The sequence below is a fragment of the Micropepsis pineolensis genome (genome assembly GCF_055392125.1).
Genome location: NZ_AP042408.1, coordinates 2,704,402 through 2,935,087 on the forward strand (window position 1 = coordinate 2,704,402; position 230,686 = coordinate 2,935,087).

The 230,686-nt window shown below is 57.1% G+C and carries 221 protein-coding genes, 3 tRNA genes and 1 riboswitch (2 of these 225 running past the window's edge); of the genes, 107 read left to right on the plus strand and 117 right to left on the minus strand.

Going from position 1 to position 230,686, the window contains the following annotated elements; translation table 11 throughout:
* Positions 1-61 carry the end of a DMT family transporter gene (locus ACZ5RI_RS12010; RefSeq protein ID WP_464513452.1) on the plus strand. It extends 839 nt beyond the left edge of the window, so only the last 61 of its 900 coding nucleotides appear in the window; its start codon lies beyond the left edge, outside the window; its stop codon occupies positions 59-61.
* Here ACZ5RI_RS12010 and rpiA read toward each other — a convergent pair.
* The 8 genes from rpiA to ACZ5RI_RS12050 all read right to left on the minus strand — a co-directional run bounded on the left by rpiA (position 58) and on the right by ACZ5RI_RS12050 (position 8,855).
* Positions 58-765, minus strand: coding sequence for a ribose-5-phosphate isomerase RpiA (gene rpiA / locus ACZ5RI_RS12015; protein WP_464513453.1), 708 nt, complete (start codon positions 763-765; stop codon positions 58-60). The two genes, ACZ5RI_RS12010 and rpiA, sit on opposite strands and share 4 nt — an antisense overlap.
* A gap of 97 nt (positions 766-862) precedes the next feature.
* Complete coding sequence (locus tag ACZ5RI_RS12020; protein ID WP_464513454.1) at positions 863-1,795, minus strand: sugar kinase; 933 nt, start codon at positions 1,793-1,795, stop codon at positions 863-865.
* A 138-nt stretch (positions 1,796-1,933) separates the two neighbouring features.
* Positions 1,934-2,800, minus strand: coding sequence for a heme o synthase (cyoE, locus tag ACZ5RI_RS12025; RefSeq protein WP_464513455.1), 867 nt, complete (start codon positions 2,798-2,800; stop codon positions 1,934-1,936).
* On the minus strand, positions 2,797-3,174 hold the full coding sequence (gene cyoD, locus ACZ5RI_RS12030; protein ID WP_464513456.1) for a cytochrome o ubiquinol oxidase subunit IV: 378 nt from the start codon (positions 3,172-3,174) through the stop codon (positions 2,797-2,799). Before cyoD ends, cyoE begins: the two co-directional genes overlap by 4 nt.
* Positions 3,174-3,794 carry a cytochrome o ubiquinol oxidase subunit III gene (cyoC, locus tag ACZ5RI_RS12035; protein ID WP_464513457.1) on the minus strand — a complete coding sequence of 207 codons (621 nt, stop codon included), beginning with the start codon at positions 3,792-3,794 and terminating at the stop codon, positions 3,174-3,176. The genes cyoD and cyoC overlap by 1 nt, the downstream gene beginning before the upstream one ends.
* 4 nt (positions 3,795-3,798) lie before the next feature.
* Positions 3,799-5,769 (minus strand): cytochrome o ubiquinol oxidase subunit I, encoded by a 1,971-nt coding sequence (gene cyoB / locus ACZ5RI_RS12040; RefSeq protein ID WP_464513458.1) that lies wholly within the window; start codon positions 5,767-5,769, stop codon positions 3,799-3,801.
* A gap of 8 nt (positions 5,770-5,777) precedes the next feature.
* Entirely contained in the window at positions 5,778-6,695 is a 918-nt protein-coding gene (cyoA, locus tag ACZ5RI_RS12045; protein ID WP_464513459.1) for a ubiquinol oxidase subunit II, read from the minus strand.
* A gap of 183 nt (positions 6,696-6,878) precedes the next feature.
* Positions 6,879-8,855 (minus strand): sialate O-acetylesterase, encoded by a 1,977-nt coding sequence (locus ACZ5RI_RS12050; protein ID WP_464513460.1) that lies wholly within the window; start codon positions 8,853-8,855, stop codon positions 6,879-6,881.
* A gap of 301 nt (positions 8,856-9,156) precedes the next feature.
* Here ACZ5RI_RS12050 and ACZ5RI_RS12055 point away from each other — a divergent pair, with 301 nt between their 5' ends.
* The 3 genes from ACZ5RI_RS12055 (at position 9,157) to ACZ5RI_RS12065 (ending at position 12,300) form a co-directional block, all read left to right on the plus strand.
* Positions 9,157-9,906, plus strand: a complete 750-nt coding sequence (locus ACZ5RI_RS12055; RefSeq protein ID WP_464513461.1) for a hypothetical protein — start codon at positions 9,157-9,159, stop codon at positions 9,904-9,906.
* A gap of 44 nt (positions 9,907-9,950) precedes the next feature.
* Positions 9,951-11,660, plus strand: a complete 1,710-nt coding sequence (locus ACZ5RI_RS12060) for an AAA family ATPase (protein WP_464513462.1) — start codon at positions 9,951-9,953, stop codon at positions 11,658-11,660.
* 67 nt (positions 11,661-11,727) lie between these two features.
* The gene (locus tag ACZ5RI_RS12065; RefSeq protein ID WP_464513463.1) at positions 11,728-12,300 is read left to right on the plus strand and encodes a TetR/AcrR family transcriptional regulator; all 573 of its coding nucleotides are present in this window, start codon (positions 11,728-11,730) and stop codon (positions 12,298-12,300) included.
* Positions 12,301-12,433: 133 nt separating this feature from the next.
* Here ACZ5RI_RS12065 and ACZ5RI_RS12070 read toward each other — a convergent pair whose 3' ends face one another.
* Positions 12,434-14,914, minus strand: a complete 2,481-nt coding sequence (locus ACZ5RI_RS12070; RefSeq protein ID WP_464513464.1) for an FAD-dependent oxidoreductase — start codon at positions 14,912-14,914, stop codon at positions 12,434-12,436.
* A 111-nt stretch (positions 14,915-15,025) separates the two neighbouring features.
* Here ACZ5RI_RS12070 and ACZ5RI_RS12075 point away from each other — a divergent pair, with 111 nt between their 5' ends.
* Positions 15,026-15,325 (plus strand): ArsR/SmtB family transcription factor, encoded by a 300-nt coding sequence (locus ACZ5RI_RS12075; RefSeq protein WP_464513465.1) that lies wholly within the window; start codon positions 15,026-15,028, stop codon positions 15,323-15,325.
* 160 nt (positions 15,326-15,485) lie between these two features.
* Here the strand turns inward: ACZ5RI_RS12075 and larC are convergent, their stop codons facing one another.
* The 5 genes from larC to ACZ5RI_RS12100 form a co-directional block, all read right to left on the minus strand.
* Entirely contained in the window at positions 15,486-16,217 is a 732-nt protein-coding gene (gene larC / locus ACZ5RI_RS12080) for a nickel pincer cofactor biosynthesis protein LarC (RefSeq protein ID WP_464513466.1), read from the minus strand.
* A complete protein-coding gene (gene larB, locus ACZ5RI_RS12085; RefSeq protein WP_464513467.1) occupies positions 16,214-16,888 on the minus strand; it encodes a nickel pincer cofactor biosynthesis protein LarB in 675 nt (224 codons plus the stop codon). Before larB ends, larC begins: the two co-directional genes overlap by 4 nt.
* On the minus strand, positions 16,872-18,263 hold the full coding sequence (gene larE, locus ACZ5RI_RS12090; RefSeq protein WP_464513468.1) for an ATP-dependent sacrificial sulfur transferase LarE: 1,392 nt from the start codon (positions 18,261-18,263) through the stop codon (positions 16,872-16,874). Before larE ends, larB begins: the two co-directional genes overlap by 17 nt.
* A gap of 1 nt (position 18,264) precedes the next feature.
* On the minus strand, positions 18,265-18,948 hold the full coding sequence (locus tag ACZ5RI_RS12095; protein ID WP_464513469.1) for a hypothetical protein: 684 nt from the start codon (positions 18,946-18,948) through the stop codon (positions 18,265-18,267).
* A 100-nt stretch (positions 18,949-19,048) separates the two neighbouring features.
* Positions 19,049-20,065: a DUF362 domain-containing protein gene (locus ACZ5RI_RS12100; protein WP_464513470.1), complete on the minus strand. Its 1,017-nt coding sequence runs from the start codon at positions 20,063-20,065 to the stop codon at positions 19,049-19,051.
* Between the two features lie 591 nt (positions 20,066-20,656).
* Here ACZ5RI_RS12100 and ACZ5RI_RS12105 point away from each other — a divergent pair.
* Genes ACZ5RI_RS12105 through ACZ5RI_RS12115 form a run of 3 tightly spaced genes read left to right on the plus strand, consistent with a single transcriptional unit; the run spans position 20,657 to position 26,421 of the window.
* Positions 20,657-23,854: an efflux RND transporter permease subunit gene (locus ACZ5RI_RS12105; RefSeq protein ID WP_464513471.1), complete on the plus strand. Its 3,198-nt coding sequence runs from the start codon at positions 20,657-20,659 to the stop codon at positions 23,852-23,854.
* 1 nt (position 23,855) lies between these two features.
* Positions 23,856-25,019, plus strand: a complete 1,164-nt coding sequence (locus ACZ5RI_RS12110; RefSeq protein ID WP_464513472.1) for an efflux RND transporter periplasmic adaptor subunit — start codon at positions 23,856-23,858, stop codon at positions 25,017-25,019.
* Entirely contained in the window at positions 25,003-26,421 is a 1,419-nt protein-coding gene (locus tag ACZ5RI_RS12115; RefSeq protein ID WP_464513473.1) for an efflux transporter outer membrane subunit, read from the plus strand. Before ACZ5RI_RS12110 ends, ACZ5RI_RS12115 begins: the two co-directional genes overlap by 17 nt.
* A gap of 108 nt (positions 26,422-26,529) precedes the next feature.
* Here ACZ5RI_RS12115 and ACZ5RI_RS12120 read toward each other — a convergent pair whose 3' ends face one another.
* From ACZ5RI_RS12120 to ACZ5RI_RS12130, 3 genes are all read right to left on the minus strand, one after another.
* Positions 26,530-27,207 (minus strand): type 1 glutamine amidotransferase domain-containing protein, encoded by a 678-nt coding sequence (locus ACZ5RI_RS12120; RefSeq protein WP_464513474.1) that lies wholly within the window; start codon positions 27,205-27,207, stop codon positions 26,530-26,532.
* Positions 27,208-27,279: 72 nt separating this feature from the next.
* Positions 27,280-28,704, minus strand: a complete 1,425-nt coding sequence (locus ACZ5RI_RS12125; protein WP_464513475.1) for a coniferyl aldehyde dehydrogenase — start codon at positions 28,702-28,704, stop codon at positions 27,280-27,282.
* Positions 28,705-28,719: 15 nt separating this feature from the next.
* Positions 28,720-29,142, minus strand: coding sequence for an organic hydroperoxide resistance protein (locus ACZ5RI_RS12130; RefSeq protein WP_464513476.1), 423 nt, complete (start codon positions 29,140-29,142; stop codon positions 28,720-28,722).
* A 113-nt stretch (positions 29,143-29,255) separates the two neighbouring features.
* On the opposite strand from ACZ5RI_RS12130, the gene ACZ5RI_RS12135 reads away from it, so the two are divergent.
* Positions 29,256-30,158: a LysR family transcriptional regulator gene (locus ACZ5RI_RS12135; protein WP_464513477.1), complete on the plus strand. Its 903-nt coding sequence runs from the start codon at positions 29,256-29,258 to the stop codon at positions 30,156-30,158.
* An 89-nt stretch (positions 30,159-30,247) separates the two neighbouring features.
* Here ACZ5RI_RS12135 and ACZ5RI_RS12140 read toward each other — a convergent pair whose 3' ends face one another.
* The 4 genes from ACZ5RI_RS12140 to ACZ5RI_RS12155 form a co-directional block, all read right to left on the minus strand.
* Positions 30,248-31,084, minus strand: a complete 837-nt coding sequence (locus tag ACZ5RI_RS12140) for an SDR family oxidoreductase (RefSeq protein ID WP_464513478.1) — start codon at positions 31,082-31,084, stop codon at positions 30,248-30,250.
* 29 nt (positions 31,085-31,113) lie between these two features.
* Positions 31,114-32,301, minus strand: coding sequence for an iron-containing alcohol dehydrogenase (locus ACZ5RI_RS12145; RefSeq protein ID WP_464513479.1), 1,188 nt, complete (start codon positions 32,299-32,301; stop codon positions 31,114-31,116).
* A 164-nt stretch (positions 32,302-32,465) separates the two neighbouring features.
* Positions 32,466-33,317 (minus strand): aldo/keto reductase, encoded by an 852-nt coding sequence (locus ACZ5RI_RS12150; protein ID WP_464513480.1) that lies wholly within the window; start codon positions 33,315-33,317, stop codon positions 32,466-32,468.
* A 688-nt stretch (positions 33,318-34,005) separates the two neighbouring features.
* A tRNA-Ser gene (locus ACZ5RI_RS12155) sits at positions 34,006-34,094 on the minus strand.
* Positions 34,095-34,295: 201 nt separating this feature from the next.
* Here ACZ5RI_RS12155 and ACZ5RI_RS12160 point away from each other — a divergent pair.
* Positions 34,296-35,003: an outer membrane beta-barrel protein gene (locus tag ACZ5RI_RS12160; RefSeq protein WP_464513481.1), complete on the plus strand. Its 708-nt coding sequence runs from the start codon at positions 34,296-34,298 to the stop codon at positions 35,001-35,003.
* Between the two features lie 62 nt (positions 35,004-35,065).
* Here ACZ5RI_RS12160 and ACZ5RI_RS12165 read toward each other — a convergent pair whose 3' ends face one another.
* Positions 35,066-37,126 carry a protein-disulfide reductase DsbD family protein gene (locus tag ACZ5RI_RS12165; protein ID WP_464513482.1) on the minus strand — a complete coding sequence of 687 codons (2,061 nt, stop codon included), beginning with the start codon at positions 37,124-37,126 and terminating at the stop codon, positions 35,066-35,068.
* Positions 37,127-37,188: 62 nt separating this feature from the next.
* Here ACZ5RI_RS12165 and rsmD point away from each other — a divergent pair, with 62 nt between their 5' ends.
* The 4 genes from rsmD to ACZ5RI_RS12185 all read left to right on the plus strand — a co-directional run bounded on the left by rsmD (position 37,189) and on the right by ACZ5RI_RS12185 (position 42,624).
* The gene (gene rsmD / locus ACZ5RI_RS12170) at positions 37,189-37,758 is read left to right on the plus strand and encodes a 16S rRNA (guanine(966)-N(2))-methyltransferase RsmD (protein ID WP_464513483.1); all 570 of its coding nucleotides are present in this window, start codon (positions 37,189-37,191) and stop codon (positions 37,756-37,758) included.
* A 195-nt stretch (positions 37,759-37,953) separates the two neighbouring features.
* Positions 37,954-38,598: a (d)CMP kinase gene (cmk, locus tag ACZ5RI_RS12175; RefSeq protein WP_464515595.1), complete on the plus strand. Its 645-nt coding sequence runs from the start codon at positions 37,954-37,956 to the stop codon at positions 38,596-38,598.
* A 137-nt stretch (positions 38,599-38,735) separates the two neighbouring features.
* Complete coding sequence (gene rpsA / locus ACZ5RI_RS12180) at positions 38,736-40,466, plus strand: 30S ribosomal protein S1 (protein WP_464513484.1); 1,731 nt, start codon at positions 38,736-38,738, stop codon at positions 40,464-40,466.
* 178 nt (positions 40,467-40,644) lie between these two features.
* Positions 40,645-42,624, plus strand: coding sequence for a methyl-accepting chemotaxis protein (locus tag ACZ5RI_RS12185; RefSeq protein ID WP_464513485.1), 1,980 nt, complete (start codon positions 40,645-40,647; stop codon positions 42,622-42,624).
* 83 nt (positions 42,625-42,707) lie between these two features.
* Here ACZ5RI_RS12185 and ACZ5RI_RS12190 read toward each other — a convergent pair whose 3' ends face one another.
* Positions 42,708-43,175, minus strand: coding sequence for a TM2 domain-containing protein (locus tag ACZ5RI_RS12190; protein ID WP_464513486.1), 468 nt, complete (start codon positions 43,173-43,175; stop codon positions 42,708-42,710).
* Positions 43,176-43,477: 302 nt separating this feature from the next.
* Here ACZ5RI_RS12190 and ACZ5RI_RS12195 point away from each other — a divergent pair, with 302 nt between their 5' ends.
* The 4 genes from ACZ5RI_RS12195 to lpxD all read left to right on the plus strand — a co-directional run bounded on the left by ACZ5RI_RS12195 (position 43,478) and on the right by lpxD (position 50,658).
* Positions 43,478-44,875 carry a pyridoxal-phosphate dependent enzyme gene (locus tag ACZ5RI_RS12195; protein WP_464513487.1) on the plus strand — a complete coding sequence of 466 codons (1,398 nt, stop codon included), beginning with the start codon at positions 43,478-43,480 and terminating at the stop codon, positions 44,873-44,875.
* Complete coding sequence (locus ACZ5RI_RS12200; protein ID WP_464513488.1) at positions 44,872-46,023, plus strand: cystathionine gamma-synthase; 1,152 nt, start codon at positions 44,872-44,874, stop codon at positions 46,021-46,023. The genes ACZ5RI_RS12195 and ACZ5RI_RS12200 overlap by 4 nt, the downstream gene beginning before the upstream one ends.
* Before the next feature lie 367 nt (positions 46,024-46,390).
* On the plus strand, positions 46,391-49,441 hold the full coding sequence (gene putA, locus ACZ5RI_RS12205) for a bifunctional proline dehydrogenase/L-glutamate gamma-semialdehyde dehydrogenase PutA (protein ID WP_464515596.1): 3,051 nt from the start codon (positions 46,391-46,393) through the stop codon (positions 49,439-49,441).
* Positions 49,442-49,617: 176 nt separating this feature from the next.
* Positions 49,618-50,658 (plus strand): UDP-3-O-(3-hydroxymyristoyl)glucosamine N-acyltransferase, encoded by a 1,041-nt coding sequence (lpxD, locus tag ACZ5RI_RS12210; RefSeq protein ID WP_464513489.1) that lies wholly within the window; start codon positions 49,618-49,620, stop codon positions 50,656-50,658.
* On the opposite strand, the gene ACZ5RI_RS12215 is transcribed toward lpxD, so the two are convergent.
* The 4 genes from ACZ5RI_RS12215 to ACZ5RI_RS12230 form a co-directional block, all read right to left on the minus strand.
* The gene (locus tag ACZ5RI_RS12215) at positions 50,659-51,672 is read right to left on the minus strand and encodes an adenosine deaminase (RefSeq protein ID WP_464513490.1); all 1,014 of its coding nucleotides are present in this window, start codon (positions 51,670-51,672) and stop codon (positions 50,659-50,661) included.
* Between the two features lie 61 nt (positions 51,673-51,733).
* Positions 51,734-53,536 carry a chloride channel protein gene (locus tag ACZ5RI_RS12220; RefSeq protein ID WP_464513491.1) on the minus strand — a complete coding sequence of 601 codons (1,803 nt, stop codon included), beginning with the start codon at positions 53,534-53,536 and terminating at the stop codon, positions 51,734-51,736.
* 118 nt (positions 53,537-53,654) lie between these two features.
* Entirely contained in the window at positions 53,655-54,953 is a 1,299-nt protein-coding gene (gene guaD, locus ACZ5RI_RS12225) for a guanine deaminase (RefSeq protein WP_464513492.1), read from the minus strand.
* A 106-nt stretch (positions 54,954-55,059) separates the two neighbouring features.
* Positions 55,060-56,952 (minus strand): ATP-binding protein, encoded by a 1,893-nt coding sequence (locus ACZ5RI_RS12230; protein WP_464513493.1) that lies wholly within the window; start codon positions 56,950-56,952, stop codon positions 55,060-55,062.
* A 354-nt stretch (positions 56,953-57,306) separates the two neighbouring features.
* Between ACZ5RI_RS12230 and ACZ5RI_RS12235 the strand changes: the two genes are divergently transcribed.
* From ACZ5RI_RS12235 to ACZ5RI_RS12265, 7 genes are read left to right on the plus strand one after another with little or no spacing between them, the layout of a single operon-like run.
* Positions 57,307-57,627 (plus strand): STAS domain-containing protein, encoded by a 321-nt coding sequence (locus ACZ5RI_RS12235; protein ID WP_464513494.1) that lies wholly within the window; start codon positions 57,307-57,309, stop codon positions 57,625-57,627.
* A 1-nt stretch (position 57,628) separates the two neighbouring features.
* Positions 57,629-57,994 (plus strand): response regulator, encoded by a 366-nt coding sequence (locus tag ACZ5RI_RS12240; protein ID WP_464513495.1) that lies wholly within the window; start codon positions 57,629-57,631, stop codon positions 57,992-57,994.
* The gene (locus ACZ5RI_RS12245) at positions 57,991-59,991 is read left to right on the plus strand and encodes a chemotaxis protein CheA (RefSeq protein WP_464513496.1); all 2,001 of its coding nucleotides are present in this window, start codon (positions 57,991-57,993) and stop codon (positions 59,989-59,991) included. Before ACZ5RI_RS12240 ends, ACZ5RI_RS12245 begins: the two co-directional genes overlap by 4 nt.
* 4 nt (positions 59,992-59,995) lie before the next feature.
* Complete coding sequence (locus tag ACZ5RI_RS12250) at positions 59,996-60,508, plus strand: chemotaxis protein CheW (protein WP_464513497.1); 513 nt, start codon at positions 59,996-59,998, stop codon at positions 60,506-60,508.
* Positions 60,481-62,265, plus strand: coding sequence for a methyl-accepting chemotaxis protein (locus ACZ5RI_RS12255; protein ID WP_464513498.1), 1,785 nt, complete (start codon positions 60,481-60,483; stop codon positions 62,263-62,265). The genes ACZ5RI_RS12250 and ACZ5RI_RS12255 overlap by 28 nt, the downstream gene beginning before the upstream one ends.
* Before the next feature lie 9 nt (positions 62,266-62,274).
* Complete coding sequence (locus ACZ5RI_RS12260; protein ID WP_464513499.1) at positions 62,275-63,156, plus strand: CheR family methyltransferase; 882 nt, start codon at positions 62,275-62,277, stop codon at positions 63,154-63,156.
* The gene (locus ACZ5RI_RS12265; protein ID WP_464513500.1) at positions 63,153-64,253 is read left to right on the plus strand and encodes a protein-glutamate methylesterase/protein-glutamine glutaminase; all 1,101 of its coding nucleotides are present in this window, start codon (positions 63,153-63,155) and stop codon (positions 64,251-64,253) included. The genes ACZ5RI_RS12260 and ACZ5RI_RS12265 overlap by 4 nt, the downstream gene beginning before the upstream one ends.
* Before the next feature lie 50 nt (positions 64,254-64,303).
* Here the strand turns inward: ACZ5RI_RS12265 and ACZ5RI_RS12270 are convergent, their stop codons facing one another.
* The 5 genes from ACZ5RI_RS12270 to ACZ5RI_RS12290 all read right to left on the minus strand — a co-directional run bounded on the left by ACZ5RI_RS12270 (position 64,304) and on the right by ACZ5RI_RS12290 (position 71,694).
* On the minus strand, positions 64,304-66,133 hold the full coding sequence (locus tag ACZ5RI_RS12270) for a hypothetical protein (RefSeq protein ID WP_464513501.1): 1,830 nt from the start codon (positions 66,131-66,133) through the stop codon (positions 64,304-64,306).
* A 468-nt stretch (positions 66,134-66,601) separates the two neighbouring features.
* On the minus strand, positions 66,602-68,173 hold the full coding sequence (locus tag ACZ5RI_RS12275; RefSeq protein ID WP_464513502.1) for a tetratricopeptide repeat protein: 1,572 nt from the start codon (positions 68,171-68,173) through the stop codon (positions 66,602-66,604).
* Between the two features lie 113 nt (positions 68,174-68,286).
* Complete coding sequence (locus ACZ5RI_RS12280) at positions 68,287-69,726, minus strand: aldehyde dehydrogenase family protein (RefSeq protein WP_464513503.1); 1,440 nt, start codon at positions 69,724-69,726, stop codon at positions 68,287-68,289.
* A 6-nt stretch (positions 69,727-69,732) separates the two neighbouring features.
* Positions 69,733-70,731 (minus strand): 4-hydroxyproline epimerase, encoded by a 999-nt coding sequence (locus tag ACZ5RI_RS12285; RefSeq protein ID WP_464513504.1) that lies wholly within the window; start codon positions 70,729-70,731, stop codon positions 69,733-69,735.
* 36 nt (positions 70,732-70,767) lie between these two features.
* The gene (locus ACZ5RI_RS12290) at positions 70,768-71,694 is read right to left on the minus strand and encodes a dihydrodipicolinate synthase family protein (protein ID WP_464513505.1); all 927 of its coding nucleotides are present in this window, start codon (positions 71,692-71,694) and stop codon (positions 70,768-70,770) included.
* Positions 71,695-71,773: 79 nt separating this feature from the next.
* On the opposite strand from ACZ5RI_RS12290, the gene ACZ5RI_RS12295 reads away from it, so the two are divergent.
* The gene (locus ACZ5RI_RS12295) at positions 71,774-73,009 is read left to right on the plus strand and encodes an NAD(P)/FAD-dependent oxidoreductase (RefSeq protein ID WP_464513506.1); all 1,236 of its coding nucleotides are present in this window, start codon (positions 71,774-71,776) and stop codon (positions 73,007-73,009) included.
* A 24-nt stretch (positions 73,010-73,033) separates the two neighbouring features.
* Here ACZ5RI_RS12295 and ACZ5RI_RS12300 read toward each other — a convergent pair whose 3' ends face one another.
* Positions 73,034-74,479: an amino acid permease gene (locus ACZ5RI_RS12300; RefSeq protein ID WP_464515597.1), complete on the minus strand. Its 1,446-nt coding sequence runs from the start codon at positions 74,477-74,479 to the stop codon at positions 73,034-73,036.
* A 573-nt stretch (positions 74,480-75,052) separates the two neighbouring features.
* On the opposite strand from ACZ5RI_RS12300, the gene ACZ5RI_RS12305 reads away from it, so the two are divergent.
* The 12 genes from ACZ5RI_RS12305 (at position 75,053) to atzF (ending at position 91,678) form a co-directional block, all read left to right on the plus strand.
* Complete coding sequence (locus ACZ5RI_RS12305; protein ID WP_464515598.1) at positions 75,053-76,603, plus strand: S10 family peptidase; 1,551 nt, start codon at positions 75,053-75,055, stop codon at positions 76,601-76,603.
* A gap of 51 nt (positions 76,604-76,654) precedes the next feature.
* A complete protein-coding gene (locus ACZ5RI_RS12310; protein WP_464513507.1) occupies positions 76,655-78,223 on the plus strand; it encodes a S10 family peptidase in 1,569 nt (522 codons plus the stop codon).
* A 541-nt stretch (positions 78,224-78,764) separates the two neighbouring features.
* On the plus strand, positions 78,765-80,417 hold the full coding sequence (locus ACZ5RI_RS12315) for an AIPR family protein (RefSeq protein WP_464513508.1): 1,653 nt from the start codon (positions 78,765-78,767) through the stop codon (positions 80,415-80,417).
* A 246-nt stretch (positions 80,418-80,663) separates the two neighbouring features.
* The gene (locus ACZ5RI_RS12320; RefSeq protein ID WP_464513509.1) at positions 80,664-80,843 is read left to right on the plus strand and encodes a hypothetical protein; all 180 of its coding nucleotides are present in this window, start codon (positions 80,664-80,666) and stop codon (positions 80,841-80,843) included.
* A 522-nt stretch (positions 80,844-81,365) separates the two neighbouring features.
* A complete protein-coding gene (locus ACZ5RI_RS12325; RefSeq protein WP_464515599.1) occupies positions 81,366-82,316 on the plus strand; it encodes an ABC transporter substrate-binding protein in 951 nt (316 codons plus the stop codon).
* Positions 82,317-82,340: 24 nt separating this feature from the next.
* Positions 82,341-83,309, plus strand: a complete 969-nt coding sequence (locus ACZ5RI_RS12330) for an ABC transporter permease (RefSeq protein ID WP_464513510.1) — start codon at positions 82,341-82,343, stop codon at positions 83,307-83,309.
* Positions 83,309-84,217 (plus strand): ABC transporter ATP-binding protein, encoded by a 909-nt coding sequence (locus ACZ5RI_RS12335; RefSeq protein WP_464513511.1) that lies wholly within the window; start codon positions 83,309-83,311, stop codon positions 84,215-84,217. The genes ACZ5RI_RS12330 and ACZ5RI_RS12335 overlap by 1 nt, the downstream gene beginning before the upstream one ends.
* Positions 84,214-84,699, plus strand: coding sequence for a nickel-responsive transcriptional regulator NikR (gene nikR, locus ACZ5RI_RS12340; RefSeq protein WP_464513512.1), 486 nt, complete (start codon positions 84,214-84,216; stop codon positions 84,697-84,699). Before ACZ5RI_RS12335 ends, nikR begins: the two co-directional genes overlap by 4 nt.
* Positions 84,700-84,773: 74 nt before the next feature.
* Positions 84,774-85,595 (plus strand): urea amidolyase associated protein UAAP1, encoded by an 822-nt coding sequence (locus ACZ5RI_RS12345; protein ID WP_464513513.1) that lies wholly within the window; start codon positions 84,774-84,776, stop codon positions 85,593-85,595.
* Between the two features lie 11 nt (positions 85,596-85,606).
* Positions 85,607-86,254, plus strand: coding sequence for an urea amidolyase associated protein UAAP2 (locus tag ACZ5RI_RS12350; RefSeq protein WP_464513514.1), 648 nt, complete (start codon positions 85,607-85,609; stop codon positions 86,252-86,254).
* Positions 86,255-86,332: 78 nt separating this feature from the next.
* Positions 86,333-89,872 (plus strand): urea carboxylase, encoded by a 3,540-nt coding sequence (uca, locus tag ACZ5RI_RS12355; protein WP_464513515.1) that lies wholly within the window; start codon positions 86,333-86,335, stop codon positions 89,870-89,872.
* Positions 89,873-89,875: 3 nt separating this feature from the next.
* Complete coding sequence (gene atzF / locus ACZ5RI_RS12360; RefSeq protein ID WP_464513516.1) at positions 89,876-91,678, plus strand: allophanate hydrolase; 1,803 nt, start codon at positions 89,876-89,878, stop codon at positions 91,676-91,678.
* Between the two features lie 83 nt (positions 91,679-91,761).
* Here the strand turns inward: atzF and ACZ5RI_RS12365 are convergent, their stop codons facing one another.
* From ACZ5RI_RS12365 to ACZ5RI_RS12380, 4 genes are all read right to left on the minus strand, one after another.
* A complete protein-coding gene (locus tag ACZ5RI_RS12365; RefSeq protein WP_464513517.1) occupies positions 91,762-93,009 on the minus strand; it encodes a lipase family protein in 1,248 nt (415 codons plus the stop codon).
* 2 nt (positions 93,010-93,011) lie between these two features.
* On the minus strand, positions 93,012-94,319 hold the full coding sequence (locus ACZ5RI_RS12370; RefSeq protein WP_464513518.1) for a spinster family MFS transporter: 1,308 nt from the start codon (positions 94,317-94,319) through the stop codon (positions 93,012-93,014).
* Between the two features lie 60 nt (positions 94,320-94,379).
* On the minus strand, positions 94,380-96,647 hold the full coding sequence (locus tag ACZ5RI_RS12375; RefSeq protein WP_464513519.1) for a TonB-dependent receptor: 2,268 nt from the start codon (positions 96,645-96,647) through the stop codon (positions 94,380-94,382).
* Between the two features lie 308 nt (positions 96,648-96,955).
* A complete protein-coding gene (locus ACZ5RI_RS12380) occupies positions 96,956-97,597 on the minus strand; it encodes a cysteine hydrolase family protein (RefSeq protein ID WP_464513520.1) in 642 nt (213 codons plus the stop codon).
* A gap of 202 nt (positions 97,598-97,799) precedes the next feature.
* Here ACZ5RI_RS12380 and ACZ5RI_RS12385 point away from each other — a divergent pair, with 202 nt between their 5' ends.
* Positions 97,800-98,753: a LysR family transcriptional regulator gene (locus ACZ5RI_RS12385; protein WP_464513521.1), complete on the plus strand. Its 954-nt coding sequence runs from the start codon at positions 97,800-97,802 to the stop codon at positions 98,751-98,753.
* 225 nt (positions 98,754-98,978) lie between these two features.
* Here ACZ5RI_RS12385 and ACZ5RI_RS12390 read toward each other — a convergent pair.
* Positions 98,979-99,055, minus strand: a tRNA-His gene (locus ACZ5RI_RS12390).
* A gap of 252 nt (positions 99,056-99,307) precedes the next feature.
* Here ACZ5RI_RS12390 and ACZ5RI_RS12395 point away from each other — a divergent pair.
* Positions 99,308-100,408 carry an extracellular solute-binding protein gene (locus ACZ5RI_RS12395; protein ID WP_464513522.1) on the plus strand — a complete coding sequence of 367 codons (1,101 nt, stop codon included), beginning with the start codon at positions 99,308-99,310 and terminating at the stop codon, positions 100,406-100,408.
* 34 nt (positions 100,409-100,442) lie between these two features.
* Here the strand turns inward: ACZ5RI_RS12395 and ACZ5RI_RS12400 are convergent, their stop codons facing one another.
* The 6 genes from ACZ5RI_RS12400 to ACZ5RI_RS12425 all read right to left on the minus strand — a co-directional run bounded on the left by ACZ5RI_RS12400 (position 100,443) and on the right by ACZ5RI_RS12425 (position 108,439).
* The gene (locus ACZ5RI_RS12400) at positions 100,443-100,997 is read right to left on the minus strand and encodes a hypothetical protein (RefSeq protein ID WP_464513523.1); all 555 of its coding nucleotides are present in this window, start codon (positions 100,995-100,997) and stop codon (positions 100,443-100,445) included.
* A gap of 273 nt (positions 100,998-101,270) precedes the next feature.
* Positions 101,271-102,608: a carbohydrate porin gene (locus ACZ5RI_RS12405; protein WP_464513524.1), complete on the minus strand. Its 1,338-nt coding sequence runs from the start codon at positions 102,606-102,608 to the stop codon at positions 101,271-101,273.
* A 197-nt stretch (positions 102,609-102,805) separates the two neighbouring features.
* Complete coding sequence (locus ACZ5RI_RS12410; RefSeq protein WP_464513525.1) at positions 102,806-104,338, minus strand: NosD domain-containing protein; 1,533 nt, start codon at positions 104,336-104,338, stop codon at positions 102,806-102,808.
* 1,127 nt (positions 104,339-105,465) lie between these two features.
* Positions 105,466-106,191: a DUF554 domain-containing protein gene (locus ACZ5RI_RS12415; RefSeq protein ID WP_464513526.1), complete on the minus strand. Its 726-nt coding sequence runs from the start codon at positions 106,189-106,191 to the stop codon at positions 105,466-105,468.
* A 64-nt stretch (positions 106,192-106,255) separates the two neighbouring features.
* A complete protein-coding gene (locus tag ACZ5RI_RS12420; RefSeq protein ID WP_464513527.1) occupies positions 106,256-106,816 on the minus strand; it encodes a UbiX family flavin prenyltransferase in 561 nt (186 codons plus the stop codon).
* A 120-nt stretch (positions 106,817-106,936) separates the two neighbouring features.
* Positions 106,937-108,439 (minus strand): UbiD family decarboxylase, encoded by a 1,503-nt coding sequence (locus ACZ5RI_RS12425; RefSeq protein ID WP_464513528.1) that lies wholly within the window; start codon positions 108,437-108,439, stop codon positions 106,937-106,939.
* Positions 108,440-108,491: 52 nt separating this feature from the next.
* Here ACZ5RI_RS12425 and ACZ5RI_RS12430 point away from each other — a divergent pair, with 52 nt between their 5' ends.
* From ACZ5RI_RS12430 to ACZ5RI_RS12445, 4 genes are all read left to right on the plus strand, one after another.
* Entirely contained in the window at positions 108,492-109,556 is a 1,065-nt protein-coding gene (locus ACZ5RI_RS12430) for a LysR family transcriptional regulator (RefSeq protein WP_464513529.1), read from the plus strand.
* Between the two features lie 406 nt (positions 109,557-109,962).
* Positions 109,963-110,325 carry a type II toxin-antitoxin system RelE/ParE family toxin gene (locus ACZ5RI_RS12435; RefSeq protein WP_464513530.1) on the plus strand — a complete coding sequence of 121 codons (363 nt, stop codon included), beginning with the start codon at positions 109,963-109,965 and terminating at the stop codon, positions 110,323-110,325.
* Positions 110,326-110,330: 5 nt separating this feature from the next.
* Positions 110,331-110,630 (plus strand): helix-turn-helix domain-containing protein, encoded by a 300-nt coding sequence (locus tag ACZ5RI_RS12440; RefSeq protein WP_464513531.1) that lies wholly within the window; start codon positions 110,331-110,333, stop codon positions 110,628-110,630.
* A gap of 277 nt (positions 110,631-110,907) precedes the next feature.
* On the plus strand, positions 110,908-111,747 hold the full coding sequence (locus tag ACZ5RI_RS12445) for a DNA adenine methylase (protein ID WP_464513532.1): 840 nt from the start codon (positions 110,908-110,910) through the stop codon (positions 111,745-111,747).
* A gap of 10 nt (positions 111,748-111,757) precedes the next feature.
* Here ACZ5RI_RS12445 and ACZ5RI_RS12450 read toward each other — a convergent pair whose 3' ends face one another.
* From ACZ5RI_RS12450 to ACZ5RI_RS12460, 3 genes are all read right to left on the minus strand, one after another.
* The gene (locus ACZ5RI_RS12450; RefSeq protein ID WP_464513533.1) at positions 111,758-114,130 is read right to left on the minus strand and encodes a DGQHR domain-containing protein; all 2,373 of its coding nucleotides are present in this window, start codon (positions 114,128-114,130) and stop codon (positions 111,758-111,760) included.
* 467 nt (positions 114,131-114,597) lie between these two features.
* The gene (locus ACZ5RI_RS12455; protein WP_464513534.1) at positions 114,598-115,671 is read right to left on the minus strand and encodes a phage portal protein; all 1,074 of its coding nucleotides are present in this window, start codon (positions 115,669-115,671) and stop codon (positions 114,598-114,600) included.
* Entirely contained in the window at positions 115,671-117,470 is a 1,800-nt protein-coding gene (locus tag ACZ5RI_RS12460) for a terminase large subunit domain-containing protein (protein ID WP_464513535.1), read from the minus strand. Before ACZ5RI_RS12460 ends, ACZ5RI_RS12455 begins: the two co-directional genes overlap by 1 nt.
* 158 nt (positions 117,471-117,628) lie before the next feature.
* Between ACZ5RI_RS12460 and ACZ5RI_RS12465 the strand changes: the two genes are divergently transcribed.
* The 27 genes from ACZ5RI_RS12465 to ACZ5RI_RS12595 all read left to right on the plus strand — a co-directional run bounded on the left by ACZ5RI_RS12465 (position 117,629) and on the right by ACZ5RI_RS12595 (position 137,020).
* A complete protein-coding gene (locus tag ACZ5RI_RS12465; protein ID WP_464513536.1) occupies positions 117,629-118,513 on the plus strand; it encodes a GPO family capsid scaffolding protein in 885 nt (294 codons plus the stop codon).
* 60 nt (positions 118,514-118,573) lie between these two features.
* The gene (locus ACZ5RI_RS12470) at positions 118,574-119,617 is read left to right on the plus strand and encodes a phage major capsid protein, P2 family (RefSeq protein WP_464513537.1); all 1,044 of its coding nucleotides are present in this window, start codon (positions 118,574-118,576) and stop codon (positions 119,615-119,617) included.
* 21 nt (positions 119,618-119,638) lie between these two features.
* The gene (gpM, locus tag ACZ5RI_RS12475) at positions 119,639-120,412 is read left to right on the plus strand and encodes a phage terminase small subunit (protein ID WP_464513538.1); all 774 of its coding nucleotides are present in this window, start codon (positions 119,639-119,641) and stop codon (positions 120,410-120,412) included.
* A 38-nt stretch (positions 120,413-120,450) separates the two neighbouring features.
* The gene (locus ACZ5RI_RS12480) at positions 120,451-121,008 is read left to right on the plus strand and encodes a head completion/stabilization protein (protein WP_464513539.1); all 558 of its coding nucleotides are present in this window, start codon (positions 120,451-120,453) and stop codon (positions 121,006-121,008) included.
* Positions 121,008-121,244, plus strand: coding sequence for a tail protein X (locus tag ACZ5RI_RS12485; protein ID WP_464513540.1), 237 nt, complete (start codon positions 121,008-121,010; stop codon positions 121,242-121,244). Before ACZ5RI_RS12480 ends, ACZ5RI_RS12485 begins: the two co-directional genes overlap by 1 nt.
* Before the next feature lie 37 nt (positions 121,245-121,281).
* On the plus strand, positions 121,282-121,533 hold the full coding sequence (locus ACZ5RI_RS12490; RefSeq protein WP_464513541.1) for a hypothetical protein: 252 nt from the start codon (positions 121,282-121,284) through the stop codon (positions 121,531-121,533).
* The gene (locus tag ACZ5RI_RS12495) at positions 121,533-122,030 is read left to right on the plus strand and encodes a lysozyme (protein ID WP_464513542.1); all 498 of its coding nucleotides are present in this window, start codon (positions 121,533-121,535) and stop codon (positions 122,028-122,030) included. Before ACZ5RI_RS12490 ends, ACZ5RI_RS12495 begins: the two co-directional genes overlap by 1 nt.
* Positions 122,018-122,422 carry a hypothetical protein gene (locus ACZ5RI_RS12500; protein WP_464513543.1) on the plus strand — a complete coding sequence of 135 codons (405 nt, stop codon included), beginning with the start codon at positions 122,018-122,020 and terminating at the stop codon, positions 122,420-122,422. Before ACZ5RI_RS12495 ends, ACZ5RI_RS12500 begins: the two co-directional genes overlap by 13 nt.
* Positions 122,423-122,426: 4 nt before the next feature.
* The gene (locus tag ACZ5RI_RS12505) at positions 122,427-122,597 is read left to right on the plus strand and encodes a hypothetical protein (RefSeq protein ID WP_464513544.1); all 171 of its coding nucleotides are present in this window, start codon (positions 122,427-122,429) and stop codon (positions 122,595-122,597) included.
* On the plus strand, positions 122,584-123,078 hold the full coding sequence (locus ACZ5RI_RS12510; protein ID WP_464513545.1) for a phage tail protein: 495 nt from the start codon (positions 122,584-122,586) through the stop codon (positions 123,076-123,078). The genes ACZ5RI_RS12505 and ACZ5RI_RS12510 overlap by 14 nt, the downstream gene beginning before the upstream one ends.
* Positions 123,075-123,743, plus strand: coding sequence for a phage virion morphogenesis protein (locus ACZ5RI_RS12515; protein ID WP_464513546.1), 669 nt, complete (start codon positions 123,075-123,077; stop codon positions 123,741-123,743). The genes ACZ5RI_RS12510 and ACZ5RI_RS12515 overlap by 4 nt, the downstream gene beginning before the upstream one ends.
* A gap of 133 nt (positions 123,744-123,876) precedes the next feature.
* Entirely contained in the window at positions 123,877-125,028 is a 1,152-nt protein-coding gene (locus tag ACZ5RI_RS12520) for an AlbA family DNA-binding domain-containing protein (RefSeq protein WP_464513547.1), read from the plus strand.
* 141 nt (positions 125,029-125,169) lie between these two features.
* The gene (locus ACZ5RI_RS12525) at positions 125,170-126,165 is read left to right on the plus strand and encodes a baseplate assembly protein (RefSeq protein WP_464513548.1); all 996 of its coding nucleotides are present in this window, start codon (positions 125,170-125,172) and stop codon (positions 126,163-126,165) included.
* A 34-nt stretch (positions 126,166-126,199) separates the two neighbouring features.
* A complete protein-coding gene (locus ACZ5RI_RS12530; protein ID WP_464513549.1) occupies positions 126,200-126,745 on the plus strand; it encodes a phage tail protein I in 546 nt (181 codons plus the stop codon).
* Positions 126,746-126,756: 11 nt separating this feature from the next.
* On the plus strand, positions 126,757-128,751 hold the full coding sequence (pilV, locus tag ACZ5RI_RS12535; protein WP_464513550.1) for a shufflon system plasmid conjugative transfer pilus tip adhesin PilV: 1,995 nt from the start codon (positions 126,757-126,759) through the stop codon (positions 128,749-128,751).
* A gap of 12 nt (positions 128,752-128,763) precedes the next feature.
* Positions 128,764-129,084, plus strand: a complete 321-nt coding sequence (locus ACZ5RI_RS12540) for a hypothetical protein (protein ID WP_464513551.1) — start codon at positions 128,764-128,766, stop codon at positions 129,082-129,084.
* Positions 129,085-129,180: 96 nt separating this feature from the next.
* Complete coding sequence (locus tag ACZ5RI_RS12545) at positions 129,181-129,726, plus strand: phage baseplate assembly protein V (protein WP_464513552.1); 546 nt, start codon at positions 129,181-129,183, stop codon at positions 129,724-129,726.
* The gene (locus tag ACZ5RI_RS12550) at positions 129,723-130,082 is read left to right on the plus strand and encodes a GPW/gp25 family protein (RefSeq protein WP_464513553.1); all 360 of its coding nucleotides are present in this window, start codon (positions 129,723-129,725) and stop codon (positions 130,080-130,082) included. The genes ACZ5RI_RS12545 and ACZ5RI_RS12550 overlap by 4 nt, the downstream gene beginning before the upstream one ends.
* A gap of 16 nt (positions 130,083-130,098) precedes the next feature.
* Positions 130,099-131,310 (plus strand): phage tail sheath subtilisin-like domain-containing protein, encoded by a 1,212-nt coding sequence (locus ACZ5RI_RS12555; RefSeq protein ID WP_464513554.1) that lies wholly within the window; start codon positions 130,099-130,101, stop codon positions 131,308-131,310.
* Positions 131,311-131,340: 30 nt separating this feature from the next.
* A complete protein-coding gene (locus tag ACZ5RI_RS12560; RefSeq protein ID WP_464513555.1) occupies positions 131,341-131,853 on the plus strand; it encodes a phage major tail tube protein in 513 nt (170 codons plus the stop codon).
* Between the two features lie 53 nt (positions 131,854-131,906).
* A complete protein-coding gene (locus tag ACZ5RI_RS12565) occupies positions 131,907-132,239 on the plus strand; it encodes a phage tail assembly protein (RefSeq protein WP_464513556.1) in 333 nt (110 codons plus the stop codon).
* A gap of 59 nt (positions 132,240-132,298) precedes the next feature.
* Positions 132,299-132,367 carry a hypothetical protein gene (locus ACZ5RI_RS12570; protein WP_464515600.1) on the plus strand — a complete coding sequence of 23 codons (69 nt, stop codon included), beginning with the start codon at positions 132,299-132,301 and terminating at the stop codon, positions 132,365-132,367.
* Positions 132,368-132,370: 3 nt separating this feature from the next.
* A complete protein-coding gene (locus ACZ5RI_RS12575; RefSeq protein WP_464513557.1) occupies positions 132,371-134,806 on the plus strand; it encodes a phage tail tape measure protein in 2,436 nt (811 codons plus the stop codon).
* Between the two features lie 2 nt (positions 134,807-134,808).
* Positions 134,809-135,228, plus strand: coding sequence for a phage tail protein (locus tag ACZ5RI_RS12580; protein ID WP_464513558.1), 420 nt, complete (start codon positions 134,809-134,811; stop codon positions 135,226-135,228).
* Positions 135,225-136,232 carry a contractile injection system protein, VgrG/Pvc8 family gene (locus tag ACZ5RI_RS12585; RefSeq protein WP_464513559.1) on the plus strand — a complete coding sequence of 336 codons (1,008 nt, stop codon included), beginning with the start codon at positions 135,225-135,227 and terminating at the stop codon, positions 136,230-136,232. The genes ACZ5RI_RS12580 and ACZ5RI_RS12585 overlap by 4 nt, the downstream gene beginning before the upstream one ends.
* Positions 136,233-136,370: 138 nt before the next feature.
* Positions 136,371-136,658: an ogr/Delta-like zinc finger family protein gene (locus ACZ5RI_RS12590; RefSeq protein WP_464513560.1), complete on the plus strand. Its 288-nt coding sequence runs from the start codon at positions 136,371-136,373 to the stop codon at positions 136,656-136,658.
* Between the two features lie 41 nt (positions 136,659-136,699).
* A complete protein-coding gene (locus ACZ5RI_RS12595) occupies positions 136,700-137,020 on the plus strand; it encodes a hypothetical protein (protein ID WP_464513561.1) in 321 nt (106 codons plus the stop codon).
* A gap of 35 nt (positions 137,021-137,055) precedes the next feature.
* Here ACZ5RI_RS12595 and ACZ5RI_RS12600 read toward each other — a convergent pair whose 3' ends face one another.
* Together ACZ5RI_RS12600 and ACZ5RI_RS12605 are read right to left on the minus strand one after the other, a co-directional pair.
* Entirely contained in the window at positions 137,056-137,244 is a 189-nt protein-coding gene (locus tag ACZ5RI_RS12600) for a hypothetical protein (protein ID WP_464513562.1), read from the minus strand.
* 143 nt (positions 137,245-137,387) lie between these two features.
* The gene (locus ACZ5RI_RS12605) at positions 137,388-138,287 is read right to left on the minus strand and encodes an AraC family transcriptional regulator (protein ID WP_464513563.1); all 900 of its coding nucleotides are present in this window, start codon (positions 138,285-138,287) and stop codon (positions 137,388-137,390) included.
* A gap of 187 nt (positions 138,288-138,474) precedes the next feature.
* Between ACZ5RI_RS12605 and ACZ5RI_RS12610 the strand changes: the two genes are divergently transcribed.
* Both ACZ5RI_RS12610 and ACZ5RI_RS12615 read left to right on the plus strand, forming a co-directional pair.
* Positions 138,475-139,080, plus strand: coding sequence for an NAD(P)H-dependent oxidoreductase (locus ACZ5RI_RS12610; RefSeq protein WP_464515601.1), 606 nt, complete (start codon positions 138,475-138,477; stop codon positions 139,078-139,080).
* A gap of 14 nt (positions 139,081-139,094) precedes the next feature.
* Positions 139,095-139,514 carry an ester cyclase gene (locus ACZ5RI_RS12615; protein WP_464513564.1) on the plus strand — a complete coding sequence of 140 codons (420 nt, stop codon included), beginning with the start codon at positions 139,095-139,097 and terminating at the stop codon, positions 139,512-139,514.
* A 147-nt stretch (positions 139,515-139,661) separates the two neighbouring features.
* Here ACZ5RI_RS12615 and ACZ5RI_RS12620 read toward each other — a convergent pair whose 3' ends face one another.
* The 6 genes from ACZ5RI_RS12620 to ACZ5RI_RS12645 all read right to left on the minus strand — a co-directional run bounded on the left by ACZ5RI_RS12620 (position 139,662) and on the right by ACZ5RI_RS12645 (position 142,969).
* The gene (locus ACZ5RI_RS12620) at positions 139,662-140,324 is read right to left on the minus strand and encodes a DNA-methyltransferase (RefSeq protein WP_464513565.1); all 663 of its coding nucleotides are present in this window, start codon (positions 140,322-140,324) and stop codon (positions 139,662-139,664) included.
* Positions 140,325-140,473: 149 nt separating this feature from the next.
* Positions 140,474-141,634: a hypothetical protein gene (locus ACZ5RI_RS12625; RefSeq protein ID WP_464513566.1), complete on the minus strand. Its 1,161-nt coding sequence runs from the start codon at positions 141,632-141,634 to the stop codon at positions 140,474-140,476.
* A 2-nt stretch (positions 141,635-141,636) separates the two neighbouring features.
* Entirely contained in the window at positions 141,637-141,840 is a 204-nt protein-coding gene (locus ACZ5RI_RS12630; RefSeq protein WP_464513567.1) for a hypothetical protein, read from the minus strand.
* Between the two features lie 6 nt (positions 141,841-141,846).
* The gene (locus ACZ5RI_RS12635) at positions 141,847-142,035 is read right to left on the minus strand and encodes a hypothetical protein (RefSeq protein ID WP_464513568.1); all 189 of its coding nucleotides are present in this window, start codon (positions 142,033-142,035) and stop codon (positions 141,847-141,849) included.
* Entirely contained in the window at positions 142,028-142,495 is a 468-nt protein-coding gene (locus ACZ5RI_RS12640; RefSeq protein WP_464513570.1) for a phage regulatory CII family protein, read from the minus strand. The genes ACZ5RI_RS12635 and ACZ5RI_RS12640 overlap by 8 nt, the downstream gene beginning before the upstream one ends.
* 216 nt (positions 142,496-142,711) lie before the next feature.
* On the minus strand, positions 142,712-142,969 hold the full coding sequence (locus tag ACZ5RI_RS12645) for a carph-isopro domain-containing protein (RefSeq protein WP_464513571.1): 258 nt from the start codon (positions 142,967-142,969) through the stop codon (positions 142,712-142,714).
* A gap of 85 nt (positions 142,970-143,054) precedes the next feature.
* On the opposite strand from ACZ5RI_RS12645, the gene ACZ5RI_RS12650 reads away from it, so the two are divergent.
* The 6 genes from ACZ5RI_RS12650 to ACZ5RI_RS12675 all read left to right on the plus strand — a co-directional run bounded on the left by ACZ5RI_RS12650 (position 143,055) and on the right by ACZ5RI_RS12675 (position 147,060).
* Entirely contained in the window at positions 143,055-143,702 is a 648-nt protein-coding gene (locus ACZ5RI_RS12650; protein WP_464513572.1) for a helix-turn-helix domain-containing protein, read from the plus strand.
* Positions 143,703-143,971: 269 nt separating this feature from the next.
* Complete coding sequence (locus ACZ5RI_RS12655; RefSeq protein WP_464513573.1) at positions 143,972-144,271, plus strand: DUF6874 family protein; 300 nt, start codon at positions 143,972-143,974, stop codon at positions 144,269-144,271.
* 228 nt (positions 144,272-144,499) lie between these two features.
* Positions 144,500-145,027: a hypothetical protein gene (locus ACZ5RI_RS12660; protein ID WP_464513574.1), complete on the plus strand. Its 528-nt coding sequence runs from the start codon at positions 144,500-144,502 to the stop codon at positions 145,025-145,027.
* Entirely contained in the window at positions 145,027-145,230 is a 204-nt protein-coding gene (locus tag ACZ5RI_RS12665; RefSeq protein WP_464513575.1) for a DUF551 domain-containing protein, read from the plus strand. The genes ACZ5RI_RS12660 and ACZ5RI_RS12665 overlap by 1 nt, the downstream gene beginning before the upstream one ends.
* Before the next feature lie 464 nt (positions 145,231-145,694).
* Entirely contained in the window at positions 145,695-145,961 is a 267-nt protein-coding gene (locus ACZ5RI_RS12670; RefSeq protein WP_464513576.1) for a hypothetical protein, read from the plus strand.
* A complete protein-coding gene (locus tag ACZ5RI_RS12675) occupies positions 145,951-147,060 on the plus strand; it encodes a site-specific integrase (RefSeq protein ID WP_464513577.1) in 1,110 nt (369 codons plus the stop codon). Before ACZ5RI_RS12670 ends, ACZ5RI_RS12675 begins: the two co-directional genes overlap by 11 nt.
* Before the next feature lie 2,075 nt (positions 147,061-149,135).
* Here ACZ5RI_RS12675 and ACZ5RI_RS12680 read toward each other — a convergent pair.
* From ACZ5RI_RS12680 to ACZ5RI_RS12820, 29 genes are all read right to left on the minus strand, one after another.
* The gene (locus tag ACZ5RI_RS12680) at positions 149,136-149,384 is read right to left on the minus strand and encodes a hypothetical protein (RefSeq protein ID WP_464513578.1); all 249 of its coding nucleotides are present in this window, start codon (positions 149,382-149,384) and stop codon (positions 149,136-149,138) included.
* 1 nt (position 149,385) lies between these two features.
* Entirely contained in the window at positions 149,386-149,613 is a 228-nt protein-coding gene (locus tag ACZ5RI_RS12685) for a hypothetical protein (RefSeq protein ID WP_464513579.1), read from the minus strand.
* Between the two features lie 11 nt (positions 149,614-149,624).
* Positions 149,625-149,954, minus strand: a complete 330-nt coding sequence (locus tag ACZ5RI_RS12690) for a hypothetical protein (protein WP_464513580.1) — start codon at positions 149,952-149,954, stop codon at positions 149,625-149,627.
* Positions 149,866-150,255 carry a hypothetical protein gene (locus ACZ5RI_RS12695; protein WP_464513581.1) on the minus strand — a complete coding sequence of 130 codons (390 nt, stop codon included), beginning with the start codon at positions 150,253-150,255 and terminating at the stop codon, positions 149,866-149,868. Before ACZ5RI_RS12695 ends, ACZ5RI_RS12690 begins: the two co-directional genes overlap by 89 nt.
* Positions 150,255-150,557, minus strand: a complete 303-nt coding sequence (locus ACZ5RI_RS12700) for a DUF7940 domain-containing protein (RefSeq protein WP_464513582.1) — start codon at positions 150,555-150,557, stop codon at positions 150,255-150,257. The genes ACZ5RI_RS12695 and ACZ5RI_RS12700 overlap by 1 nt, the downstream gene beginning before the upstream one ends.
* A gap of 1 nt (position 150,558) precedes the next feature.
* Entirely contained in the window at positions 150,559-151,044 is a 486-nt protein-coding gene (locus ACZ5RI_RS12705) for a lysozyme (RefSeq protein WP_464513583.1), read from the minus strand.
* A gap of 56 nt (positions 151,045-151,100) precedes the next feature.
* A complete protein-coding gene (locus ACZ5RI_RS12710) occupies positions 151,101-151,460 on the minus strand; it encodes a hypothetical protein (protein ID WP_464513584.1) in 360 nt (119 codons plus the stop codon).
* Between the two features lie 159 nt (positions 151,461-151,619).
* Positions 151,620-153,110, minus strand: coding sequence for a DUF2793 domain-containing protein (locus ACZ5RI_RS12715; protein WP_464513585.1), 1,491 nt, complete (start codon positions 153,108-153,110; stop codon positions 151,620-151,622).
* Between the two features lie 14 nt (positions 153,111-153,124).
* Positions 153,125-153,520, minus strand: coding sequence for a hypothetical protein (locus ACZ5RI_RS12720; protein ID WP_464513586.1), 396 nt, complete (start codon positions 153,518-153,520; stop codon positions 153,125-153,127).
* Positions 153,517-153,759, minus strand: coding sequence for a hypothetical protein (locus ACZ5RI_RS12725; protein ID WP_464513587.1), 243 nt, complete (start codon positions 153,757-153,759; stop codon positions 153,517-153,519). The genes ACZ5RI_RS12720 and ACZ5RI_RS12725 overlap by 4 nt, the downstream gene beginning before the upstream one ends.
* Before the next feature lie 85 nt (positions 153,760-153,844).
* Positions 153,845-157,690, minus strand: a complete 3,846-nt coding sequence (locus ACZ5RI_RS12730) for a phage tail protein (RefSeq protein ID WP_464513588.1) — start codon at positions 157,688-157,690, stop codon at positions 153,845-153,847.
* Positions 157,687-158,145 (minus strand): NlpC/P60 family protein, encoded by a 459-nt coding sequence (locus ACZ5RI_RS12735; RefSeq protein ID WP_464513589.1) that lies wholly within the window; start codon positions 158,143-158,145, stop codon positions 157,687-157,689. The genes ACZ5RI_RS12730 and ACZ5RI_RS12735 overlap by 4 nt, the downstream gene beginning before the upstream one ends.
* 1 nt (position 158,146) lies before the next feature.
* Positions 158,147-158,611, minus strand: a complete 465-nt coding sequence (locus ACZ5RI_RS12740) for a DUF1833 family protein (protein ID WP_464513590.1) — start codon at positions 158,609-158,611, stop codon at positions 158,147-158,149.
* On the minus strand, positions 158,611-158,922 hold the full coding sequence (locus ACZ5RI_RS12745) for a hypothetical protein (RefSeq protein ID WP_464513591.1): 312 nt from the start codon (positions 158,920-158,922) through the stop codon (positions 158,611-158,613). Before ACZ5RI_RS12745 ends, ACZ5RI_RS12740 begins: the two co-directional genes overlap by 1 nt.
* A 56-nt stretch (positions 158,923-158,978) precedes the next feature.
* Complete coding sequence (locus ACZ5RI_RS12750; protein WP_464513592.1) at positions 158,979-162,695, minus strand: phage tail length tape measure family protein; 3,717 nt, start codon at positions 162,693-162,695, stop codon at positions 158,979-158,981.
* Positions 162,692-162,859, minus strand: coding sequence for a DUF7697 family protein (locus ACZ5RI_RS12755; RefSeq protein ID WP_464513593.1), 168 nt, complete (start codon positions 162,857-162,859; stop codon positions 162,692-162,694). The genes ACZ5RI_RS12750 and ACZ5RI_RS12755 overlap by 4 nt, the downstream gene beginning before the upstream one ends.
* A 44-nt stretch (positions 162,860-162,903) precedes the next feature.
* Positions 162,904-163,500 (minus strand): hypothetical protein, encoded by a 597-nt coding sequence (locus ACZ5RI_RS12760; RefSeq protein ID WP_464513594.1) that lies wholly within the window; start codon positions 163,498-163,500, stop codon positions 162,904-162,906.
* Positions 163,500-164,771, minus strand: a complete 1,272-nt coding sequence (locus tag ACZ5RI_RS12765) for a phage tail tube protein (protein ID WP_464513595.1) — start codon at positions 164,769-164,771, stop codon at positions 163,500-163,502. Before ACZ5RI_RS12765 ends, ACZ5RI_RS12760 begins: the two co-directional genes overlap by 1 nt.
* A 12-nt stretch (positions 164,772-164,783) precedes the next feature.
* Positions 164,784-165,428: a DUF6441 family protein gene (locus ACZ5RI_RS12770; protein ID WP_464513596.1), complete on the minus strand. Its 645-nt coding sequence runs from the start codon at positions 165,426-165,428 to the stop codon at positions 164,784-164,786.
* Positions 165,428-165,865: a hypothetical protein gene (locus ACZ5RI_RS12775; RefSeq protein WP_464513597.1), complete on the minus strand. Its 438-nt coding sequence runs from the start codon at positions 165,863-165,865 to the stop codon at positions 165,428-165,430. The genes ACZ5RI_RS12770 and ACZ5RI_RS12775 overlap by 1 nt, the downstream gene beginning before the upstream one ends.
* Positions 165,862-166,179, minus strand: coding sequence for a head-tail joining protein (locus tag ACZ5RI_RS12780; protein WP_464513598.1), 318 nt, complete (start codon positions 166,177-166,179; stop codon positions 165,862-165,864). Before ACZ5RI_RS12780 ends, ACZ5RI_RS12775 begins: the two co-directional genes overlap by 4 nt.
* Before the next feature lie 55 nt (positions 166,180-166,234).
* Positions 166,235-166,579 (minus strand): DUF2190 family protein, encoded by a 345-nt coding sequence (locus ACZ5RI_RS12785; protein WP_464513599.1) that lies wholly within the window; start codon positions 166,577-166,579, stop codon positions 166,235-166,237.
* 41 nt (positions 166,580-166,620) lie between these two features.
* Positions 166,621-168,615: a prohead protease/major capsid protein fusion protein gene (locus ACZ5RI_RS12790; protein WP_464513600.1), complete on the minus strand. Its 1,995-nt coding sequence runs from the start codon at positions 168,613-168,615 to the stop codon at positions 166,621-166,623.
* Between the two features lie 61 nt (positions 168,616-168,676).
* Positions 168,677-170,200, minus strand: a complete 1,524-nt coding sequence (locus ACZ5RI_RS12795) for a phage portal protein (protein ID WP_464513601.1) — start codon at positions 170,198-170,200, stop codon at positions 168,677-168,679.
* Between the two features lie 2 nt (positions 170,201-170,202).
* Positions 170,203-170,394 carry a phage head-tail joining protein gene (locus ACZ5RI_RS12800; RefSeq protein WP_464513602.1) on the minus strand — a complete coding sequence of 64 codons (192 nt, stop codon included), beginning with the start codon at positions 170,392-170,394 and terminating at the stop codon, positions 170,203-170,205.
* 11 nt (positions 170,395-170,405) lie between these two features.
* On the minus strand, positions 170,406-172,490 hold the full coding sequence (locus tag ACZ5RI_RS12805) for a phage terminase large subunit family protein (protein WP_464513603.1): 2,085 nt from the start codon (positions 172,488-172,490) through the stop codon (positions 170,406-170,408).
* Entirely contained in the window at positions 172,456-172,995 is a 540-nt protein-coding gene (locus ACZ5RI_RS12810; protein ID WP_464513604.1) for a hypothetical protein, read from the minus strand. The genes ACZ5RI_RS12805 and ACZ5RI_RS12810 overlap by 35 nt, the downstream gene beginning before the upstream one ends.
* Before the next feature lie 250 nt (positions 172,996-173,245).
* Positions 173,246-173,959 carry a hypothetical protein gene (locus tag ACZ5RI_RS12815; RefSeq protein WP_464513605.1) on the minus strand — a complete coding sequence of 238 codons (714 nt, stop codon included), beginning with the start codon at positions 173,957-173,959 and terminating at the stop codon, positions 173,246-173,248.
* Positions 173,959-174,714, minus strand: a complete 756-nt coding sequence (locus tag ACZ5RI_RS12820; RefSeq protein WP_464513606.1) for a hypothetical protein — start codon at positions 174,712-174,714, stop codon at positions 173,959-173,961. The genes ACZ5RI_RS12815 and ACZ5RI_RS12820 overlap by 1 nt, the downstream gene beginning before the upstream one ends.
* A 67-nt stretch (positions 174,715-174,781) precedes the next feature.
* Here ACZ5RI_RS12820 and ACZ5RI_RS12825 point away from each other — a divergent pair, with 67 nt between their 5' ends.
* Both ACZ5RI_RS12825 and ACZ5RI_RS12830 read left to right on the plus strand, forming a co-directional pair.
* On the plus strand, positions 174,782-175,054 hold the full coding sequence (locus ACZ5RI_RS12825; RefSeq protein ID WP_464513607.1) for a BrnT family toxin: 273 nt from the start codon (positions 174,782-174,784) through the stop codon (positions 175,052-175,054).
* Entirely contained in the window at positions 175,041-175,340 is a 300-nt protein-coding gene (locus ACZ5RI_RS12830) for a BrnA antitoxin family protein (protein WP_464513608.1), read from the plus strand. Before ACZ5RI_RS12825 ends, ACZ5RI_RS12830 begins: the two co-directional genes overlap by 14 nt.
* Before the next feature lie 7 nt (positions 175,341-175,347).
* On the opposite strand, the gene ACZ5RI_RS12835 is transcribed toward ACZ5RI_RS12830, so the two are convergent.
* From ACZ5RI_RS12835 to ACZ5RI_RS12870, 8 genes are all read right to left on the minus strand, one after another.
* The gene (locus tag ACZ5RI_RS12835; RefSeq protein ID WP_464513609.1) at positions 175,348-175,599 is read right to left on the minus strand and encodes a hypothetical protein; all 252 of its coding nucleotides are present in this window, start codon (positions 175,597-175,599) and stop codon (positions 175,348-175,350) included.
* The gene (locus tag ACZ5RI_RS12840) at positions 175,590-175,913 is read right to left on the minus strand and encodes a DUF2312 domain-containing protein (RefSeq protein ID WP_464513610.1); all 324 of its coding nucleotides are present in this window, start codon (positions 175,911-175,913) and stop codon (positions 175,590-175,592) included. Before ACZ5RI_RS12840 ends, ACZ5RI_RS12835 begins: the two co-directional genes overlap by 10 nt.
* Complete coding sequence (locus ACZ5RI_RS12845; RefSeq protein ID WP_464513611.1) at positions 175,913-176,182, minus strand: hypothetical protein; 270 nt, start codon at positions 176,180-176,182, stop codon at positions 175,913-175,915. Before ACZ5RI_RS12845 ends, ACZ5RI_RS12840 begins: the two co-directional genes overlap by 1 nt.
* Before the next feature lie 22 nt (positions 176,183-176,204).
* Positions 176,205-176,543, minus strand: coding sequence for a hypothetical protein (locus ACZ5RI_RS12850; protein WP_464513612.1), 339 nt, complete (start codon positions 176,541-176,543; stop codon positions 176,205-176,207).
* Positions 176,543-176,770: a hypothetical protein gene (locus tag ACZ5RI_RS12855; RefSeq protein ID WP_464513613.1), complete on the minus strand. Its 228-nt coding sequence runs from the start codon at positions 176,768-176,770 to the stop codon at positions 176,543-176,545. The genes ACZ5RI_RS12850 and ACZ5RI_RS12855 overlap by 1 nt, the downstream gene beginning before the upstream one ends.
* 418 nt (positions 176,771-177,188) lie before the next feature.
* Entirely contained in the window at positions 177,189-177,674 is a 486-nt protein-coding gene (locus tag ACZ5RI_RS12860) for a hypothetical protein (protein ID WP_464513614.1), read from the minus strand.
* Complete coding sequence (locus tag ACZ5RI_RS12865) at positions 177,671-178,090, minus strand: hypothetical protein (protein ID WP_464513615.1); 420 nt, start codon at positions 178,088-178,090, stop codon at positions 177,671-177,673. Before ACZ5RI_RS12865 ends, ACZ5RI_RS12860 begins: the two co-directional genes overlap by 4 nt.
* A gap of 90 nt (positions 178,091-178,180) precedes the next feature.
* Positions 178,181-178,723 carry a hypothetical protein gene (locus ACZ5RI_RS12870; protein WP_464513616.1) on the minus strand — a complete coding sequence of 181 codons (543 nt, stop codon included), beginning with the start codon at positions 178,721-178,723 and terminating at the stop codon, positions 178,181-178,183.
* Positions 178,724-179,065: 342 nt separating this feature from the next.
* On the opposite strand from ACZ5RI_RS12870, the gene ACZ5RI_RS12875 reads away from it, so the two are divergent.
* Positions 179,066-179,722: a S24 family peptidase gene (locus ACZ5RI_RS12875; protein WP_464513617.1), complete on the plus strand. Its 657-nt coding sequence runs from the start codon at positions 179,066-179,068 to the stop codon at positions 179,720-179,722.
* On the opposite strand, the gene ACZ5RI_RS12880 is transcribed toward ACZ5RI_RS12875, so the two are convergent.
* Together ACZ5RI_RS12880 and ACZ5RI_RS12885 are read right to left on the minus strand one after the other, a co-directional pair.
* A complete protein-coding gene (locus ACZ5RI_RS12880) occupies positions 179,723-180,277 on the minus strand; it encodes a hypothetical protein (protein WP_464513618.1) in 555 nt (184 codons plus the stop codon). It lies immediately after the preceding gene.
* Positions 180,278-180,498: 221 nt separating this feature from the next.
* On the minus strand, positions 180,499-180,780 hold the full coding sequence (locus ACZ5RI_RS12885; RefSeq protein WP_464513619.1) for a hypothetical protein: 282 nt from the start codon (positions 180,778-180,780) through the stop codon (positions 180,499-180,501).
* 222 nt (positions 180,781-181,002) lie between these two features.
* Here ACZ5RI_RS12885 and ACZ5RI_RS12890 point away from each other — a divergent pair, with 222 nt between their 5' ends.
* From ACZ5RI_RS12890 to ACZ5RI_RS12925, 8 genes are all read left to right on the plus strand, one after another.
* Positions 181,003-181,191 carry a hypothetical protein gene (locus ACZ5RI_RS12890; RefSeq protein WP_464513620.1) on the plus strand — a complete coding sequence of 63 codons (189 nt, stop codon included), beginning with the start codon at positions 181,003-181,005 and terminating at the stop codon, positions 181,189-181,191.
* A 54-nt stretch (positions 181,192-181,245) separates the two neighbouring features.
* Positions 181,246-181,455 carry a hypothetical protein gene (locus ACZ5RI_RS12895; protein ID WP_464513621.1) on the plus strand — a complete coding sequence of 70 codons (210 nt, stop codon included), beginning with the start codon at positions 181,246-181,248 and terminating at the stop codon, positions 181,453-181,455.
* 382 nt (positions 181,456-181,837) lie between these two features.
* A complete protein-coding gene (locus ACZ5RI_RS12900; protein ID WP_464513622.1) occupies positions 181,838-181,972 on the plus strand; it encodes a hypothetical protein in 135 nt (44 codons plus the stop codon).
* 1 nt (position 181,973) lies between these two features.
* A complete protein-coding gene (locus tag ACZ5RI_RS12905) occupies positions 181,974-182,936 on the plus strand; it encodes a DUF4406 domain-containing protein (RefSeq protein ID WP_464513623.1) in 963 nt (320 codons plus the stop codon).
* A gap of 13 nt (positions 182,937-182,949) precedes the next feature.
* Entirely contained in the window at positions 182,950-183,294 is a 345-nt protein-coding gene (locus ACZ5RI_RS12910; protein ID WP_464513624.1) for a hypothetical protein, read from the plus strand.
* The gene (locus ACZ5RI_RS12915) at positions 183,291-183,701 is read left to right on the plus strand and encodes a hypothetical protein (RefSeq protein ID WP_464513625.1); all 411 of its coding nucleotides are present in this window, start codon (positions 183,291-183,293) and stop codon (positions 183,699-183,701) included. The genes ACZ5RI_RS12910 and ACZ5RI_RS12915 overlap by 4 nt, the downstream gene beginning before the upstream one ends.
* A gap of 555 nt (positions 183,702-184,256) precedes the next feature.
* The gene (locus tag ACZ5RI_RS12920) at positions 184,257-185,495 is read left to right on the plus strand and encodes a hypothetical protein (protein ID WP_464513626.1); all 1,239 of its coding nucleotides are present in this window, start codon (positions 184,257-184,259) and stop codon (positions 185,493-185,495) included.
* A 58-nt stretch (positions 185,496-185,553) separates the two neighbouring features.
* A tRNA-Arg gene (locus ACZ5RI_RS12925) sits at positions 185,554-185,630 on the plus strand.
* 32 nt (positions 185,631-185,662) lie between these two features.
* Here ACZ5RI_RS12925 and ACZ5RI_RS12930 read toward each other — a convergent pair.
* The 5 genes from ACZ5RI_RS12930 to ACZ5RI_RS12950 all read right to left on the minus strand — a co-directional run bounded on the left by ACZ5RI_RS12930 (position 185,663) and on the right by ACZ5RI_RS12950 (position 189,959).
* Positions 185,663-186,085 (minus strand): bacteriohemerythrin, encoded by a 423-nt coding sequence (locus ACZ5RI_RS12930; RefSeq protein ID WP_464513627.1) that lies wholly within the window; start codon positions 186,083-186,085, stop codon positions 185,663-185,665.
* A 178-nt stretch (positions 186,086-186,263) separates the two neighbouring features.
* Positions 186,264-187,025, minus strand: a complete 762-nt coding sequence (ppk2, locus tag ACZ5RI_RS12935; RefSeq protein WP_464513628.1) for a polyphosphate kinase 2 — start codon at positions 187,023-187,025, stop codon at positions 186,264-186,266.
* 48 nt (positions 187,026-187,073) lie between these two features.
* Positions 187,074-187,841 carry an ABC transporter ATP-binding protein gene (locus tag ACZ5RI_RS12940; RefSeq protein ID WP_464513629.1) on the minus strand — a complete coding sequence of 256 codons (768 nt, stop codon included), beginning with the start codon at positions 187,839-187,841 and terminating at the stop codon, positions 187,074-187,076.
* Entirely contained in the window at positions 187,838-188,854 is a 1,017-nt protein-coding gene (locus ACZ5RI_RS12945) for a FecCD family ABC transporter permease (RefSeq protein WP_464513630.1), read from the minus strand. The genes ACZ5RI_RS12940 and ACZ5RI_RS12945 overlap by 4 nt, the downstream gene beginning before the upstream one ends.
* Before the next feature lie 69 nt (positions 188,855-188,923).
* Positions 188,924-189,129: riboswitch (cobalamin riboswitch) on the minus strand.
* A complete protein-coding gene (locus ACZ5RI_RS12950; RefSeq protein ID WP_464513631.1) occupies positions 189,099-189,959 on the minus strand; it encodes an ABC transporter substrate-binding protein in 861 nt (286 codons plus the stop codon). Its footprint overlaps the riboswitch before it by 31 nt.
* An 85-nt stretch (positions 189,960-190,044) precedes the next feature.
* Here ACZ5RI_RS12950 and ACZ5RI_RS12955 point away from each other — a divergent pair, with 85 nt between their 5' ends.
* Complete coding sequence (locus ACZ5RI_RS12955; protein WP_464513632.1) at positions 190,045-191,892, plus strand: aspartyl protease family protein; 1,848 nt, start codon at positions 190,045-190,047, stop codon at positions 191,890-191,892.
* 128 nt (positions 191,893-192,020) lie between these two features.
* Complete coding sequence (locus ACZ5RI_RS12960; RefSeq protein ID WP_464513633.1) at positions 192,021-193,622, plus strand: DUF5605 domain-containing protein; 1,602 nt, start codon at positions 192,021-192,023, stop codon at positions 193,620-193,622.
* Between the two features lie 60 nt (positions 193,623-193,682).
* Here the strand turns inward: ACZ5RI_RS12960 and ssb are convergent, their stop codons facing one another.
* The 4 genes from ssb to ACZ5RI_RS12980 form a co-directional block, all read right to left on the minus strand.
* Positions 193,683-194,159 (minus strand): single-stranded DNA-binding protein, encoded by a 477-nt coding sequence (ssb, locus tag ACZ5RI_RS12965; protein ID WP_464513634.1) that lies wholly within the window; start codon positions 194,157-194,159, stop codon positions 193,683-193,685.
* A gap of 136 nt (positions 194,160-194,295) precedes the next feature.
* On the minus strand, positions 194,296-195,060 hold the full coding sequence (locus ACZ5RI_RS12970) for a hypothetical protein (RefSeq protein ID WP_464513635.1): 765 nt from the start codon (positions 195,058-195,060) through the stop codon (positions 194,296-194,298).
* Positions 195,061-195,297: 237 nt separating this feature from the next.
* Positions 195,298-196,008 carry a hypothetical protein gene (locus tag ACZ5RI_RS12975; RefSeq protein WP_464513636.1) on the minus strand — a complete coding sequence of 237 codons (711 nt, stop codon included), beginning with the start codon at positions 196,006-196,008 and terminating at the stop codon, positions 195,298-195,300.
* A gap of 234 nt (positions 196,009-196,242) precedes the next feature.
* Positions 196,243-196,977, minus strand: a complete 735-nt coding sequence (locus ACZ5RI_RS12980) for a hypothetical protein (RefSeq protein ID WP_464513637.1) — start codon at positions 196,975-196,977, stop codon at positions 196,243-196,245.
* A 258-nt stretch (positions 196,978-197,235) separates the two neighbouring features.
* Between ACZ5RI_RS12980 and uvrA the strand changes: the two genes are divergently transcribed.
* A complete protein-coding gene (uvrA, locus tag ACZ5RI_RS12985; protein ID WP_464513638.1) occupies positions 197,236-200,133 on the plus strand; it encodes an excinuclease ABC subunit UvrA in 2,898 nt (965 codons plus the stop codon).
* Between the two features lie 512 nt (positions 200,134-200,645).
* On the opposite strand, the gene ACZ5RI_RS12990 is transcribed toward uvrA, so the two are convergent.
* From ACZ5RI_RS12990 to ACZ5RI_RS13015, 6 genes are all read right to left on the minus strand, one after another.
* Positions 200,646-200,846, minus strand: coding sequence for a hypothetical protein (locus ACZ5RI_RS12990; protein WP_464513639.1), 201 nt, complete (start codon positions 200,844-200,846; stop codon positions 200,646-200,648).
* Between the two features lie 116 nt (positions 200,847-200,962).
* Positions 200,963-201,343, minus strand: coding sequence for a glycine cleavage system protein GcvH (gene gcvH, locus ACZ5RI_RS12995; RefSeq protein WP_464513640.1), 381 nt, complete (start codon positions 201,341-201,343; stop codon positions 200,963-200,965).
* A gap of 111 nt (positions 201,344-201,454) precedes the next feature.
* Positions 201,455-202,033, minus strand: a complete 579-nt coding sequence (locus tag ACZ5RI_RS13000; protein ID WP_464513641.1) for a PAS domain-containing protein — start codon at positions 202,031-202,033, stop codon at positions 201,455-201,457.
* A 163-nt stretch (positions 202,034-202,196) separates the two neighbouring features.
* Positions 202,197-202,733: a PAS domain-containing protein gene (locus tag ACZ5RI_RS13005; RefSeq protein ID WP_464513642.1), complete on the minus strand. Its 537-nt coding sequence runs from the start codon at positions 202,731-202,733 to the stop codon at positions 202,197-202,199.
* 149 nt (positions 202,734-202,882) lie between these two features.
* Positions 202,883-204,646 (minus strand): arginine--tRNA ligase, encoded by a 1,764-nt coding sequence (gene argS / locus ACZ5RI_RS13010; protein ID WP_464513643.1) that lies wholly within the window; start codon positions 204,644-204,646, stop codon positions 202,883-202,885.
* Positions 204,643-205,209, minus strand: coding sequence for a hypothetical protein (locus ACZ5RI_RS13015; protein WP_464513644.1), 567 nt, complete (start codon positions 205,207-205,209; stop codon positions 204,643-204,645). The genes argS and ACZ5RI_RS13015 overlap by 4 nt, the downstream gene beginning before the upstream one ends.
* A gap of 291 nt (positions 205,210-205,500) precedes the next feature.
* Between ACZ5RI_RS13015 and thrB the strand changes: the two genes are divergently transcribed.
* The 3 genes from thrB to ACZ5RI_RS13030 all read left to right on the plus strand — a co-directional run bounded on the left by thrB (position 205,501) and on the right by ACZ5RI_RS13030 (position 207,268).
* Positions 205,501-206,460: a homoserine kinase gene (gene thrB / locus ACZ5RI_RS13020; protein WP_464515602.1), complete on the plus strand. Its 960-nt coding sequence runs from the start codon at positions 205,501-205,503 to the stop codon at positions 206,458-206,460.
* Positions 206,461-206,462: 2 nt separating this feature from the next.
* A complete protein-coding gene (gene rnhA, locus ACZ5RI_RS13025; protein ID WP_464513645.1) occupies positions 206,463-206,885 on the plus strand; it encodes a ribonuclease HI in 423 nt (140 codons plus the stop codon).
* 212 nt (positions 206,886-207,097) lie between these two features.
* On the plus strand, positions 207,098-207,268 hold the full coding sequence (locus ACZ5RI_RS13030) for a hypothetical protein (protein WP_464513646.1): 171 nt from the start codon (positions 207,098-207,100) through the stop codon (positions 207,266-207,268).
* Positions 207,269-207,339: 71 nt separating this feature from the next.
* Here ACZ5RI_RS13030 and ACZ5RI_RS13035 read toward each other — a convergent pair whose 3' ends face one another.
* The 3 genes from ACZ5RI_RS13035 to hisN are packed head-to-tail and all read right to left on the minus strand — an operon-like array spanning position 207,340 to position 210,481.
* Positions 207,340-208,113, minus strand: a complete 774-nt coding sequence (locus tag ACZ5RI_RS13035) for a peptidylprolyl isomerase (RefSeq protein ID WP_464513647.1) — start codon at positions 208,111-208,113, stop codon at positions 207,340-207,342.
* A 29-nt stretch (positions 208,114-208,142) separates the two neighbouring features.
* Positions 208,143-209,678, minus strand: a complete 1,536-nt coding sequence (locus tag ACZ5RI_RS13040) for a carboxylesterase/lipase family protein (RefSeq protein WP_464513648.1) — start codon at positions 209,676-209,678, stop codon at positions 208,143-208,145.
* A gap of 11 nt (positions 209,679-209,689) precedes the next feature.
* A complete protein-coding gene (hisN, locus tag ACZ5RI_RS13045; RefSeq protein ID WP_464513649.1) occupies positions 209,690-210,481 on the minus strand; it encodes a histidinol-phosphatase in 792 nt (263 codons plus the stop codon).
* Positions 210,482-210,701: 220 nt separating this feature from the next.
* Between hisN and ACZ5RI_RS13050 the strand changes: the two genes are divergently transcribed.
* Both ACZ5RI_RS13050 and ACZ5RI_RS13055 read left to right on the plus strand, forming a co-directional pair.
* A complete protein-coding gene (locus ACZ5RI_RS13050; RefSeq protein WP_464513650.1) occupies positions 210,702-212,375 on the plus strand; it encodes a tetratricopeptide repeat-containing sulfotransferase family protein in 1,674 nt (557 codons plus the stop codon).
* 1 nt (position 212,376) lies between these two features.
* Entirely contained in the window at positions 212,377-213,219 is an 843-nt protein-coding gene (locus ACZ5RI_RS13055) for an SDR family NAD(P)-dependent oxidoreductase (RefSeq protein ID WP_464513651.1), read from the plus strand.
* Positions 213,220-213,223: 4 nt separating this feature from the next.
* Here the strand turns inward: ACZ5RI_RS13055 and ACZ5RI_RS13060 are convergent, their stop codons facing one another.
* From ACZ5RI_RS13060 to ACZ5RI_RS13075, 4 genes are all read right to left on the minus strand, one after another.
* Positions 213,224-214,165, minus strand: coding sequence for an extracellular catalytic domain type 1 short-chain-length polyhydroxyalkanoate depolymerase (locus ACZ5RI_RS13060; RefSeq protein WP_464513652.1), 942 nt, complete (start codon positions 214,163-214,165; stop codon positions 213,224-213,226).
* Positions 214,166-214,307: 142 nt separating this feature from the next.
* Complete coding sequence (gene typA, locus ACZ5RI_RS13065) at positions 214,308-216,143, minus strand: translational GTPase TypA (protein WP_464513653.1); 1,836 nt, start codon at positions 216,141-216,143, stop codon at positions 214,308-214,310.
* A gap of 107 nt (positions 216,144-216,250) precedes the next feature.
* Entirely contained in the window at positions 216,251-216,682 is a 432-nt protein-coding gene (locus tag ACZ5RI_RS13070; RefSeq protein ID WP_464513654.1) for a carbonic anhydrase, read from the minus strand.
* A gap of 104 nt (positions 216,683-216,786) precedes the next feature.
* On the minus strand, positions 216,787-217,512 hold the full coding sequence (locus ACZ5RI_RS13075; RefSeq protein WP_464513655.1) for a rhomboid family intramembrane serine protease: 726 nt from the start codon (positions 217,510-217,512) through the stop codon (positions 216,787-216,789).
* A 335-nt stretch (positions 217,513-217,847) separates the two neighbouring features.
* Between ACZ5RI_RS13075 and ACZ5RI_RS13080 the strand changes: the two genes are divergently transcribed.
* The 9 genes from ACZ5RI_RS13080 to dnaJ all read left to right on the plus strand — a co-directional run bounded on the left by ACZ5RI_RS13080 (position 217,848) and on the right by dnaJ (position 230,453).
* Positions 217,848-219,698: an FAD-dependent oxidoreductase gene (locus ACZ5RI_RS13080; RefSeq protein WP_464513656.1), complete on the plus strand. Its 1,851-nt coding sequence runs from the start codon at positions 217,848-217,850 to the stop codon at positions 219,696-219,698.
* A complete protein-coding gene (locus ACZ5RI_RS13085) occupies positions 219,686-221,545 on the plus strand; it encodes a 2-oxoacid:acceptor oxidoreductase subunit alpha (RefSeq protein ID WP_464513657.1) in 1,860 nt (619 codons plus the stop codon). The genes ACZ5RI_RS13080 and ACZ5RI_RS13085 overlap by 13 nt, the downstream gene beginning before the upstream one ends.
* Complete coding sequence (locus ACZ5RI_RS13090) at positions 221,542-222,597, plus strand: 2-oxoacid:ferredoxin oxidoreductase subunit beta (RefSeq protein ID WP_464513658.1); 1,056 nt, start codon at positions 221,542-221,544, stop codon at positions 222,595-222,597. Before ACZ5RI_RS13085 ends, ACZ5RI_RS13090 begins: the two co-directional genes overlap by 4 nt.
* Positions 222,597-222,809, plus strand: a complete 213-nt coding sequence (locus ACZ5RI_RS13095; protein ID WP_464513659.1) for a ribbon-helix-helix domain-containing protein — start codon at positions 222,597-222,599, stop codon at positions 222,807-222,809. Before ACZ5RI_RS13090 ends, ACZ5RI_RS13095 begins: the two co-directional genes overlap by 1 nt.
* Positions 222,810-222,820: 11 nt before the next feature.
* Positions 222,821-223,030 (plus strand): DUF4169 family protein, encoded by a 210-nt coding sequence (locus ACZ5RI_RS13100; protein WP_464513660.1) that lies wholly within the window; start codon positions 222,821-222,823, stop codon positions 223,028-223,030.
* Between the two features lie 61 nt (positions 223,031-223,091).
* A complete protein-coding gene (locus ACZ5RI_RS13105) occupies positions 223,092-225,446 on the plus strand; it encodes an ATP-dependent helicase (RefSeq protein ID WP_464513661.1) in 2,355 nt (784 codons plus the stop codon).
* 78 nt (positions 225,447-225,524) lie between these two features.
* Entirely contained in the window at positions 225,525-226,937 is a 1,413-nt protein-coding gene (locus ACZ5RI_RS13110) for a M20/M25/M40 family metallo-hydrolase (protein ID WP_464513662.1), read from the plus strand.
* Between the two features lie 311 nt (positions 226,938-227,248).
* Positions 227,249-229,174: a molecular chaperone DnaK gene (gene dnaK / locus ACZ5RI_RS13115; protein WP_464513663.1), complete on the plus strand. Its 1,926-nt coding sequence runs from the start codon at positions 227,249-227,251 to the stop codon at positions 229,172-229,174.
* Between the two features lie 130 nt (positions 229,175-229,304).
* Complete coding sequence (dnaJ, locus tag ACZ5RI_RS13120; RefSeq protein WP_464513664.1) at positions 229,305-230,453, plus strand: molecular chaperone DnaJ; 1,149 nt, start codon at positions 229,305-229,307, stop codon at positions 230,451-230,453.
* Positions 230,454-230,536: 83 nt separating this feature from the next.
* Here dnaJ and ACZ5RI_RS13125 read toward each other — a convergent pair whose 3' ends face one another.
* On the minus strand, positions 230,537-230,686 hold the 3' portion of the coding sequence (locus tag ACZ5RI_RS13125; protein ID WP_464513665.1) for a cytidine deaminase. The gene runs 252 nt beyond the window's last position; only the last 150 of its 402 coding nucleotides appear in the window; the start codon falls outside the window, past its right edge — the gene reads right to left on this strand; it ends in the stop codon at positions 230,537-230,539.

Below are 230,686 nucleotides of genomic sequence, written 5' to 3' on the forward strand. Positions count from 1 at the left end.
CGCAGTGCTGATCCTTGCCGCGTCGCTCAGCCTGCTGAAAGCCGAGGCGAAGCGCGATTAACGCGGATAAATCACCTTACAGCCATCGGGATGGGCGAGGATCAGCGCCTCGGCCATGCCGGTGAACAGGCCGTGTTCGACCACGCCCGCGATGCACGACAGCGCGGTTGCCAGCGCCCCGGCATCGGTAATGGCACCGAAATGGCAATCGTAAATCACATTGCCGCCATCGGTCTTGAACACGTCACCATTCTTTTCGCGTAACACCAGCGGCACATCGGCATAGCCCAGTTTACGCGTAACATCCGTGATGCGCATGGCGGTGGTTTCATGGCCGAAGGTTACCACCTCGACCGGCAGCGGGAACTGGCCCAGCCGTTCGACCAGTTTGCTGGCATCGGCAATGACGATGAAGCGCTTGGCCGAGGATTCGACGATCTTTTCGCGCGTCAGGGCCCCGCCGCCGCCCTTGATCAGGTTCAGATCGGCATCGGCTTCATCGGCACCATCGACCACCAGATCCAGCGGGGCCAGATCGGCCAGTTTCTTAAGTGGAATGCCAAGGCCACGGGCCTGTTCGGCAATAGCTTCTGAAGTCGGGGTGCAGACAACCTTCAAGCCCCCCCGCACCCGCACACCCAGCAGATCGACGAAAGCCGCCGACGTACTGCCCGAACCAAGGCCAAGCTTCATGCCCGGCTCGACAAATTCGAGCGCGCGGGCTGCCGCGGCATATTTCAGGGAACGGATTTCTTCGGGGGTCATATTCGCCACCATACGCAATCGGCCTTCAGCGGCCACCAATTGATGGCGCCAGCTCTAGCAGATGTCGCCGCGCGCAGGAAAGGCGCCAAAGCGCCACCTATCCAAAAAAGAAAACCGGCATCGCGTCGCGCGGAATGATGGCGCCGGGGTGCTGCACCACGATCGAAGCCAGCTTGTTGCCGGAACGGGCGGCAACCTCGGGCTTCTGGCCCTGCAGCCGGGCGGCAAGATAGCCCGCGGCAAAGGAATCCCCCGCCCCGGTGGTATCGACCACCTTTTTCACCGCAAAGGTCGGCACCGCAATCGGCGCATCGCCAGCCATACGCACCAGCGTGGGATCGACGCCGCGTTTGATCACCACCTCGGCCGAGGGCAGCGCCAGCGATTTTTCCAGCGCTGCCGCCGTATCAAGGCCATAGAGGGCGGCATTATCCTCCAGCGTAATGAAGCACATATCGGCATTGGCATAGGCCCGTTCGTACCAGGCCAGCGTATCGGGATTGCCGCGCCACAGCCGGGGGCGATAATTGTTGTCAAAAGCCACCTTGCCGCCACGGGCCCGCAAACGCTCGATCAGGCCAAACAGGCGCTCGCGCCCGCGCTCGGGCTGCACCGCAAGGCTGATGCCGCTGAAATAGAGCATGTCGATCTGATCCAGCTGATCTTCCAGTGCGCAATCGGCGGCAACGAAGAAATCTTTCGCCGCGCTCATATCGCGCCAGTAATAAAAGGTCCGCTCGCCCTTGTCGTCGACCTGAATGGTGTAGAGACCGGGCATTTTCCCCTCGTCCCGGCGGACCATGGTGGTGTCGATACCTTCCTCGTTCCAGGCAGCGACCATGGCATCGCTGTAGGCGTCGTTGCCCAGCTGGGTGGCATAGGCCACGCGGATATCGCTGTCGGCGGTCAGCCGCGCCAGATACACCGCGGTGTTCAGCGTATCACCACCAAAATTCTGCTGCATGGTGCCAAACATTTGCCCGCGCAGCTCGATCATGCACTCACCAAACAGCGCAATCCGACATGCCATGACTTTCGCTTCTCCACCCGATATTTCCCACCGCTCTAGCACGTTAAGAATCACCCGGAAACAGCGAATCTGACACCGGTATCATTGACAGCGCTGCCAAATCGATTTGCCGCAGAGGAGGTATGGTGGGAAAAAAGGTCAGACCGGCAGGCGGATCGCCATCGACAGGCTTAAAGCGACGACGGTAATCAGCGAGCACAGCAACTGGCGGCGGGCCCAGGCAATGGTCTCGCCATACTCCCACAGCGCCAGCCCCAGCCAGTAACCGCCCGACAGCAGCGCCACGGCCAGAAAGCCATAGCCCGCATAACCCGACAGCGTCATCAGCATAGCGGTCAGCAGAAGCGCTGTCAGATAATAGCAAATATGGCGGCGCGCCCACGCCGCACCATGGCGCAGCGGCGGCAGGGGGATGTGGACGGCGGCATAATCCTCGGCCCGCAGCAGTGCGATGGCATAGGAATGCGGCATTTGCCACAGGCAGAACAGCAGCATCAGCAGCACCATACCGAAATCGACCTGCCCCGCCGCCGCATAGCCGATGGCGGGTGGCACCGCGCCCGACAGGCTGCCGACCAGCGTGCCATGGACGCTCTGGCGTTTGAGCCACAGACTGTAAAGCCCGACATAGACCGCAATTCCGAACAAGGCGAGCAGGGCCGGGGCAGGACCGATCCGACCGAGCAACCCCAGACCGGCCAGACACAGCAGCACTGCCACCACAAATGCCACGCGCCGATCCGCCACGCCGGTAACCAGCGCGCGGTGCCGGGTGCGGGACATCACCGCATCAATATTGCGGTCGATGATATTGTTGAAAATACCACTGCCCGCCACCACCGCAGCCGAGCCGCACAGTGCCAGCGCAAAGACCGGCCAATCAATCCGGCCATGGGATGCCAGCATGAAGCCGCCCAGGGTGGCGACCAGATTGCCCAGCACAATACCCGGCTTGGCAAGGCGACCATACACAGCAATCCGGGCACCCCAGCGTGCCCCTGTCATGGGGCCATCATATGGTGGCCGATGCTGGTCATGATCCACACCGAACCACCGACCAGTATGGCAACAATGATCACGGTGAAGACGAAGGACATCAAATTCCAGCTTTGCGACCGCGACAGATCGATGTGCAGGAAATAATGCAGATGGACCACGATCTGGATCAGCGCGCAAACGATAATCAGGCTGATGGCATTACCTTGCGGCAACAGCTTTTCCATTACCACCGCAAAAGGCAGTGCGGTCAGAATGACCGAGAAACCAAAGCCCACCAGATATTCCGCAAGGCCGCCATGGTGAGGACCACCATGATGAGAGGCTGCCGGATGGGGAGCGCCGGAATGTGGCAGAGCATTCTGGATTTCGAGTTCGTCCATCACACGACTCCCATCAGATAGACTTCGCTGAACAGGCAGATCCACACGATATCAAGAAAGTGCCAGAACAGGCTTAAGCACATCAGCCGGCGCGGAACCGAACCGCCCGAACCGCGTTTGAGGATCTGCCCGATCATCACCGCCATCCAGATCAGACCGCAACTGACATGCAGCCCGTGGGTGCCGACCAGTGTGAAGAAACTGGACAGGAAAGCGCTGCGATCCGGGCCGTAACCGATAGCGATAAGATGCTGAAACTCGCAGACCTCCATAATGACGAAGCCAAGCCCGAGCAGAAATGTCAGCCCCAGCCAGGCCAGCAGCCATTTGCGCCAGTTCAGCCTGAGCGCCAGTATGGCAAAGCCATAGGTGACCGAGCTGAACAGCAGGAAAAAGGTTTCGACCAGAACATAGTCGAGTTCAAAAACATCCCGCCCGGCAGGCCCTGCGGCAGTGTTGGCGCACAGCACCGCATAGGTGGCAAACAGCCCCGCGAACAGCACGCAGTCACTCATCAGATAGATCCAGAAACCGAATACGGTCTTGTCATCATCATGATGCGCGGCATGGGTAGGCCGGGGCGCGCTGAACGAAAAGGCTCCGGGAAGATCGATCTGCATGGTATTAGCCCTCCCGGGTCAAGACATGGGCCCGCTCGATCCGTGTCACGATGGTCGCGGGTACGAAATAGTCGGTATCGTCATCCAGCAGGCGCCACAAAAGCACCGCGAACATCACCAGGAAACTGGCAATCGCCATCCACCAGATATGCCAGATCAGGCCGAAACCAAGACCGATACTGACAATGCCGATCAGCGGACCGGCCGCAGAATTGCGCGGCATATGGATGTCGTGGAAGCTGACCGGCATGTCACAGCCCAATCCGGCCGCCTTGCGCGCGGCCCAGGCATCCCGGCCAGAGACATTCGGCAATTCAGCAAAATTGTAAAATGGCGGCGGGGAGGATACCGACCATTCCAGTGTGCGCCCGTTCCACGGATCGCCGGAATAATCGCGCAGCTCTTTGCGTTTCCAGATGCTGTAGGCAATCTGCAACAGAGTGAACCCGATACCAGCGGCGATAATCAGTGCCCCCAGCATCGCCGTATGTAACCAGGGAATCCAGGCGGGATTATCGTAATGGCTAATGCGCCGGGTCATACCCATGAAGCCCAGCACATAGAGCGGCATGAAGGCGACAAAGAAGCCGACAAACCAGCACCAGAACGACGCTTTGCCCAAGCCCGCATGCAGCTTAAAGCCCATCGCCTTGGGGAACCAGTAGTAGATCCCGGCAAAGACGCCGAACACCACACCGCCAATGATCGTGTTATGGAAATGGGCAATCAGGAACAGGCTGTTGTGCAGCACAAAATCAGCCCCCGGCACCGACATCAACACCCCGGTCATCCCGCCCAGCGTAAAGATGATCATGAAGCCGATCGTCCACAGAATGGGTGGCTCAAACCGGATACGGCCACGAAACATGGTGAAAAGCCAGTTGAACATTTTCGCGCCGGTTGGCACCGCGATAATCATCGTGGTGATACCGAAGAAGGCGTTGACGTCGGCCCCGGATCCCATGGTGAAGAAATGGTGCAGCCAGACGATGAACGACAGAAAGGTGATGGCTATCGATGCCCACACCATCGATGTGTAGCCAAACAGCGGTTTGCCGGAAAAGGTTGCGGTAACTTCGGAGAAGATACCGAAACAGGGCAGCACCAGAATATAAACTTCCGGATGGCCCCAGGCCCAGAACAGATTGACATACATCATCTGTTCGCCGCCGAAATCATTGGTGAAGAAATGCATGCCGAGATAGCGATCCCCCGCCAGCAGGGCCAGCGTCACCGTCAGAATCGGAAAAGCGGCAATGATCAGCGTGTTAGTGCACAAAACCGTCCAGCTGAAAATTGGCATATCCATTAGCTTCATGCCGGGGGTGCGCATTTTCAGGATGGTGACGAAGAAATTCACCCCGGTGAGCAGCGTTCCCAGCCCGCTGATCTGCAAACTCCAGATGTAATAATCCACCCCGACATCCGGACTGAACGCCAGCTCCGAGAGCGGCGGATAGGCGGTCCAGCCGGTCTTGGCAAACTCGCCAATCGCCAGCGACATGTTAATCAGCACCATGCCGGAAAAGGTCAGCCAGAAACTTAGCGAATTAAGGAACGGAAACGCCACATCACGCGCGCCGATCTGAAGCGGCACCGCAATGTTCATCAACCCGATCACCAGCGGCATGGCAACGAAGATGATCATAATCACGCCATGAGCCGAAAAGACCTGATCGTAATGATGCGGCGGCAAAAAGCCGTGATTGGCACCATAGGCCAGAGCAAGCTGGGCCCGCATCATCAGCGCATCGGCAAACCCACGCACCAGCATGACGATGCCCAGCACGATATACATGATACCGATTTTTTTATGATCGACCGAAGTAATATACTCCGTCCACAGCCATTTCCACTTACCCAGCCAGGTCAGCAGGCCCGCCACAACCAGCGCGCCGAGCACCATCATTCCGACAGCGCCCATGATAATGGGTTCATGATACGGAATGGCATCAAGGGTGAATTTTCCGAACATGTTTGCCCCTACTTCATCGGCATGTCATGGGAATCAGGATGATCCTGTCCCGTAGCGTGTGTCATTTTATGATCCGCACCGTGGCGCATCGTGCCGCCATAGCGATACTTATCGAGCAGACTCTGGAAAAAGCCCTTAGGAACGGTGGCGTAATAGGCGACAGGGTTATTCTGACTGGGTTTGGCCAGCGCAGCATAGTGATCGGCGTCCAGCGTACCGCCCAGCGTGCGGACCTTGGCCACCCAGGCATCGAAATCCTTATCCGACACGGCATGGTCCTTGAATTTCATGCCCGAGAAACCGGCACCGCTATAATTGGACGATATGCCGTCATAAATCCCGGCATGATCGGCAATCAGATGCAGCTTGGTCTTCATACCGGCCATGGCATAGACCTGTGTGCCTAGCCGTGGGATGAAAAAGGAATTCATCACGGCATCCGATGTGATGGAGAAATCCACCGCCCGGCCCACCGGCATGGCCATTTCGTTGACCGTGGCAATGCCTTCTTCGGGGTAGATGAACAGCCATTTCCAGTCGAGCGCCACCACTTCGACTTTGAGCGGTTTGCCCGGCACATCAAGCGGCCGATAGGGATCGAGCGTATGTGTACTGATCCAGGTCATCACGCCCATGATGATGATCAGGATAACCGGCACACCCCAGACAATGGCTTCCAGCACATTGGAGTGCGACCAGTTCGGCTCATACCGCGCCCCGGCCGACGCCCGGTAGCGATAGGCGAAAATCAGGGTGAGCACGATAACCGGCACCACCACAATCAGCATCAATCCGGTGATGATCAGGATCAGCCGTTTTTCTTCGGCCCCCACCTGGCCCATCGGCGAGAGAACATCAAGTTCGCAGCCCCCCAGCAGAAGGGCGGGCAGAACGATCATACTCAGCAGGCCAAGCACTCGTTTCATGGCGACCCCAAGTCTTAAGGTGCCGAAAATCGCGGCGGAGAATGAATCACCCAAAGGCAACCACCATCCCCGCGGATTTTAAGAATTCTTTCCTTGATCTAAATCAAATTGGGTAAAAAACACGCCCCGCCATTGGGAAATAGCGGGGCGTGCACACACACAAACAGGCCTTATTTTCCCGATTTATTTTGCGGGAACCGCCATCGTGAACGGTGCCGCGGGCAGACCAGCCCCGTTATACAGATTAACGATGGGGCTGTCGGCCCAGCCATAGCGCAGCGTTACGGCGGAAAACCCTGCCGGAACTGCGATTTCGACCGTATCGCCCTTCTGCACCGCATCGACATAGCGGCAGGCACTGGCCACATCGCAGAGCTGGAATCCGAGCGGACGCTGGGCAGCATAGGCCAGCAAGCCCTTTTCGACATGGCTATAGCTTAGTGTCAGCACATCACCACTCCGGGTCAGGCGGGCGGGGACCGGGCCGCTGTCTGCCACATCCTGACCATAGACCAGCTTCTGCACCGTTAGCGCCACGCGGCGCCCCAGTTCCTGCTTATTGGTGGGATGAATGTTATCGACCTGCCCCAGATCGATCGTTACCACCAGAGCGGATTTTTGGGTTTCGGCCACGCTTTTGCGCTGCGCCTCGCGCATGTCGGCCCAATCGGACGGACCGGCATCGACCTTGTAGGTGCCATAGTTGGGCAACTGCACCACCACGAAAGGCGTCTCGGCATCAAGCTGGTGGCGCCAATCGGCGATCAACGCAGGCAGCTGGCGGGCATATTCGGCTGCCGCGCCGGAATTGGATTCACCCTGATACCAGATGATGCCGCGCAGCGGGGTGTTATGCAGCGGGCGGATCATCCCGTTATAAAGATCGCTGACACCAAACTGATTGAGCCACGGCATTCCGGGGGCGGCACCCAAGTGCTCCATGGTAACCGAACTTTTGTAGTGCCACGACGCGCCCAGCGTCACCGCAGAACCGTCGGCGTATTTCAGTGCCATCTGATCGCCGCGCGACAGCACGCCAGCACCGCCGACCACGCAGAGGGTGATAACATTCTTACCAGCATGCAGAACGCCTGCGGGCACATCGTAATTGCGCGCCACATCATAGCCCTGCCCCGCGCCGACCGATACGCCATTGACCCAGGCAACATCGGTGGTGTCGATCGCCCCCAGCGACAGGGTTGCGGCCCGCGCCTGTTCGGCGGTCAGCGTCACTTCCTGACGCAGCCACACCGCACCATTGAAGGTAACCATCCGGGGCACATTCCACACCCGCCAGGTGCCGGTGATGGTGATTTTGTCCCAGCCGCTGTCATCAAAACCGGGCTTGAACCAGGCATCTTGCCCCTGTGCCGCCGGATCGCGCGCCATGATCCACGCCGCCACACGCTCCGCCCATTTTTTCTTCGCGGCATCAGGCGATGCGGCATACAGCTTCAACAGATCAAGGTCAGCATCATAATTGCCCAGTTTGTGTAAGGCCTCGCCACTGATCCAGGCCTGAATGACCGAACCACCCCAGGCATCTTCGATCAACCCGACCGGCACGCCGATGGCGGGCTGCAAATTCTTGCCAAAATTATAGCAGGTGGCGGAAAAATCGGTGACCGACTTCGGGCTGGTGACATCCCATTTGGCATCAGCACCAAAGGTTTCGCGCGGGGTGGCGCTGGGGAAACGCTGCACATGGAACAGACGAATGTTGCTGTTGGTGGCACCCCAGATATCGGAATTGTAATTCGATGCTACACTGACCGGCATTTCCATGTTCGACTGGCCTGAGCACAGGAACACATCACCGATCATGATATCGCTGAGGGTCTGCACCGTGCCGTCGCTGCTTTTCGCGGTCACCGTATAGGGCCCGCCCGCGGTCATCGCAGGCAGCGTCGCCTTCCATTTTCCGGTCTTGTCTGCCTTGGCGCTGGCGCTGTGACCATCCAGCGTCACCGTGACCTTGGCCCCCGGCTTAGTCTGGCCCCACAAAGGAAGCGGGCGGGCCCGCTGCAACACGGCATGGTCCTGAAAGCTGGTGTAGAGCAGCGTGGCGGGCGCGGCGCTGGCAGCTGCCGGCGCTTCGGCCCAGACGGGGACGGTGCCAGCCAGCAACACGGCGGACAAAGCAAAGGGATAAAGACGCATAAGGTTTCCTCGAAGGCTTGCCTGATATTCGGCGGCGCATCATAGCGCCACGGACCAGGGAAAAAACACCCCGCCGCCACCTTGTGCAACACAGCTGCGTGAAAGCCGGGCGCCACCTTTTCAAAAGACCAACAGCATCCGAAAAATACCCGCAGCGTGGGTAATGTTGACAGGCTGCAATACCGACAGTATATTTTAGTACGGACGTCCGATCTACACATCCACGGACACTTCTATAAGCGGTAATTTACGTCTAAAACCAAATAGTTACGTCCAGAAACACCAACCTCAGGATGTCATCATGAACGACGCAGTCAGTAGAAAAATTCAATTGTTTTGCGCCTGGTGCGGCCCGGCCTTTGTGGTTCTATACGGGATAAGCTGGGTGGTGCTCGGACATAACTATCCGCCGCCCGACCCAACATTCTCGGCGCAGGAACTCGTCGACAATTTTTATCTGAAATACCGTAGCAGCATCATGCTGGGCCAGGCACTGTCGACGGCATTCGGCATTCTTTACCTGATCTGGGCCTGCCAGCTGACAGTCCAGATGTGGCGGCGCGAACAAACACCAATCCTGTCGCTGATCCAGCTTTGCGGCGGCCTGCTGACCGGCTGGGTACTGATATTCTGCCCGGCGCTGTGGGTCTGGTGCGCGGAAAACGCAGGCGCTGCCGATCCGCATCTGATCAAGGCGGTCCATTTCATGGCCTGGTACGTCTACGACATGACCTACATGGTCACGACCGTCGAAGTATCCGCGCTTTTCGTGCTGGTTATGACCGACAAACAGAAGCCCGCACTGATGCCCAAATGGGCGGCGTGTCTGGCGCTGTTCTCCGGCTTATCGTTTCTGCCGTTGACCTTCCTGCCCTATTTTAAAACCGGCCCGTTCGCCATCAACGGATACTGGGCCTTTCACGTCGCCTTCATCTCCTACGGCCTGTTCACGGCAATCATTGGCCCCTACATGGCACAGGATATCAAACGGGTAAAAATCCCGGCGGCACCAGGCCTGGGCCAAGCCATCAGCAGCAGCCAGTATCGCTAACCCAAACGAGCCCCACCATGGTCATGGAATGCCCCCGAACACCGATGCCGGATGAGCTGCCCACGGCAGGTCAGCGCAGTGCATGGGCCCGCATTTCAAACTGGTTCCATCATCGTCAGCCGGCGGACACCCCACCGCCCCGCCGGCTGGCGGTATCCTATGACGATATCGGCGGCTTAACCTCTGAAGTCGCCCGTATCCGCGAAATGGTAGAGCTGCCGTTGCGCAGTCCGTGGATTTTTACCCATCTCGGTATCGCCCCGCCCAAAGGCGTTCTGCTCTACGGTCCGCCGGGTTCGGGCAAAACACTGATCGCACGTGCGGTCGCCTATGAAACCGGGGCCTATTTCATCAACGTCAACGGTCCCGAGATCATCCAGAAGCATTACGGCGAATCCGAAGAGATGCTCCGCGGTATTTTTGCCGAGGCGCAGAAACATCCTGCCTCAATCATTTTCTTCGATGAAATTGACGCCCTGGCGCCGAACCGAGAAACCGTGCTGGGTGATGTTGAAAAACGGGTTGTCGCCCAATTACTCGCCCTGATGGACGGCCTGAACGCCCGCGGCCAGATCGTCGTCATCGCCGCCACCAATCTGCCCAACAGTGTCGATCCCGCCCTGCGCCGCCCCGGCCGCCTTGACCGCGAGATTGCCATCAATCCGCCCGACAAAGCGGGACGCGAAGAAATTCTGCGTATTCACACCCATACAATGCCGCTGGCGAATGATGTTGATCTGGCAAAAATCGCTGCACTGACGCCGGGCTATCTTGGTGCCGACCTCGCTGCGCTGTGCCGCGAAGCGGCAATGGTTTGCGCCCGGGGCATGCGGCAGCGCTATGGTGAAATATCACCCGATCTCGCCGCAGATGTTCTCGCCGACATCCGTGTTGGCAAAGTGCACTTCGAACACGCGCTGAACGAAGTGGAACTCTCCACCACGCGTCAACTCACCACAGATATCGCCGATGTGCACTGGGATGACATCGGTGGGCTGGAAGACGTCAAGCAAATCTTGCGCGAAGCCGTCGAGTGGCCGCTGAAATATGCCGATCGCTTCGAACATGTCCGGGCACATGCGCCGAAAGGTATCTTGCTCACCGGAGCCTCAGGCACCGGCAAAACCCTAATCGCCAAAGCCATCGCCAGAGAAAGTGGCATCAATCTGATTTCAATCAAGGGGCCTGAGCTGCTGTCAAAATGGGTTGGCGAGTCAGAGCGCGGGATCCGGGATGTGTTCAAAAAAGCCCGACAATCTGCGCCAACCATCATATTCTTTGACGAGATCGATGCCCTTGCGCCGTCGCGCGGCAGCAGCGGAGGGGACTCCGGCATCAATGAACGCATGCTTGGTCAACTGCTGCTGGAAATGGACAATAAAGAAACGCGCAACGCTGTCACCGTTCTGGCGGCAACCAACCGACCAGACCTGATCGACAAGGCAATCTTGCGCCCAGGGCGGTTCGACTATGTTATCGCTCTCCCGCTGCCGGACGAAAAGACCCGGCATAAAATCCTAATGGTGCACTGTCGGGGGCGTCAGCTTGGTCAAGGCATAAATCTGGCCGAATTTGCCCACGCCACAGATGGCATGAGCGGTGCCGAACTGGAGGCGCTTTGCCGCCGCGCCGCCATGGCCGCCATCGACGATTCCATCGCGCGTGACCCTGGGACACAGTTTTCCCCTTTTGTGATCGAGTACCGGCATTTTGCCCGCGCACTTAGCAACGCCAGACCGCCGGAGAAAAAATAATCCTCCCCCTTTGCCTTGCTATGGGTATCAGGCCATAAGATATAAAAAATGGAGTATTGCTGGCACGATGAAGGAAACACCGCAGAAAATTCTCGCCGCCGCGTTTCGGTGTATTTCCAGTCAGGGATGCGCGGCCGTAAGTTTGCGCGACATCGCGGACGAAGCCGGTGTAGCCCTCAGTCAGCTCAATTATTATTTTAAAAACAGAGAGACACTGTTCTCCGAGGTCCTGCGCTTCATGAGCCAGGACTATGTGGCTTATGTCGATGCCAATATTAAAAAATATGGCACGGTAAGCGAAAAGATCGCCTTTCTGATCGACTACAACCGTTCGCTGCTGGTAGAGAATACGGCGCTTTACCGATCTTTTCTGGACTTCTTCAATCTGGCTATGTGGTCAGATTCGTTCAAAGACGACATGAACGAATTTCTTGAACAGGTAACAGACGTTGCCCGGAAAAATATCGGTGAGGAACACACAACAAGCCTGAACAACCTGCCCTACTCCCCCGCCACGCTGGCGAGTACCATTCTTGGCACCAGCTTCGGCATAGCCATTCAGTACCTTATGAACCCAAACAACCTTGACGTGCTGGCAGGTTTCGACATGCTGAAAGAAGTCGTCACCCCACGGTCATAACGGCCCAGTCCGCAGAAAAAACACCCCGCGCGGCCGCCTTTCACATGCGGATCACCGATGGCTTTCATTCTTTGTTTTGTCGCAACCGACACGCAAAACCGTCACGGCATTTACGCTCGTTGCCCCAGCTGTATCAGATGAACAATGTGGTGCCGGATTCTTCCGCATTGGCCAGAAACGCGGCAACCCCGCCACTTTCAACACCGTCGATCAATTCGGATGGGGTAAAGCCCATCACCTCCATCGACATCTGACAGGCAATGATCTCGGTCCCGCCCGCGATCAGCCCGGCCAGCAGATCTGCCGGGGTATCGACATGTTTGCCCGCCATGACATGCTTCATCAGCGGGGCCCCCAGCCCGGCAAAATTCATCTTAGACAGGGAATTGAGCCGTGCCGCACCCCGGGGCAGCAGGAAACCAAAAGCCCATTCGATCAGCGATTTCTTCACCCTTGGGGCTGCGGCGCGACGCAGCACATTCAGCCCCCAGAAGGTAAAGAACAGACTGACCTTTTTGCCCATGGCCATGGCGCCGCTGGCGATGATCAGAGCCGCCATCACCTTGTCGAGATCGCCGGAAAACACCACCATGGTGAAGCGGTCCGTCTTATGGCCGGGATTGACCGCCACGCACGATGAAACCGTGCCCCCTTTACGCAGAACCGCGGTTATTTTCCCGCCCGTGGCTTCCACAGACAGCACATCATGCCCGGTCTTTTGCGCCCAGGCCCGCACATCGCGGCCAAAGGCCGGATCGCTAGCCGTAACCTGCAAACTTTCACCGGGGGCCATAGCCTGCATTGCCTGAAAGGTTTTGAGGATCGGGCCGGGGCATTGCAGCCCGGTGGCATCTAATGTCTGGCAGCCATCGGACTGCGTTGCCACAGTGGCAGCAACCGAAACCGCGCCGGGCTTGCAGCTTTCATAGTCGAAAATATCGGGGTTATCCTGCGGTCCTGTCGCCCAGGCATAGCTTTTATAGCCGCCGGTCAGATTGCGCACATCACTGAAACCCGATTGCAGCAAAATACGCTGGGCCAGATAGCCACGCATGCCAACCTGACAGAACAGCACCACCGGGCGGCTATGATCGATTTCATCAAGCCGACCGCGCAACTGATCGAGCGGGATATTACGTGCCCCCGCAATGGTGGCGATGGAAAACTCTGCCGCCGTGCGCACATCAATCAACTGCACGTCAGTGCCCGTCGCGAGCAGACCCTGCAGCACCTGCCAGCCGACCACCTTGTGTGTTCCCGCCAGCACATTACCCGCGACATAACCTGCGATATTGACCGGGTCCTTGGCCGAACCAAAGGGTGGCGCATAGGCCAGTTCCAGATCGGCCAGATCGGCCGCCGAAAGCCCGCCCTGAATGGCCGTGGCAATCACATCAATGCGCTTGTCCACCCCATCCGCGCCCACGGCCTGCGCCCCCAGAATGCGCCCGTCCGGGGCATAGAGTAGTTTGAGGCTGATCTGACTGCTGCCGGGGTAATACCCGGCATGCGAACCACTGTGCGTGATGGTGGCGTGATAGGGAATCCCCGCCGCCAGCAATTGCCGCTCGTTGAGACCCGTACTGGCCGCAGCAAGATCAAACACCTTGAGGATCGCGGTGCCCAGCGTGCCCGGATAGGCTTTGCGATCACCGTCTGTGGCAGCGCAGATATTGTCGGCGGCAAGCCGCCCCTGCCGGTTGGCCGGTCCCGCCAGCGGGATCAGTGCGGCACGCTGGCTGATGCTCTGTGTCACCTCGACCGCATCGCCCACGGCATAGATATCCGGATCACTGGTTTGCAGATAGGCATTGACCTTGATGCCGCCAGTTGCGCCCAGCTCCAGCCCGGCCTCGCGCGCCAGCGCGGTTTCCGGGCGCACGCCAATGGCCAGCACCACCATATCGGCCGCAATGCGCCGACCGCTGGCCAGCACCACAATGCTGTGGCGGCCCACATCCTCGAACGCGGCAATCTTGTCGCCGAGATAGAGTTCCACCTGCTTGTCTTTGAGATGGGCATGGGCAATGGCCGCCATATCACCGTCAAAGGGGGCCAGGATCTGGGGCGCGCCCTCGATAATGGTGGTGGCGATACCGCGTGCGTGCAGATTTTCGGCCATCTCGATACCGATAAAACCACCGCCGATCACCACCACGCGCCGCATCGGCTGCCCGCCCAGATGCGCCATGATGCGATCCAGATCCGGGATGTTGCGTAAGGTGAAGATCCGCGGGGATTCAATGCCCGGCAGCGGCGGGCGCAGCGGAGCCGCCCCCGGTGACAGCAGCAGCCGGTCATAGGATTCGTCCGTCACCGCCCCGGTGATCAGATTCTTCAGCCGCACGGTCTTGGCGGCGCGATCAATCGACACCGCCTCGGTCTGGCTGCGGACATCGACAGCGTAACGGGCACGGAACATCTCCTCGGATGCGACCAGCAGATTTTCCCGCGCCGGGATGGTGCCTGAAACATGATAGGGCAGCCCGCAATTGGCAAAGCTGATATAGGGGCCGCGCTCGACCAGAATAATCTCGGCCGTTTCGGCGTTGCGCCGCAACCGCGCCGCCGCCGTAGCCCCACCGGCAACACCACCAATGATGACGATTTTCATGCCTGGCTGACCTTTCATCGCCCGCACGAGATTGTGCCGCAGCGGCACAAACGGACAGGCACCCACGATTTAGGACTTGCACGCTACCAATATATTCGTACATTCGCAAGTATGAAGATAAAGCCTGTCGAGATGGAAAAAAGGGCGGCGCAAGCCGAAACGCTGCTCAAGGCGCTGGCCAGCCGTAACCGGCTGATGATCCTGTGCCTGCTGGTGGAAGGTGAATGCTCGGTCGGCCAGATCAGCGAAAGCCTTGCCGTCAACGGCCCGACGGTATCACAACACCTTGCCCTGCTGCGTAAAGACGGGCTGGTCACCACCCGCAGGCAAGGCCAGACCATCTGGTATTCCATCGCCAGCGAACCGGCGCGCAAGCTGCTTGAAACACTCTATGAGATTTACTGCGCCTGAGCCGCGATCAAGAATAATCACGCAAAACAGTATATTATGACGAAGCAGCTTTCCCCGCCCTTGGATTTCCCCCCGAGGGGGGCAGACGTTATGGTCTAAAAGCACGAGTTATGGGCGTTATAACCAGCCGTACGCATGCGCACACCAGATCGTGAACGCGTCACTCTTCAACCGCAAAAAACAACGCTCCATTAGGCAAATTCTGAAACACTTTCCCGCCATACGCCCGCGCCTGCCTGACAATAGTGCATTGCGGCCACTTGCCGAATTGCGCATTGGCGGCCTTTAAAAATGCGATCGCCGTCGGCGTTACGGTTTCCCCTTCGGCTTCCACCCCATACACCGGAACCTGAGGTAACATTTCCAGCACTGCCGGGGCTGGGCTGGCCAGCCTGCCATGGGCGCAGGCAATTGTGCCATCACAAATCGGCAGCGGACTGCAATAGAAATTCACCGGCGACAGCTTGGTGAGCAGTGCAGAGGCCAGACAAATGTCCAGAATACTGTCGAGGGCCCCGACCTCATGAAAATGCACATCATCAACCGCAATATTGTGCACACGGGATTCCGCGGCGGCAAGAATAGCAAAAGCCCCTGCCGCGAGCACTTTGGCCGCCGGTTGTAGGGCGCTGTTCTGAATAATCTCAGCAATGGTTTTGTAGCTGCGGTGGTGATGTTCGTGCGGCAGATCAACCCGGGCCTGCCAGCCGGAAACATGATGCACAGCATGGGGCAGGATATGAAGCGAATTTGCCAGCGCCGGAACCCCAATGGCATCGATCAAGGCATTGAGCTCCGCATCCGACACATCGGCCAGACGCGAAAGACCGGTCAGCAGCATATCGCCACTTAAGCCGGACGGGGTGCGCACGACAACAGAAAGACCACTCATATTTTATCCCTTTGTCCGAATTTTACCGCCATATTCAGTATACGCACAGCAGCGCAGGCCGCGCCGAAACCATTGTCGATATTGGTCACCGCCACGCCCTGGGCACAACTGGCCAGCATGGCATGCAGGGCGGTTTGCCCCCCGGTTGCAACGCCGTAGCCCACCGAGGTCGGCACCGCGATAATAGGGCTGCCCGCCAATCCGCCGATAACCGAGGCCAGCGCCGCATCCATCCCGGCAACGGCCACAATAACGTCATAGTGACGAATATCGTCGATCCGTTCGAGCAGACGATGCAGCCCCGCCACCCCGACATCGCAGAACAAACCCTGCTGCACGCCCATAAAATGCAGGGTGCGGACCGCCTCGGTTGCAACCGACAGATCCGATGTTCCGGCGCAGACAACGGCAACCCGACCGGGGCGAGGCGCCATGACACCGTTGAGATAGGCTGTGCCGGAAACCGCATCATAATCCAGCCCCGCGGTGATTGCGGGAGAAATAGCGGAGAACTGCGGCGGATATAATCTGGTCAGCAAAACCGGATCTGCGGATTTATTACGCAGTTCGACCAGAAGCCGCTCCAGACTTTTATCGTCCTTGCTTTCACACAGCACCGCTTCCGGCATACCGATCCGTTCGGTGCGGTCATAATCATAAATGGTGGTCATGCTTATTTCCTACGAAGGCGCGACCGGGCTGGTACGCTTTAGGGTCCAGCGCAATATCGATAATGCCCGGCTCCGCGGTCTGCGCCTGATGCAGCACCTCCGCCAATAGCGCCGCTGTGGCAAGATGACCTTCGTCCTGCTGCATTTCGACGATCATATGGTTTTCTTTTACCCGGCAGCGCAGCACACGAGCGCCGGTTTCCTGACGCAGCGCCTCTTCGGCCAGTTCAATGGCCCGCATACGTTCCGCCGTCACCCGCGTGCCGGTGTACACCCGGCTAGCCAGGCATGGCGCGGCCGGCAGATCAGCAAAAGCCAAACCCAAACTGGCGGCGATGGCCCGTATCGCCGCTTTGTCGATTCCCACCTCAACGAAGGGGTGGCGCACATGATATTCGGCCGCAGCCTTCAGACCGGGGCGATAATCGCCGAGATCATCCTGATTGGCACCCGACAACATCACCGCCCCGTCAGGCATTGCCGCCGCAATAGACTTCAGCGTGCCATACAGATTGGATTTGCAGAAATAGCAACGGTTGACCGGATTGGCGAGATAGCGCTCGTCCTTAAACTCGTTACTCGTCACCAGGGTCAACTGCCAGCCTTCTTGCGAAGCCACGGCTTTGACGCGTTCGGTCGCGGCCTGCGGCACCGCCGGGCTGACCGCGTGAGCGATGATGGTATCCGCCGGGGCGGCACGATGGGCAAGTGTAGCCAGCAGCAGAGAATCCACCCCGCCAGAGCAGCACACCACGCGAGGCCCGATTTCGGCAAGCCTGGCTTCAAGATTTTTCTGCAAGGTGCCAAGTGTATAAAGTTCATTGGTGGCGATGTATTCGGCAACATCTGGAGGTGTCATGAAATCAATCGCCAAGCCTTTTAAGCTTCGCGCCCGGATCAAAGAGGAAGAAATGTCGATAGCTGGCACCGCTATCCGTTGAATATCAGGTTCAACACCTGACTGATCTTGCCCGGCACGAACCAGTACAGCAAAACGGCACATCTGACGCAGATCACCGATGCCCTGCCACAGGTGCAACCGGCCGACAATGTCGGAGCCGAGTAAAAAAGTTATTTCCGCACCGGGATATTCCTGGCGAAAGGAACGTACGGTATCGATCGTCGTCGATTTTCCCGTGCGCGCAATCTCGACATCACTAACCTGGTATTGTGGCGCGCCCGACAACGCATGGCGCAACATATCCACCCGCTGACGACCATCGATCAGCTCCGGACAGTCTTTCAGCAATGGCGCACCCACCGGCACGAAAATCAGCCGGTCGAGCGAAAGCGCCTCCGCCGCGGCTTGTGCCGCGATCAGGTGGCCAAGATGCACCGGATTGAACTTACCGCCGAAAAGACCAAGTCGGAACATTTCAGCTCACAATCCAGAATACGCCGACACACATGGCCACGACCGCCAGCGTACCACGAAAGGCATACCCGAGACGCCGTATTTTCTGACTGATCCAGCCCTGCCCGCGCCGAAGGATGGCGGCAAAACACAGCATTCCGGCAAGAACGCCCAGCGAAAAAATCACCACATATATAACACCCATAGCCGGGCTTAAAAAAATTGCCGGAATTAATGCCAGAAACACTGCACTTCCTGCCGTCCCGTGCACAATGCCAATCAAAAGCGGGGCCCGAAAAAACGGACGCCGGGCAGAACCAGGGACATCATGGTGGTGCCAGCCATCACCATGCCAGCCATCACCATGACTGTGCCAGCCTTGCGATGGACTACGTTCCTTGCGAATATTCCATAACACTGAGCAGCCCGTCAGAATCAGGATGATGCCGACACTGCGTTCAGCCCAATAGGGAATGCTTTGTGGCAACACCCAGTGAAAGCCCAAGGCCGCAATGGTGATCAGAAGCAACAGACCGCCATGACCAATGGCCCAGTGTGCCGCATAGGATAGCGCATGACTGGGGCGATCTTGCCGCCCCGTCAGTGTGGCAACAGCGAGCACATGGTCGGGATCAAAGGCATGAACCATACCTAGCGGAAAGCTGACTGCAAGTAGACTGAAAACCGTAGGGGTATGAACAAACATCTGAGCCTGCACTGAAAATTGTTCCAAAAATCCATCCCCGCATAACCGCACGCTATGGAGGCTGGCGGCGGCAGTACTACGCTGCCGCCGCAGTACCGTATCAGATATTGATCAGCTCATATTGATCATTACCCAGACCTAACGACTTCATATATTCGATCTGGCGCAGTCCGGTACGGGTTTCAATCCGCTCGACAATATCATGGCGCTCGGGCGGTGGCAGAGCATACATAAAATCCACCGAAGCCTTATCAATCGCCAGAATATCGGTCGAAGCCAGAATACCGATATCTTTGGCTGTCGGCGGTACACCATGGGCATCACAGTCACAATCGACCGAAAGATTTTTCAGCACATTAATATAGGTGATGTGCGTTCCGAAATGTGCGGTGATGGCCTTGCCGCATTCCACCATGCGTTCCAAAAACGGTGCCCCGGTTTCCCATTTATCACCGTGGATCTGGCGCTTACCAACCTGGCCGGAGGCACAACCAATCGCGATATTTTTCAGCGAACCGCCGAAACCAGCCATCGCATGGCCCTTAAAGTGGGTGTAAACCAGCAGAGAATTATAATCCATCATATGCTTGCCAACCGCCACTTCGGTCAAATGCCGCCCCGGTGTATAGGGACGCACCTTCAATGACGGATCGGCGTATTTATCCAGAAATGCCTGCATACCCGGAACCGGCAGCGACACATCACCATCCGCATCCATGATATCGACCGGGCAGAAATCGAACCCGTTGACCTTCAACGTTTCGATATGTGTGTCGGTATGCTGACGCGGACTGCGATACAGCACATTGCATTCCACAATATTGCTGTTCGGCACATGGGCCTGAAAGCCTTTGATCAGTGAAATCGGCAGCAAATTCGGCCCGTGCGGCTCCCCGGTGCTGAGTTTGATGCCGATTTTACCCGTCATACCCTGATTGACCTTGGCATAGGCTTTCAGCAATCCGGCAACACTAATATCCTTGGTAAAATATACCGGAGCCTTTTCCCGAGGTGCACCAACAGCATGGTCTATACCGGGCAATTCCCCAGCCGCCACAGCGCCCGCGGCAACCGCGCCCTTCTGAATGAAACTACGCCGTGAAATGTGCTTTTTCATGTGACCACCCTAATTTTCGCAATGAAGCAGATCTGGTTCTGCATTGATTTCTCACCAGCCCAGAAAACGTCCCTATGTGTGCGACGCGATGATGAAGCGACACCGATATAGCCAGGGGCAACTCAAACATTTTAAATTCTAACGGAGTTACACAGTAGCAATTATCCATAAGAAATGCATGGAGTAGTGAGCCTGCCTCATCAATTTTTCGTGGCAAACGGCGCCTGAATGGCCAACCCACGCCAGCCACATCCACCCCACACTTATGAGGGCTCCTCATAAGTGCATGCGGGTTTTGCCATCTAATTTCTCGCTTCACCCTCTGCTAGAGAGCACTCTGCCATGCATTCTCATGCTATGCAGTGCACAGCATAGACCTGTTGGCAGGAAAACATACAGCCCCAAAAGGCTGTCGTATATTTTGATTGCCAGACGCCGGATGCTGCGGCCCCAAATAAACGCATGCATCTTGACGATGAAAACCACGCAGAGACCAATGCGGCAAAGATAAGCACAAAACCGTCGCCCCAGTTCCGTCTGAATATATGAAACGACCCACGCCGTTCGCATGGGCCATGTGGAGTGTTTGCGTTGATCCGTCTTGTACGAATAGCCCTGACCAAGCCGCTGACGTTTATCGTCATGGCCATTCTGATCACAATTCTCGGCGTGTTATCCGCCATCCGCACCCCGGTCGATATTTTTCCTGACATCAAGGTGCCGGTGATCGCGATTGCCTGGACCTATACCGGCCTGCCGCCGGACGAAATGGCCGGACGGATCATCACCCCCTACGAACGCGCCCTGACCAGTACGGTCAATGACATCGACCACATTGAAAGTCAGTCGTTACAGGGCATTGGTATCGTCAAAATCTATTTCCAGCCCGGCGCCGACATTCCCACCGCGACATCCCAGGTCACATCGGTTTCGCAGACCATGTTACGCCAGCTGCCCAGCGGCACACAGCCCCCGCTGATCCTGAACTATAGCGCATCGACCGTGCCAATCTTACAGCTTGCGCTTTCGGGCAAGGGCCTGACCGAAGGCCAGATGTTCGATATGGGCATGAACCAGATCCGGCCAACCCTGGTGACGGTTCCCGGCGCCGCCATTCCCTCGCCTTACGGCGGCAGCTCACGCCAGATACAGGTCGACCTCGACCCGCAAGCCCTGCAGTCGAAAGGGTTATCCGCTCAGGATGTCGGTAACGCCATCGCAGCGCAGACCCAGATCACACCAGCTGGTTTCGTCAAAATCGGCGAATATCAGTATGCGGTACACCTCAACAACGCACCGTCCACCGTCGAAGATATCAACAACTTCCCGGTCAAGGTTGTGAACGGCGCCACGATCTATATGCGCGATGTGGCACATGTGCGTGACGGCCCCGCCCCGCAGACCAATGTCGTGCATGTCGATGGCAGCCGTTCGGTTATCATGACCATCCTGAAGATCGGCGCGACATCGACACTTTCGATCGTTCAGGGCATTAAAGACAGCTTGCCGAAGATTCAGCAGACCCTGCCGGATTCTTTAAAAATCGTTCCGATCGGCGATCAGTCGCTGTTCGTCAAAGCCGCCATTAAGGGCGTTATCAACGAAGGCATCACCGCAGCGGCCTTAACCTCGCTGATGATCCTGCTCTTTCTCGGATCGTGGCGTTCGACGGCCATTATCGCCACCTCGATCCCGCTGGCCATTCTGGCGGCGGTGATGGGGCTGTCGCTAACCGGCAACACCCTCAACATCATGACGCTGGGCGGTCTCAGCCTGGCCGTAGGTATTCTGGTTGACGATGCCACGGTGACGATTGAAAACATCAACTGGCATCTGGAACAGGGCAAGCCGGTGCTCAGCGCCATCATGGATGGTGCCCGCCAGATTGTTACCCCGGCCTTCGTCTCGCTACTGTGCATCTGCATCGTCTTTGTGCCGATGTTCTTTTTACCGGGCGTCTCCGGCTTCCTGTTCGTACCGCTGGCGCTGTCGGTGGTGTTCGCCATGATCGCTTCGTTCGTCCTGTCGCGCACCCTGGTGCCGACCATGGCGATGTATCTGCTCAAACCACATCATCTGACGCACAGCATCTCAGCTCCGCCCGGCACCGGAAGATTCGGTTCCATCATCGCCCCCCTGCAGCAATTCCAGAAAAAATTCTCGGGCCTGTTCGAGCGTATCCGCACGATCTATGGCACCTTTCTGGAAACGGTTCTGGCCGCCCCGAAACGCTTCATGATCGGCTTTATGACTGTGATCCTGTTGTCCTTCCTGTTGCTGCCGTTCCTGGGCGAAAACTTCTTTCCGGCAGTCGATGCCGGCTCGATATCTATTCACGTGCGGGCCCCGGTCGGATCGCGGGTTGAACAGACCTCGGCCGAATTTGGCCGCATCTCGCAGCGCATCAAGCAAATCATTCCCCCCAAGGAACTGGTATCCATCGTCGACAATATCGGTTTGCCGGTCAGTATCATCAACTCGGTCTACAACAATTCCGGCACCATCGGCCCACAGGACGGCGATTTTCTCATTCAGCTTTCCTCGGACCACAAACCGACCGCCGACTATGTTCGCAAACTGCGCGAGGAACTGCCCAAAGCCTTCCCCGGCACGCAGTTCGCTTTCCTGCCGGCCGACATCACCAGCCAGATCCTGAACTTTGGCTCGCCCGCACCGATCACGATCGAGGTTGTCGGACCCAACATGAAGAGTAACGATGCCTATGCTCACAAGATCCTGCGCCGGATCAATGGCATCACCGGGCTGGTCGATGGCCGCATTCAGCAATCGCTGCATTATCCGCAGCTCAATATCGACGTCGACCGCAGCCACATCGGCCAGATTGGTCTGACCGAACGCGACGTTACCTCCAGCGTGTCCAACATTCTGGCCGGTTCCTCGCAGACGGCACCGGTCTTCTTCCTCAACCCGCAAAATGGTGTTTCCTACCCGATCGTCGCGCAGACGCCGGAATACCGGGTCGGCAGCATGGCGGCGTTGACCAGCATCCCGGTCACCGGCACCACCAACAACACCCTGCAGGTTCTGGGTGGCGTCAGCACCATCAGCCACAGCAACACCCCGGCCGTGGTTTCGCATTACAACATCACGCCGGTCACCGATATTTACGCCACGATCAGCGATCGCGATCTGGGGGCCGTGGCCGGTGACATCAATCACGTCCTGCGCGATCTCAAAGCCCAGGCCCCCAAAGGCACCACCGTCACCTTGCGTGGTCAGTACGCCACCATGAACACCGCCTTTATCGGGCTTGGTCTGGGGCTGATCGGTGCCGTGGTGCTGATCTACTTCCTGATCGTCGTCAACTTCCAGAGCTGGCTCGATCCCTTCGTCATCATCACCGCACTGCCCGGCGCACTGGCAGGCATCACCTGGATGCTGTTCACCACCGGAACCACGCTATCGGTCCCGGCCCTGATCGGCGCCATCATGTGTATGGGTGTTGCGACATCCAACTCGATCCTGGTGGTCAGCTTTGCCCGCGAACGTCTGGCCGAGCTGGGCGACGCCACCAAGGCAGCGCTGGAAGCCGGGGTTATCCGCTTCCGCCCGGTGCTGATGACGGCGCTGGCGATGATCATCGGTATGCTGCCCATGGCCTTGGGCCTCGGTGAAGGGGGTGAGCAAAACGCACCACTGGGCCGCGCCGTGATCGGCGGACTTCTTGTAGCAACCTTTGCGACACTGGTTTTCGTTCCTGCCGTCTTCAGCTTCGTTCATCGGCACGATACTCCGGCGCGCTTTAAACAGATCGAAATAGAGGAATAAAATGCTGAACTTCCGAACAGTTTGGCCGAAGCGGCGCAAAGCGATTGCGATTATCATTGTCCTGTGTGTCGTGGTGGCTGGCATTTCCACGCGCCTGTATAATCAATACCGGCTGGCAGCATGGACGCAGGATCAGGCGACCCCGAATGTCTCGACCATCCATCCTGCGGCATCGGCCGCCGGTGGCCTGCTGACCTTGCCGGCCAGCCTGCAGGCCCTGAACAGCGCGCCGATCTATGCCCGCACGTCCGGCTATGTGAAGCAGTGGCTGGTGGATATCGGCGATAATGTTCGCAGCGGCCAGACGCTGGCACTGCTGGATGCGCCGGAAGTACAGCAGCAACTGGCCGCCGCCGAGGCGGATTATCAAACCGCCCGGGCCAATCAGCTTCTGGCTCAAACCACCGCCAAACGCTGGACGACCATGCTGGCAAAGGATGCGGTTTCCAAACAGGAAGCCGATGAGAAGCTCGGCGATCTGGCGGCCAAAACCGCCGTGGCCAATGCCGCCCGCGCCAATATGGACCGGCTGAGGACCATGGCCGGTTACACCCGCATCGTGGCCCCCTTTGATGGCACCATAACAACGCGTTCGGTGCAGGTCGGCGCCCTGATCAATGCCGACAATGCCACGACCTCGCCGCTGTTCACGGTTTCCGATGTCAGCCGCATCCGCGCCTATGTCCGCGTGCCGCAGGCCTATTCGGCCCAGGTTCATGTCGGCACCGTGGTCAATCTGACTTTGCCGGAATATCCCAGCCGGACCTTCCCCGCCACAGTCACCCGCACGGCGGATGCGGTGGACCCGGCATCGGGCACCTTGCTGGTCGAATTGCAGGCCGACAATCACGAACATGCCTTGCGGCCCGGTTCCTATGCGCAAGCGAATTTCCCGCTGCAAGCGGTCAAAGGCAGTGTCACCCTGCCGCCCAGCGCACTGGTCATCAGCGAACGCGGTACGCAGGTTGCCCTGTTGGGCCGCGATAACCGGGCCATTCTGCGCACGATCAAAATCGGCCGGGATCTTGGCAAAGTGGTCGAAATCAACGATGGCCTGACGGTCAAAGACGTCGTGATCGACAGCCCGCCGGAATCGTTGCAAACCGGCGATGCGGTGCGCGTCGTGCATTCAGCCGGGGAGCAGGTCCATGCGGCAAAGAAATAAAGCCGTCTTCATTGCCCTGTTGCTGCTGACGGGGTGCTCGCTGGCACCGGATTACCACCGCCCGGCGGTCGACGTCGGTGCGGGCTACAAGGAAGACGATGTCTGGCAACCGGCGGGCAGCAAAGTGCCCCCGACCGGCAAATGGTGGGAGATTTTCGGCGACGCAACGCTCAACGCGCTGCAAGACCGTATCGACAGCGATAATCCCAGCCTTGCCGCCGCCGCGGCGCGCTATGCCGAAGCCGCCGCCATTGCCGGGCGCAGCCGCGCCGATCTGCTGCCCTGGGTCAGTGCCGGGGGCAGCGTTGAACGCAGCACCGTTTCGAAATCGCGCCCGCTGACGACGGGGGAAGCGGTAACCTATAACAATTACTCGGTTGGCCCGTCGCTGACCTATGAGCTGGATCTGTTCGGCAGCATCCGCAATTCGGTACGGGCCAGTGACGCCAGTGCCGACGCGGCCAAATCGGATTACGATGCCGTGCGTCTGGGCTTGCAGGCCCAGCTCGCCACGGTCTATTTCGATTTACGCGGTCTGGATACCCGTCTGACGCTGCTACGCCAAACCGTTGCGGCCTATCAGCGGGCCTATGATCTGACCACCGCGCGCCATGACGGTGGTATCGCTTCGGAGATTGATGTCAGCCGCGCCCTCAACCTGCTGGCCAGTGCCAAGGTCGAACTTGATCAGGTTACCGCGTTGCGCGCCAATGATGAACACGCCATTGCGATCCTGCTCGGCATGGTGCCATCGCGTTTCAGTCTGGCCCCATCGGATGCCGCGCTGCTGCCGCCACGTATTCCGGTTGATGTTCCCTCGGCCCTTTTGGAGCGCCGGCCGGATATCGCTGCGGCAGAGCACCGGGTTGCGTCGGCCAACGCTCAGATTGGCGTGGCGCGAGCGGCGTTTTTCCCCCGCATTATTCTGGGGCTGACCGGGGGCTATCAGTCGACGGCCAGCAACCTGTTTGCCAGTGATAACCGCTACTGGTCGATTGGTCCGGCCGCAGCAGCCCTGCCCTTGTTCGACAATGGCGCCAACAGTGCCAACCTCGACCGCAGCCATGCCGAATATGATCTGGCCGTGGCCAATTATCGCCAGACGGTGCTGACCGCCTTCCGCGAGGTGGAGGATGATCTGGCCACCGCCCGTCACCTGACCGATCAGGAAAGCCATCAGCATACCGCAGCCGATGCCGCGAACCGGGCCAGCGATCTGGCTTTGACCCGCTATCACGACGGCGCGGCCAGCTATCTGGAAGTGGTGACAGCCCAAACCGCCGCCCTGGATGCCCAGCGCAGCCTGCTCGATCTGCATAGCCAACAGCTCAAACTGGCCACCGATCTGGTCCGGGCTCTGGGCGGATATTACGACGCAAAACAGCCGGGCAAAGGAACCTGAAAACGGACCGCCTAATCGCAATTACCAGAATTCCTCACGATTAGGCTTATGGCATGCAACCAAACCTGCAAGGGGCCGGACAGAAATCTCTGCCCGGCCCCTATGGCATTACGCGATCAATCCGATCAGCACCTTGGCAACACCTTCACTGCTGGCCGGGTTCTGCCCCGTAATCAGCTTGCCATCTTCCACGACGAACGGTGCCCAATCCGGGCCTTTACGATAGTCGGCGCCCTGCGCAATAAACGTGTCCTCGATCAGGAAGGGCACGACATCCGTCAGCTCGACGGCGGCTTCTTCACCATTGGTAAAACCGGTGACCGTGCGCCCCTTTACGATGGGATCGCCATTGGCAGCCTTGACATTCTTCAGCACGCCCGGCGCATGGCAGACAAAACCAATCGGCTTACCGGCACGCTCGAAGCTTTCGATCAGCCGGATTGACACCGGGCTTTCGGCCAGATCCCACAAGGGGCCATGACCGCCGGGATAAAATACCGTGTCGAAATCTTCCTGCCGCACGGTGTCAAGCTTCACCGTGTTGGCCAGCACCTTTTGCGCTGCCGGATCCGCCTTGAAGCGATGGGTCAGTGCGGTCTGGAAATCCGGCAGATCGCTTTTGGGGTCGAGCGGCGGCTGACCACCGGCAGGCGATGCCACTGTTATCTCGGCCCCCGCGTCGAGAAACGTATAGTACGGGGCTGCAAATTCCTCGAGCCAGAAGCCAGTCTTTTTGCCTGTATTACCCAGCGCGTCATGGCTTGTCATCACCATCAGAATTTTCATCGTTGATTACCTTTTTGTCGGTCCGCGATAACAAGCACGGACATGAGGGGAGAGGGATTTAAGAACTGTATTTTAGTTTTTCCGGCTCAGCATTGCTTCTAATGCAGCTTGCTTGTCGGCATAGGGGGCACGAAGACGAAGACCACTGGCCCCTTCAGCCGACTGAAGTACCGTTGGGCGGAAGTGACTGAACCGCCGGAAGCCATGAACACCATGATAGGCACCAATGCCCGATGCCCCCACACCACCAAACGGAAGGGTTTCGATACTGGCGTGCGTCATGACATCGTTGATCACCAGCGCGCCAGATGTCACCCGGGCTGCAAAATGCTGCTGGGTCTTAGCTGTATTACTGAACAAATAGGCGGCCAGAGGGCGATCATGGGCATTGATGTGCGCAATGGCGTCTTCAATGCTGGCCACAGTTTTAACAGGCAACAGGGGGCCAAAAATCTCCTCCTGCATAACCCGCATATCATCGCTTACCCCGAGCAGTAACACGGGCGCGATTTTACGTGTCGCAGCATCATAGGGCGGTTCCCCCGCAGGATTGAGCGTAACGACCCGGGCACCCTTTGCCTCGGCATCGGCAATCAACCCAACCAGCCGTTCAAAATGGCGCTGGGTTACAACCGATGTGTAATCGTCATTAGCCTGAATGGTGGGGAATGCCTTTGCCATAAAGCTTTTCGCAGAAGCCACGAAGCCTTCAACCGCATCATCCTGCAACATGACATAATCAGGAGAAATACAGATTTGCCCGGCATTGAAGGTCTTGACCGTCAATACGCGATCCGCGGCCGTTGCGATGTCGAAACCGCTCTCGATCACAACCGGGCACTTACCGCCCAGCTCCAGCGTAACCGGCACCAGATTTTCCGCGGCCGCACGCATCACATGGCGACCAACCGCAGAACTGCCGGTAAATACAAGATGGTCGAACGGCAAAGACGAGAAGGCTTGTGCCACATCCGGCCCGCCGATCACCACGCCCAACTCTTCGGCATCAAACAAATCTCCGACGAGAAGGGCCATCAACTCAGATGTACGGGGCGTGAATTCCGAAGGTTTGATTAATGCCGTATTGCCTGCGGCAAAGACGCCAGCCAGCGGCGCAAATGCCAGATTTATCGGAAAATTCCACGGGCTGATAATGCCAACCACGCCCATGGGCTGCGGCTCGATCCATGCCGACATAGCAGGGTCCGGCGTTTCGACGACCTCGCGCTGCATCCAGTCGGCGACATGCGCTGCGCTATAGCGCAGACCTGCCGCAGTTGTTGCAATATCGGCCGTCAGGGAATGATACACTGCACGATTGCCAAAGTCGGCACTGATGGCTTTAGCAAAATCGGCAGAATTGTCCGTGATCAGGTGCGCGGCACGTTCCAGCCGATCGCGGCGCAGGGCGGCATCGGCAACCGGCTTCGCCAGATGCGCATTTTTCATACCGTGTAGAATACACTGCAGATCTTTATAGATAGCATTGTCGGTCATCATCGGTCTCCGATCTCAGGCCTGGGTCAGGACAACATCAACGTTGCCACGAACAGCATTGGAATATGGACACGCAGCATGGGCGGCTTCGATCAGGCGCTGCCCTTCGGCACGATCCACACCGGGTAATTCAATGCGAAGGTCGATCGCCAGGCCAAAGCCACCTTCAGCCCGGGGGCCAATCCCCACGGTGGCGGTAACGTTGGCCTCGGCAGGCACCTTTACGGCAACCGACGGGGCCACCGTCTTCATGGCTGACAGAAAACAGGCGGCATACCCCGCAGCAAATAACTGTTCCGGGTTATTGCCATGCCCGCGCCCACCAAGCTCGACCGGAAGGTCCAGCCAGACGCTGAGCGCGCCATCGGTGGTACGGGTACGGCCATCGCGGCCACCATAGGAAATGGCCGAGGTTTTGTATAGTATTTTTGTCAACATTTACGTTCTCTAAAGTCCAGGGGGTTGTTTCTTGGCCTCAGTGATAGCCCCCTTTTGGCGTCCCCACACACAAAGCTCTTGAACTCTGCCATCAAAAATATGATGGATACCACATGTCACTTATCCGGCTCCGAACATTTGTCGAGGTTTATCGCCTGCGGTCGATCTCTGGTGCGGCCCGCAGCCTGAATCTGACGCAATCTAATGTCTCCCAGCATATTGCCGGGCTGGAAGTGGCCATTGGCCACCCCCTGTTCGACCGTCAGGCGCGCGGCGTACAACCTACGGCTGCGGCTAATGATCTGGCTCTGGATTTAGGGACACTGCTTGATCAGGCTGAAGAAGCACTCGCAAAAGCCAGAGCGCGATCGTCGGAAATGACTGGCACAATACGCATCATCGGCCATGCAGACTTCATTGCCGAGGAAGTCGCGCGCCACCTTCCTGTGCTGATTGAGGCCGGCATGCGCATCCGTCTGCAGCCTGCTGACCGTGATATGTTGCAGCAGATGCTGGTCGAAGGGCATTTCGATCTTGGCATTTCTGCCTATCCGGTCGTCGATGGCCGCCTACACAGCGAAGTCATCCGCGAGGAGCCGGTCTATGCGGTAGCGGCACCATCGGTGATAGCGCGCATCCAGTCCGCGGGCACCCTAGATGAAGCGCTCATGCATGAGCCGTTGTTGGCATACAGCCTCAACCGCCCCCTCATTGACAGCTGGCTGCGCCATAATCACGTAACCCATCATCCGGCATCTCCGGCCCTGACCAGCCCGGATTTGCGTGTTTTGCGTCATCTGCTGCTGGAAGGAACCGGCTGGTCGGTCCTGCCCAATTATCTTTGCGGTCAGGCACTGGCAGAAGGTCGATTGGGTATCATCGGGCAGACTTCGCCACCACTGACCAACAGCTACTCTTTGGTCTGGCTCCCCAGCGCCCTGCGCACGCCACGGATCGCGCATACCCGGCAAACGCTGCTGCGCCGCCTGCGCTCAAATTCTGATACCGCGCCCTAACGGACGCATTTTCATTTAATACCGTTTTATACCGGTCGGCCTTGCCGCAGATGGCGACACTCCATCGCCATCTGCAACAGGCCAGTCCATTACTTGTCCTTTTTCGGCGCGAGTTCGCCGTAAAAGTACGAAGCGGTAACGCCACCATCCATCAGGAAGTCGCTACCCGTGATAAAAGTTCCTTCCGGCCCCATAAGCAGTGCACCAAGAGAGCCAACTTCATCAGGGGTTCCGGCACGTCCAACGGGACATAGGTTAATCATGCGGCGATACCCTTCGCCACGTGGCCCTGTCAGCTCGTCATTGGCAAGTGGCGTGATGATGATACCGGGGCTAATAGTGTTAACCCGCGCCCCCCGTTTTCCCCAACGCACAGCCTCGGCTTTCACACGCAATGCATTGCCGCGTTTAGAAAGCTGATAGGCGTTAAGAGAATCCGTAACCTGATCCGGCTGAAGGAAAGGAATATTCAGCAATTCCTCGGTTGGTGTCGTTGCCAGCGCAGCATCCTGCTCGGCTGTCAGCGCACCCAAGCGATGGCCCGACTGCGAGGCAATAACGATGCCAGAGCCACCGCGCACGATCACATTTCCAAACTCTTCCAGCACCAGGGCCGTGCCGTACAGATCGACTTTGAGAATGGTCGCCGGCGAGGCTTGCGAGGGGGAGACCCCGGCCGCATGGATAACACCGGAAACGTCCCCAAGCGCCGTTGCTGTTTCAACAAGCGTATGAACAGAAGCGCGCGAGGACACGTCGACGACAGAGGTACTGACATCATATCCGGCATTTCTAAACACGGTCGCCGCGACATCCGCATTTTCCAGGCGCAAATCAGCAAGAAGAATTTTTTTGCCCATTCCAACCCGGCGCGCAATGGCTTGACCGATGGAACCAGACCCGATTACGACGATGACATTACTCATAGCATTTTTCTTTCATAATCAGTTTGAGTTTAGGCCGCCGACCGCAATACGCCGATAATGTCTTCTTTGCTCATGGGTGGGCGTCCGGCGAGGTTTCCTTTGCCGTCATTCACAACCAAAACGGCATCTTCGGCATAACGTGCAAACAATTCATCACCAATACCAAGTTCCGACAGATGTGTCGGACAGCCGATAGACCGCAAAAACGCTTCGAACCTATCGATACCTTCGAGAGCAACGCTGAGTGCATCCTTCCCGGCCCTCGGAATCTGGAAGATGCGTTGTGCAAATTGCGCAAAACGTTCTGGTCGGGCCTTAGCGGCAAAGCGCATCCAGGACGGGTTGATAATCGCAAGCCCTGCACCATGTGTAATGTCGTGATGGGCGGAAAGCGCATGTTCGATCATATGCACGGGCGGCGCAAAATTGGTTCCGACCTGCACCCAACCATTGAGCGCCACCAGTGCCGCCCACTGAATTTGGGCACGGGCCTCTATGTCATTACCATTGGTAATTGCCTTCGGGCCCCATTCCATTGCGGTAAGAATGACACCTTCAGCGAAACGATCCTGAATCGGGGTGCCGTCGACGCCGTTGAAATAGCCTTCCGTCACATGCGTGATAAGATCGCAAACACCATAAGCCGTCTGATCTTTCGGCACAGAGGCTGTGAGCTCCGGATCAACTAAAGCAACTTTGGGGTACAGGCAGAAAGCGGACACGAAAGATTTCACTTTCGTTTCGTCGTTACTGATTACTGCGCCGCAATTGGTTTCCGAACCGGTCGCCGCCAGGGTTGGCACCGTAATCAAGGGAAGCGCCTTCGCTGGCGCAGCATAATTTGCCTGCCCGTGCATAATGAGATTCCACGGATCGCCATCATAAAGTGCTGCCGCAGCAATTACCTTTGATGCGTCCATTGTACTGCCACCACCCAAAGCAATGATGACATCACAATGTTCTTTACGAATAATATCCGCACCTCGGGCAACAGACGTAATCCGGGGATTGGGTTCAACACCGGAGCATTCAGATACCGCAACGCCTGCTTTCTTCAAACTATCAACAGCACGATCAAATGTGCCACTGCGTTTTACACTGCCGCCACCAGTGACAATCAAGGCGTGCTTGCCGAAACCGCTAACAATCTCGCCTAAACGTGAAATCTGTCCTGCGCCGAAGACGACTTTGGTTGGGTTTTGAAATTCAAATTGCATATTGTTCTCCTTCAACGAGATAAAGCCAGGCATAGTGGCTAACGCGTTTTTTGTGTTCTATCGAATACGGTGCGCCTCACTCCATGATTTTTGATAAGGCGGCGTTCATAACAGAGATATCGGCAGCAGAATGCTTAATCACGCCCGCAGTCTATTTACTCTTTTCATTCCGGCATTTTGCGTTCTCCGAGCCATTTAACCATGGCCGGATCGCGATGATCGAAAAAGCTGCTGGTTTTGGTATCGAGCGGGGCGATGGCGGCCATGTCTTGCGCATCCATGGTGAAATCCAGGCTGTGCAGATTTTCTTCCATACGCTCTTTACGAACGGTTTTGGGAATGACGACGACGCCACGCTGTGTCAGCCAGCGCAGAATGATTTGCCCGACCGATTTGCCATATTTCTTTGCCAGCGCCAGCAATACCTCGTTTTGGAAGATATTGTTTTTGCCTTCCGCAAACGGCCCCCACGATTCAATCTGGATGCCGTTCTCTTTCAGAAAAGCCTGTGTTTCAATTTGTTGATTAAAGGGATGCGTTTCAATCTGATTAATGGCGGGCGTGATCTTGTTGTGAACGATCAAATCCATCACGCGGTCAGGATGAAAATTGCTGACGCCGATAGCACGGACTTTACCTGCCTCGTATAGCTCTTCCATAGCATGCCATGCGCCATAAACGTCGTTATAGGGCTGGTGGATCAGATACAGATCAAGATAATCGAGCTGAAGTTTATCAAGCGATCTCTGGAAGGCCTTTTTTGCACCTTCATACGAGGCATCCTGAACCCAAAGCTTGGTTGTGACAAACAACTCTTTCCGGTCGATACCGCTTTTCTTAATACCCAGCCCAACCGCCGTTTCATTTTGATAGGAAGCGGCGGTATCAATCAGGCGGTAGCCCGTATCGATAGCCTGAACAACACTTTGTTCACACTGCGCCAAATCGGACACCTGGAAAACACCATACCCAAGGATCGGCATTTTGATGCCGTTGTTAAGCGTAACGTCTTGCATTGATGCGCTCCATAAAAACGGTAAAACCTAGCCGTGACTAATCCTAAATACGTGGACAGGCTTTTTTTAATCCGTGACAAAAAGGATTATGCCCGCACTCAAGAACAACGTCTTTCCACACGCACTTTTTAACTTGAGGCTGTTTTACCAGTTATGGGTTCTGCGTAAAAATGCCGATATCGGCATGATCCTATGAATGGGGTTCATGAATTACCCCCCATCACTGCGGTTGCGCACCCCCGGTGGGTTCTGCGTCTGGCTCTGGGGCATGTTGTGCTAGCGGGCAATAGATGCGCCAGACGGAAAATGTCCGCCCACCAGCTCCGCACCGCAGGCTGCAATGCCTGACAGCTGGGCGATCCGGGGGGACCGGTCGCGCGATATCCCCGAACACGTTCTCGGCCTGCCCCACAGGGCTTTGCTGGCCATGATTTTAATGGGGGGCAGATTCGGCGCGCGCCCCCCCCGAAAGAAAGAGCCAGAGCGGGCCACCGTCCGTCAGTTTACAGATTTGTGCCGCCGGGTTTTGCGCCTACCGCGCGCCCCGGTCGGTCAGCATCTCAAAAACATGGGAAATGCGATGCTCAGGGAATTTGCATGGGGGCATCATCGCCCGCAACCACGGAAAATATAGCAAAAGCAGCGCGTTAGCTGTTTGTGGTCGCCGTAAATGCCACTTAAAGAGAAGTGGCGGACAGGGGGGATTCGAACTCCCGGTACGGTCACCCGTACGCCGCATTTCGAGTGCGGTGCAATCGACCACTCTGCCACCTGTCCGCATTGGGGCGATCACATACTTAAGCCCGCGCGAAAGTGCAAGAGCGATATCGTTGCTCCGGCGTCTGAAGGCTGTTAAACAAAAAAAACTTGCTCCGTGACAAATCCTTAGTCTCTTAATAACGTCTCATTGCGTCGGCGGAGCGCCGCCCGAAGGCCCCTCATTCTAAAAGAAGGGCCCCTTTCGATAGCAGGAACCCCATGAAGCCCCTTTCGACCGTGCTTGTTTCATCGCTTATCCTTGCCGCAGCCGCGGTTCCGGCCCAGGCCGCCTCTGGCGACCAGACCGGCTTCTATATCGGGCTGGATGGGCGCATCGACCAGATTTCGTGGAAATCCAAGAACTTTACTGCAACCTATGTTGGTAACAGCAAGGGTGACACCACCACGACCACCGATTCGACCTCGTCCGACTACTTCCCCGAGGCACCGATGGGCGTTGGCCTGCGCCTGGGGTACCGATTCTCGCCGTATCTGTCCGCTGAACTTGGGGTTAGCGACAGCTATGACGAAAACCGCATCATGGATAATGACGGCAACAAGCTGCGTTACCGCATGTCGATTCGCGAAATTCAGCTTGATGGCTATGCCTTCTGGCCGCTGGGCGCATCGGGCCGCTTCCGCCCCTTCCTGACCGCCGGGCTGGCCTATGCGTCGGGTGATGCCCGCCTGCGCGCCGATATCGGCGGTGTCGATACCGATGGCTCGGCCAACGATACCATGACCACGACCCATTATTTCCAGCGGCATGAGGTTGACTGGCGCGCGGGTATGGGCCTGGAAATCGGTATCACCGAAACGGTCAACGGGCGCGTCTATGTCCGCTATCAGCCCTATTCCTTCGGCGGCGCGCTGGATGGCGGGGCCACGCTGGGCTTCTCGCTCAACTTCCTGTCGTTTACGCTTTAAGGCGTAAGCCCCTATCCCATACAAAAAAGGGCTCGCCGGTCAGCGAGCCCTTTTTTGCTGGATCAAGGTGTCAGCGCCTTGAGCACCGCATCAACAGTCAGAATCTGCGGCAGCAGCCTGGGCGCACCACCATCTGGCGGATAATAGGCGTAGAGCGGCACACCGGAACGGCCATTGGCCTCCAGAAGCCTGGTCACTTCCGGATCGCGGTTGGTCCAGTCCGCCACCAGAATGGCGACATTCTGCTTTTTGAAGGCCGCCGCCACCTCAGGCTTTTTCAGCACCGCTTCTTCATTGACCAGACAGGTGATGCACCAGCTGGCCGAGGCATCCACGAACACCGGGCGTTTGGCTTTGCGGTAGGTTTCCAATTTCTGGGCAGAATAAACCTCGCCCAGTCCGTTAAAGGCCTGCGCGTCGCTCTTGCCAGCCGTGTTTCCGGCTAACCCGACGCCCGTAAAGCCTGCCGCCACCACAGCGGCCAGCGTCAGCACCAGCGCGGCCAGTGCGGCTTTGCCATAGCCCCGGCCCCACAGCCACAACGTCACCCCGGCCAGCACCAGCGCGGCGATAACGATGATCAGACCTGCGAGCGGCACCTGCTTGGCCAGCACCCAGATCAGCCAGATCACCGTGGCGTAGATCGGCACGGCAAGCCAATGCTTCAGCGTCACCATCCAGTTTCCCGGCTTGGGCAGATATTTGCACGTGCCCGGGAAGGCGGCGATGAGCAGGAACGGGAAGGCAAAACCAATGCCCAGCGCGGCGAAAACGCCGAACGCGGTGCCAACACCCTGAGTGGCACCAAAACCTACCGCCGACGCCATGAACGGCGCCGAACAGGGTGCGGCCACCGCCACCGCCAGCACGCCGGTAAAAAAGGCGCCGGACAGGCCCGATTTGCGGGTCAGGCTGTCGCCCGCCGTCACCGGGTTGATTTCGTAGACGCTGGAAAGATTTAAGCCCACAGCCAGGAACAACAGCGCCAAACCGGCGACCACGATGGGCTGCTGCAACTGGAAGCCCCAGCCAATCATCGCCCCGGCTTCGCGCAAAACCGCCAGCAGCAGCCCCAAAGCCACAAAGCTGGCAATCGCACCCAGACCATAGGCCAGCGATTCGGCACGGGCATGACCACGGCTGGTCCCGGCGCGGGCCATCGCCAGCACCTTCATCGCCAGCACCGGCAACACGCAGGGCATGATGTTCAGGATCAGCCCGCCCAGAAAGGCAAACAGCATAGCCACAATCAGCCCCAGCGGGGCATCCCCGGCCGCGGCCGCACCGATGGGGGCGTCGACACTTAAAGCCTGCACCGAACCATCTTTGGATGTCAGCACCAGCACGCCATCAAGCTTGCCGCCGGTAAAGCGCGGCGACGCGGTTAGGCCCAGCACCAGACCATCCTTGGTAAAGCGCAAATTCTGTGGCGCAATGCCGGTAATCAGCCCGGCTTTAGCGGGAAAAAACACCGCCGACACCGGCTGAGACGCCCCGGTGAGGCCCGGCGCAGCCACCACAAGCTCCAGCCCCTTGTCGGTTTTGGCGTAATGCACCGGCCATGGGCTTCTGGTCGCAAGCTTGGCGCGGGCCGCCGCGAACTGTTCAGCCAACACAGCATCGGGCACCGAGCCTGCGGCATCGACAAACAGGGTCAGCGTCAGATGGCCACTTTCCGGCACGCAAACCTCGCGGCACACCAGCCAGTCGACATCAGCAGACAGATCATACTTGCCTGCTTTGGCATCCTTCGGCACGCTGAGATCGACCAGCAGCCACGCCTTACCCTCATAGCCGTAATCCATCAGCGGGCCGGTCTGCTCGCGCTTAGGATAGGGCCACAGGATCGGCCCGGCCTGCCAGCCGGACGGCAACTGCCATTTGGCGGTGGTTGCCAGACCGGCATCGCCCGGATTAGACCAATAGGTATGCCAGCCCGGTTCGATCTGTTGTTCGATCGCCACCGTCACGGTTTGGCCAGGCGCGGCGGTAAGCCGGTCGGCCACCAGACGGGATTGGACATGGAGGGGACCGGCAAGATCGGCCGCGGAGGAGGCATGCCCGGCCGCACTTACGGCAGCCAGAGCAAACAGCAGGCAAAGCTGGGTCAGAATGCGTCTCATTGCCCGCTCATAGCCTATCGCGGCCGCTTGCGCTAGCATGGCGCTTCAATTGTGAGGGAATCATGCGGATTACGGGTGGCGTATTAGGTGGACGAAATTTGTACACGCCGGAGGATCGCCGGGTGCGGCCAACGGCGGACAAGGTACGTCAGGCAATCTTTAACATCTTGCGTCACCACGCTTTTTCGGGCGGCTTTGAATTGCAGGATGCCCGCGCCATCGACCTGTTTGCCGGAACCGGGGCGCTGGGGATCGAGGCGATCAGTCAGGGTGCCCAATATTGCCTGTTTGTCGATGATTCCGCCGACAGCCGCGCCCTGGTGCGCGAGAATATCGAAGCCCTGCAACTGACCGGCGCCAGCAAGATCTGGCGGCGCGATGCCACCCAGCTGGGCCCGATGGGCAGCGGTGCGGGCGGGCCGTTCGAGCTGGCCTTTCTTGATCCGCCTTATCGTAAAGATCTGGTCGGCCCGGCGCTGGCCGCGCTGATCGACGGTGAATGGCTTAAGCCCGGCGCCGTCGCCGTGGTCGAAACCGCCGCCGAAGAAGACACCCCGCCCCATGACGGCTTTGTCCTGTGCGATGAACGGATGTATGGCGAAACCCGGGTGCAGTTTCTGGAGCGGGCGTAACCGGCCCCATCGGTTTAGGTTTTGCATCAGCCAGCCCGATCCGTATAGAACCCGATAAAGCCCACCCCACGATACCGGGAATGATGGGCATGTGTTTAACGCCCCCCCGTTTACGGGGTGAGGCTGGTGGATGATCCCGTGGATCACCCATAAACCAAGAGGCCCGACCGGGCCGGCAGGGGAAACCAGATGTCCATCGTTATCGCCGTTGATGGCACCGCAGCCTCGGGCAAAGGCACGCTGGCCAAGAAACTGGCCAAACATTTCGGCTTTTCCTATCTCGACACCGGCGCACTGTACCGGCTGACAGCAGTGGGGGTGATTGAAGCGGGGGGCGATCCCCATGATGAAGCCGCCGCCATTGCCGCCGCCCAAACGCTGGACCCGGCCCGCGCGTCTGATCCGGCCATCCGCACCGCGGCTGCGGGCACCGGGGCATCGATCGTGTCGGCCCACCCCGGCGTGCGCGCCGCCCTACTCGATTTCCAGCGCGCATTTGCCGCCAATGGCCCCGGTGCGGTGCTCGACGGGCGCGACATCGGCACCGTGGTCTGCCCGGATGCCAGCGCAAAGCTTTTCGTTGACGCCGCCCCGCAGGTGCGCGCCCACCGCCGCTGGCTTGAATTAAAGGACCAGGGTCCTACGGAAGCCCAGATCCTTGCCGACATTATCGCCCGTGATGAACGGGACCGCAGTCGGTCCACCGCCCCCTTAAAGCCCGCGGAAGATGCGGCCTTGCTAGACACCAGCAATTTGGATATAGAAGGCGCGTTCGCAGCAGCCCTTGCTCTGGTTCAACCGGCAGTCAAGATGGCGCTTAAATCTTCCGCACAGGGGTGAAGGAGACCCGCGGGGGATCACCCAAGCAGCTTCGGATACATCCTTAAAAGAACCAACGCCTGACGGGCGCGCCCTGTCATGGAAGACCGCCGCCGGTGACATCCGACGGATTGGCACACATATTTGAGTTAAAATACATGGCACGACACACCGCCTCTTCCGTTAAAGAGGCCTCCATTGCCACCCCCAGCCGCGACGAATTCGCCGCCATGCTGGAAGAAAGCTTCGCCACCCAGTCCCCCGCCGAAGGTTCGGTGATCAAGGGTACCGTGGTTGGTATCGAGAACGACTTTGCCGTGATCGATGTTGGCCTCAAGACTGAAGGCCGCGTTTCCTTAAAAGAATTTGGCCTGCCCGGCCAGCCGCCGAAGATCGCCATTGGCGATACGGTCGAGGTTTATCTCGAACGCGTCGAAAATGCCCTGGGCGAAGCCGTGCTGAGCCGTGATAAGGCCCGCCGCGAAGAAAGCTGGATCCGTCTGGAGAAGGCCTTCAACGACAAGGAACGCTGCCAGGGTGTTATCTTCGGCCGCGTCAAGGGTGGCTTTACCGTCGATCTCGACGGCGCTGTTGCCTTCTTGCCGGGTTCGCAGGTTGACGTCCGCCCGATGCGCGACGTTGCCCCGCTGATGAACCAGCCGCAGATGTTCCAGATCCTGAAAATGGATCGCCGTCGTGGCAACATCGTCGTTTCCCGCCGTGCCGTTCTGGAAGAGCGCCGCGCCGAGGAACGGACCTCGCTGGTCGCGTCCCTGCAGGAAAAACAGGTCGTCGAAGGCATCGTCAAGAACATCACCGACTACGGCGCGTTCGTGGATCTGGGTGGCGTCGATGGCCTGTTGCACGTCACCGACATTGCCTGGCGCCGCGTTTCGCACCCGACCGAGGTGCTGTCGGTTGGCCAGACCGTCAACGTTCAGATCATCAAGATCAACCACGAGACCCAGCGCATCAGCCTCGGCATGAAGCAGCTGCAGACGGATCCGTGGGAAGGCGTTGGCGCCAAGTATCCGGTTGGCGTTCGCTTCACCGGCAAGGTCACCAATGTCACCGATTACGGCGCGTTCGTCGAACTGGAACCGGGCGTTGAAGGCCTGGTCCATGTCAGCGAAATGAGCTGGGTGAAGAAGAACGTTGCCCCGTCCAAGATCGTGACCCCGGGTACCGAAGTCGAAGTGCAGGTGCTGGAAGTCGATTCCAACAAGCGCCGTATTTCGCTTGGCCTCAAGCAGACCCAGGACAATCCCTGGACCGTCTTCCAGCAGCAGAACCCCCCGGGCACTGTTGTCGAAGGCGAGATCAAGTCGATCACCGAATTCGGTCTGTTCATCGGCGTTGCCGACGAGATCGACGGTATGGTCCATCTGTCCGACCTCGCCTGGGACAAGCCCGGCGATCAGGCCGTTCAGGACTATCAGAAGGGCCAGAAGGTTCAGGCCAAGGTGCTGGACGTTGATGTCGAGAAAGAACGTATCTCGCTCGGTATCAAGCAGCTCTCGGGCGACCCGATCGAAAAGGCCGGTCCGCTCAAGAAGAACAGCGTCGTCACGGTCACCGTCACGGAAGTCAATGACGGCGGTGTCGAAGTCGAACTGGAAGGGGGCGCGCGCGCCTTCATCCGCCGCGCCGATCTGGCGCGCGATCGTGCCGATCAGCGTCCGGAACGTTTCGGCGTTGGCGACAAGATCGATGCCATGATCACCACGGTCGACAAGGCCAGCCGCAAGATCAATCTGTCGATCAAGGCGCGCGAGATCTCGGAAGAGAAGGAAGCCGTTGCACAGTACGGTTCCTCGGATTCGGGTGCCTCGCTCGGCGACATCCTGGGCGCAGCGCTGCGTAAGGCCTCGCACAAGGACGAAGAATAAGGCTTAACGCTTTATAACTGAAAAAAGCAGGCGCAAGGGTCATCCCCTTGCGCCTGTTTTGTTTTTGCGTTTAGCGCTGCAGCCGGAAGGAAAACATTCCCTGGCCAAACCACAACCGTAAAGAATGTCTCAACCCATTCGCACGTATAACGAGGCAACTTAAAAACGGACGGAACCAATGGAAAACAGTGCCCAGGGGCTCGCCCACGCGCCAAAAACGGCTGACATGATCCGCGTGCTGCAAACCGATGACAGTTTGCGCAATGTCTCGGCCGAAGACTTTCTGTTTGATGGCGAGGATGCCCCGCTGGCGCTGGCCTTTATTTCGCCCCATGTCGACTTTGCCGCCGTAACCGCGACCCTCAGTAAAATTGCCGAAAGCACCAAGCTGGTCGCCGTATCCACGGCAGGCGAATTGTGCGCCACCACCCCTGAAGACTCCCCCTATTGCCGGGCGGATGGCAGCTGGAACAATGTCGTCATTCAGATATTTCCGCCTGATTTGTTCGAGTCGATCTGTATCCGCACCATTGCGCTGCCAGACGAAGATATTCGCGCTGGCAAACCGCAGCTTGAGCATGAAGAACGGCTTAAACGTCTGGTGACGGCGCTTAATCAGGCCGCCCCGCCTTTCCGCATTGATGCGCGCGATACCATTGCACTGACCTTTATCGATGGTCTGTCGGCAAGCGAAAACAGCTTTATGGAAGCGGTCTATCGCAGCGCCAGGTTCCCCTGTCTGTTCGTGGGTGGTTCGGCCGGTGGCAAGTTCGACTTCAAGAACACCTATATTTTCGACTCGCAAAAGGTGGTCGAAGACCATGCCGTGATCGTTCTGCTGAAGCTGGCCCCCGGGCGCGGCTATGGCGTGCTCAAAAGCCAGAACTTCACCAAGACCGATAAAAACTTTGTCGTCATCGAAGCCGCCCCCGACCGCCGCATCGTCAAATCGGTGATCGATCCGCAAACCGGATCGGTTGAACCTTTCTTAGAAGTTTTGGCCCGGACCTTAAAGACCGACCCTTCCGGCGTACAGGCGCAACTCGATAAGAACACCTTTGGTCTCGAGCTGAAGGGCGAGCTTTATGTCCGCTCGATTTCCGGGGTCAACATCGCCGAGGGCAGCGTTTCCTTCTATTGCGATGTCAATCCCGGCGATCTGCTGGTCATGCTGCAGGCCACCGATTTCCTGACCCAGACCAGCAAGGATCTGACCAGCTATCTCAACAGTAATCCGCCGCCTTTGGGGGCGGTGCTCAACGACTGCATCCTGCGCCGCCTGCACAATGCAAACGAACTGGCCGAGATGAAAAATCTGTGGCCGATGCCGGTTGCCGGGTTCTCAACCTTTGGCGAGCTGTTCGGCATCAACATCAACGAAACTCTGTCGGCGCTGATTTTCTTCGACACCTCGGATGCCGATGTCCGCGATAGCTATATCGAACATTTCCCGATCTACTATGCCCGCTTCGTCAACCACTTCACCCTGACCGAAGTCAGCCGGATGAAAGTGCTGGGCGATATCCGCCAAAAAATTATCGACCGGTTGCAGCAATATGTCGGCGCCAGCTCGTCATGGGGCGGCAGGATAACCGGCGTGCTCGAACAGACCGCCAAGGTGCGGGACGAAATTGAATCCGTCCGCGCCATGCTGGCCGAAACGACGAAAAGCACCTCGGGCGCGGTGGACTCCACAACACTGGCCATGGAATTCACCGGGCTGGCCAAAACCATGAACGCCCTGCGCGAGGTGCTGGAAAGCATCGACACCATCGCCAGCCATACCAACATGCTGTCGCTCAACGCCACGATCGAAGCGGCGCGCGCCGGGGAGGCCGGACGGGGTTTTGCCGTGGTGGCACAGGAGGTGCGCAATCTGGCCCACAGCACCAAAACCAGTTTGGGCGAAACGCACAACTCAATTCACGCGATTGAGCATTCTATCTCCGTACTTGGCGACAGTATCAAAGCCGCGCGTGAAAGTTTCGATCGCAGTCAGGACAGTTTCAAGAATATTGTTTCACAGGTCAGCACCATGATCGACAGCACCCAGACCATCGAACAGGGCTTGCGTGGCCTTGACCAGATCGTCGAGGAACAGCGCGCAACCCTGACCACGGTGGCTAAGGATATGGCCGTTCTGGAAAAGCTGCATTAAGCGCTGACACACAGATAGCAAACAGGCACCGGTGCATTTAAGCCCCGGTGCCTGTTTCGTTATGGCTGGGAAAGCCCCACGCCTCAGAACCAGCGCTTCTCGCCCTTGATATATTCAGCCTCGAACACATCATCGAGCTTGGTCAGATAGATGATGCCTTCGATAAAGCTGATGACCAGCATCGCCAGCCCCGGCAGCAACAGAATCCAGCCAATGGTGCCGCAGAGCAGCATCACCACACCGGTGTTGATGTAGTTCTGATTACCGCTGGCATAGCCAAGATAGAATTTGTGCACGCCAAAAGTTCCGCAGAAAATACCGAGCAGTCCGGCGATGATATTGCGCGGGAAACTCGCTGCAGGCTGGGCCAGGGCATAAACGTCATGCGCCGCACCACTCTCGTCCACCAGAAAATCAACGTTTTCATTGGCGCGGATGCGCAGCACGTCGCCGTGGTAATCGATGCCCTTGAAGATGTAGCGGTTGCCGTCAGCCCCCGAAATCGTGCCTTCGCCCTTTTCGGCGCTATAAACCAAGATCTGCCCGCGCATGAGATTGCCCCTTTTAGGTTTGGCGGCTTCTTTCATCCAATATAGGCAACCGATGCGGGCATTACACCCCACCCCGGATAGTATGAAGCCTTACGAAATGCGCATGGCGGATACCGTCTGAAGGCATATGTCAGATATAGCCAGCCGGTTGCATCGCACGCCAAAGTATATTTCACAAATAATTTTGTTTATTTTATTTTTATGCAAAAAGCTTTTGCACTAACTTGCATCAACACAAGTTACGTGTATTAATTACATCCAACACATTAGCTGTATGTGTTTTAAACAAAGGCATGACGATTATGACGTCCACCCACTTGGCACCGCCCGTTGCCCGTTCGACACTTGATCTGGTTGGGCACACCCCCTTGGTCGAACTCACCCACCTCGATACCGGCCCCTGCCGGCTGTTTGCCAAGCTGGAATGTCAAAACCCCGGTGGGTCGATCAAGGATCGCGTCGCCCGTTCGATGATCGAAGCGGCGGAAAAAATCGGCAAGCTCACCCCCGGTGACACTATTGTCGAGGCCACGGCGGGTAATACCGGTATTGGTCTGGCACAGGTTGGCCTGTTCAAAGGCTACAAAGTGCTGCTGGTGGTGCCCGACAAGATGGCGCGCGAGAAGATCGAGCATTTAAGGGCCCTGGGGGCCACGGTGATTGTCACCCGCTCGGATGTCGGCAAGGGCCACCCTGACTACTATCAGGACAAGGCGGAGAAAATTACCAGCGGATTAAAAAACGCGTTTTATATCAATCAGTTTGAAAACCCCGCCAACCCCGAAGCCCATTTCACCACCACAGGGCCGGAAATCTGGCAGCAGATGGAACAGAATGTCGATGCGGTGGCGGTGGGCGTCGGCTCCGGTGGCACCCTGACCGGCATTGGCCGCTACTTCAAGCTGGTTTCGCCCCACACCAAGATGATCCTGGGCGACCCGGCGGGCTCGGTTCTGGCCCCCTACATCAACACCGGCACGATGATCAAAGCCGGATCCTGGGCGGTAGAAGGCATTGGCGAGGATTTCATTCCGACCAACGCCGACCTCTCGCTGGTGTCGGCCGCCTATTCCGTCACCGACAAGGAAAGCTTTGATGCCGCTCGCCTGTTGCTGACGCGCGAAGGCATTCTGGCCGGTTCTTCCACCGGCACCATTCTGGCAGCGGCACTGCGCTATTGCCGGCTGCAGACCCGCCCCCAGCGCGTGGTCACGCTGGTATGCGACAATGGCAATAAGTATCTCTCCAAAGTCTACAACGAAACCTGGGCATTGGAGCAGGGCATCAGTCAGCGCGCCCTCAATGGCGACCTAAGCGACCTCATCACCCGCCGCTATGACAGCGGGTCTGCCGTCACCGTGGGACCGGATGAAACGCTGCTGGCTGCCTATAACCGCATGCGCGCCGCCGACGTGTCTCAGCTGCCCGTGCTGTTGGGCAAACATCTGGTCGGCATCATCGACGAAAGCGATATTCTGGCAGCCGTTGAAGGACCGGACATCGGTCGGGCATCGCGTTTTGGCCTGCCGGTCAAAAAGGCGATGACCACAAGCATCAACATCCTGTCGGTGCGCGAACCGCTGGACGCCTTGCTGCCGGTATTCGACCGCGGCCATGTCGCCCTGGTCTGCGATGGCGACGAATTCGTCGGCCTGATCACCCGCGTCGATCTCATCAACCATCTCAGGTTAGGACAATGAGCAAAGAATTACAGTTCGCCACCCGCGCCATTCACGCCGGACAGGCCCCAGAATCATCGACCGGCGCAGTAATTACACCGATCTACACCACCTCGACCTATGCCCAGCAAAGCCCCGGCGTAAATCAGGGCTACGACTATGCTCGCAGTGGCAATCCAACCCGCGCAGCCTATGAACGGGCGCTGGCGGCACTTGAGGACGGCATTGCCGGGTTTGCCTTTGCCTCGGGTCTGGCGGCGATTGCCACCGTGCTCGAACTGCTCGACCCCGGAAGCCATGTTGTGGCCGGTGCCGACCTCTATGGCGGGACCTATCGCCTGTTCGAGCGGGTGCGCAAACGCAGCGCCGGGCTATCCTTCAGCTTCGTCGACACGGCGGATCTGGCGGCGGTTGAAGCCGCCATCACACCGCAAACCAAATTGTTATGGGTCGAAACCCCAAGCAATCCGCTACTCCGGCTATCCGATCTGACCGCCTTGGCGACGCTGGCCCACAAACATGGGCTGATCGCGGTGGCAGACAACACCTTTGCCAGCCCCTTTGTGCAGCGCCCGCTCGAACATGGTTTTGATGTCGTGGTCCATTCCACCACAAAATATATCGGCGGGCATTCCGATGTGGTGGGCGGCGCGGCGATTACCGCAGACAAGGATCTGGCGGATCGCATCGGCTTTTTACAAAATGCCGTCGGTGCCATCGCCGGCCCGTTCGACAGCTATCTCGCCCATCGCGGCCTTAAAACCCTGCCGCTGCGCATGCCACGGCATAGCGAAACCGGGCTAAAGGTGGCACAGTTTCTCGAAAGCCATCCGGGTGTGCGCCGCGTGATCTATCCCGGTCTGCCAAGCCATCCCCAGCACGAACTGGCCCGCCGCCAGATGAATGGTTTCGGCGGGATCATTTCGGCCGAACTCAACCGTGATCTGGCAGGAACCAAACGCTTTCTGGAACACGTGCATCTGTTCACGCTGGCCGAAAGTCTGGGCGGCGTCGAAAGCCTGATCGAGCATCCTGCCATTATGACCCACGCCACCATTCCACCGGAAACACGCGCCGCATTGGGGATCACAGACTCGCTGATCCGCCTGTCGGTCGGCATCGAAGCCGCCGAGGATTTGATCGACGATCTGCAAGCTGCACTGCAATAGCCGCATAGATTTACCTGCCGAAAATATCTCCCGCACAGGCTTCCCCCGCACATATATCGCGGGGGAAGGTGCCAGATTCGCGTGGACGTGCGCTGCGCTGACATTTTCGCGCAACGACAAATGTTAGCAACCCGATAGTGGCGTAAAACTGCACAGCAGTTGCCTATAAACTCACCCCAGCCTAAATGAAGATCGCCCATTCGGAGAACTTAAACCACATTCCCGTAATATGTATCTGGGCGATGACGGCAATCACGCTTCACAGTCTTTCGGCGCTGCCCTAGCCTCGTGCCGGATTTACGTTTTTAAAGCGTGTAGCGGGTTTTACGGAGGCGTGTACGCCTCCTTTGGTGGTGCGATGTCTTTTATGCTGGATTGGGATCGTCTCGACGAACTGAAATATACCGACGAAACCGAAACGCTGGCTGCGCGGCTGGCCGCCGTGCCTTTTTCGGATCAGGAGCGCACGCAGGTTCGTGCCGAGGCGATTGCGCTGGTCGAAGCGGCGCGCAAAAACGCCCGCGCCGGCCTGACCAACGCCTTCTTACAGGAATATGGTCTTGATACCGCCGAAGGCCTTGCCCTCATGGGTCTGGCTGAAGCGCTGCTGCGCATTCCCGACAAACGCACCCGGAATGCCCTGATCGCGGAAAAAATCGGCGAGGCCAATTGGAAACGCCATATCGGCCAATCATCCAACCTGATGGTCAATGGTGCCAGCCTCGGCCTTGCCGCCACCGGGGCGCTGCTTAATGCCCGAAGCGGCGTAGCCAAATCGGTCACCGCACTGGGTGCACCCGCCATCCGCATGGGGGTTGCCACCGGTATTGGCGTGATGGGCAATGCCTTTGTCATGAGCCGCACCATTACGGCAGCCTTAAAACGCGCCCCCGGACCCTGTTCGTTTGACATGCTGGGCGAAGGCGCGCGTACCACGGCGGATGCCGACTATTACGAACGGCTGTACAACGCGGCCATCACCACGGTGGGTAAGGCGTCGACTGTGGGACCGGAACAGGGCCATGGCGTATCGGTCAAACTATCGGCGCTGGGGGCACGCTATGAAGCGGTGCGCGAAGAAGCCGTGTTTGCCGATCTGTATCCGCGCGTCAAACGGCTGGCAGAAAAAGCCGCCCAGTACGACATTAATTTCACCATCGACGCCGAAGAAGCCGACCGGCTGGTGCTGTCGCTGAAGATCCTCGAACGTCTGGCGGTCGAGGTCGAGCCGCGAAACTGGCGCGGGCTGGGGTTGGCGGTGCAGGCCTATCAGAAACGCGCGCCCGACGTCATCGCCATGGTCGCCGATCTGGCGCGCCAGACCGGGCGCCGCTTCATGGTGCGTCTGGTCAAAGGGGCCTATTGGGATAGCGAAGTCAAACATGCCCAGGTCCAGGGCAGATCAGGCTATCCGCTGTTCACCACCAAAGCGGCAACCGATCTGTCCTATCTGATCTGTGCCGAGGCGCTGATCAAAGCCGCGCCGCATATTTACACCCAGTTTGCCACCCACAACGCTTATACGCTGGCGGCGGTGCGCTATCTGTCGAAACGCGAAGGCGTCGCCATTGAACATCAGCGCCTGCATGGCATGGGCGAAGCGCTCTATGACGCCGCAGCGGAGCGTTTCGGCGGCATGATTGTGCGCGCCTATGCCCCGGTGGGCAGCCACCGCGAACTGCTGCCCTATCTGGTACGCCGCCTGCTGGAAAACGGTGCCAACAGTTCGTTCGTACACGACATGCTCAATCCGAAGATTCCGGTCGAGCAGGTGGTGCAGGATCAAATTGCCCCGGTTGAGGCCCATCCCGGCCCGCACCCGCGCCTGCCACTGCCCACCGATCTTTATGGTTCAACCCGCGCCAACTCTCAGGGACGCGATTACACGATGGCCACCATGCGTAACATTGCCCGTGAAGCCTTTAGCCGCCTTGCCGCAACCGATGTCAAAGCAGGTCCGATCATCGGTGGCACGCTGACCGCCGGAACCACGCCGGTACCAAGCCCGGTCGATGGCGCCACAGTCGGCCATAGTGGCGTAGCAACCGCACAGCATATTGATCGTGCCGTGGAACTTGCCCAAGGCGCGCAAGGCGCGTGGAATACGGCAGGCGGCGCAGCGCGCGGCAAAATCTTACGTGCCATGGCCGATACGCTGGAAGCCAACACCGATGATCTGGTGGCATTGCTGGCGCGTGAAGCCGGCAAGACGCTGAATGACGGCGTGGCAGAAGTACGCGAAGCGGCGGATTTCTGCCGCTACTATGCTCAGCTAGCCGAAACCCAGTTTGGCCCCGCCACTGAACTTCATGGCGCGGCAGGCGAAACCAATCATCTGGCGCTGGAAGGACGCGGCGTCTTTGTCTGCATTTCGCCATGGAATTTTCCGCTCGCTATTTTCACCGGGCAGATTGCCGCCGCGCTCGCCGCAGGCAATGCCGTGCTGGCCAAGCCCGCCGAACAGACCCCACTAATCGCCGCACAGGCAGTGCAGTTGTTCCACCGTGCCGGGCTTGATCCGGCACTGCTGGCGCTTTTGCCCGGCGATGGCGCCACACTTGGTGCGGCATTGGTGGCCCATCCAGGCATTGACGGCGTCGCCTTTACCGGTGGCACGGACACAGCACAAACCATCAACCGCGCCCTGGCAGCCCGGGACGGCGCCATCATCCCCTTCATCGCCGAGACAGGCGGGCTTAACGGCATGTTCGTCGATTCCTCGGCGTTGAAAGAACAAGTCGTCGACGATGTCATCCAGTCGGCCTTTGGTTCGGCGGGGCAGCGCTGCTCGGCGCTGCGCATGCTGTTTTTGCCGCGCGAACGGGCCGACGAAATTCTCACCACGCTGGCCGGAGCACTGGCCTTGCTTAAGACCGGCGATCCCGCCGATCCGGCGACTGATGTCGGCCCGGTGATCGACGCCGACGCCCGCGCCCACTTGCAGGCCCATATCGTCCGCCTAAAAAAAGATGCCCGGCTAGTGGCACGCGCCGATACCGCAGACTGGGAAAGCCGTGGCAGCTTCTTCGCCCCGGCGATCTACGAGGTACCGGCACCGGATTATCTTAAAGCCGAGGTATTTGGTCCCATTCTGCACGTCTATCGCTATGACCCGGCAGATCTGGAAACCGTCGCGCGCGCCTTTGCATCCTCCGACTATGGCCTGACGCTGGGCGTACACAGCCGCATTAAAGGCTTTATCACCGAGGTGCAGGCCCTGGTACCTGCAGGCAATGTCTATGTTAACCGCTCGGTCATCGGGGCGGTGGTTGGTGTACAGCCATTTGGCGGTCACGGGCTTTCCGGCACCGGCCCCAAGGCGGGCGGCCCCCACGCTCTGCTGCGCTATGCCCGCGAACGGGCCATCAGCGTCAACATTGCAGCCGAAGGTGGCGATGCAAAGCTGATGAATCTGTAGCCTTTTTGCACATGCCACCGCCCCACCGCCGTGGTAACCAAATTAGGCAAAATCATGAAAAAAATGTGTAACGTTTGGTCACAGATGGGCGGTAGCGGCTATCGCTGCTACTGAAAACATGTTTTCCTGCGGCTTGGGTAGGAGCAAAACGGCGCGTATCGCCGGAACAGTGAACCATGATTGATCAACGTTTTTTTCGCCGCGCAGGTCCGTTTACGCTGGCGTATGTTGCTGGCCAGGTGGGCGGCCATATTTCACATCCAGAAAAGGCGGAAGCCTTAGTTTACGACGTTTCGGCGCCGGAACGGGCTAATGCCAACGAGATCTGCGTCTTCAGTGACCGCCGCTATCGCCCGCAATGTCAGGCAAGCCAGGCACTGGCCGTCATCGTCGGTGCCAAGCTGGCCGATCAGCTGCCTGACAAGGTACAACTGGTCGTTGGCGATCCCCGGCTGGCCTATGCGCAGATCTGTCAGCTCTACTACCCGCCAGCACCAATGACCACGCAGATTGAACCGGGGGCCTTTGTTGATGCCACCGCCCAAATCGGCGAAGGCTGCCACATCCGGCCCGGGGCCTATATCGGAGCCGGGGTTCGCATTGGCGCCCGCTGCCGTATCAATGCCAGCGCAGTGCTGGAAGATGGTGTCGAACTGGGTGATGATTGCCGGATCGGTGCCAATTGCACCATCAGCAATGCACTGCTCGGCTCACGCGTCGCCATTGCCCCTGGTACACAGATTGGCAGCGAAGGCTTTGGTTTTGTGCCCAGCCCGCAAGGTCTGATGCGTATTCCACAGCTGGGTCGCGTGATCATCGGTGATGATGTCGATATCGGCAACAACTGCACCATTGACCGCGGCGCACTGGGTGATACCGAAATCGGTGCAGGGACCAAGATCGATAACCTGGTCCATCTGGCGCATAACGTCAAAATCGGCCGCTATTGCATTATCACCGCGCAGGTTGGCATTGCCGGATCATCCTGCGTTGGCGATGGCACCATGATCGGTGGCCAGGCGGCAATTGCCGATCACGTCAGCATCGGCGCGCGTGTCAAGATTGTCGCCCAAAGCGGCATCATCCGCGATATTCCCGATGGTGAAACCGTTGGCGGCTCACCGGCGCTGCCGGTGCGCGAATGGCACCGGCAGACCGTGGCCCTGGCTAAACTGGCGGGCAACTGCCTGCGCAATCACGACGCCAAAACATCCTGATTAAAACGCGTTCTGCGCCGCGAAAATATCAATTGCGGCCAGATGGGCTTCGACCTCGGCTTCGGGCAGGAACGAGCCGAGGAAGCTGTTACGGGCCAGCTGCACCACCTCGTCCTTGCTCAAATCAAGGGCTTTGGCCACGGCGATGAAATTGTCACCGGCATAGCCGCCGAAATAGGCCGGATCATCGGCATTGACGGTAGCGCGCAGGCCCAGCCCAAGCATTTTTTTGAGCGGATGGGCCGTCATATCATCGACCACGCAGAGCTTGAGATTCGATAACGGGCATACCGTAAGCGTCATGTTCTCGCGCACCAGTCGCGCGACCAGTGCGGCATCTTCCAGCGCACGATTGCCATGATCAATGCGATCGACATGCAGCATATCCAGCGCCTGATGCACATAGTCGGGCGGGCCTTCCTCGCCGGCGTGGGCACATAGCTTCATGCCCGCCGCCTGCGCCAGTGCGAAAACGCGCTGGAACTTCTCAGGCGGATGACCGACCTCGGAAGAATCAAGCCCGACGCCGACCAGCTTATCGAGATAGGGTTCGGCCTCGCGCCAGGTCTGCAACGCATCTTCTTCCGACAGATGACGCAGGAAGCTTAAGATCAGACGGGACGAAACGCCCAGTTCGGCCTGCCCAGCCTCAAGCGCCCGGCTGATACCACCGATCACCACCCCAATCGGTACACCGCGTTCGGTATGGGTTTGCGGATCGAAGAACAGCTCGGCATGGCGCACACCATCGGCGGCGGACCGCTTCAAATAGGCCATGGTCAGATCGTAGAAATCTTCCTCGGTGAGCAGCACTGCCGCGCCGCTATAATAGATGTCGAGGAAATCCTGCAGCCGGGTAAAGCTGTATGCCGCACGGATATCTTCGACCGTGGCATAGGGCAGCTCGACATGGTTCCGCCGGGCGATGGCGAACATCAGCTCCGGTTCCAGACTGCCTTCGAGATGTAGATGAAGCTCTGCCTTGGGCAGAGCGCGTAGAAAGTTCGTATCCATGTCCAAACATGCCAAAGCCAGCCCGGCTTGACAAGATGCCCGCGCATAGCTGGCAACTATTCTACCCGGCGTTGCCGGAGGAGTATAAATCGCTCTGCCCCAGTTCGGCACTGCGGCGGGTTTCCAGCATTTGGGTATAGCGGCGCAAGGCATAGGCTTCGGTCAGATAGCCGATAATGGTGCGGTCCGCCGTGGAACGAACCACCGGTAGGGCTTCAACCCGGCACGCATCAAAGCGGTTAAGGGCGGCCTTGATATTTTCCTGTGGCAATAGGAATGCATCCCCCGCCACAACCAGCGCGCCAACATTCAGCCCGGGATCAGCCGCCGGATCATGCAGCAAACTGCTGTCAAGCATACCAGCATACTGCTCCGCGGCATCGATGACAAAAATCTTCTTGGTACTACCGAGCGGAAACGTCTGACGCGCCTCGGCCAGCGTGGTGGATGTCTGCAGGGTGGCCGCATCGCCACGCATCAGCTTTTCGACCGTCAGATCCTGCAGCCAGCCGATATCGTGCGGGCTAGAAATTTTTAAGCCCCGCAAGTGGAAGCGCCAGGTCGAGAACGAATAGCCGAAGAAGCGCCGCACAATGGTCGAGGTCACCACCACCCCAATCATAACCCCTGCTGTCATGGGGAAATCGCCGGTGCCTTCCAGCACCAGAAACACCATGGTAAGCGGCGCACCAATAATCCCGGCAGCAACCGAGCCCATACCGACCAGCATCATGGCAGTATGATGCGGCTCCAACTGCGGCACGACGCTAGCCAGCACATTGGCGAAAAGCGCCCCAAACAAACAGCCGAGAAACAGCGCCGAACTGAACAGCCCCCCCCGAAAGCCCGAGCCAATAGAAATCGCCGATGCCACCAGTTTGGCGACCAGCATAACCAGCAAGACTAGCAGCGTTCCGTTATGATCGAACTGAAACTGGATCGCTCCATGGCCACTGCCCAACACCTGGGGCACCGAAAGCGCAATGGCCGATAACAACGCCCCACCCAGTGCCGGACGTAAAAATTTCGGTAGGGGCAGGGCGCGGAACCCCTTCTCGGCCCAATTGACCGCCAGCATGGCCACCACGCTGATGCCCGCCGCCACCACCCCCATCAGGGCAAACAGCAGATAGAGCGCCGGTTTAAAGTGAAAAACCTGCCCGACCACAAAGGTGGGATCGGGATCGACCAGAAACCGCTCGGTCAGCACGCCAGACAGCGCCGCCACCACCACCGGGGCCAGCGCCCGGATCGAATAGGTGCCCAAGATCAGCTCGAACCCGTAAAACGCCCCGGCCAGTGGCGCATTATAAGCCGCGGCAATCGCTGCGGCGGCCCCAGCGGCCACAAAGGTACGCAAATCCATCCGGCGCAATTTAAAATACTGGCCCAGCGCAGAAAACATGCTCGCCCCACACTGGCTGTAGCCAGCTTCCATGCCGACCGAAGCCCCGGCCGCATTCGACATCATCGTCGATAGCAAAAGCCGCAAACTGCCGAACATCGACATGCGGCCACCATGCAGAGCATTGGCCTCGATCGGGTCAACGATTTCGGCTTGCCGGAAGCGGCTGAACAACCATGCCGCCAGCCCCAGTAACAGCCCGCCCAGCGCAGGAACCATCGCCACACGCAAGGGGCTGACACCGAAACCGACGCTAAGGCTGCCCCCAGGCGGCAGCGCAAAACACCATTGATGCAAAAGATCGATGGCGCCATGGATCAACGCGATGGCCAGCCCCACCGCCGCGCCGCACACGGCCGCAATCACAATTTGCAGCAGCTCGCTGGAACGCAGGCCATGCTGAACAAACCGGGTGAGGGCATGGGCAGAATAGGCTGCAAGATCGATTGCGGGCCGCATTCGGGTATCCGTTCGTTTCGCCTTTTAATCCCAACCCCAGCATTTGTGACATAAGCCTGGGCCGATTGCACTTCACCGTGGCTAGCTTGACAAAAAGTTATTCCCCGACACCCCGGGATCAGATCCGGTGATAGGCCTGCGCCCCTGCGATATAACTGCGCGCCACAGCCCTGTCATCGCCCAGAATGGCCAAAGCAAACAACTTCTCCACCGGATCACGGGCCACGGCCCAGCGCCGGGCCAGAAGCGGCAGCGCATGGGCATCCAGAAGCACAAAGTCGGCCTCCTTGCCGGGCTGAAGATTGCCGACACAACGGTCGATCTTCAGCGCCCGCGCCGCGCCCAGCGTTGCCATATAAAATAATTTCGCCGCGTCGATGCAGTGGCCCTTCAGACGCGCAACCTTGTAGGCATCTGCCATGGTGGCAAAGGGCGACAGCGAGGTTCCGGCACCGACATCACTGGCCAGCGCAACCGCCGCTCCGGTGGCCTGCGCAGCAGCGATATCGAACAGCCCGCTGCCCAGAAACATATTGGACGACGGGCAATGAGCCAGTGCCGCACCGCTGGCCGTCAGCCGTCGCCATTCCGCCGCCGACAGATGAACGCCATGGGCAAAGACCGCGTGGTCGGAGGCCAGACCGAATTTCTCATAAACCGCGAAATAATCGGCACAATCGGGGAATAGCTGATGGGCCGCACGCAGTTCGCTGGTGTTTTCCGACAGATGGGTATGCAGCAGCACACCGGGATGCTCGGCCAGTAGCCTTGCAGCCATTTCCAACTGTTGCGGACTGGAGGTCAGGGCAAAGCGCGGCGTCACCGCATATCCCAGCCGGCCACGACCAAGATACTCACGGATCAGCGCCTTGGAATCCATATAACCGGTTTCGACCGTATCGCACAGCGCCGGCGGCGCATTGATGTCCATCAGCACCTTGCCGGAAATCAGGCGCATATTGCGCGACAGCGCGGCGTTAAACAGCGCCTCGACCGAAATCTTATGGCTAGTGGCGAAAACCAATGCCGTGGTCACCCCATTGGCAACCAGCTGATCAAGGAAAAAGCCTGCAGACTCTCGCGCCACCTCCGGGTAGCCATAGCGGGCTTCCGCCGCAAAGGTATAACGGGTGAGCCATTCGAGCAGCTCGGTCCCAGGCGCCGCCATAATTTCTGTTTGCGGATAATGGACATGGGCATCGATAAAGCCCGGCATAATCAGGGCATCGGGAAAATGCTCGACCGGAATGCCATGTATCCGGGCCAGCGCGTCCTCACTCCACGGCATGAGCTCGGCGATAAAGCCGTCTTCGACAATCAGAACACCGTCATCGTAAAAAACAGCCGCCTCAGGCCCCGCCCGGTCGGGATCGTCAAGCAGATGGAAAATCGCACCACGGTAGGCTGTTCGGGACATAGGGACTGCATCCGGTTGGCTGGCAGAAGATCACTTCCACAAATTTGTGGCTGAAGGGCCAGCATAGTGCAGGACGGTGCAGACTGGCAAAGCCAGCCCGAAGGAATTAGGGGATAAGTGCAGCCCCACCACCCGGCATAATTGCAGAAGATGTTTCAGTCTCCTTGGCGGGCGACGACTTTGCCGCATCACGCACAGTACGCGCGCCCAACTGCCATGCCGAAAGGGCCGCCGTTGCTTTGGTCGCGGCGACGCCAAGGGCATGGGCCAAACCTTCAATCCGCCCCACCTCGTTGCGACGGCAGGCCGTTTCAAAGGTCCGGGCCAAAGCGCTCAGCTCCATTGCCCCCAGATTTCCAGCGATACTGACCAGCATATGGGCTTGCTGGCCTGCCTGCGCCATATCGTTACGGGCACGCGCCGCCTCGACCTCGACCAGAATACGCGCCGCATCCGACAGAAACAGGCTAATCAGCTCGGCCAGTGATTTACGCGGTAAAACGCCATCGAGATCGTCGAGTTTGGTAGTATCAAGCACCGGCAAAGCTGGCACCACCACCAGTGTTGCCGGACTGCGCACCGGCTCACGATGGGCGATTTCGGTCATCTTGGCCATGAGAGCAGCACCGCTGACGGGCTTGGTGATATAATCATCCATACCCGCCGCCAGATAGGTATCACGCGCCCCCGCCATAGCATCGGCCGTCATGGCGATAATCGGCACATTGGCGAACGGAAAAGGAAGCGCTCGGATTTGCAGCGTGGCGTCGATGCCGTTTAGCACCGGCATCTGAATATCCATCAACACGACATCATAGTGATTATGACGCACCGCTTCGACTGCCTCGCGACCATTCTCGGCTATATCGACGTGATGGCCCGCTTTGGTCAGCAAGGCCGAGGCATAAATGCGATTCACCGCATTGTCTTCCGCCAGCAAAATATCGAGCACCTTGTCACAGCGGCAGGACGATGACGACCGCTTCGCCCCCTTGGGCTTAGCCACCGCGGCGGTCAATGGCAGGGCAAACCAAAAGGCCGTTCCCTCTCCAACGCGACTGTCCACACCGATAGCGCCACCCATCAGCTGTACCAATTGGCGTGAAATCGCCAGCCCCAGCCCTGTTCCACCATACCGACGCGCCACGGTGCCATTTAACTGATTATAGCGCTGGAACAACTGCTCCTGCTGTGACAGCGCAATGCCAATGCCAGAATCGCGCACAGTAAAGCGCATCCGCCCCGCCGCATCAGTTCGCACATCAAGCCGGACAAAGCCCTGCTCGGTAAATTTGATCGCATTGCCGATCAGGTTTAACAAAACCTGACGAATACGGCACGGATCACCGCTAAAACAACCTCGAATCTCTGTAGAGATATCGACAATAAAGTTCAGGCCCTTTTCCCGGGCGCGCGGCGCCATCAAGGCGGCCGCATGTTCGATCACCGCCACCGGATCAAAGCTGACATCCTCGATTTCCATCTTGCCGGCTTCGAGCTTGGAGATATCGAGAATATCGTTGATGAGATTGAGTAACAATCCGGCAGATTCGTTGACCAATTCTGCATGGCGGCGCAATTGACGGGCCGAACCGCCGTCGAGCATCAGCTCGCTCATTCCGATGATGCCGTTTAAGGGGGTGCGAATCTCGTGGCTCATACTGGCCAGAAACTCACTTTTAGCCTGATTGGCCTCTTCCGCTGCCTTACGGGCACGGGCACTGACATACAGCCGGCGATGAACCTGACGCAACACTTTGCGCATGTGCTGCATGCGACGCCGGCGGGTCCATTCATACGCCAGTATCGGCCCTAATAACAGGCACACCAGCAACGCCGAGCCCACAAGCCATATCAAAGCGCGCTGCGGGGTTAGGGCAACCGCCTCGCCCATGAGCGACCAGAACAAAAGTGGACAGGCCAGCACGGCGATAATGACGCAACACAAGGCTGCATAGGCCAAAATAGCACGATTCAAACCAATGATATGTTTCGACACGGAACACCCCGCACGGCAAAAATCAAAAAAAGCGCCCCCAAGCGTGAAAGACATGACAGCCCTTTCAACGACGCAATGCGGATAATTTCATCAAGTTATAAAATCTCGGTTAAGCAAATCGCTTTCTTTGTCTTTGGCAGCAACATTTGTGCAGCAACCACACAAAGATAAATTTTACCAAAAGGTAAGCATGGGAATTCATCAGTCCACGCCATAATATTCGTTAATGAATATTCACCAATTACACACCCACCAGCTGCCGATTCACGACGGATTAACATTCTTGGTTGTAACCTTACCGCAAGCAGTAAAGTGCTTTCGACAGGTTTGGTTCCCGGATGAGGAGAGCGTGCGGTGCAGCGTCAGGATCAGACAGCCGTGACCGTGGGACTGAGCGGCCTAACCACGTTGCGCACCATCACCACTGCGCATGAAAAGCTGCTATCGGCGCTTACCCGGACGGGCGGCCGTGTGATCATCGACGTTGGCGAAAACAACGACGTCGATCTGAGTTTCGTACAACTGCTGCTATCTGCTTACCGAACCGCAGCACAGACTAACACCGATCTTACACTGTCATCGCCGGCATCGGGCGCGTTGTTGAAAACCTTAACCCGCGGCGGTTTTTTACATCCGCCTATGAATACGTTCTGGCTCGGAAAAAAAGAGGACTGATATGGCCGACATTTTGATTGTGGATGATTCCGCCAGCATCCGGCACACCGTGAAAATCGCGTTGGGCCGCCACGGCTTCACCATTCATGAAGCTGCCAACGGACTGGAAGGACTACAAAAGGCAAGCGAGCAGCGGTTTGATCTGTTTCTTGTCGATCTCAACATGCCGCAGATGGACGGTATGAGCATGATCCGGGAACTGCGCACAAACACGTTGCAGGCAGGCGTTCCGATCCTTTTTCTGACTACCGAATCTGACAACGAGGTCAAGCTGCAGGCCAAGGAAGCAGGCGCCACTGGCTGGTTGACCAAACCGTTTGACGCCGATCAGCTGTTGAAAGTGGTCAACAGGATCGTGGCAAAATGATCGACAGCGAGTCGGCCCAGATTTTCCGGACCGAAGCGCAGGAACTGTTCGAACATATCGAACATGGTCTGCTCGATCTGGAACGCAATCCGGACGACTCAGAAATCGTTGCCGGCCTCTTCCGCGCGCTTCACACGTTGAAGGGGTCGGGGGCTATGTTTGGCTTCGACGCGTTGGCAGCTGTTGCCCATCGCTGCGAAACCGCCTTTGACCGCATTCGTAAAGGAAAAAGCAAAGCCACACCGGAACTGATTGGTGCAGCGCTGGTTGCGCTCGATCATATGCACACACTGGCCGATAGTGGCAGCATTGCTGAAGACAACAACCACTCTCTGTTCGATGCGCTGGATGAGGCCGGTGGCACCCCCCCCCCCCGGCCTGCAACACCTCCTACACAGACTACAGCAGAACCCGCGACAAACATTCCGACGCAATGGCACATATCCATGCGGTTTCCGCCGCAGGCTTTACGCAATGGCACGCGACCACTGGTCATGCTGGATGAGCTCAGCGCCCTGGGGCCGGTCGAGATTGTCGCCCAAACCAGCGAAATTCCTGCGTTACAGACACTCAATCCGCAAGATTGCCATTTAGCGTGGATTGTTACGCTTGCGACCGATAAAGGCAGATCTGATATTGAGGATGTTTTTTCGTTCGACGCATTAAACATGGAGCTGGCGATCAAGCCTCTGCAGCCTGCGCTACCGGCACCTGCGACGACACCTGTTGCGCCCCCCACCTCAGCCGTCGAACACGCCGCTTCGGCCATCACGGCAACACCACCACAGCCCCCGGCAGCAGATCCCCATGCCCAAGCCGCCAGCACCGATGGAACATTGCGGATCCCGGCTTTACGTCTGGATACCTTGATGGATCGGGTTGGTGAATTGGTTATTGCGCAATCACGTCTGCGTCAGGTCGCCAGTATTATTGCCGATACCAATCTTGATACCGTGACCGAAGAAATCGAACGGCTGGCGGCAGAACTTCGGGAATCGATGATGTCGGTACGGATGGTGCCGATTGCGCAATTATTCGGCCGATTTCGCCGTCTGGTGCGGGATCTGGCCAGAGAAACCGGTAAAAAAATCGAATTTATCACCAGTGGCGAAACGACCGAGCTGGATAAGACGGTGATAGAACGGCTAGCTGATCCGTTGATCCATCTCATCCGTAACTCGGCCGACCATGGTTTGGAAACTGCAGAAGATCGCTTGACCGCGGGGAAATCAGAAACCGGCACCATTAGTCTGTCGGCATTTCAGGCTGGTGCCGAAGTTATTATCGCCATTGAGGATGATGGCCGCGGCGTTGACCGTGACAAGGTTCGCGCCCGTGCCGAAACCAATGGACTTATCACACCGGGTCAATCCCTGACAGATGAGGAAGTGCTGCAACTGTTGTTCCAACCGGGCTTTTCTACAGCATCAAAGGTTACAGGGTTATCCGGGCGCGGTGTCGGTATGGATGTGGTCAAACGTGCCATTGATGCTTTGCGTGGCACGATTGAAATGAACAGCGAGTTTGGTCAGGGTTCCCGCATATTGCTGCGCATTCCGCTAACCCTGGCAATTATTGACGGACTTCTGGTACGCGTAGGAGACGCACGTTACGTCATTCCGCTATCGGTGATCGAAGAATGTATTGACCTGCCTGATCTCCACCACAAACCAAGCGATAGGAACATCATTCTTTTACGGGAAGGGATTGTGCCCTTTATTCGGCTTTGTGAAGTTTTTAGCGTTACATCGATTCCAGACGGCATCCCCATGGTGGTGGTGGTTTCAATCGGTACTGACCGCGTTGGTCTTGTTGTAGATCAGATAATTGGTGACCACCAGACCGTTATTAAACCACTATCAAGCTTTCATATCGGGATTGGCAACTTTTCAGGTGCTACAATCCTGGGAGATGGTTCAGTGGCGCTGATCCTTGACGCGTCGAACCTGATTTCAATCGGGCGTAACCGTGAAGAACGGTTGCGTGCGACGGGGTAACGCAATGGGATCTCTAACGGATATTCCCTGGAATGACGAAGAACAGTTTGAAGCGCTGTGCTTCGACCTGCGTGGGGATGGCTTCGCTATTGAAGCTACACTGGTACATGAAATACTTGATCCCATAGCCGAAACAAAAGTTCCCGGCAGCGACCCTCTGGTGGGCGGCGTAATTAATTTCCGGGGCAGAGTTATTCCTCTGGCAGACCTTGGCCTAGCCTTTGCCATGCCGGCATGGGCTCCCCATGAAGACAGCCGAATTATTGTGATCGCCTGCCCGCTTGCCGATCAGAGTATTCTACTCGGGGTAAAGGCAGACCGGGTTTATGAAGTTACCACAATTAACCGTACTAACGCCGAGCCCCCACCAGAAATCGGCAAGCAGTGGAATCCTGAGTATATCAGAGGGCTGATAAAATCATCACGCGGTTTCATTACGATACCGGATTTGACCAGGATCTTTTCATCCTTCAACAACAGGCGGCAAACATGCGTCTCACGATTAAACACAAACTGATCGCAGTCTCCGCAGCTGTCGGATCCATGATCGTCGTCATGATGGTATGCGCCACCAATGGATTAGCACGCATCGATCGTAATACTAGCGAGCTCATCAACGGCCCTGTGCAGCGCATGACCCTGTTTCAGGACATACGCGCAACACAGCTCGACATTGTGCGCAAAGAAAGAAATGTCATTATCGAAACCGATAAGGCACAAATCCCCAAATGGGGAAAGGCTATCGATTATCTGCGTGTTACAATGGAACCGCTTTTGGTGAAGGCTGAAAAATCTACCACCGGAGAAGAAAAGAAAAAAGTCAAAACGATTCTTACACTGTGGCAGCGTCAGAAAGCACTCGACACGCAGATGCGGAATACTGCACTGGCAGGAGCGCGGGCAGAAGCTCGGCGACTTTGTATGGGCGAGCTGCGTGATGTCAACAATGCGATTATCACTGTTGCGCAGGATGCAACCACACTGTCTAAAAACCATTTGAATGATTATACCAATGTTGCCCATGGCACATATCACCAGACTTTGTGGATTTTAATCGCAATTTCTCTGCTGACTTTCTTGTTGTCGGTCAGCTGTGCGGTATGGGTTACACTAACGATTAGACGTGGGTTATCCAGCATCGCTGAAATGATTGAACATGTTTCACTCGGCGATCTTGAAAGCCGCATGACGATTGAAACCGAGGATGAAATCCGCGATGTCATAAGCATTGTTAACAAGATGGCTGGTAACTTACGTGCGACAGCTTCCGTTGCTGATATGATTGCAGAAGGTTATCTTACGGTTGATCCCAAACCGCTGTCAGATAAAGACATGCTTGGTCACGCCCTGGCCCGCATGGTTGACCGCCTACGCTCTATCGTAACGCGGGCTTTAGCTGCCGCCAGCAACGTATCTTCCGGAAGTCAGGAACTGTCGGCCACCGCTGTACAAGTCAGTCAGGGCGCCGCCGAACAGGCTGCCGCCGCCGAGCAAGCATCCGCATCAATGGAGCAGATGGCGGCCAACATCAAACAGAACGCCGACAACGCTTCGCAAACCGAGAAAATCTCCCGGCAATCGGCCAAGCATGCCGAGGTCAGCGGGGAAGCCGTTAGCACTGCCGTAACCGCGATGCAGACCATTGCCGAGAAAATTACCATTGTGCAGGAAATTGCCCGGCAAACCGACCTACTCGCGCTTAATGCTGCAGTCGAAGCAGCGCGTGCCGGCGAACACGGCAAGGGCTTCGCCGTTGTTGCTTCCGAAGTACGGAAATTGGCCGAACGGAGTCAGAAAGCTGCCGCGGAAATTGGCGCAGTTTCGAAAGAGACTGTCAAAGCCGCCAAATCCGCAGGTGAAATGCTGGCGCATCTGGTGCCCGATATTCGTAAAACTGCCGAACTGGTGGCCGAAATCAGTGCCGCCTGCCGAGAGCAAGACATTGGTGCGACACAGATAAATGAAGCCATCAGACAGCTTGATAAAGTTACCCAGCAGAATGCAGCCTCGTCCGAACAACTTTCGGTGACATCCGATCAGCTTGCAGCACAGGCAGAGGAACTGCAAAGCTCTATTGCTTTTTTCCGCATCAACAGCCCGAGCCAGCGGGATCCGAGTAAGGCCGCACCGACGTTACGCAGCCATAGCCCGGCCAGGGTTCAACCTGACCGGCAGATCGCGCCCCCCGCAACAAGTAATCGGCCAGGGTTTGAAATTGATCTGGCCAAAGGTGGTCCAGACGCAGACGATGATGATTTCGAGAGTTTCACCTAAGTGGTCCGGATGCCCATGCGGCTGATACAAATACCGCGAAGCGAGCTAAAGTCCGCTGAAGTGACACTCAGTGATGAGGCATTTCATCGCCTCGCCGACTTCATATATCAGCGCTGCGGTATACACATAACCAGCCGGAAACGCACCATGCTGGAAGCCCGGGTCAGGCGCCGCATGCAGGAAACCGGCATCGAACGAATAGAATCCTACTGCCGTTTTTTAGCAGAACGCGATAACCTCGAAAGCGAGGAAGAGGCGATCCATCTGATTGATGCCATCACTGTCAATAAAACAGATTTTTTTCGTGAACCAACTCATTTTACCTATCTAACCAAAACTATTTTTCCTGAACTCCTGGCTAAGGGGCAGCGTAATTTTAAAATTTGGAGTGCCGCCAGTTCATATGGCGCAGAACCCTACACCATTGCCATGGTAACAGATGATTTCTGTAATGAGCATTCAGGTTGCGATTATTTCGTACTTGGGACAGATATTTGCACCCAGGTATTAGAAAGAGCATCCGCCGCACGCTATACCGAAGCGCAGATTGCCCCAATCCCACCGCAGCAGCGACGGCGACACATTATGGTGTCAAAGGATAAAACGCGGCGTGAATATCGAATGGCCCCGCATTTGCGTTCAAAAGTCGCCTTTCTACAACTCAATCTATTTGGCGATCACTACCCGATCTCGGTGGATTATGACGTTATTTTTTGTCGGAATGTGCTGATCTATTTCGACAAGAAAACCCAGAAACGTGTACTGAATCAGCTTATCAGACATATGAAACCTGATGGCTATCTGATCCTGGGCCATTCGGAATCCACTGTCGGCATGGATCTGCCACTGGTATCGGTTGCCAACACAATCTTCCGGCAGCGTAACGCATGACAAACCCGGCAGCCAAGATCAAAGTTCTGATCGTTGATGGCTCTGCTGCCGTCCGTCGAACTTTGTCTGACTTGCTGTCGGAGGACCCACATATCGAAGTGTTGGGGATTGCCGCGGATCCGTTTGCCGCAGCCCGCCGCATCCGTGCCTGTGTGCCAGATGTCATCATTCTCGACAATGCTACCCCTCGCATGGATGGCCTGACCTTTCTGCACAAACTGATGGCGCAACACCCGATTCCCGTTGTCATGTGCATGCCGCCGGAAGAGGAAGATGGCGATATCATGATGCGGGCTAAAGCTGCGGGGGCTGTCGGCATTATCTTCAAACCGCAGACCGGGGCGGTCGAGAGCCTGAACGAAGCCCGCAGCCAAATATGCGAAGCCGTGCGTCAAGCCGCCAGCGTTCATATGATGGGCTCGCGACGAGAACAGCGTAAATCTGAACTTTCCAGTATCGTCGTCAGCGAGAAGCTTACCGCAGACGCAATGTTACCTGCCGCCACAGGGGCTACCATCTCGGTCACGACCGAGCCGCTGATATGCATTGGTGCATCAACCGGCGGAACGGAATCGCTGCATCAGGTTCTGGCGGCCCTGACCATCTCCTGCCCAGGCATCGTCATCGTGCAGCACATGCCCGAGCATTTTACCGCCTCGTTTGCCAAGCGCCTCGATTCCCTGTGCGAAATATCGGTCAAAGAAGCCGAAACTGGTGATATCGTCGCGCATGGCCATGCGTTTATCGCACCAGGCGGCCGCCACGTCATTTTAGAGCGCATAGGTAATCAGTATACCCTGCAGGTCAAAGATGGCCCGCCGGTGTCACGCCACCGCCCTTCGGTCGATGTACTGTTTCGGTCGGCGGCACAGGTGGCAGGCCCCAATGCGGTTGGCATCATCATGACCGGTATGGGCGATGATGGCGCCCGTGGTCTGTTGGAAATGAAGCAGGCCGGTGCTTACACCATCGCCCAGGATCAGGCGACGTCGGTAGTGTTCGGCATGCCAAAGGAAGCCATCCGCTGGGGAGCGGTGGACCGGGTCGTTCCACTGCAGCGCATATCTGCGGAAATTATGAGCACCGTGCGCAGCTAGCGCACGGGCATCGAATGCCTGCTTCTAACCGTCAGAAGCTTAGGGCGAGATCAGAACAGAATTGTTTCGAAATCATCTTTGCCAAACTGCGAAGGTTCGGGCTCAACCGAGCCAGCCCCCAACGCTGCAACAAAGGTGCGATGAATTTCGCGCTCCTGCGACATGGAATAGAATTTGGCCATGCGCGCCAGAACGGTTTCCAACAGCTCGGTATCATCATCCTGGCACGGTGACGCCATTTCACCCAGCTTGGTCAGATCGGATGTCACTTCGTCCACGATATCGCCAACGCCGGTATGAAAATCAATCCTGCCGGACGAAATCTCCAGCATATTGAGCACCATGTCGCCCTTAGAAACGATGGCAGCAATATCAACCTCTGTTTTCTCTCGCGCGGTATAAATGCGATCGGCAGCAATTTCCAAAGCCTTGGCAGCCGCTGAGCCTTCGCTTTCCTTGCGCGCATCGGTTTGCCAATCATGCTCGGCCGACAAGGCCGATTTTGACAACCGTTCAGCAATGATGACACAACTGTCGGCGGAGCGTGACAAATGCTCCCCATACTGTGCAAGCTCGAAAATGATCGAGGTCAGAGTTTCATCACTACGCTCTTCATCGGTAAAAGCGGTGGCAATATCAAGCTGCGGGAATTCACTCTTAAGCGCCTGAATTGCCCCGATGCGCTGGCTCAGCTCGGCCGCCGAGGCCACACTGTCATGCACCGTATCAATGGCGGCCATTTCAACTTTTTCGACTTCCTTGACCAGGTCGAGCGCCCGGCTGATCTGATCACTGATACGACGCAGGAAACCACCCTCCGTCTCACCATCATTACCATAGGCCATATCGTGCAGGCGCATCAGCTCGCGCGCATCAGCTCCCAGGCCGGACATACTTTGCCCAACCTCGGATACCTCACGATGGAAGTCGGCCGCAGCGGCGGAAATCTGCGCCGCCAACAACGCATACAGCGTATCGACGATACGTTCGCGCTTATCCGGCGGTAACAGCTTTGACCCGGTATCAAGCAGAATGACACCGGCCTGAATGTGTTCAATGCGCTGGCGCGTAATATCACCAATCTGCAAGGCAGACAGCAAACGGGTCACCCGCATGTGAATGTCTTTTGCCAGAGCCGATACACTGCCGGCAATCGAGACCACACGCAGATAGTGATTGCCCATGATATTGGCGTTGGTGGTCAAATCGTCGGGCACCATCGGCAGCAACTGGTCAATCTGGAATTCCAGAATTTCGCCCTGAGCCGAAACTGATTCCAAGCCGAGCTGTAACGAGGACAGGTCAAATTCAAGCTTCTTAAGCTCGTTAGTGCCCCGTTCAATATAACTGGAAATATCGCGCAGGAAGGCCTGCAGCACGGCACCAGCGCGGTGGCCACCATCCGCTTCGGGCTTATTGCAATATTTCTCAACACCGGAAACCATCGCCCGCATATAGGCCAGCGAACAGCGCATATCAGAGACGCGCTCGGAAAATTCCTCACGACATTTGCTGAGGCGATTGATCTTGACCGTGCGTTCGGCATGCGACGAAGGCAAAGAGAACAGCTTGGCCGCAGCCATCTGCAAATCTTCTGTCGTCGTTGCGACCGTATGGGAGTCCAGCGTTTCAGCCAGCATGTCGAGCGATGAGATCAGATTCTCGATCCCATCGACAGACTGCGATAACAGCTCGCAGGCGGCCAAAAACTTTTCGTCAATCACACGCCGGACGGATTCCAGCTTGCCCGTTAATTTGGCCCCAGGCCCAATGACTGAAGCAATGGTCGGGTTAAGCGTCGGCAAGGTTTCCATCGAATAGCCCCACAGATGGTTCAGCAGTAGCATTACCGGCAGAAGCAAAAGTCCGGTTAACGTCACCAGCAAAACACAAAAAAAAGACGGCGATGTTCTAAGTATATAGCACTAGGTCGCCACGTTAATGATACCTATCAACGCAGCAGGATAAAAGCGTTCCGTCTTGACGGCAGCGCCAACATGCAACAACGGCTAACGCTCGAGCCGATCAAGAGCACACTGGAACGCGCTTTTGCCGAGCTTATACACAAAACAATGAATAGAGCGTCACCAATCTGGTGCATATTGAAACTAACGTTGCGTCAATTACCGAACATCGGAATTCTTACCCGGTAAAGCTGACGATACGGAAACTCAAATCGATACTGGGCGCCCAGAATTTCATATCCCAGATCTTAACGCATCACAGAACCAAATTCGTACACTGTATATTATCCGTAACACAGGTTAAATGACTGTGCACAGGCAGGAAAAACCTTATAAACAAACAGATGCCGTATCAATATATGGCAAGCCGTGCCAATCTGTACGTTAACACGCCGCGGGTAATGCGCGCATAATCCGCGCAATCACACCCGCCCAACCATCGGCATCCGGGCGCAGGATGCGCGCCCCAGGGTACCACGGGCTGTCCTCGCGCACTAGCAGCCAGCGCCATTCCGGGTGCCGTGGCAGAATGATCCAGACCGGAATACCTAACGCACCGGCAACATGCGCCACCGCCGTATCGACAGTGATAACCAGATCCATTTCAGCGATCAACGCCGCAGTATCGGCGAAATCTGCAATATCATCCGCATGCGGAACGAACCCTTTATTCTCATCCAGTACCACCTGATCAGAGGGGCGAATTTCTTTCTGCACGACATGGAAGTCATACGATAATTCCAATAGCGGTAAAAAATGACGGGCCGTCATATTTCGCCAAAAATCGGGGATGATTCCGCTGCGCCCCGACCAGCACAAACCGACACGCGGCCGCACCTTGCCCCCAAGCCGCTGTTGCCAGCGGGCACGCCGGGCCGGGTCGGCAAACAAATACGGTATGCGCGATGGGATGGTGTCGAGCCGCGTTGCCATTGCCAGCGGCAAACTCATCATCGGACAATGACCATCAAAAGGGGGCAGAACCCCACCGGTTGCAATGACCTGAGGTCTGCCCGGCAGTGTCTGCAATAACGCCACCAAAGTCTCGGGCACATCCAGCACCACCTTAGCACCGGCCTCGATCAGCATGGGGACATAGCGGCTGAACTGCACCGTGTCGCCCAAGCCCTGCTCGGCATAGATCAGCAGCGTCTTACCGGCGGGTGGCACCTCGCCCAGCCATTGCGGCACCGGGTATGACCGACGGGCACCCTGCATCAGCGGACTTTGCCAGCGGGCCTGAAAGTTGCGCCAGCCATTTTCGAAATCGCCCCGCAACAATTCCATCGTACCAAGCTGCCACTGGGCCCCCTTGTTGGCGGGATTAAGAGTCAAGGCACGCTGGAAGCTATCATAGGCGCCATCAACATCGCCCAGATCGCGTAAGGCGGTGCCCCGGTTATTGAATGCCTCGCTGTAGCGGGGATTGAGCGCCACCGCCCGGTCATAGTCTGTCAGCGCGTCGGCGGGGCGCCCCAGCTCGCGCAGCAGCGCACCACGGTTATTAAATGCTTCGGCATAGCCGGGGGCCAGCGCCAGCGCCTGACCATAGGCAGCCAGCGCGTCGTCGAAGCGCTCCAGTCGACTTAGGATGTTGGCGCGGTTCAAGTGCAGCGGCGCCCCCCCACTACCAGCCGGAAGGGCTGCAAGGGCCGCATCGATAACCGCCAGCGCCTCGGCATTGCGGCCCAGCCGCTGCAAAGCCACCGCCAGATTGGAACGCGCCCCGCCCAACTGGGGGGCTAGCACCAGCGCTTTTTGCAGCAGCGGCACACAACGGTCCGGCGCGCCAAGCTGTAACTCGGCGGTACCGGCCAGAAATAACAGTTCGGCATGTTCCGGTGCAACCGCCAGCAGGCGTCGATAGACCGCCGCCGCATCGGCGACCCGGCCCTGGCGGTGTATCGCCTGGGCCTGGGTGAATTCAGCCTGTTGGTGGGGGGAAAGCGTCTTCATCTGGACCAATTAATACATCTAGGTCCATTTAGTCCGCTTCGCCCGACGCTGTCGAGGTTTCAGGCTAGACAGGAGGTACGGTGGTGGCAAAAACCGCCACCACCCATCCGTGATCAGCCGGGGCTTTGGTAGCAGGTCCGCAACACCGTATAGAATTCCCGGGCTGCCCGGCCCTGTTCGCGCGGGCCATAGCTGGACCGACCAACCCCGCCGAACGGGGCGTGATAATCGATCCCCGCCGTTGGCAGATTGACCATGGTAACCCCGGCCCGCGCCTGCCGCTTGAAGGCCGTGGCATATTTCAGCGACGCCGTGCAGATCCCCGCCGACAGGGTATAGCTGGGTGCATTCAGCACCGACAGGGCTTCCTCGAAGCTGCCGACGCGGAAGACCCCGGCCACAGGGGCAAAAATCTCCTCGGCATTGAGCAGATTGTCGACCGGCACATGGTCAAACAGTGTCGGCGCAAAGAAGGCATGGGGCATCACCGCCTTGGTGCCACCAGCCAGCGGCACAAGCCCGGTGGCTTCAACCGCCGCGACCTGACGGACAATACTGTCCTTCTGCTTCATCGACACCAACGGACCGATCTGTGTCGCCGGGGCCAGCGGATCGCCAACTTTAAGCTGGGCCAGACGTTGCACCAGCGCCGCAACAAATTTATCGGCAATGGCGTCTTCGACGATGATGCGCGAGGTCGCCGTGCAGCGTTCGCCCGCCGCATAGAAAGCGCCATTGACGGCACATTCCACCGCCAGATCAAAATCGGCGTCGGCCAAAACGATCAGACCATTGACGCCGCCCATTTCGAGCTGCATGCGCTGACCGCGCTGGGCTGCCCCCATCTTGACCTTGTCACCGGTTGCCACCGAGCCGGTAAAGCTGACGGCATTGATGCCATTGGCCCCGCACAGCGCCGCACCGGCCTGCCCTGCCCCCAAAATCATATTCACCGTCCCGGACGGCAGACCGGATTCGGCAATGATGTCCATCAGCGCCGCCGCGATGGCCGAAGAATATTCCGACGGCTTCCACACCACCGCATTGCCAAAGGCAATCGCCGGGGCAATCTTCCAGGCCGGAATAGCAATCGGGAAATTCCACGGTGTGATGGCGGCAACCACACCCAGCGGATCATGGGTTACTTCGACTGTGGCACCCTTGCGGGTCGAGGCAAAGATCTCACCCGCATTACGTAAGGTTTCCCCGGCAAAAAAATCGAACAGGCGCGCCGCCCGCATGGTCTCGCCTTTGGCATCACCAAGGGTCTTGCCGGTTTCCCGCGCCATCAGAAGCGCTAGATCCGCAACATTGGCCATCAGCTTACGGCCGATAAAGGCCAGGGCATCGGCGCGCTTTTCAACGCCCAGCTCATAAAGCGGCGCCACCGCCGCTTCAGCCGCGGCGACGGCTTCAGCAGTCAGTGCGGCATTGCCCTCTGGCCCAACGACCCGCAGATCATCCGGATTGGCCGGATTGGGCTGCTCGAAACCAATTGGGCCCGCAACCGCACGGCCCGCGATGTGATGAGAAAGAGAAACTGTTTCCGTCATGATGCCTCACACAACTGAAAAGCCATGGGCGAAGGTATCGGCCCGGTCGATCCAGATCGTATTGAACCCGGTCGTAATGGCCGAGCCCTGAATAGAAGGAATGATGGCCGGCGTACCTGCCACATCCGTGACAGATTCCACCCGACCAATGAAGCGGCTGCAAATATAACTTTCATGCACGAAGCGCTCGCCCACCTTGAGCACGCCTTTGGCCGCCAGATGGGCCAGCCGTGCCGAGGTCCCGGTGCCGCAAGGACTGCGGTCAATCGCGGCATCACCATAAAACACGGCATTACGCCCGTCGGCCCCGGCACTTTTCGGTTTATCGGCCCACAGAATATGATGCACGCCATGTATCCGGGCATCCAGCGGATGAACCGGATCATACACAGCGGCCACCGCAGCCCGCACCGCACGGCTTTTCTGCTTGATCTCCTCAGCGCTCATGGCATCCAGCCCCCGGTAATTGGCCTGAGGCTCGATAATCGCATAGAAATTGCCGCCATAGGACACATCCATGGTCAGCGGCCCAATACCGGGAACATCAACGCACAACCCCGTTCTGGCGACAAAGGCCGGGACATTGTGGATACGCACCCAGACGACCTTGTCGCCTTCGGTTTCATAGTCGATGTCGATCACGCCAGCCGGAACCTCGACTTTCAAATGTCCTTCGGTGCGCGGCGTGATCAGGCCATGCTCCAGCCCGAAGGTAATCATGCCGATGGTGCCATGGCCGCACATCGGCAGACAGCCACTGGTCTCGATAAACAAAATACCGACATCGGTATCTTCACGGGTGGGCGGATACAGAAAGCCACCCGACATCATGTCATGGCCGCGCGGCTCGAAACACAGCCCGGTGCGGATCCAGTCAAAGCGCTCTAAAAAATCGATACGCCGTTCTGCCATATTGGCGCCACGCAGCAGCGGTGCCCCGCCGGCGACGAGCCGGACGGGGTTACCTGCTGTGTGCCCGTCAATGCAAAAAAAGGTATTTCGCATTCAACAACGGTCTTTCCTGACAATCAGATAATCGGATTATGCAACCTTTGCCGCCGCTTTGGTACTGAAGGGTGCGGTTGCCGCCGCCTTTTCGACCATGGCGATGACTTCTGCCCGGCGGTCTCCACTAAGCGGCAGGCGGGGCATACGCACGCATTCGCTGCCACGGCCCATAATTTCTTCGGCCAGCTTGATCGACTGCACCAGATCATGTGCGGCATCCAGATGCAGTAGCGGCATGAACCAGCGATAGATTGCCAGGGCGTCTTCGACGCGCCCTTCTTTCAGCGCCTTGACGATTGCCACCGACTCTTTGGGGAACGCACTGGTCAGACCGGAAACCCACCCGGTAGCCCCCAACAGGAGACCTTCCAGCGACACATCATCAAGCCCGGCCATCAGCGTGAACCGCGTGCCGAAAGCATTCTTCAGATCGGTGAAGCGGCGGGTATCCGCCGTGCTTTCTTTTACCGCGACGATGTTTGGAATATCCGCCACGCGCCCCAGCAGCTCCATGCTGATGCTGACGCGATAGGCGGTGGGATTATTATACAGCATGATCGGCAGCGACGTTGCCGCGGCAACCTGCTTGAAATGCTCGAACAATTCATCTTCCGTCGGCACATAGACCATGGCCGGCAGCAGCATCAGCGCCGAAACGCCGATTTTCTCGGCATCCTTGGCGTACTGCACAGCGCGCGTGGTCGTCAGTTCAGAAATCCCTGCGACCAGCGGCAACTTGCCTCCGACCGCCGCACAGGCTGCGGTCAGAACCGCACGCTTTTCGTCGGGTTCGAGCGAATTATTTTCGCCGCAGGTTCCAAGCAGAATCAAACCATCGACACCGTCATCCACCAGTGCCTGTAATCCCTTTTGGGTCGCCGTAATATCAACGGCCAGATTCTCATCAAATTGCGTGGTCGCCGCTGGATAAACGCCATTCCACAAATGCATCGACACCATATAAAACCTCCATTGCCGAAGAAAACGTATACGGTATAATAACTACCAATTCAATGCTTCGTGAAGGGGATGAGTGAATATGGAGCAAGCAATAGTCGTCGGCGGCGGGGCCGTCGGGATGGCGACAGCGTTAAGATTGCAGGAAGTGGGGTTATCGGTGACGGTGGTGGACGAACCATCGCCACAACGCCCCGCATCGTGGGGCAATGCCGGACATATTGCCGTCGAACAGATTGCTCCGCTGGCCTCCTTCTCGGTCATGCGTCAGGCCCCACGCCGACTACTTACGATGGAAGGTGGCCTATCGTTGCCACTGACCGCCGCGGCGACATGGCTGCCCTTTTCGCTGCGCCTGATGGCCGCCGCATTACCCCATCGCCATAATGCAGGCAAAGCCGCACTGAAGGCACTGCTTGCCGATGCCATGCCCGCTTGGCTGCGTGTTACCGAACAGCTTGGCAAACCAGAGCTGATCCATCGCACCGGGCATTACATTGTCTGGTGTTCGCAAAACACGGCAGCGGCCGGTAAAAAACATTGGTTCAGCGCCGATGTCGGCACCGCCCTGGTTCGCAACGCCACGGCCGAGGAACTGCAACAGTTGCAGGCCCTGACCCGGCGTAAAATCGTTGATGGGGTCCACTGCGAAGGCACCGGTCAGATTCATGATCCCAATACTTTATTTGACGCGATCCATGCCCGTTTTCTGCAGGGCGGTGGCAGCTTCATCCCGGCGCGGGTTCGCGCCCTGCCCCATGAAGGCGGACAGGTGTCGGTGGTGCTGGAAGATGGCCGCAAGCTGAGCGCCGATAAGGTGGTGATCACCGCAGGCGTTGCCGCCAAACCGCTGATGGCACAGTTGGGCTATCATGTCCCGATGGTTGCCGAACGCGGTTATCACATTCAGTTTGCCGCCGGTGACTGGCCCGCCAATCTACCGCCAGTGGTGTTTGAAGATTACGCCATGATCCTGACGCGGTTCGCCGACACGGTGCGCGCCGCCGGTTACGTCGAATACGCGACACCGGGGCGCAAGGCCGATCCGCGCAAATGGGAACAATTGCTGCGCAATGTGCGCGATATCGGCTTTGGTCTGGACCGCCCGGTCAGCGAATGGATGGGCTCGCGCCCGACGCTGCCGGATTATCTGCCCGCCATTGGCCAAAGCCGCCGGGCCCCCAATCTGTTCTATGCCTTCGGCCATCAGCATCTTGGTCTGACGCTGGCCCCGGTAACCGCCGAAATCGTCACCGATCTGGTGCTGGGAAACAAGCCCGCCGTGCCGGTTGCACCCTTTGACCTCGAAAGGTTTTAAGGTAACCGGCACAGCGGTTTTAAATCAGCCTTCCCCGGCTGCTGGCGCAGGTATAGTCTGCCGCGCCAGCAGCGAGGTACGGACGCTGTAAGCAAAGTAAATCACCAGACCGATGGCATTCCAGCTGACAAACCACAGCTGGGTAATGTTGGGCAGGCCGGTGACGAAGAGATAGCCACAGCCGACGATACAGAACGGCGCCACCACCCAAGGTAGCGGGGTGCGGAAACTGCCCAGTAAGCGATGGTTACGCAACCGTACCACCAGCACGCAAAACGCCACCGCGATGAAGGCGCACAAGGTGCCCGCATTGGCCAGAAGCGCGATCTCGTCCAGCCGTAAGGTTCCCGCCAATACCGCCACAATAACGCCGGTCACGATGGTCATCAGGATCGGCGTGCCGCTGTCCGCATGAACCACCGACAAACGGTGCGGCAGCAAACCATCGCGGGCCATGGCGAAGAAGATGCGGCTTTGGCCATACATCAGCACCACGACCACACTGGGCAGGGCAATAATTGCCGCCGCAGAGACCAGCTGCGCCGCAAACGGATTGTGCAGGGTGTTCAGGATGAAGGACAAAGGCGCACTGGAACGCGAGAACACGCTGTAATAAGACGCCCCCAGCGCCGCCAGCGCCACCAGAATATAAATCGTGGTCGACAGCGCCATCGAGCCGAGAATACCGACCTTTAAATCCCGCGACGGGTTCTTGGTTTCCTCAGCCGCGGTCGAGACCGCATCGAAACCATAAAAAGCAAAGAAGATCAGCGCCGCAGCCGCCAGCACACCGCGTTTAACGCCATCAGCGCCGACGCGGACACTAATGCCAAAGGGCAGAAAGGGGTGAAAATTTGCGGCATTGAAACCGCGCAGCGCCAGAACCACGAACAGAAGCAGCGCCAGCAATTTAATGGCCACCAGCAGCATGGTGACAAAGGCGCTTTCCCGCGTGCCGACGATCAACAGACCGGCTACCACCATGGTGATCAGCACCGCAGGCAGATCGATCACCCCGCCCGACATGGCACCATGCAGCAGCCAGTCCGGCACCGCCCAGCCCGCCGTGTGAATGAAGGCGGAAACATAGCCCGACCAGCCGACGGCCACCGCCGACGCCGCCACGGTATATTCGAGGATCAGGCTCCAGCCGACGATCCACGCAAGCAGCTCGCCCAACACACTATATGTATAAGTATACGCGCTGCCCGCCGTGGGGATCAGCGTTGCCATCTCGGCATAGCACAGCGCCGCGCAGGTACAGATCACGCCGCAGAGCAGAAACGACAGGATGACCCCCGGCCCTGCCAGCCCGGCACCAATACCGGTCAGGGTATAAATGCCAGTGCCGACAATAGCCCCCACGCCCATGGTAATCAGGTGCCGCCCGGTCAGTGTCCGTTTAAGCTGCTGGCTGTCACTTTGGCGGGCCGAAGTACTCAGTGGCTTGCACCGGTTCCAAAAAGGCATAGTCACGCATTCCCTCCAATGAAACTCATGATTGACGCGAGGTCGTCCAAGACTGTAGCTTCCCCAAAATCGTATACGGTAGACCGTCGATCACACTATCCAAGGTAAGAACCGGGGCGCGTGCAAGGCTTAAATGGCCCCAATCGCTTGCCGAACTATCGCGAATGACCACAACACACAACCTAAGCGTAACAGACCATCATACCCGCCCCAAAATTGATTAAATAAGCAACAGAGCGCTGCAATGTTTGTGCAATCACGACAAAACCGGCCACAGACGGTGCTTCCGAATCCGGGGGGATACACAACATTGGGCCAGACAGATTCTGTGGCAGCATCGTCACGACTACTGCCGCAGATCACCCCACCGCTTAATGTGTCAGCCAATTGCCCAATCAGCAGGCAAACCATTTTGCCAGAGCGCAACCCGCCCCAAAACGCCGAACACATCTGCGGGATTTTCTCCGCCCGCAATGCTGGCGACCGTAGCGCCACATACCGGCAATGCTACAGTCCCACCAGCGATCTTTAACGCGCGTATCAGGCGCGCCCGACTAACACACAGGACAGATGATGATCCGCCTTCACGCCCTCCCCCTCGCCCTTGCGCTGACATTTGCTGCAGCGGCCCCCGCCGCCCTTGCCGCCGACGAAAAACCACCCGCCAGCGACAGCAAAGACAAGGCGGACGATAAGGATGTCATCAAAGCCCCGGTGGCCGAACAGGCCCACCCCCAGCATGGCAGCGTAGCAATTGCAGGCAAAACGATTGATTACAAGGTGACGCCCGGCACGCTGACCATCCGCAACGCCAAGGGCGAACCGACCGCCAGCATGTTCTATGTTGCCTATACGGTGGCGGGCGAAAAGCACCGCCCGGTGACGTTCCTGTTCAATGGCGGCCCCGGCTCGGCCAGCCTGTGGCTGCACATGGGCTCGTTCGGCCCCCTTCGCGTCAACACCCCGACGGCGGATGCAACCGGCCCGGCACCGTTCAACATCACACCGAACGATCAGAGCCTGCTCGACAAAACCGATCTGGTATTTCTGGACGCCATCGGTACCGGCTTTTCACGCACGCTGGGCAAGACCAAAGGCGCAGATTTCTTCGGCGTTGATCAGGACATCAACGCATTTGCCGATGGCATCGTACGCTATCTCACCATCAACAATCGCTGGAACAGCCCCAAATTCGTGCTGGGTGAAAGCTATGGCACGCTGCGCGCAGCGGGGCTTAGCCTTGCCCTGCAGGAGCGCGGGGCCAACCTGAACGGCGTGATCCTGCTGTCGTCGATCCTCAATTACGGCATTCGCACACCGGGCTATGACAATATCTATGTCGGCTATCTGCCGAGCTATGCCGCCACCGCCTGGTATCACAACAAGCTGGCCAACAAACCGGCGGCGTTAAAGCCTTTCCTCGACGAAGTGCGGGCCTTTGCCGCCGGGCCGTATCTGACCGCGCTGGCCAAGGGCGATACCCTGCCCGATGCCGAACGCGATGCCGTGGCGGAAAAACTGGCCGCCTATACCGGATTGTCTAAAGCCTTCATTTTAAAGGCAAAACTTCGTGTCGAGCTGGGCCGCTTCCGCAAGGAACTGCTACGCGACGAAGGCAAAACCCTGGGCCGTTACGACACCCGCTTTACCGGCGTTGATACCGACGAGGCTGGCGAGCACCCGGAATCCGATCCGTCGGATGATGCGGTCAGCGGGGCCTATGTCGCGGCTATCAACAACTATCTGTTCGCCACCTTAGGCTATAAAACCGAGCTCACCTATAACCTCAGTGCCCGCGACAAAGACTTCAAATGGGACTGGCAGCACAAGGCCCCGGGCTTTGGCGGCTATGGCCCGATGCCGGTTGCCAACACCGCGGTTGACCTGGGCGCGGCGATGCGGCGCAACCCGCATTTAAAAGTGCTATCCCTCAACGGCTACTACGACATGGCGACGCCGTTCTTCATCACCGAGTATGATCTGGCGCATATGGAGCTGGACCCGGCCCAGCGCAAGAATCTGAGTTTCGCCTATTATGAATCCGGTCACATGGCCTATCTGCGGCCCGATATGCGCCAAAAATTGCGCAACGATATTACTGCTTTTATCAGCACCGCAGAATAATCCGCCGACACCGCACAACAATCCATCAAAAAAACCACACAGAAACCGATTATGAACAGAACACAGACGCTTTCTGCCACATTATGCCTGCTGCTGGGCGCGGGCCTTGGCGCGGGGCTGGCCACACCGGCTTTTGCCGATGCCCCACCCGCCGCCGACAAGGACGCAACCGACAAAGCCACCGACAAAGACACCGTCAAAGCACCGGTCGAGGAACAGGCCCAGCCCAAACATGGCTCGGTCACCATCGACGGGCACAGCGTCGACTATGTCGCCACACCGGGCACGCTGACCATCCGCAACGACAAGGGCGAGCCGACGGCCAGCATGTTCTATGTTGCCTATACCGTGGCGGGTGAAAAACATCGCCCGGTGACGTTCCTGTTCAACGGGGGGCCCGGCTCCTCCAGCCTGTGGCTGCATATGGGATCGTTTGGTCCGGTGCGGGTCAGCACCCCAACCGACCAGCCCGCAGGTCCCGCCCCATTCAACATTGTGCCGAACAACAAGAGCCTGCTCGATAAAACCGATCTGGTCTTTATCGACGCCATGGGCACCGGGCTGTCGCGCCCGCTGGGCAAGGCCGAGGGCAAAGATTTCTGGGGCGTCGATCAGGATATCAAAGTCTTCGCCGATGCCATCACCCGCTATCTCACGCTCAACAACCGCTGGAACAGTCCGAAATTCCTGCTCGGCGAAAGCTATGGCACCACGCGCGCGGCGGGGCTTAGTCTGGCGCTGCAGGAACGCGGGGCCTATCTCAACGGCGTGATCCTGCTGTCGTCCTATCTCAACATGGCGGCGGACCTGCCCGGCAACGATCTGACCTATGTCGAATATCTGCCGAGTTTCGCCGCCACCGCCTGGTACCACAACAAGCTGGCCAACAAACCGGCGGCGCTGGAGCCGTTCCTGAAAGAGGTGCGCGCCTTTGCAGCGGGGCCCTATCTGACGGCACTGGCCAAGGGTGACGCCATCGACGATGCGGAAAAAGATGCCGTGGCCGAAAAGCTGGCGGCCTATACCGGCCTGCCCAAAGCCTTTATTCTAAAGGCTAAGCTGCGCATTGATCTGGGCCGCTTTACCAAAGAACTGATGCGCGACGAAGGAAAAACCGTCGGGCGGCTCGATTCCCGCTTCACCGGCACCGACATCGATACGGCGGGCGAAAACCCGGAATATGATGCGGCCGATGCGGCGATCAGCGGCGCCTATATCGCGGCGGTCAACACCTATCTGTTTGGCACGCTGGGTTATAAAACCCAGCTCAAATATCGCCCGAACTTTTACGAGGAGGTCTTCGCTGCCTGGGATATGAAGCACAAAGGCCCCGATGGCGGTTATGGCCCGATGTCGACGGCGAACACCGCACTCGATCTGGCATCAGCGATGCGCCAGAACCCGCATTTAAAAGTGCTGTCGCTCAACGGCTATTACGATATGGCAACGCCGTTCTTCGGCACCGAATATGATCTGGGCCATATGCGGCTGGACCCCGAACGGCGCAAGAATCTCAGCTTCGCCTATTATGAATCCGGCCACATGGTCTATGTCCGCCCGGAAGCGCTGGCCAAGATGCGCGGTGACCTGATCCATTTCTATGATCAGGTCGCAAAGTAAGATTTATCGTTATTTTATGGGAATAAAGGATGTGGCGGCGCGAAACCCTCGTGCCGCCACAAATCTATGGCGGCAACGGCAGCGGGGCCAAAAGCCCCAAGCCTCACCGCCCCTCGATCCTCATGCTTGTAACGTGATGGCCGCTTCTGCGACCGGTCATGGTAAGAGTATGGAGGCTTTTCAGCATGCGGCAACACCGCCCCCACCGTCATTCCCGGCTTAACGCCGGTCCTGACACCTCCCCCGCTTTGCGGAGGAGGAGAACTTCGCATGCCCCCCTCAGATTGTCATCCCCGGCGAAGGCGAGTGTAAAGCGAGCCTGAGGGAAGGGGACCCAGGTCTTCACACACCCAGAAACCACAACACAAAGGCACCGTTTCTTTCTGATGGGATATGCCATGGGTGGCAACTGGTTTGCCTTACCTCAAACGGATCTTCCGATCCGTTCTCGCCGGGAATGACAGAAATGGCTCATGCACTATCCATTAAGTTGTGATTAGAGACTAGATAGACATATCCTCACCTTACAAAGGAGATTCGCGTGTCTGAAAACTCATTCGATCCAGAGCATTTTGAGCGCCTTAGTAAGCGGGTGAAAAACCTAGTCTCGGATGGGCTAATCGAACACCAAGATCAAAGTCTTGTTTATCTTTTTTTGGCTCACAGATTTTACCGTGAGCAGTTCGAAATTGTAGAGGCTTTTACAGATGGCGGAAATGACTGCGGGGTTGACGCCATCTTTATTGACCGCCGAACTGAACAGCCTGTAGTGCATCTTTTCCAGTCAAAATTTCACACAAGTGAGCGTAAAGCTAAAAATCCATTTAAGAGTTCAGGGGCAGAAAAAGTAATTCGGTTTCTTGAAATACTGGGGGATAGAAATATCGACCTTTCCAAGGTTTCCAACCCTCGGTTAGAGCAGAAGATTCTTGAGATACGTGATCTGCAAGATCGTGATTTTCCTGAATTTAAGCTCTGGCTAATTAGCAACGGACAGCCTTGTGTTGCTCATGAGTTATCGCCTATAGAAGATGCTCTAAATAAACGAGATGTAACCATTTGTCAGTTTCATCTCAAAGAATACGTAGATTTTTGTATTGACGCACATAGCAGAAGATCAAGTCATATATTTTATGCACGCGACACTGGCGTACTTGAGTTTGGTTCTTCAGAATTGCGCAGCTTCGTCGGCTATATATCAGCTAGACAACTCTATGATTTAATAAAGGACATAGGGGATGAGCGTAAAGTTGATTATTCACTATTTGACATGAATGTGCGTGGATTCCTTGGGCTAGATAACCCGGTAAATAAAGAGATTTTTCGTACTGCCGCTTCAAGTGAGAACAGACACTTTGCTTCGTTTAATAACGGCATTACAATAGTTGGCACACAGTGCAAGGTTATGCGAACGGGAACTGACACACCCAAAGTTGGGATAAAAAGAATGTCAATCGTCAACGGTGCGCAAACCTGTTCTGCTATCTTTGATGCGATGAAAGATTACTATCCGGATTTTGAAAAATTCGATTATCTATCTGTCCTATTCAGGATATTTGAAACTGACGATCCGGATCTTATTGCAAAAATTTCGATCTCAACAAACAACCAAAATAGAATTAACCCAAGAGATTTATGTGCAAATGATGACGCACAACGTCGGATCGAACGGGAGCTCGCGGAGCGCGGGATTGTCTATTTACGAAAGCGCGGAAATTTCGACAGCCACTATAGATCTGGTCGAAAACTAGACGCACTGCTGGCAGGACAACTAATATTGTCATACACACATCATGATCCAGCACGAGCAAAGCGCGATTCTGACAGTATTTTTACAGACTCTTACCAAAAAATATTTGCGTCAGCTTCAACAGAAGATATTGTTCAAGCATTATCATGGTATGATTTAATTGAAGAAAAAAGGCGGTTTATCTCTGATGAAATTCGAATAAGAGGAATTTCCAGAACAGATAATACCTTTGTTACATATGGAGCATTCCATATTTTGATGCTTTGTTCTCTGATAGGCAAGGACACCCCACTGGATCAGCGAGTAAGTGTCATTGAACAGGCCATAGAGATAATAGCCAACCTACTCCGAAGAGTTGGCGAGCCAGCATATTATACATTCTTTCGAGATACAAAACAGACAGAACGCCTTAAAATTGCAGCAGAGCAACCAACTTTACTATAGTCTATATTCAAACTGTCAATAGAGTATGAGAGAATAGAACTTGGGGATGTAGCATCAACCGTACATCCGCGTCGAAGGACTGTTCGTTATCTTATGCCCCAGTCTTGCTCGACGGTAGGGAACATGCTCCCGTAGCCCATATTTTAAAATTTTCAAGGATTTATGGCGGAGGATTTAACCACGCCTCTTGGCGCTCTGTTAACGCGCGAGACCTTAAACTGGCTTCAACCCAACAGGAGCGCAACAATGACAGCCTTATCCACCATCGGTGCCGCCGCCACCCGCTATCAGGTCCCCGTCACCCAGCAGGCCAAAGCCTCGGATGAACGGACGGAATCTGCCGCCGTCAAAGCCACCGAACAAACCACCGGCAAAGAATCTGCCGTAGCCGTGAAAAGCAGCAACAAAGTCAACGTCACAGCGTAAGCTGCTTTTATAAGAGGGGGATGCGCCTTGTGCGTAAGCGCGCGTAACAGATGGCCCAAAGCCATCACGCCCGCTATCAGGCGCAGATCCACCCGGCCGCAGGGCTGGGGTTAGAACACCGCCAAAGCTGTTCCCACCACCGGGATGTGCCCGACCAGGTAGAGATATATTTTAGATCTTATTAACCCCATACCGCCTCGCTTTTCTGAAGCCCCCCCCTTCAAAGCGCAACCGGATCCCCCCTTAATTTACGTGGGGGGGGACCAGCGCGGCATAACAGCGGCACTTCGATAACCCAAAGGGGGGAAGCCCAAAAACAATGCATGCCGCACATAAAGCGTACAAAGACGGATATGCACCATCTGCAGCATTGTTGATTTTTTGGAACAATTTTGGGTGCTGGTTCCGGCACGATTCCTGCGTAGACATCGGCTGACAGTATTACTGATATCCATTTTAGTATTACCAGAGTGGAGAACCGCCGTGTTGCGCAAACTAGGTTTAGGCCTTGCCACCGGGCTAATGGTGACGTTGTTTGCCGGGGCCGCACAACCGGCCGCGGCTGCCGGTCTCAAGATCGGTTATAGTGACTGGCCGGGCTGGGTTGCCTGGCAGGTCGCCATCGACAAGGGCTGGCTGAAAGACGCCAAGCTTGATGTCAACTTCCAGTGGTTCGATTATTCCGCATCAATGGACGCCTTTACCGCGGGCAAGATCGATGCCGATCTGGTCGCCAGCGATGATGCGCTGGTCACCGGCGCAGGTGGTGGCAAGGGCGTCATCGTCCTGCTGACCGATTATTCCAATGGCAACGATATGATCGTCGCCAAACCGGGCATCAAGTCATTCAAAGAGCTCAAGGGTAAGAAAATCGGCGTCGAAGTCGGTTTTGTCGAACATCTGCTGCTGCTCAACGCGCTGAAGCAAAACGGCATGAGCGAAAAAGATGTCACGCTGGTCAACACCAAAACCAACGAGACGCCGCAGGTGCTGGCCTCCGGTCAGGTTGCTGCCATCGGCGCCTGGCAGCCCAATGCCGGGATGGCAATGAAATCACTGCCCGGTTCGCGCCCGGTCTATACTTCGGCCCAGGCTCCCGGTCTGATCTATGATACGCTTTACGTCAGCCCGGCCAGCCTTGCCGCCCATCGCGCCGATTACGTGAGGCTGATCAAGGTGTGGGACCGCGTTGTCAAATACATCAACGATCCCAAAACGCAGGATGATGCCTTACGCATCATGTCCAAGCGCGTCGGCCTTACGCCCGCCGCCTATAAACCGCTGCTCAAGGGCACCTATCTGATCAGCCCGGCCGCCGCCAAAACCGTCTTCGCCAAGGGACCGGGGCTTAATTCGATCTATGGCTCGCTGGCCGTCGGCAACGACTTCAACATCAAGAACGGCGTTTATAAAAAGTCGCAGAACGTCGATTCCTATGTCGATGGCTCGCTGCTGCGCGATGCCCTGAAGTAACCGTATAAGGTGGGGATTTTTTCCATGGCTGCGTTCAGACCCTTTCAGGTTCACCGGCCGCTGACGCCCACAGCACGTCTTATCGTCGGCGCCTTGTCCTTCCTTCTGCCGGTGGTGCTGTGGTGTATCGTCAGCTATGTCCCCGCCGTCTGGCACCCGCAGGTGCGGATCACCGACCCCGGTTCGACCGATTACCTGCAGGTCGATATGCGTATGAACAAGGCGGACTTCGCACAGGAAGTCACCGATGCCCAGGCGGCGCACCGCGCGCCGCCTGTCGGCATTGCCGCCAATCCGATTTATCTGCCCGCACCGGATGAAGTGGCACGCGCCTTCTACAATGCCTTCACCACCCCACCCGCCACCGACGATGGCGAATGGCTGCATCAGAGCCTGTGGCACAGTATCAAGATTATTTTCTGGGGCTTCGTGATTTCTTCGCTGATCGGCGTGCCGCTTGGCGTTCTGTGCGGCACCTATCCTTTTGTGTCACGCCTGTTCGAGCCCTTTACCGAATTCTTCCGCTATCTGCCGGCACCGGCCTTTGGTGCGCTGGCGGTGGCCATCCTCGGCATCTATGACGGGCCGAAGATCACCATCATCGTCATCGGTACGCTGTTTCAGCAAATTTTGATCATCGCCAACACCACGCGCAAGCTTGATGGCGCCCTGATCGAGGCCGCCCTCACCCTAGGTGCCCGCGGGCGGCAACTGCTTACCCATGTCGTGCTGCCGTCAATCCTGCCCGACCTCTATCGCGATCAGCGCATTCTGCTCGGCTGGGCCTGGACCTATCTGATCGTCGCCGAACTGATCGGCACCATGAGCGGCATCACCTGGTTCATCACCCAGCAGGCGCGCTATCAGCATTTTGCCAACGTTTACGCCGCCATCATGATGATCGGCATCATCGGACTGGGCACCGATATCATACTCGGCCTGATCGGTCGCCGCCTGTTCCCCTGGGACCGCAAAACGGCAGGAGGAAACTGATGCTGCCATCCACCGATCTGCCAGAGTATCGCGAACAGACGCCGGAAGTGCGTGCGCGGTTCGAGCGGCTGAAAGCCCGCGAAACCATATTAGAGGTCAGGAACCTCACCAAAACCTTCACCGCGCAGGGCAAAACCACCACCGCGCTTGACGCCATCAGCTTCGAGACCAAGCGACGTGAGTTTTTGTGCGTCATCGGCCCGTCCGGTTGCGGCAAGTCCACGCTGGCGCGCATCATTGCCGGGCTGGAAGAAAAAAACGGCGGCGAGGTTTTGCTCAAAGGTACGCCGGTCGATGGGCCGGGGCGCGACCGCGGCATGGTGTTTCAGGGCTACACGCTGTTTCCCTGGCTCACCGTCAAGCAGAACGTCATGTTCGGCCCGCGCCGTGGCGGGGCGGATGCGCCGGTTGCCGAGCGCGATGCGTTGCAATGGCTTGGTCTGGTTGGTCTGGAAAAATTCGCCGACACCTATCCGCATCAGCTTTCCGGCGGCATGAAGCAGCGTGTTGCCATTGTGCGGGCGCTGGCCAATCAGCCGCGCATTCTTTTAATGGACGAACCCTTCGGTGCACTGGACGCCCAGACCCGCGCCCGGATGCAGGCACATCTGCTGGAAATCTGGCGCAAGATCGACATCACCATCATCTTCATCACCCATGATCTTGATGAAGCAGTCTATCTTGCTGACCGGATTCTGGTGCTCTCGCCCCATCCTGGCCGGGTGCAGGAACTGATTGAAGTACCGGTGCCGCGCCCGCGCACCCCCGATCAGATCATCAGCCCTGAATTTCTCGCGACAAGGGTGCGGCTGGAACAGCTCATCCATCAGTCTGCCGGGCGCGATACCGAGATGGAGGACTACCCCATCGTCACGCGCATGACCGATATCACCGACGAGGTTGAATGATGGCCAAAACCGCCCCCGTCACCCGCATCAGCATGTCCATGTCGGCCGATCTGCTGACCGACCTCGACCATATGGTAACCGATCGCGGCTTTTCCAGCCGCTCACAGGCGATCAGCGAAATCCTCTATCAGGCGGTGATCGACTATCGCAGCGAGGTCGGGCGCGACATCGTCGCGGGTGTCATCACCATATTCTATGATCACCAGACGCCGGGTTTGCAGAAGAAAATCGCTGATTTGCAGCACAAATATATCGATGAAGTCATCAGCTCGCTGCATGTACCGCTGGCGCACAATCAGACCATGGAGGTCATGCTTGTACAAGGACCGGCAAGTAAACTGCACGCAATTGCCAACGAAATGATCTCACGTCGTGGGGTAATATCCGGCAAGGTCAATCTGATGGCGGCGCTGATCCCGCAGGTTCATCCCTTTAGCGGGGAAGCCCCATCGACCGAACGACGGCGCAAAAGCCGCCGTTAAATCCCCTCGCGACCGGGACGACCCGGTTGCCCGCAACGCGCCGGGACGACCCGGCACCAGGTTTGGAGTGAATCATGAGCCAGACAGAAGCGACGCCAGACGAATACCGTCGGCGCTATTTTGCGCTCAAGGAACAGGCGCAGCAGGCCAATGCCGCCCGCCCGACCGCCCGCCACGTCGACAATCCTCAGAATATTCCGGCAGATCTTATCGCGCTGGAAGATACCATTCCGCCGGGCTGGTACTGGACCGGCCACATTGCCCGTGGGCAAACCCTGCGCCTGATCAACCAACAGGCCACGCATGGCATTGCCGCGCTGTTCTGGAATGCCCACGACATTTCAGAGCGCTTCAACCCCGGCGACACCGTCAAAGTGCAATGGACGGCACGTATTTCACGCGGGGCGCTGCTGCTGACCGATATGGGCCGCGCCATGGTCTCGATCACCGAGGATAGCTGCGGCTTCAACGACTGCATCGCCAATGCCACCACCCGCGCGGCGAGCGAACGCAAATATGGCGCCGACACCTACCGCCGCAACAACCATGACAACTTCATCCTGGCGGCGGGTAAACATGGCCTGACAGCACGCGATGTCGGCCCCTGCATCAGCTTCTTCTCGCCGGTGGTAACCGACAAGGAGGGCAACTTTGCCTGGCAGGATGGCGCAATTAAACAAGGCGATTATGTCGATCTGCGTGCCGAAATGGACCTTATCGTTGCGCTGTCCAACTGCCCACATCACTTAAGCCCGAATAAGACATGGCAGGCCGAACCGGTGAAATTTCAGATCTGGCGTTCGCCGGCCGCCACCGCCGACGATCCCTGCCGCAACGCCACCGAAGAAGCCGTGCGCGCCTTTGAAAATACCGACGCCTATCTGGCGCAGTTGTGAGGAGAATGATCATGACCGATAAACGCGCCACGTCACCGCTCGATCCCCGGCACGCCATCTACGACCATGTCGTGCCGTCACGCACGCCCTGGTCCGGGATTGTTCGTAAGGGCCAGCATATCCGTATTGTCGATCTGGAAGGTCAGCAGGCGGTTGATACCTTGTTCTATTGCGTCGGCAAACCGGATGAACGCTACAGCGCACAGGATACGCTGGGCGAACAGGGTTCCGCCTATGTCACCACCGGTACGCGTCTGCTGTCGAACGAGGGCAGTCTGATGGCGACCATGGTGGCCGACACCTCGGGCGATCACGACACCTCGGCCGGGGCCTGCAGTTGCGAAGCCAACACCGTGCGGTTTGGCCACCAGACGCGCTACATGCACGCCTGTCGCGAAAACTTTCTCGTCGAACTCAACAAATATTCGATGAACAAGCGCGATATCGTCAGCAACATCAACTATTTCATGAATGTGCCGGTGTTGCCCAACGGCGAACTTGCCATTGTCGACGGAGAATCCAAACCCGGCGACTATGTCGAAATCCGCGCCGAGATGGATATCATGTGCCTGATCTCCAACTGCCCGCAGGTCAACAATCCCTGCAACGGCTTCAATCCGACACCGATCCGTATACTGATCTGGAACCCGCCCGCCTGACGGCAGGCTGGTTCCCAGGCATAAACCGCAAGGGACTGCAGGAAACCGGCCCACGGCCGGATTTCCTGCAGAGGCACCATGTTCAAAACCGTTCTTGTCGCCAATCGCGGCGAAATCGCAGGCCGGATCTTCCGTACCCTGCGCCGGATGGGAATTCACTCGGTTGCGGTGGCGTCCGATGCCGACCGCTTCACCCCGACCATGCGCATGGCCGATACGCTGGTGCGCCTTGGTCCCGGCACGGCGGCAGAAACCTATCTCGATATTGACAAGATCGTTGCGGCCGCCAAGGCAACCGGTGCCGAGGCCGTGCATCCCGGCTATGGCTTTCTGTCGGAAAACACGGCCTTTGCCGAACGGCTTGCCGCCGAAGGCATCGCCTTCATCGGCCCCCGCCCCGAACAGATCCTCGCCTTTGGCCTCAAACACACCGCTCGCGAAATTGCGCAAAGATGCGGCGTGCCGCTGCTGCCCGGCAGCGGTCTGCTGACCGACGCCGATCAGGCGATCGCTGAAGCCGCGCGCATCGGCTATCCCGTCATGCTCAAAAGCACGGCAGGCGGCGGCGGCATCGGCATGCAGCTTTGCCAGACGGCCGAGGAACTGCGTGACCGCTTTGCCTCGGTCGCCCGGCTGGCGGGTGGCAATTTCGGCGATGCCCGTCTTTACCTCGAACGGTTTGTCGCCCGCGCCCGCCATATCGAAGTGCAGATTTTTGGCGACGGCACCGGCGGCATTGTCACCCTTGGTCAGCGCGATTGCTCCTTGCAGCGCCGCAACCAGAAAGTGGTTGAAGAAACCCCCGCCCCCAATCTGTCCGATGCGACGCGCGCCAAGCTTTCCGCCGCAGCCGTATCGCTCGGCCGCCACGTTCAGTACGCATCGGCCGGAACGGTCGAATTCGTCTATGACGTCGAACGAAGCGAACCCTATTTCCTTGAAGTCAACACACGCCTGCAGGTCGAGCATCCCGTCACTGAGGAAGTCTTCGGCGTTGATCTGGTCGAATGGATGATCCGTCAGGCCGCGGGCGACTTTACCCTGCCCGCACAAGACAGCCTGACCGTGCAGGGCGCGGCAATCGAGGTTCGTCTGTATGCAGAGAACCCGGCACAAAATTTCCGCCCCTCGGCCGGTACCATTACCGCACTGAAATTGCCCGAAGATGCCCGCGTCGAAAGCTGGATTGAAACCGGCACCGAGGTTTCGCCGTTTTACGACCCCATGCTGGCCAAGATCATCGTCAAAGGCGCCAGCCGCACCGAGGCGCTGCAAAAAATGCAGGCTGCGCTGCAAAGCAGCGCCGTCTGGGGCATACAGACCAATCTGGCCTATTTGCGCGATATTCTGGCCCTGCCGGAATTTTCCTCCGGCCATGCCATAACCGCAACCCTGAAAGAACACCAATTCCTCAGCCCCGGCATTGACGTCGTTGCACCGGGGGCGCTGTCGACTTTGCAGGACTGGCCCGGCCGACTGGGTTATTGGGATGTCGGCATTCCGCCATCGGGCCCGATGGACGATTATTCGCACCGTCTGGTAAACCGCATCGTCGGCAACAGCGAACATGCCGCAACCCTTGAATGCACGCTGAACGGTCCGACCTTACGCTTTGGCGCCGATACAGTGATTGCACTGGGTGGCGCGGAAATGAAAGCGACGCTGGACGGCGCACCGATACCCTATTGGCAGCAGATCACCGTCAGGGCCGGTCAAACCCTCAGCATCGGGGCCATTGCGGGCGCTGGCATGCGCAGCTATCTGGCGGTGCGTGGCGGCTTCGACGCCCCGCTCTATCTTGGTTCGCGTGCCACCTTTGCGCTGGGTGGTTTCGGCGGTCACGCCACGGGCGTGCTCAAGGCGGGCGATACACTGGCCATCGCATCCGACATCGCGGCACAAGCCCCACTACAGCCGGGCGCTGCCGAGCGGCCCGTCCTGAGCCATGACTGGGATATCGCCGTACTCTATGGCCCGCATGGCGCGCCGACCTTCTTCGCGCCCGAGGATATCGAAGATCTGTTTTCCAGCCGCTATGAGGTGCATTTCAACAGCGCCCGCACCGGGGTCCGCCTGATCGGACCGACGCCGCGCTGGGCCCGCGCCGATGGCGGCGAGGCCGGTCTGCACCCCTCCAACATTCACGATAACGCCTATGCCGTCGGTGCGATCGACTTTACCGGCGACATGCCCATTCTGCTCGGCCCCGATGGTCCCAGCCTGGGCGGCTTTGTCTGCCCCGCTGCGGTGGCCAAGGCCGATTTATGGAAACTCGGTCAGCTTAAACCCGGCGACACGGTTCATTTTCGCCTGATCGACATCACCGCCGCCAAGGCGATGCCTCAGGGGGGCAGCCTGCCACCTGTGCGCAGCATTCCGTCCACGGATATTCTTCGCCGCCAGCACAGCGATACCGACATCGTTTATCGCCGTTCGGGCGATGACAATATTCTGATCGAATATGGCCCGATGGCGATTGATTTCGGCAACCGCCTGCGTGTGCATCAACTGGTGGCGGAAATCCGCCACCGCGCCCTGCCCGGCATGATCGATCTGACGCCCGGCATCCGTTCCTTGCAGATCCATTACGACGATACCGTATGGCGCGAAGACAGCTTACTGGACGCCCTGACCGAAATCACCGAGGCGTTACCCGATCCGCATACGGTGGAAATCGACAGCCGCATCGTTCACCTGCCGCTGTCGTGGAATGACGAGCAGGCCCAGCTTGCCATGCGCAAATATCAGGAGCTGGTGCGGCCCAACGCGCCCTGGTGCCCGTCGAATATCGAGTTCATTCGCCGCATCAATGGCCTTGGCAGTATTGAGGAGGTTCAGAAGATCATCTTTGACGCCTCCTATCTGGTGCTGGGGTTGGGCGATGTCTATCTCGGCGCGCCAGTGGCCACCCCGCTGGATCCGCGCCACCGGCTGGTGACGACGAAATACAATCCCGCCCGGACCTGGACGCCGGAAAATGCCGTCGGCATCGGTGGGGCCTATATGTGCATCTATGGCATGGAAGGCCCCGGTGGCTATCAGTTGTTCGGCCGTACCATCCAGATGTGGAACCGCTGGCGCAAAACCGAGGCCTTTGCCAAGCCCTGGCTGCTACGTTTCTTCGATCAGATCCGGTTTTATCCGGTGTCCGGTGAAGAACTGTTGGAAGCACGCGAAGCCTTTGTTCATGGTCAGTACCCCTTACGCATTGAACCGGCCAAATTCACACTGGCGGGCTATCAGAAATTCATTGCCGAAAATCGCGCCGACATAGATCGCTTCAAGGCGCGCCAACAGGCCGCCTTCAATACCGAGCGTCAGCGCTGGCAGGATGAAGGGCTCGACAGTTTCGTCGCCGAAGAAACCGCAGACGCTGCCACCGATGAAACCGTGCCGGAAGGCTTTACGCCGGTTTATGCCCCCGCCATGGGCACGGTGTGGAAAATCGAAGTCGCACCGGGCGCGCAGGTCAAAATTGGCGACAGCATTCTGATCAGCGAAGCGATGAAAATGGAAATCCATGTGCCCGCCCCGTGTAGCGGAACCGTAACTGAATTGCGCTGTCAGACCGGCCATGTCGTACAGGCCGGGCAACTGATTGCCCTTATCAAGGAGTAAGCAATGCCCCCCTTCACCCTCGCCGGATTGCAGGCGGATTATGCCGCGGGCCGCCGCGTCAGCGAAATCGCTGCCGAGGCCCTGATGCGCCGCGATGCATACAGCGACCCGGCGGTATGGATTGCCAAAGCGTCTACCGAATCTGTTCTGGCACGGGCCGCGGCGCTGGACGCCGATCCGGATGCAAAAAAACTGCCGCTTTATGGCGTTCCCTTCGCTGTCAAAGACAATATCGACTGCGCCGGATTTCCCACCACGGCAGGCTGCCCCGAATTTGCCTATACCCCGGCAGACGATGCGCCCGTGGTGGCCCGCTTGCTGGCCGCCGGCGCCATACTGATGGGCAAGACCAATCTTGACCAGTTCGCCACCGGTCTTGTTGGCACCCGTTCGCCGCATGGCGCGCCACGCTGCGTTTTCAATGCCGATTACATTTCGGGTGGTTCCAGCTCCGGCTCGGCGGTGGCCGTGGCGGCGGGTCTTGTCGCGTTTGCGCTTGGCACCGATACGGCGGGCTCGGGCCGGGTTCCTGCGGCGTTCAACAATATCGTCGGTCTCAAACCAACGCGCGGTCGCCTCAGCACCCACGGCGTGGTGCCCGCCTGCCGTAGCCTTGATTGTGTATCGATCTTTGCCGCAACACCCGCCGAAGCGGCCCGTATCGCTGCCGTTGCCGAGGGGTACGAAAGTACCGATCCCTATAGCCGTAAAACATCCGCACCACGCGCCCTGCCGCAGCACTTTCGGTTCGGCGTACTGCCCCAGCACGAGCGGGACTTTTTCGGCGATGCAGAATATGCCGCGCTTTATGATGCGGCCATTGCACGGCTCGAAGACCTAGGCGGCGACGCCGTAGCAATCGACTATACGCCCTTTAATGAAGCTGCACGTCTGCTTTATGACGGGGCATGGGTTGCAGAGCGCACTGTGGCAATCGAAGACTTCCTCGTCAATCACGGCACGGCGATGGACCCAAGCGTGCATAAAATTATTGCCGGGGGACTCAATATTTCTGCCCTGCGTGCCTTTCAGGGTCAGTACCGGCTGGCCGAATGCCGCCGTGCCGCAGACCGCGAATGGGAGAAAATGGATATCCTGCTGCTGCCCACCGCTGCAGCACACTATACCGTCGAGGCGGTCGCCGCAGATCCCATCGGATGCAACAGTCGCCTGGGCAGGTTCACCAACTGGGTCAACCTTCTCGACGCCACCGGCATCGCCATCCCGTCAGGCTTTCGGGCCAATGGCCTGCCCTTTGGCGTGACATTGCTTGCGCCCGCATTTCAGGAACCCGCGCTGACCGCACTGGCCCAGCGCTATCACGCTGCCGCCGGCACCGGCACCGGGCTGAGCCGCGCCACTGTCACGCCGGATTTTGTTCCGCCCACCGACGATGGCTTGATCGATCTGTTTGTCGTCGGGGCCCATCTGAGCGGCATGGTACTGAACCGCGAATTGCAGGAACTGAAAGCCATATTCGGTGGCGAGGCCCGCACCACCGCCGATTACCGCTTTTACGCGCTGGCCGGAACGGTACCGGCCAAGCCCGGTCTGATCCGTCAGCCGGGCGCCGATGCAGGCGCCATTCTGGGCGAGGTCTGGCGGCTGACGCCTGAAGCCTTTGGCCGCTTTGTTGCCAAGATCCCGGCACCGCTGGGCATCGGTAAAATTGCCCTGGCAGATGGCCGCGAGGTTAGCGGCTTTTTATGCGAACCCTTCGCCCTTGCGGGTGCGCGCGACATCACCGCGCTGGGCGGGTGGCGGGCTCATATTTCTGCCACGAAACAGCCATCTCCGGCAAAGTAGCAACCAATACAGCGCCGACCAAAAGACCCGATGCAAATCTGCACCGGGTCTTTTCACTGCCCCATATCTTTATCAAAACACGTTTAGTCTTCGGGCGTTTGCAACGGACCGGGCGGAACCAGAGAGGCACACATATTCTGCACCGACTTGCCCCCCATGACGGCTTTGACAAAGGCCGGGGAATCGGCCCGCGAGCGCAGCACCGCACCACCATGGGTGGCGTGCGGATAATAGTGCCATTGCACCGTAGTTCCCGCAGCGCACATTGCCGAAACGAAATTATACTGCGATCCGGTCTGCGCCATGGTGTCGGCTAACCCCGTTCCGACGAACACCGGCGTTTTCAGTTTACCGTCGGGGAAACGGCTGGTTTTAGCGGCAAAGGCTTCCACATCGGCCAGCGGCCGACGGTAGAATTCCGCCATAGTGATTTTGCGTCGGGTCGATTCCGCAAACAGATCGTGCAGGCACATATGCTCGCCCTGAGCCAGCAACGGCAAGGCCTTATCCGAAATATAATCCTCGGGCCGGATATGCACCGGATCACTCGAGCGCACGGTGCCCAGGAAATACAGCACTTCGAAACCGGCATTGCTGTAATCATTCTCGTCCGTGTAGGTCGAAGCCAATGCCTGCTGTGGCGCACCATGGCTGTTGGCTGCCTCGGCAACAATTCCGGTAGCAACGGTACCCATGATCTTTAGCTCGGGCGCATAGTGCGGGGCGATATAGGCCGCACCAATGGCGGCCCCAGAGCCCTGCGACTGGCCCATAGTCAAAACTTTTCTGCTGAGTTCAGGATGTGTGCGTTGCACCGCGCGCACACTGTCGAGCACAGCCATACCCTCGGAACGATATTGCAGATAGGGATGCGGCCCCTTGGTACCCAGCCCCTGATAATCGGTAGCGACTATGGCATAACCGTCTTCGAGCCATTTGCTGAGATAAACGCTATCGCGATCAGAGCGCGGCAGATTCGAGGGCGCACAAACATCGGCATAGCCCGTGGTACCATGCGCCCAGGCAATTAGCGGCCAGCCGCCTTTCGGGGCTTTACCTGCGGGTATGAACAGGGCACCGGATACCGCAACCGGTTTGCCATCCGGCCACCCGGTCGAGCTGTAGAGAATGCGATAGGCTTTTGCCGCCGCCGGTAATGACAGTTCCTTCGGCAGCGGTGCAGTCTGCAACATCACCCCGGGCTTCACCGGCAGATTTTTATCCCAATGATAAAAGGCAGGCATGCCGCCATCACCCGACCAATCGGTAGCCCAGGCCGGAGCAATAGCGGCGATCAGCACGGCAGCCAAAAAAGACGCAACAATTTTCACAGTCAAACCTCCTGCCTCGCGAGGGCGAGATCTTTCGGCAAGCGAAACCCGGCATAGACCATACAAGCCAAGCCTGGCACGATCATGAGCATCGAAAACAGCATGGCATATTTCAGCGCATCGGGACCGAAGCTGGGCGCCATCAAATTCGACAAATATCCGGCTACGGACGGCCCCAGACCGGAACCTACCATGTTCAAAGCAAACAGCAGGGTCGCAGCACCAAGAGCCTTCATCCTTGGCGGCATCAGCAGTTGCGCCAGCGCAAACATCGGCGCCGTATAGGTCGACATGGCGAAGACCGCCAAAGACAACCAGGTGTAGACCCAGAGTGCATTACCGCTATGACCGAGAGACAGAAACATTATCTCGCCCGGCACCATGACGACAGTCGCGATTACCAGTAACCAGGCGTACCAGCGCGGATCGCGTGCCGCACAGCGGTCAGCGATATAACCGGCCACCAGCGTACCGGCGAAACCCGCGATACCTTCGATTGTTCCAAAGATCGAACCGATTTCGCCGGTTCCGGCGTCGCGCACACGCATCAGCCACACGGGCGCCCAAATCTCCATAGCGCTGCTGCTAAAGCTCAGCAACGCAAGGCCTGTAATCGCGGCTAAAAAACTGCGGCGTTGCCAAAATACTTTTAACGCCTCGCGCATATTATAGTCACGATCAGCTTCATGCGTCGCATCGAAACTGCCGCGCTGTGGTTCACGCATAAAGAAGCGGATAGCAAATGCCAGCACAGCCCCCGGAGCCCCCAGCAGAACGAAAGCCATGCGCCAACCGTAGCGATCGCTGATCAGGCCGCCCAAAGCCAGTCCGAGCCAAATCCCAAAGGAAATGCCAAGGACGTAAATGGAAAACGCCATACTGCGGCGGCGAGGCGGGAAATAATCGGATATCAACGAATGGGAGGCCGGGCTGCAGCCGGCCTCGCAAACAGCAATGACGGTACGCGTAGCGGCCAAACCGATAAAATTTCCGACGACGCTGGTGAGAAGTGTCACCAGACTCCAGACCCCAGTCACGGTAGCCAGAATACTGCGCCGAGCCCCTTTGTCGGCCAAGCGGGCCAGGGGGAAACCGGCCAATGCATAGACGAGAGAAAACGCGAACCCCGTCATCAACCCCATTTGGGCATCACTGAGACCGAGATCCTTTTCAATCGGATCGACCAGGATCACCAGAAGATAACGATCAATCCAGCTAAAGGTATAAGCCCCCAGCATCAAAAACAACGCGAGCCACGAAGCCAGCGGAACCGCATCGCCGATCGCGGGGGCTTTATCCTTTAAAGACATCACATCTCTCAATCCTGCTGGATATATGTGGGGCGGCCCGACAGACCGCCCCACCACACATCAGTTGTTGTATGTCAGGCGGATACCCCAAGTTCTCGGCATACCCCAGACGACATTTTCCGTCGTCGTCGCCAGTTCCTGAGCATCAACGAAATATTTGACGTTGCCAATATTCTTGACGAAGACATCAACATGGAATGGCGCCGACGGCAAATACCAGCTGACGTTTGCATCCGTCAAACCGTAGGACTTTTCATACGCCATCTTGTCGGCATCATTGCCGCCGCTGAAGGAATGTCCCCCGATCCAGTCATAATTGGCACGCAGTTTGATGTCGCCAATATTTTCCGGCACCGGTAAGGCATAGGTCAAACCATAGGTCATTGTCGAGGTCGACATCGGCAGCTTTGTACTATTGAGCGGCAGATCGTTACTGTCGGTTTCGTGGCTTGAAATCCGGCTGTCCGTGATACCGTATGATGCATCGGCAAACAGATTGGCCGTGATGGCCGCCTCCAGCGAAATTTCACCACCCCAGACATAGCTGCTCTTGACGTTGCCCATCACGGCATAAGACGTGCAATGCGTACCGACGCTGCAGTCCAGTTTACGCAAGGTCATCTGCTTGTTGCGGAAATCGTAGAAGAATAGCGCCGTATTCATGCGCAAACGCCCGCCGATCAGATCGGTCTTGGAACCGACTTCATAGGCCAACAATTTTTCCGCCTTAGCGGGCTTCAACGCATCGCGTGCCGAATCCTTATCAACCGTACCGTAAACATACTGGGTCAGAATCGTTGCACTACGGTAGCCGCTGGTGAAGCTGGCATAGAGCATGGTCATATCGTCCGGCGTCCATTTAAGCACAGCCTTGCCGTCGACATCACCATCGGTATTCGAGCGCCGCTCGTTACTCTTGGCCGTCACATAATCGCCCGAACGATTGAAGATCACGCCCAACTCTTCCCAGGAATAGCGCACACCCGCGGTGAAGGTCAGATCATGCGGCAGCGGCACATCGGCATTGGCATAAATCGCCCAGGACATCGTATTCTTAGTCGAGCTATCCTCGTAATCCGATTTGGGGAACAAATTGGTGCCAAGATGACGGCTGTCATTATAGACGAAGACGCCAGCCAGCCAGTCGATGTCGTAGACGGTCTTGCCTGACAAACGAATTTCCTGCGATGCCGTCTTGGTCCGCGCCCACAGCTCGTCGTCATAGCCGTAGTTGAGCGAACCGTCCAAATCCTCAACGGTCTGTTTGTGGCCAATATTATAAGACGAAATCGACGTCAGGTTCAGATCGTTGCCGAGGTCCCAGTTCAGTGTGGCGCTCAGACTATAGTTTTCGATGAAATTGCGCGCTTTGTCGCCGGTAGAGATGTTGACGCCGGGCCATTTATTGGGCTGAGCGGAACCAACCCAATTGTTCGTCGTCATACTATCGTCGCCGAAGATACCGCCACAATTACCTTTGAAGCGCTTATTCAGAGAACAGGTGCCACCATTGGAATCTACCACGCCGTAAATACCATAGGCCTGGGCGCCCTGATCGACATGGAAATAGTTGGCGCTGAGCAGCAACGTCGCTGTGCTGGAGAGGTCAAAATTCAGCATGCCGCGTATGGCCTGGGTATTAACGTCATCGGCCTTTTGGCCATCGGCCAGACCATCGACCCAACCGTCGCGGTTATGGGTCTGGAAGGCAAGACGCCCTTGAACGCCGTCGGTAATCGGCCCACTAACCGAGCCTTCAAACACCATATTATTGTAGCTACCGTATTCACCGGACAGCGACGCCTGAAACTCTCTGCTCGGCTTGTTCAGAATAATATTGAACAAACCGCCGGTGGTGTTGCGGCCATAGAGCGTGCCTTGCGGCCCCTTCAGCACTTCGATGCGTTCGACGTCGAAGAACTGCAGGGACTGACCGAAAGCGGAACTGGTGTAAACTTCATCTGTATAGAGAGCGACCGGCGGTTCGAAACCGTCGCCAAACTGCCCGGTCAGGCAAATCGACCGGAAGCAGAATGAAGGATTTTGTCCCTCGCCAAAAAAGGATGAAAAGCTGGCATTCGGAATCTGAGCCACAATATCGGTCGGCTTCAGCATATTGCTGGCTTTAAGGGTCGAGGCATCGAAGGCATTAATCGACAAAGGCGCTTGCTGCACCGTTTCGACATGTTTTTGCGCCGTTACGACTACAGTTTCGATTTGAACGGCATTGCCATCGTCAGCGGCCAGCGCCTGCTGCGAACACAGCAAAAGCGGAATTGTAGCCGCGCCCCACCATGACCGAGAAATACCCCCGCGAATACTTTTCATTCCCTCGTCCCTTCTAACTAGCAGCCGATAAGGCCGAAATTGTTAGGAAACACGAAACTTCATCCGTGCTCATAACGACAGAATGATTACATGGTAGGCACGACTATATAATTAGCAGTTTAGACAAGTGAATGCGCAGCGTTGGATAACCTAGTGACAAAAAACAATCCTGAGTAGTTCCTCATACCTACTTGTCATAGTACGAGACCGCACGAGGGATATGGACCGGGACAAAAGAAACAAGACCGCTTGTTACCAAACGGTCTTGCTCTGAACGCCTCATTTGCTGAGACTAGCGAAGAAAACTTTCAATCCGCAGCAGACTTCTTCAGCGCGGTAAACGCCGCGAGAACTTCGCTTGTGCTGCGCCGGGCGCCAGCTTGCAAATACTCCATGGCGCGTAACGCCGCATCATGCGCATCCTGACTCGAACCACCCACGCAATCCTCAACGACACGGCAATAATAATCGCCCTGATGGCCATCGACGAAGGTGTAATGCACGCATACATCCGTCAAACCGCCCGTCAATATCAGCGTCTTAACGTTTAATCCCTTGAGCAGAATTTCAAAATCCGTGCCGTAAAAGGCAGAATACCGCCGTTTGCGGATGTGATAATCGCCCGAAACAAATCCAACGGATGGGGAAATGTCCGTAGACGGCAAACCCTCAATGCAATGCACATCCTCTTCGCCATCCAGTTCACGACCGAAATCAATACCATCCGGACGATGAACCTCCTGGATGAAGATTACCGGAACACCGGCATCACGCGCAGCCTGAACCATCTCTTTTGCACGGACCTGGCGCTTTTGGCGTTCTTCAGATGTGCCGCAGAAAGGTACCCCACCCTCCTGCCCCGGCACGTAAGCACCGCCGCCCTGAAAATCGACCATGATTAGCGCCGGCCGACCAACAATCATGGGCTGCTTAACAATTTTCTTCATCATTATACTTTCACCACTCTCTTTTTATCGACCGCTTGTGACTACAAATGCAGCATTTTCGATTTACACGGCGCCAGACATAATTGGCCCACACCTTGCATGAATCGCATGCAATCCGTTCTCATCAACTACTGAGAACATTGACCGGGGACGGTGGCTGCGAGAATGCCGAGATGCACAAGAACGATTGTCAAGGTGTGAAACTATGAAGCTGAAAAACTTCACCGGCAAAATCAGCGATGGCGATATCCGCCTGCTGCGTATCTTTTGCACGGTCGTGCGCTGTGGTGGGTTTGCAGCCGCAGAATCCGAGCTGCAACTGGGGCTACCCTCGATCAGCCGCTATGTGAAAGACCTGGAAACACGCCTTGGGGTTCGGTTGTGCCAGCGGGGCAGAACAGGTTTCTCACTGACGGATGAAGGTCGCCAAGTCTATGCCTCCAGCCTTCAGCTGATATCGCATATCGAACAGTTTGAAGCGAATATCCGGGGCATCCATACGGATATGCGTGGGACGCTGGAAATCGGCCTTATTGATGCCCTGCTCAGCGACCCCAATCTCAATCTTCCTGAAATCCTTGCGGCGTTCAAACAAACCTACCCATTGGTCGATTTTAGCGTAACCACAGCAACATCAAACGTTATTGAGCAGGCTGTACTGGACGGCAGCGCGCATGTCGGTATGGTCATAGGCCGGCGCCACGTTAATCAACTTGATTACCGCCTGTTATATCGGGAACCCAGTCACCTTTATTGTTCTGAAAAACACCCGCTGTATAACAAAACTAACCTGACGTTAGACGAAGTTCTGAAATATGATTTCGCAGGCTACACATTTCTGTCCGACTGCGAACGCTTCCATTTGCACGAATTTCCGCGCACCGCTTCGGTGGACACCATGGAAGCCGTAGGATTGTTGGTGTGTTCGGGTAACTTCCTGGGCTCGCTGCCAGACCATTATGTCGAGAGCCACTGGCGCCTGCAAAAATTCAAACCGCTGTTGCCGGAAACTTTTGGCTATACCACCGACATCGAATTCATTACGCAGCGCAATACAACCTCACCGCTTGTTCTGGCCATTTTGGACATTATCGACAAGCTGCGGATTACGCAGTTACCCAAGCTAAAAAGACCAATAGTTGCCAATTTAACAGGCTGACCTGCATATAAAATTACCAGGGTTGACGAACAAACGCTCGGCGCGGCCTGCAAAAAAAAATTGCAGCAAAGCCAATAAAAGCATCGTTTGGCGCTCCCGTGGCGCTCGGGGAAAACAGCACACCGCGAAAAGCGCCGGAAATGCCCGTGAAACACGCAAGCGCCACAGCGCCACTTTGTTCACGTTCACTACCATCTATGCGTTTGATTTTGTTTGTGAAAGGAATGGTACAGTTGGGTGGGTTCGAACCACCGACCTCCGGATCCACAATCCGGCGCTCTAACCAACTGAGCTACAACTGCCCAAAATCCTTAAGAAGCGGACCACAAGGATCCCGCCGCCCCCTTAACGACCGTCGTCGCCGGAAGGTGCCGGAAACTAAAAGCGCGGCGCGCCAATTGCAAGATACTAAATCATATGCGGCCATTTTTTATCTGGCGGCCCATTTGCGCCCCGGAACCCGCCTTTATGGCGCATTTTACATCTATTCCCCCCGCAAGACGCGCTATAGCAGGGGCGATCTGTTTCGCCGTTTTAAGGAATCGCCCCCTCAAATGCCCCACTGCCACCGCCGCCAGACCGCCCTGATTGCCGCCTTGTCGATTCTGACCGCGGCGGGCGGATTCTACTGCGTCAGAACCCAGCACCCGCCCGTGCTGACGGTGGCAAGCTGGGCCGGGGCCTATGGCCATGCCCAGATGAGCGCCCAGATGGCCCCTTTTGCCCGGGCCAGCGGGGCCGATGTGCGCATTGCGCTCTATGACGGTGGCACCGCCGAGCTGGCCCAGCAGGTGGCCAGCGGCCAGTACAAATGGGACGTCATCGATATGGAGCTGCCCGATGCCGTGGCCGCCTGCCGCGCCGGGTTGCTCGAACCACGCCCGCCCCTGGCCACCGCGCCCAACGGCGCCCCGGCGGCAAATGACTTTATTCCCGGCGCACTGGGCCGCTGCTGGGTCGGCGAAGTCGCCTATAGCCGGGTGATTGGCTTTGCCCCCCACCACTTTGCCACCCCGCCCAGGACACTGGCCGATTTCTTCGACACCGCCCGCTTCCCCGGCCCCCGCGCCCTGTCCGATACGGCCAAGGATAATCTGGAAATGGCCCTGCTGGCCGATGGGGTGCCGCCCGACCAGGTCTATGCCCAGCTCTCCACCCCAGCGGGGCGGGCCCGTGCCTTCCGGAAACTGGACAGCTTAAAAGGTTCGCTGGTTTTCGTGGCGGCGGGGGACAGCCCGGCCCGGATGCTGAGCGAGGGCCGCGCCGACTTTGCCGCCCTGCTCAATGGCGACATCTATGACGCAGCCCAAAGCGGCAGCCCGATCGATGCGATCTGGGATGGTCAGATTTATGGCTTTGACGTGCTGGCGATCCCGCGCGGCACGCCACGGGCAAAACTGGCGGGCGATTATGTGCGCTATGCCACCACCGCGCCGGTGCTGTCGACCCTTGCGGCCTGGCTGCCCTATGGCCCGGCACGGCACAGTGCCCAAGGCCATATCGGGCTTAACCCCGAGCTGAAGCAGTCGCTGCAGGACTTCCGCCCCAGCGCAGGCGGGCGGTTACAGCACGCCCTGCCGCGGAACGAAGCCTGGTGGGCACAAAACGGTGCCGCCGTCGAAGCCGAATGGCGGGCCTGGCGGGCGCGGCCCTAAGCGGGCCACGCCTGACAGCCACGCGGGCGGCCGCTTATTTAACGCGTTTGACCTTGAAGATGCGGCCATGGCCGTTAATCGACAGGTTATAGCTGCCCAGAATGGCCCGCTCGATGGTGACGGTGGTCGGATCGCCATTCCCGTCGAATGCATCAAAATGCGCCTTGTCCGGATCACCATTTAGCTGCTGCCACACCTGACCATTTTGCAGGGTCACGGTGAAGGTGCCCAAACGGCTATAGCGCACCTCTTTCACCTCTTCCGAGATGCTGTCGAGCGCTTGCTGAACCGGGGCGCTGCCACCAGCCGATGGGGCCGCCGCGGTCGTCACCGGCAAGCCTTCGCTGCCGAACTGTTCCGGCTTGGTCTGGGCCGCAGGCACCACCGGCAGCGCCGCGCTGGCCGCCGCGGCGGGGGCCGCCACGGGGGCCGCAGCAGCCGGGGCCGACAGCTTGTCGTAACAGGCCAGCCGTGCCGCCCCGTCCGTCAGTGCAGCACAGGATTTCAATGCGTCGCCCGGATCGGCAGCAGACGCCGCAAGGGTGGTGATCATCAAGGCCGACGCAAGGGCGCAGGAACGTAGCAGCATGGCAAAACCTCTGGCAGAAAACGGATGGCAATACGCGCGGCATACTAGCGGCAAGCCCACAGGCGCGACAAGCGACAGATCTGCCATGGCCCGTTTTCCGGCCAGATCATTTTGTAACAAAGATTGGTCGGCGGGGGCATCTGCCGCCACTTTTGCGACAAACGCCTGAGGGGGCGGTGCGAAAAACGGCACCCCGCCAAAATTGGCGGCACATAACGGGATTTCAAAAAAACGCCCGGGCCTTAAGCCCGGGCGCAATAGCCAGATCAGCAATCAGATGGCGATTTTGACCTGTGCACCAACCGCCAGCACGTTGGCAGTATGCTTGAAATAGAAGCTACCCGGATCGGTGATGTACTGAACATCCGGACGAATGGAAGCCCAGTTATTGATCTGGAAGTTATAGCTCACTTCGTACAGGCTTTCCGCCGTGGTGAACGCATCAAACGAGCCGGGGGTCTCGTCGGCCTTCAGCCGTGCATTCTCCAGCAGCTGCTTGTTGACGCTCGACTGCACATAACCGAATGCCAGCACATCCTTCGGACGCGAGGCGAACAGCCCGGTATAGATGAAACCGGCCGAAGCCCAGTTACGCAGAACCGCCGTATCCGGGCTGGACCACATGTAATGGCCAAACAGGCTCAGACCGCGGTTGTTGTTACCGCCAACCGTCGTGATCTTCTGATCGAACATGACATAGGCACCATCACGATGCCCCACCATTTCGGTAGAACCCTGCTTCTTCACATTCGAGCTGTCGTAGAAGAAGCCAACCTTGTAATGGCCGGGATACGCAGAGCCCTTACCGGGTTCATAACCGATTTCGACCGGAACAACCGCCCCCGTCGTTCCCGACGCGAACGGATCAAACGAATTCGACACCAGATTCAGCTTCGAATTGGCCTGAGACACGCCAGCGCGGATATACAAATCCGGCAGCACGTACGCCGTGACAAAACCGGCCCAGCGCGGGTTAGGATAGTTGGACCATGAGGTATTGCCCGCATAGGAAAGCGGATGATACGCCAACGCCGCGTTGACGAAATTGCCCATCATCGGATTCATGGCATAGGTATTGCCAAACGGCATATAACCGATACGATAATTGACCCGACCATTGAACAGGTTCTGATCAAAACTCATTTCGGTGATCTTGGTCCACTGCTGACCGTAGTTTTCCTGAATCGGATAACGGTTGCCTGCCAGATCGGTTGACGTGCCGTTACCGCGGCGGTCATTGAGCTGCAGATGGAAGCGGCCATCGCTCCAGCCCGCAATCTTCGCCATATCAAAATCGGCATTCAGGCGGATCTGCTGCGAATAGCGCGCGCCACGGGACATACCGCCACTGGCAACGCCCATCGTTTCCGAGGTGTAGTCAGCACGGAAATCAATACCGGCATCGACCAGCTTGGAACGATAGCCGTCCCAGCCACCCGTCATATACTGACCATCCAGCGGATCGCTGTTGGTATAGGAACCGAAAAGTCCGTCAAACGGACCATCAGCAGAACTGGCATCTGCGGCGTAAGCAGCCCCTGCAATCGCGAGAACGCTGAAACCAAAAGCACAGTTCAGAAGCGCACTGCGGATGCGTGAATGAGTAGGCATATAAGCCTCTCCCTAATCTTATCTATTGTGAGGTTTCGTTATCCCCCACGCCCGCGATTTACCGGCGGACGTGGGGAACAAACGGGCAGAACGTCATAAGCCCATGCGTAGGTAACAACGGCCTGCTCAGTCTTTTTAAGAACATCTCATCCGAAAGGTTGGCATGAGCCATTTCTTCCGGGGCAATGTTCTGAACTTTACTTCGCGATCGGCGCACTGAGACGCGAGGTTGCGCCATCCACCGTGGTGAGCGTCGAGGTGAAGTTCGCAGCTTTGGCAGCCTGCTCCGCATCGACGTGATAGGTGAACGAACCAGTGCCCTTGGCATTCACAGGCACTTCGACATAGCCAAGATAGCTTTCAGCTTCCTGAGACGTCGCATTGGAATTGGCGAACAACTCAACGCGCGTCAGCGTGTTGGCTTGCCCATTGACGGTGCCATAAATGTCAAGACCAGTAGCTGCCGCTTTCACAGTTTCCAGCTTTGGTGCAGCCTGATCGTGGTTCGGCATCGGCTCGCAATTGGGAATGACCTTGCCCGCTTCGCAGATGGTTTCCATCGTGCTCGGATCATTGCTGATCCCGCCGCCACGATTACCGATGAACGCGACATGCTCCAGCCCCGGAACGCCGAAGACAATCGCGCCTTCCTGACCGGGAACGCAGGCGCCGCCCGCAAAGCAACGCTTGATGTCCTTGCCATTGTTATACATCGCGTTCGCCGTGATGCGGTTGACCGCCGGGCCGGTGACACGATTGCGGCCAAAGGTGCCGTTGGGGCCAGGGGCGGCCTGCGGGCGCACAGAAACGGCAATGCGGTTATCATGCATGATGTTGCCATCAACGATGTTACCGGTACCGCTCAGCGTAACGCCAGACGACAGATGGTCGAATTCGTTAGCCGCGATGTAGTTGCGGTTGCCCCAGTTGAGCTGCACGCCATCAGACTGCATCGAGAAATGGTTACGAACGATGCTGTTGTCGTTACCCCAGAGGATTTCGAGCCCCTGCGACGGTTCCTGAATCGTGCCGTCGTTAGAGATGACGTTGTCGGCAAGCAGGTTGAATGCAGCACCGCGCGTCATCTCCATACCATCGGCATTGTTGAAGATGTAGTTGCGCAGAACTTTGTTGTTGTTGGTCGTGGTCGAGGTCGAATTACCCTTACCATCATCGGCCGTGATCATGATGCCGGCACCACCATGATTCCCGATGATCCGGTTGTCATGGATGACATTGAGGCTGGCACGATTAATCAGCACACCGATGCAGAAATTGCGGACTTCGACGCCGCTGATATCAACACCGTTGGTGTCCTGAATAATGATGCCCGGCTTCGTCGTGGTACGGACATTGGCGCCGAACTGGCCGGGAACCGCACCGGGGCAATCTTCAGCACGCGGCCCGATATAGCCCGAACCGTCAATAGCAACGAAGCTGCCATTAACTTCATGTTTGGGAAAATCGATTTTGACGGGACCAAGAATGTGCGGCAACTCGGACTTGATGATGATCGCATAGGGGGCTTTGCCTACGGCATCAATATCAATCTGGTTGTGGCCTGGGTTCTTGTTGTTCTGTTCAATCGCCCAGCGCAAGGTTCCCTTGCTGCCATCGTCACTGTACTTGGTGACCTTCAGCACATTGGATTCGGGGTTGGCCAACGCATACTGGCCCCCGAATGCAAGTGACATCGCGAGCACGGCGAAGGTACTTTTCAATATGCTCATTTCTTCCTCCAACAGGCCGCCCGACCAGATATTTTCTGGCGAACGGCAAACGTCACCACCGGTGACACCACCGCAGCCTGTCAATCTCCGCCCACGGATTACCGCCTGCCAAAACTAAACATACTTTAGCTTCAGAAGGCGCAAAACGAACGAAGGACTAATACAAACGTTCCGCACCACAATTTTAAGGACGAAAACACGTCTACATTAGGACTGGCTGCGTTAAATCTTGATCTACTCACCACTTCACTTCGAGATGACCACTCGCTTAAGCACCATCTCGTGGATTACTGCTGTGAGTAACTAGGTAGCAAAGGCGCATAGCAAAAATACTATTTCGATATCCCAGCCATATCTGGACGATATTATGGATATACCGTGGCTTAACGCTGCTGACCGGATCAGCACGTCACAAAAACAACCTATGGAGAAACAATTGCCAACTCTCGTGCATTCAATCGCGTGCCAGACAGCGCACGTTTGTATCTTTGGCAGGACGTCCGGCACCAATGGCAAAGCACATCAGGCAGTCGGCGTGACAAACCCATGGTACAGGCATTGGGGGCGGCACGCCACACCAGTCACCTAAACCACTATAATTATTACGTTATTATGACTGCACCAAGACCACGGTGTTATTTGAAGTCGCCAAACAATCCCGATGAAGCCATGGGCATTGCGTTATCCGGGCCACAATCTGCACACCGGGACGCCCAACAGTCGCAACACCACAAATACTCCGCCCAAGGATCATCTGAGCGCTCAGGTGGGAATAATTCTTTTAAAATAGCGCCGGGCGTAGACGGATTATTGCCGCACCGACTTTGTTACTGCCAGCAGGAAGAATGCATAGGGCACCCCACCTGCTACCCTATGCCACACAAACAGCGGGCAGCAATCTGACAAATTCAATTCAAAATTATGGCGTTTACGGACGTTATTTCAAAAAAAATAGCCCCTGCGGGCTATATCTCAACGATTCTTAAAATGGGGGGCTTAAATGCGCCGTACGGCTTTGCAGTGCGGCTGCCGCTTTAAAAGCGGCATACCGACTGGACAGATGCCCGTTCAGGAGAAGTAACCGGAACATCACCCAGTCGGCACACCATAAAAGGCGTTTTAAGCGCTTAGAGCATGCCTAAAACCACCTTGGACCACAACAGCGAAATCGGCATGACCAGGATCAGGGCCGGCAGCATATTGGCAACCGGAAACGATTTGATGCCGCAAATGCGAAAGCCTGTTGCGAACATGATGGCACCGCCGCAGGCAGAGAAATCCGCAATCATTGTCGGTGTCGTCAGCGGCAGGATCTGCTGCGCCCCATAGAACAGGCACACCTGAATAATGAATTGCGGGATTGCAACGACAACCAGCGAGAAACCCAGCGTTGTTGCAAAAATCGCGGCTGTAAAGAGATCAAGCAGCGCCTTCGCAATCAGGATCGACGGATCGCCGGTCATCCCTTCATTCATCGAACCAAAAATGCCGGTGCCGGAAGCGCAGAACAGCACCACCAGTGCCACAAATTTGTCGAGGAATTCATCCTGAGGCATGTTGGTGCCGCTGGACGGCGTGATCATCTCGATCAGGCGGCGGGCTTTACCGGCAAACCGGGCAATCAACGTTTCCAGCGAACACAGCTCGCCGATTAAAGCCCCGACCAGCAGTGCCAGAATAACCGCCGGCATATACTTAATCTTGATAATCAGCGCGATACCCAGCGCCATAGAGGCAACGCCAAAGACCATTGGCAATGCCGTGCGCACCTTGGCGGGAACACGCGTCCCCAACCCACCACCACAGAGACTTCCCAGAACAACAGCGGCGCCGTTGACGATTGGACCAATCATTGTACTTCCTTACCCCCTGACCAGCAGGGTGTTTAAACCTAGATCTGAGAGGATTTTATGGGCCTTAAGACCATCTGCGGAGGGACTTTACGTCCAGTCCGAACATGTCGAGCGCCCGGCCAACAGTGTGCAAAACGATGTCGTCGATGGATTTCGGCTTGATGTAGAAAGCCGGGGCCATAGTAAAGATAACGCCCCCCATCTCGGTCACAGCGACCATGTTGCGTAAGTGACCCAGATGCAGCGGGGATTCACGGGCCATCAGAACCAGCCGACGCCGCTCTTTCAGCGCCACGTCAGCCGCCCTGGTCAAAAGATTGTCGCTGATCCCTGAAGAAATCGCTCCAAGCGTACGCATGGAGCACGGTGCAACCAGCATTCCAAGGGTTTGGAAGGAACCACTTGCAATCGATGCACCAAGATCACCAATGGGATGAACAACATCTGCCATGGCACAGACATCATCACTTTTGAGGTCGGTCTCGTAATGGCGGGTCAGCTCGGCGCCCTTGGACATGACAAGATGTGTTTCAACATCCAGATCCCGCAACAGTTCAAGAGCCTTGATGCCATACTGAAAACCAGAAGCACCACTGATACCGACAACAATACGCGGTTTGCTCATCATACACTCTCGGCTGGGCGTATTTTAAAAAACCCTTGCTGCCTTCTGCACGATGTACAGAAAGCAGCAAGGTAGTCCTCTCACGCACTGTTCCTGTTTTAAGAGGAACCCATTTTTGCCTTACGCTTCAGGATTGAAGTCAGGCAGAAAACGCTTAACGTCGACTTCTTTGAATTTGCTGCGCTGGAACTTATCCTTCAACGGATAGGGCACGGTGCAGTCAAAAATCGTCTTGCACGAGGTTCCCGCCACCTTGATCGAGGGGCTGAATTCCGGTGACTGCGAAGGATCAAGCGGATGGCAGCGCACCCCCGGAATGAAGATTGTGCTGACGTCACCCTGATAGCGGGTCTGCATGGCCCACAGCACATCGTTGGTATCAAACAGATCAACGTCTTCGTCGACCAGAATGACATGCTTCAGCTCTGAGAAGGCCGAGAAGGCCAGCAGAGCCGCCTGACGCTGACGCCCTTCGTCTGCCGGCGATGACTTTTTGAACTGCAGCACGGCGAGATATTTGCCGCCGCCCGACGAATGGGCATAGACGTTCAAAAGCTTGCCCGGCATGGCCGCTTCGACCATCGACAGAATGCTGGCTTCGGTCGGAATGCCCGCCATGCTGACATGTTCTTCAGACGGACCAATGACGGTCTGCATGATGGGATGAAGGCGATGGGTGATGGCCTTGATCTTGAAGACCGGCACCGCAGCCTTGGCTTCACCGGTATAACCGGGGAATTCCGGCATGGCTTTGCCCGAGTTGGTGTTCTGATCTTCACGAACACGCACATTCGGCAGCAGCTCGCCTTCGATGACGATTTCTGCATTGGCAATGCCAAGGGCATTGACCGTCAGACACTTCGACAGCTCAACCGCGCGCTTACGAATGGCACCCGCCACCGACAGCTCGTCAAAGCCAATCGGCGTGGTCGGGGCTTCAAAGCAGGCACCAATCTCAATCGCCGGATCAACGCCGATGCTGATAGAAACCGGCAGGGGCTTGCCCGCCGCCTCAGCCTTCATGCGGAAGGCGTCAATGTGACGGCCCGGCACGAAGTAGATCGACAGCTCATCAGCACTCTGCACGCAGATGCGATGAATGGTGACGTCGTGTGCACCCGTTTCGGGATCTTCCGCGTAAACCATACCCATGGTGAAATACGGGCCGGCATCTTCTTCGGTGTTGGTCGGGGCTGGCAGCAACTTGCGCACGTCAAAGCCCGGATCCGTCGCCAGATGAACCACTTCCTGGCACTGTGCCTTTTCAGGACCAACCACCACCGGGGCAATCGGGTTCTTGACGGCATCGTTGAGGAAAAAGCCCAGTTTGCGGGGCTCGCAGCCCAGCATCATACCAACGCGCTCGCGGCTGGCGAGTAAACCAATCAGCACTCGCGCGTCATCATACCCTTTGATCTTGTTGAAGATCATGGCCGGACCACGCCGCGTCGGACGCTGGACGGTACCACCGGCACCAACATAACGGTAGACACCCGACAATTCCGCAAGCGGATCAACGGGTTCATCCGTTGTGACTAACTGACCGGGCGTCTGCTCAAGTAAGGCCAACGCAGAACGTAAATCAATCACGTCTTCGGGAGTGACCTTCGTTTTCGAAACCATTCATACCTCCATCGGCAACAAGGCAGATCGGCAGTACAAAGAATAAAACCGTTTGAAAACAAGCTGTTTTGAGAAACGATCGTCATTTTTTGTATCAACGGAGCTGGCGTTTACTGTGCGGATCAGCCTCATTTTCGTTATTTATAATTTTATGATTACGCACATCGCCGCTGGCATAAAAAATACCGTTGCGATATTTCTTCCATATCAGGGAGATATGGATATGGACTTGAGACGGTTGCGATATTTCTGTGCCATCGTTGAGCATGGCCAGATCAGCAAAGCGGCCGTTGCGCTCAACATGGCGCAACCTCCCCTCAGCCTGCGCTTAAAAGAGCTTGAAGAAGAATTCGGCGTGCAACTGATTGTCCGCGGGCCACGCAGCTTGCAGGTGACGGAAGAAGGCCGCCTGCTCTATGATCGCGCCAGGCTTATTCTCTCGGAGGTTGATGCTCTCTCGGAAGAGATGAAGGCCAGCCAATGTACCCCGGTGTGGATTGTTGTTGGCGTCTCGTCCACCTGTGCGTCTTTCATTACGGCGCCACTCAGAGAAATTTGTCGGCGTCAGCCGAATGTCAAGCTGCGGGTCATGCTCGGCGACAGTGACTGGCTCACCTCGATGCTCGACCAGCGCTGCATCGATTTCGCGCTGATGCAGCAGCCGCCGGAAAACACCGACTTTATCGTTGATACGCTGCCGACCACGCGGTGCACGCTTGTCGTTCCGGAAAGCATTATAAAGCCCGAGTGGGGATCGGCCCTGCATATGGAGGATATCGCCCCCTATCCGCTTATTCTGCTACGCCGTCCGACGGCTTCCGGCAGCTATGAACGTTTCATCCGCTGGTTTCACTCGAAAAACATTCCTGTTCATGTCGCGATGGATTGTCCGGATGTCCGAATTATTCAGGATATCTGGTGCGCCGATATGGGGGCCATCGCCATCCTGCCCGAGACCGAAACCCGCGGCTACCACCCCGATGGGGCACGGCTCTACCCGCTGAATGAGCCGGAGATGGGATTTCATCCTGCCATCGTGCGCCCGAAGCTGATGCACAGTAACAGCATCGTAACCGACGTTATCGATCAGATCCTCGCCAACAGCGTGAAGAACTAACCCCATCATCGTGCAAAGGCCCCGGTGGGGCGCGCTTTAGGGCTGCCCCCCACGGCCGCCAGCGATTACGTCTGCCCGGCGCAAGGGCTATGCGCTCCATCCCGGAAAAAAGACTTGCGCGCCGGAACAAATCCGGAGCAAAAGTTGGATAATGATTTCGGGAAATGTTGTTTTCGCCCAGCGCACCGCAAGTCATTGATTTTAAAAGTGGCCCCGTAGCTCAGCCGGATAGAGCAACGGTTTCCTAAACCGGCACAGCCCGCGTTTTCCGGTAAATTTCCAATTTTTTCGCGCCCCCAAATGGTCATTTTAGGCCATTTGTTGGATCGACGACAACGCTCACTACTACGGAAATTCCGTACATTTACATTGACAAGGGGTACGGAAATTCCGTACAATACAGGCTATGCAAACGGTCATTGAAACCCCTCATTTCATCAAATCGGCCCGCGAATGCGGACTGACCCAGCTGCAGGTCGACGAAATCATCGACATGGTGGCGGACGATCCTGAATGCGGGGACGAGATAAAGGACACCGGCGGGTTCCGCAAAGTGCGGGTTGCCGGGCGCGGGAAAGGCAAAAGCGGTGGATATCGTCTGGTGACGTTCTTTTCTGGCCCAACGATCCCCGTGTTCCTGATCGACATCTACAGCAAGGGGGACAAGGACAATCTCTCCAAGGCTGAACGAAACGCCCTTAAGGCCGTGAGCAAGCAGATTATCGCCGCCTATCACAAACCGGCGACCAAGCGAAGGAGCGTAAGATGAGTAAGATGAGTAAGAAAGTGTTTGATGGGATTATGGAAGGCGCGCTTGAAGCTGTGGCCATTGCCAAAGGCGAAGCGGCTCCAGGCACCTATCGCATCCACATTCCGGACGAGCTGGACGTACGTGCCATTCGGAAGCGTCTCAAGCTCACTCAGTCCGAGTTTTCCACGCGCTACGGCTTCAACGTCGCCCGCGTACGGGACTGGGAACAGCGTCGCTCTGCGCCGGACGGGGCTATGCGCGCCTATCTCATGGTGATTGAACGCAAGCCGGAAGCAGTCGATGAAGTCCTCCGGATCGTCTGATATCAAAACATGAGCCACTCCAAACTTGTAAAACTCTGACTGGGCAGCGGAACCAACATGTGTGTGAGCTAATTGCAGCTATCACAAACTAGAAACGCCACGTCCTCATCCCAACCAATAAATATTGCATTGAGTAAATAAAATGCTATACAAAACCAGCGTAACAATGAAAAACGTATCACTTAAAAATGCAAAATTATAAAATTTCCTTGTATTATACAGAATAAATATACTTTTAAAGTGTTTGGAACTTTCAATAAATAGGATTTCTAAATTAATGACAATCACACAGCAACCAAGTATAATAAAAAATAGCAAATCTTTAATGCCATTTCTCAAATGGGCGGGTGGAAAGCGTTGGTTTATACCATTTTTAATGCAAAACCTTCCCACAAAATATAACAGATACTTAGAACCATTCCTAGGCGGTGGAGCTATATTCTTTTGTTTGCAGCCTGAAAATGCAGTTTTAGCAGATGTTAATTCACGACTAATCGAAACATACTCCGCGATTCGTGACGATTGGCAAAAGATAACCTCGCATTTAAAAGAATACCAAGAACGCCATAATTCAGATTTTTATTACGCAGAACGACTGCGTGAATATAGAGGAGAATATAAAAGGGCTGCTCAGTTTTTATACTTTAACCGTGTTTGCTGGAATGGGCTGTATCGTGTTAACCTAAAAGGAAAATTCAATGTTCCTTTAGGAACAAAAAATACAATTTTTTCACCAGCAGATGACTTTAAGTCTATTTCTAAATTACTTGAAAACAAAAAAATATTAACTTCAGATTTTGAACCTATAATAGATAGGTCTGAGCGTAATGACTTTATTTTCATTGACCCCCCTTATGTTACGTCTCACAATTCAAATGGATTTGCTAAGTACAACGAAAATATATTTTCTTGGTCTGATCAAGAACGTCTACAAGCAGCAATTCAACGTGCCACAAAAAGAGGTGTGCGAATACTCCTCACCAATGCTGATCATGAATCAATACGTAAGTTATACAGCGGTATTGCCCACATCCAATCGATAGAACGGAACAGTATTATCGCTGGAAAAAGTAATTATCGCCACAAAGTGGCAGAACTAGTTATAAAAACGTATTAGATAATAAAAATTACTCATCAACACTATACCCTGCAATACTCACCTTGCTGTATAGTTCGCCTTTAAGCCAGTTAACAAAATCAAAATCAGCTTCTTGGAACACGCGTAGCGCTGACTGATGGGCAGCGGTTCTTCTAAGTTGATTAATTCTCTCAATCCAATCCAGATAATATGTCTTACCTTTATTTTCTGATGGCATTTTAATGTTGAAAACCTTTGAAAATTCAGGCCAGTTATTTTGCTGTCGAGCTATTTTCATGTAATCAACGATATCCAAGTATGCTTCTTTTGGCGCCCTTTTGTCCCGTGGGCTCATCTGTTGTTTACGTGTAGCTTCAATTTTAATATCCATATTTTCAATGCCATCCTCCCAAAATGCACGATCCCCAGACACACCTTCATTAACACCATGTAGTTTTTTCAACATTTTAAGTCCGACATCGAGTATTAGCTTTTGTATATCTAAAACATCTCGCCTAATCTGATCATTTCTGGCATCTGATTGGCTACTACGGTAATCGTGAAACTCCTTCGATCCAAAATCGGGGTGCTCTGAGAGAAGCAATTCACAAAGATTGTAATAGTAAGCAACAACCCCTCCCTCACCAAACTTCTTTGAAAACTTACTTTCTATTTGTGCGTCATTAGAATTATTTAAATACAACAAAATAGGATTAATAAATTTTATTATACGTTTAGATACATTTTCTTCGTTCTCTAATCTCAAATCAATTTTATCTTTATCTTCTATATATTTTACTATTTCGCTAATCAGTAGAAGGTGAGCCCGAACCCCTGGATTGACCGAAATATGTGAAGCACGACCAGACTGCCAACGTTCAGGATTCGCATCCATTATTGCCCTAAAATAACAATTCAAGATCCTCCTGCCCCGAGAAAGAGCCTTTCTATCTGTCGAGTCTGAAAGAACGCCTGGGACTACATGCCCCCTATTTACTACTCGGCCAAACAGACCAGACCTAATTACCCCCTTTACTATTTCTGCAATGGTAAGGTTTTGCGCATCATCAGGGGGGATATCAGGAACAATAACCCTTCTAAAAAATGGACTGCTGGCATCTAATGAAAGAGATTTAATCAAGGCAGACCCAAGCGCGCTTAAAGCCTCCTTTGGGTCATCTGAGCCCAATTTCAAATCAGCTTGTAATGAAACTAACAAGCTTTTGGGCACGCTTTTTTGTTCATGATTTATTGTTATGAAAAGTTCCGCTTCAGTCTTCTTATCAAGAACTTCAAAAGCAAGCACAAATAGGGTCTCATCTAAAAACTTATCATCTATATTTGTAAAACCATATAATCTATGCTGACCATCAATAATCCATGCAGATTTATATTTATTTGGAAGATACAACCACCCAAACTTTATACCATCGTCGATTGTATTTTCTTTTTGCAAGTAATCGAACCTACATTTGTCTGTGAAATTAACAAGTATGTTTGTAGGAAAGAAACCACCATTAGAAATAAAATCACGTATTTTTTTTATTCTACCTTTATTAATCATACGCTGATAAGCAGGACCACTATCAGGATGGCTTATAGCTTGGTGATTTACAAAAGATATTTTAAGTAAATGCCTCGGAGAAATGGCAAAGCTATAAAAAACGCGCGAACCAAAACGACCTTTTATCGCGGGAACACGTACATTTTCTAAATTAGGAATGCGTTGACCCTGAAGAAATTCAGATAAAAATTGGAATCTCCCAGCAGTTCCTAAATGGTTTGAAAAAGTCTCAAAATATTGAAGGTCATTCTCTGTAACTACATGAATATTACAGAAGTTTGCTTTCTCTATATCACTTTGACTCCATATTATATTTGATGTCACATATACCCAAATTATTTTTGGCTTATACCCAACACCAAAATGCTTTCGTATAGAATCTGATATTGATTTTTTAGATTCTTCTGTTTCCTGTAATTCTTTTTGTAATGAGCGGGTACCTCGCTGTTCTCGAGATTTACATTCGACAACAAAGCAAGTTTCATCATCTTTGGCAAAGACCTGTATCTTTCTTTTACCGCCTACTGCATCAGTGGTATTACACTTAAATGTAAAATTATGACCGCTCAGGACCGGATAACCGAGTTTATATAATAAGATCCAAATACGGTCTTCTAGAAGCTCGAAGTGGGATTTCGGACGGCGAAGGCGAACGCGAGTAGCTCCCGGGGTGTGTAATTCCCAACCTTTTGCCAAATATAAGGTTTCATCTGTACGAGCTATAGAGGTGAATTCGTACGCATCCCTACGAAGACGATACTCTGCACGCAAAGTCTCCGGACTTGAGATAATAGGAGCTAGATATGGAGTATCAACACTACCCGAAGATATAATTTCACCTTGAGAAGCTCGCTTCACCACTCACTCCCATATTAAATAATTTAATAAAACTAAACATCTACCGATTCTCCATATGACTTCAACCACTATGAATTTATGTTAAGCTCTAAGGCTGATTACATTAATGTGGTGCAAATGATATCCTCAATCAGATAGTAAGAAGCTTATTAGTATGGTTCCAACGACCTTGCAACAAACTGCAACACTGATTTAGCCCCATCGGGACACCAGATCAGGCCCGGATTGCCCCGTTTCTCCCACTGCCCTGAGGGGTGTTGTGGGTGCAACAAAAGCGACCCGAAAAGCGCGCGGGCGAGGCGGGGGGAAAAGCGCGCAGGACGGGGTGCCCCCCAGCCGGCCAACCTCCTACCCCATCAGTAGGACATTATACCCCTGCGATACCCCGCCCTCGCCGCCCTGGGCGCAACGAAAAAGCCGCTGACGGGATCGCCTGCGGCTTTTGCATATCAGGACTGTATGACGGATCAGGCGGCGGGCTTAGCCGCCAATGGCTGACGCGGCTGCCACACCACGGCCTCGATACCCAGCCAGTCGTTGATGGTCTCAAGCTCGCGCATGATGGGCTGGATCTCCAGCTCAAAGAAGCTGTCGGCGGCCTCAGACACCTTGCCGAAACCACCGGCATTGGTCGGCACGATGCCGAGGAGCTGCGGCGGTACCCGGTGGGCGGCCAGCACATCGTCGCGCGTGGTGTTCTTGATACCGAGGAACTCGTCCTTTGCCGCAACCTCAGCCACCGGCAGGATCTTGATGCCGTCCGGCTTACCGTTCGGGGCCTGCACGACAAGGTTCTTGAAGTTGCCCGGCCCCTTTGATTTCCGCAATGCATCTTTCAGCGCGTCGATGTCGCCCTCATTGAACTGACCGGTGGCATAGAGGATGAACCCGGCATGGGAGCCGTTCTCGTAATATTTGCGCCGGAACAAGGTTGCGGCTTCATTGAGCAGCGAGGCATTGAGCGCGGCCAGATATTCGGGCAGACCGTAAATCTCCTGATTAACGTCGGGCTGGCGCAGCTGGAACACACTGCCGGGGGCAAGCTGTTCTTCCTTCCACGCGTAAGGCACAAACCACCAGTCGCCGTCCTTCACGCCCCGGCGGGTATACTTGGCCAGAATATGCTCAAGTCGTAAGGGTTGGCCGAGCCGGTTGTCGATCCGTTCCAGATAGCCGTTACCGAACACCAGATAATCCTGCACCAAGGCCCGCATCGTGGTGCGGGAGAGATACTTCGACGGCTTGAACGCCCCAACGATCAGGTTGCGCTTCAGCTGGATGGCCGAGGCGTGATGGGGCGAGGAGTTGAACACCCGCGCCAGCCCCTCAAACGGCAGCGGCGGATAATACCAGCGGCCATTGTCCGGGCATTCGAGGTAATCGATCAGCAGGCGGTGCGCCAGCACCGGTTCCGGCTCACCAAAGGTAAAAACCTTCACGCCCCCGCCAGCGCCCTCACCCTGCCCGTCACTGCCACCGGCTTCCACTGGCACAACCTGCCCGTCTGCCGTGGCCTCCGTGGCTTCAATGATTTCAGTCATCAGATAATCTCCATGCTGCCGAGCTGTGCGGGTTTGCCGTCCAGTGGTTCGTTGAGGAATATGTGCATAGTTGCCCAGGCCAGATCAGCGTGGCGGGTTTCGGAGCCGCGACCAGCCTTGAAGGTGAGCGAGCGACCGGAAGCGGTCAGTGCCTTCTTGATGGCGACAAAACTGCCGATCAGATCGGTCAGGCTGGCATCAAAGGCGACACGGTGGCGGCTGACCACGTTCTGGGCCTTCATGACCATGGTGGCTTTGACCTCGATCGAATATTCGATCTTGGTCACGTTCGGCATCCAGTCGCGGCAGAGCTGATAGACCGCAGATCCGATGCCGGTGGCATCAATCCCCAAATAGGTGCAGTGATATCTGGACAGGATGGCGCGGATAAATTCGGCCTGCTGTTGAAAATCCATACCCCGCAGCTGGTGGCGCTCCAGAATGCGGAATATTCCGCCCGGCTCGGACGGCGGGGCGGCAATGACCAGGGCGGCATTGTCACCGTCGACGCTGTCCTGCGGATCGTAACCTGCCCAGACCGGCTTGTTGCCAAAGGGCTTTGCGGCCACCGGGTTAAAGTCGGTCCATTCGACCAGGCTGTCGACACCACAGGCCACCAGATCGTTGAACTTGAAGGCCGACAGGCTGTCATCGACAAACTCGCACATCAGCAAATTGGCGAACTCGTCGGCGGCGTATTCGTCGCGAAGCTCGTCAATATCGAACAGATCGCAGCCCGATGCGGCAGCATCCTCGATGGTGACGATATGGCGCCAGATCTTGTCCTCGCACAAACGGCCAGCCGTCAGCGCCGCGTGCGTAATATCAATCTCGACCTGTTCGGCCTTCTTGCGCTTGCGGTTGCGCCGTTCCCCGGTCCAGTAGGGATAGGCGGCATGGGCAATGGTTGATGGCGTCGAGAAGTAGGTTTTGCGCCATTTCTTATGCATCGCCATGCCGGAGGCGACCTTGTTCAGCTCCTCAAAGCCATGGGTCCAGAAGAACTCGTCAAAGTAAAAATTGCCGTGCCGTCCCTGCGCCGTGCGGTAATTGGTACCCAGAAAATGCATCTCGGCGGCGGGGGCTTCGGCCCCCATCACTTCGGATGTGATCAGCATCGGATCACCGGCCAGATCCACACCGACCAGCTTGGCGAACGACACGATATAGGAGCGAAACTGCAGCGCCTGCGCCTTGGAGGCGGACAGGAATATCTGATTACGTCCGGTCTCGATGGCGTCCAGCAGCGCCTCAAAGGCAAAATAATAGGTCGCCCCGATCTGGCGGGACTTCAAAATCATGCGGATGCGTTGCTGCCCCGCCGCCGCCCAGACCTTCTGATAGCCAAAGAGCTGGCTTTCGAACAGCTCCCGCAGCTTCTCGGCCTGCTCAACTGTGAAGTGGTTGCGTTTGGGCTTCTTGCGCTCCCCCTTATTACGATTACCGACCTTCTCGTTCAGATCGCCTTCATGGCCGCCGGGGGCTTCAAAGCGGCGGACCCGCGCCAGCGTGGCGATCTGGCGGCCCAGAAGATCGATCTCCTTAAAGTCACCGCCGGTCTTTTGCTCCTTGGCCACCAGCGCCATGAAGCGCACCTCAAGGCAGTCTTCCAGCTTGGCAATGCTGGGCGCGTCATCCCACTTGTCGCGATGCTTCCATGAACGAACGGTGGCGGCTTCGATCCCCAATTCATGCGCGATCTGCGACACAGACCATAAACGCCAATAAAGCGAGCGCGCTTTGCGGCGGGCATCGAAAGGCGTGGCGGCAATAGTCTCAGGGGAAACATCTTCGGTCATCGCCCATTGATGCCGCCCGTCTGACGCCCGCTACAGGCTGTTCAGTTGGAGAGTGCGCCTCACCAGATGCGCCACCTTGAGAAGCACGCGTCACTTGCGCCCCTATCGGCAGCACAGAACGAGCAACCATCACGAAAACCCTCTTGAGGCAGCCTTACATGAAAACTGGCTTTTTCCGCGTCGCTGTTGAAGGCGCAACGACTGACGGCCGCACGATCAGCCGCGACTGGATCGAGCAGATGGCCGCCGGGTACAACCCGGCCACCTACACCGCCCGCATCAATTGCGAACATATCAAGGGCTTCTCGCCCGACGCGCCGTTTAATGCCTATGGCTCGGTCGCGGCAGTCAAAGCCGAAGAGATCACGCTGGAACTGGATGGCAAACCGGTCAAACGTCTGGCGCTGTTTGCCCAGCTCGATGCCAATGACAATCTGGTCGATACCGTCAAGGCCGGGCAGAAGATCTTCACCTCGGTCGAGGTTGCCACCAACTTTGCCGCCACCGGCAAGGCGGGCCTGGTCGGCCTGGCCATCACCGATAACCCGGCAAGCTTAGGCTGCGAAGCGCTGCACTTTAGCGCCCTGAAACCCGTGTTTGATGCCCGCAAGCAGAATCCGGCCAATCTGTTCACCGCCGCCGAAGAAGCCGCCATCACCTTTGAGGCCAGCGCAGACGCAAACGCGCAAGGCAGCGCCATCGACAAGCTGACCGGCGCGCTGCACCAGATCGTGGCGCTGTTTACGGCCAAAGAGCAGAAGCCGCAGGAACCCAAACCCGAACCGACCGCACCGGTCGCAGGATCTGGCATTGATGCCCCCGCGATTGATCCGGCGGCCTTCACGGACCTGACCCGCGCACTGGAAACCTTCAGCACCGCTGCCAAGGCGAGTGAAGCCAAAGCCAGCACACTGGCCGAGGACTTCGCCGCGCTGAAAGGCCAGTTCGCGGATCTGAAGGCCGAGCTATCCGAGACAGAAGCCCCCCGCGCCTTCCGCGCCCCGGCCACCGGCGGTGATGGCAAAATCCAGACCAACTGCTGATCCCGCGAAAGCACCTCCCCGTTTCCTATTCCCCCATCTCCCGTCCCCGAAAGGTACCCCATGCAGAACCAGACCCGCGCCAAGTACAAGGAATACACCGCGCGCATTGCCGAGCTGAACGCGCTCACCGATACCAGTGACGTCGCCTCTTTCTCGGTCGAGCCAACCATTCAGCAGACGCTGGAAACCGCCACGCAGCAAAGCAGCGCCTTCCTGCAAATGGTCAATATCGTCCCGGTCGATGAGCAGGTCGGCGAAGCCCTCGCCCTGATGGTCTCCGGCCCGATTGCCAGCCGCACCGATACCTCTAAGGGCACCAAGCGCGGCACGGTTGATCCCACTGGTCTGCGCTCGAACAAATATGAATGCGTCAAGACCAACTTCGATACCCGCATCACCTATGCCAAGCTCGACGCCTGGGCCAAGTTCAAGGATTTCCAGACCCGCATCCGCGATGCCATCGTCACCCGGCAGGGCCTCGACCGCATCCTGATCGGCTGGAACGGCCTGACCGCAGAGGCCAACACCGATGCGGCCAAGAACCCGCTGTTGCAGGACGTGAACATCGGCTGGCTGCAGAAGATCCGTGCCAATGCCCCGGAACGTCATCTGGCCAAGGGCGCCCTGGCTGATGCCAGGATCTATGTCGGCGCGGGCACGGAAGGCACCGATGTTGATTACCAGAACCTTGATGCCCTGGCGACCGACGCCATGCAGCTTCTGGACCCGTGGGCGCGCGAAGATCCCAATCTGGTGGTGATTTGCGGCAGCGATCTGATGCACGACAAGTATTTTCCGATCATCAGCAAGGCGGGCGATACCGCCACCGAGATCGTGGCCCGTGATCAGGTCTTGAAGTCTGCCAAGCAGCTGGGCGGTAAACCGGCGATCAGCGTGCCCTACTTCCCGGCGGGCGCGATGCTGATCACCACGCTGGCCGATCTGTCGATCTATTGGCAGAACGGCACCCGCCGCCGCGCCATTCTCGATGTGCCGGACGAAGACTGCATCAAGAACTTCGAGAGCTGGAACGAAGCCTATGTCGTTGAGGACTACGGCTTTACCGCCCTGGTCGAGAACATCGTCATGGGCAAGAAAGCCTAAAGCGTAAAGGAGGACGGCACCATGAGCCTTGCACGCGAGCACCGTGAACGTATGGCCGGAAAAATGAGCGTAAGCACCAAAGCGGCTTCAGGCGTTACGGTGTCAGCGGCAGAAACCGCCAGCGGGAATCCCCCCGCTGGCGGAACCATTGCCGCGCAAGTTTACATGCGGTTCCAGGCGGATATGCAGCGCCTGCATGCCATCAAATCGATCAGGGCCAAGATTGCAGCCAAGCGCAAATTACTGCCCGACTATGCCGCCTTCTGCGATGGCATGATGGAAGCGGCTGCCCCTGGTGACCGGGTTGCCGATGACATTCTGGCCACCGTCATGGTCTGGCGTATCGACACCGCCGATTACACCGGCGCGCTGGAAATCGCCGACTACATGCTGTCCCACCAGCTTGCCATGCCCGCGCGTTACCAGCGCGATGCCGCCACCACAGTGACCGAAGAAATCGCCGACGCGGCCCTTCGTGATCTGGCCGAGAAAAAGCCCTTCGACCTCGACATCCTGTTGTTGACCGAAGACATGACGACAAAAGCGGATATGCCCGACGAGGTGCGCGCCAAGCTGCACAAGGCCATCGGACTGGAACTGCACCGCCAGGCCAACGTTGAAACAGCCAATGCGGAAGATGCCACCGACCCCACTGACCTTTTGACACAGGCCGCAGAGGCTTTGCGTAAAGCACAGGGCTTTGATGGCCGTTGCGGGGTGAAGAAGGTCATCGAACAGATCGAACGGGCCTTGCGCCTTCATAAAGAAGGTTTGGCCAAGGCAACCAAAGACTAAACCAGCTCGCCCCCCGGCGCCCCGGCGGCGGATCACCGATGACAGGGCTTAAGCCTGACGCTGACGTGATCCCCACCGCCGGGTTTTCTTCTACCAAGGATCTGACCATGGCGGGTTTTATTTCCCTTCCCGAAGATGGCACCACAAAAACCGATAACAGCACAACGGTGGCGCCCGTCACCAATGACGGGTTCTTCCCCGACATTGATCTTGCTGCCATCCGCGACATCGCCCGCGTGCCCAGCGCCATCACCAACGAGCGCTTACGGGCATCGGTCATCGCCGCCATCATCACGGTGGCCCGCGATCTGGACGCATGGGCGGCAGCGCAGATGGCCACAGGCCATGCCCGGTTGGCGGATGTGCCCGCAGTGCAACTTGATGGGGCATCACGCCTGATCCACCTCTACAACCGCGCGGTGGCCATGTTCACCAAGGCCGAGCTGATCGAGCGCATGCGCGACTTCGATACCACCGGCGCAGGCGGCAAGAACATCGACGAGTTGAACGGCACCGCTGACGACATGCGCCGCGATGGCACCCACGCCATCCGTGACATGCTGGGGCGGCTTCGCACCAATGTGGAGCTGATCTGATGGCCACCGTCACCGCAGATCTGCGCCTGACCGCCCGGCAGGGCGATACGCTGGATGCCCTGTTGTGGCGGCAAGCTAGCTTAGGCCCCGCAGCCATCGCCCCGGTGCTGGCGGCTAATCCCGGTTTGGCCGATCTGGGCACAGTGCTGCCGAAAGGCACCATTATCACCCTGCCCGCCACCGTCACGACCACCACAGGCAAACAGACCCGCAGTCTTATCCAGCTCTGGGACTAGCCAACTATAATCAGACCCATCATCAGGAATGAGAACCATGCAAGACGAGTACACCGCCGCCATCAAAATTACCCCCGCCGCTGCGGGAACGATCTGGTCGCAACTGACGCTGAATGACTGGGTGGCGATTATCACTATCGCCTATGTCGCGCTGCAGATCGGCCTGCTGCTGCCCAAATACCGGGCGCAGTACCCGGCGCTGTGGAACAAGCTTAAAGCCGCACTGATCACCCGGCTGAAGAACCTCCGGCAGCGGCTGCTGGCCCTGTTCGGTAAGGCAGGTGTCTGATGAGCGGATCGCGCCTGTCCAAAACCGTGCTGAGCCTGATCGCCGCCGGGGCGGGTGCATCTGTCATTGCCACCCAGCTCGCCAGTGAATCCGAAGGGGTAAGCCTTCGCGCCTATCAGGATGGTGCCAAAGTCTGGACCATCTGCCATGGCCACACGGCAGGCGTAAAGCCCGGCCAGCGCGTGACGCAAGATCAGTGCAACGCCTTTCTCAAATCCGATATGGGCCACGCCTTTGATGCGCTTGACCGTATGGTCCATGTGCCGATGAGTGAGCCTGAGCGCGCAGGACTTGCCGACTTTGTCTTCAATGTCGGCGAGCCTGCCGCGGCTAAATCCACCCTGATGCGCAAACTCAACGCCGGTGACCGCCGTGGCGCATGTAACGAGCTGCCACGCTGGGTGATTGTGGCGGGCAAAGACTGCCGCAAAAAACAAAGCAACTGTCCGGGCATCCCCGCCCGGCGCGCACAGGAGCGTGAACTATGTCTGCTGTAATGCTTACCACGATACTGGACTGGGCGGCCAAAAACTGGCGGCTTTTGCTGATCCCGCTTGCCGCGTTGATTGTCCTCGCCGCCATCCTTTATGGCGTGCATCTCTATGGGCAGGTCGATGCCCTGAACCGCCAGCTTGTGGCGGCGCAGGCGGTCAATTCCGCCAACCGCAAGGAAATCGCCACCATTAAAGAAAACGCTGCCTCCTCGGCCCATGCCGTGGCGGTGGATGCTGCGGCCACCAATGCCCGCGCCACGGCTGTCAGCCAGATCAAAAGGAACATCTATCATGCCACACCGTCACAGGGTGATTGCAGCACTGTCGGCCCTCAGCTTCGCGCTGCTCTTGACGGGCTGCGCCAGCTCCAAACCGACAACGCGCATTCAGATTGAGTATATGCCGCCGCCCGAACCGCTGCTGATCTGCACCGAGGCCCCCGCCGTGCCACAAACCAAAGATCAGGCCCGCGTCGGGGAATACATCACCGATCTGTGGGCGGCGGGTGATGACTGCCGCACCAAGCTGAAGGCCGTGCGCCAATGGGTAAAAGACAATGCGAAAAGCTGATGATTTACGCCGCTGGCTGACCCAGTGCCTGCCCGACTATAAATCTGATCCCGACCGGCTGCTGATCTTCCTTGATGCCGGGGCCATCGCCACGCGCAAAGGCCGTAATGCCGCCTTTGAATACCGCTACACCCTGACCGTATTGTTCTGCGATTTTACCGGCGATACCAACAGTATCGTCGTGCCGTTGCTGGCGTGGATCGAGCGCAACCAGCCCGAACTGTTACAGCGTGCCGACGATCAGCCCATCCAGTTCGAGGCCGAGATCCTCGATACCGACAGTATGGACATCACCTTCAAGCTGGAACTGACCGAGGCGGTTATCGCTACGCGTAAAAGTGACGGCAGCGGCTATGACATCCGTTATCCAGCACCGCCAAAGCCGGAAGAACTCGTCCCCGGTCTCGATGCGCAGTTCCGGCAGGGTTACGGCTTTACCGAACTGCTTGCCGGACAGGATGACGGAACACCCGCCCCATGAGCGACAATCTGGCCGAGGTCGAGAAGATTGCGGGCGCGCTGCTTGAGAAACTGTCGCCAGCGGCCCGCCGGTCACTGTTACGCCGCATGGCGCGCGATCTGGCCGCCCGCCAGCGCGCCCGCATCAAAAGCCAGCAGGAGCCGGACGGCACCGACTTCGCCCCGCGCCACAAGAAAGAGCCGCCCAAACAAGGCCGCTATGCGGTGAGCTTTCTCTACCCCGAAGGCGGATCGGGCACGCCCCGGCGCGTGATCCTGAAAAGCTACACCATCGCCCATGGCATGATGACCGGCTTCGATATCGAGGCCGAGGGCATCCGCAGTTTCTTTTATGACAAGATCACCAAATGGCTGCCCGTGCCCGCCGCCTACCGCAACGCAGGTGGCGGCTTACCGCGCAAAGGCGCGATCCGCCGCAAGATGATGTTCCGCAAACTGGCCTCGCCGAAGTTCCTGCGATCCGGCAATGATGACACAGAATTGTGGGTTGGCTTCTCCGGTCGGGCGGCCCAGATTGCCCGTATCCATCAGGAAGGCTTGAAAGACAAGCCCGCCGCCAGAGCCAGCGCCATCACCTACCCGCGCCGCACGCTGCTCGGCTTCACCGCCGCCGACCGGGCCATGTTGCTCGATGCTTTTATGAAGGCGTTTGAGGGCGTGATGTGAATAGATTGAGAAGACAGAAAGCAGATATCCACGCAGCCGCGTGACTAATCGTCAAAACGACATAACCCAAGCCCCACGAAATCTATTTTTGCGCTCAAAATTATGTTAACATGCATCTAAGTCGGTGAGGCAAATGATAGATAATTCAAACTTAAAAGATGAAATCAATAAACTTATAAATCTTAGGAAAGAAGGACCGTACTGGGACTTCAAAGTAGCGCATCACACCCAAAATGCCGATCTGTTGCATGACATTCTTTGCTTAGCAAATGCTGATCATGACGGCCCAAGATATATAATTTATGGCGTTTCTGATGATTTTAAAATTGTGGGTATTAAAGATACAACACCACATAAAACGCAGGCTGATATAATCGGCTTATTGAGCGACAACCAAACAAAATTCGCATTCAATCGGTATCCTGATGTGCGCTTGGATACTGTAGTCCTAGAAGAAAAAGAAATAGAGGTTCTAATTATCGAAAATCGTTACTTGAAGCCATATTATTTAACAGAAAAATACTGTGATGTTAGAAGTTATGCCATCTATACGCGCACAGAAGATAGGAATACACCCAAAGACAAATCTGCTACGCCAGATCAAGTAGAAACTATGTGGCGTGAAAGGTTTGGTCTGAACTTATCTGCCATAGAAAAAGCTCATAAATATTTAGATTATTATAATGATTGGGAACAAGATACGTTCAACGGTAACGCAATGTGGTTTCACAAAACGTTTCCAGAATTTACAATACGGGTTGAAGGTGCAGAAGATTTTATTTCTTGCCATGATGAGTGGACAAGAGGTGAAATTATAACAGACAATAATTCTGTAAGTTACTATGACATTTATTTTCATCAAACCAGATTAGCCCGTATCCGTTGGGTTTCCTTTGATGATAACAAAAAATCTATCGTTTCTCCCAAATGGGAAGCTTTGTGTCATGGACGGCTGTATTTTTATGAAAAAAACAGCTTGGAATTTTCTATGCATAAATTTCATGTTGTTAGTGAGGGAGGGGAAGATCATGCAAAAAAAATTCGAATTCGCGCATCAAGAGAACAATTAGACGGTATAAACCCAGCAAATCTAAAGTTTGTTCCTATCCCTACAGTTAGCCAAAACGAGATCGATGAATTCATCCATGAGCACCAATGTATTAACGGAATAGAACCATCAAGCGATATAGAAGAGCAATATCGTATATTCATTTCAAACCAATTTTCGTTATATCGTTGGCTAAACAGCAGAGCTCCCTCCCCACAAAACACACTTCCCCAATGAATAATAATCGTTGCTGATTGAGTACGCTCTTTCAACAACTCAGCCATGCGGCATAGTGATCGCACATATCCCACCTTGCTAGTCCCACTCTCCAACTGCGCCCACTAGCCACGATGGCGGCCACACGACGAATGTGGCCGCATGAGCAGCACGTCCACCTATACCGCCGTTGATCTGTCGAACCTCGCCGCGCCGGGCGTGGTCGAAACCCTCGACTTCGAAACCATCTTTGCCGCCAATGTGGCGCTGGCGCGGACCATCCTGCCCGACCTGACGGTGTCGGAAAGCGACCCGGTCACCAAGCTGCTGCAGGTGTTTGCGTACCGCGAGATTACCTTGCGCCAGCGCATCAACGATGCGGCCAAGGCGGTAATGCTGGCCTATGCCACCGGCACCGATCTGGACCATATCGCGGCGCTGTTCGGGGTTACCCGGCTGGTGCTGGATGCGGGCGATGCCGACAAGGGGATTGCGGCCACCTATGAGACCGACACGGTGTTCCGCCGCCGGGTGACGCTCGCCCCGGAAAGCTATTCCGTCGCCGGGCCGGAAGGGGCCTATATCTATCACGCGCTGGCCGCCAGTTCCGATGTGCTGGACGCATCGGCAGAAAGCCCTGATCCGGCGGACATCAAGGCGCTGGTTCTTTCGGTACTGGCGGCACAGAACGCATCCGCCGATCTGGTGGCGGCGATGACCACGGCGCTGAACGGGGCCGTCTGGCCGGGACAGGTCAATGTTTCGATCCTGACCCGCAGCGGGGATGCCGCGTCCGCCGCCCTGTGCCAAACGGTGCAGGATTACCTTTCCGCCGATACCCGCAGACCGCTTACCGATTACGTACAGGTCCAATCGGCGGAGATCGTCCCCTATCAGATCAGCGCCACCATCAGGACATTTTCCGGACCGGACAGTTCGGTTGTTATGGCGGCGGCTGAGACCAAGATTGCCACCTATATCGCCGATGCCATGCGGCTGGGCCGCGATGTGACCCTGTCGGGGATCTATGCCGCGCTGCATGTCGATGGGGTGCAGAATGTCGTTCTGACATCGCCCACCGCCGACATTGTGTGCGCCCGTAATCAGGCCCCACACTGCACCGCCGTCACCCTGACCTATGGGGGCAATGGCGAATGAAAAAGCCCTCAAGCAGCGAAGCGGTAGGGCAAATATGACAACCGCATCGTTATTACCGCCCAATGCCACCACGCTGGAACTGGCCCTAGAGGCCGCCACCACGCGGCTGGATGCCATAAAAACCGACATACGCGCCCTGTGGTCACCGGATGATTGCCCGGAAGGTTTGTTGCCGTGGCTGGCGTGGTCGCTGTCGCTCGATAGCTGGTCGGCTGACTGGTCCGAGACCGTCAAACGCGCCCGCGTGCGTGCCGCCATTGCCATCGCCCGGCGCAAGGGCACCGCTGAATCTGTGGCATCGGTCGTCGAAAGTTTCGGCGGGGCCGTCACTTTGCGCGAATGGTGGGAAGAAGGCGGTTCCGGCATCCCGCACACGTTTGACCTGGCCCTTACCCTTGCCAGCATGAACGGCAAACCCGCAACGGCAGCCTTTGTCGATGCCGTGATTGCCGAGGTCGAGCGCACCAAGCCGGTGCGATCACATTTTACCTTCACACAAGGCATTGCGGTCACCGACGCGCTGAAACTCACCGCCTATGCCCGCCCCGTCACCTATGCCCGCCTGACACTGACCGCTTAAGAGGACTTGATATGACCGGACTTGCCATCACCATCACCGATAAGGGCCGCACCGCACTGGTGGCCGCATCCGGCACCAACGCCGTCACCATCAGCGCCATCGGGATCAGTGCCGCCGCCGTCACACCCACAGCCACGGCCACGGCCACCACGCTGCCCGGCGAGATCAAACGGCTGGCCACATTTTCCGGCACGGTGACCGATGCCGACACCATTCACATCACCATCCGTGACGACAGCGCCGACAGCTATGCCTTACGGGCCTTTGCGCTTTACCTTAGCGACGGCACGCTGTTTGGCCTGTACGGGAGTGGCGATGCCCTGATCATGGAGAAAGCCACCGGCTCGATGCTGATGCTGGCGGTGGATATTCAGATCACCGGCAGCGATGCCACCGCGATCACCTTCGGTGACACCAATTTCCTGAACCCCGCCGCCACGACGGAAGTCGCGGGCATTGTTGAACTGGCGACCGATGCCGAGGCCTCAACCGGCCTTGATGCCAAACGCGCCGTCACGCCCAAGGGCATGCTGACGGCGGTAAAAAGCTGGCTCGATGACCGGTTTGGCGCAGGCGCGCCATCGGCCTTTATCAAGGGGCTGCTCACCAAGACCGGGGCCGCGGATGTGCTGACGGCGCTGGGCATAAAATCTGCGGCCTTGCAGGAAACCGCCGCCTTTGCCGCCGCCAGCCATAAGCACGCCATCGTGGACGTAACAGGTCTGCAAGACACGCTGAACGCCAAGCTTACCACGACCAGCTACACCGCCGCCGATGTGCTGGCAAAGCTGCAAACCGTTGATGGTTCCGGCTCTGGCTTTGATGCCGATATGCTGGATGGATACCATGCCACCAGTTTCCTGCGGGCCACCGGAACGTGGATGAACACGTTCGACACCTACGGCTACGCCTACGCCTTTGGCTATAACGTCAATGGGGGTGACATCACCTTTATGACGAAGAATGGCGCACTCAGCGTGATGGCCGATGGGGATTATTTCGCCGGTGAAGGTGGTGGATTTTATTCCGGTGGGCCGTCAACACGCGTCGGTTTTTATAACAATGGTGGCAGCGCACATTTTGATTGTCCGATCTGGGCAACCAGCGGCACCATAAATGGAAACCTGACCGTCAACGCGACCGTTGGAGGGATTACTGTTAATGGCAGCAGCAGCGACAGCGTTGGCATCAAGCTCATCAACAGCAGTTATGCCGCCGGGAATTACTGGCATATCTGCAATGACTCGCAAGGCGGTCTGACGTTCAATAAAAACGGCACCGATTATTTCTTTGTCGGACGTGGTGGTGGGACACTTGCTTATTTTGGAACCCCGTTTGGGGCAACGCGCCTGTACGCTGGCTGGGACAGTGGCATCACGGGTTCTGTCAGTTGCTCCGCATGGTTCCGCTCCACGGGAACCACAGGCTGGTTTAACGACACGTACCAGGGCGGCTGGTATATGGCCGACACCACATGGGTTCGCTCCTTCAATGACAAGAGCATCTACACCGCCGGACGCATGCGCGCTGACGGCGGGTTTGTTGTCACGTCTAACGAATACCCCGTCTGGCATTCGGGCAATGACGGTGCAGGCTCCGGCATGGATGCCGACACGGTTGACGGTTATCACGCATCGGACCTCACCACACGGGCTTATGCCGGGGGCCTCGACAGCACGACCCGCAGTGATGCCACCACAGCCTGGAGCGGCGACATTGTCCGCGCGGTCACCACGGGCAATGCGCTGGTGCTGTTCCATGCCAACTGGGGCACCGGTGGCGGGCCATTCTTCGCCCAGCTTTATGTCGATGGCACCCCGTGGCCCGGCGCGGTGTCCGAGATCGGCGCCACAGGTGGATCGGATTTTGTCATCGCCCCCTGCACCATCATGGCGGTGGTGACCGGGCTTTCCTCAGGCAATCACACCTTTGCCGTCAAACGCACCACCGGCAGCGACATAACCCTTTATGGCGGCGGCAATCTTGTCGTGCTGCCGACAAGCTAACAAGGAACCATCATGCAGACCACCATTGCCCCCTATATCACCGATGCCCGCACCGTCAGTGTGACGTTCGAACAAGATGGCGTCACCCACACCCGGACCGTCAATGCCTGCTTTGATGGTGACGGGGCCTATGACGAGGCCGCCACCGCCACCCGCGTGGCTGAAGTTGCCTTAGGCGTCGCCAACAAGATCGCCCTTGGCGTTATCACCAATGCCCCGGAAACCGACAGCGCCACAGATGCGCCCCCGGTCACAATCGAAACCGCTGCCAGCGCAGTGCCAACAGATGCCACGGCCAGCGATACGGCTGCCAACGCAAGCACAACCGCATAGACAAAGTCCCCCGACACGAAGCACTTTCATCTGGTGAGTGCGCCTCACAAGGTGCCGCCGCGCGCAAAGTCATAACGCGCGCGGCATTGTCGGGGCATGGATAACCCCGAACAAAGTATCGGTGACATCGCGCGGCTGGGCAGCATTGCCTCGGTCGATCCTAAAGCGCGCCGATGCACCGTCACCATCGGCGATCTGACCACCGGGCCGCTGCCGTGGATCACGGTTCGTGCCGGTAACACCCGCACCTGGTCGGCCCCGACGGTGGGCGAGCAATGTTTGCTGATCTGCCCCGAAGGCGAGACCGAGAACGGTGTCGTGCTGCCCGGCCTCTACTCCGATGCGTTTGATGCCCCCGAAGATGATCCGGACATTGATGCCACCGTCTATGCCGATGGGGCCCGCATTGCCTATGACGCCAAATCCCACACCCTGACCGCCACCCTGACCGATGGCGGCACGGCGGCGCTCACCGCCCCCGGCGGGATAAAGATCACCGGTGATGTTGTGATCGATGGTGGCCTGAAGGTCACCAAATCCGTCACCGCAGATGAGGACGTCACCGCCGCTGGCATCAGCCTCAAATCTCACAAGCACAGCGCCGTCAAAACCGGGACCGATCTGTCGGGTGGCCCGCAATGACCGCCAGCATGAACCGCATCACCGGGGCCGCGCTCGACACCACATCCGATGCCCATTTGCAGCAATCGGTGAACGACATCCTGTCGACGCCATTGGCATCGCGCATCGCGCGGCGCGAATATGGCTCAGCCCTGCCCGAGATTATCGACCAGCCCTTTGGCCCGGCCACGGTGCAGAAGCTTTATGCCGCCACCGCCACGGCCCTTACCCGGTGGGAGAAGCGGATAAAAGTCACCCGTGTGGCCATAACCGCAGGCGACGCACCCGGATCGGCGACGCTGACCATTACCGGCACCCGCACCGACCGTCCGGCCAAAGCCACCACCACCCTCACCCACACTGTTTCCCGAAGCTAACAGGAGCCCAAGCCCTATGGCATTTAAACACGGCATTACAGTCACCGAAGTCAGCGACGGCAGCCGCACGCTGTCGTCGGTATCAACCGCCATCATCGGCCTGATCGCCACCGGCACCGATGCCGATGCAACCGTCTTCCCGCTCAACCGCCCGGCGCTCGTCACTGACATTGATGCCGCCATCGGCAAGGCGGGCACCACCGGCACGCTTAAAAAAGCCCTGCAGGCCATCGCCGACGAGGCCCAGCCGGTCATTGTCGTGGTGCGTGTGGAAGAAGGCACCGGCGCGGATGCCGAGGCGATTACCGCCGATCAGACCGCCAAGGTCATCGGCACCAATGTCGATGGCACCAAGACCGGCATGCAAGCCTTGCTGGCCGCGGAAGCCCAGCTTGGCGTCCGGCCGAAGATCCTGGGCGCGCCAGGCATCGACACCAAAGAGGTGCTCACCGCCTTCATCGTGGTCGCCAAGCGCCTTCGCGGTTTTGTCTATGGCGCAGCCCAAGGGGCCACGGTGGCCGAGGCCATCGCCTATCGCAAAGCCTTTGCCGCGCGCGAGCTGATGCTGATCTGGCCAGACTTCTTGGCCTATGACACGGATACCGAGGCCACCATCACCAGCTGGGGCGTGGCCCGTGCGCTGGGCCTGCGCGCCCAGATCGACGAAAGCACCGGCCCGCACAAAACCCTTTCCAATGTCGTGGTCGATGGCGTGACGGGGCTCACAAAGGATGTGCAGTGGGATTTGCAGAACGCCGACACCGAAGCGAACCTTTTAAACGCCAGTGAGGTCACCGCCCTGGTGCGCACCTCGTCCGGCTTTCGCTTCTGGGGTAACCGGTCCTGCGATGATACCGGCGTTTATGTGTTCGAAAGCACCGTGCGGGTGGCGCAGCTTGTGGCCGACACCGTGGGCCTCGGCATGGAATGGGCGATGGATAAGCCCCTTACCCCTGCCCTGGTCAAAGATATTGTCGAGACCATCAACGGATACCTGAACAGCCTTAAAACCCAAGGCGTCATCCTTGGCGGCAAGTGCTGGTACAGCGCCACCAATAACAGCACGGCCAGCCTCAAAGTCGGCAAGCTGCGTATCGACTATGACTTTACCGTGCCGCCGCCCTTAGAAGATCTCGGCTTTAATCAGCGCATCACCGACAGTTATCTGGCCGACTTTGCCAGCAAGCTGTCGTCGAGCACATCGTCCAACACCACCACATCGGCCTGATCCCCATTTTACGCTTAAAGGAAGCACAACATGGCTTTACCCCGTATTTTAAGATCCATGGCGCTGTTCAACGAAGGCGCCGCCTATGTTGGCGAGGTGTCCGAGGTCACCCTGCCCAAGCTTGCCCGCAAGATGGAAGAATGGAAGGGCGGCGGCATGAGCCGCCCGGTCAAGCTCGACATGGGCGGCGATGTGCTGGAGCTGGAAGCCACCTTCGGCGGGCCGATGTTCGACATCATCAGCCAGTATGGCTCCACATCGGTCACCGGCGTCTATATGCGCTTTGTCGGCAACTGGCAGAATGATGATACCGGCGCCATCGACGTGGTCGAGGTCATCGTGCGTGGCCGCTTTGAAGAAATCGACTTTGGCGGTGCCAAGCCCGGCGAGAAGAGCGATTTTAAGATCAAGATGCCGCTGGGCTATTACCGCCTCGACCGCAACGGCGCCACCGTGATCGAGATTGATCCGCTGAACATGGTCGAACTGGTGAACGGCGTCGACCGGCTCGAAGCCATCCGCACCGCCCTCGGCCTGTTCTGAGTGGCCCCCCACCAATCTGCCTGACCTTTAACATCTTTTGAAAGACCTATCCCATGACCAAACATTCTGAAGCCCCTGAAGCCACCCCCGCTACCGGCGACATGCGTACCGTCCCCCTCGACACCCCGATCATGCGTGGCGAGACCGAGATCCGCACCATTGCCCTTCGCCGCCCCAGGGCGGGCGAGCTGCGCGGGCTGTCGATTGCCGACCTGGCCCGGCTTGAGGTCAATGCCATGCTGAACCTTTTGCCGCGCATCACCACGCCCTCACTGACCCCGAAGGAGCTGGAAGACATGCGGCTTGAGGATCTGACCGCGCTGTCGAATGAGGCGGGAAGTTTTTTGCTGCAGAGATCGGTGATGGCGGATTACCCGCGCGCATAGAGGACGCCTTCGCCGACATTGCGGCGGTGTTTCACTGGCCACCATCTGAGATGGACGCCATGACCATCGCCGATCTGATCAACTGGCAAAAACACGCAATTGATCGCTTCAAACGTATGAACGGGTAAAACATGGCTGCAAGCGAGATGCGCTTAAGGTTGGTTCTGGACGCGCTCGACAAAGTGTCGGGGCCCTTAAAGGACATCGTGGGCGGATCTTCGCGCGCGGCCAAAGCCTTGAAAGAAACCACCGCCCAGCTTCGTGCGCTGGAAGATCAGCAAAAGAAGATCGACGGCTTCCACCGCCAGCAATCGGCGCTCGCCGAACAGGCCGCCAAGCTGGACGCCGCGCGGGCCAAACAGCTGGAACTTAAAGCCGCCCTTGCGGCCACCACCGAGCCCACCAGGAAGCTGCAGCGCGAATATGACAAGGCCGCACTGGCCGTCACCCGGCTGGAAACCCTGACCGAAGCCCAGACCGGCAGCCTGTCCCGGTTGCAAACCGAGATGAGGCAAGCCGGCATCGACACGACCAGGCTCGCCGCCCATGAGGCTGAGCTTGCCGCACGGGTTGCGACCACATCCGCCGCGCTGCGTGAGCAACAGGCCCGTTATGACCGGCTGGCGACAGCAAAGCGCAGCTTTGACCAGCGCGCCGCCACCGCCCAGAAGGTCGGCACATCAGGGGCGGCAACACTGGGCGCCGGTGTGGCCATGGCCCTGCCGTTAAAGGCCGCCATCGACGCTTCTTCCGAATACGAATCCAAGATGACCGACATCGCCCAGAAGTCGGACATGTCGCGCGCGGCGGCCAAAAAGCTGGGCGATCAGCTTCTGGTGATTGCCAAGAACACCAACCAGTATGCCGACCAGATCCAGGACGGCATGGACACCCTGACCGGCAAGGGGCTCGATGCCAGTATCGCCGCCAAAATGATGGCTCCCATCGGCAAAGCCGCCACGGCCTACAAAGCCGAGATTGCCGATCTGTCCTCGGCGAGCTTTGCGGTGTTCGATAACCTGAAAGTCCCGATTGATCAGGTCGGTAAAGCCCTTGATGTGATGGCACAAGGTGGCAAGGAAGGATCGTTCGAGCTAAAGGATATGGCGCAGTTCTTCCCGGCCCTGTCGGCAGGCTATTCCGCCATGGGGCAAAAGGGTGTCGGGGCCGTGGCCGATCTTACCGCAGCCCTCGAAATCGCCACCAAGGGCGCAGGCAATGCGGCCGAAGGCGCCAACAACGTCCAGAACCTGATCAACAAGATCAATTCGCGTGAGACGGTGCAGAACTTTGCCAGGTTCGGCATTGATCTTCCCAAGGCGCTGAAGAAAGCCGCCGCCGAAGGCAAAACCCCGATTGAGGCGATTGCCGAGCTATCCCAGAAGGCCCTTGGCGGCAAGATGGATAAGCTTAGCTATCTCTTCAACGACATGCAGGTGCAGGCGGCCCTGCGCCCGCTGATGCAGCATATGGACGAGTTTCGGAAGATCCGCGCCAAAGCTTTCGCCGCCAATGGCACCACCGACAAAGACTTTGCCGAACGCATGAAAGATGCGCAGGAAAGAACCAAGGCGGGCGAGATTGCGGTTAAGAACCTTGGCATTGCCGTCGGCGCGCAGTTACTGCCCACCATCGCCATGCTTGCCGAGAAGATCGGGGCCGTGGCCACCAAACTTGCAGCATGGACAAACCGCCATCCGGTTCTGGCCAAAGCCATCATCCTCACCACAGCGGCAGTGACCGGCCTTCTGGTGGTGCTGGGCGGCATCGGCATTGCCGCAGGCGCGGCGATGTATGGCTGGGCCGGGATTGCCTTTGGGCTTTCAAAGCTGCAGCCCCTGTTCGGCATGATTGGCGGCGGGTTTAAAGTACTGGTATCGGGCCTGCGCATGGCCGGTGCGGCCATGATGGCCAACCCGATCCTGACCGCCGTGGTGCTGATCGCGGCGGCGGTGTATCTCATCTATCGCAACTGGGGCACCATCGGGCCGTGGCTTGCCGGGGTGTGGAACAAGATCACCGGCATCTTTACCAGCGGGGTGATGTTCTTAACCCAGCGCGTGCCCGCCATGATGGGACAAGTGGGCGTCAATATCGTGCAGGGCATCTGGGGCGGCATCACCAGCGCCAAAGCCTGGCTGATGGGCAAGCTTGCCGAACTGGCAAACCTGATCCCGGAGCCGATCCGCAAAGCCCTCGGCATTCACTCGCCCAGCCGGGTGTTCGCGGCTATTGGCGGGCATATGATGACCGGGCTGGATCAGGGCATCGCCGGTGGTGCGGGTGGCCCCTTAAAACGCGTCGGGACCCTTTCCAGCCGCCTGACCCGTGCCGTGGCCGCAGGGGCCACAGCGGCCAGCATAGCGGTCGCCCCGGCCCCGGCGGCGGTCGGCGGTGCCGGAACCGCCCAAGGGGCCACCACAGCGGCGCAAGGCGGCAGTGGCCCGAGCTATCACATCACCATCCATGCGGGCAGCGATAAGGCGCAGGACATCGCCAAAGCGGTACGCGAGGCCATCGACAGTCTGCACCGCGACCAGGCCGCCCGCGCCTTTAAGGACGACTGACCATGCAGCTTTGCTCGCTCGGGATGTTTATCTTTGCCATCGACACGCTGGCGTTTCACGAGCTGCAGCGCCGTGCGAACTGGCGCCACGCCCGCAGCACGCGGGTGGGCGCACGCGATGCCACCCAGTTTGTCGGCCCCGGTGACGAAACCATCAATCTTTCCGGCACGGTCTATGCCGAGATCTGCGACGGTCGGGCAAGCCTTGATGATTTACGCGATATGGCAGCGGCGGGGGATGCGTATTTGCTGATTACCGGTGATGGCAGCGTGGTCGGCAGCTTCGTCATTGAAGGCATCGACGAACGCCACGCCGCCCTGATGGAAGATGGCAGCCCGCGCGCCATCGACTTTGCCATTGATCTGTTGCGTGTCGATGATGATGCCAATGATACCAGCGACAGCAGCGGGGCGGCGGCATGAGCGGCACCGTGAACAACATCCCGGATTATATCGTCACGCTGGATGGCAAAGACTTAACCGGCAAGATCCGCCCGCGCCTGATCAGCCTGTCGATCAGTGAACAGCGCGGCGGGGAAGCCGACCAGCTCGACATCCAGCTCGATGACAGTGACGGCAGGCTGGCGATCCCCGCCCCCGGCGCCGTCTTGGCGGTATCGCTGGGCTGGAAACAGGGAACGGGCGTCACCCCCGGCCTGATCCACAAGGGCACATTCAAGGTCGACGAGATCAGCCACAGCGGCCCGCCCGATGTGATCAGCCTTAAAGCCCGCAGCGCCGATTTTACCGCCGACATCCGCCAGCGGCGGGAACAAAACTGGCAGGGCGTGACGCTGGATACCATCTTGCGCGAGATTGCCGGGCGGTGCGGCCTTAGCCTTCGCGTGGGCGGCGATCTGGCGGCTATTCCCGTGGCGAGCCTGACCCAGAGCCGCCAAAGTGACATCGCCTTCTTAAAATCTCTTGGGGACCGCTATGATGCCGTGGCCACCATCAAGGCAGGTTGCCTGATCTTTGCCCGCAAGGGCGCTGGGGCCACCGCCAGCGGCAAAACCTTACCCAACCTCACCATCGCGCGCGCCGATGGCGACCGCCATAGCTGGACCCGGCAGACCCGCACCGATTACGCCGGTGTGACCGCCAGCTGGCACGATAACGGGGCTGCCAAGCGCAAGACCGTGACATCCGGCGAGAAGGTCGGATCAAAGCGCCTGCGCAAAGTCTACGCAACCGAGCTTGACGCCAAACAGGCGGCGGAAGCCGAACGGGCGCGGCTTAAACGTATGCCCGCCACGATGGATCTGGGGCTAGCTCTGGGCCGGGCGGATGCCGCGCCTGAACAGCGTGTAACCCTGACCGGCTTTAAGGATGCGATCAACGCGCAAAGCTGGCTGATTACCGGGGTTGATCACCGGCTTGATCAGAGCGGATTTACCACGGCCTTAAAGCTGGAAACCGCGCCATGAGATATGCGCGCCGGATCGGAATACCCTTTAAAGAAAGCAGCCGTTTACGCTATGCTGCAAGCGATGTGATTTGTGAATGCGAAGTGGTGCGTGCGGGCATCGCCTCAGTCCTGTTACCCCTGACTGGAGCCATACCTGATGAGCCGTGAAGCCCGCCGCCTGCCCTATATCACATGCCCGCATTGCGGGGCCAAAGCCTACGCCCGCGTGGGCGGCAAAACCGCCGACACATACCGCGAGGTCTATTACGCCTGCGCCAATGATCTGGAATGCGGCCATGTCTTCGTCGTCGCCATGACCGCCATCAGAACCGTGCACCCATCCCTGATGCCCAACCCCACCGTCCATTTGCCCGTCACCCCGCCGGAGAGATTGCGCCGGGCGGGGATGAATGCAAAACGTACGTTTACACATGGCGATATTTAGAATACACAATGTATTGTAAATCGTCATTCACAGAGACACCGATGCCTAATCGAGAGAATCCTTTCAGTGGTCCGGCCTACTGGGTTACACTTAAAAATTCTTTGGAGAATAACGGGAAGAGTACAGCCCGGCCTAAAGCTGGCGGTGACCCGATATCTATGCGGATAGACACCCACCCGCTCAATCACATCAATGCGATTGCAGAGCTAGCTGGTTGGAACCGTTCTGAGGTATTAACAGCCATAATTGATTGCGGTCTTTTCGTTCTCTACCAGAACATGGACGAAAATATCCAAAATGAACTTGTTCAAAACGTCATGGAAAAAACGCCGCCAATTCCCCAGATGGGTGATGAATGCTAGAGAAAGTCCGCGCACTTTATTTGCCCTGCTAAGTTTTAGCTCAGATCATCCGGCGTGATGCCAAGGGCCTCGACAGCGGCGCCATCACCTTCCGCCATGGCATGGTCAAACAATGCTTCATCAGACAGTGCAACCTCGGCAGCAAGTACCCTATAACGGGCACTAACTTTCTTCTGCCGATCTATTGGCAACGCTTTGATTATATTCTGTAATGTTTTACTCAAGGTACACTCATGCCAAAACTCGCCCAAACGAAATTGGCTACTGACTGCTTCTATCCGCATCGGCGTACACAAGCGCTGGGCGTGACGCGGGCGGCCCTGTCCGCCATGCTGAACGAACAGGCTTAGGACTTTCTGATGATGGATTAGGTTGTTTCCCGCATTCGTTTTATGTCTCGATTGGGAGGCTCTCCAAATAGCCGGCTGTATTCCCGACTGAACTGGGATGCGCTTTCATACCCAACGCGCACTGCCGCGCTTCCCGCATCAAGGTTTTGGTTGAGCATCAGCTGTCGCGCATCCTGCAAACGCAGATTCTTCAAATACTGCAATGGGCTCATACCAGCCACAGCCCGGAAATGCTGCCGAAAAGTTGACGGGCTCATGTGGGCACGGGTCGCAAGATCGTCCATCGGTACATTTTCCGTATAGTGCCGCTTCAGCCAAGAAATCACCTTAGCAATCTGCTGACTCGGTGATCCAGCAGCAACAAGACGACGAAGATTGGGGCCATGCTCCCCATTCAGCAACCGAACAGTTATCTCTTGCTGGATCAAGGGGGCCAAATGAGGGATTAGATGTGGTTCGGCCAGCAGCCGGATTAACCGGGTAAGCGCGTCCTTTAAACCTTCATCCAGTGTCACGACAGCCATTGCTCGCGTTGACGAAGTCTGGAGCGGTGTTGCAAACGTCATCTCGGCGGCCAGCTGCGTAATGGCGCGCGCGTCAAGTTCCAGCCTTACGCCCAAGTAAGGTTCGGTGGAGCTGGCACACGTGACATAAGACACCACGGGCAGGCTCACGGTCGTAATATGGGATTGACCAGCACCATAGTCGAAGACCTCATCGCCTAACGTAACACGCTTGCCGCCCTGCACAGCCAATCCAAGGCCCAAACCATAGACGCATGGCATCGGAGCGGTTGCCGAACTGCGACGGTACAGCGTCAACGCAGGGATCTGCGTGCTGTAATCTCCATCGGTTTGTGCAATGTTGCCAACTACGCGAGCAAGCCCGCAATCGCTCGGCCGCGCTTGGATTTCCATTTCACATCTCCATAAGTTCGGTACATTTCATCCCATTATGGGATATTTAAGCCTAGCACAACCTAATGCTAGCGGATTTGCGTATTTATTGAATATCGTCAAATTAGGCAAAAATAGCCCCAGATTTGGCAAACGATTTCTTCACCTTCTGAGCCATATCTCTGTTCACACATGAACTGGAGAAATGATGAAACGCCTACTGCTGATTAACGCCCACTATTTCTATGAAAACATTTCTTCCGGTAGGCTGAACCGCACCATCGCCAGCGTTATCAAGGAGGAAATGGAGAAGCGCGGCTATGAGGTAAGACAAACCGACATTGAGACAGGCTACGACATTGATGCCGAAGTAGAGAACCACGTCTGGGCCGACTTCATTGTCCTGCAATCGCCAGTGTTCTGGTTCGGGGCTCCGTGGATTTACAAGAAATATGTTGACGAGGTTTTTACGGCTGGCATGTTCCAGGGAAGCTTTTTGACGGGTGACGGAAGAACACGTAGCGATCCGAGCAAGCAATATGGTACGGGCGGACTGATGCAGGGCAAGAAATACATGCTATCACTGACATGGAACGCCCCCAAGGAAGCGTTTGGTGACAAGGATCAGACATTGTTCGCAGGCAAGACCGTCGACGATGTGTTCGTAGCCAATACCGCCAACTATAAGTTCTGCGGTGCAGAAATATTACCATCATTCTCTTGCTACAACGTGATGAAGGAACCTGAAATTGAAACCGACATCGCACGACTTCGTGAGCATCTAAACAATATTGTTGAACCCCCAAATAAATAATAAGGAGTATTCCGATGCCGTCAGAATCCAATAAACTGATCATGCAGCGTTTTGTTGAGTTTATCAACTCGGCCAGCGAAACATTGGCAGAAGAACTCATTTCGCATGATGCGATCTTTTATGTGCCTGGAAATCCAGAGCCCATGCGCGGCCCGACCGGTTATCTAACAATCATCGCAATGATGCGCGGAGGGTTCCCAGACATCCAGTGGACCTTGGAAGAAATGGTAGCCGAAGGAGATAAAGTGGCCGCCCGGTTTATTATGCGCGGCACGCATCAAGGAGAGTTCTTCGGCGTTTCTCCATCGGGGAAAAAAATTGTTGTGCAGGCCATGAACCTCTACCGTATATCCGGCGGTAAGTTCGTTGAAGAATACGGTCAACCAGATATGCTTAGCTTGCTACAACAGATCGGCGCGATCCCATCCTCTTAAACACCTACAAGCAAAAGGAACGCACATCGAAGGTCCACTTCGGACACAGGCATATATTGAGAAACCTTCTTCTTAGGGACATTTCCAAACATATGAAAGCCCGGCCAGTGATGACCGGGCTTTGCGTTTGTGGTGAGGATCTGGCCGCTACCGTTGCAGCTCGCAGGTGATGCGGCGGATGGCGTTGGCGAACCAGCGTTCCTCGATCTCGATACCGATAAAGCGCCTGCCAGCCCTTAGCGCGGCCACGCCGGTGGTGCCGCTGCCCATATAGGGATCAAGCACCACCTGCCCCGGCTTACTGGCATATTCGATCAGCTGGCGCATAACTTCGATGGGCTTCTGGGTCGGGTGCCAGTGCGGATCTTTGCTTTCAGGGCCGCGCAGCGACCCGCTCCACAGATAGCGGATCATGCGGGCCGGTTTTGCCAGCGACGACCAGGCCATCTCGCAATCGCTGAAGCACATCGGGCGCATACCTGGGCGCTTATCCCAGACCAGCCAGCCCCGGCTATCGGGTAATTTACTGGCGAAATTATTGGCCCCGAACAGAACGGTGGGCACCTTGGCATCCAGCATGTGCTGCGGATCAAAGGGCTTGTCGTCACCGACAATGCCCTTCACATCACGCCACAGGCTGCTGTTGGTGCTGGCTGGCTTGTAATTGATTCCGTATGGCGGATCGGAAACGATCACATCAAAGCGGCCCTGCAGCCCCTTCATCACCTTCTGGGTATCACCCAAAATCAGCAGGTTATCGCCGATTTTCTCCACCCGGCGTGCGCCGGGGATGGTTACTCTTGCACTCATACTACCTCTTGCTTACCCATGCGCCGCCCGTGCGCGGGTGGCGGGCCGGAAGCACCGACCGGGGATGTTTTCGGGGCAAGGTTCCAACTTGCCGGGTTCGGGCGTGTCAGCGCCCAATCCCCCGCCATTGACGCATGGCGGGCGGCGTTTCAGGCGACCGGGGCCTTGGGACTGGCTTCGACACGCACGCCGTCGCCAAACACACGCACCAGCGCGCTCATGAACTTTTCTTCGATCCAGCGGGCATTGAAGGCTTTGGCGACCGTGATGGTCACCGCCCCGCCCTCGCCCCGGTCCAGCGTGGCATCGGCAAACCAGCCTGCCATCGCGCCGGGGCCGATCAGTTCGGCCAGCGCGGCACCATCCGCGCCCCAATCCGGCCCCGCGTTTGCGGTCACGGGGGCCGCCGTAGCGGCCTCGACAAAACCTTCCCAACGCTGCTCCAGCAGAAACGTTTCGGGGTGGCAAAGGCACTGCGCCGCCCGTGGCGGGCGTTCCTGTTTACGCCGGGCATTTTCCGCCGCCACCGAGGCACGGTACGCCGCGTGGCAGGCTATCAGCACATCATCCGCCGGGCGGGTGTGGCGGGTTTTCACCCACGCCTGCCGGGCCTTCAGCTTCGATGCGTGCTTGGGCGGTTCGGATTGTTTCCAGAACCGCTCGAACCCGTCCGGCGCATGACCGGTGGCGCTACCTGCAGGCTGGGCTGCGGATACTGGCTGGACAGATGGCGCAGTGGTGGCGGAAGCTTCTTCCTGCCCGGAACCGGGCAAGGCCCCACCTGCGTCCGGTCCGCCCTGCGGATCGGACAATGGTAGGGACATATCAAATCTTTCAGGTAGTTCTGTTTCCCCTGTTATCCCTGTTACCCCTGTTTCTTCTTTGTCCCGCAGCTGTCCCGCTGCTGTCCCGGTGGCGTCCCGCACACTGTCCCGTTTGCTGTCCCGCTTGGGCGCACCGACAACCTGAAACCGATTGTAATTGCGGATGAAATAGACCTTGTTGCCGTCCCGCGATGTGTCCCGCAGCGTGTCCCGCTTTTCGAGCTTGGCAAAGAAGCGGTCGACAGCGCTTTTCGACCAGCCCCACTTTTCCGCCAGAAACCTGACTGAAAACGACAGCTCGCCCCGGCGCAGGCTCACCGGCCCGGCGCTGCCACGCGTGCGCAGATCCTTCCATGCGGCGGCACCGATCAGCCACAGCCATGCCTCGCGGTCGCTATAGGCGGCATCGGAGAATTCGGGATCATCCCAAAAGTCGCGGCTGATGGCGTAAACGTTCGGGCCGCGTTCGGCTGTTGTACCGCTCATCCTCATTTGGCCCCCGCATTCTGCCCGTAAAGGGGCGCGCTGACGGGATGAACAAACAAAGCAAGCTGTTTGCCATCCTCTGCCGCTTTGCGGATCTGTGTGGCCACACGGCGTTTCTGTGCCACCTCGTGCATCAGCTGCACATGGATGGCGCTGTATTTGTGTGATGCGCGGCTCTTACGGTCGGTTATCCAGCGCTTGGTCATGGCACATCACCCCACCGCGCTGGCAAGGCGACCAGCGATTAGTTCCGCCGCATAGATCACGGCACAACGCTCGATCCGCAGGGCTTCGGCCATGGTGATGCCCTGCTCCCGCGCCAGCCGTTCGGCTTCAGTCAGCACGGCGGAATACAGGCGCAGGCCGCCATCACGCACATCCTGTTCGATGACATCATCCATGGTGCGCCCCCATCATGGCGTGTTCGCCGGTGCGCAGGCGGTTACGCAGGGATGTAATGTCCTTGTGCAGGGTATCGACCACCGGCAACAGCGTGGCGCGTTCGGCATCGTCGATCCGGCCATCTTCCAGCGCCGCCACTAGCAGGCCGACAAGGTGCGTTACATCGCGGTTGGCGATCAGCGTGTATTCGCAGATGGATTTACCGGCCCCGCCATCACCCGGCACAAAGGTGCCACCGGCCAGCGCGGCGAATTCTTCGGCAAAGGCCGCGGCCTTACCAAAGCGGGTAAGGATGCGGGCCTGTTCCATGGTGATATTCGTTTTATCGCGCGGATCTGTGTAGTTATAGACAGATTTCGGGCTGGTTTGCAGCAATGCGGCGGATTGTTCGATGCCACCGGCCTCGGCCACGGCCTGCGCCACCACATGTTTCAATTCACCATAAGGGCGCGGCTTCATCGGCTTGAACGCTGGAACGGTGGCACCCCGTTCTAGGTGCGTTTGTCGGCTAGGGCGATTAGGTTGTTTTGCGGGCATCAAAGGGCCTCCTTGTCAGGGGAAATTTTGGGGCCACCGGCGGCACGGCGTGCGGGCCACACCGCCGGTGGCACTGGCTCAAAGCGTGAGGGGGAAACGCCTGAGCCAATGGGAAATGGGGAAAGGAACCAGCGCCGATCATGCAGCACCGTGTTCATCAGAGGTTTGCGAAGATGGAAAAGCGTCTTCTGCACAATTTGCAGAGAGATCAAAGAAATCCGCAGGGGTGAGCGGGATACCAAGTTGTCTAGCTGCGCTAAGTACTCGAGGCTGTTGGTTCGCAGGTATGAAACCGCGTTTTTTCCAATTCGCCACAGCACTCTGCTGGCAACCCAGCATGTTTGCCAGTTGGCGCTGCGTTCTAAACTTGCTGATAATACGTTCCGCTTGGGTCATAAGCGGAAAATAATCACGTTAAGTGATATTGTCAATCACGATAGGTGATTGGACGGAAACCCTTACATTTTACATAGTTCAACACATGACTTTTCAACAACGCCTGTCAGCTGCAAGAACCGAAGCAAAGCTCTCACAGAGCCAGCTCGCAGAAAAAGCGCATGCAGGCCAAAGCACTATTGCAGCTTGGGAAAGTGGTAAAAACGAGCCCAATTTATCGACCATACTAAAGCTTGCCGTTATATTGAACAAACAGCCAGAATGGTTGGCATTTGGCGTCGACGGGGCAGTTAGTTCCGATATGTTTTATTTGCCTGAGTATGATGTGCGCGCGCTGTCTGGCGCTGGCGGGCTGCAGGATGTTGCAGAAAATAACAAAATCGAAACCATTTTACATCGCTACGCTTTCCCAAAGGCAGAATTCCGGGCCACTTTCGGTGTAGGACCAGAAAGCGTCGTCGTCTTTGAAGTAGTTGGCGACTCCATGCAGAGCACATTAAATCCGGGCGAAAAAGTCTTTGTAAATTTGAATGATAAAGTCCCAAGCCCCCCAGGTATTTTCGTTGTTTGGGACGGCCTTGGGCTTGTTCTCAAGCGCATAGAATATGTCGCCCACTCCAACCCATCCAAAATCCGAATAATTTCAGATAACAAAGCCTATGACACATATGAACGCCTATTAGACGAGGCGTACATACAGGGACGCGTCATTGGCTCTTGGCAGCGCAGATAAGCACCTAAAGCATTAGACAATCACAGACTGGGTATTTTGCATCAACCTACCCCATTGATTTGTCTCATTTTATCGCGAAGTGAGCATCAGGTATAAAACTGGAAATTAATATACAGTCATCTTTGACTTACAATATCATCTTTCGTGATTGACATAATCACGATACGTGATTACCGTTCATCCTCAGTAATTGAGGACAGAACAATGCCTGCAACTCCCCCCGCACAAATTCGGCGCGCTGCCGTTGATACCCTATGCGAGGTGGCTGCATGAGCCGCCCGATCAAGTTCACCCGCACCCCCGTTACAGCCGCCCTAATCCGCCAGTGCGTGGACCGCGCCGTGCGTCTGCATCTGGCCGCAGGCGGCACCGACGACAGAATAAGCCTTGAAATGGACCTATCCGCCGCGAACGCAAACGGCTGTCCGATGGATTTCGAGCGCCTTCTTTCGTTCGATGACGGCAGCTTTCTGCACGACATAACAGGCATTCAGAACAACATCAGCCGCATATCTGGCCGCATGACCGGGCATTTCCTGCCCCGCGCAGCAATTGGGGCGCGGCCATGATGGGTATTACCGCACGCGATGCATTCGATGCCGCCGGGCTGTTGGTGATGCTGGTCACCGCGTGGTTTGCGGCGGATGCACTGGCGATAATCGCAGAGGCACTGACGGCATGAGACGATATCGCCCCGCACTTCTTACGCCATTCGGACAGGTGGTAATGACCGCCGCCGCATTCACCATTCTGGCAGGCATCACCCTGCTGCACCTTATCGAAAGGATGCCAGTTCAATGAACACGATTAGTGAAATGCCCAACGATACTCTTAGCAAATCGGTTGATGCCTTTGCCAGCGCGGTAGAAGCATATATCGGCAACGAGGCCGGATTAGACGCCACCAGAACACACGTTGCCATGCTGCGCGAAGCCGCCCGACGGCTGTCGCCCCCGGCCAGCGGTGAAGTTCTGGCGGCGGACATGCCTGCCCCTGACACGTTTGTGCGGTTACCTGACGGCACACGCGGGCTGGCCATATGGTATTATCTGAGAGGGTGTTTAAGCCTGACCGATAATCAGGCCGACCAGGTTATTGAGGCAAACGGCCTTGAGAAAAAGGTCGTCAAACTAGGCATTCTCGGAGACCTTTCCAGCAAGGTGCGGCACTCCCGCCAGTCCGGGGATACGCTAGCGATCCGGCAACATTTGCTTCCGTATCAGACTGACGGTGATGGCTGGAAGCTGTTTGCACATACCGAGACCGAAGACACTTTCGACCTGATCTATGTCCGCCGCCCGCAAACAGAAGCGGAGGCAGCGTGATGAGCGAATGGCGGCCAATTGAAACAGCGCCTACAGCCGAAGCAATCCTCATTTATAGGGATGATGGAGAAATAGAATTAATACCCGAAGAAGATAACGACTTCGAATGGGAACCATATGACGGCATAAATGAAAGTGAAGATGGCGTGTCTAAGCCAACCCACTGGATGCCGCTGCCAGAACCGCCAAAGGCAGGTGCGTGATGTTAGATTTTATAGATCATCACGGGATCGCGCTGGTTTGTGGATTGGCAACTGTTTGGACCGCGCGGGCAGTAATGAAACGCGCGGACCGGAAACAAGCCAGCGCCGAGGTCGTTGCATTAGCAGACACCACTACGCCACCCGGTAACGACACCAGTGCGAAAGCTGCGACCCCGCCGATATGCGCCAACTGTGCGTTCCACGTTCCATCGGCAGGTGGGAGTGGAATGTATTGCACGAACTGGTTCGTAAACAGTGACCGTGAAATCAGCGTTGTTACAGGTGCGCGGACCGGCCATGCACCGACATGCGAGGACGCCAGACGGTACGGCGGTGTGTGTGGGCCGGATGGTAAGCGGTTCAAAGGCTGGGACCCACGCCAAAAACCGGCATAATGGCCGAGGATAGAAACGAACACGAGTAACTTTTGTCCCACATTCCCCGCAAAATCTGTGAGAAGTAGTATGAAGCGGCATTCGACATTCACCCCATATGCCAAACGCTTAACCCCGACAGAAGTGGCGGCGTTTTGGTTCCGCCGTGGGCCAGATTTTTCACGCCAAATCCCCATGGAGTATCCGAACTTCCCCTTGCCGGGGCCGGATGGTTTATTTCTATTGTCAGAAGTAGAAACATGGTTTGACCAGTTCCACGGCAAACGGCAGGCCGTACATCGCCGCAGCACAGTAGACGAAGAAGAAGATGCATTGAGGATCGCGCGTGGGCACTGACAAAATACGCCATATTGTTGCAAAGAGGTACGCCGATGGCACCGTCAGATATTATTGGCAACCCAGCGCAACCATTGTCGCCTGCGGGTTAGCGGCAGAAGCGCTGGGACCAGACTATGATAAGGCCAAAAGTCGCGCGATTGAATTGAACGCATTGGCCGATGCCACACGTATTGGCGCGCGCAAAGGCGGGGACAACGGCCCACTTCCCGGCAGCATTAGCAAACTTTTTACGGAATTCCGGCGGTCGGAAGAATTCAGTGATCTGAAGCCGCGCACCCGTGCCGATTACACCTACTATCTGGATAAGATAGAAATGGAATTCGGCCGCGTTATGGTGCGGGCACTGTCACCACGTGTGATCAAAACCTATTATAAGCGCGTGCGCCGCGACGTCAGCGTAACGTGGGCCTATCACATCCTTGCCACCCTACGCACAGTCCTTAGTTGGGCGGTATCCGAAGATTGGATACCGCGCAATCCGGCGCTGGACGTAACCATGAAAGCGCCAGCCAAGCGCAGCGTTATATGGCAACCCGAACAAGCTGCCGCCTACATAGCCAAAGCACACGAAATGGGATGGTTCAGCATCGCCGTTATGGCCCACGTGTTCGACAGCATCGGGCAATCACCGATCGACGTCAGAACACTGAAGCGCAAAGCCTATGACGGCAGTACAATTGATGTGACCCGCGCCAAGACTGGCATGACGGACGCACCGATCCCGCTATTTCCCGCAGCCAAGAAAGCCCTGGACGAATATCTGGCCCGCCAGCCAACCAAAACACCGGAAGCACCACTTTTTACAAATGACCGGATCGGCGGCGAATGGAACGAAAGCACACTCCAAAAGAAACATGCGATCATCCGCAAGGCGGCGGGGTTACCGACAAAACTACAACTGCAGGATTTTCGCACTACAGTGCAGACCGAGGGTGGGGCTGCGGGCGGCACGGTTGACGAATTGCGCGGATTGGCCCGCCATTCGACCCGGTCGGCTGCAGAGCACTATGTTTATCCTGACGGGCGCTTTATAGAATCCATTCAGAAAAAAAGGCTTGCGCGCCGGAACAAATCCGGAGCAAAAGTTGGAAAATGATTTCGGAAAATGTTGGAATTTCTCGACACGCAGCCGCAAGTCATTGATTTTAAAAGTGGCCCCGTAGCTCAGCCGGATAGAGCAACGGTTTCCTAATCTATTGAACGACCAGCATTCCCGCGATGGCGTTCCCCGAAGCAACCTATACTGCCCCGAGGAACCCCAATGATGAAGAAACATTCCTCACCACAGTTGTATCAGTTATGGAATCACTATTTTTCCGGTAACTGCTCAAAGGGCGGATTATGCCCTTGTGACCGATATTTATCTTCAGGGACTTCCATCTTCGTCCCGTCAGAGTACTCGACTAAGGCACTATCCTGACTACCCCACCCGCCCGTAATTTTATAAATTCCTTTAGCCATATTCCCTCACTTAATAAATTAGACGCGCCACAAGAAGACACACCCAAACCGTACCTTAGATTGAAAATAAAAAAAACGGCCACGCATTCGTGCACAGCCGAGCCCAAAATCGCAAAACAGGCCAGATTAGGTCGAGGGCGTTGCGTCCTCGGTCGATGCCACCGCCGTGTCGGAGGTAGAATCAGTTGCCGACACCTCTGTGTTGCTGGGCGTGTCTCCTGCGGCGGCCTCAGCGGGAGGCCAGAGCGACAGCCGGGGCAGACAGAGGATGGGGAACCGGATCGGAGCCACAAAGACAACCGGAAGGGTGTCGTCGAGCCCCAGCAGATCGCCCACGTTGGCTGGGTCACAACCTAACAAGCAAAAAATTATGTATTAAAATCAATTATATAGACATTTTACTGCGCTCTGACGGCACCCTACCAATCACACAGCTTTAAAGGTTGTCATCAATGATATAACACTAATAAATTGACTTTCACCCTCAAAACCAAACACAAACGAGAAAAAATGAACGGAAAAAAAACTATTTACCGATCCTCTGTCACGGGACGTATCGTAAAACAAGAATACGCAGAGCAGCACCCTGCCACCACCGAAAAACAACAAGTCAAATACACGCCTAAAAAAATAAGCACACACAAATGACAACCTACAAAAAGCGTGAGGCCGGCACCCGAAGGTCCGGCCTCAAATCTGGTCCATAAGGGCTCAACCCAAAGGGCAGAGACGATCCTTACAGCTCATTTACGAACAATAGCCCTGTAGGCTTTTAAAATGCAACAACCATTTTCTTGCACACCGTTAACATACTCTCAACTTGAACGATCATTTTCGCAAGCGAGGTTAGGGCGTTATTTAACAGATGCCAAGGAAGATAAAAATTACGCCTTACGCCTTTATATTTGGAATGTCCGACTGTGCGAAGCATTTTACCTACCGACTCAATTCGCAGAAATCACTGTAAGAAATGCGATACACGGCGCCCTATGTGAAAAGTTTGGGACAAACTGGAATTTACAAGGCAGCTTTCTTTGTACGTTACCCAATCGCTTACGCACTGAACTTGAAGTAGTAACCAAAACAGAACGTTTTGCATATGGCACGGAAACAACCATCAACCATATAGTATCTGGCCTATCTTTTGGCTTCTGGCTACACCTCCTTACAAAGAATTATGATGACGTTTTATGGCCCATATATTTTTCTTCTTTTTTTCCTAATAAACCTGACAACATAGATAGAAAGAAATTATACGACAGACTGGACGCTATACGAACATTTCGTAATCGCCTAGCACATCACAAGCCCATCTTCGACCGAAAACCTAAATCAGAATATAGCAACCTCTTAGAAGTAGTATGCTGGGTTTGTAGGGACATGCGATGGTTTATAACAACACTATCGCGCGTGGACCAAACAATCGCTTTGAAACCCCGATTCTAAACTAGCATTAAAAAAAGCCCGGCCACGCGTTGATGCGCAGCCGGGCCAAAATCGTGCAATAGGCCAGATTAGACCGAGGGCGTCGCGGCCTCGGTCGACGTTGCCGTGGTATCGGACGTAGCGGCTATATCGGTGGTAGAATCAGTTGCCGACACCTCTGTGTCGCTGGGCGTGTCTCCTGCGGCGGCCGCAGCGGGAGCCAGGGCGACAACCGGGTCAGGAGCCTGGATTGCCACCGGCAAGGTGTCATCGAGGCCCAGCAGATCACCGCCCGGCCATGAGCCGGGCGCGCGACGGTGGTGCGATAAACGGCGTCTCCTCTGCCGGTTTGGTATCGTTGCCTGGCAGCCGCGCCTTGCTGGCTAGTAACTTACCGCTGACCACCAGCGCGGTCATGCGGTCGGCGACATAGCTGCGGCTGACACCAAACCGACGGGCGATTTGGGACACATTGCCATCGCCAGAGATCAGTAATGCATCGACCGCATCGCCAATGGGTAATTTATCCGGCATATCAACGCCCCCTCAACACAGCCGCGTACACGCCAGCCGCTGCGGCCACCGCACCAATCAGCGCGAAAATTAGCAAGACCGTCTTTTTGCCACCGCTCATTTGATCAAGCACCGATCGAATGGCCCGTATATCATCCTGAATAATCTCCAGACGCCGGTCCTGATTTTCCTGAGATTCCTCAATCCGCGCCACCCGTTCGCGCAGCTTTGCCATTTCATCATCACTCACGCCCGCCCCCGTTATCTGGCGTTGTTGCCCGCCTGTGCCTTAGTCAGTGCCGCCCGCAGATCCCCATAAAATTCCCGCCACGCTACCGCACACCGATGCGCCGCCAATGCGGCCGCACGGTTATCGACCAACGCCTCAGCCGCCTGTGCCTTAGTCAACGCCGTGCCCACAGCACCGGGCAGGCCCGGCATAGCCGTATCAGCACAGGCCACCAGCCCCGCCGGTGCGGTGGGCATCGTGACCGGCACCACCTCATTCGAGGCTGCGCAGCTGGTCAGCCAGAGCGGCAGGAATGCAAGTATCGCTGCCATCCGGCAGCGTTGCAGCGTTGCGCGTGACATCGCGGATAACCCCCTTGTTATAATCGTCAGATTTTGTGTTTTGCGCGACGCGTCCGTTAGCGCGGGTTACAGCCCCACTGGCGGCTTGCGTTTGCCGCTGCACCGTTTGCGCGGCAGCCGCTTTGTGCGCAGCCACGCACGCGCCCTGCCCCGCGCTGTAACCCCGATGATAGACCAGCCACAGCGCCAGCACCGCGCCGGTTATGACGAGAATGATTTTGCCCGCCTTAGTTTTCAAAAACGCCCAAACGGTTGACAAAACGGCCTTTGCGCTTGTCAGCAGCGCCAGAATGGTTGCCATCACACGCCCCCGCCCGGCTGGGATGCACCACCCCGCCCCTGTTGCAGCCCCGGCTGTGCCCATGTGCGCGCCAGCATATGCAGGCCGATCAGCGCCACCCCGATCAGGATCAACGACCATGTCGGGAACGCCGACCGGATATCAGGCGGCACCTGCGTCCACACCGCCGCGAACCCTGCGGTCACGGCCTGCACCCATGCCGAAAACTGTTTATGATAGGTGCGCCAGTCACTGGTTAGACGGGCACGGATCGCAGCGCGCAGCACCGACACCTTGATTTTAAACCACGCAAAAACACACATTTTACAATCCTTTCTCGCATAGCGCCCGTTCGGCGGCGCGGCGCGTCACCAGCCCCGGCAGCACCTTGCCACCGGCGCTCACCCATTGTGGGTGGCCATGATCATCCTGATTGATGGCGCGGCAGGCTCCGCGCCAGCCACCGGCGTTAAAGCGGCGCGCAACAGTGGATTTGCAGAACGCCCCCACGCCGATGTTGTAGGCAAACGACACCGCCGCAGCGGTTTGATTGTCATGCCCGGCCAGAACCGGAACACAGCGCAGCACCCCATCGCCATGTGCCGCGAGCTGATATTTTAACGATGCCAGACACTCAGCCTCGCTATAGCGCTGGCCCACCACCACGTTGCGGGTATCACCAAAGCATTTGGTGGCGATGCCAGCAGGATCGCGATAGCCGATCAACCGCTTACCCTCGTGCATCGGCACAAAGGTAAGCAGCATCGCGACCACCGAGGCGGTTAGCCCGGCGGCTGTTTTATTCTGCATTGTGATTTACCTGAGTTTGTGCCCGCCCGATCAGGCGGCAGGCGTCACCCGCGCCGTTACGCGCTGGTGGTAGAAGTCGAACTGGTCGATGACGTGTCGGTTGACGATGATGCGCTGGCGGTGAGTGTCGCCTTATATGCGGCGACGACAGCATCAGTCCAAGCTGCGATACATTGAGCGACTACAACAGTCCACGCTGTCGCGGTAATTTCTGCGGCATCATTTGCCGACAGATTTGTATTAAGTGCTGTCAGTGCTGCGGATGTATCGTCGCCGGGGCACAATGTTGTGCTGTGGTATTCGTAAGACAGAACAGAACCGTCCTTAAGCACCTCCTTTCTTAGGCGAACACGCACAATGCCGCTGCTTAATATCTCGATTTTATCGACATTAGTTCCCTGGGTGAACGTCGCCATTATATGCCTCCGTTATTACAGTGTTTATGACACAGCCAATCTTCACATATTTTACAGAACCACATTGCAGTTCTGTCTATGTTCTCCGTTTTAATTTCACTTGGTTCCACGAACCTGTTTCATAGTCGTTTAAATTTCGTTCCATCATTCTCGTTTCCCCTATGCACTTGCGATATATACGATCTCACGACCGAGGAACGTGCTCGTTGTAATTTCACTCCACGGTATTTCGGTATCACCGTTCGTGCTCATCAAACGAAATTCGATATATGCCGAACCGGTAGCGACAAAAATCCCTACGTGTCCTGCGTTCGCCGCTGTTGCAAACCCACCCTGTGCACCCAACAGAACAGCCGCTTCGCTATATGATCCGGTCCCAACCTGTGCAAATGGCAACCCTGAAATTCTGACAACGCCTGCTCCACCACTCCCTACGGAGGACACTTTTAGTCCGAAAAACAGGTGCACGACCGAACCGATTTTTACATATCGACCGGACTGAACCTGATACGTTACTCCGGCAGGGGCTGTGGCCGCGGTCAATACTGGCGTCCACGTACCTTCTTCGTAATCGTCCAATGTATTGGCGTCAGTTGATGCCACTTGTGTAGCCGGAAATTTTACCGCGTTTGTCCCAAGAATGCCCGTTGATGTCATTGTGACCCGGCCAGTAACTGTATTCCCGTCGTCACTAAGCATATCAATGCAGAGTGTACCTGACCCGGTATTTAATCCAAACCGACCGCGACGACTACCGCTTGGCATTGCTGCATTGAAAACATTATAGAATGACTCAGTCGTGGTGCCGTTCAAGTTATGATAAGCGGCCCCCGTAACGTCTTCTAATAACCCAGCCTTATATGTTTGAACCCCAGCCCACGTCTGCGCCTTTTCCAGCACCGCCACCGTACCGGAGGTTGGAAACGTGACAGCCGTTGCGCCCGACAGTGTAAACGATAGCGAATACAGCGTGCCGTCAGTCGCCGTACCTGACACTGAAACCGCATGACCACTAACCATGGCGTCGTCGGCAGCCCACGCACCGGACGAATAGCGATAGCGCCGTCCGTCAGCCGTGTTATAGGCCGTCAGACCATTGTAAGGCGCATAGAACTCCCACGCAGCCCCATCACGACTGTAGGCAATTTTGCCGTCATACCCAGCCCACAGCCCTGTGGCGGACGCACCGACCAGATAGGTTGCACCGGCGGCATAAGATGACGGCGGCGCGATGAGCGCCATCGATGTGAAATACAGTCCCACTAGGCAGTCGAGCTTCTGTAATTCCTTGACTGCGCTGGCTTCCCCAGCCCGAACACAAACCAAGCTGTTCAGGGTGTTTTTCCACGCCAGTGCATCACGGGTCGATGTTGCAAGTTCAGAGCCCGCCGGCATCGGCTGGGCATTGAATTTTACACCTGCCGCAGTGGTACCGTACCAGCCATCTGTCGAGGTGATCGTGCCATCAGCCGCCACGGCGGCGACAATTCCACACCCCGCGCTGCAATTGATGCGATCACCCGTTTTAATGCGTGTATACAGGGTACTGACCGCCACACCTGCGTCATTGTAAATTGTGGTAGGGGTGATTTTTGCCACACCGTCCGTAACCACCACATCGCAGGTACCGGTAAAATATAGCGTTGCCATATTGACCTCGTTGATTATTGCCGATTGCCGTCAATGATGACGATACATCCGACAGGCACAGCGGGCGCGCCCGTTGCCTTAGCGCAGCCCGCGATAAAGACTTTTTTAGCTGATGGCATCGCCGGGTATGCCGTCAGCTCTGGCAAATTCAGCAGCGTCACATCCGTTGCTGCAGGCAACTCTGGCAATGTCGTCACTTTATTCAGGTTCCACAGCCGCACTGTTTTCGCCTTTGGCAGCGCCGGCACGGCGGCCAACGCGGGAAAATTATCCAGGTAAAATGTTTCGACCAACGGCACGTCAGGCAACCCGGTTACCGCGATCAGGGTGTGCAACGACACGTTCGTTGCGGCGGCAAACTCACCTGCAGCTAGCGCAGCATCGTAATTGGTGTTGGTAATGTCGGTCATTCCTGCGCCCCGCCATCGCTCACAACCGCTACACCATCAAGCGTAACAGGTTCCTTTTTCTGCGGCTTTTGAGCCTTGGTAGATTTCTGATCGTTCAGCTGCTTTTCCAGTTCGGCGTTACGTGCCGCCAACGCATCACGATCTTCTTTTGCCTGCGCCAACGCACCGGCCAAATCTGAGGCACGGCCAGACAGAATGCGGACATGTTCCAACACCTCAAAATATGCAGCAAATGCCACAACTTTTTGCTGCCCAGAATTGCTCTGTTGCATAACGAAATCCTTTTATTGTTGAGAGGGCGATTACCGCCATTCAGTATTCAGATCACCACATTTGCTGTGCAAATGCGCAGCTAGCGTTATTCAAAATACCAAAAGAACGGGCGGAATTCACATTGGACGAAGAAATATATACACGTGCCCGGTACTGAACGTTCGCATCGCTGGCAGGCACATTTTTAAACCATGAATTAATATTAAAATACTGACGGACTTGAACGGCTGCAGTTACTGTACCGACGTAAACATCACCAACGGTATACGTCCATGTACCGGTATCAACATTATAGAGATCCAATGTCATATGAAGAATGGTTCCTATATCTGTACTGACAGTAGGAACGACACTAATGACGCCGGTTATATTGATCGCAACAAATCCAGCAGAACTTACAGAAAATTCTGGTGTCGACACTAAATGCAGCGCATATCCGTCAGCCTCAGCGTTTGTTAGACCAATATATTTTATAGTTGCGCTATTATCGCCCACCCAGCTCCAGATACTGTTTATCTGCATCACACTTGCACTTAATGTGCCCTGCACAACGAGCTTTCTGATATTTAGGCTTCCGTCTTTATCAAAAACGGCAGTTTTTGTACCATCTGACGCCAGCACATAGACATATCCAGCTTGCAGTTCAACATAACTACCCGTTTCATCCGCATGCAGAAGTAACGCTGCTGTCGCATCACCAGCAGTCGTCGACACCACCGCCGCAAGCCCCACTGTAACCGATGCACTGCTGGTATCTTGTGTTGCCGTCATACGCAGATAGCCGCTTGCAGATATTTTACCAACCGTAGTGGTTACCTGTGACAGGGCGTCACTTATGGCACTATCGGCACTTGCCCTAGTCTGAGCCTCCTGCGTGATAAGTGAAGCGTTTGAAGATACCGTACTCGACAGATTATTGATCGTTGTCGAAAGCGACAGATCTGCGTTAGCTCTGGTCTGAGCCTCCTGCGTGATAAGTGAAGCGTTTGAAGATACCGTACTCGACAGATTATTGATCGTTGTCGAAAGCGACAGATCTGCGTTAGCTCTGGTCTGAGCCTCCTGCGTGATAAGTGAAGCGTTTGAAGATACCGTACTCGACAGATTATTGATCGTTGTCGAAAGCGACAGATCTGCGTTAGCCCTGGTCTGAGCCTCCTGCGTGATAAGTGAAGTTACGTTGCTAATATTCGACGACACCACCGTCGCCAAATCCGCCACAGATTCGCTGGCGTTTAAGGCAACCGTCCGGGCCTGTTCAATGCTGGCCGATGCATTAGCCGACGCCACCGACAATTTTTCGGACACCCTTTGGTACTGATCGTAGCTTGCGGCATCCAGATTGACCAAAGACTGTAATATAGACTCCAATGCAGTGAAGGTTGACGTGTCGAGCATCTCGGATATGGCGCTATCCAGTGCGGATGCGGTTTGCTCTACATCACCCTGAACTACGGCGACAGCCGCAGCCGTCTGTATGACAACCTGATCGGTCAGCGCATCCTGATCGCCATCGGCCAGCGCCCGGCCAGAGGATGTTTTCGTGGTCTGGCGCGAAGTAATTTCCGGGTCCCAATCGGGGATATCACCACCGTTGGCCAGCATATCCGGGGCATAGGGCACACAGGTCAGTGTGGAGGATTTATCGTCGTGCACATCAATGCCGACGACGATCGTCGCCAGGGTTTCTTTTTCCGAAACCCCGAATATGCAGGGGAACGCCCCCGTACCGAAAGCTTCAACCGTTACAGGCGTTTCAAGGTTCAGTGTGGCGCTGGTACCCGCAACCGTCACAATATTATAGTTCGTGATGGTCGAGCCGTTCTGGACCCGCAGCACGTATGATGTGCCAGTATCCATGGTCACTTCGTCATCCAGCGTGACCGCCGAAATCATTCCGCTGGCGTTTTTACCGAGCGAGCGGATGCGTGAGCCCTGAATACCGACCGACATGCGCCAGTGGGCAACATCCGCCCGGCAGCCGTAACGCACGACAAGACCTTCGGTCCAGGTGTCGAAGCTGTAGGATTCCGGGCGCAGCGTACGGGCGGCCATATAGCGCCAGCCGAAGACGTAAGCCTCGGTCGGGTCGCATTTATAGGGCAGCTCTACCGTTTCAAACAGGGTTGCGTTTGTGGCGCTATAGCCCGTGGCGTAAACCGTCCGGGTCTGGCTGTTATAATTATCGGTATTATCAGCGAAAATGACGTTTACGGCGTGGATTTCATCTGGAAAAGCAATCGATCCGGAGAAATTACGTACATTTCTGGCCGAAAATATCTGTACCGGGGCCGCCTTTTCATCATCAACCGCGACAGACAGCAGGCCATCTTCCCATACCGCCCCGAAACCCTGCCCCGATGCGGCGAGGATATGCAGCACCTGTTGCATCGACACATTTTCGGCAACGTAATCGCAGTACCAACCCTTTTCATTACATTCCTCGGCCCAGGCGCCAAGCGCAGCGGTATCGATTTTCCCCGTTTGCGGCAGGGCCGTAACATTAGAAGTGGCATACCAATGAAACAGCTCGGCAGGATTCCGGCTTTCCTGTCGGTAGCTATCGTCAAATTTGCCGTTATTCCATTTCGGAACAACCGAGGTCACGACCGCGTTGATATTCTCAAGCGTGCCATTAATCTGGTTGTTCGCCCGAATACGCAAACCAGTGATCGAGAAATTGCCGGGGTTTGTGATAACCTTGCCATCACCAAACGAATGAAGCAGCAACCAATAAACCGTAGTATTTCGCTTGGACCGGTCTGTATCACTGAGGCCCCAGTCATCACCGTTGGTACGGCGAATGCGGATATCATACTGCCCTTCGGTAACTGCCCAGCTGTATTTTTTATAAAAGACCTTACTGGTCTTTTTCTTGACAGTGAACGAGCCCCCCGTCGGGGCATCCAGCCACGTACCACTATCTGTTGATCGATACTGCATTTGCAGATCGACCCCGAACGCGTTTTTCATGTTCATGCCGTAGCAGCCGCTAGGCCAACCAAGCACGACTTCGATTTTTGTGGTCCGGGTACGGGTGCGCCGCTGCACCCAACCATCACTGTCGGAATATCGCAGTTCGGCCGAAATTTTATCTTCGCGAACAATCTGGCTGTAGTTCGCAGGCAGCGCGGTTGATGCCAGACAATCATACAGCTCGTAGTCGTTGTAATCTGTAATCGGGGTTTCACCGATTTTCAGATCGGTGTAACCAACTTTTCCGACGCTCCAGAACAGCAGCAAATTCAGGTACTGGTAATTATCGCCATCATCGTCGATATCGTGACATTCGGTCCAGGTGGTGGCGGCCAGACGCGGATAGATGCGACGACGACCCAGCACAATCGGCACCGACTTATACTTTTCAAGTGGCTGGTTGCCGGCACCGTCGATGGTGTATCGCGTTGACGTTTTACTGTCGGCCCCGAACAGCGCGTTCAGCACCACACCACCGACCAGCGATACCCCCAGGGCCGCAATCATGGCGCTGGACGAGCCGGCTGCGAAGCTGAATCCGGACGTGCTGGCCAGCCATGAACCCGCCAGCGCACCACCCCCGCACCACCAGGTCAGTACCACCACGGCGATCATGGCAACGGTACTGAGGATCTTACTGGTGCCACTGCTGCCACCCAGCGGGGTGGCAATCAGGCTGATATTGGTGCCTGCCTTAGGGCGAATGTTGGACCAATAGCGGCGCTCGATCTCGTGGCCACCGATGTAGACACGGATCAATTCCTTGACTTCTGGCGGCAGGCGACCAGACACGATGGCGAAATTCACCATTTCGTCGATTGTGCCGAATTCAGGAACCGTGATCTTTTTGGGGCCAGTGAAGAACGGATCCGCGAAATAGACTTCGTGGCCCGCAGGCAGCTGGCGCAGAGGGGCATTCATTGGTTCTGCCCCCCGCAATATTCCATGGCTGCATAGAAATAGGGCTGCCAGACCAGACCATTAAACGGCTCGATCACCGTGCCGGAATTGGTGCACAGGCGCGGATCTGCGCAGACATGGATCATGGTACGGCGGGAAACAATCAAACCGACGTGAAAAATGCAGGGCGCATCCCGGCGCCGGGCCCCACGCATATCGAAACAGGCGATTGTGCCGGGACGCGGATCTGTCGCCCGCCACTGACCCAGATAGCGCTGGATCGAGGCCGATACGGCATCAGGGTCATGGTCGGCACAACCCTGATAGGCATCATCAAAATCAGGCCAGTTAAACCCCAGCACGTTCACGCCGATATAACGCACCAGCCCCCAGCAATCCCAACCCGCTGGCGTTTTGCCATGGTAAACCCGTGGCACCCCGATGAAGGGTGCGCATTGCGCCGTGTAATCGTCCATTTTACAGACCCGGAAAGTTGCTATCAGATGCGGTGTATTTTGTGTGCGGCTCGTTGCCGAACATCGGGTGGCACAGCGTGCCGGTCAGATTGTCAGTGTATTGCACGTTGCGCAGTTCCAGCGACGGCCAGGTGCGCTCGACCGTGTCCCAATCCGTAGGCATTACGAAGCTGAAGGTACATTTTGCCGGGGCCGCGTTTCCGGCAATGGTTCGACATGCCTCGACCACATCGCCGGAAATATTCTCGATCGACATTTTGCCGGGCTGAATACCGTCACGTGTGATTTTTGGCGGGGTAAAGGTGAACGGCACGGATTTATAGGTTACGCCATTCGACACAACATCTTCACCGTTTAGCGTGCAATAGATCGGCGTTGACAGGCTGTCATGCGTAATGGTCAGCAGCGTGATCGGGATATAGCGGTTTTCCCGATTGGCATTTTCGACAAACGTTTCGCTGGCCATTATTTCAGCTCCAGCGTCATAGATATGTCCCACTTAACGCCGCGCACCGCCGGCACGACTTTGGGTGGCTTTTTGGCGATAAAGCGTGCGTAGGAAACCTGTTCCGTGATCGGATCGGAAAAGGTGAACCAGGAAGCGCCACGTGCCGCATCACCATTAAAAAACGTTAAGAACGTTTGCTTCTGGGTTTTGTCACACCGGATCGTGAAGGTCAGCTTGCGCACGTTTACGGTTGAAAAAATCCCCTGAATGGACGGGCCACCATCATCCACCTCAAACGATTTGACGGTATTGGCAAGCTCGCCTTCCATCCCGCTGCTGCGCAATGCAGGCAGACTTGACGGCCAGATAACCGTTGTCATCCTAATTACCTCCGCGTCAGCACACGCGACACGCCGAAGCTTTCGCCCAGGGACGTATCGAACGAGCCGTTACGAATGCCGGAATTGATGCCGCTGGTGACCTGACGCTCGATCGCAATATCCAGCGTATTGGTTTTCGGATCGTAATCCGTTTGCCCCTGCGACACCGGCTCGCCGTAATTGTGGAAGTTGATTGTAGGGGCCGTGCTGGCCGCAGCGCCTTTGCGATAGTCAGACGCCTCAGCGCGGTTCAACACCCGCTCGCCAGTCTGCAAGATTGCAGGTATCTCGTCGGCCTTCAGATCCACACCATCGTGAAAGCGCGGGGCAAAGCGCAACACGCTGGCGGGCAGAATGCGGTTGGAATTCGGGGCACCATAGACATCACCACCGGTGTGAAACATGCCAGCTAGATAGGTGCCAAACTCGCTCATCCAGCCGCCACCACCAACGGCGGTTGTGGTAGCGCCAGACGCGGCCATATCGGATAACAGGGCATGGCGCCCCATGACTGAAATATTGCTGACGCTGTCACCTGAGAACAAATTACCCAACCCGGTCGACAGCCCCATTGCCGCCATGTCGGTCAGACGCCCCTTTCGACCAGTGACGGCGATATCGTTGATACTATCACCGGACGACATATCATTATTCCCCATCAGATCGCCCAACGCACCGCCAACATCGAACAATGTCGGCAGTTGACGGCCCGCGCTATCGCCACCCAGCAGAAGGTTTTTTGCCGGATTGACGATGGTTAGTTCGGCAGTCATGCGTTGGAATCCCGTTATTACGGAATCAAAATACTGGTTCCACGTGTCACGACTGGACGTTATCTGATCACCCAGTTTGTCGAAAATTCCACCTTCAAACGCATATACCTGCTCGTTGGCAGCCTTAGTACGCTCAAGCAGCCGGTTCATCTGATCGATATGCTGGGCGTTGGCCAGGTATTCCTTGCCCTGTGCGGTCAGTACCACCCCGACATCGGTCTGGATCGCGTAGCCCTTTTCCAGCAGAGCGTTGGTGTCACCAAGGATCTGCAGACGGACCTGCTCGCCCGGATCCATTGGTCTGCCACCAGATTGCGCCGCGGACATCTGGGCGTTCAGTTGACTGATCTGGGTATATTGATCCGAAACATCCTTGCGGCCAGCCCAGGCGCGCGCCTGATCGTCATTAGCCACAAAAACCTTGCGGTATGCGAACGACACCCGTTCCAGCTCACTGGCCAGATCGTAATACCCCATTTTACGTGCTATCGTGGTAGCCGCGTCTTCATCCGCCAACGCAATATTCATCTGCATGGCACGGTTTGCGTCCGTATAAGCCGACGCACCACTGACGACCTGATCAAGGTCCTTTTTACGGGCATCCGCCTCGGCTTGCAGCCGCGCAACGGACTGGGACACAGTTTCCCCCTGCGACGCCAAAGATTGACCCAGAAGGTCACGAAAACGCCCCTCAACACTGACACCACTTTGCAGATTATCCAGCACGGCCTGACGGTGGGCATCAGCTGACATACCGCCCGCGATGCCACCCGTCATATACGCCCCAGTGACCGCGCGGGTTTGCCCCGTGGCCGCGCGCGTCAGCTGCGCCTGGCGGCTGAGTTCGTAATTTGCCGATTTCAGTGCAGCGGCAAAGGCCGCATTGGCGCGGGCTTCCGCATCAGTCTTTGACACCGTTTGCCCGGCCAGACCCAACAACACTTGCTGGCGGGCGATATGGGCCTTTTCATACGGTGTGATCGCCTCAGCCGCCTGGGCTTGCAGTTGATACCCCTGAACGATCTTTGCGGTGTCGGACTGATAGGTATCTTTCTGGTTTTGCTTGGCGGCAATAGCCCCATCAACATTCCCAAGAGACAACCCCATCTTCTGGCGGATTGAAGTAGAAAGCTTCGCCTTTTCCAAAAGCGCAAGTTGAGCATCCGCCTGCTTGTTAAACAGCGTTTTTTGTGCATCTGGAGACAGATCACCGACTAACGGTGCGATCTGATTTGACAATTTCACATCAGCGATAGACTGCGCATCCGTTCCAGCAGCCCGCTGACGACTTTCGATCTCTGCAATTAAGCCCTTAAGGGTTGCGATCGTTTCGTTTCGAAAACCTCCTTTGTTATCCTTCTGCGCCCCGGAAAGCTGATCCTTCAAATTTGCCAGCCTAGCGTCATCACTAGGGGCTTGTGTAAAGCCATTTACATAACGCCCCGCAGCAGTCGAAACATCCTCCCATGCCCGCCCAAGCATCGTAAGTTGAGTGCGATGGTTTTCCAGTGAGGGCTCCATTGCCTTTATGGCAGCATCAACGGCTTTTTCGTGTTCGCCCGACCGCTCAAGACTGACGATGTATTGCTGCGTCACATAATCAATGCCGCCAATTTTTGATGAAAGCGTTCCAACACCAGTACCCAGATCAGAAAACGACGTTGCCAACTCCTTCGCGGCATCAGCCCCCTTTTGTCCGGTTGTTGCCGCATAATCCGCCGTTAGCGCCGTCAGCCGCTCGATTGAACTACCCGGAACCGCACCGCTTTTGGCATATGTTTCGGCCCACCCACGAGATTCATTCGTACCGGCTCCGGACCGGCTGGCAGCCCTTCCTGCCATATCGTTCAGTTGCCCCGCCGTCACACCGGCAGCACGACCAGTTCCGGTCAAAGCCATTTCGAGCTCTTTACCCGCCTTGATACCGGCATATTGCAGATAGGCCACGCTGGCCGCCACCGTAGATATGCCAGCAGCCACCAGCAGGCTGGGTGACACCAACCCCGTCAGCGAAGAGGCAGTGGCTTTCAGCGCCCCCGTCACGCTTAAACCAGAGCCTGCAAAAACCTGAGCAAGCTGCGGTCCCTGCTGCAACATGACCTGTATGGGTTTCTGGCCCATAGCCAGCCCACCAACCACGTCATTCATTTGATACATCAGGTTGGTGCGCTGGAACGGTGATAATCGCGCACCACCGGCAGCATTCTTTTCAGCCTCGGCTACTTGTTCGTAAGCCAGCCGCGCCTTGGCCATGGCATTGCTATGCTGGGTCTGGGTCAACGCCCCGGCAGACAACATGCGGTTATATTCCGCAGTTTCTTTGGTCAGCCGCACCTCTGCCGCTGCCAGCGGATCTATCTCGGAAAGCAATGCCTGGGCGCGGGCCTGCATTGCCTCCATCTCGCGAGCCTGATCTTCCAATGCAGAAACCGTCGCGCCGGACGATGCCGCCGACCGCATACCAATACCCATACGGCGCTCGAAATCACTCTGGAAGCTCTGCCCCGTCTGTTCGCGCTGCCATTGCACGATTTGCGCCACACGCGCCGCATTAGCCTTTTCTGTCGCAGCAAAAACCGATGCGGTGTCACGGGCTGACTTGGCTTGTACAGCTGCCCCCAAATTTACCGGTGCAGATCCGGCACGCACCACCCCCAACAGACGCGACTGAAACTCCTTTTGACGTTCCAGCATGTTGGAAGCAGACTTTTCGTCATCAAACCCTTTATATGCCGCACCATAAGTTCCACCGGGCAAGTCTTTCTTTGGCGCAGCAGCGGTTCGGCGACCGGCGGCATCATATTTGCCAACAGCCGCCGTGGCCGCATCAAAACCTGCAACAATTTTCCTACCAGCCGCCTCGCCACTTTTGCCGATAGCCTCCGTTTCGCGGCGAACATCCGCACCGCCATCAAGTCCAACACGGATGGAAATCTGACGTTTGGTCATAGCTCACCCTCTGTCCGGCTATGGGCCCGGACAATGCAGCCCTCGATCTGGGGCAGAAGTTCAAAAAACAGAAAATTATCGGCGCCGATACGCTCGGCAAACGCGATAGCGGCCCCATAATCCAGGCCATATGGCAGGGCGACGGTTTTAATCACGCCGCCCATACCAAACACCTGCGGGACAACCCGCAGTTGCGTGCCAAGTGCCTTTAAGCCTTGCCAGGCGATTTTGCCGTCCGTCGTTTGCGGGGCGTTGACGGTGTAGGGGCAGTCCGGGCATGGCGTGGGGCAGTTGCAGCAGTACGCTTCGCCCGAATTTTCGCCCCCGAAGTGCCATTCCGCGAGGGCGCGGATGCGTTTTTTTCCGCATCCATCATCCGCACCGGGCGGACATAGGTTTGATCAAAAAAGTCGTACAGCTCGATCGCCGAAAACGCTTGCGCCATACCGTCTACTGTTAACGGCAAGGGGGTCCCGGCTTCATCATCGACCCCATTCCAGCCTGTAATAGCCATGCTGGCGAATTCCAACGTAAACGCCTGCATTGCCTTGCGCTGTGCTTTTTCCAGCGCCCGCATATCATCAGGACTGACAGGCTCGTCGTCACCACCATCCGAAGCGGTCGCGTAAGCCAGATCCGGCAGCAAAGACGCATAAACCCGACGCATCGCTTCACGTGCGGCCAGATACATGGCTGGCTCAACCGGTAACACGGTAATCTCGACACCGGCCAGCGCGGGCACATTTGGTGCCAGCTCATCCGCCTTTAGCACATAAGGACCTGCCGGAACTTTCGCGATGCGCATCAGTAGCTCTCCACATCATTGATCAGGGTGGCGGTGACCATGCAGCCTTCGGTGCTGTCTTTGGCACTCTGCCAAGCCAGCGTGATCTGCACGCCATCAGGCCCTGTGACAGGCACCTTTGCCTTGGGCAGGAAAACGCGGTGGTTGACAAGAATAAGCTGCATGGTGGACGAAATTTTCCAGCGCCGTTCCTGCTGGATCGGTGTGCCAGACGATGCCTTTTCCAAAAGCGTGGTATCGCTGAAGCGCATCACATCTTGACCAGTTACCGTCACTTTGCCCGGATCGACACCTGTGATACGCCCGTCTTCCGCAACAACCTCAATCTTATCGAGATTATTGGAGAATTTATAAGACGACGAAACGATATCACCGACCGGGACACCTTCGGACAGAACGGAACCGGAAAATTGCGTCAAGCGCTTTTTCTCGAGCACTTTAAGTGTTCCAGCCGTACTGACCTTGGTGCGGTCAGCCTCGCCACGGGCAATACAGCCCAGGGTAAAATTCAGGTTGCCCGACCGGCCCATATCAAACGACAGAGTATCGACACCCAGCCCGTAATTCATGGCATAAGTCGGCACGGCAGGCAGGCCGATTTCGATCGACGCCGAATTGAGTATTGATGCACCAGACTTGAAGACATGGCGATATGCCCCCGTGGCGGCACCACCAGTCAGCGTGGCGCCAGAAACGGTCGCATTGGTAACCGGATCAGTTGACACCGCCAGCGTGAAGGCGTTACCGGCCACACCAAGCGCATCAAAGGTGATCTCTATGGCATTACCTTTTGCACTCACCCGATAGGTGGCCGCGGATACGCCAACGTCAGCGGAAGCTGCGAGCGCAGCAACTGCGTTTCCAACCGTCGCCTTTAGCGTGCTGCCAATGGCGATATCGGTGCCAAAAGTGAATGTTTTACCGTCAACATCAATCGAACTTCCGGTCGCCGGCTGGGCCGAAAATGTGATCTTACCTTCGGCAGCAATACCCTGTTCCGTGACCGGATCACCGAACAGGCATTTAAACCAGAAACCCAGATTGCGGACACAGGCCGGAACCACGATATCACCGGAATTGTTGATTACGTCCGGCGACGGATCGCCCGCCTCACGCCCATCCCCCAGTGTATCATCCTCAACCAGCCCCTGCTCATCACCGACCGCGCTGGACACGAACGGCAATTTATAAAAACCGGCAGCAGGCGTTACGCCATAATCGGATTCGATTACGCCGGACATAACGGCATCAGAGCCACGTGCGCGGGCCATGACATTCTCCTTTTAAAGGTTGGACAGATTACTTTCAAAAATGGCCTGCATCTGCTGGCCCCAGTACGCGCCCGTGGCATCCAGATTGAACAGTTTTGGCATTTTTGCCGCGGGGATAAGAATAAACATGACGACAGGCTGAACTACCCGCCCCTGGCGCAGACGGCCCTTGGTCGCTTGCCGCCAGCCCTTGCCGGACTTGGCCTTGATCACCTCGACATAAGCGATGGTCTTGCCATCCTTGGTGCGGGCGAACTTCAGATCCTGATTATAAGCATCTTCAACATCGAGCGGTGTCATGCGCCGCCCGCGACCTTTGCGTGGGACGTTTTTTGTCGGGATTGCCAGCATCTTGCTGCCATTCACCGGATAGATGGTGGCACCACGGTCAAAGCTGTCGATAATGTCTGGTGCTTTGGAATAGACAAAGGCCGCTGCATCAATACTGGTCCGCCCCTTGGGGTAAACAGCGCTGCGCCAGGTATTGGCAAGGCGGCTACCCAGCCCGGCCTTTTGCGTGATTTCGCGCAGATCGCTTTTCAGGCCAGCAGCAACTTCCTGTGCCGCATCGGTAGCCGCCGTAGCGATATCCTTGTCCACATCGGCCATCATAGCCACCCAGTCGCCGTCGATCGACGCCCGGATCCGCACGGACATCAGACTGCCCCGTCCGCCGTATCGTAATTCAGGGTGATGTGCAGCACGGCGGTCAGTTCCGGTGCCACACCGTCCTTTTTGTCAAACTGGCTGATCTGCGGCGCGGTCAGGATGCGGGCATCGTCAACCACCCCACCAAGCGTGCGGTCGGCGGCAATAGCGGGCTCGACGGCCGCAAAGATTCCGTTCACCACATCGCGGCGGTTTACGCCGTTAGCCGTGATTTCAAACTCGACCGCGCGCTCCCAGGCATAGGTCAGCGGCGACAGGATAATTTCCGGATCGCCCGCATCGCCGTCAGACATGATCACCACACCCGCGTTTGAAGCGGGCACATCAACTTCCGGGTCACGCCAAAAGCTGCCACCAGTGGTCACCACAGCGGCGGATATGAGAGTTTTCAGCGCATCAAGCGCCGCCATGTGTGTTGTGGTCATGATGTGGTCAGCTCGAACTGCCAGCAACCGTCTTGTGGATCTGATGGCGTGAACTTGAATAGCCGACAGGCCACACCCCCAACCTCAACCACTGCCCCGGTAACCGGCGCAGGAACATCGCGGATACGCACCAAAAGAAGCCGGGCGCTGTCACTGATTTTTGCTGTACCGTACAGCGCGATATCGGTTTGCTGTTCATCATAGACCGCACGGAATTCAACTGCGTCACCCGTCGGCGGGCGATAGACAATATCCACGCCGATATTTTCGTCTGCCATTATGTCGGCCATCGCGTCCGTAAAGACATTTGTCATGGAATCACCTCATGCAGAAACCATCGGGCGGCACCCACGCCGCCCGATAGCCAGATTAGACCACGACAGACGGGACCAATAAGACCTGCCCGGTTGTACCCGTTGCAGACGATGCGGCGTCAGCGGCAGCGACACCGATCAGCACGTTATTCGTTGCTACAGATGTGCAGACCTTATTAGTGGCATCCCAATAAACTGGCGTTGTATAGGCAGTCCACGGCTGTGTTGCGGCCTTTTTCAGGTCAAAGACACCGTAGCGCTCGCCCACAATAGTGCCACCGCTGGCAGCATCCCCCGTGGCCACAGCAAAGACCTTACCAACCATAAAGCCGTCACCAGACGAAAGGTCATAGGGGGCGGCAAAATCAAGTGCCCGCCCTTCTTGGATTTTATTCTGCATATCATCCTCTCAGAGAGTTTGAATTGATGTTTCCGGCACCGTTACTTGGCGACGCCGGTAGCCTTTGCCAGACCGCGATGGTTAACCGGCGCACCGCCAAAGACATGGCGCACTTTGAATTCGACGCCATCGCGTTCGAACCCGTTGCGGGTTTCCATGTAGATACCCTGCTGGCCTTCAAGATAGCCGTATTCGATCGTTGCCTGCTGCGACGGATCAGCGGCACCAAACCAAGCCGTATCGGAAACGGCATCAATGCGCGCCTCAACAATTGGCGTCAGGCTGCGATAATATTGGGGCACAACATTGCCCGCCTGAGCCGCATAGATAGCCGGTGTCAGGATCTGCTCCAGCGCCGTTTCATTGGCGCTGCCGACCATGACGTATTTCATCAGCAAATTTAGTGTTTTCTTATTATCCAACCCCTTTTGCTGGCGAAATGATTTACGCATATCCGACAGGCCGGTCAGAGACATGGCGGTATCCACACCGGTTAGCAGATTACTGTGGTCAGTGGAAAACAGCGCCTTGCCATCGTTCATATTGGCGTTGTCAATCAGGAAACCCCAGACAATATCGTTTTCGTTACGAACAGCCGACTGACCGAACATGAACGGAAGTCGCGTGAACACCCCCATATCGTCGTTGATAATTGTTTCGTAGGTGATCGGGAAAATCTTGCCGTATTTCGTAAGCTTCCACGTTTCCTGACCTTCACCGAAGGTGGCGTAGCTATATTCCCCGCTTTCACTGACCTTAGAAAGGTTTGAACCTTCACCCAGCTGCATCGAGTACATCGTCTTGAAATCCGTAGCATTTCGCTGCGTGCAGAACGGCAGGAAGGTACGCACCTCAGTGGCGTATCCGATCTGCAACGACTTATTGACGACATTAGCCAGAATGAGGGGAAAATCACTGGTGCCAAGCGCCCTTTGGGCAATATCTATCGGCGACGCACCACGCACACTGATACCACTGGAGCTAAGGAATTCGCGCGCCAGTTCCCGCAAAGAAAAACCACGCCATTCGCGAGCACGATCGGTAATTTCGCACGCCTTATTTTCCGGGAATGCCCGGTTCAGCAGCGCCTCAGAAATGGCCGACCGGCGCGTTTCGGTGGCATCAAGTCCACCAGCAGGCGTGTGCGCTGCCGAAAAGGCAGGCTGGACACCACGCTTTGCCATTTCGTCCAGCAGGAGGTTACCGACATGCTCGGCCGCAACGCCACGCTGGATCAGGCCGTCGGCCACGTCCTGCGGCAAGCCTGCCGCCACTGTGCGTTGGTTGATTTCCATAATGCGCTGGCGTTCGGCAAGTACGGCAGACGCGGCGGCATCCGACGCAGCGAGGGCGGTAGGCTGCGTTTCAAGCTGCACCGGCGCGATGCGAACAGCAGACTCGGCAATAACGACAGGATCGGCACCGGAAGCCGCACCCGGTTCAGTAACAGACTTAGACATAATGGTCTCCTTAGGTTGTGCGGGGGCGGCCCGCATGACGAATTCGCAGGCATAGGTGGGTTGATTCACCTTCGGATCATCCAGCGACCGGGTACCTGCGCCCGTGTCTGCCGGAATTGTGACAAGGGATATTTCACTCGGGGTCCAGTCGACCGCCGTCCAGATGTCAAGGCCATTGCCCTGATTATCGGTAACTTCGTACCGGTTTGCGATGTAACCGACCGAAACGTTCCGGACGATTTTATCCTGCACCAGCTGAAACACGCGGTCAGCATCGGTATCAATACCGGCTTTGGGAAAGCGGACCTGCGCATAGCCTACGCCGCCGTCGATCCAAGCCTTTTCCACCACGCCGACCTGACAGGAAAGGTCCTGCATCTGATGGCTGTTCAGCAACGGGGCACCGGCATTTAGCCGATCCAGATGACAGGATGCGTCATCGACTTGCAGCCGCTCGATATAGCGCTGACCTTCCCAATAGTCATAGCGCAGGACATCTGCGCCCGTGGTCCATGCCAGCGTGACCGTGCGCGCCTCGGCGTCAACGGTATCCACCGGTGCCAGCCGCGTGACCATAGGTATACTTTCGCACCGGACATCTCCGGCGACGGGATAACCGCCTTTCATGATGTAACCCTTATTTTTCAGAAGCGTCAGACGACGCAGTTGCGTTAGTCACCGCTGCTGCAGATGTTTTTCCGACCTTGCGCGGATCCATGTCGGAAATCATACGCGCCTCATCAAGGAGGGCGTTGTAGGCGATCGTATCGGCGAAAATATCGTCAGGATCCTCGCCACTACTTTCGGCCATTGCCGTAAGCGGACTTTTCTGATTGGTCCGCACAGCTTCACTAACGGCCTTCACTTCATCGGCGGGTTGCAGCATCGGGAATGGTGGCATAATCCAACCGGCCTGCCATGGATCATCCGGACGCCGCAGCCCCATAATTGCCGCAAAACGTCCGACACGATCCCAGTATCGGCGCAGAAACATCGGCTTCATCATGTGCCACTGCCAATGCTGCACCACCATCTTGTAATCTATGCGACCAAGCCGACCTGAAATAAAATTCACCCCCGTCAGATCACCCGTCAGCATTTCGTAGGTGATACCAAGCCCCGCCGCCACGGCGCGCAAATCATGTTTCAGAACATCCGCCAGATTTTCTGCATCAGGCGGTTGCGGCGCTTCAATATCTTCTCCGGCAGCGAGATACTTTATCGTACCAGGCTTGAGACGTTCGATTTTATCACCATTTCCGTCCTTTGACGCCTTTCCGGACAATGGAGACCCAACCGCACCACTTGCACGCTTCACAAACACAGCAAAGCAGCTGGCCACCTTACGGCGCACCATTTCTGCGTCTTCGTTTTCGCCGATATCATGCAATTTAACTGCCACTGGCGCAAACATGGACACCCCACGCGCCTGCCCCGGACGCAGCACATCAAAGACGTGATCAACATCACTGGCCGGAACAAATTTGCTCTCTAACGCGCAGCGGGTAAACGTCACCAAGGACTCGCCAGGATGCTCGTCAAACAGCCAATAACCGGCGCGCGACCCATCGGCGTTAAACTGGACACCCTGGATAATGCGCCCCCCACCGGCCAGCGCTTCGTTTTTGTTGTGGTCCAGGAAATCCGGCTCCAGAACGACCGCTTTCAGCGGAAAATCAGTCTTAGATTTTGGCTTTGTGAACGTATAACGCACCAGAAATTCGCCGGATTCAAAGAAACAACGCGCCCCAACATATTGCTGGGCGTAAATGTCCGAAATACCCTCTAGATCGCTGTTTTCCGCTGCGCGGTTCCAGATATCTTTAGCAGTGCGGCGCGCTGCAGGATCCTCATGCATCAGACGTGGAAATATACCAGTACCAACGATACCGCTGGCGACTTTACCGGGCACACCAGCGGCCCACGGGTTATTTCGGATCAGTTCACGCCCACGATTGCGGACACGATCCGCGCCAAAGCCAAGCTCGGCGTTGGCGCTGGACCCAGGGGCGTACCACCCTTCCGCACGCCTACCGCCACGAGCCGCATCATATTTGCGCGTATCAATCTTGTCCGCCATATCCAGCACAGAACGGAAATAGGCGCGTTCCGCAGCAACTTTTGGGGAAACAGCAGCAATCATCCGTTCAAGCGCGTTCATGATTAATCCTTCGAATATGATGCGTAGCTAACACTGTCACCTACGGACGCATTTACCTCTGCTTGCGCCAGCGATAACGCGGCGATCAGTTCCGCTGTTGATGCATATGTCACCGATTTTCCGTTGATAGTCACCGAACGGACCCCGGACACGACGGCGCGCTTCAGATTATCAACATCAACTTGTGTAAACACAGATTGCTCCTTTAAAGGTCGTCATCGCCATTGCCGTAAAAATCATCCCGTACGCCATCAAAAATGTCGAAAGTCCCACTCTTTTCACGCTCTTCGGGGCCAGACGCCGATGCATCCTCTGCGTCGGATTCGCTGGGCGACCAGAGCGTCAGCAGGTCATGCTGTACAGCCTCTGGCCGCGCGCCACGCTGGGCCGCTAATGCAGCCCAGTCTTCCGCCGTCATGCCATCGGCCAGATGATGCGCCAGCGCGCCGCAGTAAACCCCGATATCAAGGGCCTCGTTCCGACGACCTTTGATTTTATCCCAGACCAGAGAAACCAGACCAGATCGCGTTTTGCGCTCAATTACCTGTTCCGACGTCAGCTGTTCCAGATACGCCTTGTCACAAGCCTGGCCATAAAACGCAGTACCTATTGGCCATTGGCCGGTCACCTTATCAGGCCCGGCAATCATTTTTCCGACCGCTGAATAGAGTTCTGATTTTAGTCCCCACGTACCGACCGGCCAGAGCATGACTGCACCGATTTTCCGCCCCTCGAAGTCGACATCACGCTTTGTCGGAGTGCCAAGCGCAGGCAATTTCCAACCGTCGCGACCATCCAGTGCAAAAACGCGCCCGGTATGAGCATGTCGGCGCACCCAACGGTAGACAACCTGACTGAGATACCCGCTGTCGACGCCGAACAGATCCACCTTCCACGGACGTCCATAGCCATCAGGCCATGTCTTTTCGAACACACGCGTCAGTTCATTCCACGGTTCAGGATTGTTCGGGTCACCTTCGATAATACCCTTATCAATCAACCAGCGTGTGAAGCCAACGCCGAACGCATATACCGCCCATTCGAGACGATTTCCTTGCACGTCAACAGCACCGGTTAGGAACAGTGCACCAGGTGGCACCCGACGCCATTCATATTCCACACGGCAATCAAACAGTTTTTCCGCATCCGGCGCTTCGCCACTGACTTCCCACGCTTCACCCAGCCCCTGCTGGGTAAAGACCTTCATCAGGTCATCGCCGTCCAGCGCCTTGTGATACGTGCTTGCCAGTTCCGTCCAGCTCTCTGTCGACGAATAGAGCGCATTGATCGCAAAGCCCGACTGGCGGCCATCCATCAAAACATCTGGGTTAATGCGGTCACCCAACGTTTCCATATCCTGTGGCAGGATATAATCACGCGGGAAACCGTCGCCCGGAAACGTCTTTACCCAGACACCTTTAAGCCGCATAGCGCGCTTTTCAGACTCGGTTATGACGCAGCCGTTTGCCCGACAGATATAGACCGGTGGGGACGCCTCGTGATCGAACTGCCCCCAGATAAAGGGCTGATATGCCCCACAATGCGGGCACGGCATAAAGCGCATTCGCTGATCAGATTCATCATACCGCTTTGATATGCGACAGGTGTTTTTTAAGCCCGGCGTTGAGATAAACACCTCTTTTTCGCGGCCCTCATACGCCTTGCGCCGGGCGTGGCCCAGATCGACAGGATCCCCGCGTCCATCAACATCAAGCGGATATTCGCTGACTTCTTCGTAAATGATGACGCGGACAGAAATCATTTGCAGACCGGCAGACGAATTCGCCCCGGTTACCGTCAGAAACCCACCCGGAAACCGCTTAAACGTTGTCGTGGACGAATCTTCATCACGCGATTTTATGTCCCGTACCCGCGCTTTCAGCGGCGGGGTGGCATCGATCATCGGCTGCAGCTTCAGCCGCACCCATTTCTTGACTTCCTCGGTCGTCGGCAAAACGACGAGTGTAGGGCAAGGATTGTCCTGAATGATCGAGCCGATCAGGTTTAAACCCGTCTCAGAACCACCGACCTGAGCGCTCTTTTTCCACGTAATGGTCCGTGCCGGGTGATCGAACGACATGCAATGCATTGGTTCGATCAGTTCGGGAGCGTAATTGTTATCCCACTTGCCGGGCTTGGGTGATCCGGACTCGGCGGAGACATAACGTTCTTCGTCCGCCCATACATCAACAGACCGACGACGCGGCGGGCGGATGCCACTGACAAACGCAGCGATTAAGGATCTGCCGTCAAGATCAATTCCGGTCGGAAGGTCTTGAAAGCAGGTCATGATCCTTCTCAATCTCGTTTGCGATCAGTGTCAGCAACTTTTCATCCCGCTCTGCACCGATGCGGGCGATTTCTTCCGCAGGAAGTCCTGCAAGGTCCTGGGCAAATGTTGTCCAGCGGTTGGTCAGTTCCTCGCGGATACGACGGCCAAAAGTGAACAGCGCATTTTCGGCGGCATCCTTTGGGATGACCACGCCAGTACGCTCGGCCAGTTCCAGCTTTTTCAGCTCGGTAGAAACCCGTTCACGTTCAGCGCGCTGCGCATGGAATGAACCATCATTTACCCTGTCATCACCGGATGGCGCCGGACGGCGGCGCTGCGCAGGATCTGTATTTTTCGCTCTGGCCGCGCGCGCCTCGGATACAGACACCTTCGGAGCCTCACCAGTTCCCCGATTTGGAATAATCCCGGCCCGAACCTGACGACTGATCGTACTGGCTGCGACGCCAAGCTGGCCGGCAGCTTCACGGATGCCGACAATATCCGTCAAAACCTCTGTTTCCATGGCTTTCCGTTGCATGTTGCGGCGTGTTGCGTTGCGTTGCACCCGATTGCAACGCCGCCACTAGAATTCTTCTGCGCGCAAGCTGCCCGTATAGCTTTCGACACCAGGGAGTACCTACAGGGGGGGGCATGACGTGCGGAAAACAGAAACGCCCGGAAGCCTTGCGGCACCGGGCGCTCAATTCAAAACCTTTTTAGGGTGACCAGAACACTACCTAGAAATAAGCCCATGTCAAGCGATCCCTGAATTTTTACCCGAATAGCGCCAGACGGTTTTGACACTGATTTGTTAGCCACGGAGCAGCAGGTGGCAATTCACCCGTCAGCACATGACCATGAAGACGCGGCCCCAGATCACCGGACAGCCGCATGAGCGCATCAGACCACAATCCATATCGGACACGCGCGACCTGCACCTGCCAAGGATCATCACCAATAGGCCGGACCAGATGGCCAGCTACATCGTGTCGCTTTCCGAAACGGATAGGCTCACCATATCTTTTCCTCGGCCCCGTTTCCTGATGTGCCCAGCGGTAATCCGGCCACGGGCACCAGTCCGGCGGCATTGACTGCATGGCCGACTGGAACACCACACTGCGTAGCGGTATCAGCCGCACCGTTCTGACAGCAGTGCCCCCAGTTGCATCCCCACGCAACATTGCCCGCGCCTGACACACGCCCACCTCATCAGAACTTAAGTGCCATTCGACAGTCTCGGGCAGTGCCATCACCGCATCATGCACACGCCACGCATCGTATGCGGCTTCAAAGTCGCCGCCGTGACTGGCATCAACCGGATCAGCGCCGAACTGCATTGCCGCCAGACGTGGGGCGCAGGCACCAACCAACCCGATCGGCGCATGTTCTGGCCGCGCCACGTGCACCATCTGATCGCGGTACGCCCAAATCAGCAGATCACATATGGCAATTGGCATGCGCCGGACAAACGGATCGTTCACTTTCATCACCGCCCCCGTTTTTTTGCTTCACCCTCGCAAAACTGTCGCTGTCGGCAGCCAACACACCTATCTCCAGCCCCCAGGGCGTGGTCACAAACATCCTTTTTGCCATCAGATATAAACAAGGACGTCTGCGTGGGGCTCACCAAATTCGCAATTTTGGACCCTATTGTCCGGGCCACAGCCACGCCACGATCGAGCCAGCGTCGCCATTCTCGCGACGTGACTTCGACAACGTTTGTCAGGTTCTTTTTGCCGCGCTGTGGACGGCCAGTAATGGCGATCACACCAAGCCTGCGCGCCTCATACAGCGCGGTCTGCACCGTTGTCCGGCACACCCCGGCAATCGCCGCTATGCGGTCTATGGCGGCCTTGCAGACGCCATGATGGCGCACCTCATCCGCCACCACAGCCAGCACAGCCCGTTGACCTTCGGTAAACTGCTTGCGTAAACCCGCAGGTAGCGCGTTCGAACCGCCCAACATGCGCCGGCGTTCCCGCGACCGCACACGGTCCGGTGACGCCTGCCGTCCACGCGGCATAAAAGGCGTTACCTTGCCAACAGACAGCCGCGTCAGCGGACTACCCCGCCGCCCGGAACGCATATCGATGTAGGTGCGCAGAAATGCGTAATCCGTATCGGCGATATGGCCTTCGCGACGCATCCGCTCGACCAGATCGGCAACCTTGGCCAATTGCTGGCGGGTTTTGCACTTACCGGCGGCACGCGCCGCATCATCCGCTAATGCTGACAAGCCCATTGGAACCCCCTATTTTTGTATGACGAAAACCCTTGAAGTTTACTAATTTCCGTCCTACATTAATTGCATGATGGAAACGGAATGGGACGAGCACAAACGCCTGAGCAATATCGAGAAGCACGACCTCGATTTTGCCGACGCCAAGCGTCTGGACTGGGACAACGCGAACGTCATTCCAGACACACGCTATGATTACCCGGAGCCGCGTTTTTGGGCCTATGCCCGCGGCGAAAACGGACGGTTGTATCTGGTGGCCTTCTGCCTGCGCGGTGAAAAGGTCCGTATCATCAGCTTTCGCCGCGCGAACGACCGAGAGGAGAAAAAATATGGTAGCCGGTAAAAAACGCATCACCCCGGATGACGACATCCCCGAAATGACCGAGGCGGATTTTGCCCGCGCAAAGCCAATGCGCGAGGTAATGCCGGATGTGCTGGCCGCCCTGAAACGCGGCCCCGGACGCCCCGCGATCGACAACCCGAAGGTGCGCATATCGTTGCGGTTGGATCCGGAAGTTCTGGCAGCATACCGCGCCACCGGCGATGGCTGGCAGTCACGTATTAACGACACGCTGGCCCGCGCCATATCGCGCCAAGGCAAGCCGCCCAAAACGGCAAAACGGGCATAACCAGCCATCATCCCGCCACCCGCACCAGACAACGCCCGCGCCGGACAAACACTGCCCGGTGCGGCTTTTTCTTTTCGGGCAACCGGATAACCTGTGCCGACAACATAACAGGTGGCGGCACATCACCGGCAGCATGTTCCGCCCGTATCTCCTGCATCCGCGACAGCGCTTCATCAATACGGGCAACATTGCCGCGCTCGAACGCCCGCGCATAATCAACCGTTGCCAGGAGCAGCGCCGTTTCCGGCTTCATTGGCATTGATCAGCCCTTTCCACCTTAGCGATAGACATCTTTATCAATGGTGCCGGATCTGGGTCGTCGTACGGGGAAAAGATCATCCCAAGCGCGCGCTTATACAGGTCAAGCATTGCTTCCTGTTCCTGAAACGCCGCCTTATCCAGTTTACGCAAGCGCACAACCTGGCGCATGATCTTGGCGTCGAAACCGTTACCCTTGGCTTCGGCATAGACCTCACGCATATCTGCCGACAGCACATCGCGCTCTTCCGCCAAACGTTCGATACGCTCGATGAAACTGCGCAGTTGATCTTCGGCAAAAGCAGATTTTGTCATCACGCACGCCCGATCATGCAAGATTGCGGGTTCAGGCGCTGCAGCGCTGACCAGTAGGTAGCGCCAGGCATCGGAATCGGCGCACGCTTTGGCAGGGCGTAATTATCGCCACCAACGCGGCGTAACAGACCACCACGCACAGCATCGGCCAGCACGGCATCAACATCACCGCGCGACGACAACCCCGGCAGGACATGACGCAATTCATCGGCGTCGAAAACGCCCTGCACCTTTGCCAAACTGACAGCAATTTGCACCAGATCAGACATGCGATACCCCCTGCCGCCCGTTTTAGGCGGCTTCCTCATCCTCAGCGATTTCAGCTTTACGAGCAGGTACACGCGGGCGGTACATAGCCGCGTGCACAATTTCGGCAAAACCCAACGCCTCGCGCGCGGCATCGGCCAGCATCGTATCGGGATAATCCGGCAGCCGGCGCAAGAATGTCCGTGCCCGGCGAATACCTTCAGCATGCACCGAATTGTACCGCTCATCATATGTGCGCGGAATAACCGCCGCACGCGACGCTGCGTTAGCCCGCACCCCGGCAGAGGTTATATTTTTTGCGGCATAGGTCAGCGCGAAATACAGGCGCGATATGGGGCTTTGCTGGCGGGTTTGACGGGCCATTAGCGCCCCTCCCCTTCCAGCCGCATTATCCGCACAGCAACTTGGGTTTCCGCACGCTGCAAAACATCTTGCTGCATCCGCCAAACTTCAATGGCACACAGATTGTGCTGGCCCGCCACCAGATCAACAGCATCACAAAGCTGCAGCATGACGGTGTGTACCATCTGCTCAACCAGCGCATCACGCTGTAATGGTGGCAGCACTTTGATGGCACGACGCGGGCTCATAACTGCACCCCGCAAGGTATTGCCGGTAAAACCGCAACACGCGACCCACCGGGCCGCGTGTGCGCTTTCGACAGCAAGGAGTCCGGGGCTTCCACCCGTTGCAGCGTAATTGCGGTACCACCCAGATAGCCACAATCACGCATCTGCCCGACAACCGGCCCGGCACGGAATTCAGAAGAAATGGCGTTGTAACCCGCATTGTTGTGGGGGGCCGCACCTGCCTTAGAGTGTTTTGGGGTTCCGACACTACGGCCCCGCACAATGCGCGTTGCTACAACATAGGACACCTCCTTCTGATTACGGATAGGGGCGAGAGGCGCACGGGGGGATACAGCGCGCACGCCTCTCGCAGGCGCAGCAATAGCCGGGCGGAGGGAAACGCGCCGGTTATCACAGGTCATCTGCATCGGGGGGCGTATCATTCCGCCCCCCCATCCCGAACCTTGGCCAGCCGCGCATACAGCACCGCCAGCGCCGAGGTCAGATGCATGACCACCGCCATATTTTCACCGGCTTCCACCGGGGTCATCACACCATCGGCCAGGGCGCCGGTCATAGTGCGAAACAGATCACCGGACTTTTCACCAACGGCACCCAGATGCGCCAGGTAGGATTCAGCCCGGCTTTCACACGTGGTGACAGGCACCAGCATTGCGCCCGCCTCAGCCGCCAGAAATTCCGTCACAACCGGTGCACCAGCCACACGTTCAAGCGTGCGAATGACATCAGCAGGCATGTGGGTAAACAGGTTATCGTCGATTTGGCTGGTATACCGCGCCAGCTGGCCGCGCTTGACACGACCTTCCAGAACTATCTCTGCCGCATCAAGCCCGCCGACAGCAGACACCAGACGCTGCTGTGCATCTTTCAGCGATCCGGGAGTGCGCTTTTGATATGGGCTCATAGCGCGCCCCCGAATGAGATTTTTTTACCGACATTCTCGGTGACCACCCCGGTCCGCGCGCCCAGATTCGGGCACATGGAAACCGGCAGAACAGACGACACGACAAAAAAGAAGCTATGGGCGGCAGCGCGCTTGACGCCCGCCACCGCCCTGCCCTTTGCTAGAAGCATCGACTCAACCAGCAAAGGAAACAAATTATGGAAAACGATCAGCAGACCGTACGCCTTGCACCAGATCAGTTTAACGACATTGTCGCAGCCCTTCTTACCGTCGCATGGGGAGCGAAAGCGGCTAACATCAAAACAGGAACTAATGTGTTCAGCGCTTACAAAAGCTTCCAAAAAGAATTGCGACAGAAGGAAGATACTGACCATATCAGCACCCCGGAATAGTAAAATCAGGGCACCGCGTTGCATCGCGCGCCCCGTAGAAGCGTTCCACGTAGAACAAAACGAGGCGCGCGGTTGTGCAGCCCACGGCGATTGCAGAGGTAAGAAAAAGCCAACTCATGCTTCGGTCCCTTTCCGGGGCATGTCCGCCCCGCAGCTAAACTGTGGACGAGATACAAATGGTGCGGAAACGTCCTTGCCGGACGCCCCCGCACCACCTTCTACTGAGACGTGCAACAGACTCAGTGAAGGAGAAAGCCCATGGGCAATCTGCTCGACGGCTGTAAAATCGACATCACCTGCCCGAAATGCGGCGAGAAGCAGAAGAAGACGATCCGATGGATACGCACGAACAGTCATTTGGACTGCACCTGCGCCGCACGGATTGACCTCAAAGCGGATAAGTTCCGCCGCGAAATTCGAGATATCGAAAAGACGCTGGCGCAGTTCGGGCGGTAAAATACCGATATGTGCCTGCAATTCAGCGAGTGCGCGCTGGCCCTCACCAAAATCGGGGACCAGCTGCACCGTACCAAACCCGGTTCGTCCGTCCGATGACGCAATCATAAAAACTGACACAGCATCGCTGTGCAGTGGTCCGCCCGCTTTCAGCGCGGCAGTATCAAGGCATTCTGTTTTCGTATCAAATGGCTCGCTCATGCCGCCACCCCATGCGAGGAAGCGTCAGAGGCAGGAAAATCTTGCTCCGAGAGCACTTGGACCGCCGCCAACTCCAATTTTCTCAGCGTGCGAACAGTAGGGGAGAAATCAGTCTCGTTAACAGATCGCAAAAGCGCATCAGAAATTCCGGCACGCGTTGCCAATGGCTTCTTTCCGACCACGCGGACAGCTGCCCGAACTATGTTTAAGGACTGATCGACTAGTGGTTCGCTCATACAGCAAACGATAGGCTCGCAATTACGAGCCTGTCAACTACAGAAACGCAGAAAGGCTCGCAATGGCGATGTCGCGGAATTGCGCGATTTGGGGCAGTATATCCAAATGACTATAGACCCAGAAATAACTCGCTCTCAATTCATCAGGTTCATGAAAGAACACAACCTGAAGATAAAACCATGGGCAAACGCTTCTGGAGCGGCAGAAGGCGCGATTCATAATTACATAAGCGGACGGACCACATCCCTAACCTACATTACACTAGAAAAGCTCGCTGCAGCGGCAGGATGCACCGTGGGTGAGATGCTCCGGGAACCCACCACAAAGGAAGACAGCGGCAAATTTGTCCGAATAAAACACTTAGAAGTTCACGCATCCGCAGGCGGAGGTTTTGAGGTTACATCCGAGCCCGAGGGGGAACCGTACTACTTTAAAAAGACGTGGCTTGAATCAAAGTTCGGCGGTCACGATGGGAAACTTCGCGTTATTCATTTCGACGGAGATTCCATGGTGCCAACAATACATAGCGGTGATGTCGGAATAGTACTTACCGGAATAACAACAGAAGATTTTCAATCTGGGAAAATATACGTTCTATGGGATGGAAGAGGGTTAGTAGTAAAAAGATTGGAGGCAATAATTTCAGACAGACCAAAAATAAGAGTAATTAGCGATAACAGTTCTGTATTTTCACCATACGAAATTGATGCCGAATATGCCCGTATAATTGGAAGGGTTTTGTGGCGTTCAGGAAACATATAATCAATTTACTTTGTCTGGTATATTTTCATCAGCACCAAAACCACAGAAGCCATAAAATACATCACCAGATGAATACCCTATCTTTTTTTCATATTCATCACACGTAACCCAATAGTCTCTTAAACCAAGCACATAATCTACCCTATCCCACAGCAAATCATAAAATTCTGGTTTAGGAACTTGGATTTGTACAGTTGGGCTAAGGAAACCACCAGCAAGACCAGAAAAATTAACTTCAACTTCTACACCATCTCCAACAACATTTTCATATATAGACCATTCTTCACTGCCATTTGCGGTAGTTAGAACAAAGTAATGGTTCCAACTTCTTGAAAACCGAACACCATTACGATCAGGTCTAGCTTGGTATCTGCCTGGACGTGATGCTTCAAAAACAGCTTCTACCGCCCGCTCAAACTTTGCTTTCGTAATCTTATTATAAGTTCTGTCTTGCGCATCGCGCCACTGCCCAATTGTATATGGTCGCGGCGTTGCGCACCCAACAAGAGTAATACAACACACTGATATTAATACGTTTTTTACAAATACAACCATTTCAACCCCACGTAAATAAAATACATCTTACAATCTTAATAACTGTTATCAAAAATTAAGCTTTCAGGTAAGCGCGTAATTCCAAGACTTTTATATTGACAGGCTCGCAATTGCGAGACTACCGTAACTCACCATTGTGAGGACGGATCATGCCCAAACCCACCTATACCCTGACCAAGACCGAAGCGGCATCACAAAGGCGCGCGGGTAAAACCGGATCGTCAATGTTCCAGTTTGACCTCGGTGTGGCCGCAGGCACCACACTTCAGATGGCGATCAAAAGCCCCAACAGCACCAAACGGACCGTCACTGGGAACAGTTTTCTCCGTTCGGAATTCCAGTGCGCCACAGCGCGGACACGCCTGCCCCGGCGCACGTTTCAGCCGCCCCTCAAGCTCGGAAATGCGCTTCTCTAACGCATCCACGCGATCAGGGGCCTGCTCAATGCGCTTCCACGCATCCCAACGCCGCAAAAGATCAAGAATTTCAGAAAGAACCGCCATGGAAAAATTCTCCTCGTCAGAAAAAGGACTCACTCGGTTTCCGCCAAATATCGAGCAAATCAGCGTTGAACACGAGCCGGATTCAAACTGGGTATGGCTAACCGCAAGGCGGAATGAAACGAAACTTACGTTCCCGCTTACCGCAGACAACTGCCTACACCTCGGCACTCTGCTCTTAGACGCAGGAAAACATCTCACCAGCGAAAAATAAGAGGCGTCGTTATGTCAAAACCCACCTACACCCTGACCAAGACCGAAGCGGCGATAATCGAGTCCGTGCGCCGCCTGCCGACGCATTGCCGCGCCTGTCACGCACTAAAACAGCGAGAATACCGCGCCCGCAAGAAAGCCCAATTCATCGCCGCAATCGCCATCGCTGAAGCGTATCAGCAAAAAAGGCCACAACCATGATCGCACCCCGGAGAGACTTTCAGCACAGCACAATCATCGCAGAAAGGACAACCTATGCCTTATTGGCTGATTTTGATTTTAAATCTGCTGACGATCGCATTTTCCTTGGGCGCAGTTTTCTTCGCTTACCGCACCCAGAACCTTCAGAGCCAAACCATAAAATCCCTGCAACGGGAACTGACGGACATGTCCGCCACCCGTACACGCAACGCGGAAGCCTTGCCAGAAACAGAAACCCAAACACTCCGCCGCCCCGAAGAATAATACAATCTACGGCAAGGCTTTCTGACAGGCTTCCATATGCAAAGATACGCACTGGCAGGACGTTCAAAAGCATCATCCATTTTAGGGAAAATACGACCACACCCACCAACCAGGGTTACACGCGTAATCGCCCAGTAGCCGGAAACATTTCGGGGCATGATCATGCGGATAGCGCCATTTTCCACATGGCAGACAGGCATTGGCGCAGCATCGCTAGCCACAGCACGCTCAATTTGAAATTTGCGCAACCCGAACAGGAAAGACGCGACAGAAATCAAGACCGCAACGATGCTGATAATCATCTCTGCTCCGAATCCGTCTGCCATCACCAAACCATATCGGCAAGCCGCACCTCACGCCACACCGTAGTGAGGGACCGTCAATGATCGCCGCGCTGATCCGCACCACCACGGCACGGCAATGGGCTGGTGATATAGCCGCGTTGATTGCCGTTACGTTTGCCGGGGCCGCCATCCTGCATGCCGCAACGATTGCGGCCATGCTGATCGGGGGCTGACATGGGCCGCACAACACCACCCCGACAAAGCGCGCAAATCTGCACATCTGACCGCGTGCTGCGTTATACATCCGCGATATTCGGTGTCAGCCGCAACGATCTGACCAGCCCGGACAGGCGCCGCCGCATCGCATGGCCCCGCATGGCGGCCATGGTCGCGCTGCGCAAATACTGTGGCGTATCAACCACTGTCATTGGGCGCATACTGGGTGGGCGGGACCATACAACGATTATCAACGCCGCGCACCGCGTGCCCACACTGCACGAACGGTACAGCGCCTTTGCCGCCGCCACACGCATTCTGACCGCCGCAATGGACGGGGCGCACCTGATCTATATCTCGGGCCCGATGACGGGGCGCGCAAACGGCAACAGACGCGTTTTTGAAATCGCACAGCGTGCCATCGACGCAATGCCCGGCGTTATTGCCGTCAACCCGCATGACATCGCCGGAATCGCCGAATGGCAGAGCGACTTTGCCGATCTGCCGAAAATCGTCAAATACCAACACTATATGCGACTGGACCTTTCCGTCCTCAACATCTGTTCCGCCGTCACTATGCTGCCAAATTGGCAGAACTCGCCCGGCGCACAAACCGAAATACGCGCCGCAACCGCGATCGGCATACCGGTATTCGCCAGCGTCGGCGACTTTCTCGACGCACACCCACAAGGATCGGAGGAAGTCATGATCTTTATCAGCGCAAGATGCGTTGTGCAGGAGGTGCGGGAATTATCCGCGCTGCTGAATTTCGGATCGGCCCAGGCCATGCACACAGCATGGGTGCCATTTTCAACAATGCAGCCAGACGACGCCAAAATTCTGCGCGGTGCATTTGGCGGGGAACGCCACACCATCCGCATTGAAAAGTGGAAGGCGGACGAAATCGGTCTGTCACCGACACACAGCGCCGCCGCAGCCACAACAGACCTTTTCACAGTCAACGCCACCAGCAACGCCTGAACGGACAAGAGCCATGAATAGCACAGACACAAACACCCAGGCCGGGCTGACCGAGGCGGAATTGACCCGCCACTTCATCTGCCCGGTTTGCGGTAAACCCATTGTGGGTATCGGATCAGGCGCCACGTTTTATCGTGTGCGCATCGAGCATTGTGTGATCGACCCCGGTGCCATCGACCGGCGCATTGCCCTTGGCACCTTTATGGGGTCACAGACGCTGGCATCCACCCTCAGCCCAGACCTACATCTGGCCAAAGTGTTCGACGGCCCGAAAGACGTGCTGGTGCACGAAGTGTGCGCGATAGACAGCGCAGTTATTCCGCTCGCCTTGACCGAAGCGCGGAAGGTGGCGTCATGAGCGCAGAACATTACACACCGCTCGATTTTGCCATTACACCGCACAAGACCCGTTTTTGTGAAGATGGCGCGGATCTGCAAACCTTCATTCGGGCGCGTATGGCCGATAATGCCATTTACGAAGTTAACCGGCTGATCTGGGTTTATGAATGCTATCTGGCGGAATTTGACGGCTGGTGCGGCGACTGGGGCGAATGGAAATGCGTCTATGACCGGGACTTCGATGATCCCGATTGGCGCGGATGCGATATTGCCCAGAACAAAACCCCGAACGGCCAGTGGCTTAACATCAAGGGTGGGACAGGATTCCACGGCGAGCGCGTCATCAGGGTTGACCGTGTCGGCAAAGCCGCTGCGGGCGACTGTCTCGCCAGCGAGCAGCACCACGCATGGCCGGAGGTGAAATGATGGCAAATGTTGTGAATATACCATCATTGGCTTTTGCGCGCGGGACAATCGTTCGACTAAACGGGTCGGGCCCGAACGCGCTTGTCGTTAGGTGTTTTGAAACCACCACCGTTGTTGTGGTTTGTGAATCTGATTCAGGGGGCACCTTGCGGCTTCGCGAGTATCAAACGAGAGATTGTTTGCAGGTGTTGGAGAATAATCAACCATGAAAGCCCTCTCCATCCGCCAGCCTTGGGCCTATCCAACCCAACCAACAGAAAGCGAGGCCGCAGAATGACATCCCCATGCAGTACAATTGCCAAATCCCTCGCGGGAAGAGGCCGACCCGCCTATTGGGCAAATGAGGCTGAAACCGCCGTTTTATCAGGTATGAGCCCGGAGAGATTTCGTAAAAGTTTACCGCGACTTGAAGCCTTAGGATTTCCAAAACCCAATAATATTAATGGGATGCGCCCAATTCCGGCAATCCTTGCATTTTGGAGACTGGCGAGCAACGATGATCCACAATCCTCTATTTCTACAATAGAGGATGAAATCGCCTTGGAGACATTCTGAATGACTAACCTCGTAACCCGTGCCAGCGGATCGCTTCCAGAGGCGCATATTCTCTATGCTCCAGGACTAAAATGGCGTCCGCGTGCTGGAAGCGAGGTTCCGTATTGGGTTCCCCCAGCCAAAGACATCAAGGCTGGTTGGCCGATCAAATCCTTGGCCCTGAAAGGGTCACAAGAAGAGATCGCCGCGAAATGCCGCGAAATATGGAAAGAGCTTATTGATTGGCGCGCAGGTCGCGACACAGGACCGGCAAAGTTCACCATTTCGTGGCTGATCCGGCGCTATCAAAACGATCCACTGTCGCCATATCAAAATGTGCGTGAAAAAACGCGACGGCGATACGACCAATGCTGCAAGATAATCGACGAAACAGTGGGAAAACGCCGTATTGATGCAATCGTTGTTGGTGGGGTTCCTACGTCACGCGTAACCGGGGAAGACGTGCGCCGCTGGCATTACCAATGGGGCCAGCCGAACGCAGACGGTAAGGTCACGACACCAGCCCGCGCGCGGCACAACATAGCAATGCTGCGGGTTTTGGTATCATATGCAGTCGAAATAGGGATCGTCGGATCGCGCGACTTGCGCGAAGGTTTATTGAAAACCATGAGGTTCCCAGTAATAACACCACGCGACGCAGCGCCAACGCGTGTGCAAGTGCTGGCCATTGTCAGCAAAGCCCTCGAAATGGGCCATCGCTCGATCGCCATCACCACCCTTTCACAATTTGAACTTACCGAGCGCCGCACCCACATCATCGGCACATGGGAAGCGGGCCAGTGGCGGCCCGGCTGGGTATGGCAGAACATTTCGCCCGAATGGAGCATCACCTATCACCAGACCAAGGTGGGGCGCATTGAACGGAGCTTTGACCTCAAGGAGACACCCGCGCTGCTCGAATTATTGCAGGCAATTCCAGAAGAACAGCGTGTTGGGCCAGTCATCATCTGCGAAGCGACCGGACGCCCTTGGAAGGAGCGGCACTACATTACAGTCTTCCGCGACATTGCACGCGCTGCAGGGATCCCGGACACCATTTGGTCAATGGACATGCGCGCAGGAGGCGCAACCGAGGCAGGCTCCATCCAGGGCATTACGTCGCTAGACATTCAAGCCGCCGGCGGCTGGGCTGACGTGGCGATGGCTTCGCGCTATACACGCGACCGCGTTTCGCGTGCGCAAAAGGTCGTCCACCTTCGCCAGAAAACGGCGGCCGGAACGCGCGGGGAACGGAACTGAGGAACGACCGAGGAACGACTTGACATAATATATACTTAAGCTATTGATTTGGTTGTACGACCCCGTAGCTCAGCCGGATAGAGCGGCGGTTTCCTAAACCGTAGGCCGCGTGTTCGAACCACGCCGGGGTCACCATTTTCTCACCCACTGCCCGCTTTGCGTGCGGATCAGTGGATGCCGCGGGCGTTGAGAAAATGCCCCAGCTCACGATCCTCGCTGCACAGATGGCCAGACAGCCAGCTTTTGAGAAAAAGCGACAGCTCGCGCGCCACATCGATCATGGCCAGTGTCCCGGCCTTGTCGACGCCTTCCTGCTGAAAGGCCCGGATGCGCCCGGCGAACCAGATATGCTGCGCTATGTGGCGGTCAATATGGGGATAGCCGGTCTCGGCCATCACCCGCTCTTCATGCTTAAGATGATGATCGGCATAACTGATCAGACCATCAATAACCGATGACGCAACATTAACCGTGCTACCGTCAAGAATAGATGCGTATAGTTTATTGGTCAGCTCAACCAGTTGCATATGCTCCTGATCAAACTGGGGAACACCAACACAGTAATCGCTCGTCCAAGGGAAAATAATCATTTCACCTACCAATTAATGGACATGATACTTCAGTGCATATGACAGATAGGCAACTTGAATACATGTACAAATTTGCACACGCCCAGTTGCATACTTTCACATAAGCAGACACCAACTACATATTAAATATTTTACTAAAATTATGCCTTAATCAAGGCAAACAACTGCAGCCCTATAGTTACGGGGCCAATGCAGATTTCTTCTTTTCTGACCAGGCAAAGACCACATCACGATCTGGCGCGACTAATCCCTTATCTTTTTCAGGGTAATCGAACCCGGCCAGCAAATCGCGAATGATTTCAATGCGTGCGGTCTTCTTGTCGTTGGCCTGCACAACGTGCCAGGGCGCCGCGGGATGGCTGGTGCGGGCCAGCATCTCGTTACGGGCCAGCGAATAGGCTTTCCAGTTCTTCGTCGCGGCCTCGTCTACCGGCGAGATCTTCCACTGCTTTAGCGGGTCTTCACTGCGGGCACTCAGGCGCTTTTTCTGTTCGTCACTGTCGATATCGAGATAATATTTGCGCAAAAAGATGCCGTCATGCACCAGCAGCTTTTCAAACGGCACCACGGTTTCAAAGAAATCCTTGACCTGATCGGCCCGGCAAAAGCCCATCACCCGTTCGACACCGGCACGATTGTACCAGGAGCGGTTAAAGACGACGAATTCGCCACCGGCCGGCAGATAGGGCACAAAACGCTGATAATACCATTCGGTCTGTTCGCGGCCGGACGGTTTGCCCGGGGCGTGAATGCGGGTATCGCGCGGGCTCATATGCTCGATCAGGCGCATGATGGTGCCATCCTTACCGGCCCCGTCACGCCCCTCGAAAATCACCAGCACGCGGGAGCCTTCCAGGATCAGATAGCGTTGCAGCTTGACCAGCTCGACCTGCAACGACCGCAGCAGATCCTCGTAAACCGCTTTGTCTTTCTTACCCATCACTACCCCGATATGTTGCAGGCTTGCGTGAAGCCTACCGGGATAGCTTTAATTTCGATTAAACTCAACCAAGGCGGTGCCATCCGCCGCCACGGCCCGCCGCGCCGACAAGCCAAACACCCGGGCCAATACGGCATCATCCAGCACATCGGGGCCGCCACTGGCCGCCACCTGCCCGTTTTGAAGGACAATCAGCCGGTCGCAGCGCCGCGCCAGCGTCAGATCGTGCAAGGTAACCGCCACGGCAACGCCACGGGCTGCCTCGGCCTGCAACAGCTCGATCAGGGCAAACTGATGGGCCGGGTCCAGAAACGCTGCCGGTTCGTCGGCCAGCAAAATATCGGCCCCGGTGGCCAGCGCCCTGGCTAAAAGCACCCGCGCGCGTTCGCCCGCCGACAAGGCATCCATGCGCCGCGCGGCAAAAGCCGTGGCATCAGCCCGCGCCAGCGCCAGATCCACCGCCGCCAGATCCGCCGCCGTCAGGCGGTTAAGGCGCGGGTGATAGGGCATCCGGCCCAGCATCACCACCTCGCGTGCCGTTACCGGCCACACCGTCGCCCCGCCTTGCGGCAGATAGGCCAGATAACGCGCCAGCGCCGTGCGCCGCCAGGCTGGCAGCGGCTTATCCAGCACCCGAACCGTGCCACCGGCCAGTGGCACCAATCCCAGCGCAGCCCGCAACAGCGTGGTTTTTCCGGCGCCATTGGGACCGATAATACCGGTCAGGGTACCAGCTTCAAAATCTGCCGAGATCCCGCGCAGCACCGGCTGGGACCCAAAGCGCACCTCGGCCGCAGCAAAAACGATCCTACTCATGACTGCCCCCGGAGCCGGAAAACCAGCCAGAAAAAGAACGGCGCACCGATCATCGCGGTTACCACGCCCAGCATCAGTTGCCCGTCGGGCAGGATCAGACGCGCGGCCACGTCGGCCAGACAAACCAGCACCGCCCCGCCCAGCGCCGAAGGCAGGATCAGACGGGCGGGGGAATAGCCGCACAGGGGCCGCAACAGATGCGGCACCACCAAACCAACGAAACCAACCGCCCCGGCCGCGGCCGTTGCCGCCCCGGTGGCCAGCGCCACACCCAACACCACGCGGCGGCGCACCGATGCCACATCAACACCCAGACTGGCGGCGGCTTCTTCGCCCAAAATCAACGCCTCAAGCCCGCGCGCGGCAGATGCCAGCAGCAGCAGCCCGATCAGAACCAGCGGCGCAGCATAGGCCAGATCAATCAGTGTACGGTCTTTCAATGACCCCATCAGCCACAGCACCATCTCGCTGATGGCATAGGGATTGGGCGACAGGCTGAGCGCCAGCGCGGTCAGCGCGGCGGCAAAGCTCGACACCGCTACCCCCGCCAGCACCAGTGCCACATCACTGGCCCCGGCCCGCGATAAAAAGAACAGGATCACCGCCGCCAGCAGCGCCCCGGCAATGGCCAGCGCGGGCAGCAGAAACGGGTTTAACGCCGCCAATCCGAAATAGAGTGCGATCACAGCGCCCAGCCCGGCGGTGGCGGTAACGCCGGTGACGCCCGGCTCGGCCAGCGGATTGCGGAACAGCCCCTGCAGCGCCGCGCCGGAGCCACCAAGTGCCGCCCCGACCACCAACCCAAGCAGCGCCCGTGGCAGGCGGATTTCACGGGCAATGATGCCCGCAGGCCCCACCCCGTTGATCAGCCCGGCGATCAGTACCTTGGGGCCAAAGCCTGCGGGCCCCACCAGAAGCGACAGCAGCAAGCCTGCCAGCGCCATAACAGCCAGCACCAGGGTTATGGGTAAGACGCGATATTTTTGCGGATAAACGGCAAACAGTTTCGACATGCGACCTTCCAACGTCGCCGCCGTCGCAAAACCTGCGACTTCTCCGGCAAGGCGCACCCCGGCCCTGGCAGTGGACGACAGATACCGTCAGGTCTCCTGGCTTTAAGCGGCCGGCCCGTAACGGACCCACTTCTGAGCCTTCCCAGCACGAAAGCCAGTGGCTCAAAAACAACAGTGCCGCCGACAGTTGCGGGGGCAGCCGCGTCTATGATCCGCGTTCCCTGCTCGGCATCCTGAAGCCCTTCTAATGCCCCGACGCAGGCGGCGCAAGCCTTGCCGCCCGCAGCGCGGCCGCATCATTGACCAGCGTGGTAAAGGAAGTGACAGCATCGGCTGCCCAGGGACCGGCGCACAACAGCTCGGGCAGGCGCTGGAACCGCATCAGGCTGCGCCCTTGCAGGGTTTGCAGGGCCGGATGATGCAGCACACGATAGGCCAGCGCACTGCCTACCTCGCTTTCCCCACCCAGAATGAGCAAATCGGGTGCCGCGGCAACAACCGTCTCGACCGGCAAGGTCCCGCGGGCCCCTTTCAGCAGCGCGGGGGCCATATCATCGCCCCCGGCAATGGCAAGGATTTCATCGGCATAACCCGACACGCGGGCATAGCCATTGGGCTGATAGAGAATGGCCCGAACCCGACCGTGCGGGGCAGCCGCCCGGGCCGCCGCCAGTTTGGCATCCATCGCCGCCAGCAGGGCCTTGGCCGCTGCCGGATTGCCCAAGCTGTCGCCCAGCATCATGGTGGCGCTGCGGATATCGGCCAGACTGTCGGCCCATGGCACATCCAGCACGTCGATATGCAACTGTTTCAGCGTGGCGCGTAAGCGTTGATTGGTTCCGGCGTACATCACGACCAGATCGGGTTTCAGCGCCAGAATAGTTTCCGCCGAAGGGTGAATGGTGCGGATACCGGCCGCCTTGTCGGCGATGGTCGAGACCTGCGGATGGCGATCGGTCGCTTCATAGGACAAAGCGGCGATATGATCGCGCGGCACCAGCCGGAAAACATACTCGTCGGCACAAAGATTCGTCGAAACGATGCGTCTGTACGGCCCCGCCGCCGCATCTAGTGATACAGCGATGCCCCCGGCCAGCAGAGCCATGCAAAGCACGCATAGCTTTGAAATATTGCGATACACGCGATGCCGTCCTAACTTTCGATACCGGATAAACGGAAAAGTGGAGCCCATGCAAAGATTTCTCACGAGCGTACTGACAGGCCTGTTGCTTGCCGGTTCCCTGACCTGTGGCGCGCAAGCCGCCCCATCGGTGGCACAAATTCTGACCGCCAACAAGGCCGCAGTTGGTCAGCCCCCCAAGGGCAAACCAACGTTACAGACCGATTATGCCCTGACCGCCTTTGGTATGACCGGCACCGTCACGATACAGACCGACAGCGTGCAGGGATGGAATGTGACCCGGATGGTGCTTGGCGCGATAAAAGAGAATAGCGGGTTTGACGGACGCAGCCCCTGGGATCAGGACACCTCAGGGGTTGTGACCACACAGGATACCGAAGAGTACAAACAACTGGCTGTCAATCAGGCGTATCGCGACAGCAATACATGGTGGCGGACGGATCGGGGCGGCGCCATCATTACCGCTGTGCAAAAAACAGAAGACGGAAAAAACTATACCGTTCTGACGGTAACGCCCAAAAACGGAAAACCTTTTGACGCCTGGTTTGATGCCACCAGCCATCAGCTGGCCAAAGTGGTGGAAAAACACGCTGCCGATACGAACATCTCGCGCTTTAGCGCCTACAGCGCCGTCAGCGGATACAAAATACCAACGAAAATCACCACGGATACCGGCAAGGGTGAGAAATACCTTATCACCCAGACACTGACCAAGGCGCGGTTCCTGCCTGCGCAAAAGCAGACGGATTATGCCCCACCCAAAATGCAGGTGGCGGATTTTACGATTGTCGGTGGGGCCACAGAAACCACCGTGCCCTTCACGCTGGTCAACAATCACATCTATGGCACGGCAAAATTTAACGGCAAACCGATTACCGCCATTTTTGATACCGGCGGTTTGAATCTGGTGACGCCGAAAACCGCCGCCGGGCTGGGCTTGAAAACCGAAGGCACCATACCGGGCGGCGGAGCCGGTGAGGGTATTATGGAGGGCGGTATCAGCCATGCCGACCGTATAGACGTCGGTGACGCCACAATCCACAACCAACAGATTTTCATCCTGCCGCTTGATGCCATGGCGCATGTGGAAGGCATCCCGATGCCGGGCATGATCGGCTATGAAACCTTTCGCCGCTTTGTTACCCGCATTGATTATATGGCGGGCAAGCTCACCCTGATTGATCCGGCCAAGTTTGATGCCAAAGAGGCCGGAACCGAAATTCCCTTCATACTCAATGAACGCGTCCCGCAAATTAAAGGCAGCTTTGAAGGTATTCCCGCCACCTTTGATATCGACACCGGATCGCGCTCAGAACTGACCGTCAACAAACCCTTTGCCGAACGCAACAATTTGCGGGCGACGCATAAAGGCGTTGATGCGGTTTCGGGCTGGGGTATCGGTGGCCCATCGACCGGTTATGTCACACGCGTCAGCGAAATTACGCTGGGCGACGTGAAAGTGCCGAATATCGTTGCCGATCTGGCCGACCAGAATAAGGGGGCCTTTGCCGGGGATGATTATAACGGCAATATCGGCAGCGGCCTCCTGAAGCGTTTTATCGTCACCTTCGATTATGCGCATCGCAAAATGTATCTGAAACCGCAACCCCTGCCGGTGACCGATATCAGTGTCTATGACCGCGCTGGCATATGGATTAATCAGTCAGCGGATGGTTTTGAGGTGGTCGCCGTGACCAGGGGATCGCCCGCCGAAGCGGCGGGCTTGCAAAAAGGCGATCACATCACCGCGATTGACGGTAAACCGGCCGCAGACATGTCACTGGCCGACACCCGCAAACGCTTACGCAACGACGCCCCCGGCACAAAGATCGATTTCAGCATCAGCCGTGACGGCAAGGCGCAAAACGCAACCATCACCTTGCGCGATCAAATCTGAACCGCAACCAGCGCATAGCAAAATACAGCCCCCGGCCGATACCCGGGGGCTTTCTTTTTATGAGTGGTTGCCCGCCCCCACCGGCCTGATAAAGTTACCCCCGACGCATCAGCGAAGATGAGGAAGCCATGCCCGAAACCACCGCCATCACCCGGCGTACCGCCTGCGGGCTGGCAGCCGCAGCAGGACTTTCGGCGTTGGCAAAACCCGCTTTTGCCAATGGCGAAACGCTCCGGGCCCCGCAATGGGGCGTGGTGGACGTTGTTCTGACGGGACCATCAGAAGGCACCCCGGATGCAAACATCTGGCTCAGTGCCACATTCAAAAAATCATCCCTGTTCAGCAAGGATGAGGAACATAGTGTGCTGGGCTTTTACGACGGCAATGGCACCTATCGCATCCGCTTCAGCCCGCCCAAGCCGGGGACCTGGTCCTATCTGACGCGCAGCAACAATTCGGCACTGGATCGTAATACGGGCACGATCGAGGCCAGCGACCCCGCCCCTGGCAATCATGGACCGGTGCGGGTGGCCGATAGCTTTCACTTTGCCTATGCCGATGGCGCACCGTTCAAACCCATCGGCACCACCTGTTATGGCTGGATTCACCAGCCCGCAGATATTCGCGCCCAGACGCTGCAAACCCTGGCCGGCGCACCATTCAACAAGGTGCGTATGCTGGTGTTTCCCAACGGATCACTTACCACCAACGAAGCGCTGTACCCCTTTATGGGCGTGCCGAATGACTGGGATTATGATCGCTTCAACCCGGAATTTTTCCACCGGCTGGAAGAAAGCGTGGCGGCGCTGGAAACGCTCGGCATCGAGGCCGATATTATTCTGTTCCACCCTTATGACGAAGGTCGCTATGGCTTTGACGCCCTGCCGGACAAGGTCAATGCGCGCTATATCGAGCACCTGATTGCACGGCTGGCCCCCTATCATAATGTCTGGTGGTCGGTGGCCAACGAATTCGATCTGATGAAAGAAAAAACGATGGAGGATTTCGACCATTATTTCGAAATCCTGCAGGCGCACGACATCTACGATCACTTGCGCTCGATCCATCACATGCGCCGTTTCTACGACAATGCGAAACCGTGGGTGACCCACAGCAGTATTCAGAGCGGGGCGATTGCCGAAGATGATGAGCGCGCCATGCTGCTGCGCGATGTCTGGAACAAGCCGGTGGTGCTCGATGAAGTCAAATATGAGGGCAATCATACCGCGCGCTGGGGCCAGCTGAGCGGCAAAGAACTGACATCACGTTTCTGGTTCGGCACCATCGCGGGCGTCTATGTCGGCCATGGCGAATTCATCGAAGATGCCAGCCATCATATGTGGGTTGGCACTGGCGGTCAGTTACGCGGCACCAGTGCGCCGCGCATCGCTTTTTTGCGCAAAATTCTCGAAGCAGGCCCGCGCCATGGGCTCGACCCGATCGACAAATGGCAGGACCACCATATCGCGGGCGTCGCCGGGAAATATTATCTGAAATATTTTGGCGATACGGCGCCCAAAGACTGGGCCTTCAGCCTGCCCAAGGCCGGGCTGGAAGACGGCGACAGCTTCACGGTCGATATTCTGGATAGCTGGAACATGACCATCACGCCGGTGGCGGGCAAATTCACCGTCACGGCGCAGGGGGCGTATGATTTTGCCGATCAGGACGGCCGCAGCATCGCCCTGCCCGGCAAACCCTGGATCGCGCTCAGAATACGCAAAACCTAGGGCAGATACGAAAAAGGGCGGCACCGGGCCGCCCTTTTTATTCTGTACGGTTCTGAAACTTCAGAACGGAATATCGTCGTCCATACCGCCACGGTCGAAGCTGGCCGGGGCTTCCGACGCGCCGCCAAAGGCCGAACCGGCATCCGAGCCGCCCGCCGCCGGGCCACCGAAACCACCACTGCCATTGCGGCTGTCGAGCAGCACCAGTTCACCACGGAAACGGCTGAGCACGATCTCGGTCGAATATTTCTCGACACCGTCCTTGTCGGTGTATTTGCGGGTCTGCAACTGGCCTTCGAGATAGACCTTGGTGCCTTTGCGCATATACTGCTCGGCGACCTTGGCGAGGTTCTCGTTGAAGATCACCACGCGATGCCACTCGGTCTTTTCCTTGCGCTCACCGGTCGCCTTGTCGCGCCAGTTCTCCGACGTCGCCACCGAAAGATTGACGATCGGGTCGCCATTAGGGGTCCGGCGAATTTCCGGGTCGCGCCCCAGATTGCCCACCAGAATGACTTTATTGACGCTGCCGGCCATGCTCGACTCCTAAATAGTTCGCCAGGACGTTACCTCCTCGTCGAGGCAAGTGCCACACCCCGTCCCGCGCGCAGTTGTGGACGTAATTCGCCCCCGCCCCGACATGCACCCGTAAAACGGGCGTCAGGACACACCGCTACTTCTGAGCAGACACCCCCAATGTGTCAAGCGTGGTGTATTTGCGCACATAGGCGAGGTCCAGATCGCTCTTGGGAATGAGGTAGGTGCAGGCCGCGATGACTTTACGGTCACCATAGGCATCAAAGCGATAGGGCGGCTGGGAGCCGGGAATAACCCCGACGGCAGGACCGGGACCAGCATTCGGATTTGCCCCGTACGGCATCCCCCCTGCAGAGACCACGGCATTCTGTACGGAGGTAAAGAAAGATGAGCCCAGATCACCAAAAGGGTTCTGGGTGTCAAACAGCGGCGTAAAGGGCCGCCCCGGCAAATCCAGCGCACCCCGGACGTAATTTTTGACATCCGGATCTTTCAACCGCCAGCCGCAATCTTTCTGCTCCAGTCGTTCTGGTGCAAAGGCCAGCGTCATCAGCAACAATTTCATGATGGCGGTGGCGAACATCTGGGCATGATCCCGGGATTGCCCCGCCACCTCGGTCCAGCCGATGCCAAAGGTCAGCCAGTAATTCTTGCCTTCCCACAGGGTGAAAAAGGCCCCCTTGGTCAGGGGAACATGCACACCATCGCCAAAGTCGATGTAATTGGGATGGCCCCGCACCACCTTGGCCGGCGGCATTTTGGCGTCCCATTCCCGCAGATTACCTTCGGCATCCTTTTTCAGTTCCCCAAAGGCCAGATCGTGGATCATACGATCATGCGCGGTCTCACACCCGGCAAGAAAAAGGGGCAACGCTGCAAGAAAATATCTTCTGTCAAACATGTTTCTCTCCCGCTCACTATCCTATTAAATGTAATACGAAGATAAAATAGTTAAAGGTACAACATTTAACAAATTGACGCACGCGTCACACTTATAAAATGCAGACAGCGTCTACAAAACTTCATTCTAATACTATTTTTTTCGCATTAAACTGCATACATACTGTTTTATCAGCGCCAATTCGCGCATAAGAAGCGCTTAAATTGTGCACTATACTATACTTTTATTTTACTGCAGTTACCCCGCAGGGCGAACATCTTTTGGTCCACCGGCGGGTGTCAGGGTGTCGAGCACCGCAGATTTACGCACATAGGCGAGGTCCAGATCCCTCTTGGGAATAAGATAGGCGCAGGCGGCAGCGATTTTATCATCACCGAAGGCACCAAAGCGAAATAACGGGGCACCACCGGGCATACCACCTGCGCTCATCATGGCGTTTTGTGACAAAGCAAAAGATTCACTGTAACCGCCAAATACATCCTGCGTGTCGATCTGTGGTGTAAATGGCCGGCCCGGCAGATCCAGCGCGCCCCGAACGTAGTTTTTGACGTCCTGCACCTTCAGCCGCCAGCCGCGATCTTTCTGTTCCAGCTGTTCCGGCGCAAAGGCCAGTGTCATCAGCAACAATTTCATTGTGGCGGTGGCAAACATCCGGGCATGTTCTTTCGATTGCCACACCTGCCCGGTCCAGCCGATACCGAAGGTCAGCCAGTAATTCTCCCCCTCCCACAAGGTGAAAAAGGCCCCCTTGGTCAGCGGCACATGCACGCCACCGCCAAAGTCGAGATAATTGGGGCGCCCCCGCACCACCTTGGCTGGCGGCATTTTGACGTCCCATTCCCGCAGATTACCTTCGGCATCCTTTTTCAGCTCCCCAAAGGCCAGATCATGGATCATACGATCATGTGCGGTCTCACACCCGGCAAGCAAAACGGGAAGTGTCGCCAACAAAAATCTTCTGCTCAACATATTTCGCGCCCATCATTTCTTTCAATCAAATGTAGAACAAAGAAAAAATGGTTAAAGCGAATAGGTTTGACACTATTGACGCAGGTGTCAGCTTTATAATCAGTGGACAGTGGACACACTAATTTTGCACACAGCGCAAAATATGGCCGAAAACCTGAAAATTACATCGTAAGATTCAGATCTGACCGGCCATATTGCACACTATACTTTACTTTATTTCGGCCCGCTACCGGACCCGACATTAGCCCCGGCTTTGCCACCGGTCGGCGTCAGGGTATCGATCTGGGCGATTTTGCGCACGGTATCCAGATCGACATCCTTCTTTTTGAGGATGAAGCAGGTGAAGGAATCAACCTTGTGATCGCCCAGAATATCGACCGGCAGCACCGCCCCGCCCGAACTGCCCGGCATGTTCGACGTCTGGCCGAGCGAGGCCATCGACATTTCCGCCGAGGCATAGGCCGTGTCCATATTGCCGAAGCCCAAACTGGCATCGGTCTGCGGCGCAAACGGCTTACCGGGCAACTCCAGCAGCCCCCGCACGTAATTGCCCATATTCTGCTGTTTAAGCCGCCAGCCGCCATCGGCATGCTCCAGCCGCTCCGGTGCAAAGGCCAGCGTCATCAGCAACAGCTTCATGGTGCCTTCGGCCGCCCGCATTGCCATGCCATCGGCCTGATAGGACCGCGGCGCGCGCCCGGCACCATAGGTTAGCCAGAAGGTTTTACCTTCCCACAGGGTCAGAAAGGCATACTGATTGAAGGGGATTTTAAGGCCGTCGCCAAAATCGAGCACATTCGGATGACCACGGATCACCTTGGCCGAGGGGACTTCTTCGCCCGCCCCCCAGACATCCTGGGTCCGCCGGGGCGGAATATCACCCGGCTCCCCCGCGCACGCTGCCAGAAAGACCGGTAAACCAGCCAGCACCATACGTCTGTTCAGCATTTTTTCTCCCCAAAGCAGTTATCATCTGCCGTCAGGCTGGCAAAATACCCCGCCGCAGCAAACGTGTCCCGCCCACATTGTGCCATATTAGTCCTTCACGCCAAGCCTAAAACCACGCGGACACTGGTACTCTGCGGGGAACCTCTGTACTGTTCCTGAAACGTTCCAGTGCAAAACCGCGAGGGAGGCTATTTCCTGCCTTGCGCCCGGCCCAAGCCTTCGCCATAGGTACGACCTTTCGGAATATAGGGATCGAAGTTGAAGTACATCACCATCCGCGGTGCCCGCGAGCACAACCTGAAAAATATCGACGTCAAAATTCCTCGTGACCAGCTTACGGTGATGACCGGCCTGTCCGGTTCGGGCAAATCCTCGTTGGCCTTCGACACGATTTATGCCGAAGGGCAACGCCGCTATGTCGAGTCCCTGTCGGCCTATGCCCGCCAGTTCCTCGAAATGATGCAGAAGCCCGATGTCGACCTGATCGAAGGTCTGTCACCGGCGATTTCCATTGAACAGAAAACCACCTCGAAGAATCCGCGCTCGACCGTCGGCACGGTGACCGAGATCTATGACTATCTGCGCCTGTTGTTTGCGCGCATCGGCGTGCCCTATTCCCCCGCTACCGGCTTGCCGATTGAAAGCCAGACTGTCAGCCAGATGGCCGACCGCATTCTCGCGCTACCCGAAGGCACCCGGCTTTACCTCAACGCCCCGATCGTGCGCGGGCGCAAAGGCGAATACCGCAAGGAATTTGCCGAGCTGCAGAAAAAGGGCTTCCAGCGCGTTAAGGTCGATGGCGAATATTACGACATCCGCGACATCCCTGCGCTCGACAAGAAGCTGAAGCACGATATCGAAGTTGTGGTTGACCGCATTGTGGTCAAAGCGGATCTGGGCAACCGCCTGCCCGATTCCATTGAAACCGCGCTGGCGCTGACCGATGGTATTTTCATCGCCGAATATGCCGATGAAAAAGACGACAAGGGCGAGCCGAAAAAGATTCTGATGTCGTCCAAATTCGCCTGCCCGGTATCCGGCTTCACCATTGCCGAAATCGAACCCAGGCTGTTCTCGTTCAACAACCCGCATGGCGCCTGCCCCAACTGCGATGGTCTGGGCACACAGCTGCATTTCTCGGCCTTGCTGGTGGTGCCCGACAGCACGCTGCCGCTACGCAAAGGTGCCATTGCCGCCTGGTCGAAGACACCCTCGCCGCTTTATTTGCAGACGCTGGAAGCCTTGTCGCGCCATTACGGCTTCTCGCTCGACCTGCCGTGGGAAGAACTGCCCAAAAAAGTGCGTGACATCATCATCCATGGTTCGGGCGAAGAAGAAATCAAATTCATCTATGATGATGGTATGCGCCGTTACGAGGTCAAGAAAACCTTTGAAGGTGTCATTCCCAATCTTGAACGGCGGATGAAAGAAACCGATTCCGCCTATGTCCGTGAAGAGTTACAGCGTTTTCAGGACGACAGCCCGTGCGACATGTGCCACGGCTACCGCCTGAAACAGGAAGCGTTGGCGGTCAAGATTGATACCGTCCATATCGGTGAGGTCTGCGCCATGCCGATCCGCACCGCCGATGCCTGGTTCCGCGACCTCGACAAGAAGCTGAACAAACAGCACAAGGAAATTGCCGCCCGCATCCTCAAGGAAATTCGCGAACGGCTGAAATTCCTGGTCAATGTCGGTCTGGAATATCTGACACTGTCGCGCGGCGCGGGCACCTTATCGGGTGGTGAAAGCCAGCGTATCCGTCTGGCATCGCAGATCGGTTCGGGCCTTACCGGCGTGCTCTATGTGCTCGACGAACCATCAATCGGTCTGCATCAGCGCGATAACCAGCGCCTTCTGGACTCGCTCAAAAGCCTGCGCGATCAGGGCAACACCGTGATCGTGGTCGAGCATGACGACGAAGCCATTCTGGCCGCCGATTATGTCATCGACATCGGCCCCGGCGCGGGTATCCATGGCGGCAAGCTGATCGCCGAGGGGACGCCTGAGGAGATCATGGCCAACCCGAAAAGCCTGACGGGCAAATATCTCGCCGGGATCGAGAAGATTGATGTGCCGACCAAGCGGCGCAAAGCGGCCTATAACCGCTGGCTGAAAGTCAGTGGCGCATCGGGCAACAACCTCAAAAATGTTTCTGCGGAAATCCCGCTTGGCACCTTCACCTGCATCACCGGCGTGTCGGGCAGTGGCAAATCCACCTTCACCATTCAGACGCTGTTCAAGGCGGCATCGCGCAAGCTGAACGGCTCGAACGAGCATCCCGCGCCTTTTGAAAAGATTGAAGGGCTGGAATATCTCGACAAGGTGATCGACATCGACCAGTCGCCGATCGGTCGTACGCCGCGTTCCAATCCGGCAACCTATACCGGCGCGTTCTCGTTCATCCGCGACTGGTTCACCGAACTGCCGGAATCCAAGGCGCGCGGCTATCAGGCCGGCCGCTTCTCGTTCAACGTCAAGGGCGGGCGCTGCGAAGCCTGTCAGGGCGACGGCGTCATCAAGATCGAGATGCACTTCCTGCCCGACGTTTACGTGCAATGCGATGTCTGCCACGGCAAGCGCTACAACCGCGAAACCCTGGAAGTGAAGTACAAGGACCATTCGATTTCCGACGTACTCGACATGACAGTCGAAGCCGGTGCCGAACTGTTCAAGGCGGTCCCGGCCATTCACGAAAAGCTCGAAACCTTAAAACGCGTCGGTCTGGGCTATATTTCGATCGGTCAGCAGGCCACCACCCTGTCGGGCGGTGAAGCCCAGCGTATCAAGCTGGCCAAGGAACTCTCGCGCAAAGCCACCGGTCGCACGCTCTATATCCTCGACGAGCCGACCACCGGTCTGCACACCCACGACGTCAAGAAACTCCTGGATGTGCTGCACGAGCTGGTCGAAAGCGGCAACACCGTGGTGGTGATCGAGCATAATCTGGAAGTCATCAAGACCGCCGACTGGGCGGTCGATTTTGGCCCCGAAGGTGGCGATGCCGGTGGCCTGATCATCGCGCAGGGTACACCGGAGCAGATTGCCAAAGTGGCCAAAAGCTATACCGGCAAATATCTCAAGCCGCTTCTGGAAGGCGCCTCGCCGAGCCAGTCGCTGGCCTCCAGAACCAAAAAGAAAAAGACGGCCGAGTAAGCCGCCACAGACCAAAAAGCCCCCGTCAATCGGGGGCTTTTTTTATGCCTGATCCGCGGCCGATAAAAAAGGCCCGCCGGATAGGGGGCGGGCCAAGGGAAACGGGGGAAGTACTGTCAGGCAGAGATGTCTACAGTTTTGCCCACCTCAGGGGCCGTCATGGATTGGGAGGCTTGGGTCGTCGCGGCAGGAGTGCTTGACTGCTGGGGGGGCTGCCGCGATGTGTCTTTGATCGACTGTAACGCTTGCATTGCTTGGGTAGGATACTGAGCTGTCATTCCGGAGATATTCATAACGGGAATTCACCTCTGCCTGCGAAGCAACCTAAGCACGATATTTGAAAAACAACCAACCAATCCTGGCTACAGCGTTAGAAAATCCTTATCACGCGCCTTGCCCGGCCGCAGGATTTTAGCCCCAGCGCGAGGGGGCTTTATTAAGCACAAAAACAAAAAAGGCCGTTCGGGGCCGTCAGGCCCCGCGGCCGAATACACCTTAAAAAAATCCGATCGTCAGGCGGTGACGTTGACCATTCGGCCGACATCATTGCCCGCCGCAGCCTTGACGGCGGTTTCGCTTTCATCGCGGGTGCTGTCGGTGGTCTGACCGGTAACGCCCTGAACCTGCTGGGGTTGCCCCGGAGCTTGCGTTGCACTGATCTGATTGGTGGTGGCCTGATAGGGCAGGCTGGTCGAGACGCTGGAAATGGACATGGGGTTCTCCTTTCTGGAGTACGCACAAGGCCTATTATACTCTGTAAGCGCCGGTCATGGAAGCGTGGAGGCAGGCAGAATAAGTTCCTTTTTTCCCGCGGGGGGGACTGCCGCCTTCAGCCGCCCAGACTGGCGATCAGGGTGCCATATTCTTCGGCCGACATCAGACGGCTGAAATCCGGCTCCACCGGTAGTTCCAATTTGAACAGCCAGGCCTCGCCCTCAGGATCTGCATTGATCAGCCCGGGTTCATCGTTCAAAGCCCGATTGACCTCGCGCACCACACCGCTGACCGGCGCATAGATTTCACTGGCGGCTTTAACGCTTTCGACCACGGCCACTTCCTCAGCGCCAATGACCGGCTTGCCCGGCGCAGGTAATTCAACGAAAACGATATCACCCAGTTGCTGGGCGGCAAAACGGGTTATGCCGACAATACCGATGCCATCCGCAACGCGTATCCACTCATGCTGATCGCTGTAGTACACATCTCTCATCTTGTCCTCCGTAAGACTTTTGGGGGCGGCGCAAATACGTGCAAAAAACGCTGCCAGCACCCCACGCAAAACGACCAGCCTGGGGCACGCACATCACAAGATACAAAACGTTTATGCAACCGGCACATCACCAGAACAGGGGGCGGCAGAGGCTGGCGTGGTGGAGCGGCCCCCCTCGATATGGGGAATAAAGCGCCCGGGACCATTGCCACGAAACAGCTGCAGAATCTCAAGCGGTACATCGCATTGCACCGCCCCAAGGATAGTGTGCAGGGATCCTTGCTCGTTCGCAAATGGAATCAGCATGCGCTCGACACCGATCCGCCGCTCGTCCGGCCAGACCAGTTCGCCCGACTCGCATAGCGGATTACCGCTGGCCACCACGGCATTGTAGTTGCGACGCATGGTGTCTTTCAGCGCCCCGTCCGGCAAATGGGACAAGGTGAGACCAACGATCTCGACCCCGTAGATCTCCTTCATATAGGAACCGCTGAGCTTGAAGAAATAATCCGTACCATCGCCAACCAGCTCGATGACATAGAGCTGCCCGAGCAGATAGGTCGCGTGGCCGGGCCGAAAATCGTGCCAGTATGGCAGGGGCTTGGCCGCGGTCAGCTCCTCGCAATAGCGGGCTAGCCGGACAAGGTCAGGATCCTGTAACCGACGGTATAGCGCCGAAAAATCCATCATTCCTCCCACCGTGAACTGGTGTGATGGCCTTCATGCGGGACACCGCCCGCACACGCCGCAGGGGGTATTTTACCCACTTTCCACGGTTTCGCAGCCTGATTTTTGCCGGGCCCCCCGAACTTCCTGTGGTGTGCGGCCTAAAGCCCCGAACCAACAGGCAATATCACGGCGCAGGAGGCTCCCAGCCGCGCATTCTGGCCATGCCCCTGCCCCGAAACAGCACGAGATTTTCCCGCGGCACGTCACTGACCACCGCGCCCAGAAGAATCGTCACCGCGCCAGAGGCGTCCGCAAAGGGGATCAGCAGATGACCGGTTTTATAACGGCCTGCATCGGGCCAGTAGAGTTCCGGCCACAGGGCGTGGGGGCGACGGCACGCCAGCACCGCGTCATAAACTTCGGCGACCGCATGGCGGAAATCATCACCGCGGGCATCGCTTAAAAATTTACCGCGCAGATCGTCGCCAAAATATTCCGGCAGCAAAGCCCCATAGGAGCGATAGCGGTAATCCTTGCCGCCGTCAGCGCCGTCATTGACCTGTTCGGCGACATAGAGCGCGGCCATCAAACGCGGCACGGCCGAGGGGCGAAAATCGCTCCACGCCGGCACATCCGCAGGCCCTGCCAATTTCGCACAATATCCCAACAACTGCGCCAAATCGGCATGCAGCCTGGCTGTATCAATTCTGGTGCAATCCATACCACTTCCTGCAAGCCGTCCGCGTGGGCCGCATCCCGCCCGTCTTCGACGTTGATTGCATCAACATCGCATGCGGCACAGGTGTCAGGAACTGTGAACCAACTTTGTGGTTATGGGAGCCTTACCGGAACGATCCAGATTTGGCAGGCTTACATCCGTTCGGGCACTTCAATACCCAGGATATCCAGCACCTTGCTCAAGGCCGCCACGGTCAGCTTACACCAGCCCAGACGACTGGCGCGCAGATCGACATCCGTCTCCGACAGAATATGGTGGGCGGCATAAAAGCGGCTGAAGGTTTGCGCCAGCGTAAAGGCATAGTCGCACAGGATATTCGGCGCGCGCTTGTCTTCCGCCCCGGCCAACGCATCAGGCAGCGCCAGCAGCTTCAGCGCCAGTGCCCGCTCTTCTTCCGAACGGATAACCGGGGTGCCGACGGCATAGCCCTCGCCTTCCGCCTTGCGTAAGATCGAATGGGTGCGCACCGCAGCATACTGCAGATAGGGCCCGGTCTTGCCTTCAAAACGGGTAAAGCGTTCCGGATCGAAGATGTAATCGGTCAGACGGTAATTCGACAGATCGGCAAATTTCAGCGCCGCAATACCAATCTGTTTGGCAATGCTCGCCCGTTCTTCCGGCGTATAATCCGCGCCCAGACCGGCCTCGGTCAGCCGCTTGTCGGCTTCTTCGGTGATCATGGTGATCAGGTCGAACAGCTTCATCACCCCGCCGGCGCGGGTTTTGAACGGCTTGCCATCGGTGCCGTTCATGGTGCCGAAACCGGCATGTTCCAGCACGGCCTTACCCTTGAGGGCGGCCTTGTCGGCGGCGCGGAAGACCTGTTCGAAATGGGTATGCTGACGCTGATCGACGACATAGAGGATCAGATCGGGATCAAAGCTTTTGACCCGGTCAACAATGGTGGCAAGGTCGGTGGTGCCGTAGAGCGCCGCGCCGTCGGATTTGACCAGCAGCAGCGGCGGCATTTCCTTCTTGTCGTCCTCGCGCACCACGTCGATGACCCATGCGCCCTCGCTCATATGGGCCAGACCGCGGGCCTTCAGATCCTCGACCATCGGCTGGACAAAGGCATCCGCATCGGATTCGCCCTTCCACAGATCGAAATGGACCCCCAGATTGCCATATTCGCGTTTAAGGCCTTCCATCGACACGGCGACGAACGCTTTCCATAACGCGACATAGCCGGGCCGACCGGCCTGCAGGCCAGCGGTGGCCTGACGGGCCTTTTCCAGGCGTTCCGGATCAGCCTTACAGGCGGCAGACGCTTTGGGGTACATGACCGCCAGATCGTCCATCGTCACCGGTGCTTCATCCGGGTACGGGCCGCTATAGGTTTCGTCGAAATAAATCGGGTGCGAGCCAGCCAGTTCGACTTCGCTGATGAGCTGGCCCATCTGCAGGCCCCAGTCGCCCAAATGCACGTCGCCGATGACCTTCCAGCCCTGGGCCAGAAACAGACGGCGTAAGGATTCCCCGATGATGGCCGAGCGTAAGTGACCGACATGCATTGGCTTGGCGACATTGGCCCCGCCATAGTCGAGCACCGCAACCTTGCCCGCACCGCTGGCCGGGCAGCCCAGTGCCGCATCATCCGCCACCGCTGCCATGCGCTGGCTTAAGGCATCATCGGTGACATCCAGATTGATAAAACCGGGACCGGCAATCTCGACCCGGGCAAACAGCGGATGGTCTTTCAGCCGGGCGGCAATTTTTTCGGCCAGCGCGCGCGGATTGGTGCGCTGGGCCTTGGCGGCGATAAACGCGCCATTACACTGAAACTGTGCCAGATCAGGGCGATCGGAGACCTGCACCTGACCATAGCTTTCGGCCAAGCCTTCGACCACGAACGCGGCAGCCGCGATCGCGCTCAGTTCGGAAAGCAAGGGAATCATGGCTCGTATTGGCCCATTTTCTTGAGATAATCGATCTGCGCCTGGGTCAGCTGGAACCCGACAACATAATGGTAGCTGATCGGCTTTTTGCCACGCGAGGGCTTAAGCAGCACATCGTCGATATCGGCATCAGCGGTAACGTGCGAAACGCCCACCGGGAATTCGACGTCCTGCCAGTAAATCTGCTTGTCGAGCACCCGGCCATTGGTGGTCAGCGCCACGAAATAGGGCACGCGATAAGTGGCTTTTGCCCCACCGGCCGGCCGCGAGATATCGAAATGCAGCTTGATCTCGGAACGGGCCTTATTCTGCTTGGAGCGATAATCGCATTCCAGCGAGCTTTGGGAGAGCGTGGCGTTGTAGATCAGACTGGTCGGATCAGCCTCTTTGGCAGGATCGAAAGCGGGCAGTGTCGCCGCCGCCGCCAACACCACCGCGTCGGGGCATTTTTCCTTACGGTCGCTGTTGAGATAGTTGGCAATCGATTCATAAACCGAGCACCCGCCCAACAGGCCGAGCGCCAGCAGGCACGCCGAAGCTTTTAACAAGAATGAATGTTTCATGGTCCTACCGAAACGCCAATTACGGCATTAGCCGTTTACGAAATGGCCCCACACGCGGGGGACAGCCCAAAAAGGAGCAACCCAAGTCTCACTACCGGCCCTGTGTAGCAGCTCGTTTTCAAAAAGGCGAATGAATCCATGTCGTAAAGATGGGCAGAAACAACCTTTTCAACCGCCGGGCGCCACCCCGGCCATTTTGTCCCGCCGCACCGGGGGCCGGACAAGAATTCGCGCCTAGCGTTCAAGTCGAATATGCCATACACCAGTGCCGCACTGAGCACGCTGGATATCATGGCTGTCTATACCGAGGTTTCGTTCGAGGATCTGGACGAATTCCTTACCCAATACGACATTGGCACCCCCCTCAGTTTTAAAGGCATCGCCGAAGGGGTGGAAAATTCCAATTATTACCTCCAGACGACCCAGGGCGCCTTCATCCTCACCTTATACGAGAAACGGGTCAACGAAGCCGACCTGCCCTATTTCCTTGGTCTGTTGAAACATCTGGCCAGCCAGGGCGTGACCTGTCCGCTGCCCATCGCCGACAGGACGGGCAATCTGCTGGCCAATCTCAATGGCCGCAAGGCAGCGCTGGTCACCTTCCTGACCGGTCTGTCCTTACGCCGGCCCGAAGCGGTGCATTGCGCTTCCGCCGGGGCAGCGCTGGCGGCGCTGCACAAGGCGGGCCTCAGTTACGAACTGACACGGCCCAACGGTCTGGGTCCGCAAAGCTGGCGGCCGCTGGCCGAAGAGTGCCTCTCCCGCGCTGACGAAGTACAGGACGGGCTGGCCGATCTGATCGCTGACGCGCTGGACAGCATTGTTCCGGCCTGGCCAAAGGATTTGCCCGCCGGGGTGATCCATGCCGATCTGTTTCCCGACAATGTGCTGATCATGAACGATGCGGTGTCCGGCCTGATCGACTTCTATTTCGCCTGCAATGACTATCTCGCCTATGATCTGGCCATCATGCTGAACGCCTGGTGTTTCGAGCCGGACGGCGCCTTTAACATCACCAAAGGCCAGCATCTGCTGGCGGCCTATCGCCAGCACCGCGATGTCAGCGCTGCCGAGGTCGCCGCATTGCCCATTCTGGCACGCGGGGCGGCCTTGCGCTTTCTGCTCACCCGGCTATACGACTGGCTGAACCGCGATCCGTCGGCGCTGGTGCGCCCCAAGGACCCGCGTGATTATTCGCGGCGCTTGCGCTTTCACAACAAGATCCATCACGCGAGCGATTACGGCTGGTGAGCATGAATGTAGAGATTTTTACCGACGGCGCCTGTTCGGGCAATCCCGGCCCGGGTGGCTGGGCCGCGATCTTACGTGCCGGTCCGCACGAAAAAGAAATCTCCGGCGGGGAGAAGGCCACCACCAATAACCGCATGGAGCTGATGGCGGCGATTGAGGCGTTCAAAGCGCTCAAAGGGCCGTGCGACGTCACCATCCACACCGATTCGCGCTATGTCTTAGATGGCGCGACCAAATGGATGAAGAACTGGAAGCGCAACGGCTGGAAAACCGCCGATAAAAAGCCGGTCAAAAACGACGATCTGTGGCAGGCGCTGGAAATTGCTGCCGCCCCTCATGCCGTAAAATGGAACTGGGTGCATGGCCATTCCGGCCACCCCGAGAACGAGCGTTGCGACGCGCTGGCCCGCGCCGCCATTCCGTAACAGCCATACAGATTTTATGGATTTTTCAGGCGCGGGCCCATCACGCGCCGGTTACCATTTGTCAGCCATACGGATAAATTTACGCCTTTTTGTTGCATATCAACGACCCGGTAACACCTTCTGCGTGCATATATAGGCAGACGGGGTGGCCATGCCATGGCCCACACCTTCAAAGCTTTAAGGAACCCCGCGTGAGCAATTAGGAGGCTGCCATGTACGCCATTCTGATCCGCCCCAACGTCATCACGCCACAGACATACGCGACACAGATGCCCGAGCTCGAGACCACACGCACCACAGACACGCTGCGCGCGGTGTGGCAGCCGGATGATAACGGCCATCCCATTCTGCGCTGGGTTCCGCGCAACACGCTGAAAAACTAGCGTCAGATCGAGACCAAAACAAAAAGGGCTGCACAACGCAGCCCTTTTTTATTGTCGGAACAGAAGCCGGATTATTTGTGTTTTGCCTTCGCCGCAAGTGCCGGCGGCGCAATCACCTTGAGTATCCGTACCGGCGTTTTGGGCGCAGCATCCTTGAACGGGCCATAACCGCCTTTGGTCGGCAGTTTGGCAATGGCATCGACCACATCCATGCCCTCCTCCACCGCCGCGAAAACGGCATAACCGGTGGTGTTGGGCTTATCGCCAGCTTTGGGATCGAGCGGGCTGTTATCGGCCAAATCAATGAAAAACTCGGTATCGCCGGTGTCTGGCTTGGTATCGCGCGCCATCGCCACCGCGCCGCGGACATTTTTAAGCCCGCTGCTGGTTTCCAGCGGGATCGGGCCACGGTGCGGGCGACCATGGCCGGACATATCCACCCCGCCCATCTGCACGACGAAATGGGGCACAACACGATAAATCACCGTGTTGTTGAAGAAGCCTTCGCGGGCATAGCGCAGGAAGTTCTGCACCGTGACGGGGGCATGTTCCACGTCCAGCGCCAGCGTGATCGTACCCAGTGTGGTGACGATTTTAACCCGCGGACCCGTGGGCGAGATTGGCGCTGCAACCGGTTCGGGGCCTGCAGGCGCCGGGACCACCGGGGCCACCGCCGCGCCATCAGCGGCGGGGGCGGCGCTCTGCGGCGTGGTCTGTGATTGAGCCTGCGTCTGGGCCTGCTGCGTCTGGGCCGTGCCATCACCATCCGCTGCGGGCGGATCCGCCCACACCGGTAACGCCAGCACCGCGGCACCACACAGACCAAACAGAGCGGAACGGATCATCGGCATTCTCCTTATGGCTTGCATGGGCCTTACGGCTTGTTCCACAGGGCGGAAAGTTCCCCGCGCAAATCCTTGCCCAGCTTCGGCCCCTGAACGGAAAATTCCATATAGGTCTTATCCGCACCCATTTCAGGCCAGTTCGGCAAACCCTCGCCATTGGGGTTGCCGGTCTTGGCGAAATTGGTCCAGTAGCGTTGCACCGGCGGCCAACGGCCAAAATCCTGCGCCAACCCGGCGGGCACCGGATCAAAGACAAAGGACAATTCCGAAGAATGCCAGACCGGATCGGCAGAACCGAGGCGGGCGACATCAAATTCGTAGCGCCAGACCTTCTGACCGATGGCCTGCTGACGGGCCGCGATGTAGTTGATTGGCAGGCGGAACATCACATCGGCGGCAATCTGGGTCGCCACCGAACCCAGCACCGGATCTGACGGCGGGATCGTGCCACCATCAAGGCCGTAGAATTTCAGCGCCGCCGCCGCATTGCCTCCGAAATGCAGCTCCACTGCATGACGGACCGCCGCCTCACCACCGTAAAGCGGCAGCTCGCGCGCATCGTTACCGATCAGCAGCGGCACCGGGGCCTGCCCGTCCGCCGCCAGAATTTCCGCCGCGGTCTTTGGCAGGACATAGCCATCGGCGACCGACTGATCCCAGATAAACCCGGCATCCTCGATCGGGGGCACCAGCTTCTGCGAGGCCGCCATCACCGCATCGGCCGGCGCCGCGCGCAAAGCCTTCAGGCCCGCCTTGCCGGGGGCAATGCCCATAATACCCGCCAGATCCTCGCCCAGCTTTTCGTTTTCTTTCAAGCTGCGCGGCGGCAGACCAAAGCCGACCGTGCCGCTTTGCGCGATGGCTTTGTGGAACAGCCCGCGCGCCAGCGGCGTCAGCATCAGATGGCCAACATCCTGCGCCCCGGCGGACTGGCCGAAAATCGTCACATTATTCGGATCACCACCGAATGCGGCAATATTGGCCTGCACCCATTTGAGCACCGCGACCTGATCCTGAATGGCGTAATTGCCCGAGGCATGGTGCGCCGATTGCGCCGTCAGTGCCGGGTGCGACAGGAAGCCGAACACGCCCAGCCGGTATTGCAGCGTCACCAGAATGACGCCGTGATGAACGATGGTGGAATAGGAATAGCCGATCCCCGCCCCCGCCGTATTGGCCCCGCCGTGGATCCACACCATCACCGGCAGACGCGCCCCGGCTTCCATTTTGGGAACATGGACATCCAGCGTCAGGCAGTCTTCCTGACTGATCCGGGCTTCCCCATCGTTCCAGCCCAGTGCCGGTTGCTTGCACGGTGCGCCTGGGTGGGTGGCATCGCGCACCCCGGTCCATGGGATGACCGGTGCAGGCGGGGCCCAGCGTAAAGCCCCCAGGGGCGGCGCGGCATAGGGAATGCCCTGATACAGCGCGCCACCATCGCCCTGTGCGGCCCCGCGGATCACGCCGCCGGTCACGGATTTTTCCAATGCCGGGTTTTCTGCAGCCTGCGCGCTGCCGAACAGTGCCGCCATCATCGCCACTCCCAAAATCCTACGCAAAAGCACGTTCAAACTCCTCAAGCCAGGAGAGGTAAAACATCATCAAGCAAGGCCTGACTGGCCGCAGCCACCACCTGACCACCCAGCGCGCAATCGCCGCCCTGCCAGTTGCACATCACGCCGCCCGCGCCTTCGACCACCGGGATCAGCGCTGCCACATCCCATTGCTTGAGATTGGATTCGATCACCAGATCGACAAAGCCCATCGCCAGCGCGGCATAGGCATAGCAATCGCCGCCAAAACGCGACATGCGCGCCTTGTCCGACACACCACGGAAAGAGGCCGCTTCGGCCGGGGTGAAATAATCCCACGGATGGGTGGTCATCACCACCGCGTCGCCCAGTTTGGTGCAGGCACGGGTCTTAAGCCGGGTTTTCTCGCCGCCCGCGAACAAAAAGGCTTCGCCGTCTGCGCCGAAAAAGCGCTCGCCCAGCACCGGCTGATCGATCACGCCCAGCACCGGGCGGGTGCCCTCGGCCAGCGCGATCAGGGTGCCCCACAAGGGCTGACCGGTGATGAAGGCCCGGGTGCCATCGATCGGGTCGAGCACCCAGTTGCGCCCGCTTTGACCGGCCTCGCTGCCATATTCTTCGCCGACGATGCCATCTTCGGGGCGCTCGGCCTTCAGCAGCGTGCGGATCGCCACCTCGGCCCCTTTATCGGCCTCGGTCACCGGGTCGAACAACGCGCCCTTGGCGGCGCCCTTGTCGGTCACAGCCAGTGCATGGCGGAAAAAAGGCCGGATTGCCGCGCCCGCCGCATCGGCCAACCGATGGGCTAATCTAAGATCGTCTTGGGATACTGTCATATCTGGAATCCACCCGTGTTTGGCTTTTTGTACGACGCCCGCGCCGCCACCGAAAGAGCCGATTGCCGCGGCCAACCTGCACGGGGGTAAAGCTTTACAAAACAGCAGGTTCCCAGTCCAATCCGCCGCACCGGGGAACAAGGCGTTTGCGCTTGGTCTGGTGGCTTACTATCCTGGGCTGACACAGGTGCGTCACAAAAAGAACCGCCTTAAAGGGGAAATGCATACGATGTCAGGCACGCCGGAACCATCGGCCCAAACCCTGTTTGCCACCGCCCAGTCGCTGCACCGCCAAGGTAAAAGTGCCGAAGCCGAACAAAACTACCGCGCCGCCCTGGCCATCGCCCCGCACAATGCCGAAGCGCTGGAATGGCTCGGCGTGCTGTGCCTGCAAAACGGCCAGCAGGACGAAGCGCTGGAACTGTTACAGGCCGCTTCCGATGCCGCCCCGCAGCGTGTCAGCTATCACGACAATCTGGCCGCCGCCCTGGTGCAGGCCAGGCGCCCGGCCGAGGCGGTGAAAGCCTTGCGCCGCTCGGTCGCCGCGGCACCGGATGTTCTGGCCACACGGGTCCATCTGGGCGAGCTTCTCGGGCTGATCGGCCATTATAACGAGGCGATGGCCGAATTTGACCATGCCATTGATATGGACCCGGTGCTGAAAAACGTCTGCCGCGACACATCCGGCATTGCCGATGAAAAGGCCCGCAGCCAGCTGATCTTACAGAACTGCCAGCATATTCTGTCGCGCTATCCCTATTACGCGCCTGCGGTCTACAGCAAATCTTGCGCCCTGCAGACGCTGGGGCGGATGGACGAAGCCCGCACCGCCTGTGAACAGGCCATCGCCCTGAACCCCACCATTGCGGTCTATTACCACAACCTTGTTCACAGTGGCTCGGCCGAGCAAAAGCAAAAAGCCTTGGCCGCGCTGGAAAAACTGACCGCGCATGAAGACGCCATGCCAGAAGATGGCCGCACGGCGCTGCATTTTCTGCTCGCCAAAGCCTATGACGATGCCGGGCGTTTTGAAGACAGCTTCACCCATTTGCGCAGCGCCAACGCCCTCAAACGCCAACAGATTCAGTATGACGAAGCCCATGAAATCGGCCAGCTTAGCGCCCTGGCGGCGGCCTTTACCCCGGCACGGCTGCAAGAGCTGTCCGGCGGCGGCGTGCCAAACGACAAACCGGTTTTCATCGTCGGCATGTTCCGTTCGGGCACCACACTGATCGAGCAAATTCTGGCGAGCCACCCGGCCATCTATGGCGGCGGCGAGCTGCCGCTGCTGCCCGATCTGGTGCGCGAAAAAGGCGGGCTGGACGCCACGGACGCATTACTGACACCGCAAACGTTGCGCGACCTTGGCGAACGCTATGGCACCAAAACCGCCGCCATGGCCCCGACGGCCAAACGGATCACCGATAAGCAGCCCTATAATTTCCGCAATGTCGGGCTGATCCATCTGGCACTGCCGGGGGCGCGGATCATTCACATTACGCGCAATCCGCTCGACACCTGTTTTTCCTGTTACAGCCTGATGTTCGCGGGCGAGATTGGCTTTGCCTATGATATGGGCGAAATGGGCCGCTACTATAAAGCCTATGAAGCGCTGATGGCGCACTGGCGCAAGGTGCTGCCGGAAGGTGCCATACTGGATGTTCAGTATGAGGATGTTGTCGCCGATCTGGAGGGACAGGCCCGCCGTCTGATCGCCTATTGCGGCCTTGACTGGGACGAGCGCTGTCTGAGCTTCCACAAGACCGACCGGGCGGTATCGACCGCCAGCCTCTATCAGGTGCGTCAGCCGCTTTATGCGTCGGCGGTTGGCCGGGCGCAAGTCTATGACGCCTGGCTTAGGCCCTTAAAAGATGCACTTGGTATTGGGGACTAAAATGAACACCGTCGTTATTACCGGCACATCAAGCGGCATCGGGCTTTGCACGGCGCGGGCCTTTCTGGCTGCGGGCTGGCGCGTCTTCGGCAGTGTGCGCAAAGACGCCGATGCCGCACGGCTGCAAAAGGATCTTGGCGCGGCCTTTACGCCGCTGATCTTTGACACCACCGACGAAGCGGCGGTTCTGGCCGGGGCTGAAACCGTGCGCATGGCACTGGGCGGCGGCGCACTGACCGGCCTTGTCGCCAATGCCGGTATTCTGGTCGCCGGGCCGCTGCAATATATCCCGATGGCCGATTTCCAGCGCCAGATTGACGTCAACATCACCGGCACGCTGCACACGGTACGGGCTTTTTCTCCGCTGCTGCACGATGTGTCCGCACCGGGGCGCATTGTGCTGCTGTCATCGGTGGCGGGGCAGACCACAGTTCCTTTCAACGGGGCCTATTCCATCTCGAAATACGGGATCGAGGCCATGGCCGATGCCTTACGCTATGAAATGCGCCCCTTCGGCATCAAGGTCGTTGCTATTGAACCGGGGCCGGTGCAGTCCGACATCTGGGCCAAGACCGAGGCTATTGATCTTACCCCCTATCAGAACACGCCCTATGCGGCCCCGCTCGGGCGGGTGAAGAAATTCATGCAGGCCGCCGCCGCAGCAGCCCTGCCGACCGACAAAGCGGCGCGCTGCATCTTCCGGGCGATGACCGTGGGCCGCCCCAAAGCACGCTATCTCATCACCAAGGGGGCATTGGCCCATCATCTGCAGCGCCTGCTGCCGACAGCATGGATCGATTGGCTGACCGCCAAAATCCTCGGCCTGAATCCGCCGAAGCCCTGATGGTTTACGGAACTGAGAAAAAGAAATCCACAATCGCCTGACTGGCATCAAGCTGGTTACTGGTACGCCCAAGCAACCGGGGCAACAGCGCCGGCCCACCGGGCCAGGCATGCCCCCCACCGATGATCGTCAGCAGACGGACAGTTCCCCCATCCCGGCAGCCTTGAAAGAACTGGCGCGTAACCGAAGTCCCGTCCGCAGGACTAACCGGGGGCAATGACACTGCTATGGCGGTAGTGGCACAACCCTTCAGCCTTGCCCATAACTGAACCGTATCGGTGACGGACAGCACAGTGCCACCTTCGCCCATGCCAAAGACGGTTTTCACCACCCCGCCATCATAGGGCATGATTGGATCTGCGGTGCCAGCGATCTGCAACACCGAAACCGGATGAGACGGATGGCAGCGCCCCGCAATATCGGCGGGCATGGTGCCGGAAACCGCCGCAACCGCACGGATACGCCGGGAAAGATCGCAACCGAGCCGCTCGGTAAAGGCCGCGCCGTTAGAAATACCAACCGCGAAGATACGTTTTGTATCGACAGAATAATGCTGCCCGATATCATCCAGCAGAGCCGCCACAAAGCCGACATCGTCACCCTTGCTCTTGATGGTGGTGCGGCCATCGTTCCAGTGGCGATCGAGACCATCCGGATAGGCCACCATAAACCCTTGCGCATCTGCAAGCGGATTGAGCCGCATCAACCGGATCACACCAGCCCCTCTCTGGCCGCCACCATGAAAGGCCAGCACGACCGGCCAGCCCCCCGCAGGCGAGGGCCGATCAGGTATATGCATCTCATAACTGCGGGTTATTCCACCACTTTGCAACGATGCAGAAACATCGGCAGACCAGGCCGCGGGCAGACACAGCGCCATCGCAAGACCAATAAGGAAATGGGTTGCCCCCCTGCGCATCAGCTTCCTTCGTCCGGTCACAGGCATCAGAAACTCCGGCAGTAAGGTTGCGGCCCGCAACCGGCGAACGCCGACGCAATGGCGTCGGCGTCGCAACCTCTAGCGAAAACGCGCGCCCTCGGGCAGGAAGAGCGCGCGTCCAATACACCAGACTGAAGGTCCCAAATCGTCAGTCGTTTGCAGACGAACGCTCTTCGCGCTTACGCTGGTTCGGATCGAGCGTGCGCTTGCGCAGACGGATCGACTGCGGCGTCACTTCGACCAGCTCGTCATTTTCGATATAGGCAATGGCCTGTTCCAGCGTCATCGCCACGATCGGGGTCAGGCGCACGGCCTCGTCCTTCGAGGTGGTGCGGATGTTGGTCAGGTTCTTGGCCTTAAGCGGATTGACGTTGAGGTCATTTTCCTTGGCGTGTTCGCCAATGATCATGCCCTCATAGACCTTGTCGCCCGGCACGACGAACAGCTTGCCGCGTTCTTCCAGATACCACAGGGCATAGGCCACCGCCTCACCCTGGCCCATGGCGATCAGCACACCATTGGTGCGGCCGGAGACCGGGCCCTTATAGGGGGCATAGGAGTTGAAGATACGGTTCAGCACACCGGTACCACGGGTATCGGTGAGGAATTCACCGTGATAGCCGATCAGGCCACGCGACGGCGCCAGGAAGGTCAGGCGCGTCTTGCCAGCACCCATCGGGCGCATATCGGTCATTTCGCCCTTGCGGTTGGCGATCTTCTCGATCACCACGCCGGTATAGGGATCGTCAACGTCGATGGTGACTTCTTCGATCGGCTCCATGCGCTGACCGTTTTCTTCGTGGAACAGCACGCGCGGGCGGCTGATCTGCAATTCGAAGCCTTCACGGCGCATGGTTTCGACCAGCACGCCCAGCTGCAGTTCGCCGCGGCCCGCCACTTCAAAGGCGCCTTCGGTGGTTTCACTCACCTTGATGGCGACATTGCCTTCAGCTTCGCGCAACAGACGCTCGCGAATGACGCGGCTCTGGACCTTGTCGCCTTCACGGCCCGCCAGCGGCGAATCGTTGACCGACAGGGTCATCGCCAAAGTCGGCGGATCAATCGGAATGGCCGGGATCGGCGCTTCGATCGAGATATCGCACAACGTGTCGGCCACGGTGGCTTCTGTCAGACCAGCGATGGCGATGATGTCGCCAGCTTCGGCACGATCAACCGGCACCCGGGCCAGACCACGGAAAGCCAGGAGCTTGGTGGCGCGGGCGCGTTCGATTTCCTTACCGTCATGGCTCAGCGCCTTGATGGCCTGATTGACGGTGATGATGCCGGTTTCGACCCGCCCGGTCAGAATACGACCGAGATAGGGGTTGGCTTCCAGCGTCGTGACCAGCATCGTGAAAGGCATATCTTCGCGCGCGTTGGCCTGAACCTTCGGCGGCGGCACATCGGAGACAATCTTCTCAAACAGCGGCTTGAGGTCTTTGTTCTCGTCATTGATCTGGTCAAGCTCGTTAACCGCCCAGCCCTGACGGCCGGACGCATAGAGCACGTGGAAATCGAGCTGATCGTCATTGGCTTCCAGCGCCAGGAACAGATCGAAAATCGTTTCCAGCGTTTCTTTCGGCTGGGCGTCGGAACGGTCGATCTTGTTGATGATGACGATCGGCTTGAGGCCAAGCTTCAGCGCCTTGGACAGCACGAACTTGGTCTGCGGCATAACGGCTTCGGCGGCATCAACCAGCAGCACCACACCATCGACCATCGACAGAATACGCTCAACCTCGCCGCCGAAATCGGCATGGCCGGGGGTGTCGACGATATTGATGCGGGTTTCGCCCCACATCACAGAGGTGCATTTGGCCAGAATGGTAATGCCGCGCTCACGTTCCAGATCGTTGGAATCCATGGCCCGGTCGGCCATCTGCTGGTTCTCGCGCACCGAACCGGATTGTTTGAGCAGCTGATCAACCAGCGTGGTCTTGCCATGGTCGACGTGGGCGATGATGGCGATATTACGAATATCCATGAGACGAAGAGTTTCCTTGCGCCTTTGGCCCCCAAACGGGCCCGGCAACGGTGAGAATTACGCGGGGCTTATAGACAGCATGGAGCGCTTCGGCAACCGCATCGGGATTAAATTACCGCGACAGGCTCGACATCCCAGGCCAAGTCTGAGTGGTACACCAACATAATGGCATGAATCGGGCCGACAAAACCGGTGTCCCGTTTCAGGGCAATCGCGGTCTGACGGACATCTTCCACATGGGCCTCGTCCGAGACCGGATGCCCGGCACAGCGCTGATGCCCAGCCACCAGCAACACTGCTAATTTATGCGCTGTAATCAAGAGCTTAATCTGAGAAACCACGGCCGCCCATTCGCCGGCACGGTCCGGGCTGATAAGGCCGTCCGGGCCGGGCACAACGATCAGATCAACGCCACCGCTTCCCGTCATGCGTGCAATGCGGGCGTTAAGATCTACCTCCTGGCGGTGCAAGCGCCAATCCGCACAGGTGAGCATAAGGGCAATTTTAGGGTCTTGATTAACTAAAAGCTCGTCGGACAACCTTTACTCCTCAGTCCCTTTGGCCGCAGCCGAACCGGCGCCGGACGGCACCTTTTACCTTTACGATCAGTTCCTGGTCTTCCCTGTACCGGACTTTATTATGTTTATGGCAGGATCTGAACGCGGTGAAAATGACGCCACACCACGTCGAACACATCCGGCAGTAACAACCCGGCGATAAAACCGCCGATATGGGCCTGCCAGGCAATCTGATGGACACCGGCACCACCAGCCCCGATCCCGGTCAAACCAAAGATAAGGTTGGTTACGAACCAGACAAGGGCAAACGCCACCACCGGCTTAGAGCGAACCGAGGCCAGCGGGGCCTCAGCCCCCTGCACGGCCCCCGGCATGGTCAGGGCCAGAAGCTGCCCCGGGATCATGCGGATGGAAGCGGCCATCAGGCCGGAAACCGCGCCCGAAGCCCCGATCATACCGTCGATACCGCCCCAGTCGGCGGCCAGAAACAGCCCCGCCCCGGCGATGCCACACAGCAGGAAAAAGCCCCAGAACGCCAGCATACCGTAGCGGCGCGCCACCACCGGCCCACAGGCCAAGAGCCACAAACAGTTCATGCCGAGATGAAAGAAACTGGCGTGGAGAAACTGATGCCCGATGAAAGGCACAATCTTGTCGATCAGGCTGCCACCGTCGATCCCGGGGGCATAGCGGATTGGCATAAAGGACAGCCGGATCATGATGTCTTCCGACAGATCCGCCGGCAACAGGCTGCGCACCACGTGGACGACGATCATAAACCCGATCAGCCAGCTGACCGCAGCAGGCACACGGAACATCGGCTCACGCCGCATCTCGAACCGGAATGACATCTCACACTCACCTAACAAACGGCCCCTCATAGCAGCCATGCGGGTGGAACCAAAGTCTTAACTTTATCGTGGCACTGTTCCTATCCGTCGGATCAGTGCGTAAGTCCCGGCACCATCGGGTTAAACCCTTCGTAACCATAGCTTAGGAAGGGGTGATATTTTTTCGCCGAGGGCTTTGCTTGCCGCGTGCAAAGGCGCAAATTTCACCCGTTCAGGATTATATGCCGACAAATAGTCATAAATGCCGAACACGGCGGAACGATAGTCATCAACCGAATCGTTGGCCGGTGGTAGCCCGCTAAATGGGCTACCGGCGCTGGAGGGCAACAACACCCATGCCGCGACCCACCCATCCCGCTCAGGACGAGCTGATCGCCCCGCACACGCAGCCGCGCGCCTGCGGCACACCACCAAGTGATACCAACGATCCGGCCTATTTTCATAAGGTCGTCGATTGCCAATGGGCCTGCCCGGCCCATACGCCAGTGCCGGAATATATCCGCCTGATCGCCGCCGGGCGCTATTCCGACGCCTATATGATCAACTGGCATTCCAATGTTTTTCCTGGCGTCCTTGGGCGCACCTGCGACCGGCCGTGCGAGCCCGCCTGCCGGCGTGGCCGCGTGGAAAAAGAGCCGGTGGCGATCTGCCGCTTAAAGCGCGTTGCCGCCGACAATAAGGGTAATATCAAAGCCCGGCTGCCCAAACCGGCGGTCAAAAGCAACGGCCGACGCGTGGCACTGATCGGCGGGGGGCCAGCCTCGCTCACCGTGGCGCGCGACCTGCTGCCCAATGGCTATTCGGTGACGATATTCGAGCGCGACCGTCAGGTTGGCGGTATGATGCGTACACAGATTCCGAAATTCCGCCTGCCCGAAAGTGTGCTGGACGAGGAATGCGGCTATATCCTTGAGCTTGGCCCCGATGTGCAATACGGCACTGAAGTTACCTCGATCAAATCGGTGCTCGCGCAGGGCTTTGATGCCGTTTTCGTCGGCTCGGGCGCGCCCCATGGCCGCGATGTGCAGATTCCCGGCCGCAAGGAAGCCGCAAGCCATATCCGTCTTGGCATTGAATGGCTGGCGGCGGTGTCGTTCGGCCATATCACCGAAATTGAAAAACGCGTCATCGTGCTGGGCGGCGGTAACACCGCAATGGATTGCTGCCGCACCGCCCGTCGTCTTGGCGGCACCGACGTCAAGGTGGTGGTGCGTTCGGGCTTTGCTGAAATGAAAGCCTCGCCGTGGGAGAAGGAAGATGCCATTGCCGAAGGCATTCCGATCCTCAACTTCATGGTGCCGGTCGAATTCGTCCACGACAAGGGCAAGCTGACCGGGGTGACCTTCGAGAAGGTCAAGGCCGAGTATGACGAAGAAGGCCGCCGCAATCTGGTGCCCAGCGGCGAGGAAAATGTCACCCTGGAATGTGACACGGTGCTGCTCGCCATTGGTCAGGAAAACAGCTTCCCCTTCATCGAACGCGATTCCGGCATCACCTTCGATGGCCGCGGCATGCCGCTGGTCGATCCGGTGACCTTTCAATCGACCAATCCAAAGGTATTCTTCGGCGGCGATGCGGCGTTCGGCCCCAAGAACATCATCACCGCTGTGGCCCATGGCCATGAAGCGGCGCTGTCGATTGATCTGTTCTGCTTCGACAAAGACCTGAAAAAGCGCCCGGATCCGCGGGTTACGATTTCCAATCAGAAGATGGGCATTCACGAATGGTCCTATGACAATGCGGTCTCGCTCGATCAGCGCACCGAGGTGCCGCGGGTTGAGGGCGAAGAACTGTTAGCCAGTCACGAGACCGAGGTTGAACTGGGCTTTGATGCCGCGCAGGCGCTGAAAGAGGCCGAACGCTGCCTTAACTGCGATATTCAGACGGTATTTGAGCCTAAGCTGTGCATCGAATGTGATGCCTGTGCCGACATCTGCCCGATGGACTGCATCACCTTCACCCTCAATGCCCCGGAAGCGACGTTGCGCCAGAATTTGACCGTAGCGGCGAAGAACCCCGATCAGGCGATTTATGTTTCCGATGTCTTGCGCAGTAAACGCATTCTGGTCAAAGACGAAGATCTTTGCCTGCACTGCGGTTTGTGCGCTGAACGCTGCCCCACCACCGCCTGGGATATGAAGAAATTCTACCTTGAAACGGCAAAGGCCTCGTCATGTCCGGAATAAGCTCCATCAACGATTTCGTCGTCAAATTTGCCAATATCAACGGCACGGGATCGGCCACGGCCAACGAGATCTTTGCCCGCGCGGCCATGCGCATGGGCGTGCCGATTGCCTCGCGCAACATTTTCCCTTCCAACATTCAGGGGCTGCCCACCTGGTACGAGGTGCGCATCACCGAAGATGGCTGGCGGGGGCGGCGCGGCGGCGTTGATCTGATGGTGGCGGTCAACCCGCAAACCTTCGACAAGGATGTCGCCGAGATCGATAAAAACGGCTACCTGCTCTATGATTCTACCAAGCCGGTGTCGGCAGATCGTCTGCGGCCCGACATTCACGTCTTGCCGGTGCCCCTGACCGAAATCTGCAATGCCGCCGATTTTGATCCACGTAAGCGTTTGATGCTGAAAAACATCATCTATATCGGGGCGCTGACCTTTCTGCTCGATATGGAACTGGATGCGGTGGAATGGCTGGTCGCCGAACAATTTGAAGGCAAACCCGCATTAAGTGCCCCCAATATCGCCGCGCTGAACGCAGGCTATGGCTATGCGGAAAAACATCTCAAAAACCGCTGCGGCCTCAAGATCCACCGTGCCGATAAGCTCGGCAAACAGATCTTCATCGGCGGCAATGATGCCGCGGGACTGGGCTGTGTGTGGGGCGGGGCCACGGTCTGCGCCTGGTATCCGATCACGCCGTCAACCTCGCTGGTGGAATCATTCTCCAAGCATTGCCGGCGTTTTCGCACCGACAAGGAAACCGAAAAGAAGAACTATGCCATTGTGCAGGCTGAAGACGAACTGGCTTCAATCGGCATGGTGATTGGTGCGGGCTGGAACGGCACACGATCATTTACCGCCACCAGCGGGCCGGGCCTGTCGCTGATGCAGGAATTTCTCAGCTTCGCCTATTACGCCGAAATTCCGGGCGTTTTGTTTGATGTCCAGCGTGGCGGGCCATCGACCGGCATGCCAACCCGTACCCAGCAATCCGATCTGCTGATGGCCGCCTATGCCGGTCATGGTGATACCAAGCATGTGCTGTTGTTCCCGGAAGATCCGGGCGAATCCTTTGCCTTTGCAGCGGATGCCTTTGATCTGGCCGAGCGGTTGCAAACCCCGGTCATGGTGATGATGGACCTCGACATCGGTATGAACGACTGGCTCTGCGATCCGCTAAAATGGGATAAGGACCGCCGCTATGACCGCGGCAAGGTGATGAGCGCCGAAGATCTCGAATCCGGCAAGCTGTTCGCCCGCTATAAGGATGTCGATGGCGACGGCATACCGTGGCGCACCCTGCCCGGCACCCATGCCGAACTGGGGGCCTATTTCACCCGCGGCACCAGCCATGACGCCTTTGCCCGCTATAGCGAAGACGGCGCCATCTATGTCACCAACATGCAGCGGCTGCTTGATAAGCTGGAAACGGCCAAGAAAATCACCCCCCAGCCAATTTTGCACACCGCCCCCAAACCGGCCAGTGACGGGGTGATCTATTTCGGTTCGACCTCGGCGGCGATGGATGAAGCACTCGACGCGCTGGAAGAACGCGGCCTGCATCTGGATGCCTTACGCATCCGTGCCTTCCCCTTTGCGCAGAGCGTGCCCGACTTTATCGCCGCCCATCAACGCGTCTTTGTGATTGAGCAAAATCGCGATGCCCAGATGCGGCAACTCATCATGGCTGAATGTAACATTGATCCGGCCAAGCTGGTGGCGATCCGCCATTATGACGGCACGCCGATCACCGAACGTTTCATTACCAAAGCGATTGCCGGTTACTGCCAGCCGAATGGCAATACGCCGGATGGAAAATCACCGGAAGGAAAGTTAGGGGTGTCCGCATGACCTATATCGCCAAACCGGAAATGCACCACCCCGACCTGACGGTCAATCGCATCGGCTTCACCCGCCGCGATTACGAGGGGCGGGTCTCGACCCTGTGTGCGGGCTGCGGCCACGATTCGATCAGCGCCGCGCTGGTGCAGGCCTGTTTCGAGCTGGATATCGAGCCACATCGGGTGGCCAAACTGTCCGGCATCGGCTGTTCGTCGAAAACACCGGATTATTTCCTTAAACAAAGCCATGGGTTTAATTCCGTCCACGGACGGATGCCCAGCGTACTGACCGGGGCCAATCTGGCCAACCGCGATCTGATCTATCTTGGCGTTTCGGGCGATGGCGACAGCGCCTCGATCGGGCTGGGGCAGTTTGCCCATTGCATCCGTCGTGGCGTGCGCATGGTCTATTTATGCGAAAATAACGGCGTATATGGCCTGACCAAGGGCCAGTTCTCGGCCACCGCCGATCAGGGATCGAAATCCAAATATGGCGGCGTCAACACCGATTCGCCAATTGATCTGGTCTCGCTCGCCCTGCTTCTGGGGGCCAGCTTTGTGGCGCGCAGTTTTTCCGGCGACAAGAAACAACTGGTGCCGCTGATCAAGGCGGCGATCAACCATACCGGCCCGGCCATCCTCGACATCATCAGCCCGTGCGTGACTTTCAACAACCATGCCGGTTCGACCAAAAGCTATGATTTCACCCGCACCCACGACGATGCCGTCAACCGGCTCGATTTCATTCCGGCCCACAAGGAAATCACTGTCGATTTCGAGCCGGGCTCGACCGAAGTGGTGCGCCAGCATGACGGCTCGGTGCTGAAACTGCACAAGATCGACCGCCATTACGACCCGTCCAACCGGCTGGGCGCGATGACCTATCTGCAGCAGCGCATGGCCGAGGGTGAAATTGTCACCGGCCTGTTGTATATCGACACCAATTCCCGTGAATTGCACGACCATCTCGGCACCACGGAAACCCCGCTGAACCGCCTTGGTGATGCAGAACTGTGCCCGGGCGCAAAAATGCTGGAGACGGTCAACGCCGAATATCGCTGATGCCCTTACAAAAACGATCCTTCACGCTGTCCGGCCACCGCACCTCGGTCGCGCTCGAACCGGAATTCTGGGCGGTGCTTGAAGCCGATGCCACGCGGGCGGGCCAACGTCTGACCCATTATGTCGCCCGCGTCGATGCCAGCCGGCAACTGCGCCCACTGGCCAGCGCACTGCGCGTGGCGGCGCTTGCGGCTGCGGCCCGCCAGCCCTAAAGTTTGCCACCATGAGCCAGATCATCAACTTACGTCAGGCCCGCAAGGCCAAGGCCCGGGGCGAAAAAGAGACCCAGGCGGCGGCCAACCGCGTCCATTTCGGTACGCCAAAGGCCCTACGAAAAAAGGGGGAAGCCCTGGCGGATCTGGCAGCCAAACGGCTTGATGGCCACAAAATTGAGGCTGAAAACCCGAAGGTTCACCCCGAGGTAGAGACTTAAAGCGGTTTTGCAGGCAAAGAAGGGGCGACAGCCGCCCCACCCGGCTGCTAAATTCCGAGTCATGACTTCCCAATTTGATCCCGCAAACGGCGCCGGTTCGGGCGCCCCGTCTTTGCCAGTGCAGAGCGCCCCCACTTTGCCCTTACGCGAAGCGCCGTACCTTGCCAGCCTTAACCCGGCCCAGCGCGAGGCCGTGGAAACCCTGGATGGTGCCGTGCTGATGCTTGCCGGTGCCGGTACCGGCAAGACCAAGGCGCTGACCACAAGGCTGGCCCACCTTCTGGCCACCCACCGCGCCCAGCCCTGGCAGATTCTGGCAGTGACCTTCACCAACAAGGCCGCCCGCGAGATGAAGATGCGCATCGGCGCGCTGGTCGGTGATGTGGTCGAGGGGATGCAGTGGCTTGGCACCTTTCACGCCATCGGCGCACGCATTTTGCGCCGCCATGCCGAACTGGCGGGCCTCAAATCCAATTTCACCATTCTGGATACCGACGATCAGATCCGCCTGCTGAAACAGCTTCTGGAAGCCGGGCACATCGACGAAAAGCGCTGGCCCGCCCGCACGCTGGCCATGATCATTGATAGCTGGAAGAACAAGGGGCTCAACCCCGCCGATATTCCTGCCAGCGATGCCAATGATTACGCCGGTGGCAAGGCCCAGCAGCTTTATGCCGAATATCAGGAACGCTTAAAGACCCTGAACGCGACCGATTTCGGCGATCTGTTGCTGCAACCGCTGACAATCTTACGCCAGCACCCCGATGTGCTGGCCGATTACCGCGCACGTTTTCGCTATATTTTGGTGGACGAGTATCAGGACACCAACACGGTGCAGTATCTCTGGCTCAAACTGCTGGCCGGATCGAGCGGCAATGTCTGCGTCGTCGGTGATGACGATCAGTCGATCTATGGCTGGCGCGGGGCCGAAGTTGAAAATATCCTGCGCTTTGAAAAGGATTTTCCCGGCGCCAAAATCATCCGGCTGGAACGCAATTATCGCTCCACGGCTGCCATTTTGGGCGCGGCATCGGGCCTGATCGCCACCAACAAGGGCCGTTTGGGTAAAACCCTGTGGACCGAAGATGGCGAAGGCGAAAAGGTCCGTGTACAGGGCATTTATGATGGCGAGGAAGAAGCGCGCAACATTGCCGCTGATGCCGAAGACCTGCACCGGCAGGGCGAACCCTATGCCGAGATGGCCATCCTGGTCCGCGCCAGCTTTCAGATGCGCGAATTTGAAGACCGGTTTATCGCGCTTGGCCTGCCCTATCGTGTCATCGGTGGCCCGCGTTTTTATGAACGCGCCGAAATCCGCGATGCGCTGGCCTATATGCGGATTGTGGCCCAGGGCGATGATGATCTGGCCTTTGAACGCATCGTCAACAAACCCAAACGCGGCATCGGCGATGCCAGTGTGCAGACCCTGCAAGCCTATGCCCGCGCCCGTGCGTTACCGCTGCTGGCGGCAGCGCGCGAGATCATCGGCACCGACGAGATCCCGCCCAAAGCGCGCCGCTCGCTGGCCGAACTGGCTGGCAATTTCGAGCGCTGGACCGAAGCGGCCCGCACGCTGCCGCACACCGATCTGGCCGAACTGATCCTTGATGAATCGGGCTACACCGCCATGCTGAAGGCCGACAAATCGGTCGAAGCCCCCGGCAAGCTCGACAACCTCAAGGAACTGGTGCGCTCGATGGAAAGCTTCGAGACACTGGCGGCGTTTCTGGAGCATGTCTCACTGGTGATGGAGATCGTGCAAAGCGACGATGAGGACCGCCTTAGCCTGATGACCCTGCATGCGGCCAAGGGGCTGGAATTCAATACGGTTTTCCTGCCCGGCTGGGAAGAAGGCTTATTCCCCTCGCAGCGCACCATGGACGAACATGGCCTGTCTGGTCTTGAAGAAGAACGACGGCTTGCTTATGTCGGCATTACACGGGCCAAAAAGCGCGCCCGCATTTTCTTTGCTGCCAACCGCCGCGTTCATGGCAGCTGGCAAAACGCCATGCCTTCGCGCTTTTTATCCGAACTGCCGCCCGAACATGTCGAGGCGGTGACCAGTCAGGGCGTTTATGGCGCCGATATGATGTTCCGCGATAACAGTGAAGGGGGCTTTGCCGCCACCTACAGCGGCAGCACGACCGGTAGCAGCTATAACAGCCCGGGCTGGAAACGCGCGCAAAACAACATGGCGCAGGGTCACAGCAGCTATGCCCGCCCGGCGCTGCTGGATGCCAAAGCGGTGCACAGCACCCAGTCTGATATGGCATCGCAGTTTAAGTCCGGCGAACGCGTCTTTCATCAGAAGTTCGGCTATGGCCGCATTCGCAGCGTCGACGGCAACAAGCTAACCGTCGCCTTTGATAAAGCCGGTGAGAAGAAGGTTATCGATCAGTTCGTCACCCGCGCTTAAAGAAAACACACATAAAAAAACGTCTGAACGCACACGTCCCCCGCGCCTTGCACCGCGGGGAAATAGCAGAGAGAAAAAATGAAAAAAAACGCTTTATATGCCTTCGTCGACAGGCTGTGGGATACCGACATTATTCCCACATTGAGCGACTATATCCGCATTCCCAATGTCTCGCAGATGTTCGATGCCGAATGGCAAAAGAACGGCCACACTGAAAAGGCCGTGGCGCTGCTGGCGTCCTGGGCGCGCCAGAAGACGGCGACGCTCGCGGGCGCTAAGGTGGAAGTAATCCGTGCCGAGGGCCGCGCCCCGGTGATTTTTATCGACATTCCCGGCACCGGTGCGGGCAATGTGTTCATGTATGGCCATCTCGATAAACAGCCCGGCGTGACTGGCTGGGACGCAAATAAGGGCCCGTGGACCCCGGTGATCGAGAACGGCAAACTCTATGGCCGTGGCGGCGCCGATGATGGTTACGCCCTGTTTGCCGAGCTTTCCGCCCTGCTGGCGCTGGAAGAAGAAAAGGCCCCGCGGCCGCGTGCCACCATTCTGATCGAAGCCGGGGAAGAATCGGGCTCGCCCGACCTGACCGCTTATATGGAACTGTTAGGCGATCGCATCGGTAAGCCCGATCTGATTGTCGTGCTCGATTCCGGTTGCGGCAATTACGATCAGCTCTGGCTGACCTCGTCCTTGCGCGGCATTGCCGCCGGTACGCTGAAGGTCGAAGTGCTGACCGCCGGGCTGCATTCGGGCGATGTCAGTGGCATTGTGCCGTCATCGTTCCGCATTTTCCGCCAGCTGTTGTCGCGCATCGAAGACGAAAATACCGGCACGATCAAACTGCCGGAATTCTCGGTTGAAATCCCGGCAGATCGTTTGGAACAGGCCCGCCAGTGCGCCGCCATTCAGGGCGATGCCGTGTTCGGCCGCATGCCCTTCGCCGGTAACACCAAGCCGATGGGCGAGACCACCGAAGAACTGGTGCTGAACCGCACCTGGCGCCCGCAGCTCGCCGTGGTGGCGATCGACGGCTATCCCAAGCCCGACGTGGCTGGCAATGTGCTGCTGCCCTTTACCGAGGCCAAGCTGTCAATCCGCCTGCCCCCGAGCTGTGATGCCCCCAAGGCGCTGGCAGCCCTGAAAAAAGCGCTGGAAGAAAATCCGCCCTATGACGCCAAGGTGACCTTCACACCGGAAGCAGGCCAGTCCGGCTGGAACGCGCCCGAAATGGCGAAGGATACGGCTGATGCGCTCAAAGACGCGGCGGAAAGTTATTTCGGCAAGCCCATCGCCTATATGGGCGAAGGCGGCTCGATTCCCTTCCTGGCGTATTTAAGCAGCCGATTCCCCGGCGCCCAGTTCATCGTCACCGGCGTGCTCGGCCCCAACGCCAACGCCCATGGCCCGAATGAATTCCTGCACATTGATGCGGCCAAGAAGATCACCGCCTCGATCGCCAACACGTTGACGGCACTGGCCCGTAAGTAAGCAACCTCCAAATACCATAGCGCGGTAAACGGACACTGATGGTTACCGGTCCATTTGCCGCGCTTTTTGTCTCTTGTCTTATGGTGACACATGCGCGGGGCGGGCAGGTGGCGTCCAAATGATGAGATTTACTATCCAAATGCGCTCACACAGGCCTTCTGTGCCTTGCACCCCCTAAACGGCCTTCCTATATACGTTTTAAGTTTGCGGGCCAGAGGGGTTGTCCGCACGGATAGGCTGTAGGGGCAGGCCGCAAAGGTGCTTCACGTTAGAAGGCCGCAGCACTGCCGCCCGATTGGAAGGATTTAACCATGTCGAAAGTTATTGGTATCGATCTAGGTACCACGAATTCCTGCGTCTCTGTCATGGAAGGCACGGCGCCGAAGGTCATTGAAAACGCCGAAGGTGCGCGCACCACGCCGTCGATCGTCGCCTTTACCAATGATGGCGAGCGCCTGATCGGTCAGCCAGCCAAGCGCCAGGCCGTGACCAACCCGGAATATACCTTTTACGCGATCAAGCGCCTGATCGGCCGTCGTTTCGACGATCCGATGTGCCAGCGCGATATCGACATGGTGCCCTACAAGATCGTCAAGGCTGGTAATGGTGACGCCTGGGTGGCGGGCCGCGATTCCAAAGAATATGCACCGTCGGAAGTGTCGGCCTTTACCTTGCAGAAGATGAAGGAAACCGCCGAAAGCTATCTCGGTGAAACCGTGACGCAAGCCGTCATCACCGTTCCGGCCTATTTCAATGACGCCCAGCGTCAGGCCACCAAGGATGCGGGCAAAATCGCGGGCCTTGAAGTCCTGCGTATCATTAACGAGCCGACCGCTGCCGCGCTGGCCTATGGCCTCGACAAGAAGAACACCGGCATCATCGCGGTATATGACTTAGGTGGCGGCACGTTCGACGTCTCGGTGCTGGAAATCGGCGACGGCGTGTTTGAAGTGAAGTCGACCAACGGCGATACCTTCCTCGGCGGCGAAGACTTCGACATGCGGATCGTCAACTATCTGGCGGACGAATTCAAAAAAGAAAACGGCATTGATCTGCGCACCGACCGCCTGGCCCTGCAGCGTCTGAAGGACGCCGCCGAAAAGGCCAAGATCGAACTGTCGAGCGCGCAGCAAACCGAAGTCAACCTGCCGTTCATTACGGCCGATGCTTCGGGTCCGAAGCACCTCAACATCAAGATCTCCCGCTCCAAACTGGAAGCGCTGGTCGAAGATCTGATCGAGCGCACCACCGGCCCGGTCAAGCAGGCCCTCAAGGACGCTGGCGTCACCGCCAGCCAGATCGACGAAGTCATTCTGGTCGGCGGCATGACCCGCATGCCCAAGGTGCAGGAAGTCGTTAAGCAGCTGTTCGGCAAGGAACCGCATAAGGGCGTCAATCCCGATGAAGTCGTTGCCATTGGCGCGGCCATTCAGGGCGGTGTGCTCAAGGGCGAAGTCAAGGACGTGCTGCTGCTCGACGTCACCCCGCTGAGCCTTGGTATTGAAACGCTGGGCGGCGTGTTCACCCGACTGATCGACCGCAACACCACGATCCCGACCAAGAAGTCGCAAACCTTCTCGACCGCCGAAGACGGCCAGACTGCGGTGACCATCCGCGTGTTCCAGGGCGAGCGTGAAATGGCTGCCGATAACAAGGCGCTGGGCCAGTTCGACCTGATGGGTATCCCGCCGGCGCCGCGTGGCGTGCCGCAGATCGAGGTCACGTTCGACATCGACGCCAACGGTATTGTCTCGGTCACCGCCAAGGACAAGGCCACCGGCAAGGAACAGCAGATCCGCATTCAGGCCTCGGGCGGCCTGTCGGATGCCGACATCGAAAAGATGGTCAAGGAAGCCGAAGCCCATGCCGAGGACGACAAGAAGACCAAGGCGCTGGCCGAAGCCAAGAACCAGGCCGATGCCCTGATCCATTCGACCGAAAAGGCGCTGAAAGAGCATGGCGACAAGGTCGGCGAAGAAGAACGCAAGGGTATCGAAACCGCTACTGAAGCGCTGAAGGAAGCGCTAAAGTCGGACGATGCCGACGACATCAACGCCAAGGCGCAGACCCTGGCGCAGGCGTCGATGAAGCTGGGCGAGGCGATGTACAAGGCGCAGGCCGCCGCGGGCGAAGGTGCCGCCCCGGGTGCAGAAGCCGATGCCGGTGCGGCCCCGAAAGACGACAATGTCGTCGATGCGGAGTTCTCCGAAGTCGACGAAGGTAAGAAGAAGGCGTAACGCCAAACGATGCGCACAGGCCGGAAAAACACTTTTCCGGCTTGTGCCGTCTTCAACGTAAGTGCATACGCCCCTTCTCGCCTTATGCGGCAAGGGGCGTAAATGTGTTCTAAAGGGTAGTGGCGGGAAGATGGCCAAACGCGATTATTATGACATTCTGGGTGTAGCCAAGGGATCGTCTGCCGACGAACTCAAATCGGCCTATCGCAAACAGGCGATGAAGCTGCATCCCGACCGCAATCCCGGCAACAAGGAAGCCGAGGCCAAATTCAAAGAGGTCAACGAAGCCTATGACGTCTTAAAGGACGATCAGAAGCGCGCGGCCTATGACCGATTTGGCCATGCTGCCTTTGAAAATGGCGGTGGCGGGCGTGGCCCCGGTGGCGGCGATCCGTTCGGCGGCTTCTCCTCGTCCTTCTCCGACATGTTCGAAGATCTGTTCGGCGAGATGATGGGCGGTGGCGGCCATAGCGGTGGCGGCCGGCGTCAGGACCGTGGCGGCGACTTACGCTACAATCTCGAAATCTCGCTGGAAGACGCCTTCCACGGTAAGCGGGTCGAAATCCGCGTCCCGGCGGCAGTGTCCTGCGATGCCTGTAAAGGCTCGGGCGCCGAAGCTGGCAGCCATGCAGAAAACTGCCCCACCTGTGGTGGACGCGGCCGCGTACGCGCAAGCCAGGGCTTCTTCACGGTTGAACGCACCTGCCCGACCTGTCGTGGGGCAGGCCGCATCATCAAGAAGCCGTGCAAAATCTGCGGCGGTTCCGGTCAGGTCCAGAAGGAACGCACGCTGGCCATCGACATTCCACCCGGCGTCGAAGAAGGCACCCGTATCCGCCTGACCGGCGAAGGGCAGGCCGGATTCAATGGCGGCCCGGCGGGCGATCTCTATGTCTTCCTGTCGGTGGCGCAGCACGCCATCTTCCAGCGCGACGGATCGGACCTTTATGCCCAGGTGCCGGTGAGCTTTGTCACCGCAGCCTTAAGCGGCTCGATCGAAGTGCCGACGCTGGACGGCGAACCCGCCAAGCTGGCGATTGCCGAAGGCACCCAGAGCGGGCGGCGCATCCGCCTGCGCCACAAGGGTATGCCGGTGTTACGCGGTGGCGGGTCGCGCGGCGATCTCTATATCGAGGTCAAGGTCGAAACCCCGGTCAAGCAGTCCAAGCGTCAGAAGGAACTGCTCAAAGAATTCGAGAGCGAAAGCAGCAGCGGCAGTCAGCCCGAATGCGAAAGCTTCTTCGCCAAGGTTAAATCCTTTTTGAACGGCGAAGCCTGAAACCGAAAACGGCGGGAATTTTCCCGCCGTTTTTTATTGCCCAAATCATTTCAGAAACTCTGGCCTATTTCAAAAACTCAGGCCTATTTCAAAAACTCAGGCCCGAACGAATGCGGCAAGAGTTCGGACAGTTTCACCGATGTGCCGCTGCCATCATCGCAGCACATATGCACGATGGTATCGGGGCCGGAAAATTCGCGGATGCGCTGACGGCAGGCGCCACAGGGCGTCAC

Coding starts and splice junctions, on each gene's coding strand:
- ACZ5RI_RS12950 (WP_464513631.1), bottom strand. CDS start 189,959: ATGGCTCTGCTGGCCGGGGGCATCGCTGTATCACTAGATGCGGCGGCG.
- ACZ5RI_RS12510 (WP_464513545.1), top strand. CDS start 122,584: ATGCGAAAAGCTGATGATTTACGCCGCTGGCTGACCCAGTGCCTGCCC.
- ACZ5RI_RS12140 (WP_464513478.1), bottom strand. CDS start 31,084: ATGAGTAATGTCATCGTCGTAATCGGGTCTGGTTCCATCGGTCAAGCC.
- ACZ5RI_RS12070 (WP_464513464.1), bottom strand. CDS start 14,914: ATGAAAATCGTCATCATTGGTGGTGTTGCCGGTGGGGCTACGGCGGCG.
- ACZ5RI_RS12970 (WP_464513635.1), bottom strand. CDS start 195,060: ATGTTTGACAGAAGATATTTTCTTGCAGCGTTGCCCCTTTTTCTTGCC.
- ACZ5RI_RS12905 (WP_464513623.1), top strand. CDS start 181,974: ATGGGCCGCACAACACCACCCCGACAAAGCGCGCAAATCTGCACATCT.
- ACZ5RI_RS12505 (WP_464513544.1), top strand. CDS start 122,427: ATGCCGCCGCCCGAACCGCTGCTGATCTGCACCGAGGCCCCCGCCGTG.
- ACZ5RI_RS12050 (WP_464513460.1), bottom strand. CDS start 8,855: ATGCGTCTTTATCCCTTTGCTTTGTCCGCCGTGTTGCTGGCTGGCACC.
- ACZ5RI_RS12795 (WP_464513601.1), bottom strand. CDS start 170,200: ATGAACGCGCTTGAACGGATGATTGCTGCTGTTTCCCCAAAAGTTGCT.
- ACZ5RI_RS12740 (WP_464513590.1), bottom strand. CDS start 158,611: ATGGCCAGCGAAACGTTTGTCGAAAATGCCAATCGGGAAAACCGCTAT.
- ACZ5RI_RS12280 (WP_464513503.1), bottom strand. CDS start 69,726: ATGACGGAAACAGTTTCTCTTTCTCATCACATCGCGGGCCGTGCGGTT.
- ACZ5RI_RS12560 (WP_464513555.1), top strand. CDS start 131,341: ATGGCTTTACCCCGTATTTTAAGATCCATGGCGCTGTTCAACGAAGGC.
- ACZ5RI_RS12630 (WP_464513567.1), bottom strand. CDS start 141,840: ATGACCAAGCGCTGGATAACCGACCGTAAGAGCCGCGCATCACACAAA.
- ACZ5RI_RS12620 (WP_464513565.1), bottom strand. CDS start 140,324: ATGAGTGCAAGAGTAACCATCCCCGGCGCACGCCGGGTGGAGAAAATC.
- larB (WP_464513467.1), bottom strand. CDS start 16,888: ATGACCACCATTTATGATTATGACCGCACCGAACGGATCGGTATGCCG.
- ACZ5RI_RS13090 (WP_464513658.1), top strand. CDS start 221,542: ATGACCTATATCGCCAAACCGGAAATGCACCACCCCGACCTGACGGTC.
- ACZ5RI_RS12955 (WP_464513632.1), top strand. CDS start 190,045: ATGCAAAGATTTCTCACGAGCGTACTGACAGGCCTGTTGCTTGCCGGT.
- ACZ5RI_RS12395 (WP_464513522.1), top strand. CDS start 99,308: ATGCCCCACTGCCACCGCCGCCAGACCGCCCTGATTGCCGCCTTGTCG.
- ACZ5RI_RS12405 (WP_464513524.1), bottom strand. CDS start 102,608: ATGCCTACTCATTCACGCATCCGCAGTGCGCTTCTGAACTGTGCTTTT.
- ACZ5RI_RS13105 (WP_464513661.1), top strand. CDS start 223,092: ATGACTTCCCAATTTGATCCCGCAAACGGCGCCGGTTCGGGCGCCCCG.
- ACZ5RI_RS12110 (WP_464513472.1), top strand. CDS start 23,856: ATGCTGAACTTCCGAACAGTTTGGCCGAAGCGGCGCAAAGCGATTGCG.
- ACZ5RI_RS12190 (WP_464513486.1), bottom strand. CDS start 43,175: ATGCGCGGGCAGATCTTGGTTTATAGCGCCGAAAAGGGCGAAGGCACG.
- ACZ5RI_RS12540 (WP_464513551.1), top strand. CDS start 128,764: ATGCAGACCACCATTGCCCCCTATATCACCGATGCCCGCACCGTCAGT.
- uca (WP_464513515.1), top strand. CDS start 86,333: ATGTTCAAAACCGTTCTTGTCGCCAATCGCGGCGAAATCGCAGGCCGG.
- ACZ5RI_RS12625 (WP_464513566.1), bottom strand. CDS start 141,634: ATGAGCGGTACAACAGCCGAACGCGGCCCGAACGTTTACGCCATCAGC.
- argS (WP_464513643.1), bottom strand. CDS start 204,646: ATGATTCCCTTGCTTTCCGAACTGAGCGCGATCGCGGCTGCCGCGTTC.
- ACZ5RI_RS12275 (WP_464513502.1), bottom strand. CDS start 68,173: ATGAAGACGCTTTCCCCCCACCAACAGGCTGAATTCACCCAGGCCCAG.
- ACZ5RI_RS12835 (WP_464513609.1), bottom strand. CDS start 175,599: ATGCCAATGAAGCCGGAAACGGCGCTGCTCCTGGCAACGGTTGATTAT.
- ACZ5RI_RS13030 (WP_464513646.1), top strand. CDS start 207,098: ATGTACGCCATTCTGATCCGCCCCAACGTCATCACGCCACAGACATAC.
- ACZ5RI_RS13050 (WP_464513650.1), top strand. CDS start 210,702: ATGCATACGATGTCAGGCACGCCGGAACCATCGGCCCAAACCCTGTTT.
- ACZ5RI_RS12120 (WP_464513474.1), bottom strand. CDS start 27,207: ATGAAAATTCTGATGGTGATGACAAGCCATGACGCGCTGGGTAATACA.
- ACZ5RI_RS12550 (WP_464513553.1), top strand. CDS start 129,723: ATGACCGCCAGCATGAACCGCATCACCGGGGCCGCGCTCGACACCACA.
- ACZ5RI_RS12055 (WP_464513461.1), top strand. CDS start 9,157: ATGAACGACGCAGTCAGTAGAAAAATTCAATTGTTTTGCGCCTGGTGC.
- ACZ5RI_RS12595 (WP_464513561.1), top strand. CDS start 136,700: ATGCCTAATCGAGAGAATCCTTTCAGTGGTCCGGCCTACTGGGTTACA.
- ACZ5RI_RS12670 (WP_464513576.1), top strand. CDS start 145,695: ATGAAGCGGCATTCGACATTCACCCCATATGCCAAACGCTTAACCCCG.
- ACZ5RI_RS12420 (WP_464513527.1), bottom strand. CDS start 106,816: ATGAGCAAACCGCGTATTGTTGTCGGTATCAGTGGTGCTTCTGGTTTT.
- ACZ5RI_RS12940 (WP_464513629.1), bottom strand. CDS start 187,841: ATGAGTAGGATCGTTTTTGCTGCGGCCGAGGTGCGCTTTGGGTCCCAG.
- ACZ5RI_RS12380 (WP_464513520.1), bottom strand. CDS start 97,597: ATGATGAAGAAAATTGTTAAGCAGCCCATGATTGTTGGTCGGCCGGCG.
- ACZ5RI_RS12735 (WP_464513589.1), bottom strand. CDS start 158,145: ATGGACGATTACACGGCGCAATGCGCACCCTTCATCGGGGTGCCACGG.
- ACZ5RI_RS12860 (WP_464513614.1), bottom strand. CDS start 177,674: ATGAGCCCATATCAAAAGCGCACTCCCGGATCGCTGAAAGATGCACAG.
- ACZ5RI_RS12485 (WP_464513540.1), top strand. CDS start 121,008: ATGGCCACCGTCACCGCAGATCTGCGCCTGACCGCCCGGCAGGGCGAT.
- cyoA (WP_464513459.1), bottom strand. CDS start 6,695: ATGAAACGAGTGCTTGGCCTGCTGAGTATGATCGTTCTGCCCGCCCTT.
- ACZ5RI_RS12385 (WP_464513521.1), top strand. CDS start 97,800: ATGAAGCTGAAAAACTTCACCGGCAAAATCAGCGATGGCGATATCCGC.
- ACZ5RI_RS12690 (WP_464513580.1), bottom strand. CDS start 149,954: ATGTCACGCGCAACGCTGCAACGCTGCCGGATGGCAGCGATACTTGCA.
- nikR (WP_464513512.1), top strand. CDS start 84,214: ATGATGGCCAAAACCGCCCCCGTCACCCGCATCAGCATGTCCATGTCG.
- ACZ5RI_RS12810 (WP_464513604.1), bottom strand. CDS start 172,995: ATGGAAACAGAGGTTTTGACGGATATTGTCGGCATCCGTGAAGCTGCC.
- ACZ5RI_RS12515 (WP_464513546.1), top strand. CDS start 123,075: ATGAGCGACAATCTGGCCGAGGTCGAGAAGATTGCGGGCGCGCTGCTT.
- ACZ5RI_RS12245 (WP_464513496.1), top strand. CDS start 57,991: ATGATCGACAGCGAGTCGGCCCAGATTTTCCGGACCGAAGCGCAGGAA.
- ACZ5RI_RS13100 (WP_464513660.1), top strand. CDS start 222,821: ATGAGCCAGATCATCAACTTACGTCAGGCCCGCAAGGCCAAGGCCCGG.
- ACZ5RI_RS12065 (WP_464513463.1), top strand. CDS start 11,728: ATGAAGGAAACACCGCAGAAAATTCTCGCCGCCGCGTTTCGGTGTATT.
- larC (WP_464513466.1), bottom strand. CDS start 16,217: ATGAGTGGTCTTTCTGTTGTCGTGCGCACCCCGTCCGGCTTAAGTGGC.
- ACZ5RI_RS12760 (WP_464513594.1), bottom strand. CDS start 163,500: ATGCGCATCGCGAAAGTTCCGGCAGGTCCTTATGTGCTAAAGGCGGAT.
- gcvH (WP_464513640.1), bottom strand. CDS start 201,343: ATGAGAGATGTGTACTACAGCGATCAGCATGAGTGGATACGCGTTGCG.
- ACZ5RI_RS12295 (WP_464513506.1), top strand. CDS start 71,774: ATGGAGCAAGCAATAGTCGTCGGCGGCGGGGCCGTCGGGATGGCGACA.
- ACZ5RI_RS12980 (WP_464513637.1), bottom strand. CDS start 196,977: ATGCTGAACAGACGTATGGTGCTGGCTGGTTTACCGGTCTTTCTGGCA.
- ACZ5RI_RS12400 (WP_464513523.1), bottom strand. CDS start 100,997: ATGCTGCTACGTTCCTGCGCCCTTGCGTCGGCCTTGATGATCACCACC.
- ACZ5RI_RS12695 (WP_464513581.1), bottom strand. CDS start 150,255: ATGGCAACCATTCTGGCGCTGCTGACAAGCGCAAAGGCCGTTTTGTCA.
- dnaJ (WP_464513664.1), top strand. CDS start 229,305: ATGGCCAAACGCGATTATTATGACATTCTGGGTGTAGCCAAGGGATCG.
- ACZ5RI_RS12465 (WP_464513536.1), top strand. CDS start 117,629: ATGAAAACTGGCTTTTTCCGCGTCGCTGTTGAAGGCGCAACGACTGAC.
- ACZ5RI_RS12255 (WP_464513498.1), top strand. CDS start 60,481: ATGCGTCTCACGATTAAACACAAACTGATCGCAGTCTCCGCAGCTGTC.
- ACZ5RI_RS12865 (WP_464513615.1), bottom strand. CDS start 178,090: ATGCAACGCGGTGCCCTGATTTTACTATTCCGGGGTGCTGATATGGTC.
- ACZ5RI_RS12820 (WP_464513606.1), bottom strand. CDS start 174,714: ATGGGCTTGTCAGCATTAGCGGATGATGCGGCGCGTGCCGCCGGTAAG.
- ACZ5RI_RS12555 (WP_464513554.1), top strand. CDS start 130,099: ATGGCATTTAAACACGGCATTACAGTCACCGAAGTCAGCGACGGCAGC.
- cyoB (WP_464513458.1), bottom strand. CDS start 5,769: ATGTTCGGAAAATTCACCCTTGATGCCATTCCGTATCATGAACCCATT.
- ACZ5RI_RS12525 (WP_464513548.1), top strand. CDS start 125,170: ATGAGCAGCACGTCCACCTATACCGCCGTTGATCTGTCGAACCTCGCC.
- ACZ5RI_RS13055 (WP_464513651.1), top strand. CDS start 212,377: ATGAACACCGTCGTTATTACCGGCACATCAAGCGGCATCGGGCTTTGC.
- ACZ5RI_RS13080 (WP_464513656.1), top strand. CDS start 217,848: ATGCCGCGACCCACCCATCCCGCTCAGGACGAGCTGATCGCCCCGCAC.
- ACZ5RI_RS12020 (WP_464513454.1), bottom strand. CDS start 1,795: ATGGCATGTCGGATTGCGCTGTTTGGTGAGTGCATGATCGAGCTGCGC.
- ACZ5RI_RS12755 (WP_464513593.1), bottom strand. CDS start 162,859: ATGGGCGGCGTGATTAAAACCGTCGCCCTGCCATATGGCCTGGATTAT.
- ACZ5RI_RS12445 (WP_464513532.1), top strand. CDS start 110,908: ATGACAATCACACAGCAACCAAGTATAATAAAAAATAGCAAATCTTTA.
- ACZ5RI_RS12885 (WP_464513619.1), bottom strand. CDS start 180,780: ATGGCGGTTCTTTCTGAAATTCTTGATCTTTTGCGGCGTTGGGATGCG.
- ACZ5RI_RS12095 (WP_464513469.1), bottom strand. CDS start 18,948: ATGTTTGTTCATACCCCTACGGTTTTCAGTCTACTTGCAGTCAGCTTT.
- ACZ5RI_RS12305 (WP_464515598.1), top strand. CDS start 75,053: ATGATCCGCCTTCACGCCCTCCCCCTCGCCCTTGCGCTGACATTTGCT.
- dnaK (WP_464513663.1), top strand. CDS start 227,249: ATGTCGAAAGTTATTGGTATCGATCTAGGTACCACGAATTCCTGCGTC.
- ACZ5RI_RS12710 (WP_464513584.1), bottom strand. CDS start 151,460: ATGGCGACGTTCACCCAGGGAACTAATGTCGATAAAATCGAGATATTA.
- ACZ5RI_RS12160 (WP_464513481.1), top strand. CDS start 34,296: ATGAAGCCCCTTTCGACCGTGCTTGTTTCATCGCTTATCCTTGCCGCA.
- ACZ5RI_RS12410 (WP_464513525.1), bottom strand. CDS start 104,338: ATGAGCATATTGAAAAGTACCTTCGCCGTGCTCGCGATGTCACTTGCA.
- ACZ5RI_RS12125 (WP_464513475.1), bottom strand. CDS start 28,704: ATGACCGACAATGCTATCTATAAAGATCTGCAGTGTATTCTACACGGT.
- ACZ5RI_RS12375 (WP_464513519.1), bottom strand. CDS start 96,647: ATGAAAAGTATTCGCGGGGGTATTTCTCGGTCATGGTGGGGCGCGGCT.
- ACZ5RI_RS12435 (WP_464513530.1), top strand. CDS start 109,963: ATGCAAACGGTCATTGAAACCCCTCATTTCATCAAATCGGCCCGCGAA.
- ACZ5RI_RS12845 (WP_464513611.1), bottom strand. CDS start 176,182: ATGTCTGATCTGGTGCAAATTGCTGTCAGTTTGGCAAAGGTGCAGGGC.
- ACZ5RI_RS12290 (WP_464513505.1), bottom strand. CDS start 71,694: ATGGTGTCGATGCATTTGTGGAATGGCGTTTATCCAGCGGCGACCACG.
- ACZ5RI_RS12060 (WP_464513462.1), top strand. CDS start 9,951: ATGCCGGATGAGCTGCCCACGGCAGGTCAGCGCAGTGCATGGGCCCGC.
- ACZ5RI_RS12785 (WP_464513599.1), bottom strand. CDS start 166,579: ATGCAGAATAAAATCCAAGAAGGGCGGGCACTTGATTTTGCCGCCCCC.
- ACZ5RI_RS12200 (WP_464513488.1), top strand. CDS start 44,872: ATGAGCAAAGAATTACAGTTCGCCACCCGCGCCATTCACGCCGGACAG.
- ACZ5RI_RS12990 (WP_464513639.1), bottom strand. CDS start 200,846: ATGTCCATTTCCAGCGTCTCGACCAGCCTGCCCTATCAGGCCACCACC.
- ACZ5RI_RS12520 (WP_464513547.1), top strand. CDS start 123,877: ATGATAGATAATTCAAACTTAAAAGATGAAATCAATAAACTTATAAAT.
- ACZ5RI_RS12750 (WP_464513592.1), bottom strand. CDS start 162,695: ATGACCAAACGTCAGATTTCCATCCGTGTTGGACTTGATGGCGGTGCG.
- ACZ5RI_RS12830 (WP_464513608.1), top strand. CDS start 175,041: ATGGTAGCCGGTAAAAAACGCATCACCCCGGATGACGACATCCCCGAA.
- larE (WP_464513468.1), bottom strand. CDS start 18,263: ATGTTCCGACTTGGTCTTTTCGGCGGTAAGTTCAATCCGGTGCATCTT.
- rpiA (WP_464513453.1), bottom strand. CDS start 765: ATGACCCCCGAAGAAATCCGTTCCCTGAAATATGCCGCGGCAGCCCGC.
- atzF (WP_464513516.1), top strand. CDS start 89,876: ATGCCCCCCTTCACCCTCGCCGGATTGCAGGCGGATTATGCCGCGGGC.
- ACZ5RI_RS12650 (WP_464513572.1), top strand. CDS start 143,055: ATGACTTTTCAACAACGCCTGTCAGCTGCAAGAACCGAAGCAAAGCTC.
- ACZ5RI_RS12330 (WP_464513510.1), top strand. CDS start 82,341: ATGGCTGCGTTCAGACCCTTTCAGGTTCACCGGCCGCTGACGCCCACA.
- ACZ5RI_RS12460 (WP_464513535.1), bottom strand. CDS start 117,470: ATGACCGAAGATGTTTCCCCTGAGACTATTGCCGCCACGCCTTTCGAT.
- ACZ5RI_RS13005 (WP_464513642.1), bottom strand. CDS start 202,733: ATGGATTGCACCAGAATTGATACAGCCAGGCTGCATGCCGATTTGGCG.
- ACZ5RI_RS12345 (WP_464513513.1), top strand. CDS start 84,774: ATGAGCCAGACAGAAGCGACGCCAGACGAATACCGTCGGCGCTATTTT.
- ACZ5RI_RS12350 (WP_464513514.1), top strand. CDS start 85,607: ATGACCGATAAACGCGCCACGTCACCGCTCGATCCCCGGCACGCCATC.
- ACZ5RI_RS12150 (WP_464513480.1), bottom strand. CDS start 33,317: ATGCAAGACGTTACGCTTAACAACGGCATCAAAATGCCGATCCTTGGG.
- ACZ5RI_RS12805 (WP_464513603.1), bottom strand. CDS start 172,490: ATGACCTGCTTTCAAGACCTTCCGACCGGAATTGATCTTGACGGCAGA.
- ACZ5RI_RS13095 (WP_464513659.1), top strand. CDS start 222,597: ATGCCCTTACAAAAACGATCCTTCACGCTGTCCGGCCACCGCACCTCG.
- ACZ5RI_RS12645 (WP_464513571.1), bottom strand. CDS start 142,969: ATGACCCAAGCGGAACGTATTATCAGCAAGTTTAGAACGCAGCGCCAA.
- ACZ5RI_RS12825 (WP_464513607.1), top strand. CDS start 174,782: ATGATGGAAACGGAATGGGACGAGCACAAACGCCTGAGCAATATCGAG.
- ACZ5RI_RS12195 (WP_464513487.1), top strand. CDS start 43,478: ATGACGTCCACCCACTTGGCACCGCCCGTTGCCCGTTCGACACTTGAT.
- ACZ5RI_RS12300 (WP_464515597.1), bottom strand. CDS start 74,479: ATGCCTTTTTGGAACCGGTGCAAGCCACTGAGTACTTCGGCCCGCCAA.
- ACZ5RI_RS12665 (WP_464513575.1), top strand. CDS start 145,027: ATGAGCGAATGGCGGCCAATTGAAACAGCGCCTACAGCCGAAGCAATC.
- ACZ5RI_RS12480 (WP_464513539.1), top strand. CDS start 120,451: ATGACAGGGCTTAAGCCTGACGCTGACGTGATCCCCACCGCCGGGTTT.
- ACZ5RI_RS12635 (WP_464513568.1), bottom strand. CDS start 142,035: ATGGATGATGTCATCGAACAGGATGTGCGTGATGGCGGCCTGCGCCTG.
- ACZ5RI_RS13060 (WP_464513652.1), bottom strand. CDS start 214,165: ATGCCTGTGACCGGACGAAGGAAGCTGATGCGCAGGGGGGCAACCCAT.
- ACZ5RI_RS12545 (WP_464513552.1), top strand. CDS start 129,181: ATGGATAACCCCGAACAAAGTATCGGTGACATCGCGCGGCTGGGCAGC.
- ACZ5RI_RS13085 (WP_464513657.1), top strand. CDS start 219,686: ATGTCCGGAATAAGCTCCATCAACGATTTCGTCGTCAAATTTGCCAAT.
- ACZ5RI_RS12500 (WP_464513543.1), top strand. CDS start 122,018: ATGTCTGCTGTAATGCTTACCACGATACTGGACTGGGCGGCCAAAAAC.
- ACZ5RI_RS12470 (WP_464513537.1), top strand. CDS start 118,574: ATGCAGAACCAGACCCGCGCCAAGTACAAGGAATACACCGCGCGCATT.
- cyoD (WP_464513456.1), bottom strand. CDS start 3,174: ATGGACGAACTCGAAATCCAGAATGCTCTGCCACATTCCGGCGCTCCC.
- ACZ5RI_RS12855 (WP_464513613.1), bottom strand. CDS start 176,770: ATGAGCCCGCGTCGTGCCATCAAAGTGCTGCCACCATTACAGCGTGAT.
- gpM (WP_464513538.1), top strand. CDS start 119,639: ATGAGCCTTGCACGCGAGCACCGTGAACGTATGGCCGGAAAAATGAGC.
- rpsA (WP_464513484.1), top strand. CDS start 38,736: ATGGCACGACACACCGCCTCTTCCGTTAAAGAGGCCTCCATTGCCACC.
- putA (WP_464515596.1), top strand. CDS start 46,391: ATGCTGGATTGGGATCGTCTCGACGAACTGAAATATACCGACGAAACC.
- ACZ5RI_RS12100 (WP_464513470.1), bottom strand. CDS start 20,065: ATGAAAAAGCACATTTCACGGCGTAGTTTCATTCAGAAGGGCGCGGTT.
- typA (WP_464513653.1), bottom strand. CDS start 216,143: ATGGATATTCGTAATATCGCCATCATCGCCCACGTCGACCATGGCAAG.
- ACZ5RI_RS12240 (WP_464513495.1), top strand. CDS start 57,629: ATGGCCGACATTTTGATTGTGGATGATTCCGCCAGCATCCGGCACACC.
- ACZ5RI_RS12715 (WP_464513585.1), bottom strand. CDS start 153,110: ATGGCAACGCTATATTTTACCGGTACCTGCGATGTGGTGGTTACGGAC.
- ACZ5RI_RS12415 (WP_464513526.1), bottom strand. CDS start 106,191: ATGATTGGTCCAATCGTCAACGGCGCCGCTGTTGTTCTGGGAAGTCTC.
- ACZ5RI_RS12615 (WP_464513564.1), top strand. CDS start 139,095: ATGCCGTCAGAATCCAATAAACTGATCATGCAGCGTTTTGTTGAGTTT.
- ACZ5RI_RS12320 (WP_464513509.1), top strand. CDS start 80,664: ATGACAGCCTTATCCACCATCGGTGCCGCCGCCACCCGCTATCAGGTC.
- rnhA (WP_464513645.1), top strand. CDS start 206,463: ATGAATGTAGAGATTTTTACCGACGGCGCCTGTTCGGGCAATCCCGGC.
- ACZ5RI_RS12575 (WP_464513557.1), top strand. CDS start 132,371: ATGGCTGCAAGCGAGATGCGCTTAAGGTTGGTTCTGGACGCGCTCGAC.
- ACZ5RI_RS12895 (WP_464513621.1), top strand. CDS start 181,246: ATGCCTTATTGGCTGATTTTGATTTTAAATCTGCTGACGATCGCATTT.
- ssb (WP_464513634.1), bottom strand. CDS start 194,159: ATGGCCGGCAGCGTCAATAAAGTCATTCTGGTGGGCAATCTGGGGCGC.
- ACZ5RI_RS13000 (WP_464513641.1), bottom strand. CDS start 202,033: ATGATGGATTTTTCGGCGCTATACCGTCGGTTACAGGATCCTGACCTT.
- hisN (WP_464513649.1), bottom strand. CDS start 210,481: ATGACAGTATCCCAAGACGATCTTAGATTAGCCCATCGGTTGGCCGAT.
- ACZ5RI_RS12915 (WP_464513625.1), top strand. CDS start 183,291: ATGAGCGCAGAACATTACACACCGCTCGATTTTGCCATTACACCGCAC.
- ACZ5RI_RS12135 (WP_464513477.1), top strand. CDS start 29,256: ATGTCACTTATCCGGCTCCGAACATTTGTCGAGGTTTATCGCCTGCGG.
- ACZ5RI_RS12730 (WP_464513588.1), bottom strand. CDS start 157,690: ATGAATGCCCCTCTGCGCCAGCTGCCTGCGGGCCACGAAGTCTATTTC.
- ACZ5RI_RS12130 (WP_464513476.1), bottom strand. CDS start 29,142: ATGTTGACAAAAATACTATACAAAACCTCGGCCATTTCCTATGGTGGC.
- ACZ5RI_RS12960 (WP_464513633.1), top strand. CDS start 192,021: ATGCCCGAAACCACCGCCATCACCCGGCGTACCGCCTGCGGGCTGGCA.
- ACZ5RI_RS12370 (WP_464513518.1), bottom strand. CDS start 94,319: ATGTCTTTAAAGGATAAAGCCCCCGCGATCGGCGATGCGGTTCCGCTG.
- ACZ5RI_RS12565 (WP_464513556.1), top strand. CDS start 131,907: ATGACCAAACATTCTGAAGCCCCTGAAGCCACCCCCGCTACCGGCGAC.
- pilV (WP_464513550.1), top strand. CDS start 126,757: ATGACCGGACTTGCCATCACCATCACCGATAAGGGCCGCACCGCACTG.
- cyoC (WP_464513457.1), bottom strand. CDS start 3,794: ATGCAGATCGATCTTCCCGGAGCCTTTTCGTTCAGCGCGCCCCGGCCT.
- ACZ5RI_RS12425 (WP_464513528.1), bottom strand. CDS start 108,439: ATGGTTTCGAAAACGAAGGTCACTCCCGAAGACGTGATTGATTTACGT.
- ACZ5RI_RS12165 (WP_464513482.1), bottom strand. CDS start 37,126: ATGAGACGCATTCTGACCCAGCTTTGCCTGCTGTTTGCTCTGGCTGCC.
- ACZ5RI_RS12325 (WP_464515599.1), top strand. CDS start 81,366: ATGGTGACGTTGTTTGCCGGGGCCGCACAACCGGCCGCGGCTGCCGGT.
- ACZ5RI_RS12260 (WP_464513499.1), top strand. CDS start 62,275: ATGCCCATGCGGCTGATACAAATACCGCGAAGCGAGCTAAAGTCCGCT.
- ACZ5RI_RS12875 (WP_464513617.1), top strand. CDS start 179,066: ATGACTATAGACCCAGAAATAACTCGCTCTCAATTCATCAGGTTCATG.
- ACZ5RI_RS12185 (WP_464513485.1), top strand. CDS start 40,645: ATGGAAAACAGTGCCCAGGGGCTCGCCCACGCGCCAAAAACGGCTGAC.
- ACZ5RI_RS12640 (WP_464513570.1), bottom strand. CDS start 142,495: ATGAAGCCGCGCCCTTATGGTGAATTGAAACATGTGGTGGCGCAGGCC.
- ACZ5RI_RS13015 (WP_464513644.1), bottom strand. CDS start 205,209: ATGAAACATTCATTCTTGTTAAAAGCTTCGGCGTGCCTGCTGGCGCTC.
- ACZ5RI_RS13035 (WP_464513647.1), bottom strand. CDS start 208,113: ATGATCCGTTCCGCTCTGTTTGGTCTGTGTGGTGCCGCGGTGCTGGCG.
- ACZ5RI_RS12455 (WP_464513534.1), bottom strand. CDS start 115,671: ATGACTGAAATCATTGAAGCCACGGAGGCCACGGCAGACGGGCAGGTT.
- ACZ5RI_RS12920 (WP_464513626.1), top strand. CDS start 184,257: ATGACTAACCTCGTAACCCGTGCCAGCGGATCGCTTCCAGAGGCGCAT.
- ACZ5RI_RS12215 (WP_464513490.1), bottom strand. CDS start 51,672: ATGGATACGAACTTTCTACGCGCTCTGCCCAAGGCAGAGCTTCATCTA.
- ACZ5RI_RS12680 (WP_464513578.1), bottom strand. CDS start 149,384: ATGCCGGATAAATTACCCATTGGCGATGCGGTCGATGCATTACTGATC.
- ACZ5RI_RS12840 (WP_464513610.1), bottom strand. CDS start 175,913: ATGACAAAATCTGCTTTTGCCGAAGATCAACTGCGCAGTTTCATCGAG.
- ACZ5RI_RS12610 (WP_464515601.1), top strand. CDS start 138,475: ATGAAACGCCTACTGCTGATTAACGCCCACTATTTCTATGAAAACATT.
- ACZ5RI_RS12440 (WP_464513531.1), top strand. CDS start 110,331: ATGAGTAAGAAAGTGTTTGATGGGATTATGGAAGGCGCGCTTGAAGCT.
- ACZ5RI_RS12880 (WP_464513618.1), bottom strand. CDS start 180,277: ATGGTTGTATTTGTAAAAAACGTATTAATATCAGTGTGTTGTATTACT.
- ACZ5RI_RS12495 (WP_464513542.1), top strand. CDS start 121,533: ATGAGCGGATCGCGCCTGTCCAAAACCGTGCTGAGCCTGATCGCCGCC.
- ACZ5RI_RS12745 (WP_464513591.1), bottom strand. CDS start 158,922: ATGGAAGGCGAGCTTGCCAATACCGTCAAATCGTTTGAGGTGGATGAT.
- ACZ5RI_RS12660 (WP_464513574.1), top strand. CDS start 144,500: ATGAACACGATTAGTGAAATGCCCAACGATACTCTTAGCAAATCGGTT.
- ACZ5RI_RS12775 (WP_464513597.1), bottom strand. CDS start 165,865: ATGACCACAACACACATGGCGGCGCTTGATGCGCTGAAAACTCTCATA.
- ACZ5RI_RS12590 (WP_464513560.1), top strand. CDS start 136,371: ATGAGCCGTGAAGCCCGCCGCCTGCCCTATATCACATGCCCGCATTGC.
- ACZ5RI_RS12220 (WP_464513491.1), bottom strand. CDS start 53,536: ATGCGGCCCGCAATCGATCTTGCAGCCTATTCTGCCCATGCCCTCACC.
- ACZ5RI_RS12870 (WP_464513616.1), bottom strand. CDS start 178,723: ATGAGCGAGCCATTTGATACGAAAACAGAATGCCTTGATACTGCCGCG.
- ACZ5RI_RS12265 (WP_464513500.1), top strand. CDS start 63,153: ATGACAAACCCGGCAGCCAAGATCAAAGTTCTGATCGTTGATGGCTCT.
- thrB (WP_464515602.1), top strand. CDS start 205,501: ATGGCTGTCTATACCGAGGTTTCGTTCGAGGATCTGGACGAATTCCTT.
- lpxD (WP_464513489.1), top strand. CDS start 49,618: ATGATTGATCAACGTTTTTTTCGCCGCGCAGGTCCGTTTACGCTGGCG.
- ACZ5RI_RS13075 (WP_464513655.1), bottom strand. CDS start 217,512: ATGTCATTCCGGTTCGAGATGCGGCGTGAGCCGATGTTCCGTGTGCCT.
- ACZ5RI_RS12770 (WP_464513596.1), bottom strand. CDS start 165,428: ATGTCCGTGCGGATCCGGGCGTCGATCGACGGCGACTGGGTGGCTATG.
- guaD (WP_464513492.1), bottom strand. CDS start 54,953: ATGTCCCGAACAGCCTACCGTGGTGCGATTTTCCATCTGCTTGACGAT.
- ACZ5RI_RS12605 (WP_464513563.1), bottom strand. CDS start 138,287: ATGGAAATCCAAGCGCGGCCGAGCGATTGCGGGCTTGCTCGCGTAGTT.
- ACZ5RI_RS12075 (WP_464513465.1), top strand. CDS start 15,026: ATGAAGATAAAGCCTGTCGAGATGGAAAAAAGGGCGGCGCAAGCCGAA.
- ACZ5RI_RS12850 (WP_464513612.1), bottom strand. CDS start 176,543: ATGGCCCGTCAAACCCGCCAGCAAAGCCCCATATCGCGCCTGTATTTC.
- ACZ5RI_RS12945 (WP_464513630.1), bottom strand. CDS start 188,854: ATGTCGAAACTGTTTGCCGTTTATCCGCAAAAATATCGCGTCTTACCC.
- ACZ5RI_RS12310 (WP_464513507.1), top strand. CDS start 76,655: ATGAACAGAACACAGACGCTTTCTGCCACATTATGCCTGCTGCTGGGC.
- ACZ5RI_RS12815 (WP_464513605.1), bottom strand. CDS start 173,959: ATGAAAGTGAACGATCCGTTTGTCCGGCGCATGCCAATTGCCATATGT.
- ACZ5RI_RS12530 (WP_464513549.1), top strand. CDS start 126,200: ATGACAACCGCATCGTTATTACCGCCCAATGCCACCACGCTGGAACTG.
- ACZ5RI_RS12790 (WP_464513600.1), bottom strand. CDS start 168,615: ATGGTCACGCGGCTGGCACCGGTGGATACCGTTGACGCCGAGGCGCGC.
- ACZ5RI_RS12705 (WP_464513583.1), bottom strand. CDS start 151,044: ATGCAGAATAAAACAGCCGCCGGGCTAACCGCCTCGGTGGTCGCGATG.
- ACZ5RI_RS12580 (WP_464513558.1), top strand. CDS start 134,809: ATGCAGCTTTGCTCGCTCGGGATGTTTATCTTTGCCATCGACACGCTG.
- ACZ5RI_RS12700 (WP_464513582.1), bottom strand. CDS start 150,557: ATGTGTGTTTTTGCGTGGTTTAAAATCAAGGTGTCGGTGCTGCGCGCT.
- cyoE (WP_464513455.1), bottom strand. CDS start 2,800: ATGACAGGGGCACGCTGGGGTGCCCGGATTGCTGTGTATGGTCGCCTT.
- ACZ5RI_RS12765 (WP_464513595.1), bottom strand. CDS start 164,771: ATGGCCCGCGCACGTGGCTCTGATGCCGTTATGTCCGGCGTAATCGAA.
- ACZ5RI_RS12720 (WP_464513586.1), bottom strand. CDS start 153,520: ATGACCGACATTACCAACACCAATTACGATGCTGCGCTAGCTGCAGGT.
- ACZ5RI_RS12115 (WP_464513473.1), top strand. CDS start 25,003: ATGCGGCAAAGAAATAAAGCCGTCTTCATTGCCCTGTTGCTGCTGACG.
- ACZ5RI_RS13110 (WP_464513662.1), top strand. CDS start 225,525: ATGAAAAAAAACGCTTTATATGCCTTCGTCGACAGGCTGTGGGATACC.
- rsmD (WP_464513483.1), top strand. CDS start 37,189: ATGCGGATTACGGGTGGCGTATTAGGTGGACGAAATTTGTACACGCCG.
- ACZ5RI_RS12910 (WP_464513624.1), top strand. CDS start 182,950: ATGAATAGCACAGACACAAACACCCAGGCCGGGCTGACCGAGGCGGAA.
- ACZ5RI_RS12655 (WP_464513573.1), top strand. CDS start 143,972: ATGAGCCGCCCGATCAAGTTCACCCGCACCCCCGTTACAGCCGCCCTA.
- ACZ5RI_RS12145 (WP_464513479.1), bottom strand. CDS start 32,301: ATGCAATTTGAATTTCAAAACCCAACCAAAGTCGTCTTCGGCGCAGGA.
- ACZ5RI_RS12490 (WP_464513541.1), top strand. CDS start 121,282: ATGCAAGACGAGTACACCGCCGCCATCAAAATTACCCCCGCCGCTGCG.
- ACZ5RI_RS12780 (WP_464513598.1), bottom strand. CDS start 166,179: ATGACAAATGTCTTTACGGACGCGATGGCCGACATAATGGCAGACGAA.
- ACZ5RI_RS12335 (WP_464513511.1), top strand. CDS start 83,309: ATGCTGCCATCCACCGATCTGCCAGAGTATCGCGAACAGACGCCGGAA.
- ACZ5RI_RS12900 (WP_464513622.1), top strand. CDS start 181,838: ATGATCGCCGCGCTGATCCGCACCACCACGGCACGGCAATGGGCTGGT.
- ACZ5RI_RS12250 (WP_464513497.1), top strand. CDS start 59,996: ATGGGATCTCTAACGGATATTCCCTGGAATGACGAAGAACAGTTTGAA.
- ppk2 (WP_464513628.1), bottom strand. CDS start 187,025: ATGGGTAAGAAAGACAAAGCGGTTTACGAGGATCTGCTGCGGTCGTTG.
- ACZ5RI_RS12930 (WP_464513627.1), bottom strand. CDS start 186,085: ATGATTATTTTCCCTTGGACGAGCGATTACTGTGTTGGTGTTCCCCAG.
- ACZ5RI_RS12890 (WP_464513620.1), top strand. CDS start 181,003: ATGTCAAAACCCACCTACACCCTGACCAAGACCGAAGCGGCGATAATC.
- ACZ5RI_RS12285 (WP_464513504.1), bottom strand. CDS start 70,731: ATGCGAAATACCTTTTTTTGCATTGACGGGCACACAGCAGGTAACCCC.
- ACZ5RI_RS12585 (WP_464513559.1), top strand. CDS start 135,225: ATGAGCGGCACCGTGAACAACATCCCGGATTATATCGTCACGCTGGAT.